The 229,258-nt window shown below is 64.0% G+C and carries 207 protein-coding genes, 3 pseudogenes and 1 riboswitch (2 of these 211 only partly in view); of the genes and pseudogenes, 95 read left to right on the plus strand and 115 right to left on the minus strand.

All coding sequences use genetic code 11. The features are described 5' to 3' along the window. From JG747_RS27795 to JG747_RS27820, 6 genes are all read left to right on the plus strand, one after another. Positions 1 to 137: the final stretch of a sarcosine oxidase subunit delta gene (locus JG747_RS27795; protein WP_038645274.1), read on the plus strand. It extends 139 nt beyond the left edge of the window; 137 of the gene's 276 nt are visible here — the last part of the coding sequence; its start codon lies off the left edge, out of view; it ends in the stop codon at positions 135 to 137. Continuing rightward, positions 137 to 3,118: a sarcosine oxidase subunit alpha gene (locus JG747_RS27800; RefSeq protein ID WP_202360451.1), complete on the plus strand. Its 2,982-nt coding sequence runs from the start codon at positions 137 to 139 to the stop codon at positions 3,116 to 3,118. The genes JG747_RS27795 and JG747_RS27800 overlap by 1 nt, the downstream gene beginning before the upstream one ends. Continuing rightward, complete coding sequence (locus JG747_RS27805; RefSeq protein WP_244748245.1) at positions 3,111 to 3,737, plus strand: sarcosine oxidase subunit gamma; 627 nt, start codon at positions 3,111 to 3,113, stop codon at positions 3,735 to 3,737. Before JG747_RS27800 ends, JG747_RS27805 begins: the two co-directional genes overlap by 8 nt. A gap of 267 nt (positions 3,738 to 4,004) precedes the next feature. Next, the gene (locus JG747_RS27810) at positions 4,005 to 6,374 is read left to right on the plus strand and encodes a DUF1989 domain-containing protein (protein ID WP_069091629.1); all 2,370 of its coding nucleotides are present in this window, start codon (positions 4,005 to 4,007) and stop codon (positions 6,372 to 6,374) included. Between the two features lie 292 nt (positions 6,375 to 6,666). Next, on the plus strand, positions 6,667 to 7,602 hold the full coding sequence (locus JG747_RS27815) for an IS110 family transposase (protein WP_010910050.1): 936 nt from the start codon (positions 6,667 to 6,669) through the stop codon (positions 7,600 to 7,602). A 258-nt stretch (positions 7,603 to 7,860) separates the two neighbouring features. After that, positions 7,861 to 9,570: an APC family permease gene (locus tag JG747_RS27820; RefSeq protein ID WP_064983221.1), complete on the plus strand. Its 1,710-nt coding sequence runs from the start codon at positions 7,861 to 7,863 to the stop codon at positions 9,568 to 9,570. Between the two features lie 73 nt (positions 9,571 to 9,643). Here the strand turns inward: JG747_RS27820 and JG747_RS27825 are convergent, their stop codons facing one another. From JG747_RS27825 to JG747_RS27845, 5 genes are all read right to left on the minus strand, one after another. Then, positions 9,644 to 10,999 carry an LLM class flavin-dependent oxidoreductase gene (locus JG747_RS27825; RefSeq protein WP_202360453.1) on the minus strand — a complete coding sequence of 452 codons (1,356 nt, stop codon included), beginning with the start codon at positions 10,997 to 10,999 and terminating at the stop codon, positions 9,644 to 9,646. A gap of 189 nt (positions 11,000 to 11,188) precedes the next feature. Then, positions 11,189 to 14,329 (minus strand): efflux RND transporter permease subunit, encoded by a 3,141-nt coding sequence (locus JG747_RS27830; protein WP_202360454.1) that lies wholly within the window; start codon positions 14,327 to 14,329, stop codon positions 11,189 to 11,191. A 242-nt stretch (positions 14,330 to 14,571) separates the two neighbouring features. After that, positions 14,572 to 15,714 (minus strand): efflux RND transporter periplasmic adaptor subunit, encoded by a 1,143-nt coding sequence (locus JG747_RS27835; protein WP_019856848.1) that lies wholly within the window; start codon positions 15,712 to 15,714, stop codon positions 14,572 to 14,574. A 54-nt stretch (positions 15,715 to 15,768) separates the two neighbouring features. Further along, positions 15,769 to 16,377, minus strand: coding sequence for a TetR family transcriptional regulator (locus JG747_RS27840; protein ID WP_019856847.1), 609 nt, complete (start codon positions 16,375 to 16,377; stop codon positions 15,769 to 15,771). A 185-nt stretch (positions 16,378 to 16,562) separates the two neighbouring features. Continuing rightward, entirely contained in the window at positions 16,563 to 18,203 is a 1,641-nt protein-coding gene (locus JG747_RS27845) for an acyl-CoA synthetase (protein WP_202360455.1), read from the minus strand. Positions 18,204 to 18,407: 204 nt separating this feature from the next. On the opposite strand from JG747_RS27845, the gene JG747_RS27850 reads away from it, so the two are divergent. Beyond that, on the plus strand, positions 18,408 to 19,373 hold the full coding sequence (locus JG747_RS27850; RefSeq protein WP_064983228.1) for a sugar-binding transcriptional regulator: 966 nt from the start codon (positions 18,408 to 18,410) through the stop codon (positions 19,371 to 19,373). An 87-nt stretch (positions 19,374 to 19,460) separates the two neighbouring features. Next, on the plus strand, positions 19,461 to 21,515 hold the full coding sequence (locus tag JG747_RS27855) for a bifunctional aldolase/short-chain dehydrogenase (protein WP_202360456.1): 2,055 nt from the start codon (positions 19,461 to 19,463) through the stop codon (positions 21,513 to 21,515). A gap of 66 nt (positions 21,516 to 21,581) precedes the next feature. Here JG747_RS27855 and JG747_RS27860 read toward each other — a convergent pair whose 3' ends face one another. From JG747_RS27860 to JG747_RS27870, 3 genes are all read right to left on the minus strand, one after another. Then, positions 21,582 to 22,634 (minus strand): substrate-binding domain-containing protein, encoded by a 1,053-nt coding sequence (locus JG747_RS27860; RefSeq protein ID WP_027046591.1) that lies wholly within the window; start codon positions 22,632 to 22,634, stop codon positions 21,582 to 21,584. Between the two features lie 40 nt (positions 22,635 to 22,674). Continuing rightward, a complete protein-coding gene (locus JG747_RS27865; protein ID WP_202360457.1) occupies positions 22,675 to 23,670 on the minus strand; it encodes an ABC transporter permease in 996 nt (331 codons plus the stop codon). Between the two features lie 81 nt (positions 23,671 to 23,751). Next, a complete protein-coding gene (locus JG747_RS27870) occupies positions 23,752 to 25,263 on the minus strand; it encodes a sugar ABC transporter ATP-binding protein (protein ID WP_027046590.1) in 1,512 nt (503 codons plus the stop codon). A 137-nt stretch (positions 25,264 to 25,400) separates the two neighbouring features. Here JG747_RS27870 and mtnK point away from each other — a divergent pair, with 137 nt between their 5' ends. Then, the gene (mtnK, locus tag JG747_RS27875; protein WP_202360458.1) at positions 25,401 to 26,675 is read left to right on the plus strand and encodes an S-methyl-5-thioribose kinase; all 1,275 of its coding nucleotides are present in this window, start codon (positions 25,401 to 25,403) and stop codon (positions 26,673 to 26,675) included. Continuing rightward, a complete protein-coding gene (gene mtnA, locus JG747_RS27880) occupies positions 26,672 to 27,766 on the plus strand; it encodes an S-methyl-5-thioribose-1-phosphate isomerase (protein WP_202360459.1) in 1,095 nt (364 codons plus the stop codon). The genes mtnK and mtnA overlap by 4 nt, the downstream gene beginning before the upstream one ends. Before the next feature lie 12 nt (positions 27,767 to 27,778). Here mtnA and JG747_RS27885 read toward each other — a convergent pair whose 3' ends face one another. Next, entirely contained in the window at positions 27,779 to 28,318 is a 540-nt protein-coding gene (locus JG747_RS27885; RefSeq protein WP_027046589.1) for an Lrp/AsnC family transcriptional regulator, read from the minus strand. A 48-nt stretch (positions 28,319 to 28,366) separates the two neighbouring features. Here JG747_RS27885 and JG747_RS27890 point away from each other — a divergent pair, with 48 nt between their 5' ends. The 4 genes from JG747_RS27890 to dhaL all read left to right on the plus strand — a co-directional run bounded on the left by JG747_RS27890 (position 28,367) and on the right by dhaL (position 32,077). Continuing rightward, entirely contained in the window at positions 28,367 to 29,542 is a 1,176-nt protein-coding gene (locus tag JG747_RS27890) for an MFS transporter (RefSeq protein WP_202360460.1), read from the plus strand. A gap of 101 nt (positions 29,543 to 29,643) precedes the next feature. Beyond that, positions 29,644 to 29,792: riboswitch (FMN riboswitch) on the plus strand. Between the two features lie 77 nt (positions 29,793 to 29,869). Further along, entirely contained in the window at positions 29,870 to 30,343 is a 474-nt protein-coding gene (locus JG747_RS27895; RefSeq protein ID WP_027046588.1) for a 6,7-dimethyl-8-ribityllumazine synthase, read from the plus strand. 75 nt (positions 30,344 to 30,418) lie between these two features. Beyond that, on the plus strand, positions 30,419 to 31,426 hold the full coding sequence (locus tag JG747_RS27900) for a dihydroxyacetone kinase subunit DhaK (RefSeq protein WP_027046587.1): 1,008 nt from the start codon (positions 30,419 to 30,421) through the stop codon (positions 31,424 to 31,426). Positions 31,427 to 31,441: 15 nt separating this feature from the next. Further along, a complete protein-coding gene (dhaL, locus tag JG747_RS27905; protein WP_202360461.1) occupies positions 31,442 to 32,077 on the plus strand; it encodes a dihydroxyacetone kinase subunit DhaL in 636 nt (211 codons plus the stop codon). Here dhaL and derI read toward each other — a convergent pair. The 3 genes from derI to JG747_RS27920 form a co-directional block, all read right to left on the minus strand. Then, positions 32,074 to 32,517, minus strand: coding sequence for a D-erythrulose-4-phosphate isomerase (gene derI / locus JG747_RS27910; RefSeq protein ID WP_202360462.1), 444 nt, complete (start codon positions 32,515 to 32,517; stop codon positions 32,074 to 32,076). The genes dhaL and derI overlap by 4 nt on opposite strands. Before the next feature lie 27 nt (positions 32,518 to 32,544). Then, positions 32,545 to 33,273 (minus strand): triose-phosphate isomerase, encoded by a 729-nt coding sequence (locus JG747_RS27915; protein ID WP_244748446.1) that lies wholly within the window; start codon positions 33,271 to 33,273, stop codon positions 32,545 to 32,547. A gap of 78 nt (positions 33,274 to 33,351) precedes the next feature. Then, positions 33,352 to 34,122 (minus strand): DeoR/GlpR family DNA-binding transcription regulator, encoded by a 771-nt coding sequence (locus JG747_RS27920; protein WP_027046586.1) that lies wholly within the window; start codon positions 34,120 to 34,122, stop codon positions 33,352 to 33,354. Positions 34,123 to 34,396: 274 nt separating this feature from the next. On the opposite strand from JG747_RS27920, the gene fba reads away from it, so the two are divergent. Then, on the plus strand, positions 34,397 to 35,461 hold the full coding sequence (gene fba / locus JG747_RS27925; protein ID WP_064983240.1) for a class II fructose-bisphosphate aldolase: 1,065 nt from the start codon (positions 34,397 to 34,399) through the stop codon (positions 35,459 to 35,461). A gap of 62 nt (positions 35,462 to 35,523) precedes the next feature. On the opposite strand, the gene JG747_RS27930 is transcribed toward fba, so the two are convergent. From JG747_RS27930 to ftsZ, 23 genes are all read right to left on the minus strand, one after another. Further along, positions 35,524 to 36,465 (minus strand): sugar phosphate isomerase/epimerase family protein, encoded by a 942-nt coding sequence (locus tag JG747_RS27930; protein ID WP_019856830.1) that lies wholly within the window; start codon positions 36,463 to 36,465, stop codon positions 35,524 to 35,526. Between the two features lie 49 nt (positions 36,466 to 36,514). Continuing rightward, positions 36,515 to 37,573 carry a class II aldolase/adducin family protein gene (locus JG747_RS27935; protein ID WP_032920996.1) on the minus strand — a complete coding sequence of 353 codons (1,059 nt, stop codon included), beginning with the start codon at positions 37,571 to 37,573 and terminating at the stop codon, positions 36,515 to 36,517. Next, positions 37,573 to 39,090 carry a glycerol-3-phosphate dehydrogenase gene (locus JG747_RS27940; RefSeq protein WP_202360464.1) on the minus strand — a complete coding sequence of 506 codons (1,518 nt, stop codon included), beginning with the start codon at positions 39,088 to 39,090 and terminating at the stop codon, positions 37,573 to 37,575. The genes JG747_RS27935 and JG747_RS27940 overlap by 1 nt, the downstream gene beginning before the upstream one ends. Positions 39,091 to 39,135: 45 nt before the next feature. Further along, on the minus strand, positions 39,136 to 40,176 hold the full coding sequence (locus JG747_RS27945) for a 2-hydroxyacid dehydrogenase (RefSeq protein ID WP_019856827.1): 1,041 nt from the start codon (positions 40,174 to 40,176) through the stop codon (positions 39,136 to 39,138). 15 nt (positions 40,177 to 40,191) lie between these two features. Beyond that, a complete protein-coding gene (locus JG747_RS27950; RefSeq protein WP_019856826.1) occupies positions 40,192 to 41,745 on the minus strand; it encodes an FGGY-family carbohydrate kinase in 1,554 nt (517 codons plus the stop codon). After that, positions 41,745 to 42,869: an ABC transporter ATP-binding protein gene (locus tag JG747_RS27955; RefSeq protein WP_038645239.1), complete on the minus strand. Its 1,125-nt coding sequence runs from the start codon at positions 42,867 to 42,869 to the stop codon at positions 41,745 to 41,747. The genes JG747_RS27950 and JG747_RS27955 overlap by 1 nt, the downstream gene beginning before the upstream one ends. Beyond that, complete coding sequence (locus JG747_RS27960) at positions 42,866 to 43,984, minus strand: ABC transporter ATP-binding protein (protein ID WP_064983245.1); 1,119 nt, start codon at positions 43,982 to 43,984, stop codon at positions 42,866 to 42,868. The genes JG747_RS27955 and JG747_RS27960 overlap by 4 nt, the downstream gene beginning before the upstream one ends. 2 nt (positions 43,985 to 43,986) lie before the next feature. After that, positions 43,987 to 44,844 (minus strand): carbohydrate ABC transporter permease, encoded by an 858-nt coding sequence (locus JG747_RS27965; RefSeq protein WP_019856823.1) that lies wholly within the window; start codon positions 44,842 to 44,844, stop codon positions 43,987 to 43,989. Positions 44,845 to 44,853: 9 nt separating this feature from the next. Next, complete coding sequence (locus JG747_RS27970; RefSeq protein ID WP_027046585.1) at positions 44,854 to 45,777, minus strand: carbohydrate ABC transporter permease; 924 nt, start codon at positions 45,775 to 45,777, stop codon at positions 44,854 to 44,856. Between the two features lie 159 nt (positions 45,778 to 45,936). Continuing rightward, positions 45,937 to 47,382, minus strand: coding sequence for an ABC transporter substrate-binding protein (locus tag JG747_RS27975; protein WP_019856821.1), 1,446 nt, complete (start codon positions 47,380 to 47,382; stop codon positions 45,937 to 45,939). Positions 47,383 to 47,427: 45 nt separating this feature from the next. Then, positions 47,428 to 48,402 (minus strand): sugar-binding transcriptional regulator, encoded by a 975-nt coding sequence (locus tag JG747_RS27980; RefSeq protein WP_019856820.1) that lies wholly within the window; start codon positions 48,400 to 48,402, stop codon positions 47,428 to 47,430. Positions 48,403 to 48,641: 239 nt separating this feature from the next. Next, positions 48,642 to 49,877: a VWA domain-containing protein gene (locus JG747_RS27985; protein ID WP_019856819.1), complete on the minus strand. Its 1,236-nt coding sequence runs from the start codon at positions 49,875 to 49,877 to the stop codon at positions 48,642 to 48,644. Beyond that, positions 49,870 to 52,113, minus strand: a complete 2,244-nt coding sequence (locus tag JG747_RS27990) for a DUF5682 family protein (RefSeq protein ID WP_202360465.1) — start codon at positions 52,111 to 52,113, stop codon at positions 49,870 to 49,872. Before JG747_RS27990 ends, JG747_RS27985 begins: the two co-directional genes overlap by 8 nt. Positions 52,114 to 52,117: 4 nt before the next feature. Then, the gene (locus JG747_RS27995) at positions 52,118 to 53,197 is read right to left on the minus strand and encodes an ATP-binding protein (RefSeq protein ID WP_038645231.1); all 1,080 of its coding nucleotides are present in this window, start codon (positions 53,195 to 53,197) and stop codon (positions 52,118 to 52,120) included. A gap of 19 nt (positions 53,198 to 53,216) precedes the next feature. Then, positions 53,217 to 54,656: a DUF5691 domain-containing protein gene (locus JG747_RS28000; RefSeq protein WP_202360466.1), complete on the minus strand. Its 1,440-nt coding sequence runs from the start codon at positions 54,654 to 54,656 to the stop codon at positions 53,217 to 53,219. After that, positions 54,653 to 56,038: an SWIM zinc finger family protein gene (locus JG747_RS28005; RefSeq protein WP_244748247.1), complete on the minus strand. Its 1,386-nt coding sequence runs from the start codon at positions 56,036 to 56,038 to the stop codon at positions 54,653 to 54,655. The genes JG747_RS28000 and JG747_RS28005 overlap by 4 nt, the downstream gene beginning before the upstream one ends. A gap of 123 nt (positions 56,039 to 56,161) precedes the next feature. Continuing rightward, positions 56,162 to 57,442 (minus strand): MGH1-like glycoside hydrolase domain-containing protein, encoded by a 1,281-nt coding sequence (locus tag JG747_RS28010; RefSeq protein WP_202360467.1) that lies wholly within the window; start codon positions 57,440 to 57,442, stop codon positions 56,162 to 56,164. A gap of 22 nt (positions 57,443 to 57,464) precedes the next feature. Then, on the minus strand, positions 57,465 to 58,505 hold the full coding sequence (locus JG747_RS28015) for an ABC transporter ATP-binding protein (RefSeq protein WP_202360468.1): 1,041 nt from the start codon (positions 58,503 to 58,505) through the stop codon (positions 57,465 to 57,467). Between the two features lie 21 nt (positions 58,506 to 58,526). After that, the gene (locus JG747_RS28020; protein ID WP_202360469.1) at positions 58,527 to 59,372 is read right to left on the minus strand and encodes a carbohydrate ABC transporter permease; all 846 of its coding nucleotides are present in this window, start codon (positions 59,370 to 59,372) and stop codon (positions 58,527 to 58,529) included. Then, positions 59,369 to 60,214, minus strand: coding sequence for a carbohydrate ABC transporter permease (locus tag JG747_RS28025; protein ID WP_019856811.1), 846 nt, complete (start codon positions 60,212 to 60,214; stop codon positions 59,369 to 59,371). Before JG747_RS28025 ends, JG747_RS28020 begins: the two co-directional genes overlap by 4 nt. 147 nt (positions 60,215 to 60,361) lie before the next feature. Beyond that, entirely contained in the window at positions 60,362 to 61,633 is a 1,272-nt protein-coding gene (locus JG747_RS28030) for an ABC transporter substrate-binding protein (protein ID WP_202360470.1), read from the minus strand. Positions 61,634 to 61,668: 35 nt separating this feature from the next. Continuing rightward, positions 61,669 to 62,712, minus strand: a complete 1,044-nt coding sequence (locus tag JG747_RS28035; protein ID WP_202360471.1) for a substrate-binding domain-containing protein — start codon at positions 62,710 to 62,712, stop codon at positions 61,669 to 61,671. A 180-nt stretch (positions 62,713 to 62,892) separates the two neighbouring features. Beyond that, a complete protein-coding gene (gene ftsZ / locus JG747_RS28040; protein ID WP_019856808.1) occupies positions 62,893 to 63,930 on the minus strand; it encodes a cell division protein FtsZ in 1,038 nt (345 codons plus the stop codon). Between the two features lie 391 nt (positions 63,931 to 64,321). On the opposite strand from ftsZ, the gene JG747_RS28045 reads away from it, so the two are divergent. Together JG747_RS28045 and JG747_RS28050 are read left to right on the plus strand one after the other, a co-directional pair. Next, a complete protein-coding gene (locus JG747_RS28045) occupies positions 64,322 to 65,020 on the plus strand; it encodes a GntR family transcriptional regulator (RefSeq protein ID WP_051726749.1) in 699 nt (232 codons plus the stop codon). Between the two features lie 288 nt (positions 65,021 to 65,308). After that, on the plus strand, positions 65,309 to 66,664 hold the full coding sequence (locus JG747_RS28050; RefSeq protein WP_064983262.1) for a glutamine synthetase family protein: 1,356 nt from the start codon (positions 65,309 to 65,311) through the stop codon (positions 66,662 to 66,664). Positions 66,665 to 66,668: 4 nt separating this feature from the next. Here JG747_RS28050 and JG747_RS28055 read toward each other — a convergent pair whose 3' ends face one another. Then, entirely contained in the window at positions 66,669 to 67,529 is an 861-nt protein-coding gene (locus JG747_RS28055) for a MurR/RpiR family transcriptional regulator (protein WP_038645222.1), read from the minus strand. A 164-nt stretch (positions 67,530 to 67,693) separates the two neighbouring features. On the opposite strand from JG747_RS28055, the gene murA reads away from it, so the two are divergent. The 9 genes from murA to JG747_RS28100 all read left to right on the plus strand — a co-directional run bounded on the left by murA (position 67,694) and on the right by JG747_RS28100 (position 78,305). After that, positions 67,694 to 68,950 (plus strand): UDP-N-acetylglucosamine 1-carboxyvinyltransferase, encoded by a 1,257-nt coding sequence (gene murA, locus JG747_RS28060; protein WP_202360472.1) that lies wholly within the window; start codon positions 67,694 to 67,696, stop codon positions 68,948 to 68,950. Further along, a complete protein-coding gene (locus tag JG747_RS28065) occupies positions 68,947 to 69,825 on the plus strand; it encodes an N-acetylglucosamine kinase (RefSeq protein ID WP_202360473.1) in 879 nt (292 codons plus the stop codon). Before murA ends, JG747_RS28065 begins: the two co-directional genes overlap by 4 nt. A 170-nt stretch (positions 69,826 to 69,995) precedes the next feature. After that, on the plus strand, positions 69,996 to 70,919 hold the full coding sequence (murQ, locus tag JG747_RS28070; protein ID WP_038645216.1) for an N-acetylmuramic acid 6-phosphate etherase: 924 nt from the start codon (positions 69,996 to 69,998) through the stop codon (positions 70,917 to 70,919). 148 nt (positions 70,920 to 71,067) lie between these two features. After that, on the plus strand, positions 71,068 to 72,585 hold the full coding sequence (locus JG747_RS28075; RefSeq protein WP_038645214.1) for an ABC transporter substrate-binding protein: 1,518 nt from the start codon (positions 71,068 to 71,070) through the stop codon (positions 72,583 to 72,585). A gap of 34 nt (positions 72,586 to 72,619) precedes the next feature. Continuing rightward, entirely contained in the window at positions 72,620 to 73,579 is a 960-nt protein-coding gene (locus JG747_RS28080) for an ABC transporter permease (RefSeq protein WP_019856800.1), read from the plus strand. Then, positions 73,579 to 74,418 (plus strand): ABC transporter permease, encoded by an 840-nt coding sequence (locus JG747_RS28085; protein ID WP_027046582.1) that lies wholly within the window; start codon positions 73,579 to 73,581, stop codon positions 74,416 to 74,418. The genes JG747_RS28080 and JG747_RS28085 overlap by 1 nt, the downstream gene beginning before the upstream one ends. After that, on the plus strand, positions 74,415 to 76,163 hold the full coding sequence (locus JG747_RS28090) for an ABC transporter ATP-binding protein (protein ID WP_202360474.1): 1,749 nt from the start codon (positions 74,415 to 74,417) through the stop codon (positions 76,161 to 76,163). The genes JG747_RS28085 and JG747_RS28090 overlap by 4 nt, the downstream gene beginning before the upstream one ends. Then, positions 76,160 to 77,179 carry a serine hydrolase domain-containing protein gene (locus JG747_RS28095; protein ID WP_202360475.1) on the plus strand — a complete coding sequence of 340 codons (1,020 nt, stop codon included), beginning with the start codon at positions 76,160 to 76,162 and terminating at the stop codon, positions 77,177 to 77,179. Before JG747_RS28090 ends, JG747_RS28095 begins: the two co-directional genes overlap by 4 nt. Positions 77,180 to 77,189: 10 nt before the next feature. Continuing rightward, positions 77,190 to 78,305, plus strand: coding sequence for an anhydro-N-acetylmuramic acid kinase (locus tag JG747_RS28100; RefSeq protein WP_202360476.1), 1,116 nt, complete (start codon positions 77,190 to 77,192; stop codon positions 78,303 to 78,305). Here JG747_RS28100 and JG747_RS28105 read toward each other — a convergent pair. The 3 genes from JG747_RS28105 to JG747_RS28115 form a co-directional block, all read right to left on the minus strand. After that, entirely contained in the window at positions 78,302 to 78,724 is a 423-nt protein-coding gene (locus JG747_RS28105) for a GNAT family N-acetyltransferase (protein WP_019856795.1), read from the minus strand. The genes JG747_RS28100 and JG747_RS28105 overlap by 4 nt on opposite strands. A 67-nt stretch (positions 78,725 to 78,791) precedes the next feature. Next, positions 78,792 to 80,177 (minus strand): sigma-54-dependent transcriptional regulator, encoded by a 1,386-nt coding sequence (locus JG747_RS28110; RefSeq protein WP_038645200.1) that lies wholly within the window; start codon positions 80,175 to 80,177, stop codon positions 78,792 to 78,794. After that, positions 80,174 to 81,994 carry a sensor histidine kinase gene (locus tag JG747_RS28115; protein WP_202360477.1) on the minus strand — a complete coding sequence of 607 codons (1,821 nt, stop codon included), beginning with the start codon at positions 81,992 to 81,994 and terminating at the stop codon, positions 80,174 to 80,176. Before JG747_RS28115 ends, JG747_RS28110 begins: the two co-directional genes overlap by 4 nt. Positions 81,995 to 82,288: 294 nt before the next feature. Here JG747_RS28115 and JG747_RS28120 point away from each other — a divergent pair, with 294 nt between their 5' ends. Next, on the plus strand, positions 82,289 to 83,617 hold the full coding sequence (locus JG747_RS28120) for a dicarboxylate/amino acid:cation symporter (protein WP_019856792.1): 1,329 nt from the start codon (positions 82,289 to 82,291) through the stop codon (positions 83,615 to 83,617). Positions 83,618 to 83,687: 70 nt separating this feature from the next. On the opposite strand, the gene JG747_RS28125 is transcribed toward JG747_RS28120, so the two are convergent. The 12 genes and pseudogenes from JG747_RS28125 to JG747_RS28180 form a co-directional block, all read right to left on the minus strand. Then, positions 83,688 to 84,707: an ROK family protein gene (locus tag JG747_RS28125; protein ID WP_019856791.1), complete on the minus strand. Its 1,020-nt coding sequence runs from the start codon at positions 84,705 to 84,707 to the stop codon at positions 83,688 to 83,690. Continuing rightward, a complete protein-coding gene (locus JG747_RS28130; protein WP_019856790.1) occupies positions 84,704 to 85,426 on the minus strand; it encodes a ribulose-phosphate 3-epimerase in 723 nt (240 codons plus the stop codon). The genes JG747_RS28125 and JG747_RS28130 overlap by 4 nt, the downstream gene beginning before the upstream one ends. Next, the gene (locus JG747_RS28135) at positions 85,423 to 86,256 is read right to left on the minus strand and encodes an alpha/beta fold hydrolase (RefSeq protein ID WP_019856789.1); all 834 of its coding nucleotides are present in this window, start codon (positions 86,254 to 86,256) and stop codon (positions 85,423 to 85,425) included. Before JG747_RS28135 ends, JG747_RS28130 begins: the two co-directional genes overlap by 4 nt. After that, the gene (locus JG747_RS28140) at positions 86,256 to 87,074 is read right to left on the minus strand and encodes a sugar phosphate isomerase/epimerase family protein (RefSeq protein ID WP_202360478.1); all 819 of its coding nucleotides are present in this window, start codon (positions 87,072 to 87,074) and stop codon (positions 86,256 to 86,258) included. Before JG747_RS28140 ends, JG747_RS28135 begins: the two co-directional genes overlap by 1 nt. Then, positions 87,074 to 88,150: a Gfo/Idh/MocA family protein gene (locus tag JG747_RS28145; protein ID WP_069091598.1), complete on the minus strand. Its 1,077-nt coding sequence runs from the start codon at positions 88,148 to 88,150 to the stop codon at positions 87,074 to 87,076. The genes JG747_RS28140 and JG747_RS28145 overlap by 1 nt, the downstream gene beginning before the upstream one ends. 11 nt (positions 88,151 to 88,161) lie before the next feature. Further along, positions 88,162 to 88,982: pseudogene (locus JG747_RS28150) on the minus strand (sugar phosphate isomerase/epimerase family protein). Between the two features lie 52 nt (positions 88,983 to 89,034). Continuing rightward, complete coding sequence (locus JG747_RS28155) at positions 89,035 to 89,877, minus strand: carbohydrate ABC transporter permease (RefSeq protein WP_019856785.1); 843 nt, start codon at positions 89,875 to 89,877, stop codon at positions 89,035 to 89,037. A gap of 5 nt (positions 89,878 to 89,882) precedes the next feature. Next, the gene (locus tag JG747_RS28160; protein WP_202360479.1) at positions 89,883 to 90,779 is read right to left on the minus strand and encodes a carbohydrate ABC transporter permease; all 897 of its coding nucleotides are present in this window, start codon (positions 90,777 to 90,779) and stop codon (positions 89,883 to 89,885) included. Positions 90,780 to 90,913: 134 nt separating this feature from the next. Continuing rightward, positions 90,914 to 92,161, minus strand: a complete 1,248-nt coding sequence (locus JG747_RS28165) for an ABC transporter substrate-binding protein (protein ID WP_010914682.1) — start codon at positions 92,159 to 92,161, stop codon at positions 90,914 to 90,916. A gap of 122 nt (positions 92,162 to 92,283) precedes the next feature. After that, complete coding sequence (locus JG747_RS28170; protein WP_019856783.1) at positions 92,284 to 93,429, minus strand: ABC transporter ATP-binding protein; 1,146 nt, start codon at positions 93,427 to 93,429, stop codon at positions 92,284 to 92,286. Between the two features lie 88 nt (positions 93,430 to 93,517). Further along, on the minus strand, positions 93,518 to 94,468 hold the full coding sequence (locus JG747_RS28175; RefSeq protein WP_202360480.1) for a PfkB family carbohydrate kinase: 951 nt from the start codon (positions 94,466 to 94,468) through the stop codon (positions 93,518 to 93,520). Positions 94,469 to 94,471: 3 nt separating this feature from the next. Next, positions 94,472 to 95,272: a class I fructose-bisphosphate aldolase gene (locus JG747_RS28180; protein WP_019856781.1), complete on the minus strand. Its 801-nt coding sequence runs from the start codon at positions 95,270 to 95,272 to the stop codon at positions 94,472 to 94,474. A gap of 162 nt (positions 95,273 to 95,434) precedes the next feature. Here JG747_RS28180 and JG747_RS28185 point away from each other — a divergent pair, with 162 nt between their 5' ends. From JG747_RS28185 to JG747_RS28195, 3 genes are all read left to right on the plus strand, one after another. Continuing rightward, entirely contained in the window at positions 95,435 to 96,196 is a 762-nt protein-coding gene (locus JG747_RS28185; protein ID WP_010914678.1) for a DeoR/GlpR family DNA-binding transcription regulator, read from the plus strand. 268 nt (positions 96,197 to 96,464) lie between these two features. After that, the gene (locus JG747_RS28190; RefSeq protein ID WP_202360481.1) at positions 96,465 to 97,613 is read left to right on the plus strand and encodes a Gfo/Idh/MocA family protein; all 1,149 of its coding nucleotides are present in this window, start codon (positions 96,465 to 96,467) and stop codon (positions 97,611 to 97,613) included. 138 nt (positions 97,614 to 97,751) lie between these two features. Then, positions 97,752 to 98,702, plus strand: coding sequence for an alpha/beta hydrolase (locus tag JG747_RS28195; protein WP_081296062.1), 951 nt, complete (start codon positions 97,752 to 97,754; stop codon positions 98,700 to 98,702). Here the strand turns inward: JG747_RS28195 and JG747_RS28200 are convergent. Further along, complete coding sequence (locus JG747_RS28200) at positions 98,690 to 99,724, minus strand: LacI family DNA-binding transcriptional regulator (protein ID WP_019856777.1); 1,035 nt, start codon at positions 99,722 to 99,724, stop codon at positions 98,690 to 98,692. The two genes, JG747_RS28195 and JG747_RS28200, sit on opposite strands and share 13 nt — an antisense overlap. Before the next feature lie 261 nt (positions 99,725 to 99,985). On the opposite strand from JG747_RS28200, the gene JG747_RS28205 reads away from it, so the two are divergent. After that, the gene (locus JG747_RS28205; RefSeq protein WP_202360482.1) at positions 99,986 to 100,939 is read left to right on the plus strand and encodes a tagatose kinase; all 954 of its coding nucleotides are present in this window, start codon (positions 99,986 to 99,988) and stop codon (positions 100,937 to 100,939) included. After that, on the plus strand, positions 100,936 to 102,219 hold the full coding sequence (locus JG747_RS28210) for a D-tagatose-bisphosphate aldolase, class II, non-catalytic subunit (protein ID WP_202360483.1): 1,284 nt from the start codon (positions 100,936 to 100,938) through the stop codon (positions 102,217 to 102,219). Before JG747_RS28205 ends, JG747_RS28210 begins: the two co-directional genes overlap by 4 nt. A 110-nt stretch (positions 102,220 to 102,329) precedes the next feature. Here JG747_RS28210 and JG747_RS28215 read toward each other — a convergent pair whose 3' ends face one another. Genes JG747_RS28215 through JG747_RS28245 form a run of 7 tightly spaced genes read right to left on the minus strand, consistent with a single transcriptional unit; the run spans position 102,330 to position 108,644 of the window. Next, the gene (locus JG747_RS28215) at positions 102,330 to 103,121 is read right to left on the minus strand and encodes a sugar isomerase domain-containing protein (protein WP_019856774.1); all 792 of its coding nucleotides are present in this window, start codon (positions 103,119 to 103,121) and stop codon (positions 102,330 to 102,332) included. Positions 103,122 to 103,157: 36 nt separating this feature from the next. Next, the gene (locus JG747_RS28220; RefSeq protein WP_202360484.1) at positions 103,158 to 103,928 is read right to left on the minus strand and encodes a GntR family transcriptional regulator; all 771 of its coding nucleotides are present in this window, start codon (positions 103,926 to 103,928) and stop codon (positions 103,158 to 103,160) included. Beyond that, a complete protein-coding gene (locus JG747_RS28225; RefSeq protein WP_202360485.1) occupies positions 103,925 to 104,800 on the minus strand; it encodes an ROK family protein in 876 nt (291 codons plus the stop codon). The genes JG747_RS28220 and JG747_RS28225 overlap by 4 nt, the downstream gene beginning before the upstream one ends. After that, positions 104,797 to 105,537 carry a PIG-L deacetylase family protein gene (locus JG747_RS28230; RefSeq protein ID WP_038645173.1) on the minus strand — a complete coding sequence of 247 codons (741 nt, stop codon included), beginning with the start codon at positions 105,535 to 105,537 and terminating at the stop codon, positions 104,797 to 104,799. Before JG747_RS28230 ends, JG747_RS28225 begins: the two co-directional genes overlap by 4 nt. Then, positions 105,534 to 106,391 (minus strand): carbohydrate ABC transporter permease, encoded by an 858-nt coding sequence (locus tag JG747_RS28235; protein ID WP_202360486.1) that lies wholly within the window; start codon positions 106,389 to 106,391, stop codon positions 105,534 to 105,536. The genes JG747_RS28230 and JG747_RS28235 overlap by 4 nt, the downstream gene beginning before the upstream one ends. Then, positions 106,388 to 107,320, minus strand: coding sequence for a carbohydrate ABC transporter permease (locus JG747_RS28240; RefSeq protein WP_202360487.1), 933 nt, complete (start codon positions 107,318 to 107,320; stop codon positions 106,388 to 106,390). Before JG747_RS28240 ends, JG747_RS28235 begins: the two co-directional genes overlap by 4 nt. A 52-nt stretch (positions 107,321 to 107,372) precedes the next feature. Beyond that, positions 107,373 to 108,644 carry an extracellular solute-binding protein gene (locus tag JG747_RS28245; protein WP_202360488.1) on the minus strand — a complete coding sequence of 424 codons (1,272 nt, stop codon included), beginning with the start codon at positions 108,642 to 108,644 and terminating at the stop codon, positions 107,373 to 107,375. Between the two features lie 316 nt (positions 108,645 to 108,960). On the opposite strand from JG747_RS28245, the gene JG747_RS28250 reads away from it, so the two are divergent. The 3 genes from JG747_RS28250 to JG747_RS28260 are packed head-to-tail and all read left to right on the plus strand — an operon-like array spanning position 108,961 to position 112,003. Further along, positions 108,961 to 110,253 carry an ABC transporter substrate-binding protein gene (locus JG747_RS28250; protein ID WP_202360489.1) on the plus strand — a complete coding sequence of 431 codons (1,293 nt, stop codon included), beginning with the start codon at positions 108,961 to 108,963 and terminating at the stop codon, positions 110,251 to 110,253. Further along, positions 110,253 to 111,143, plus strand: a complete 891-nt coding sequence (locus JG747_RS28255; protein ID WP_019856766.1) for a carbohydrate ABC transporter permease — start codon at positions 110,253 to 110,255, stop codon at positions 111,141 to 111,143. Before JG747_RS28250 ends, JG747_RS28255 begins: the two co-directional genes overlap by 1 nt. Continuing rightward, complete coding sequence (locus tag JG747_RS28260) at positions 111,140 to 112,003, plus strand: carbohydrate ABC transporter permease (RefSeq protein WP_069091591.1); 864 nt, start codon at positions 111,140 to 111,142, stop codon at positions 112,001 to 112,003. The genes JG747_RS28255 and JG747_RS28260 overlap by 4 nt, the downstream gene beginning before the upstream one ends. 5 nt (positions 112,004 to 112,008) lie before the next feature. Here the strand turns inward: JG747_RS28260 and pobA are convergent, their stop codons facing one another. The 6 genes from pobA to pcaD are packed head-to-tail and all read right to left on the minus strand — an operon-like array spanning position 112,009 to position 116,813. Next, the gene (pobA, locus tag JG747_RS28265) at positions 112,009 to 113,184 is read right to left on the minus strand and encodes a 4-hydroxybenzoate 3-monooxygenase (protein ID WP_202360490.1); all 1,176 of its coding nucleotides are present in this window, start codon (positions 113,182 to 113,184) and stop codon (positions 112,009 to 112,011) included. Further along, positions 113,184 to 114,236: a 3-carboxy-cis,cis-muconate cycloisomerase gene (locus JG747_RS28270; RefSeq protein ID WP_202360491.1), complete on the minus strand. Its 1,053-nt coding sequence runs from the start codon at positions 114,234 to 114,236 to the stop codon at positions 113,184 to 113,186. The genes pobA and JG747_RS28270 overlap by 1 nt, the downstream gene beginning before the upstream one ends. Positions 114,237 to 114,244: 8 nt before the next feature. Beyond that, on the minus strand, positions 114,245 to 114,859 hold the full coding sequence (gene pcaG, locus JG747_RS28275) for a protocatechuate 3,4-dioxygenase subunit alpha (protein ID WP_019856762.1): 615 nt from the start codon (positions 114,857 to 114,859) through the stop codon (positions 114,245 to 114,247). Further along, complete coding sequence (pcaH, locus tag JG747_RS28280; RefSeq protein ID WP_019856761.1) at positions 114,859 to 115,614, minus strand: protocatechuate 3,4-dioxygenase subunit beta; 756 nt, start codon at positions 115,612 to 115,614, stop codon at positions 114,859 to 114,861. Before pcaH ends, pcaG begins: the two co-directional genes overlap by 1 nt. Continuing rightward, entirely contained in the window at positions 115,604 to 116,011 is a 408-nt protein-coding gene (pcaC, locus tag JG747_RS28285) for a 4-carboxymuconolactone decarboxylase (RefSeq protein WP_019856760.1), read from the minus strand. The genes pcaH and pcaC overlap by 11 nt, the downstream gene beginning before the upstream one ends. After that, on the minus strand, positions 116,004 to 116,813 hold the full coding sequence (pcaD, locus tag JG747_RS28290) for a 3-oxoadipate enol-lactonase (protein ID WP_027046579.1): 810 nt from the start codon (positions 116,811 to 116,813) through the stop codon (positions 116,004 to 116,006). The genes pcaC and pcaD overlap by 8 nt, the downstream gene beginning before the upstream one ends. Positions 116,814 to 116,907: 94 nt before the next feature. On the opposite strand from pcaD, the gene pcaQ reads away from it, so the two are divergent. The 8 genes from pcaQ (at position 116,908) to JG747_RS28330 (ending at position 124,988) form a co-directional block, all read left to right on the plus strand. After that, the gene (pcaQ, locus tag JG747_RS28295) at positions 116,908 to 117,825 is read left to right on the plus strand and encodes a pca operon transcription factor PcaQ (protein WP_010914665.1); all 918 of its coding nucleotides are present in this window, start codon (positions 116,908 to 116,910) and stop codon (positions 117,823 to 117,825) included. 141 nt (positions 117,826 to 117,966) lie between these two features. Further along, positions 117,967 to 119,283, plus strand: coding sequence for an ABC transporter substrate-binding protein (locus tag JG747_RS28300; protein ID WP_051112818.1), 1,317 nt, complete (start codon positions 117,967 to 117,969; stop codon positions 119,281 to 119,283). 117 nt (positions 119,284 to 119,400) lie between these two features. Continuing rightward, complete coding sequence (locus JG747_RS28305) at positions 119,401 to 120,048, plus strand: ATP-binding cassette domain-containing protein (protein ID WP_244748447.1); 648 nt, start codon at positions 119,401 to 119,403, stop codon at positions 120,046 to 120,048. Next, complete coding sequence (locus JG747_RS28310) at positions 120,045 to 120,773, plus strand: ABC transporter ATP-binding protein (protein WP_019856756.1); 729 nt, start codon at positions 120,045 to 120,047, stop codon at positions 120,771 to 120,773. Before JG747_RS28305 ends, JG747_RS28310 begins: the two co-directional genes overlap by 4 nt. Then, on the plus strand, positions 120,770 to 121,666 hold the full coding sequence (locus tag JG747_RS28315; RefSeq protein WP_202360492.1) for a branched-chain amino acid ABC transporter permease: 897 nt from the start codon (positions 120,770 to 120,772) through the stop codon (positions 121,664 to 121,666). Before JG747_RS28310 ends, JG747_RS28315 begins: the two co-directional genes overlap by 4 nt. Next, the gene (locus JG747_RS28320; protein WP_202360493.1) at positions 121,663 to 122,721 is read left to right on the plus strand and encodes a branched-chain amino acid ABC transporter permease; all 1,059 of its coding nucleotides are present in this window, start codon (positions 121,663 to 121,665) and stop codon (positions 122,719 to 122,721) included. The genes JG747_RS28315 and JG747_RS28320 overlap by 4 nt, the downstream gene beginning before the upstream one ends. A 2-nt stretch (positions 122,722 to 122,723) precedes the next feature. Next, positions 122,724 to 123,509 carry a coniferyl-alcohol dehydrogenase gene (locus tag JG747_RS28325; protein WP_027046576.1) on the plus strand — a complete coding sequence of 262 codons (786 nt, stop codon included), beginning with the start codon at positions 122,724 to 122,726 and terminating at the stop codon, positions 123,507 to 123,509. Between the two features lie 33 nt (positions 123,510 to 123,542). Next, the gene (locus JG747_RS28330; RefSeq protein ID WP_202360494.1) at positions 123,543 to 124,988 is read left to right on the plus strand and encodes an aldehyde dehydrogenase; all 1,446 of its coding nucleotides are present in this window, start codon (positions 123,543 to 123,545) and stop codon (positions 124,986 to 124,988) included. A gap of 30 nt (positions 124,989 to 125,018) precedes the next feature. Here the strand turns inward: JG747_RS28330 and JG747_RS37590 are convergent, their stop codons facing one another. After that, a complete protein-coding gene (locus JG747_RS37590) occupies positions 125,019 to 125,294 on the minus strand; it encodes an aldose epimerase family protein (protein WP_274609656.1) in 276 nt (91 codons plus the stop codon). A gap of 10 nt (positions 125,295 to 125,304) precedes the next feature. Then, positions 125,305 to 125,946: an aldose 1-epimerase gene (locus JG747_RS28335; protein WP_274609657.1), complete on the minus strand. Its 642-nt coding sequence runs from the start codon at positions 125,944 to 125,946 to the stop codon at positions 125,305 to 125,307. Positions 125,947 to 126,007: 61 nt separating this feature from the next. Between JG747_RS28335 and JG747_RS28340 the strand changes: the two genes are divergently transcribed. From JG747_RS28340 to JG747_RS28375, 8 genes are all read left to right on the plus strand, one after another. Then, complete coding sequence (locus JG747_RS28340; protein ID WP_019856750.1) at positions 126,008 to 126,799, plus strand: FadR/GntR family transcriptional regulator; 792 nt, start codon at positions 126,008 to 126,010, stop codon at positions 126,797 to 126,799. After that, positions 126,796 to 128,523: an IlvD/Edd family dehydratase gene (locus tag JG747_RS28345; protein WP_038645148.1), complete on the plus strand. Its 1,728-nt coding sequence runs from the start codon at positions 126,796 to 126,798 to the stop codon at positions 128,521 to 128,523. Before JG747_RS28340 ends, JG747_RS28345 begins: the two co-directional genes overlap by 4 nt. Before the next feature lie 11 nt (positions 128,524 to 128,534). Further along, the gene (locus tag JG747_RS28350) at positions 128,535 to 129,311 is read left to right on the plus strand and encodes an SDR family NAD(P)-dependent oxidoreductase (protein WP_038645146.1); all 777 of its coding nucleotides are present in this window, start codon (positions 128,535 to 128,537) and stop codon (positions 129,309 to 129,311) included. A gap of 32 nt (positions 129,312 to 129,343) precedes the next feature. After that, positions 129,344 to 130,342 (plus strand): AraD1 family protein, encoded by a 999-nt coding sequence (gene araD1 / locus JG747_RS28355; protein ID WP_038645145.1) that lies wholly within the window; start codon positions 129,344 to 129,346, stop codon positions 130,340 to 130,342. A gap of 51 nt (positions 130,343 to 130,393) precedes the next feature. Continuing rightward, positions 130,394 to 131,419, plus strand: a complete 1,026-nt coding sequence (locus JG747_RS28360) for an ABC transporter substrate-binding protein (RefSeq protein ID WP_038645143.1) — start codon at positions 130,394 to 130,396, stop codon at positions 131,417 to 131,419. Between the two features lie 77 nt (positions 131,420 to 131,496). Beyond that, a complete protein-coding gene (locus JG747_RS28365) occupies positions 131,497 to 132,600 on the plus strand; it encodes an ABC transporter ATP-binding protein (RefSeq protein ID WP_202360495.1) in 1,104 nt (367 codons plus the stop codon). Then, complete coding sequence (locus JG747_RS28370; protein WP_202360496.1) at positions 132,597 to 133,469, plus strand: ABC transporter permease; 873 nt, start codon at positions 132,597 to 132,599, stop codon at positions 133,467 to 133,469. Before JG747_RS28365 ends, JG747_RS28370 begins: the two co-directional genes overlap by 4 nt. Beyond that, complete coding sequence (locus JG747_RS28375) at positions 133,466 to 134,266, plus strand: ABC transporter permease (protein ID WP_019856743.1); 801 nt, start codon at positions 133,466 to 133,468, stop codon at positions 134,264 to 134,266. Before JG747_RS28370 ends, JG747_RS28375 begins: the two co-directional genes overlap by 4 nt. 15 nt (positions 134,267 to 134,281) lie before the next feature. Here JG747_RS28375 and JG747_RS28380 read toward each other — a convergent pair whose 3' ends face one another. The 7 genes from JG747_RS28380 to JG747_RS28410 form a co-directional block, all read right to left on the minus strand. Beyond that, positions 134,282 to 135,685: an FAD-binding oxidoreductase gene (locus JG747_RS28380; RefSeq protein WP_202360497.1), complete on the minus strand. Its 1,404-nt coding sequence runs from the start codon at positions 135,683 to 135,685 to the stop codon at positions 134,282 to 134,284. 213 nt (positions 135,686 to 135,898) lie between these two features. Next, complete coding sequence (locus tag JG747_RS28385) at positions 135,899 to 137,158, minus strand: ABC transporter substrate-binding protein (protein WP_064983327.1); 1,260 nt, start codon at positions 137,156 to 137,158, stop codon at positions 135,899 to 135,901. Positions 137,159 to 137,207: 49 nt separating this feature from the next. Next, entirely contained in the window at positions 137,208 to 137,639 is a 432-nt protein-coding gene (locus tag JG747_RS28390; RefSeq protein WP_202360498.1) for a hypothetical protein, read from the minus strand. Beyond that, positions 137,636 to 138,691 carry an aldo/keto reductase gene (locus JG747_RS28395; protein WP_202360499.1) on the minus strand — a complete coding sequence of 352 codons (1,056 nt, stop codon included), beginning with the start codon at positions 138,689 to 138,691 and terminating at the stop codon, positions 137,636 to 137,638. The genes JG747_RS28390 and JG747_RS28395 overlap by 4 nt, the downstream gene beginning before the upstream one ends. After that, positions 138,688 to 139,041, minus strand: coding sequence for a TIGR04076 family protein (locus JG747_RS28400; protein ID WP_064983332.1), 354 nt, complete (start codon positions 139,039 to 139,041; stop codon positions 138,688 to 138,690). The genes JG747_RS28395 and JG747_RS28400 overlap by 4 nt, the downstream gene beginning before the upstream one ends. A 1-nt stretch (position 139,042) precedes the next feature. Continuing rightward, complete coding sequence (locus JG747_RS28405) at positions 139,043 to 139,531, minus strand: DUF3830 family protein (RefSeq protein WP_064983333.1); 489 nt, start codon at positions 139,529 to 139,531, stop codon at positions 139,043 to 139,045. Beyond that, complete coding sequence (locus tag JG747_RS28410; protein WP_083246939.1) at positions 139,528 to 140,262, minus strand: GntR family transcriptional regulator; 735 nt, start codon at positions 140,260 to 140,262, stop codon at positions 139,528 to 139,530. Before JG747_RS28410 ends, JG747_RS28405 begins: the two co-directional genes overlap by 4 nt. Before the next feature lie 124 nt (positions 140,263 to 140,386). Here JG747_RS28410 and JG747_RS28415 point away from each other — a divergent pair, with 124 nt between their 5' ends. The 5 genes from JG747_RS28415 to JG747_RS28435 are packed head-to-tail and all read left to right on the plus strand — an operon-like array spanning position 140,387 to position 145,119. Next, positions 140,387 to 141,187: an ABC transporter ATP-binding protein gene (locus tag JG747_RS28415; protein WP_038645128.1), complete on the plus strand. Its 801-nt coding sequence runs from the start codon at positions 140,387 to 140,389 to the stop codon at positions 141,185 to 141,187. Continuing rightward, a complete protein-coding gene (locus tag JG747_RS28420; RefSeq protein ID WP_202360500.1) occupies positions 141,184 to 141,933 on the plus strand; it encodes an ABC transporter ATP-binding protein in 750 nt (249 codons plus the stop codon). The genes JG747_RS28415 and JG747_RS28420 overlap by 4 nt, the downstream gene beginning before the upstream one ends. Next, positions 141,930 to 142,838: a branched-chain amino acid ABC transporter permease gene (locus JG747_RS28425; RefSeq protein ID WP_202360501.1), complete on the plus strand. Its 909-nt coding sequence runs from the start codon at positions 141,930 to 141,932 to the stop codon at positions 142,836 to 142,838. The genes JG747_RS28420 and JG747_RS28425 overlap by 4 nt, the downstream gene beginning before the upstream one ends. Further along, the gene (locus tag JG747_RS28430; protein ID WP_064983341.1) at positions 142,835 to 143,818 is read left to right on the plus strand and encodes a branched-chain amino acid ABC transporter permease; all 984 of its coding nucleotides are present in this window, start codon (positions 142,835 to 142,837) and stop codon (positions 143,816 to 143,818) included. The genes JG747_RS28425 and JG747_RS28430 overlap by 4 nt, the downstream gene beginning before the upstream one ends. Further along, entirely contained in the window at positions 143,815 to 145,119 is a 1,305-nt protein-coding gene (locus JG747_RS28435; RefSeq protein WP_202360502.1) for an NAD(P)/FAD-dependent oxidoreductase, read from the plus strand. The genes JG747_RS28430 and JG747_RS28435 overlap by 4 nt, the downstream gene beginning before the upstream one ends. Positions 145,120 to 145,142: 23 nt before the next feature. On the opposite strand, the gene JG747_RS28440 is transcribed toward JG747_RS28435, so the two are convergent. The 4 genes from JG747_RS28440 to JG747_RS28455 are packed head-to-tail and all read right to left on the minus strand — an operon-like array spanning position 145,143 to position 149,476. Further along, positions 145,143 to 145,799 (minus strand): GntR family transcriptional regulator, encoded by a 657-nt coding sequence (locus JG747_RS28440; protein WP_202360503.1) that lies wholly within the window; start codon positions 145,797 to 145,799, stop codon positions 145,143 to 145,145. Positions 145,800 to 145,808: 9 nt separating this feature from the next. After that, complete coding sequence (locus JG747_RS28445) at positions 145,809 to 147,119, minus strand: aspartate aminotransferase family protein (protein WP_202360504.1); 1,311 nt, start codon at positions 147,117 to 147,119, stop codon at positions 145,809 to 145,811. Further along, a complete protein-coding gene (locus JG747_RS28450; RefSeq protein WP_202360505.1) occupies positions 147,120 to 148,178 on the minus strand; it encodes a phosphotransferase in 1,059 nt (352 codons plus the stop codon). Then, positions 148,175 to 149,476, minus strand: a complete 1,302-nt coding sequence (locus JG747_RS28455; RefSeq protein ID WP_202360506.1) for an ArgE/DapE family deacylase — start codon at positions 149,474 to 149,476, stop codon at positions 148,175 to 148,177. Before JG747_RS28455 ends, JG747_RS28450 begins: the two co-directional genes overlap by 4 nt. Positions 149,477 to 149,653: 177 nt before the next feature. On the opposite strand from JG747_RS28455, the gene JG747_RS28460 reads away from it, so the two are divergent. The 8 genes from JG747_RS28460 (at position 149,654) to JG747_RS28495 (ending at position 158,718) form a co-directional block, all read left to right on the plus strand. Continuing rightward, the gene (locus JG747_RS28460) at positions 149,654 to 150,301 is read left to right on the plus strand and encodes a GNAT family N-acetyltransferase (RefSeq protein WP_223217772.1); all 648 of its coding nucleotides are present in this window, start codon (positions 149,654 to 149,656) and stop codon (positions 150,299 to 150,301) included. Further along, entirely contained in the window at positions 150,298 to 153,012 is a 2,715-nt protein-coding gene (locus JG747_RS28465; RefSeq protein WP_202360507.1) for a LuxR C-terminal-related transcriptional regulator, read from the plus strand. Before JG747_RS28460 ends, JG747_RS28465 begins: the two co-directional genes overlap by 4 nt. 84 nt (positions 153,013 to 153,096) lie before the next feature. Then, positions 153,097 to 154,218 (plus strand): class II histone deacetylase, encoded by a 1,122-nt coding sequence (locus JG747_RS28470; RefSeq protein ID WP_038645114.1) that lies wholly within the window; start codon positions 153,097 to 153,099, stop codon positions 154,216 to 154,218. Then, positions 154,163 to 155,080, plus strand: coding sequence for an urea ABC transporter permease subunit UrtB (gene urtB, locus JG747_RS28475; protein ID WP_019856724.1), 918 nt, complete (start codon positions 154,163 to 154,165; stop codon positions 155,078 to 155,080). The genes JG747_RS28470 and urtB overlap by 56 nt, the downstream gene beginning before the upstream one ends. Further along, positions 155,077 to 156,063: a branched-chain amino acid ABC transporter permease gene (locus JG747_RS28480; RefSeq protein ID WP_202360508.1), complete on the plus strand. Its 987-nt coding sequence runs from the start codon at positions 155,077 to 155,079 to the stop codon at positions 156,061 to 156,063. The genes urtB and JG747_RS28480 overlap by 4 nt, the downstream gene beginning before the upstream one ends. Further along, positions 156,060 to 156,764: an ATP-binding cassette domain-containing protein gene (locus tag JG747_RS28485; protein ID WP_019856722.1), complete on the plus strand. Its 705-nt coding sequence runs from the start codon at positions 156,060 to 156,062 to the stop codon at positions 156,762 to 156,764. Before JG747_RS28480 ends, JG747_RS28485 begins: the two co-directional genes overlap by 4 nt. Before the next feature lie 2 nt (positions 156,765 to 156,766). After that, a complete protein-coding gene (locus JG747_RS28490; protein ID WP_019856721.1) occupies positions 156,767 to 157,468 on the plus strand; it encodes an ABC transporter ATP-binding protein in 702 nt (233 codons plus the stop codon). Positions 157,469 to 157,548: 80 nt separating this feature from the next. After that, a complete protein-coding gene (locus JG747_RS28495) occupies positions 157,549 to 158,718 on the plus strand; it encodes a substrate-binding protein (RefSeq protein ID WP_202360509.1) in 1,170 nt (389 codons plus the stop codon). Positions 158,719 to 158,762: 44 nt separating this feature from the next. Here the strand turns inward: JG747_RS28495 and JG747_RS28500 are convergent, their stop codons facing one another. After that, positions 158,763 to 160,409, minus strand: coding sequence for an acetolactate synthase large subunit (locus JG747_RS28500; RefSeq protein ID WP_019856719.1), 1,647 nt, complete (start codon positions 160,407 to 160,409; stop codon positions 158,763 to 158,765). Positions 160,410 to 160,496: 87 nt separating this feature from the next. Continuing rightward, positions 160,497 to 161,399: a LysR family transcriptional regulator gene (locus tag JG747_RS28505; RefSeq protein WP_019856718.1), complete on the minus strand. Its 903-nt coding sequence runs from the start codon at positions 161,397 to 161,399 to the stop codon at positions 160,497 to 160,499. A gap of 102 nt (positions 161,400 to 161,501) precedes the next feature. On the opposite strand from JG747_RS28505, the gene JG747_RS28510 reads away from it, so the two are divergent. The 6 genes from JG747_RS28510 (at position 161,502) to JG747_RS28535 (ending at position 167,266) form a co-directional block, all read left to right on the plus strand. Beyond that, complete coding sequence (locus JG747_RS28510; RefSeq protein ID WP_202360510.1) at positions 161,502 to 162,491, plus strand: zinc-dependent alcohol dehydrogenase family protein; 990 nt, start codon at positions 161,502 to 161,504, stop codon at positions 162,489 to 162,491. 197 nt (positions 162,492 to 162,688) lie between these two features. Beyond that, complete coding sequence (locus JG747_RS28515) at positions 162,689 to 162,982, plus strand: TFIIB-type zinc ribbon-containing protein (RefSeq protein WP_019856716.1); 294 nt, start codon at positions 162,689 to 162,691, stop codon at positions 162,980 to 162,982. Between the two features lie 62 nt (positions 162,983 to 163,044). Next, positions 163,045 to 164,028, plus strand: coding sequence for a Tim44 domain-containing protein (locus tag JG747_RS28520; protein ID WP_019856715.1), 984 nt, complete (start codon positions 163,045 to 163,047; stop codon positions 164,026 to 164,028). A 363-nt stretch (positions 164,029 to 164,391) separates the two neighbouring features. Beyond that, positions 164,392 to 164,943 carry a MaoC family dehydratase gene (locus JG747_RS28525; RefSeq protein WP_019856714.1) on the plus strand — a complete coding sequence of 184 codons (552 nt, stop codon included), beginning with the start codon at positions 164,392 to 164,394 and terminating at the stop codon, positions 164,941 to 164,943. 2 nt (positions 164,944 to 164,945) lie between these two features. After that, positions 164,946 to 166,106, plus strand: coding sequence for a CaiB/BaiF CoA transferase family protein (locus JG747_RS28530; RefSeq protein ID WP_027046572.1), 1,161 nt, complete (start codon positions 164,946 to 164,948; stop codon positions 166,104 to 166,106). Between the two features lie 14 nt (positions 166,107 to 166,120). Further along, complete coding sequence (locus JG747_RS28535; protein WP_032920986.1) at positions 166,121 to 167,266, plus strand: extracellular solute-binding protein; 1,146 nt, start codon at positions 166,121 to 166,123, stop codon at positions 167,264 to 167,266. Positions 167,267 to 167,329: 63 nt separating this feature from the next. Here JG747_RS28535 and JG747_RS28540 read toward each other — a convergent pair whose 3' ends face one another. Together JG747_RS28540 and JG747_RS28545 are read right to left on the minus strand one after the other, a co-directional pair. Then, positions 167,330 to 168,169, minus strand: coding sequence for an amidohydrolase family protein (locus JG747_RS28540; protein ID WP_038645104.1), 840 nt, complete (start codon positions 168,167 to 168,169; stop codon positions 167,330 to 167,332). A 65-nt stretch (positions 168,170 to 168,234) separates the two neighbouring features. Next, a complete protein-coding gene (locus JG747_RS28545; protein WP_019856711.1) occupies positions 168,235 to 169,020 on the minus strand; it encodes an IclR family transcriptional regulator in 786 nt (261 codons plus the stop codon). A gap of 169 nt (positions 169,021 to 169,189) precedes the next feature. On the opposite strand from JG747_RS28545, the gene JG747_RS28550 reads away from it, so the two are divergent. From JG747_RS28550 to JG747_RS28585, 8 genes are all read left to right on the plus strand, one after another. Continuing rightward, positions 169,190 to 170,509, plus strand: a complete 1,320-nt coding sequence (locus tag JG747_RS28550) for an ABC transporter substrate-binding protein (RefSeq protein WP_202360511.1) — start codon at positions 169,190 to 169,192, stop codon at positions 170,507 to 170,509. Between the two features lie 126 nt (positions 170,510 to 170,635). Continuing rightward, the gene (locus JG747_RS28555) at positions 170,636 to 171,532 is read left to right on the plus strand and encodes a carbohydrate ABC transporter permease (RefSeq protein WP_027046570.1); all 897 of its coding nucleotides are present in this window, start codon (positions 170,636 to 170,638) and stop codon (positions 171,530 to 171,532) included. Then, positions 171,532 to 172,398, plus strand: coding sequence for a carbohydrate ABC transporter permease (locus tag JG747_RS28560; protein WP_019856708.1), 867 nt, complete (start codon positions 171,532 to 171,534; stop codon positions 172,396 to 172,398). The genes JG747_RS28555 and JG747_RS28560 overlap by 1 nt, the downstream gene beginning before the upstream one ends. 4 nt (positions 172,399 to 172,402) lie before the next feature. Next, a complete protein-coding gene (locus JG747_RS28565; RefSeq protein ID WP_202360512.1) occupies positions 172,403 to 173,500 on the plus strand; it encodes an ABC transporter ATP-binding protein in 1,098 nt (365 codons plus the stop codon). Positions 173,501 to 173,503: 3 nt separating this feature from the next. Further along, complete coding sequence (locus tag JG747_RS28570) at positions 173,504 to 174,616, plus strand: mandelate racemase/muconate lactonizing enzyme family protein (RefSeq protein WP_202360513.1); 1,113 nt, start codon at positions 173,504 to 173,506, stop codon at positions 174,614 to 174,616. 9 nt (positions 174,617 to 174,625) lie between these two features. Further along, on the plus strand, positions 174,626 to 174,955 hold the full coding sequence (locus tag JG747_RS28575) for an L-rhamnose mutarotase (RefSeq protein ID WP_019856705.1): 330 nt from the start codon (positions 174,626 to 174,628) through the stop codon (positions 174,953 to 174,955). Next, complete coding sequence (locus tag JG747_RS28580; RefSeq protein WP_064983361.1) at positions 174,948 to 176,024, plus strand: Gfo/Idh/MocA family protein; 1,077 nt, start codon at positions 174,948 to 174,950, stop codon at positions 176,022 to 176,024. The genes JG747_RS28575 and JG747_RS28580 overlap by 8 nt, the downstream gene beginning before the upstream one ends. Beyond that, positions 176,021 to 176,476 (plus strand): MaoC/PaaZ C-terminal domain-containing protein, encoded by a 456-nt coding sequence (locus JG747_RS28585; RefSeq protein WP_027046569.1) that lies wholly within the window; start codon positions 176,021 to 176,023, stop codon positions 176,474 to 176,476. Before JG747_RS28580 ends, JG747_RS28585 begins: the two co-directional genes overlap by 4 nt. 372 nt (positions 176,477 to 176,848) lie before the next feature. Here JG747_RS28585 and JG747_RS28595 read toward each other — a convergent pair whose 3' ends face one another. The 11 genes from JG747_RS28595 to ehuR all read right to left on the minus strand — a co-directional run bounded on the left by JG747_RS28595 (position 176,849) and on the right by ehuR (position 188,098). Continuing rightward, positions 176,849 to 177,907 (minus strand): acyltransferase family protein, encoded by a 1,059-nt coding sequence (locus tag JG747_RS28595; RefSeq protein ID WP_244748249.1) that lies wholly within the window; start codon positions 177,905 to 177,907, stop codon positions 176,849 to 176,851. Between the two features lie 276 nt (positions 177,908 to 178,183). Next, on the minus strand, positions 178,184 to 179,185 hold the full coding sequence (doeB, locus tag JG747_RS28600) for a N(2)-acetyl-L-2,4-diaminobutanoate deacetylase DoeB (protein ID WP_027046568.1): 1,002 nt from the start codon (positions 179,183 to 179,185) through the stop codon (positions 178,184 to 178,186). A 5-nt stretch (positions 179,186 to 179,190) separates the two neighbouring features. Beyond that, complete coding sequence (gene doeA / locus JG747_RS28605) at positions 179,191 to 180,369, minus strand: ectoine hydrolase DoeA (RefSeq protein ID WP_038645100.1); 1,179 nt, start codon at positions 180,367 to 180,369, stop codon at positions 179,191 to 179,193. Between the two features lie 134 nt (positions 180,370 to 180,503). Continuing rightward, positions 180,504 to 181,496 (minus strand): cyclodeaminase, encoded by a 993-nt coding sequence (locus JG747_RS28610; protein WP_202360515.1) that lies wholly within the window; start codon positions 181,494 to 181,496, stop codon positions 180,504 to 180,506. After that, positions 181,493 to 182,479, minus strand: coding sequence for a hydroxyectoine utilization dehydratase EutB (eutB, locus tag JG747_RS28615; RefSeq protein WP_202360516.1), 987 nt, complete (start codon positions 182,477 to 182,479; stop codon positions 181,493 to 181,495). The genes JG747_RS28610 and eutB overlap by 4 nt, the downstream gene beginning before the upstream one ends. 5 nt (positions 182,480 to 182,484) lie before the next feature. After that, on the minus strand, positions 182,485 to 183,264 hold the full coding sequence (eutA, locus tag JG747_RS28620) for an ectoine utilization protein EutA (protein WP_202360517.1): 780 nt from the start codon (positions 183,262 to 183,264) through the stop codon (positions 182,485 to 182,487). A 3-nt stretch (positions 183,265 to 183,267) separates the two neighbouring features. Continuing rightward, positions 183,268 to 183,927 (minus strand): ectoine/hydroxyectoine ABC transporter permease subunit EhuD, encoded by a 660-nt coding sequence (ehuD, locus tag JG747_RS28625; RefSeq protein ID WP_038645094.1) that lies wholly within the window; start codon positions 183,925 to 183,927, stop codon positions 183,268 to 183,270. After that, positions 183,927 to 184,586 carry an ectoine/hydroxyectoine ABC transporter permease subunit EhuC gene (ehuC, locus tag JG747_RS28630; RefSeq protein ID WP_032929174.1) on the minus strand — a complete coding sequence of 220 codons (660 nt, stop codon included), beginning with the start codon at positions 184,584 to 184,586 and terminating at the stop codon, positions 183,927 to 183,929. Before ehuC ends, ehuD begins: the two co-directional genes overlap by 1 nt. A gap of 220 nt (positions 184,587 to 184,806) precedes the next feature. Then, entirely contained in the window at positions 184,807 to 185,658 is an 852-nt protein-coding gene (gene ehuB / locus JG747_RS28635) for an ectoine/hydroxyectoine ABC transporter substrate-binding protein EhuB (protein WP_027046565.1), read from the minus strand. Between the two features lie 86 nt (positions 185,659 to 185,744). Next, positions 185,745 to 186,530 carry an ectoine/hydroxyectoine ABC transporter ATP-binding protein EhuA gene (gene ehuA, locus JG747_RS28640; RefSeq protein WP_019856693.1) on the minus strand — a complete coding sequence of 262 codons (786 nt, stop codon included), beginning with the start codon at positions 186,528 to 186,530 and terminating at the stop codon, positions 185,745 to 185,747. 182 nt (positions 186,531 to 186,712) lie between these two features. Further along, a complete protein-coding gene (gene ehuR, locus JG747_RS28645; RefSeq protein ID WP_019856692.1) occupies positions 186,713 to 188,098 on the minus strand; it encodes a MocR-like ectoine utilization transcription factor EhuR in 1,386 nt (461 codons plus the stop codon). 83 nt (positions 188,099 to 188,181) lie between these two features. Here ehuR and JG747_RS28650 point away from each other — a divergent pair, with 83 nt between their 5' ends. The 6 genes from JG747_RS28650 to JG747_RS28675 all read left to right on the plus strand — a co-directional run bounded on the left by JG747_RS28650 (position 188,182) and on the right by JG747_RS28675 (position 195,931). Further along, positions 188,182 to 188,673 (plus strand): Lrp/AsnC family transcriptional regulator, encoded by a 492-nt coding sequence (locus JG747_RS28650; RefSeq protein ID WP_038652262.1) that lies wholly within the window; start codon positions 188,182 to 188,184, stop codon positions 188,671 to 188,673. Between the two features lie 130 nt (positions 188,674 to 188,803). Beyond that, a complete protein-coding gene (locus JG747_RS28655; protein ID WP_202360518.1) occupies positions 188,804 to 190,297 on the plus strand; it encodes an NAD-dependent succinate-semialdehyde dehydrogenase in 1,494 nt (497 codons plus the stop codon). 31 nt (positions 190,298 to 190,328) lie between these two features. Continuing rightward, entirely contained in the window at positions 190,329 to 191,708 is a 1,380-nt protein-coding gene (locus JG747_RS28660; protein WP_202360519.1) for an aspartate aminotransferase family protein, read from the plus strand. A gap of 8 nt (positions 191,709 to 191,716) precedes the next feature. Continuing rightward, the gene (locus JG747_RS28665) at positions 191,717 to 192,841 is read left to right on the plus strand and encodes an alcohol dehydrogenase family protein (RefSeq protein WP_202360520.1); all 1,125 of its coding nucleotides are present in this window, start codon (positions 191,717 to 191,719) and stop codon (positions 192,839 to 192,841) included. Positions 192,842 to 192,959: 118 nt separating this feature from the next. After that, entirely contained in the window at positions 192,960 to 194,456 is a 1,497-nt protein-coding gene (locus JG747_RS28670; RefSeq protein WP_019856687.1) for an HAL/PAL/TAL family ammonia-lyase, read from the plus strand. A gap of 404 nt (positions 194,457 to 194,860) precedes the next feature. Next, positions 194,861 to 195,931 carry an alpha/beta hydrolase gene (locus JG747_RS28675; protein ID WP_064983380.1) on the plus strand — a complete coding sequence of 357 codons (1,071 nt, stop codon included), beginning with the start codon at positions 194,861 to 194,863 and terminating at the stop codon, positions 195,929 to 195,931. A gap of 70 nt (positions 195,932 to 196,001) precedes the next feature. Here JG747_RS28675 and JG747_RS28680 read toward each other — a convergent pair whose 3' ends face one another. Together JG747_RS28680 and JG747_RS28685 are read right to left on the minus strand one after the other, a co-directional pair. Beyond that, positions 196,002 to 197,441 (minus strand): NAD(P)-dependent oxidoreductase, encoded by a 1,440-nt coding sequence (locus JG747_RS28680; protein WP_202360521.1) that lies wholly within the window; start codon positions 197,439 to 197,441, stop codon positions 196,002 to 196,004. Between the two features lie 219 nt (positions 197,442 to 197,660). After that, positions 197,661 to 199,007 carry an NAD(P)/FAD-dependent oxidoreductase gene (locus JG747_RS28685; protein ID WP_202360522.1) on the minus strand — a complete coding sequence of 449 codons (1,347 nt, stop codon included), beginning with the start codon at positions 199,005 to 199,007 and terminating at the stop codon, positions 197,661 to 197,663. A 350-nt stretch (positions 199,008 to 199,357) separates the two neighbouring features. On the opposite strand from JG747_RS28685, the gene JG747_RS28690 reads away from it, so the two are divergent. Together JG747_RS28690 and JG747_RS28695 are read left to right on the plus strand one after the other, a co-directional pair. Next, complete coding sequence (locus tag JG747_RS28690) at positions 199,358 to 201,214, plus strand: ABC transporter ATP-binding protein (RefSeq protein ID WP_064983385.1); 1,857 nt, start codon at positions 199,358 to 199,360, stop codon at positions 201,212 to 201,214. After that, positions 201,211 to 203,103, plus strand: coding sequence for an ABC transporter ATP-binding protein (locus tag JG747_RS28695; protein WP_202360523.1), 1,893 nt, complete (start codon positions 201,211 to 201,213; stop codon positions 203,101 to 203,103). The genes JG747_RS28690 and JG747_RS28695 overlap by 4 nt, the downstream gene beginning before the upstream one ends. Positions 203,104 to 203,147: 44 nt before the next feature. Here the strand turns inward: JG747_RS28695 and JG747_RS28700 are convergent, their stop codons facing one another. After that, the gene (locus JG747_RS28700; protein ID WP_069091545.1) at positions 203,148 to 204,593 is read right to left on the minus strand and encodes a DHA2 family efflux MFS transporter permease subunit; all 1,446 of its coding nucleotides are present in this window, start codon (positions 204,591 to 204,593) and stop codon (positions 203,148 to 203,150) included. Between the two features lie 158 nt (positions 204,594 to 204,751). Between JG747_RS28700 and JG747_RS28705 the strand changes: the two genes are divergently transcribed. Both JG747_RS28705 and JG747_RS28710 read left to right on the plus strand, forming a co-directional pair. Next, positions 204,752 to 205,252, plus strand: a complete 501-nt coding sequence (locus JG747_RS28705; RefSeq protein WP_202360524.1) for a hypothetical protein — start codon at positions 204,752 to 204,754, stop codon at positions 205,250 to 205,252. 111 nt (positions 205,253 to 205,363) lie between these two features. Next, entirely contained in the window at positions 205,364 to 205,681 is a 318-nt protein-coding gene (locus JG747_RS28710; protein ID WP_202360525.1) for a sulfur globule protein precursor, read from the plus strand. 37 nt (positions 205,682 to 205,718) lie between these two features. On the opposite strand, the gene JG747_RS28715 is transcribed toward JG747_RS28710, so the two are convergent. The 8 genes from JG747_RS28715 to JG747_RS28750 all read right to left on the minus strand — a co-directional run bounded on the left by JG747_RS28715 (position 205,719) and on the right by JG747_RS28750 (position 214,019). After that, positions 205,719 to 206,501, minus strand: a complete 783-nt coding sequence (locus JG747_RS28715; RefSeq protein ID WP_202360526.1) for an ABC transporter ATP-binding protein — start codon at positions 206,499 to 206,501, stop codon at positions 205,719 to 205,721. A gap of 10 nt (positions 206,502 to 206,511) precedes the next feature. After that, entirely contained in the window at positions 206,512 to 207,375 is an 864-nt protein-coding gene (locus JG747_RS28720; RefSeq protein ID WP_019856678.1) for an ABC transporter permease, read from the minus strand. A gap of 28 nt (positions 207,376 to 207,403) precedes the next feature. Beyond that, a complete protein-coding gene (locus JG747_RS28725; protein WP_027046561.1) occupies positions 207,404 to 208,411 on the minus strand; it encodes an ABC transporter substrate-binding protein in 1,008 nt (335 codons plus the stop codon). Between the two features lie 215 nt (positions 208,412 to 208,626). Beyond that, positions 208,627 to 209,931 (minus strand): hypothetical protein, encoded by a 1,305-nt coding sequence (locus JG747_RS28730; RefSeq protein ID WP_019856676.1) that lies wholly within the window; start codon positions 209,929 to 209,931, stop codon positions 208,627 to 208,629. Positions 209,932 to 210,039: 108 nt separating this feature from the next. Next, positions 210,040 to 210,771 (minus strand): histidine utilization repressor, encoded by a 732-nt coding sequence (gene hutC / locus JG747_RS28735; RefSeq protein ID WP_019856675.1) that lies wholly within the window; start codon positions 210,769 to 210,771, stop codon positions 210,040 to 210,042. 31 nt (positions 210,772 to 210,802) lie between these two features. Further along, positions 210,803 to 211,828, minus strand: a complete 1,026-nt coding sequence (locus JG747_RS28740; RefSeq protein ID WP_064983395.1) for a zinc-dependent alcohol dehydrogenase — start codon at positions 211,826 to 211,828, stop codon at positions 210,803 to 210,805. Positions 211,829 to 211,843: 15 nt separating this feature from the next. Next, positions 211,844 to 213,166, minus strand: coding sequence for a histidinol dehydrogenase (gene hisD / locus JG747_RS28745; RefSeq protein WP_064983397.1), 1,323 nt, complete (start codon positions 213,164 to 213,166; stop codon positions 211,844 to 211,846). Between the two features lie 79 nt (positions 213,167 to 213,245). Then, on the minus strand, positions 213,246 to 214,019 hold the full coding sequence (locus JG747_RS28750) for an SDR family NAD(P)-dependent oxidoreductase (protein WP_064983398.1): 774 nt from the start codon (positions 214,017 to 214,019) through the stop codon (positions 213,246 to 213,248). Positions 214,020 to 214,268: 249 nt separating this feature from the next. On the opposite strand from JG747_RS28750, the gene JG747_RS28755 reads away from it, so the two are divergent. Both JG747_RS28755 and JG747_RS28760 read left to right on the plus strand, forming a co-directional pair. Further along, positions 214,269 to 215,357, plus strand: coding sequence for a histidinol-phosphate transaminase (locus tag JG747_RS28755; protein ID WP_244748250.1), 1,089 nt, complete (start codon positions 214,269 to 214,271; stop codon positions 215,355 to 215,357). A gap of 167 nt (positions 215,358 to 215,524) precedes the next feature. Further along, positions 215,525 to 216,808 (plus strand): NAD(P)/FAD-dependent oxidoreductase, encoded by a 1,284-nt coding sequence (locus tag JG747_RS28760; RefSeq protein ID WP_064983399.1) that lies wholly within the window; start codon positions 215,525 to 215,527, stop codon positions 216,806 to 216,808. Between the two features lie 54 nt (positions 216,809 to 216,862). Here JG747_RS28760 and JG747_RS28765 read toward each other — a convergent pair. After that, positions 216,863 to 217,060 (minus strand): annotated as a pseudogene (locus tag JG747_RS28765) (SDR family oxidoreductase); the annotation flags it as partial. Here JG747_RS28765 and JG747_RS28770 point away from each other — a divergent pair. Beyond that, a complete protein-coding gene (locus JG747_RS28770; RefSeq protein WP_223217961.1) occupies positions 217,046 to 217,222 on the plus strand; it encodes a hypothetical protein in 177 nt (58 codons plus the stop codon). The pseudogene JG747_RS28765 and the gene JG747_RS28770 sit on opposite strands and share 15 nt — an antisense overlap. 24 nt (positions 217,223 to 217,246) lie before the next feature. Here JG747_RS28770 and fghA read toward each other — a convergent pair whose 3' ends face one another. The 8 genes from fghA to JG747_RS28805 form a co-directional block, all read right to left on the minus strand. Next, a complete protein-coding gene (fghA, locus tag JG747_RS28775; RefSeq protein WP_038645056.1) occupies positions 217,247 to 218,119 on the minus strand; it encodes an S-formylglutathione hydrolase in 873 nt (290 codons plus the stop codon). A gap of 107 nt (positions 218,120 to 218,226) precedes the next feature. Next, positions 218,227 to 218,352 (minus strand): hypothetical protein, encoded by a 126-nt coding sequence (locus JG747_RS37595; protein ID WP_274609658.1) that lies wholly within the window; start codon positions 218,350 to 218,352, stop codon positions 218,227 to 218,229. 20 nt (positions 218,353 to 218,372) lie between these two features. Beyond that, positions 218,373 to 219,989 carry a GMC family oxidoreductase gene (locus JG747_RS28780; RefSeq protein ID WP_202360527.1) on the minus strand — a complete coding sequence of 539 codons (1,617 nt, stop codon included), beginning with the start codon at positions 219,987 to 219,989 and terminating at the stop codon, positions 218,373 to 218,375. A 223-nt stretch (positions 219,990 to 220,212) separates the two neighbouring features. After that, entirely contained in the window at positions 220,213 to 221,292 is a 1,080-nt protein-coding gene (locus tag JG747_RS28785; protein ID WP_202360528.1) for an ABC transporter ATP-binding protein, read from the minus strand. A 10-nt stretch (positions 221,293 to 221,302) separates the two neighbouring features. After that, positions 221,303 to 222,148 carry a carbohydrate ABC transporter permease gene (locus JG747_RS28790; RefSeq protein ID WP_019856663.1) on the minus strand — a complete coding sequence of 282 codons (846 nt, stop codon included), beginning with the start codon at positions 222,146 to 222,148 and terminating at the stop codon, positions 221,303 to 221,305. Further along, on the minus strand, positions 222,141 to 223,043 hold the full coding sequence (locus JG747_RS28795) for a carbohydrate ABC transporter permease (RefSeq protein ID WP_244748251.1): 903 nt from the start codon (positions 223,041 to 223,043) through the stop codon (positions 222,141 to 222,143). Before JG747_RS28795 ends, JG747_RS28790 begins: the two co-directional genes overlap by 8 nt. 107 nt (positions 223,044 to 223,150) lie before the next feature. Further along, positions 223,151 to 224,389: an ABC transporter substrate-binding protein gene (locus JG747_RS28800; protein ID WP_202360530.1), complete on the minus strand. Its 1,239-nt coding sequence runs from the start codon at positions 224,387 to 224,389 to the stop codon at positions 223,151 to 223,153. A 126-nt stretch (positions 224,390 to 224,515) separates the two neighbouring features. Further along, the gene (locus JG747_RS28805; protein WP_446720621.1) at positions 224,516 to 225,151 is read right to left on the minus strand and encodes a GntR family transcriptional regulator; all 636 of its coding nucleotides are present in this window, start codon (positions 225,149 to 225,151) and stop codon (positions 224,516 to 224,518) included. Positions 225,152 to 225,284: 133 nt separating this feature from the next. On the opposite strand from JG747_RS28805, the gene JG747_RS28810 reads away from it, so the two are divergent. The 3 genes from JG747_RS28810 (at position 225,285) to JG747_RS37685 (ending at position 227,014) form a co-directional block, all read left to right on the plus strand. Next, positions 225,285 to 226,427, plus strand: coding sequence for a mandelate racemase/muconate lactonizing enzyme family protein (locus JG747_RS28810; protein ID WP_027046557.1), 1,143 nt, complete (start codon positions 225,285 to 225,287; stop codon positions 226,425 to 226,427). Between the two features lie 150 nt (positions 226,428 to 226,577). Beyond that, entirely contained in the window at positions 226,578 to 226,748 is a 171-nt protein-coding gene (locus tag JG747_RS37680) for a LysR family transcriptional regulator (protein ID WP_317452341.1), read from the plus strand. A 17-nt stretch (positions 226,749 to 226,765) separates the two neighbouring features. Next, positions 226,766 to 227,014, plus strand: coding sequence for a hypothetical protein (locus tag JG747_RS37685; protein ID WP_342216757.1), 249 nt, complete (start codon positions 226,766 to 226,768; stop codon positions 227,012 to 227,014). 683 nt (positions 227,015 to 227,697) lie between these two features. Here the strand turns inward: JG747_RS37685 and JG747_RS28820 are convergent. Continuing rightward, complete coding sequence (locus tag JG747_RS28820; RefSeq protein WP_244748255.1) at positions 227,698 to 228,033, minus strand: hypothetical protein; 336 nt, start codon at positions 228,031 to 228,033, stop codon at positions 227,698 to 227,700. A gap of 432 nt (positions 228,034 to 228,465) precedes the next feature. Further along, positions 228,466 to 228,720 (minus strand): annotated as a pseudogene (locus tag JG747_RS37170) (3-keto-5-aminohexanoate cleavage protein); the annotation flags it as partial. 386 nt (positions 228,721 to 229,106) lie between these two features. Here JG747_RS37170 and JG747_RS28830 point away from each other — a divergent pair. After that, positions 229,107 to 229,258, plus strand: the 5' portion of a protein-coding gene (locus tag JG747_RS28830; protein ID WP_202360533.1) for a pyridoxal phosphate-dependent aminotransferase. 916 nt of this gene lie beyond the right edge of the window; 152 of the gene's 1,068 nt are visible here — the first part of the coding sequence; its start codon is at positions 229,107 to 229,109; its stop codon lies off the right edge, out of view.

Raw genomic sequence — 229,258 nt, forward strand, 5'->3', positions numbered from 1 at the left:
CCGGCGTGATGAGCGAGAACTGGTATCACGGCGGCGGCTGCCGGGCATGGCTGAAGGTCACCCGCAACACGCTGACGCATGAGATTTCTGCGGTCGAGCCGGCTGCGGGCGCCGGTGCGGCGAAGGTCGGCGCGTGATGGCCGGCGCGCAGACAAACCGGTTGGGCAATGGCGGTCTCATCGACCGTTCCGCGCCACTGAACTTCCGCTTCGACGGCAAGACTTTCTCCGGCTTCCAGGGCGACACGCTGGCCTCAGCGCTGATCGCCAATGGCGTCAAGCTGGTCGGCCGCTCGTTCAAATACCATCGCCCGCGTGGCATCCTGACCGCGGGTTCGGAAGAACCCAACGCGCTGGTCGAACTGCGCACCGGCGCACGGCGCGAGCCGAACACCAAGGCGACGACGGCCGAACTCTATGAGGGGCTCGAGGCCGCCAGCCAGAATCGCTGGCCGTCGCTGCGCTTCGACGTGATGTCGGTGAACCAGCTGTTCGCGCCGATCTTCGTCGCCGGCTTCTACTACAAGACCTTCATGTGGCCGGCGAAGTTCTGGGAAGCCATCTATGAGCCGGCGATCCGCCGCGCCGCCGGCCTCGGCCGCGCTGCGGGCGTCGCCGATCCCGACCACTACGACAAGGCCTGGGCGCATTGCGATGTGCTGATCGCCGGGTCCGGTCCGGCCGGTCTGGCGGCGGCGTTGGCCGCCGGCCGCAGCGGCGCCCGCGTCATCCTGTGCGAAGAGGATTTTGCGTTCGGCGGCCGCCTGCTGTCGGATGGCGGCACGATCGATGGCCTGCCGGCCGCCGAATGGCTGTCGCGGACGCTGGCCGAACTGGCGGCAATGCCCGATGTCCGCCTCATGACCCGCACGACGCTGTTCGGCGTCTATGACGGCGGCACCTATGGCGCGCTGGAGCGGGTCAACGACCACCTGCCCTCGCCACCCGAACATCAGGTGCGCCAGCGGATGTGGCGCATCGTGGCCAAGCGCTGCGTGGTCGCGGCCGGCGCCCTCGAGCGACCGATCGTCTTTGCCGGCAACGACACCCCCGGCGTGATGATGGCTTCGGCAATGCGAACCTATGTCGGACGCTATGCCGCCGCTCCTGCAAAGCGCATCGCGCTGTTCACCAACAATGAGGATGGCTGGCGCACGGTCGAGACAGCACTCGGCGCGGGATTGCAAATCGCGGCGGTGATCGACGCGCGGCCTGACGTGTCGCCCGCACATCGCTCGCTCGCCTCCAAGGGTGGCTTCCCGGTGCTGCACGGCTCCGTGACCGGCGTCGATGGCGGCAAGGACGGCGTCAAAAAGATCGCGGTGTCGCTGACCGGCGGCGCACGCGCCGAAGTCGAGGCCGACGGGCTGGCGGTTTCCGGCGGCTGGAACCCGGCGGTCGGGCTCACCTCCTATCATCGCGGCCGGCCGAAATGGCGCGACGACATCGCCGCCTTCGTGCCCGACGGCGCGCCTCCCGGCATGGTCGCGGCGGGCGCCGCCAACGGCGATTTCGGACTTGGCGTCTGCCTCGCCCAAGGGTTTGCCGCCGGCGCGGCCGCGGCACACGATGCCGGACACAATGGCAAGGCAGGCACCGCGCCTGTCGCCGACGACGAAGCCTTTTCGCTGACGCCGCTCTGGCACGTCACCGGCAAGGGCAAGGCCTTCGTCGACTACCAGCACGATGTCACCGCCTCCGACATCGAACTGGCTCAGCGCGAGGGTTTTGAATCGGTCGAGCATCTGAAGCGCTACACCACGCTCGGCATGGCGACCGACCAGGGCAAGACGTCCAACGTCGCCGGCCTCGCCATCATGGCTGCGGTGACCGGCAAGTCCATTCCTGAGACCGGCACCACCATCTACCGGCCGCCTTACGTGCCGGTCGCCATCGGCGCCTTTGCCGGCCATCATCGCGACGAGACCTTTCATGCGACGCGGCTGACGCCGTCGCATCACTGGGCCGCCGAACAGGGTGCTGTTTTCGTTGACACAGGACTCTGGAAGCGGGCTCAGTGGTACCCCCGCGCCGGCGAGAAGGACTGGCTGGAATCGGTGACGCGCGAGGTCAAGGCGGTGCGAAGCGGCGTCGGTTTCTGCGATGTCTCGACACTCGGCAAGATCGACGTGCTTGGCCCGGATGCCGGCGCCTTCCTCGACCGCGTCTACATCAACACCTTCTCCAACCTCGCGGTCGGCAAGGCGCGCTATGGGCTGATGCTGCGGGAAGACGGCATCGTCTATGATGACGGCACGACGTCACGGTTGGCCGAAGATCATTATTTCCTGACCACCACCACGGCCAAGGCCGGGCTGGTGATGCAGCATCTCGAATTCTGCCGGCAGGTGCTGTTTCCCGAGCTCGACGTGCAACTGACCTCGGTCTCCGACCAGTGGGCGCAATTCTCGATCGCCGGGCCGAAGACCCGCGATCTGCTGAAGGAGATCGTCGACCCGGCGGAGGACCTCTCCAACGAAGGTTTTCCGTTCATGGGCGCGCGCGAAGTCGCCTTGCGCGGCGGCATCAAGGCAAGGCTGTTCCGCATCTCCTTCTCCGGCGAGATGGCCTTCGAGATTTCGGTTCCGGCACGCTACGGCGACGCGATGGCGCGCAATCTGATGCTGGCCGGCAAACCGTTCGGCGTCACGCCTTACGGCACCGAAGCGCTTGGCGTCATGCGCATCGAAAAGGGTCACATAGCCGGACCGGAACTGAGCGGCACGACGACGGCCGCCGATCTTGGCCTAGGCAAGATGATTTCGACCAAGAAGGACTTTATCGGCCGCGTCATGGCCGGCCGCGAGGCGCTGGCCGCGCCGGACCGGCAGGTCGTGGTCGGCATCAAGCCGACGGACAGAGCGCGCCGGCTGCGCTCGGGCGCGCACATCATCCCGAAGGGGCAGACGCCCGGACCAGGCAACGACCAGGGCTATGTCACCTCGGTCTGCTTCTCGCCGACATCAGACCAGTGGATCGGGCTCGCGCTTGTCGAGCGCGGACGCGAGCGCATCGGCGAGATCGTCCATGCGCATGACCCGATACGCGGCGAGGACTATGACGTCGAGCTCTGCAATCCCGTTTTCTACGATCCGGATGGAGGGCGCCAGCGTGGCTGAGTTTTCCTGGGACGTTCGCAGTCCGCTCGATCGCGTGCTCGCGGTGGGGCGGTATGGCGCGCATGGCGATGCCGGCGTGACGCTGACCGAGATCCGCAATTTCGACCTCGTCCAGGTGATGGCGCGGCGCGGCAAGACGGCGGAGCTGGCCAAGGCCGCCAAAGGTCGCTTTGGTGTTGCCGCTCCAGAAACGCCGAAGGCGGTCGGCACGGCTGATGCCACGCTGATCTGGTCGGGACCGGATCAGTTTTTCATTCTGTCGAAGGGACGCAAGCACGCGATGGCGGCGCTCGCTCCTCTCCGTGCTGGATCGGCTTCACTGTCCGACCAATCGCATGCGCGGGTGCTGATCGCCGTCTCCGGCGCCAAGGCGCGAGCGATGTTGGCCAAGATGTCGTCTATCGATCTGCATCCCAGTGTGTTTGCTGTCGGTGCGGCGGCGGCCACGTCGATGGATCACACCAGTGTCACGATGTGGCGCGGAAATGATCAGGCAGATGGGCAGGCTGTGTTCAACGTGCTGGTGTTCGCGACTTTCGCCGAAAGCCTATGGCACACGATGCTGGATTCGGCTGCTGAGTATGGCGTGGTTGTCGGGCATTCAGAAGATTTGGCGTAGCGCTCGTGCGCGCTCCTCCCTTCTCCCCTTGTGGGAGAAGGTGGCCGAGCGAAGCTCGGTCGGATGAGGGGTGTTCCAGCTTGGCAATGACGGCACTCCGTCACGCACCCCTCAACCGTCTCGGCACTGCGCGCCGATCCACTTTCTCCCACAAGGGGAGAAGGGAAGATGCGCCCTTCGCCTTGCCAAACGCAATCGCGCTGCTATTCTTGCTGCTAAAATAATTTCACACACAGGCAAACTTGTTTCTCGAACCGCAAGGCTGAGATGAGCCAGTCGCCCTACCCAACAATCACAGCCGGACCGCCGCGCCCGAGCCTCATCCTGAGGCCCGGCCAGATCGCGCTGCCGCCGGGCCTGGAACGCTACACGATCCAAGGCAATGGCGCGGTACTGATCGAGGTCGAAGCCGGCGACACGATCACGGTGCGCAATGCCGAAGGCGGCCAGGCCTGCGAGTTGCTGGCCTGGGACACCACAGGCATCACCGATCCCGGCATCTTTGGCGAGAAATCCAACAGCAATGCCGCGGGTATCAAGGCGCTCCTCGCCGAGGGCGATGACAGCCTCGCGTCCCTGCGCCGCGGACTGGCGCGCCGGCAGGTGGTGCTCGATCAGGCAAAGGCGCTGCGCGTGTTCGGCAGCACAACACCCGCCGGTACGGAACAGAGTTTCACCGTCACGCGCGACGGCTCTATAATCATCGCTGCGCCCGGCGGGCCGATGCTGGTCGACGGCCATGATACGGCGACACCGCTCACCGTCATCGTGCGCCGCGCCACGATCCGCCTGAAAACAAAATCGCAGTTGGCCAATCCCCTCGCCGATCCGGTGCTCGATCTGCGCGTCCATTCGGCAACGGCGGAATCCTACTTCGTCAAGGCCGGCGACTATTTGCAGATCATCGATGTCGACGGGCGCCAATGCACCGATTTCCAGTGCTTCTCGGCGCGCAAGCTGGACAAGGGCCTCGACCATCCGCTCGATGTGACGACGACCCGCACGCTGATGGGGTCGAGCTATCCGATGCCCGGCCTGCATTCCAAATATTACGACCAGGACATGGAGCCGCTGGTCGAGGTGGTGCAGGACACATGCGGCCGGCATGATGCCTTCGCACTGGCGTGTGCCGCCAAATATTACGACGATATCGGCTATCCCGGCCACACCAACTGCTCGGAGAATTTCAACAGCGCCCTGTCGGACAAAGGTGTGAACCCCCGCGCCGGCTGGATGGCGATCAACTTCTTCTTCAACACGGCGATCGATGCGCATGGCGTGATGGTTTCCGACGAGCCATGGTCGCGGCCGGGCGACTATGTGCTGCTCAGGGCGCTGACCGACATCATCTGCGTCTCCTCCGCCTGTCCCGACGACACGACGCCGGCCAATGGCTGGGATCTCACCGACATCCATGTGCGGACCTATTCCGGCCAGCACAAATTCTCGCGAGCGATCGCCAGACGCATGACGCCCGATTCGGAACCGAAAATGACCCGCGAGACATCCTTTCATTCGAGCTTTGCCAAGCACACCCGCAATTTCTCGGAATACAGGGGCTACTGGCTGGCCAATTCCTTCGCTAGGGAAGGCGCCATCGCCGAGTACTGGGCCTGTCGGCAGGACGCCGTGATCATGGACCTGTCGCCGCTCAGAAAATTCGAGGTCACCGGCCCGGATTCCGAAGCGCTGCTGCAATACACGCTGACCCGCGACGTGAAAAAACTTGGCGTCGGCCAGGTCGTCTACTCCGCCATGTGCTACGAGCATGGCGGCATGATCGATGACGGCACGCTGCTCAGGCTCGGCAAGGACAATTTCCGCTGGGTTGGCGGCGACGATCTGTCCGGCGAATGGCTGCGCGAAACGGCGACAAAGCTCGGCCTCAACGTGCTGGTGCGGTCGTCGACCGACCAGATGCACAATGTCGCCGTACAGGGTCCAAAGAGCCGCGATATCCTTAGAGAAGTGATCTGGACTTCGCCGCTGCAGCCGTCGATCGATGAGCTCGAATGGTTCCGCTTCGCGGTCGCCCGCATCGGCGGCGGCAACGGCATTCCGATCGTCGTCTCGCGCACCGGCTATACCGGCGAGCTCGGCTATGAGATCTGGTGCCATCCGCGCGACGCCGAAAAAGTGTTCGACGCCATCTGGGAAGCCGGCCAGCCGCACGGGCTGAAGCCGATGGGGCTGCAGGCGCTCGACATGGTGCGCATCGAGGCCGGGCTGATCTTCGCCGGTTATGAATTTTCCGACCAGACCGATCCGTTCGAGGCCGGCATCGGCTTCACCGTGCCGCTGAAGAGCAAGACCGACGATTTCATCGGCCGCGACGCGCTGATCCGACGCAAGGAGAACCCGCAGAACAAACTGGTCGGGCTCGACATCGACAGCAATGTCGCGGTCGGCCATGGCGATTGTGTGCATGTCGGACGTGCCCAGATCGGCGTCGTCACCTCGGGCATGCGCTCGCCGGTGCTGAACAAGAACATTGCGCTGGCCAGGCTCGACGTCACCCATGCGGCTGTTGGTACCGAAGTCGAGATCGGCAAGCTCGACGGCCATGCCAAGCGGCTGCCGGCGCGCGTCGTCGCCTTCGCCCATTACGATCCGCAGAAGACCAGACCTCGCTCGTGACTGCTGCCCTTGTGGGAGAAGGTGGATCGGCGCGCAGCGCCGAGACGGTTGAGGGGTGCTCCAGGGAATGCCAGCGTCTCACTTCGCTGGAACACCCCTTGTATCTGCACGGAGGAGACTTTGTGCGATGGAAGCGACTGAGCCTCGAACCGGACGGCCATCCGATTCGAGGCTTGGCGAAGTCGCCCGACACCCCTGCGGCTACAACCGTGGATGAGCCTGGGATCTTCGTCTTCGTCACGCACGACCGAATAGTCGCTTGGCTCCAATCGCACGCACAAGGCAGGTTACCGTGAACACGACCCTCTGTGGAATAGATATTTCGAAAGACTGGCTCGACGCTCATATCGAGCCGATGGGAGCGGCAAACCGCTTCGCCAACGATGCGGCAGGCATCGCCGATCTGGCCGCCTGGTGTCAGAACCATGATGTCGAACTCGTCATCATGGAGGCCAGTGGCGGCTACGAACGGCTGGCCTTCCTGCTCTTGTGGGAGATGGGCCAACCCTGCGGCATGGCCAACGCGAGGAGCGTTCGCTACTTCGCCGAGGCAATGGGTTTCCTGGAGAAGACCGACAGAATCGATGCCGCCGTGATTGCCCGTTATGGTGCCGTCAAGCGGCTCAAGCCGACGCCGCCGCCGAGCGCGGCCCAGCAGCGGCTCAAGGCGCTGGTTGCGCGGCTTTCCCAGGTGGGAGGAGATCTCACCATTCAAAAGCAGCGCAAGAGCACCGCCGACGCCGAAACTATCGCCAGCCTCGATGAAGTGATCGCGCTGCTTGCGCGCCAGAGCCGCAGGCTCGAAGGTGAGATCGCCACGCTCATCGATGACGATCCGCTGTGGGCATGCCTCGACCGAGCCTTCCGCTCGCTCAAGGGTGTTGCCTCTCGCACCGTGGCGCGGCTGATGGCGCAGTTGCCGGAGATCGGCATCCTCTCCAACAAGGCCATCGCCAAGTTGGCCGGCCTGGCGCCGATCGCCAATGACAGTGGCAAGCGCAGCGGTCGAAGACCAGTGCGCGGCGGTCGGGCAGGGCCGCGCGGCGTCCTCTTTCTCGTTGCCAGCATCGTTGCCAAATATGATCCGCATCTGGCAGCTTTCAAGCAACGGTTGCAGACTGCCGGAAAGGAGAAAATGGTCATCCGCATTGCGCTCGCCCGCAAGCTGCTCGTCATTCTCAATGCAAAAGCACGCGACGCGCGTAACGAATTCGCAAATGCAACTTGACACCTCAGATAGTCGCTCATCCGTCGCCTTCGGCGACACCTTCTCCCACAAGGGGAGAAGGGAAGAGCGTACGCGCGCAAGCGTGATGTGCACGGCGTCACAAAACGCTTGACGTGAAAGCGCGCCGGATCAATCTTCACTCCTAAGAAAAAAATACGACTGAGTGGAAACACCGGAGTCGTCATGTGCCGGGGAGCAAGCTTCGCAAAGTCGAGGCATCGCTGGCGGGGAACACTGGAAAAAGGGGAAGTCACTGACATGAGCACCATAAGCACGGCCCTCGAGCAGCCTGCCGAAAGCAAGCTGCTCAGGCATATCGACTGGCGCGGCGCCTTCTGGGTGGCGAGCGGCGTTCCGGCGCTGGTCCTGTTTTCGATCGGCGGCATCGCCGGCACGACGGGGACACTGGCTTTCCTGATCTGGACGGTCTCCATGATCATGGGCTTCCTGCAATCCTTCACCTATGCCGAGATCGCCGGCCTGTTCCCGAACAAGTCGGGCGGCGCCTCTATCTACGGCGCCACCGCCTGGCTGCGCTACTCCAAGTTCATCGCGCCGCTGTCGGTGTGGTGCAACTGGTTCGCTTGGTCGCCGGTGCTGTCGCTCGGCTGCTCGATCGCCGCAGCCTATATCCTCAATGCGCTGGCGCCGGTGCCGTTGTTCACCGAGACCTCGCCTGATGTCGTCGCCTATATAGCGGCGCATGCCGGAACGGCGCCCGCCGACGCCATCACCGCGGTGACCGCGGCCGCGACACCGGCGATCCGCAACTGGACGCTGTACAGCCACACGCTGGGTCCGGTTTCCTTCACGCTCAACGCGACCTTCTTCATCGGCGCGGTGCTGATGCTGATCATCTTCTCGATCCAGCATCGCGGCATCCTCGGCACGGCCAATGTGCAGAAATATATCGGCCTGCTGGTCATCATCCCGATGCTGATCGTCGGCGTCGTGCCGATCTTCACCGGACAGATCAACTGGGCCAACTTCTCGCCGCTGGTGCCGCTGGCCGCCGCCTATGCGCCGGACCCGGGCGCCTGGAACATCGCCGGCTGGACGCTGGTGCTCGGCGGCATGTTCATCGCCGCCTGGTCGACCTACGGCTTCGAAACCGCCGTCTGCTACACCTCCGAGTTCAAGAACCCCGGCACCGACACGTTCAAGGCCATCTTCTATTCCGGCCTGCTTTGCATGCTTCTGTTCATCCTGGTGCCCTTCACCTTCCAGGGCGTGCTCGGCTTGAACGGCATGCTGGCGACACCGATCGTCGACGGCTCCGGCGTGGCGGATGCACTGGCCGGCATGGTCGGCGGCGGCAAGATCATCCACAGCCTCTTGGTGATGCTGATGATCCTGGCGCTGGTCCTGTGCATCATGACGGCGATGGCCGGCTCCTCGCGCACGCTCTATCAGGGCTCGGTCGATGGCTGGCTGCCGCGCTATCTCAGCCACGTCAACGAACATGGCGCCCCGACACGGGCGATGTGGACCGACCTCTGCTTCAACCTGATCGTGCTGGCCATCGCCTCGGCCGACGCGACAAGCTTCTTCTTCATCCTCGCCGTGTCGAACTGCGGCTACATCATCTTCAACTTCCTCAACCTCAATGCCGGCTGGATCCATCGCATCGACAACGGCCATATCGCACGGCCGTGGAAAGCGCCGACCTGGCTTCTCGGGATCGGAGCGATCTTCGCCTACGTCAACGCCATCTTCATGGGTGCCGGCGCCAAGGTGTGGAACCCGATGGCGCTGTGGGCTGGGCTGATCACGGCGGCGCTGATCATCCCGGTGTTCTGCTTCCGCCACTACATCCAGGACAAGGGCAAGTTCCCCGACCACATGCTGGCCGATCTCGGCATGACGGGAGCGGACCTGGCGGTGAAGAAAGCAGGCATGCTGCCCTATCTGACGCTGGTCGCCGGCGTGGCGGTGATGCTGATCGCCAACTGGATATTCGTCATCTGACAGGCCGATTTATCAGACATAGGGCGCGCTTCGGCGCGCCCGATTCTTTTCGGCCACCGACCAGAGCCTCGCATCAACCAGCCTTGCGAACTGCCGATTTCGCGTCTTCGAAGAACCGGTTGGGCGGCCGCTTCAGGCCGAGATTCTCGCGCAGCGTCGATCCCTCATACTGCCGCCTGAAGATGCCGCGCCGCTGCAGCTCGGGCACCACTTTCTCGACGAAATCGTCGAGCCCGGCGGGCAGATAGGGAAACATGATGTTGAAGCCGTCCGATCCCTCGGTGACAAGCCATTCCTCCATCTCGTCGGCAATGGTTTGCGGTGTGCCGACGAAGGCGAGGCCGGAATAACCGCCCAGCCGCTGGGCAAGCTGGCGCACCGTCAGGTTTTCGTTCCGGGCAAGCTCGATGACGCGCTCGCGGCTGCTCTTCGAGGCATTGGTCTCCGGTATGTCAGGCAAAGCGGCGTCAGGATCAAAGGCCGACGCATCATGCCCAAGCGCGATCGATAGCGAGGCAATGCCGCTTTCATAATAAACCAGGCTGTCGAGCTTCGCCCGCTTGGCCCGCGCGTCCTCGACACTGTCGCCGACGATGACGAAAGCGCCAGGCAGGATCTTGATGTCGTCGCGGGAGCGGCCGAGTTTCTGTGCCCTGCCCTTGACGTCGGCATAGAAGCGCTGCCCGGCGGCAAGATCGCCATGGGCGGCGAAAATCACCTCCGCCGTCTCGGCCGCCAGCTGCCGCCCGGCTTCCGAGGCACCAGCCTGAACGATGACCGGCCAGCCTTGTACCGGCCGCGCAATGTTGAGCGGCCCGCGCACCGAGATGTGCTCGCCCTTGTGGTCCAGCACATGCAGTTTGGCGGGATCGAAATAGAGCCCGCTCTCGGCATCGCGGATGAAGGCGTCGTCGGCAAAACTGTCCCACAGGCCGGTCACGACATCGTAGAATTCCCGCGCCCGGTGATAGCGCTCGTCATGCTCGACATGTTCGTCCAGCCCGAAATTGAGCGCCGCATCCGGGTTGGACGTGGTGACGATGTTCCAGCCGGCACGGCCGCCGCTGATATGGTCGAGCGACGCGAAACGGCGCGCAATGTGATAGGGCGCGTCGAAGGTCGTCGACGCGGTGGCAACGAGACCGATATGATCGGTGACGGCGGCCAGCGCCGACAGCAGCGTGAACGGCTCGAACGAGGTGACGGTGTGGCTGCGGCGCAGCGCCTCGATCGGCATGTTGAGCACGGCCAGATGGTCGGCCATGAAGAAGGCGTCGAACTTCGCGGCTTCCAGCGTCTGGGCGAAGCGCTTCAGATGCGCGAAGTTGAAGTTGGCGTCGGGATAGGCGCCGGGATAGCGCCAGGCGCCGGTGTGCAAGCTGACCGGGCGCATGAAGGCGCCAAGCCGCAATTGCCGTTTTTCTGTCATGGAAAGACACCCTGATGAGGACGAGCGTTGCCGCTCCGGTGTCGCGCAGGATGGAACCGCTTTGCGGCCCTGGGAAGGAATTCTGTTTTGCAGAATCGGCATCGGGGAGCATTTTCATCGGCGCAACGGAGCAGCCGTCACGCCGCATCATCCGCCATAGCCGATGGCGGATGATGCGATAGAACAGCTCTATTCCGCGGCCAGGGCCAGTTGCGGCCGCTCGGTCGCCAACTCTGGCTCGGGCGCCTGCTCGCTGTTCACCGCCTTCTTCGGCTCGCGGCCGAAGAACAGCGCGTAACCTGCCGGCAGCACCAGGATGGTCAGCACGGTGGCAACCACGATGCCGCCCATCATGGCGTAGGCGAGCGGGCCCCAGAACACGGCGCGCGATATCGGGATCAGCGCCAGCACCGCCGTCATCGCCGTCAGCACGATCGCCCGGAAACGGCGCACAGCCGAGCCGATGATGGCCTCCGAGCGCTCCATGCCTCTGGCGATGTCCTGGTCGATCTGGTCGACCAGGATGATCGAGTTGCGCATGATGATGCCGAGCAGCGCGATCACGCCGAGGATGGCGACGAAGCCGAACGGCGCACCGCTGATCAAAAGCGCGGCAGCCGCACCAATGATGCCGAGCGGACCGGTGGCCAGCACCAGCATCGCCTTGCCGAAGTTCTGCAGCTGGATCATCAAGAGCACCACGATGATGGCCAGCATGATCGGCGCCTTGGCGGCGATCGAGGCCTGGCTTTCGGCCGAATCCTCGGCACCGCCCTGGATCTGGATCTTGTAGCCGGGCGCCAGGCCGTCGCGCAGGCCCTGCATGTCCTTGTACATCTTGGTGACGACATCGTTGGACTGCACGCCGTCGGGCAGCGTTGCCCTCACGCTGATGGTCGGCAGGCGGTCGCGACGCCATTCGATGCCTTGCTCAAGCACCGGTACCACCTTGGCCACCTGCGACAACGGCACGAAGCCGCCGAAATCGGTCGGGATATACACCGAGTCGACCGAGGACAGCAGGCTGCGGCTGGCATCCGGCTCGCGGGCAACGATGGAGACCGTCTCCTCGCCGTCGCGGAAGTCGTCGAGCGGCGCACCGGCCATGGTCGCCTGCAGCATCTGGCGGATGCGTTGCGAGGTGACGCCTAGCGCCCGGGCGCGATCCTGGTCGATGACCAGCTTCATCGCCGGCACCGGCTCAAGCCAATCGTCATGCACCGCGCCCAGCAACGGATCCTCGCGGAATTTCGCCTTCACCTGGTCGGCGATGCGGCGCACCTCCTGGCGGTCGGGACCCATGACGCGCATCTGAACCGGCCAGCCGGTCGGCGGGCCGAGGAACAGGCGGTCGACCTTGGCGCGGATCGAGGGGAAATCCTCGGCCAGAACCGTGCGCAGCTTGACGATCAGCCGCTCGCGCGCCGGCTCGTCATTGGCCATCACCAGCATCTGGGCGAAGTTTGGGTTGCGCAGTTGCTGGTCGAGCGGCAGGAAGAAGCGCGGCGCGCCCTCGCCGATATAGGTGGCGATGAAGCGCTTGTCCTTGTCGTCCATCATCTTGGCTTCCAGCGCCTTGGCCTGCGCCTCGACCTCCTTGATGCTGGTGCCTTCCGGCAGCCAGAGGTCGACCAGGATTTCCGGCCGCGACGATTGCGGGAAGAAGTTCTGCGGGATGAACTGGAACGCCCACAGGCTGGTGCCGAAAGTCACCAGCGTCATGACGAGCACGATTATGCGGTGGCGCACCGCCCAGCCGACGGTCGAGCGCAGCCGGCGGTAGAAGCGCGTGTCGAAGACATCATGATGGCTGCCGGCATGCTTGCGCTGCTTGAGGATCATGTTGCCGAGCCACGGCGTGAAATAGACCGCGACGAACCACGACACGATCAACGCGATGCCGACGACATAGAACAGGGTGCGCACATATTCGCCGGCCGTGGAGGCGGCGAAGCCGACCGGGATGAAGCCGGCGGTGGTGATCAGCGTGCCCGTCAGCATCGGGAATGCGGTCGATGTATAAGCGAAGCTCGCGGCCTCGATCTTGACCAGCCCCTCCTCCAGCTTACGCTCCATCATCTCGACGACGATCATGGCATCGTCGACAAGCAGGCCGAGCGCGATGATCAGGGCGCCCAGCGAAATACGCTGCAGGTCGATGCCGAGCTCGTACATGATGGCGAAGGTAGCGGCCAGAACCAGCGGAATGGCGATGGCGATGACCAGCCCCGAACGCCAGCCGATCGACAGGAACGAGACGACAAGCACGATCAGCAGCGCCTCGCCGAGGGCATGCATGAATTCGGCCACCGCATCCGTGACGACGCCCGGCTGGTCGGAAATCTGGTCGACCGACACGCCATAGGGCAGCGCTTCTTCAAAGCGCTTGTAGGTCGCCTCGACATCCTTGCCGACATCGGTGACCTTGAAACCCTTGGCCATGACGACGCCAAGCTGCACGCTGTCAAGACCGTTGAAACGGTATTTGCGCTGGAAGGGATCCTCGAGCCCGGAGGTCACGGTGGCGATGTCGCCGAGACGGGTGACTTGCCCGCCGGCACGCAGGCGCAATTCCCTGATATCGGCGGCCTTGGTGACGTCGCCTTCGACGGAGATGCGCACCGAATTGACGCCGGTGTCGACGGCACCGGCCGGATCGACATTGTTCTGGCCCTTGATAGCGTTCTGCAGGTCGGGCAGCGTCAAGCCACGCTCGGCGAGCGCCTTGGACGAAACGTCGATATAGAGCTTTTCCGGCTGATCGCCAATGATGACGGCCTTCTCGACGCCAGGCGTGGTCAACAGCATGTCGCGCGCCTGGATGGCGAACTTCTTCAGCTCTGGATAGGAGAACCCGTCACCGCTGATCGAGTGCAGGGTGATGAAGGTGTCGCCGAACTCATCGTTGAAATAGGGACCGAGCAGGCCTTGCGGCAGGTCGCCGGAGATGTCGCCGACCTTCTTGCGCACCTGATAGAAGGCGTCCGCCACCTCGGCGGCGTTGGTGTCGCCCTTGATCTGCACGGTGATGATGGCGCTGCCGGCGCGCGTGAAGGATCGCACGAAGTCGAGATGCGGTGTTTCCTGGAGCTTGCGCTCGATCTTGTTGACGACCTGGTCTTCCATCTCCTGGATCGAGGAGCCCGGCCAAATCGCCTGCACGACCATTACCCGGAAGGTGAAATCGGGGTCTTCCTTCTGGCCCATGCGCATCAGGCCGAGGGCTCCGGCGATGATGATCAGCCCGAACAGGAAGCGCGCGATGGAGGGATGGCCGATGGCCCAGCGCGACAGGTTGAAGGGCCGCTTTTCTTCAGTGGAGGTCGTCATCGTTGCAGGTCCACTTTGCTTGTTTGCCGGCGCCTGGCACTTCGAAGAAGCGCCGCGCGCGAAACGAAATCATCTGCGTTCGATCTGGCTTCCGGGCGGCGAGGCCTTCCGAGCGGAGAGACACTCATCGCGGTGGGACGCTAAGTCGATGCGGGGGTACATCGGCCGTGACGTCTCAACCTTCGGGCGCACGCCGCCCGGAAACCTGCGGCCGCGAGAACGCGCGGCCGACCTATCTGTCCTCAGCGCAGCCGGCTGGCGTCGTCGCCCTCGGCGGACGCTGATTGCTGCGCCACGCCGCCGGCGAGCTTCACCCTGAGATTCTCGGTCATGAACTGCGTCCCCGCGGCGACCACGATGTCGCCGGGCTTCAATCCCTCGGCCACACGCACGCCATCGGCGGCGAACTTGGCAACCGTCACCGGACGGGCATGAACGGTGTCGGCGCCACGATCAACGGTCCAGACGATCGACTGGCTGTCTTTCTCAGCCAAGGCGCTCAAGGGGATCGAAACCAGTTGCTTCTCGTTGGCGGCCGAGGCCTCGATATTGGCGGTCATGCCTAGAAGCACGCGGGGATCATTGGGCAGGCTGACACGGACGGCGAAGGTGCGCGACTGCGGATCGGCGCTGCCGGCAACCTCGCGGACCTTGCCGTCGAGCGCCAGCGTGCTGTCGGACCAGAAGCCCGCCTTGACTGACTTGCCCGGCTTGAACTCGGCGATCTCCATTTCCGGCACCGCGATCAGCACTTCCTTTTCGCCGTCGACCGCGACAGTGACCACAGGCGTGCCGGAGCCGACCACCTGGCCGACATCGGCGTTGACAGCCGTGACGATGCCGTCCCTGTCGGCCTTGAGGTCGGTATAGCCGACCTGGTTCTTGGCCTGGTCAAGCGACGAACGGGCGGAGTCGCGCGTGGCGACCGCCTGGTCATGGGTCAGCGTCGCCTGTTCGAGCTGCGATTTCGGCGCGAAGTTTTTGGTGAAAAGCTGCTCGGCGCGCTTGCGCGCTAGCTCCGTCGTCTCGACCTGCCGTTCGGCGGCATCAAGCGCTGCCTGCGCGCTTTTTACCGAAAGGTCGTAGTCGGTGGGATCGATACGGGCCAGCACATCGCCCGGCGCCACGTGCTGACCGATGTCGACAAGGCGCTCGGTGATCTTGCCGTTGACGCGGAAAGCCAGGGCGCTTTCGGTGCGGGCCCGCACGGAACCCGAATAGGAGAGCATGCGGGAGTCATGCACCTGGGCGATTTCGACGACCTTGACCGGGCGGATGATCTCCTTGACCTCGGCCTTCTCCTGGCTGCAGCCGGCAAGCCCAAGCGCCGCGACGAACAGGCCCGCGACCGGCAACCGGCGAATAATGGAATGGGACAAAGACACCTTGGCACTCCCGAACTGGAGATGAACTGTCGACCGGCGCCCGGCGGGCGGCGGCTATTTCTTCAAGGCCTTGATCGCATAGTCGATCAGGTCGTCGGGCATCGCCCGGTTGGTCTTGGCAAGGCACTGCGCCACCATCTGCGGATGGCAAAGGATGATTGTGGCGGCGCCGAAGCAGCGTGACGCGGTCACCGGGTCCTGCTCGGCGAACTCGCCGGTCTCGATACCCTCGCGTATCACCTCCGCGAAGAGATCGTGGATGCTGTCGATGTGCTTGTCGATGACGCCCCAGTCGCGCTCCAGCGCGACGATGACCATCTCATGGACCTTCTGCGCATCGAGCATGGTCTCCAGCGTCATCTTGTATTGCGCATGGATGTAGCGACGAAGCCGCTCCTCGGCACCAATCGGCAGGCGCATGATCTCGTAGGCCATCTTGTAGCTGGCCCCGAGCATCCGGCCGCACACCGCCTGGTGGATTTCAACCTTGGAGGCAAAGAAACGGTAGATGTTGGCCGGCGACATGCCGAGCTCGCGGGCAATGTCGGCAACATTGGTCTTACCGTAGCCGTAGTGCCGGAACAGGCGCTCGGCGCAGTCGAGAATGCGCGTCACATTCTCCTGTCTGGCGGCATCGACCATGATGTTGGCGGCTTCGGACATAGCTCTTTCGTTTGACAAGTGACGAATTTCAATTTTCGTCAGTCGTAAATTGAAGAAGATGGGATGTCAACGCGAAATCGACGTACGCGTACAAGATAGTGACAGATGGTGACATCCAACAGACGTCACCAAGCGGCCCAAGGATGCGGGCAACTCAAAATATTTTTGAAGAAGCCGCCGGCGCTTCAGGCGAGTTTGGCCATTTCCCGCAGCCGGAATTTCTGGATCTTGCCGGTCGAGGTCTTTGGAATCTCGGCGAAAATCACCGCTTTCGGCACTTTGAAGCGGGCAAGCAGCGAACGGCAGTGCCCGATGATCTCGGCCTCGGTCGCCGTCTTGCCGGGCTTCAGCTCGACATAGGCAACCGGTACTTCGCCCCATTTGTCGTCATGGCGCGCCACAACGCCGCAGGAGGCGACGGACGGGTGCTTGTAGAGCGCATCCTCGACCTCGATCGAGGAAATGTTCTCGCCACCCGAAATGATGATGTCCTTGGAACGATCCTTGAGCTGGATGTAGCCATCGGGATGCATGACGCCGAGATCGCCGGAATGGAACCAGCCACCGGCGAAGGCTTCGTTGCTCGCCTTGCGGTTCTTGAGATAGCCCTTCATGACGATATTGCCGCGGAACATGACCTCGCCGATGGTTTCGCCGTCGGCCGGCGTCGCCTGCATCGTCTCGGGATCCATGACGGTCAGGCCTTCGAGCGCGGCATAGCGCACGCCCTGCCTTGCCTTCTTGGCGCTGCGCTCGCCCTTGGCAAGATCGTCCCATTCGCCGTGCCATTCGTTGACCACGGCCGGGCCATAGGTCTCAGTCAGGCCATAGAGATGGGTGACGGCAAAACCGGCATCGGCCATGCCCGACAGCACGGCTTCCGGCGGCGGCGCGGCCGCGGTGTTGAAGGTCACCGTCTGCGCGAACGTGCGCTTATCCTCATCCTTGGCATTGATCAGCACCGACATGACGACCGGCGCGCCGCAGAGATGGGTGACGCCGTTATCGGCGATAGCATCGTAGATCGGCTTCGGCCGCACCCAGCGAAGGCAGACATGGGTGCCGGCCTGGACGGCCAGCGTCCATGGAAAGCACCAGCCATTGCAGTGGAACATCGGCAGCGTCCAGAGATAGACGGCGTGCTTGGCCATGCCGGCATGGATGGTGTTGGTGTAGGCCATCAGGGCGGCGCCGCGATGGTGATAGACGACGCCCTTCGGATTGCCCGTCGTGCCCGAGGTGTAGTTGAGCGAGATGGCGTCCCATTCATCGTCGGGCATCGACCAGGCGAAATCCTCATCGCCGCCGGCGACAAAATCCTCATAGTCGAGCGCGCCAATCCGCTCACCCTTCGGATAGGGGGCGTCGGCGGCGTAGTCGGGATCGTCATAGTCAATGACCAGCGGCTTGACCTTGGCCAGATCGAGCGCCTGCCGGACGACGCCGGAGAATTCGCGGTCGACGATCAGCACCTTGGTCTCGGCATGGTCGAGCTGGAATGCGATGACCGCGGCGTCGAGGCGGGTGTTGAGCGAATGCAGCACCGCCTTGGTCATCGGCACGCCGAAATGCGTCTCCAGCATTGGCGGCGTGTTGGACAGCATCACGGTGACCGTGTCGCCCTTGCCGATGCCGTGCTTTTGCAGCGCCGAGGCGAGCTTTAGCGAGCGGCGCCAGAAATCGCGGTAGCTGATGCGCTGGCGGCCGTGGATGATGGCTATGTGGTCGGGATACGTCCTTGCCGCGCGCTCCAGATAGGTGAGCGGCGTCAGCGGCTGGTGGTTGGCCGCGTTCCTGTCGAGATCCTGTTCGTAAGGATTGCCCATCCCGTCCTCCCCAAAAAGTCCTTTTCGAGCTTTCTAACCTTAGGGCTCTCGTCAAGCCATCCCCCTGAATGGCCGAAAATGCTATGCTGTCCTGGCTTTGTAGAACGACCATCCCGGATGCGTTTTGTTTAGAGGCGATCGCACTCACGCATGCCAATTTGACTTTTGTCGAGAGCCGTGACTAATGTCAGCCGAGGAGGCGGCATGGCGATCCGACCGGCAGAACAACTCATTCACAAAGCCGCCTGGCTCTACTATGCGCATGGCCTGCGGCAGGACCAGGTTGCAAGCCAGCTTAACATTTCGCGTGCTTCGGTGGCCATGTATCTGCGCAAGGCGCGCGAGACCGGCATCGTCAACATCTCGACCTCGACCCAGTTGTTCACCGACGACGTGATGGCGCGCAGGCTCGAGGACGCCTTGAAACTCGACGCGGTCTGGATCGCGCCGGAGAACGGCCATATCCCGGACCCGTCGACTGATATCGCCGTGCTGGCGGCGAGCGTCTTTCTCGAACTGGTCAAGAAGGGCGACCGCATCGGCGTCGCCTGGGGCCGCACCGTCTATACGATCGCCGACATCATGTCCTATGCCGACCTGCAGGATGTCACGGTGGTGCAGCTCTGCGGCAATCTCGGCGCGCCCTACTCCTATCGGCCCGACCAGTGCACCATGGAGATCGCGCGGCGCCTCAACGCCAAGGGGCTTAATTTCTATGCGCCGCTGGTGCTGTCGACGGAAGAGCTGGCGCGTGCGCTGCGCGCCGAGCCGGTGATCCGCGAACAACTGGCCGGCATCAGCGATTGCAACCTCGCGCTTTTCTCCGTCGGCACCGTCGATGCAGACAGCCACGTCGTCAAATGCGGCGCGCTCAACCCGGACGAAATGGCCGCGCTGCGCGGTATCGGCGCCGCCGGCGTGATCGCCGGACAGATCATCGACGCCAAGGGCGAGGCGCTCGACTGCAGCTATAACCGCCGGGTCATTTCGGCTGACCTCGCCTCGCTGCGCGCCATCGAAAAACGCCTGATGGTGGTGCAGGAGGACAGCAAGTTCGAGCCATTGCTGGCGGCGCTCGCCGGCCGGCTTTGCACGCATCTAGTGGTCGGCGCGCATATGGCGCAGCGGCTGCTCGATCATGCCGGAGCGGCACCACAAAACGCATCCTGAAAAAGCAACCCTTCGCCGGCGCATTGTCATCAAGGCGTCGCGGCATTCCTGTTTCACCACCCAAGACAGCAACTGGACGAAGCGAACATGAAGAATTTGTGGAACGACGACACGGCCGAGAAACTCGTCGCCGACTATGCGAAAAAGGGTGTCGGCCGCGACCTCGCGCTGCGCGTCTACACGACGCGGCTGCTGGGCGGCGTGCCACAGCTGGTCCTGCATGGCGGCGGCAATACGTCCTGCAAGATCAAGGCGACCGATCTCGTCGGCGATGAATGGGATGTGCTGTGCGTCAAGGGCAGCGGCTGGGATATGGCCGTCATCGAGCCGCAGGGCCTGCCGGCGGTCAAGATGCGCGCCCTGCTCAAGGCGCGCGCGCTGGACAAGCTCGCCGATGAGGACATGGTGGCGCTGCAGCGGGCGAACCTCATCGACCCCTCCTCGCCCAACCCCTCGGTCGAGACGCTGCTGCATGCCTTCCTGCCGCACAAATTCGTCGATCACACCCATTCGACCGCCATCCTGGCTATCGTCGACCAGGAAGATTCGAAGCCGTTGGTGAAGACGGTGTTCGGCAGCAAGATGGGCTATGTGCCCTACATCATGCCGGGCTTCGACCTCGCCAAGGCGGCGGCCGACGTCTTCGATGCCGACCCGACGGTGGAAGGACTGATCCTCGACAAGCACGGCATCTTCACCTTCGGCGACGATGCCAAACAGGCCTATGACCGGATGATCCACTATGTGAACGTCGCCGAGGAGTACGTCGCTGAGAATGCCAAGCCGAAGGCTGCCAAAGCAGCGTTGCCGGCAAAGCTCGCGACCCCGGCTTCCATTGCCCCGATGCTGCGCGGCGCCGTTGCGGTGGCGCGCGGCGAAGGCCGCTTCGATCGCATGATCTCCGACTTCCGCACCTCCGACGCGATCGTCGATTTCATCAATTCGGCCGCCATCGCCGACTATGCCGGACGCGGCGTGTCGACACCGGATCTGTCGATCCGCATCAAGACCGGACCGATGGCGGTGCCCGCGCCAGACGCCGACAAGGTTGGCGACTACAAGGGCGTCATCAAGAGCCATGTTGACGCTTTCGCCAAGGAGTACCGTGCCTATTTCGAGACCAATGACGCACTCGACGACGTCAAGCGCACCATGCTCGACCCGATGCCGCGGCTGACGCTGGTGCCGGGGCTCGGCATGTTCGGCCACGGCCGCACGCTGAAGGATGCCAGGATCGCCTCCGATGTCGGCGAGATGTGGATCGAGGCGGTGCGCGGCGCCGAAGCCGTCGGCCGTTTCCATCCGCTGTCCAAGGCCGATTTGTTCCCGCTCGAATACTGGTCGCTCGAACAGGCCAAGCTTGCCTCCAACAAGCCGAAGCCGCTGACCGGCCAGGTGGTGCTGATCACCGGCGGCGCCGGCGCGATCGGGGCTGCGACGGCAAAATTGTTCGCCGACAATGGTGCCCATGCGGTCGTCGTCGATCTCGATGCCGAAAAGGCCGATGAAGCCGCCAAGAAAGCCGGCAACAATTCGATCGGTGTAGGCGCCGACATCACCGACCCGGTCCAGGTGCGGGCCGCTTTCGACAAAGCGGTCGCAGTCTTCGGCGGCGTCGACATCCTGGTCTCCAATGCGGGCGCGGCCTGGGAAGGCCGGATCGGCGAGCTCGACGATGCGCTGCTGCGCAAGAGTTTCGAACTCAATTTCTTCGCCCATCAGTCGGTGGCGCAGAACGCCGTGCGCATCATGCTCGAACAGGGCACCGGCGGCGTGCTTCTGTTCAACACCTCCAAGCAGGCGGTCAATCCCGGTCCGAAATTCGGCGCCTATGGCGTGCCGAAGGCGGCGACATTGTTCCTGTCCCGGCAATATGCGCTCGACTACGGCGCCCATGGCATCCGCTCGAACGCCGTCAACGCCGACCGTATTCGCTCCGGCCTTTTGACCGACGCCATGATCGCCAGCCGCTCCGGCGCGCGCGGAGTGTCGGAGAAGGAATACATGTCCGGCAACCTGCTTGGCCAGGAAGTGACGGCGCAGGATGTGGCGCAGGCCTTCCTGCATCACGCGCTTGCCGAACGCACCACCGCCGACGTGACGACGGTCGACGGCGGCAACATCGCGGCGGCGCTGCGATAGGCTTTCCAGCAGACAACAAAAAGGGCGGCTCGCAGGCCGCCCTTTTCACATGCGCTATGACGCCACCTACTTCGCGTTCGGGTTCGGCATCCAGGCCGGCATGGCGACATCGGCATGGGCGAACTGCGGCAGCTTGGCCGACAGGTCTTCCATGTTCTTGATGTCCTTGTCGATCAGTTCCTTCTGGGTGATCAGCGTCGGCGGCACGATGACGTTGTGGCCGGGATCTTCACCGGCGAGCAGTTGCGCCAGAGCGCGCACCGAGACCTGGCCGACGACGGCCGGGTTGGTCGCCGCGGTCGCCGCCCAGGCGCTATCGGGCTCGCGCATCGCCGATATATCCGATGTCGAGATGTCGGCCGAATAGATCTTGATGCCCTTGTTCAGGCCGGCCTCGTCGACGGCGATCTTCACGCCCTTGGCGAATTCATCATAGGGGGCGAACATCACCTTGATGTCGGGATGGGCCGACAGCACCGAGCGCGCCTGGTTGGCGACGGAGTTGGCGATCGGGTTGTCGAGCGTGCCGAACATCGCGACTTCCTTGATGCCGGCATATTTCTTCTTCACGTCGACCCAGGTCTCGTTGCGGCGGTCGAGCGGCGCGATACCGGCGACGTAGACATAGCCGGCATTCCAGCTATCACCATTGTCCTTCACCGCCTGCTCGAGCGCGAGACGGGCAAGGTCTTTATCCGATTGTTCGATCTGCGGGATCTTGGGGTTTTCGACATTGACATCGAATGCCACCACCTTGATGCCGGCGTCGACCGCGCGCTGGGCCGCATCCTTCATCGATTCCGTCAGGCCGTGCTGAATGATGATACCCTGCACGCCAAGCGCGATGGCCTGGTCGACCATATCGGACTGAAGGGCGGCATCCTGGCGGCTGTCGAGCACGCGCAGGTCGATGCCAAGCGCCTTGGACTGCGCCTCGACCCCCGAGAGATAGGCCTGGAAGAAGTCGCCGGTCGAGAGATAGCGCACCAGCGCGATCTTGACGCCGGGCTTGTCGAACGGCGCCGGCTTGTCCGCGGCAAAAGCCGGGACCTGCATCAGCATGGTTGCGCCGGCCAGCCCGAGCGCCACCTTCCCCAGAAGTCTTCTCGTGATGTTCACCTTGTTTCCTCCACTCTTGTTGAACCCTGTCCGGTCGAGACTACCCCCTGCCCCTGCCCGAAAGGGCAAAGGTGAAGACAAGGGCGACGACCAGAACCACGCCCTTGACAAAATCCTGCGTGTAGTAAGGCGCGTTCATCATCGTCAGGCCTTGCAGCAGGATGCCGACGAACAGCGCGCCGACGGCCGTGCCGAAGGCGTTCGGCTTGGCGGCACCGAGCACCGCGTAGCCGATCAGCGCCGCGGCAACCGCATCGAGCAGCAGATTATTACCCGAGGCGATGTCGCCGCGTCCAAGCCGGGCGGCGAGCAAAATGCCGCCGATCGAGGCAAAAACTCCTGAAATAACGTAGGCCCAGATCTTGTATGCCTTGACAGGCGCACCGGCGAGTTCGGCGGCACGCTCGTTGGAGCCGACCGCGTACATCATGCGGCCGAACCGGGTGTATTCGAGGAAGAACCAGATCAGCAGGGCCAGCACCAGCAGCACCACCACCGACACCGGAATGAGGTTCGGGATGAAGAAGTCGAAGCGGTGGCGGCCGAGCGCCAGGAAAGCGTCGCCGAACTTGCCATTGGCGACCGAACCGTCTGGCATGGTCATGCCGGTGGCGATCGAGCGGCCTTCGGTCGGGATGCGCTGCAGGCCAACCAGCAGGAACATCATGCCGAGCGTCGCCAGGAGATCGGGCACGCGCATATAGACGATCAGCCAGCCGTTGATCAGCCCGACAACGGCACCGATGAGCAGGCAGACAACGACCGCCACGACGGCGTTCTGCTCCAACACCACCATGACATAGGCAGCCGCCATCATGGCCGATGTGGCGACCGAGCCGATCGACAGGTCGAAGCCGCCGACGACCAGCGTGGCGGTGACGCCGAGCGCCAGCACGCCGGTGATGGCGACCGACTGGAAGATGAAGACGGCACTTTGCGGCGAGACAAACCCATCGGCGGCGATCGCGAAATAGGCGACGAGCCCGAACAACAGGACGATAAACCCATAGCGTATGGCGTGGTCGCGCAGCGTCATTCAGCGCACCCGCGCGACGCAGCCATTCCTATCCAACTCGGACGCATAGTCTCTCCATTCCAATTCTAGCCGCTGCCACGCTCAGGCGGCGCTGTGCAGCGGCCCGCCGGCAACCTCGGCCAGCAGGCGATCGAGATCGACTTCGGCGTTGCGGTGTTCGCCGACGATTGTGTGTTCCGACATCACCAGGATGCGGTCGGCCGTCTCCAGCGCCTCGTCGAGTTCGGTGACGAACAAGAGCGTCGCGCGGCCATTGGCGCTTGCTCTCAGCTTGGCGGCAATGTCGCGCCTGGCCGAGATGTCGACGCCCTGAAAGGGCTCGTCGAGGATGAACAGCGCGGCATTCTGCGCCATCCAGCGGGCAACCATGACCTTCTGCTGGTTGCCGCCTGACAATGCCGACATTTCGTCTTTCTCGGAACGGCAGACGATGCTGAGTTCCTCGATCTGCCGGCGCGCGGTGGCGCGTTCGAGGCGGCGCTTGAGCACGCCAAGAGTCGACATGCGCTTGAGGAAAGGCAGGCTGACATTGCGCTCGATGTTGAAGCCGCTGACGATGCCGCTGGTGGCGCGATCCTTGGCGACGAGGAACACGCCGGCGGCGATCGCATCGCCGGCCGATCGCGGCGCATAGGGCTTGCCGTTCATCGTCATGGTGCCGGTCAGCGGCTTGCGCACGCCGAACAGCGTCTCGGCAAGTGCTGTCTTGCCGACGCCGACGAGGCCGGTGATGGCGACGACCTCGCCATCGCCAAGCGTCAGCGAAATCGGCCTGGCGCCTAGCCCGATGCGCAGGCCTTCGACCGTCAGGACCGGCTTGGCCGAACTCCTGGCAACGATCTGGTCGAGATGGATCTTGCGGCCGAGCATGGCATTGACCGCGCCTTCATAGTCGAGCGGTTTGGTGTCGAAGGCACCTGAAATGACGCCGTCGCGCATCGAAACGATGCGGTCGGCAAGCCGCCTGATGTCCGACATGCGGTGTGAGATGTAGAGGATCGCCACGCCTTGCTCGCGCAGCCTGTCGACCAGCGCGAACAGCCGGTCGGCCTCGGCGCTGGAGAGCGAGGAGGTCGGCTCGTCAAGGATCAGCACTTTCGGCTGATGCGCCAAGGCCCGCGCGATCGCCACCATCTGGCGATCGGCCAGCGAAAGGTCGTTGACGCGGGCCTTGAGATCGATAGCCAACCCCATGCGGTCGGCGACGGCCTTGGCCTCGCGGCGCACGCGGGCCGGATTGAACAGCGTCGGCACGCCCTTGCCGCTCAGCCTGTCGAGTGTGAGGTTTGTCGCGACGTCGAGGTCGGCGACCACACCGTCATTGATGTTCTGGTGCACGGTGACAACACCGGCGCGGATCGCCTCCGCCGGCGTGTTCGGCGCAAAATCCTGGTCCGCGAGGGTCATCGTGCCGCCGCCGCGTTCGTAGACGCCGCTGATGATCTTGACGAGGGTGGATTTGCCGGCGCCATTGGCGCCCATCAGCACGGTGACTTGGCCGGAATGCAGCTCGAGCGAGATGCCGCCAAGCACCTCGTTACGGCCAAAGGATTTCCTCAGTCCCTCTACACGGAACACGGCATTGCCGACCATGCGTTCCTCCCTGACCATGACGCTATGGACTACATCGGCAATTGTCAACACGATTGACAATTGCCAGATCGCTTCCTAGCTTGGCCCCGCCGTCAAGGCTCCCTTATGATCGGAGCGCACAGGCGGGAGGGACACGAATGACCGGAAAATCGCCGTTCGAAGCACTGTCGGTGGAGACGCTTGCAACGCGCCTCGGCACGAACGAGGCGCTGTGCGCCAAGATCGGCAGGGACACGACACAGTGGAAGGTCCGCGAGGTCGGCGACGGCAATCTCAACCTCGTCTTCATCGTCGAGGGCGCCGGCGGCGCGGCGGTGGTCAAGCAGGCCCTGCCCTATGTCCGCCTGGTCGGCGACAGCTGGCCGCTGCCGCTGAAGCGCTCCTTCTTCGAGTATCACGCGCTGACAAGGCAAGAGGCGCGCGCGCCGGGCTCGGTGCCGGCGATCTATCATTTCGATGAAGGCCAGGCGCTGATCATCATGGAGTATCTGGCGCCGCCACACATCATTCTCAGGCGCGCCCTGATCGACGGGCGCCAGTTGCCCAACATCGCCAGGGATATCGGCCTGTTCATGGCCCGTACGCTGTTTCGCGGTTCCGACCTGTCGATGGTGACCAAGGATCGCAAGGCCGATCTCGCGCTGTTCGCCGACAATGTCGACCTCTGCGACATCACCGAGAACCTGGTGTTTTCCGATCCCTATTTCGACGCCAAGATGAACCGCCATACGTCGCCGCAGCTCGACGGCGTCGTCGCCGAATTGCGCGCTGATCGCGACCTCAAGGTCGAGGCGCAGCGGCTGAAGCACATTTTCGCCGCCAATGCCGAGACATTGCTGCATGGCGACCTGCATTCCGGCTCGATCATGGTCACCGACACGGAGACCCGGATGATCGATCCGGAGTTCGCCTTCTACGGACCGATGGCCTTCGATGTCGGCATGCTGCTCGCCAATTTCTGGATGTCGTTCTTCTCGCAACACGGACATGAGGAGAAGGGCAAGCGCGATGCGATGCGCGCCTATCTGCTTGGGGTCACCGCAGAGACATGGGCGGTGTTCCGCGCCGAATTCTCGCATCTGTGGCGCAGCGAGCGCACCGGCATGCTCTACCAAAAAAGCCTGTTCGAGGATCAGGGCGACAGGCTGGGTGCCGAACAGGCGCTCGACCATATGCTGCACCAGATCTGGACCGATCTGCTCGGCTTTGCCGGCATCGAGGTGCACAGGCGCATCCTCGGCCTCGCCCACAATGCCGATTTCGAGACCATTGCCGATGAAGAGCTTCGCGCCAGTTGCGAGGCAAAGGCGCTGAAATTCGGCCGTCACATCGCCGTCAACCGGCGCCAGATACACAGCATCGACGAGGTCAACACCCTGGCCGCGCTGATCGAACAGGAGAGCAGCATTTGAACGTCGGCGACCGCCACTACCGCACCATCTGGCTGAGCGACGACGGCCGTTCGGTCGAGATCATCGACCAGCGCTGGCTGCCACATGATTTCCGCATCGAGACGATCGGCACGGTTGCCCGAATCGCCACCGCCATCCGCGACATGTGGGTGCGCGGCGCGCCGCTGATCGGCGTCACCGCGGCTTACGGCGTCGCCATGCAGATGGCGGATGATCCGTCCGACGCAGCGCTCGATGCCGTGTGGGAGACGCTGCACGAGACGCGTCCGACGGCGATCAATCTGCGCTGGGCGCTGGACGAGATGCGGCGCTTCCTCAAGCCGCTGCCAACGCAACAACGCGCCGCGGCCGCCTATCGGCGCGCCGCCGAGATCGCCGACGAGGATGTCGGACTGAACCGCGCCATCGGCGAGAACGGTCTCGCCATCATCAAGGCGATCGCGGCGCGCAAGCAGCCGGGCGAAACGGTCAATATCCTGACCCACTGCAATGCCGGCTGGCTGGCGACCGTCGATTACGGCACTGCCACCGCGCCGATCTATCTGGCAACGGAAGCCGGCATCCCGGTCCACGTCTATGTCGATGAGACCCGGCCGCGCAACCAGGGCGCCCAGCTCACCGCCTGGGAGATGGCCGGCCACCGCGTTCCGCACACGCTGATCGTCGACAATGCCGGCGGCCATCTGATGCAGCGCGGCGCGATCGACATGGTCATCGTCGGCACCGACCGCACCACCGCCGACGGCGATGTCTGCAACAAGATCGGCACCTATCTGAAAGCGCTCGCCGCCGCCGACAATGACGTGCCTTTCTATGTCGCGCTGCCCTCGCCGACCATCGACTGGACGGTGCATGACGGGCTCGAGGAGATTCCTATCGAGCAGCGTTCGGCCGACGAGGTCTCGCTGGTCTGGGGCAAGACCGCCAGCGGCGAGATCGCCCAGGTACGCATCTCGCCCGAAGCGACGCCGGCCGCCAACCCGGCCTTCGACGTGACCCCTGCACGGCTAGTGACCGGGCTCATCACCGAGCGCGGCATCGCCAAGGCCTCGCGCGAGGGCCTGAAGGCAATGTTCCCCGAACGGGCATAGCGCCGAAACCGGCTAGTACAACGGCTTGCTCATGTGCCCCGGCGTCGGCCATGTGTCGGTGATGCCGGGCTGCACCGGACGCTCAAGATAGGTCGACAGCACCACATAGCTGCGCGTCGAGGTGACGCCGGGCGTTTCGTAGAGGCGAGCAAGCAGGCCTTCCAGCGCCCTCGTATCTTCCGTGCGGACCTTCAACAGCATGCAGGTATCGCCGGCGACGGTGTGGATCTCCTCGACTTCCGGATATTGCGAAACCGCCATCAGCTCCGGGGTCTTGCCCCAACCCCTGGTGTCGATATGCACGAAGGCGAGCAGCGGCTTCTTCACCGCTTTGGGGTCGATGATCGCTGCCGTGCCGCGAATGGCGCCGCTGCGCCGAAGGCGTTTGACCCGTTCATGCGCGGCTGGCGGCGAAAGCCCGACCCGATCGCCGAGTTCGGCATAGCTGACCGTCGCGTCGTCGACGAGAACACCTAATATTTTTCGGTCAATCGCATCGATATCGCGGGGCGCAGGCCTGTTCTGCAGAACGCCATCTGTTTCTTCATCCATGTCGACAATCCTGATTGCCACGGAATTTAATACGGCCATTATGATGATATGTCGAACAGCAATCAAGCCACAGTCCTGGCAGCAGACGCCAGGCCGCCGATCCCAGCCCTCGCTTATCTGTTGACCGGCTGCATCGCCGTGATCGGATCGAATTCGCTGGTGCTGGGGCCCATAGCTCCGGCGGTGGCCTTGTCCTTCGAAAGCAGCGTCCCGACCGTCATGGTCGCGGCGGCTGCTTTTGGCCTCGGAACCTCGGCGAGCGCCCTGTTCCTTGCCCGCTACATCGACCGGCTCGGCGCCCGCCGGATGCTGCAAGGAGCGTTGCTGTTGCTGGCCATTGCCCTCGTTGCCAGCGCGGCAGCACCGACGGTGATGATGCTTGTCGCGGCGCAACTCATCGCCGGCATCGCCGCCGGCGTCGCCATGCCGGCGATCTATGCGAGTTCAGCGGCGATCGCGCCGCCCGGCCGCGAAAGCGGCACCATCGGCGTCGTGCTGACCGGATGGACGCTCAGCATGGTGGCCGGCGTCTCGCTCTCGGCCGTGCTTGCCGATCTCGTGCATTGGCGCGCCGTTTTCGCCGCCGTCGCGGTGCTGGCAATGCTGGCGTTGGCCAGCCTCACCATGACGTCATTGAGCGACATCAGGAAGAGCGGCCCGGCACCGACGCCGCTGGCGGCACTCGGCATTCCCGGCATTGTGCCGCTTCTCATCGCCTGCGCGGCCTTCATGACCGCGTTCTATGGCGTCTATGGCTATCTCGGCGACCACCTGCACAGCGGACTTGGCAAATCGGTGAGCGCCAATGGCTGGGCCGCGCTCGCCTACGGCATCGGCTTCGGCACGGCTGCCCTCCTCGACGGCGTGATCGATCGCCTGGGCGCCCGTCGCGTCATGCCGTTCGCCTATCTTCTTGTCGCCGCCGTCTATGTCGCCATTGCCGCGACGAGCGACAGTTTCGGCCTGACGCTGGCCATGGTGGCTATCTGGGGGCTTGCCAATCATTTCGGGCTGAATGTCCTGGTGATGCGCCTCTCGGCGCTCGACCCCTCGCGGCGCGGCACGATCATGGGCCTGAACAGCGCGGTGACCTATCTGGCGGTCTTCATCGGTACCACCGGCTTCGGGCCGATCTATTCCAGCTTCGGCTTTGCCGTCTGCGCGATGGTTGCGGCGCTGCTGATGCTGGTTGCCGTAGCGGCGGCTGCGTGGCGCACGCGATAGAGCGGTTCTTTTACGGAATTGTTCCAGTTGACAGGACGTGATTGGCCACCGGCCCGTCGCTCGGTTGACAGCGGCACCCCTGCCCTTCCATACAAGCCCGTTAATGTTCTCAGGGCGGGGTGAAAATCCCCACCGGCGGTAATGGTTTCGGCCAAGCCCGCGAGCGCTTTCCGAAAAGAAATCGGAAAGGTCAGCAGATCCGGTGTGATTCCGGAGCCGACGGTTACAGTCCGGATGAAAGAGAACGAAACGGAAAACGGACCGCTCCGGCGGGACGAATTCCGTATCGTGCGTCCTGATTCTGGTTCGAAACGGAAGGATGGACCCATGAATCAGCATTCCCACAAAGACTATGAAACTGTTCGCATCGCCGTCATCCGCGCGCGCTGGCATGCCGACATCGTCGATCAGTGCGTCAACGCCTTCGTGGCGGAACTGGCCGACATCGGAGGCGATCGCTTCGCCGTCGATGTCTTCGACGTGCCTGGCGCCTACGAAATCCCGCTGCATGCCAAGACCCTGGCGCAGACCGGCCGCTATGCCGCGATCCTCGGCACGGCCTTCGTCGTCAATGGCGGCATCTACCGGCATGAATTCGTCGCCAGCGCCGTCATCGACGGCATGATGAACGCGCAGCTATCAACCGGCGTTCCGGTGCTTTCGGCGGTGCTGACGCCGCACAATTATCACGACAGCGCCGAGCACCATCGCTTCTTCTTCGAGCACTTCACCGTCAAGGGCAAGGAAGCGGCCAGGGCCTGCGTGGAAATTCTCGCCGCGCGGGAAAAGATCGCGGCATGAAATCTTCCCGGCCGGGTGGAAATCGCGATAACACCCGGTAGTATTTGCGAAATACCGAGTTCGGGGAGGATGCCGGTGCAGACCAAGAAGATCATCAATGACGGCAATCGCGCCGTCGACGAAATGCTCGAAGGGATCCTCGCCGCGCATCCTCGCCACCTCAGGAGCGCTGACGGCAGTCCGCGCTCGATCATCGCCCGCGACGGGCCGCGGCCCGGCAAGGTCGGGCTGGTGATCGGCGGCGGCTCAGGCCATGAGCCGACCTTTCTCGGCTTTGTCGGCAAGGGATTGGCGGATGCGGCGGCCATCGGCAACGTCTTTGCCTCGCCGCCGCCCGATCCGATCCTCGAATGCGCCAAGGCAGTCAGCGGCGGCGTCGGCGTCTTGTTCATGTACGGCAACTATGCCGGCGACGTGATGAATTTCGACATGGCGGCCGAGATGGCAGCGATGGACGACATCGAGGCGCGCACCGTCCTGACCACCGACGACGTCGCCTCGGCGCCGCGCGACCAGCGGCAGAAGCGCCGTGGCGTCGCTGGCAATTTCTTCATCTTCAAGGCGGCCGGTGCGGCCTGCGACCGGATGCTCTCCCTGGACGAGGTGGAGCGCATCGCCCGCAAGGCCAACGACCACACCTTCACCATGGGCGTGGCGCTGTCGCCCTGCTCGCTGCCGCAGACAAGGCGGCCGAATTTCGAGATCGGCGCGGACGAAATGGAGATCGGCATGGGCATCCATGGCGAACCCGGCATCGCCCGCGGCAAGCTCGGGACCGCCGACGCGATCACCGACGAGATGCTGGACAAGATTTTCGCCGAGATGGCGCCCAAGCGCGGCGACAAGGTTGCTGTGCTGGTCAATTCGCTCGGCTCGACGCCACTGATGGAGCTCTACATCATGAACCGGCGGGTCAAGCAGCGGCTCGACGATATCGGTGTTTCCACCCACGCGACCTGGGTCGGCAATTACTGCACGTCACTGGAAATGGCCGGCGCCTCGGTAACGCTTTTTCATCTCGACGAGGAATTGCAGACCATGCTCGATCACCCCTGCGACTGCGCCATGTTCCGTGCCGGCTGACGAAAGAGCAAAACAGTGACCATCGACACCGCTGACCTGAAAAGAATGTTCGATACGATCGCGGTGGCGATCGAGGCCGACAAGGACCGGCTCTGCCAGCTCGACGGCGTCATTGGCGACGCCGATCACGGCATCGCCATGGCGCTCGGCTTCAACGCTGTGCGCGATGCGCTGGCCTCGCTCGACCTTGCGGCGACCGAGCCGACGGCGCTGCTCAACACGGCGGCGAAATCATTCCTCAATGCCGTCGGCGCTTCCTCGGGCCCGCTGTATGCGACGGCCTTCATGCGCGGCGGCGCCGCCGTCAAGGGCAAGGCGACGCTGGCGGACGCGGACTTCATCGCCCTGTTCCAGGCCATGGCACAGGGCATCAAGGATCGCGGCAAGGCCGAACCGGGCGAAAAGACGATGGTCGATGCCTGGCAACCGGCGGCCGAAGCGGCCGCCGCGGCCAGTGCAGCCGGCAAGACCTTGGCTCAGTGTCTCGAGGCGGCCCTGGCAGCCGCCGAGCGTGGGGCGGAAGCAACCAAGGGCATGATCGCCGCCAAGGGCCGCTCCTCGCGGCTCGGCGAGCGATCACTCGGGCATATCGACCCCGGCGCGGCATCGGCCGTCACCGTGATCGGCGCGATACGCAAGAGCCTGAGCTAACGTTTCGCCGCCGCGTCGAGCCTGTTGATCGCCTGGACGTTGCTGGCCGAGGGCCCTTGTTCGTCGAACTCGGAGGCCAGCCATGTATCGACGATCGCCTTGGCCAGTTCCGGGCCGATGACACGGGCGCCCATGGTGATGATCTGCGCGTTGTTGGATTTCGCCGCGCGCTCGGCCGAATAGGTGTCGTGGGTGAGCGCGGCGCGGATGCCCGGCACCTTGTTGGCCGAGATCGAGACACCGATGCCGGTGCCGCAGAACAGGATGCCGCGATCGTTCTCGCCGTCGATGATGGTCTGGGCGAGTTTTTGCGACAGGTCGGCATAATAGCCGGCCTGGCTGAGATCGCTGACCGTCAGGCCGGATTTGGTGGCAAGGTGCGCGGCGATGACATCGAGCAGCGGCTTGCCGGCGCTGTCGGCTCCAATGGCTATTTTCATGTTTTTCCCTTTCGTGTCCGGATGGTTTCAGATCGCCGCCGAGGCGCGGCCGAGAATGTCGATGTAGCCGTCCGCCTGCCAGGCGGAACGGCCGATGAAGAGGCCGTCTATATTGGGCTGGCCGACCAGCTCGGCGGCATTGCCGGGATTGACGCTGCCGCCATAAAGCACCGGCGGCACCGACGGCAGCAGGGCGCCGGCCACTGTCTTGATCAATGCCTGCTGCTTGTCGGCATAGTCGGCGCTGGCCGGAATGCCCTTGTCGCCGATCGCCCAGACCGGCTCGTAGGCGAAGAGGATTTTCCCGCCCTTCGCCTCGCCTTCAAGGAATTGCAGCGCGCCCTCGACCTGGGCGCTCAGCACGGCATCGGCCTGCCCGCTTTCGCGCTCGGCCAGCGTCTCGCCGACACAGATCAACGGTATCAGTCCGTGCTTCACGGCGGCCGCCGTTTTCAGGCCAACCGTGCGGTCGGTCTCGCCGAAATGCTCGCGCCGTTCGCTGTGGCCGAGTTCGACCAGATCGAGCCCGCAATCCCTCAACATCGGCGGCGAGATCTCGCCGGTCCAGGCCCCGGCGTCGGCCCAATGCATATTCTGGGCACCGACCTTGATGTGCGTCGACGACAGCGCCTGCTTGACCTCGCGCACCGCCGTGAAGGGCGGGATGACGAAAGGCTGGATGCGGTCATCGAAACCGGGAATGAAACCGGCCAGGCGCTGCGCGAAATCCAGCGCCTCGGCGAGCGTCTTGTTCATCTTCCAGCTTGTACCGACCCAGTAAACCACGCGTACTGCTCCTTAACTTTGCTGATCACGATCCGCCGATTTCCGGCATCATGATCCCTTGTCGATCACCGTCAGCGAAACGCCGGCGGCATCCAGCACCGCGCGCACGCCCGGCTCGGGCGCCCGGCCGGTGAAGACCGCGTCGAATGCGCTGAGATCCGTCAGGAAATGCAGCGCCGTGCGGCCGAACTTGCCGTGGTCGACCAGCAGATATTTGCGGGTCGCCGCCACCATCATCAGCCGCTTGGCCTGCACCACCTCCTGATCCTGGTGGAAGGCGGAAGCGCCATGGATGGCCGAAGACGACAGGAAGGCGACGTCGGCGCGCAGCGATTTGAGCGAGGCCTCGGCCAGCAGGCCGAAGAAGCCGTGGAACTTCTTGCTGTATTGGCCGCCGAGCGCGATCAGGTTGATCCCTCCGGCGCCGGCCAGTTCCTGGATGACGGCCAGATTGTTGGAGATCACCGTCAGCGGCCGCAGGTCGGCGAGATGGCGCGCAATGCCGCCCGCCGTCGAGCCGTCATCGATGATCACCGTCTGGCCAGGTTCGATCATGGCCACGGCAGCCGCGGCCAGACGCTGCTTTTCCTCGGTCGCCTGCTTCTGCCGGTAGCGGAAGTCGCTTTCGAACAGGCTGCTCGGCTGGATCGAAGCACCGCCGCGCACCTTGCGCAGGAAACCGCTTTCCTCGAGCTCGTCGAGGTCGCGATGCACGGTCATCTTCGAGACGCCAAAGCGCAAGGCGAGATCGTCGACGCCGGCCTGACCGGCATCCATCAGAAACTCCATAATGCCTTGCCGCCTGATGTCGCTTTTCATTGCCGCTGACCGCCCACGCCCGAAGCGCGGCTCCTTGATCGAGCGCAAGATATAACAGCTTCCGCCGCAAAAGTATCAAATATTTTGTGATAATGGGATAGATTCGTGGGATATTCCGTTTGCTCCGATCGCGGCTCTGTAACAAGAATTGCTGCCGCGACGGGCTGTGACGGTTGCGGTTGCGCGGAAATCCGGCCAGAAGCATCGGTGGGCTGGACGATGCGCGGACAGTCCGCAACCACCAGGTTTGAAACCAGATACGGGAGACTATTCGTTGGCTCGCATCACATTGAGACAATTGCTCGATCACGCCGCCGAACACGGCTATGGCGTGCCGGCCTTCAACATGAACAACATGGAACAGGGCCTCGCCATCATGGAGGCGGCGGAAGAGACCAAATCGCCTGTCATCCTGCAGGCAAGCCGCGGTGCGCGTGCCTATGCCAATGACGTGGTGCTGGCCAAGCTGATCGACGCGCTGGTCGAGATCCATCCCGACATCCCGGTCTGCATGCATCTCGACCACGGCAACAACGAAGCCACCTGCGTCACCGCGATCCAGTACGGCTTCACCTCGGTTATGATGGACGGCTCGCTCAAGGAAGACGGCAAGTCGCCGGCCGACTACGCCTACAATTCCGGCATCACCAAGCGCGTCGTCGACATGGCGCATTGGGGTGGCGTGTCTGTCGAAGGCGAGATCGGCGTGCTGGGATCGCTGGAGAGCGGCGGCGGCGAGCAGGAGGACGGCCACGGCGTCGAAGGCGCGATCAGCCACGACCAGTTGCTCACCGACCCGGTGCAGGCCGAACAGTTCGTGCGCGACACCCATGTCGATGCGCTGGCGGTGGCGATGGGCACCAGCCACGGCGCCTACAAATTCTCGCGCAAGCCGGACGGCGCGGTGCTGGCGATGAACGTCATCGAGGAGATCCATCGCCGCCTGCCGAACATGCATCTGGTCATGCACGGTTCGTCCTCGGTGCCGGAGGAATTGCAGGAGATCATCAACAAATATGGCGGCCAGATGAAGCCGACCTGGGGCGTGCCGGTGGAAGAGATCCAGCGCGGCATCAAGCACGGCGTGCGCAAGATCAACATCGATACCGACAACCGCATGGCGCTGACCGGTGCGATCCGCAAGGTGCTGACGGAAAACCCGAGCGAGTTCGATCCGCGCAAATATCTGACGCCGGCAATGGCGGCGATGCGCAAGCTTTGCAAGGAGCGCTTCGAGCAGTTCGGCACCGCCGGCAACGCACCCAAGATCAAGCCGCTGCCGGTCTCGGAAATGGCCAAGCGCTACAAGTCTGGCAGCCTCGATCCGAAATTCGGTTGAATTCTGGCTACTTCAATCTGCTGAGTTCATCGGGCAGGAGCCGCATCGGCCCCTGCCCGTTTCTATTCGGCCTTTGGCAGAAGATCGGACCTGCCTGTCTCGATGAACGGCGCCCAGTAGTCGACGGACTCGCGGATCATGGCGACCACCTGATGGTCGACCGGCTCGCGCTCGCGGAATGACAGTTCGAGGCAGATCTCGTTGTCGGTGCCGCCGCCGCGCCGCACCGTGTCCAGCAGCCTTTCAGGCGTGATGCGGCCATCCCTGTTGTAGGCTGATGTGAACGGCCAATGGCCGCCCTTGTTCATCGACGACTGCTTGATGTGGATGATCGGCGATTTCCTGGGAAAGGCTTCGGCCCAGGCATAGGGATCGATGTCGGCCGGATTGCTTGAGGTGACGTCGCCATGGTCGATGTCGACCATCATCTCCAGCGGAATGGCCATGCCGGCGACGTCGATAGCACCTTGCAGCATCCTGCAATTCTCGATGGTGTGGCCGAATTCGCGGCCAACCGACATCGGTTCCCAGAACAGATAGGTCAGGCCGGCCGCACGGGCATGCTCTGCGACCTCGCGCCAGCAATCCAGCGCGATGTCGAACAACCGCGCGCGGCGCTCGGGGTCGTCAAAGTCGCGATGGGTGAAGATGGCGAATTGCGTGCCCATGCCACTGGCGCCAAGCTCGGCCGAGATGTCGGCAAAGGTCTTGAACCAGTCGACATAGTAGCGGCGCACATCGGCATCGGGATGGCCGAAATGATTGAGCCGGCCGTAAGGACCGGTCATGCCGGACGTGACACGCACGCCGGTGCGGGCGAGCGCGCCGCGAAACAGGCGGACGAATTTGACGATCGTCGCCGCCGGCCAGCCGGGATTGACGAACTCATGCGTGAGCTGCACGTCCCTTATGCCGATGTCATAGGCGATGGTGTCGATCAGGTCGTCAGGATCGGCGAAGCGATTGACCAGCGGATTGGTGTTGAGGGAGAGCGTGAAGGCCAAGGTCGCTATCCCTCCCCGACACAAAGCAAGACACTGGAGCGGAATGCCGTCATTGCAGCGTCGTCCCTTCGCGGTTGAGTTGCTGGCGGTATTTCTCGGCGTCCCAGTTCAGCAGGTCGGCATTCTCCTTCGGGCTGAGATAATTTACGCGCGCAACGCCATCGACGCGCGCGACGACGTCGGCCAGGCAGCGCGCCATCGCTTCGGCGCCGGCATTGGCATCCCGGCGCATCAGCACGCCCTTGCCGGGAAAGAGGATGGATGTCGGCGCGGCTGCATTGCGGGCGACGACCGCCGCCGCGTTCTCGCCAGGGCCGGCGATCACCGAGCCGATACCGAGGAAGATGACATGATCCGGATAGAGGCTGCCGGAGGCGGCGATACGGCAACTGGCGAGGTCGGTCGCAACGGCATGCGCGGCGGTCGAGGCCGGCAGCCGGTAGTCGCTGCCGGAGGCGAGCCTCAGCAGCGCATCGAGATCGGGGGGCGGCGCCGGGCGCGGCGGCCGCGCGAGCAGCCCGGTCACCCGTTGCAGCAGCAAGGCTGCTTCGGCGACCGTATCGGCGGCGACCACCAGGCCGTGATTGCCAAGCACGAGCACGTTGGTCGCGGGCTTCAGCCGCTCGGCGATTGCCTGCGCCAGCGGTAGGCCGGGCCGGCGATAGGGTACGAAGGCCCAGTCGAGGCCGCGCAGGCGCCCTTCCAGCAAGGCTTCGGCATTGGCCTGCACGGCGATCGAGATCGTCTCGACGCAATGGACGTGGACCACGATCTTCTGCGGCAGCAGCGCATGCACCGTCGTCTCGATGGAGGGCCGCAACTGGCGAGGGTTGAGGTCCGCCAGCGTGAACTGCCCCGCGGCCTCCGCCGCCGGGCTGCGATGCGCCACGGCATCGAGCAACGGCGCCAGCGCGACCGGCACCATGATCTCATCGTCGCGCGCGTTCTTCAGCCAGGTGCCCGAGGCCTTTATCCACAGCACGCCGGACTGCTTGATGGAGGTGTTGCCGCCAGCGCCCTGAACCAGCAACGGGTCGGCACCGATGCGGGCGGACAAGGAGCGCAGCATGCGGAATTCACTGGCGCCGGTATCGACGGGATGGACCATCAGCCTGCCCTCGCCAGCCGGTTCGCACACCAATGCTCGAAGGCCGCCCTTTCCTCGGCGGACAGATGCAGGCCGTGCTTGGTGCGACGCTCGAGAATATCGGCTGACGTCACGGCCCATTCCCGGTCGAAGAGATAGGCGGCCTCGCGCTCGAAGAAATCCTTGCCGAAGCAGCTCCCGAGCTCATCGAGCGAACGCGCCGCGCCAACCAAAGCCCGTGTCCTGGTGCCGTAGAGCCGGCCATAATGCTTCAGCAGAGACGCCGGCATCCAGGGATATTCACCTGCGAGGTCGCCGAGAAACTGTTCGAAATCGGCATTGGCGATATCGCCGCCGGGCAGATGCGCTTTCGCGGTCCAGGGCTTGCCCATATGGGGAAAGAACGGCGCGATCCTGTCCAGCGCATGTTCGGCCAGTTTGCGGAAGGTGGTGATCTTGCCGCCGAAGACGGAGAGCAGCGGCGCCTGCGCATCCGGCGCGTCGAGCTCGAAAATATAGTCGCGGGTCACAGCACTTGGGTTGTCGGCATTGTCGTCATAAAGCGGCCTGACGCCGGAGAACGAATAGACGACATCGCCGCGTGCCAGGCCGCGCTTGAAATAGCGGTTGACCACCTTGATCAGGTAGTCGATCTCGCTCTCATCCGCCGCCACGTCCTCGGGGCGGCCCTCATAAGGGATATCTGTGGTGCCGATCAGAGCGAGATCGTTCTGATAGGGGTTGATGAAGATCACGCGCTTGTCGCTGTTCTGGATGAGATAGGCCTGCCGCCCCTCCCAGAATTTCGGCACGACGATGTGACTGCCCTTGACCAGGCGTACGTTGCGCCTGGAGTTCTGGCCGGCAACGCGGTTGACGATGTCATTGACCCAGGGGCCGGCGGCATTGATCAGCGCACGCGCCCGAACCACCGTCCTGATGCCCGTCCTGCCGTCCTGCATCTCGACAACCCACAGGCCGTTCTCGCGGCGGACGGCGGTGCAGGCGGTGCGGGTGAAAACCCTGGCGCCGCGCTCGGCGGCGTCGAGCGCATTGATGACGACGAGCCGGGCATCGTCGACCCAGCAGTCGGAATATTCGAAGCCGCGCCTGAAGGCATCCTTGATCGGCGCGCCCTCGGGCGCGGTGCGCAGGTTAAGCGTTCTAGTCGCCGGCAGCCGCTTGCGCCCGCCGAGATGGTCGTAGAGGAACAGGCCGAGCCGCACCAGCCAGGCCGGCCGGTCGTCAGGGCTGTGCGGCAGCACGAAGCGCATCGGCCAGATGATGTGCGGCGCCGATTCCAACAGCACCTCACGCTCGATCAGCGCCTCGCGCACCAGGCGGAACTCGTAATATTCGAGGTAGCGCAGGCCGCCATGGACGAGCTTGCCGGAGCGCGAGCTGGTGCCTTCGGCGAGATCGTCCTTTTCGCACAGGATGACGGAAAGGCCGCGGCCCGCTGCGTCGCGCGCGATGCCGGCGCCGTTGACGCCGCCGCCGATGACGAAGAGGTCGACGATTTCAGGGCCGCCGTTCATGTCGCAGTAGCCTCGATGTCGATTTGAAAAGTCATGGCCACCGCCTCAGCACGGATTGACCGGAGGCAGGCCGGCGAGGTAGCGGCGCACCTCTTCGGCGGCCTTTTCGGCGGCATAAGTGACGGTGCGCACCGAAGCGCCGGCGATGTGCGGCGTCAGCGTCACGTTGGGAAGCAGCAGCAAGGGCCAGTCCGACGGCACCGGCTCGACCGCGAAAGTCTCCAGCATGGCGCTGGCGATCTGCCCTGAAACCAGCGCCTCGTAGAGCGCGTCATAGTCGACCAGAGGCCCGCGCGCGGTGTTGATGAGAATCACGCCCGGTTTCATCAGCGCGATGGTGTCCTTGCCGATGAGGCCGCGCGTCTCCTCGGTCACCCGGGGATGCAACGTGACCACGTCGGAGCGGACGAGGAGATTGTCCAGAGCGACGAGTTCGACACCGGCATTGCGGTCGTCGGCACTCAACTGCACATAGGGGTCGCAAACCAGGACGTGGCAGCCGAAGGCGCGCAGCAGTCGAACGACCTTGGTGCCGATGTTGCCATAGCCGATGACGCCGACGGTCATTTCGCTGAGCTCGCGGCCAGTGCGGTCGGCGCGGTAGAGGTCGCCGCGCCATTCGCCCTTGCGCAAGGCCTCGTGGCCGACCCGGATCAGCCGCGTCTCGGCCAGGATAGCGCCGAGGGTGAACTCGGCGACGGCCGTCGCGTTTCGGCCGGGCACGTTGACCACCGTGATGCGATGTGCCCTGGCCGCCACCATGTCGATGTTGATCGGGCCGCCGCGCGAAACCGCGACCAGTCTAAGCGCCGGCAAGCGCCGCATCATGGCCTCCGACAGGGGCGCCAGCTGGGTGACGAGGATCTCGGCATCGCCGATGAAATCAACGATCTCGTCGGGATGGCCGAAATACTCCTTGACCTTGTCGAGGCCGAGCGCCGGATTGCCGAATTCCATCGGTTCATCGGGCCAGGCCGTCTGCAATGTCCTGATATCGAGGTCGCCACGCGAGACTTTCTCGATCTCGGTACGGAAAACCTGCGGAAGCATGAAGTTGTCGCCAATGATCGCTATTTTCTTACGCATACTCGACTTCTCAATTCAATTTGCCTGCGACGCCGCCATTGCGCGCCAGACCGGCCGCAGCGCCTGGTGTGCCAACATGTAGGACGGGGTCATCTTGTCGTAGATCGCGGCGAGGCTGCGGTCGCTCGGCTCGGCCTCGCCAAGCAGCGGTGTCACCCATTCGCCGACGCATTCGTCCATGGACGGGTAGAGACCGACGCAGACAGCGGCGATCATTGCCGCGCCCGCGGCGCCCGCCTCCTCGCGCGCGCTGGTGCGAATATCGGCCCCCACCGCCGCACCCAGGATCTTGCGCAGCGCCGGGCTTCTGGCCGCACCGCCGGTCAGGCGGACTTCGCGCGGCAATGGCCCCATGGCGGCGTAGCAGTCGCGTGCCGCGAAGGCCAAGCCCTCGAAGACGGCGCGAACGAGGTCGGCATAGCCGTGCCGTGAGGAAATGCCGACAAAGCCGGCCCTGGCATTGGCATCGACGAACGGCCCCCGCTCACCGGCTTCCGACACATAGGGCTGATAGAGCAGCGAGGCCGGCTGCGCGGCCGCGATCCAGGCATCGACCAGCGCGATCATCTCGCCATTGCTGCGCGATATGCCTTGCGAGGCGAGAATGCCCGAGGCGAGCCCAAGCACCCAGTCGATGTTGAGCGTCGCCGCCATGTTGGACTGCATCTGCGCGAACACGCCGGGCGCCGGCATCGCCATCGTATAACCGGTCGCCGCTTCGTTCAGTTGCACGTCCTCAGGGGTTTCGGCCAGCCGCATATGCATGCCGGTGGACCCGATGATCGAGCAGCCGGGCTTGCGCAGGCGGTCGAGCAGGCCGGCGCCGAGCGCGGTGCAGACGACGTCGACATAGCCGAGCACGACCGGCGTGCCGGCCAGCATCCCGGTGGCGTCGGCCGCTGCCTGCGACAGGGCGGTGCTGTGCCTGGTGCCATCGACGATCGGCGGCAGCAGATGCCGGAGATCGGCGACGCCAAGCACGTCGAGCACATCGTCGCTATAGTCGCGGGTGTGGAAATCGCCGAAGGTGAAGGTGCCCTCGGACGGATCGGTGGCGCGTTCACCGGTCAGCTTGAAATAGAGCCAGTCCTTGCAGTGGAAGGCGGTTGCCGCCTTGCCGAGCATTTCGGGCATGGTGCGCTTCATGAAGACGAATTGCGAACCCTGCTGGCAGGCGGCGAGCCCGCTGCCGGTCTTCTCGAAGCGGAGCCGATCCTCGGGCCGCGCGCGGATTTCCTCGACAATGGCCGCGGCGCGCGCGTCGAGCCAGAGCCAGCCCTTGGCGACCGGCTCGCCCTTGGCGTCGATCAGCCAGGTGCCGTCGCCTTGGCCGGTCACGGCGATCGCCACGGTCCGGCTGGCGAGATTGGGCACTTCGTCGGCGAGCTGGCGCAAGGTCGTGGCGGCATCGCTCCATGTGCGCGCCAGATCCTGTTCGGCGCCGCCACCCGGCAGCGTTTCATAATGGTTCGGCAGCGCGGCGGCGGCAATCTGCCGGCCAGACGTGTCGAAGGCGATTGACTTGATGACGGAGGTGCCGGCGTCGATGCCGATCAGTATGTCACGCATCAGGCAAGCTCCATGCCGTGCGAAATCGCCTTGCCGCTCGCCTGATCGAAGACATGAAGATTCTTCGGATCGATGCTGACATTGATCGGCGCACCCAGATCGAGGCGGGTGCGGTCATGCTCGACCAGGACCAGCGAGCCGCCGGCAAAATCGGCGGCTATGTGGGTCTGGTCGCCGAGCCACTGGTTGGCCGAAACCCGGGCGGGAACACCCTCCTTCGAGCGCCGGACCGCGTAAGGCCTGATGCCGATCACCACCCGCTCGCGGCTGAGCAACTGATCGCGAACCGGAGCGCTGAAGGCGTCCTTGTCGTAGTCGAGCGACAGGCCGTCGGGAAGCTTGAGATTGATGCGGCCTGCAGCGGTTGCGACATAGGCCTCGAAGACGTTCATCGGCGGCTCGCCGACGAAGGTGCCGGTGAACAGGTTTGCCGGACGTTCCTTGATCCGGTCCGGCGTGTCGAACTGCTGCAGCACGCCGCCTTCCATCACCGCGATGCGGTCGGCAAGCGCATTGGCTTCGGTCTGGTCGTGGGTGACCAGGATCGCGGTCAGGCCGCGCTCCTTGATGAAGTGTTTGATTCGGCCGCGCAGCACGGCGCGCAACTGCGGCTCGAGCTGCCCCATCGGCTCGTCGAGCAGATGCAGATCAGCCTCGCGGATCAGCGCCCGGCCGAGGCTGGCGCGCTGCTGCTGACCGCCGGAGATCGAGCTTGGGTAGCGCTCCAATATGTCCTCGATCTCGAGCAGTTTGGCGATGCTGGCGACTTTGGCGTCGACCTCGCTTTTCGGCAGCCGGGCAGCCTTGAGCGCAAAAGCCATGTTCTCGCGCACGGTCAGCGGTGGATAGAGCGAATAGCCTTCGAAGGCCATCGCCACATTGCGTTTGACCGGCGGTAAGGTGTGCACCTGACGGCCGCCAACCGAGATGGCGCCCCGCGACACCTCCTCGAAACCGGCGATCATGCGCAGCGTCGACGTCTTGCCGCAGCCGGACGAGCCAAGCAGGGCGACGATCTCGCCCTTGCCGATTTCCATCGTCAGGTTCTTGACCGCGTGCACGCCCCTGTCGATCGGACCGTAGAACTTGTCAACACCTGATATGGTGAGCGCGCTCTGGCTCATGCCGCTTCTCCATTGCGCAAGGCGACGACGTTCTTGGAACCGATGCGGTCGCCGCTGGCGTGATCGAACAGCAAGGCGCTCTTGCCGTCGACGGCGATATGGGCCTTGCCTTCGCTGCGGCCCGGCGTTCCGGCCGGGCGCGAGACCAGGATTTCGCGGCCGCGCACGGTGCGCACAAGTGTGACGATCTTTTCGTTGAGCGGCGTCTCGGCCTCGACCGTCACCGGAATGGCGCCAGGAATGCCCTCCTCGACGAAACTCAGCGCTTCCGGCCGCAGACCGATGACGCAATCGCGGCCAACCGCCGCGTCGTAAGCGCCGGACAGATGGACCTGGACGTTCGACAGGCCGACATAGATGCCCTTGGCATCGCGCGAAGGCTTGACGTCGAGCAAGTTGATGGTGGGGTCGCCGAACAGCCGCGCGATCTCGATATTGGCCGGTTCGCGATAGATCTGCTCGGGCGTGCCGAGCTGCCGGATGACGCCTTGCGACATCACCGCGATGCGGTCGCCGAGCGCCATGGCTTCCTTGTAGTCCTGGGTGACATAGACGACGGTGGCGCCGCGATCGGCAAGCAAACGCGGCAGTTCGAGCCGCATCTCGAAACGCAGCTTGGCGTCGACATTGCGCAAGGGGTCGTCGAGCAACAGAAGCGGCGGCGAACCGACCAAAGCGCGGGCAAGCGCCGTACGCTGCTTCTGGCCGTTGGAGAGCGCGCGCGGCTTGTGGGAGAGCACATGGGCGATCTTCAACAGCTTGGCGACACTTTCGACGCCGGCCTTGATGGCGCCCGGCGAGGACCGCTTTGCCTCCAGAGGCGTTGCGATGTTGTCGAACGCGCTCATATGCGGAAACAGCGCGAAATTCTGGAACGCCATGCCGACGCCACGAAATTCCGCATCGACATCGGTCATGTCGTCGCCGCCGATGAAGATCTTGCCCTCATCCGGATCGATGACGCCGGCGACCAGGCGCAGCAGTACCGTCTTGCCGGCGCCGGACGGGCCGAACAGCACGAGGGTTTCGCCGTCGGCAACCGTCAGCGACAGATTGTCGAGGACGGTCTGGCTCTTGTAGCGCTTGACGATGTTTTTGAGTTCGAGGCTGGCCATGTCTATCCTTTCACCGCGCCAAGCGAGAGGCCTTCGACGAGATAGCGCTGCGCATAGAGGGCGAGCGCCAGCGTCGGCGTGATCGAGAGCACGATGGCCGCCGAGATCTGGCCGTACTGGATGCCCGAGGAGGTGATGAAGGCAAGCGCGCCGACCGTCACCGGCTGCTTGTCGGCCGAGGCCAGCACCAGGGCGAAGACGAAATTGTTCCAGGCGAAGATGAAGGCGAGCAGGCCGGCGGCGGCGATGCCGGGACCGGCGAGCGGCAGCGCGATCTTGCGGAAGGTGGCGAACCAGGAATGGCCGCCGATGCGGTAGGCATATTCGATGTCGGCCGGAATATCCTCGAAATAGCCGCGCACGATCCAGAGGATCAGCGGCAGGCAGATCAGCTGGTAGACCCAGATCAGGCCGATATAGGTGTTGGCGAGCCCGAGCTTCTGGAAATAGAGGGTGAGCGGCAACAGCACCAGAAGCGCCGGCGCGAATTTGAACGACAGCAGCGTGAAGGCGATGTCCTCCGAGCCGCGGAATTTGTGGCGCGCGAAGGCGTAGGCCGCCGGCACACCGAGCAGCAACGAGACCGCCACTGAGGTCACCGACAGGAACACCGAATTCCCGAGGTTGCGCATGAAGGCGATGTCGAGCGTGCCGGCGGCGGTCATCAGCTTGCCGGTGATCAGCGCGGTGTAATTGGCGAGCGTCGGCTCGAAGATCAGCTGCGGCGGGATGCGCAGGATCGTCTCGTTGGTCTGGAACGACATCATGAAAATCCAGACGATCGGGAACATGAAGAAGATCACGACCAGCGTCAGGGCTATGCCACGCAGGATGCGCTCGAGAAGCGAGGTATGTTCCATCCCGGCCTCCTATGCCTGGCCACGGGCGCGTTCGCGCAGCCGCAGCCAGTTCTTGATGAAAATGTTGGAGAGGAAATAGGTGATCGCCCACAGGATGATCATCAGTGCCGCCGAACGGCCGACATTGGTCGACTGGAAGAAGTTGAGATAGGCCTCGACCTGGAAGACGGTCAGCGTGTCGCCCGGCCCCCCTTGTGTCATGGCATAGATGATATCGAACTGCTGGATGGAATCGAGCAGCCGAAACAGCGTCGCCGTCAGGATGTAGGGCGTCAGCATCGGCAGCGTGATGCGGAAGAAGACGAAGCTTCGCGGCACGCCATCGAGCGCCGCCGCTTCGAAGGGCTGCGTCGGCAGGCTGCGCAGGCCGGCGAGCAGCAGGATCATGATGAAGGGCGTGTAGACCCAGATATCGACGAGCACCACCGTGAACAGCGCCGTCGACGGCGACGACGCCCAGCGGAAATCCTGCAGGCCAATGAGGCTGGCGAGATAGCTCAAGACGCCGAAGCCGGGATTGGTCATCAGCTTCCACATCAGCGCGGCAAGTGCGGGCGCCGTCATCAGCGGCATCAACAGCATGATCGAGATGAAATTGTTCAGCGTCGAGCGCTTCTGTAGCAGCAAGGCGATGGCGAGGCCGAGAAGCAGTTCCAGCACGACGGTGGTGCCGGCATAGAGCAGCGACACCTTGAGCGTGTTCCAGAATTTCGGATCGGTGAAGAAGGAGATGTAGTTGTCGCCCCAGTTGAACTGCCGCGCCCAAGGCTGGCTGAGCCGGTAGCGCTGGAAGGAATAGACCACCGAGGTCAGGAACGGGATCAGGATGCCGATGCAGACGAGCAAGGCCGGCAGGCTGAGCACATAGGGCAGCACCTTCTTGCTGATCCTGAAGCCGGATGGCTTGGGCCTTTGCGATACCACCGCAGTCATCGAGCTGCTCCGTTGTTGCTGTCGCTTCGCCCTGCCGGCCGCCCAAGGGAGCAAGGCGACCGGTCGGGCGAAATAGCGGTCACCTTCCGGCACCGCATCGCAAGCTTGAAAAGGTGTGACGAGGGCCAGCCCGCCAGGCAGGCCGGCCCTCGTTGCGACTTAGCCGAGGCCGGCTTCCTTGAGCTGGCCATTGATGCTTTCGGCGAGCTTGTCGAGGCCTTCGTCGACCGGCACCTCCTTGGCCACCATCTTCTGCAGCGTCGCCGCCCATTCGGTGGTGAGATCGAAGAACAGCGGCTGCGCGGTGAACTTGATCGAGGCGCCGGGCGCGGAGGCGTCGAACATCTCGACATAGCCGGGATAGCTCTTGTTCAGCTTCTCGCGGAACATCTCGTCCTTCCAGACCGACTGGCGGACGGGATTGACGAAGTCCATCTTGGTCGCGCCGAACAGCCCATGCTCCGGCCCGGAGGCCCATTGCATGAAATACCAGGTGGCGTCCTTGTCCTTCGAGAAATTGGACATTGCCAGCGACCAGATCCAGATGTTGGGTGTCGCCGCCTTGGCTGCCGGGTTGGCCTTGAAGCTTGCGAAGGCGAGCTTGCCGGCCATCTTGTTGTCGCCGCCATTCATGAAGTAACCGAGGATATCGGCGTCGAAGATCATCGCCGAGGCGCCGGCGCCGAGATCGGTGCCGACCTGATACCAGGTGTAGGTCGACCAGTCCTTGGGGCCGCTCTCCTGGATCATCTGAACCCACTGCTTGTGGAAAGCCTTGGACTGGGCGGTGTTCATCGCGGCCGACAATTTGCCGTCTGCCGAAACGTTGAGGTCCTTCTGGTCAAAATTGGCGTAGGCCGACAGGAAGCCGGGATGGATCGTCGCCCAGGAACGCGAGCCACGCACGCCGATGCCATAGACGCCGCCACCGACATCCTTGGTGAGCTTGGCCGCCGCGGCGACCATCTCGTCCATGTTGCCGGGAATGGTGACGCCGGCCTTGTCGAACATCGCCTTGTTGTAGGTGATGTTGTTCTGTTCGAAGCCCCACGGAATGCACCACTGCTTGGCATCATCCGAACCCAGCGCACCGCCGGGCTTGCCATTCCAGGCACAGGAATTCTTGACGCCGGGCAGGAAGTCGTCCCAGGCATAGTTCGGGTTGGTCTTGGCCGGATCCTTGATCCATTCGTTGAGGTCGGTGATCCAGCCGGCAGGGCCATAGGTCCAGGTCATGTAGGCGCCGGTCATGAAGGCATCATATTCGGGCGAGCTTGCCGAAAGGGCTGCCGTGACCTTGTCGAAATAGACGTCTTCCGGGAACACGTCATAGACGACGTTCATGCCGGTCAGCTTCTTGAAGTTCTCGAGATCGGCGATCATCGCATCGGCATAGGGATGCTTGTTGAGCAGGAGCTTGATGGTCTTGCCCTTGTGCGCCTGCCAGTCGAAGTCGGCGGCGAGCGCGCGTGTCTGCCCCAGATTGAGCAGCGTGCCGGCGGTGCCGGCGGCAAGGCCCATGGCACCCAGGCCCTTGATCAGCCCGCGACGGTCGACTTGTCCGCGCAGGAAGGCATCAATCAGGTCTTTCTCTTTCTCATGCATTTCGTCTTCTCCTCCACAGGGTAGTTTCAACTGAACCGTTGCCGGCTACCCGACCGGCGTCTCTTCCACGAGCGATCGCGCCGTCCGCTCGTCTGTTATCAGGCCCTTGAGATAGCGGCCTTCGAGCACCGACTTGATGGCGCGAACCTTGATCTTGCCGCCGGCGACGGCGACGATCCGGCGGCTGGCAATGTCCTCGCGCGTCAAGGCCAGCGCCCGGTTGGAAACGGTCGTCGCCACCGCCTTGCCGGCCTTGTCGAAGAAATGGCCAAGCAATTCGCCGACGCCGCCATTGCGGCGGATCTCCTCCATCTCGCCCTTTTCGATCATGCCGGTGGCAACCAGCGACGCCTCGCGCTCAGCGGTGCCAATGCCGGCGAACAACAGGTCGGCGGAGCGCGCGAGATCGAAGACCTCGCTGATGCCCTTCTGCCCGAGCAGGACGGTGCGGTCCTCGGCCGTGTTGGCGAACATCGGCACCGGCATGACATAGGCTTCGGCGCCGGTGCGTTCGGCCAGGCGGTGAATGACGTCATGCGGATTGGCCGAGAATTTACGCGTCAGGCCGCCCAGCAGCGAGACGAAGCGGATCTTGTCGGTCGAGGTGCGCGGCAGATATTCGACGCAAGCGGCAAGCGTGCGGCCATGGCCGACGCCGATCAGCGCTTCCTCGCCGCGCTCGATCTCGCGCTTGAGGAACTGCGCGCCGGCAATGCCGAGCGCCTTGAGCGGCAGATCCTCGGAATCGAAGTCCGGAACCACCTCGCAATAATCGAGGCCGTAGCGGCGGGACAGTTCATCCTCGAGCTCGACGCATTCCGACACTTCGCCGTCGATATAGACCTTCACCAACCCTTCCTGGTTGGCCTTGGTGATGAGGCGATGGGCCTTGAGGCTGGTCAGCCCCAGCCGCTTGGCGACCTCGGACTGGGTCAGGCCGCCGGCATAGTGAAGCCACGCGGCACGCGTCGCCATGCTGGTTTCGTCGTCGCGCAGGAGGCCGTTGCCGAACCCTACCATTTCCACCCTATGATATTTTTATCAGTTGATGCAAAATTTTTCACAACGAGCGGTCGGAGTCAAGCGACCCCTTTTGCGAAATCGCGGCATGGCGATCGAAACGAGCTTTGGCCTTCTGTCTGGCGATGCCGATGAATGGCGATACGAGCGGCCCTATCCGGCGTGCAGGTCAGCACCGCCAGCTGTTCAAGCCAGGTTCTGGATTGCCGTTTTTTGATTGCGCCAGGTCGAGCGCGTGCTTACGCGTTGGCCGCCGGACTCTCGTCCTCGGCGCGGACCAGCTTGATGTCGGCGCCTGCCGCCCATACGCCGACATCTTCCCGTCGCAAGGCCGCCGCCATCATGTCGGGAAACAGATCAGGCGTGCAGGCGAAGACCGGGATGCCCAGTGCCGCCACCGAGCCTGCCATCTTCGGGTCATAGCCCGGCCTGCCCTGATCGGTTAGCGCCAGAAGCACCACGACATTGACGCCGGAGCGAACGAGTGACGCCAGCCGCTGCAGCAATTCCTGGCCGTTGCCGCCCTCATAAAGGTCGGTGATCAGCACCATATGCGACTTGGTCGGCCGCTCGATACGGTCGGCGCAATAGGCGACGGCCTGGTTGATGTCGGTGCCGCCGCCAAGCTGCACGCCGAACAGGACCTCGACGGGATCGCTGAGTTCCTCGGTCAGGTCGACGATCGCCGTATCGAAGCAGACGAGCTTGGTCCGCACCACAGGCAAGGAAGCCATCACGGCGGCGAATATCGAGGCGTAGATCACCGAACTTGCCATCGAGCCGGACTGGTCGACGCACAGCACCACCTCGTCCAGGTCGACCAGTCTACGCTGCTTTCGCATGAAGCCGACCAGCTTCTCCGGCACGATTGTCTTGTGCTCGGCCTGGTAATGGCGAAGGTTTGCCGAGATGGTGCGCGGCCAGTCGATGTCGCGCTGGCGTGGACGATTGGTGCGTTGCGACCGGTCGAGCGCGCCGCGGATCGCCTCGGCGGTCTTCTGTTCCAGCCGCTGCATCAGCTTGGCGACGATATCGGCGATGATGGTGCGCGCTATATCCTTGGTCTTGGCCGGCATGACCGAACGCAGCGAAATCAGGTCGGCGACGAGATTGACGTCGGCCTCGATCGCCTTGAGGAATTCCGGCTCCATCAGCATCTGCTTCAGATTGAGCCGCTCGAACGCATCCTTCTGGACGATCTGCACGACCTGCGCGGGAAAGAACGACCTGATATCGCCCATCCACTGCGCCACCCGGGGCGCCGAGCGGCCGAGCCCGCCGCGCCGCTTGCGCGGATCGGCCACCGTATCGCCGGCGCCATCGCCGTAGAGCGCATCGAGCGCCGCCGACAGTCGCTTGTCGCTGTCTGACAACGCCGACGATTTCTCATCGTCGGCACCGATCGCCAGGCGCCAGCGGCGCTCCCGGCCGTCGCCCGCGGGCTCCGTTTCGCCCATGTCGACTTCCTCATCCATTGCCGTTCCCGCTCATCAGCAAAGGTCCAAGTCGTTCCAGATGCCGGCGCCAGGCCTCATCGCCGTTTGGCGTCGGCGTCAGCCCTACCGGCAGGCGTCTGATACGACCGAGCACCGCTTCGATCAGCCGCCGCCGCTCCATCGAATCCAGATGCGAAAACACCCGGCGCAGCAGCGGCAGATGCGCGATGAAGGCGTCTTCGTCGAGGGATTTGAGCCAGGCATCGACCGCGCCGCGCAGGCTTTCATCATAGATCAACCTCTGACCAGCAGTGCTGAAAAAACCCTCGAAGAAGCCCGCGGCCTCGGTGACCGGCGTGCCCGGAGAGAGGCGCCGCTCGATCAGGCCGGCCGCGGCTTCGGCGGACAGATGGCCGGCTTCGTAAAGCAGGTGCGCGGCACACCCCGCGACCAGCGCCGTCGATCGAGATCCGTCGAGCACGGTCGCCAGTCCGTTGCGCCAGGCGTCCAGAACGTCCTGTGCCGGTTCGACGAGCTTGATCGCCTCATCAGCCTTGCGCATGGCGCCGACCAAGGCCGTCGAAGCCTGGGCATCGAGGTCGCGCGCGGCGTAGGCGAGCGCGATGCCGCCTTCGACGATCAGCCGTTCCAAAAGGCCGGACAAGCGTGCTGTTTCTGTCTTGCGGGCTTCACCATAGCGGATGATGTCGGCGAGCGGCGGCACCGACGCCAGGATTTCCAGGCATTCGCTGCTGCGCGCCGCGCGTTCCTCCAGTGCCGCCAGGCCGGCGGTCGAAGCCTCCGATAAATTGGCCGTAATGGCGCCCTGAACCAGCGCCGCCAGCGCGTCGAGCGATGTCGTGGCGCCGATCATCTGAACTAACCGGCCGTTGGCGGCCTTTTCGATGGTCGGTCCATGGACGAGGTTCTCGACCAGGCGAACGGCATATTCCGGCTCCCATGACATGGTCCAGCGCTCGCGGAACGTGCCGCGGCTGCGGCCGCTGTCGGTGAGTTTGCCCCAGTGCACGCCAAGCACGTTCAAGCGATGCAGCAAGGTCGACCGGAACAGCCCGCTGTCGCTGCGCAGGTCGACCGACAATTCGCGCTCCAGCGCCTCCGGCTTCAGCCGCGCCGCCTTCTGGTTGCGCTGCAGATCCTCGATCAGCGGCGCCAGCGGGGTGTCGGGTGGAATTTCACCGACATCGGCGCCCAGAAGCAGCTCGGCTTCGACCAGCGCCCACAGCACCGCTTCGCCGTTGAACAAAGCGGCGATCGCGGCGTCACGCAATTCCTCGAAGCCGGGCTTTGGCCGCTCGCGGATCGCAGCCAGCGTGCGTGCCAGCCTTTCGGCTTCGATCAGCGAGGCGGTGGAGACCATATGCCCCTTCGCCCGCAGCACCGCCGCGATCATGGCGAGCCACAGCGTCGCCGCGTCATGCCGGCCGCGCGTCTGCCAGAGATGCTTGCACCAACCGGGCGCGACGACACCGGCCCCGTAACCGAAACCGAGCGCCAGGCGCGGGCCTGTCCATGGCGCCCAGGTCATCGTGCTCTTGCGCCGGGCCAGCCCCTTGAGCAGGGCCTGGTCCTCCTTCTGCGGTCGCGTCACCTGCAGTGCCGGCACATGGAAAGCGCCGCAGACGACAGCGATCGGCCCGTCGAATTCCTTGCGCGCGGCGGCGATTTCAAGCCGCATATGGGCTTCGCGTTTCGCCTCGAATTCCGCAAGCGGACCTTCGCCCTCGCGCAGCGTCGTCATCGCATCGGCGATCGCCGCGAAGATCGGGCCGGGCTGCGGGTTCTGCTCGATGATGTCGGCCCACCAGCTTTCGCCATCCTCATAGCCCGCGGCCTGCGCCAGCGTGCCGATCGGATCGCGCAGATGCGGCGCCATCTCAACCTCGACGGCGGCTTCCGTTCCATCGGCTTTTTCCGCAGCCTCAACCGGTGCGACCCGCGCCGAAGACGGCAGATCGATGAACCGGACAGTGGCTTTGTTGGAGAAGGCCCAGAGCGTGGCCTGATACTCCGGCGAGAACTCGGCAAAGGGCCAGAAGCTGGTCGCGGCCGGATCGTCTTCGGGATAGCACAGCAACGCCACCGGCGGCTGCATTTCGGGGCGGGCGAGAAATGACAGCAGCGCCGATGCGTCGGCCGGCCCCTCGATCAGTACTGCGGCCGGTTTCAACTCCTGCAACGCCTGCACCAGGCTGGCGGCGGAGCCGGGCCCGTGATGGCGTATGCCGAAATAGGAAACGTCGCTGTCCACCATGACGTCAGATCGCGGCGTTCAAGGCGGTGTAATAGCCGGCGTAGTCGGGCCGCTTCTTGAGCACGGTTTCCAGATACTCCTCCAGCACCAGCTTGTCCTGCACCGGATCCTTCACGATCGCACCGACAAGGCTGGCAGCGAGGCCTTCGGCGCCGAGCTTGCCACTGTCGAACCAAGCGGCCTGACTGAGCCCGCCAACCATGGTGGCGATTGCCTCCGCCGTGGACAGCGACCCGGACGGCGTCTTCAACGTCACCTTCCCGTCCGCCGTCGCGCCGGAGCGCAACTCTCGGAAAATGGTCAGCACGCGGGCAATCTCCTCGCCGACATTCTTCGGCACCGGAAGGTCGAGACCGCCGGCCATCTCGCCGACGCGTTTGGAGACGATCGCCACCTCCTCCGCCATGTCTTCGGGCAAAGGCAGCACGACGACGTTGAAGCGGCGCTTCAGCGCCGAGGACAGTTCGTTGACGCCCTTGTCGCGGTTGTTGGCGGTGGCGATGATGTTGAAGCCGCGCTGCGCGTAGATCGAGGTGTTGAGTTCGGGGATCGGCATCATCTTTTCGGACAGCACGGTGATCAGCGTGTCCTGCACATCCGAACCCATGCGCGTCAGTTCCTCGAGGCGGCAGAGCTTGCCGTCCTGCATGGCGCGGTAGAGCGGCGTCGGCACCAGCGCCTCCTGGCTTGGACCCTTGGCCAGAAGCTGCGCATAATTCCAACCATAGCGGATCTGGTTCTCATCGGTGCCGGCCGTGCACTGCACGATCAGCGTCGAGTCGCCCATGATGGCGGCGGCGAGATGCTCCGACACCCAGGATTTGGCGGTCCCGGGAACACCAAGCAGCAACAATGCGCGGTCGGTGGCAAGCGTCGCCACGGCGGTTTCCATCAACCGGCGGCGGCCAACATATTTGGGCGTTATCAGCGTGCCGTCGTCAGCCTTTCCGCCAAGCAGGTAAGTCAGCACCGCCTTTGGCGACAGGCTCCAGCCGGCGGGCCTTTGCCGGTCGTCGTTGCGCGCGAGCGCCTGCAATTCGGCGGCGTAGGCCTGCTCGACCGGAAGACGGATGGCTGCGTTCATTTGCTGTTCTCCGGATTGATCATGTGTCGGTTGAAGGCCCTGCCAGGGATGCGTTGAGGCGCAGAAGACCAAGAGAAGGTGCTGCCGGCGCCATGCCGGCCGTGACGACATCGCCGATCAATCTTTCCGACGCCGCGGCGGTGGCGAGAAAGCCCAGCGTTTCCAGAAGCTGGTCGGCGCCGCGCTTTGCGGCCTCATCGTTTCCCGCGACGGCAGCGCACAGTGCCGGCAGCGTCTTGCCGTTGGTCAGGTCGGCCCAGTCCAGCCAGCCTGCCTCGACGCCCTCGGCCAGGCTGAGCGCACCGAGATAATACGTGTCCTTCAAGATCAGCCTGATCAGGTCCCGCTGCCTGCGACTGTCCAGGCGCGGCATCAAATGCAGGGCGAAAAGCGCCGGCTTGCCGCCCTCGGCGGCAAGCGTGTCGGCCATGCGCGCGACCGCAGCGTCGCTGCCCGACGCGGCGACCATGCGGGAGATTAGGATATCGACATTGTTGTCGGCGCCGAACTGCCACGCGCCTATGAAGTCGGCTTCGGTGACGCCGAAGCGCGCTGCGAGGTCGATCAGGTTCCAGGTCTCGAACAGTTCGGCGCGGCGCCGCTCCTGCGCCGGGGATTTCAGCTTCGCCGGCGCGTAGGTGGTGCGGCGGCGGATGAAGCCGGATTTGCCTTCCGTGATGAAGGCGGCGAGTTCGGCTGTTGGATCTCCCGGCCCGCCATCGCCTGGCTGGCCATGCTCGCCCAACCGCGCCAGCATCCGGCCGGCCAATTCGCGCACCTTGCCGGAGCGGTCGGCGGACAGGCTTTTCAGGAACGGCACGTCACCGGCGCCCAGGCCGAAATGCATGAGCGCAATGAGCACAAGCCTGATCTCGGCTGGTTCGCTTGATCCCTTGGTCTCGATCAGTTGCCGGGCCACAGCGGGTGCTGTGCGGCGCATGTCGGCCAGCGCACTGCGGCGCGCGGCGGGATAGAATTCGTCCCAATTCTCAGCCGTCAGTTGCTCCCGGCTCGTGCGTTTTTCGCCGTCGACGCCCGCCTGCCAGTCGATCCAGGGTGCATAGACATCCGGACTGGTCTGATCCGACGCGGCCGGCATCCAGTCCATCGGATGCAGCACGAACCCGCGGCTGGCGACGAGGGCCACCACGCGCGACTTGCCCCTTGCGTCGTCGGCGTGTTTCAGCGCCGCCCGCAACAACGGCCGCAGCCGCCCCGGCAGCATCGGCAAGGCGAGTTCAGGCAGCGGCGGGCGACGCTTCAGCGTCTTCGGCGCGGCCGGCCGCAAGGCGATTTCGAGGGCTTGTGCGGCGATCGCCAGCAATCGGCGCTCACGCTCGTCGGGGCTGGCACCGGCGACGAACTCCTTCCAAGTGGCCGGAGCCAGCTCAAAGCTCGTTCCGCCGGTGATCCAGCAATCGCGCATGGTCGCAAGGCCTGTCTGCTCGATCTCGTTCACGACAGATCAAGCCTCCCGAAGCCGCTTTGCGCCGCCAGAAGATGAAGCCGGCCGCCGCTCCAAACCGCTGCCGTTGCCGCTAGGTCGAGACCAAGCAGCGTGGGACTGATGGTATCGGCGATCGGCAAGGCGATGCCGTGCGGATCGTCAGTGGATTGCCACCAGGCGTCCCCCCGATCGTCCAGCAGGATCGCGCCGGGGGGCAACAGGACAGGGCAATCGGTGAGCCAGGGGGCCGTGTCCTGGTGAGCGACATGGGCCGCGAGCGGATCGGCTGCGCCCAAGCCGAAATCCGGCCATTGCCCTGACGTGACGTCGCCCCTGCGCTCCGCAACCAGCGCTCGCAAGAGCTGGCGCGCGGGATAAAAGACGAGCGTTGCATCGAAGCGATCGCCCGGCGTGAAGGCGTTAGACCGGCGACCGGCCGAGGCCGGGAAATAGTCGAGCAGGAGAGCAAATCGCGGGGCGGCGCTCTTCAGGTCGAGCAGCCAGGTCGAATGACTGACAAGGCCGTCACGGCGCGTCTCGATCTTTTCGCCGAGCACCTCCCAGAGGCTTTCGACCTGGATCGCGTCGGGATTGGCGAGCACCTGCTCGCGGCTTTCGGAAGTGGACACCAGCCGCCTCAGTTCGGCGTCGTCAGGTGCCTGTCGCCAGGCCTTGGCCAGCAGCACGAGCTTGCCGAGTTCGCGGATTGCGGCGTCTGGCCGTTCCTCGCTGCGCAGACCCATCAGCCGGGACGGAATCTCATCGATGCGGCCAGCAAGCGCCGTCGCCTTCATGTCGACCAGCCGCGCCGCAATGCGGCGGCACCGATCACTGCTGTTGTCGACAAAGCCTACAAGACCAAGCCGTAGCTGATCCGATATCCATTGATCGAGTTCGTCCAAAGCCGCCGAGACCGAGGACCGCGTATCCTCGGCGCGCTTGCGCTGCGCCGTCTCCCGGCGTTCGATCGCGGCTGCGTCCTCGACAGCGGCGCCTTCGTCGTTAAGCGAGGCCTCGCCGATGCTCTTGCCTGCCGCGCCGGGCGTCGGTGCAACCGGCGGCGATGTGGTCTTCCTGCGACGGCCGAGCCAATCGTTCACCCATTCCGGCGTCGAGCCGGCGGCGGCGAAACTCGCTGGCGCGGTGGCGGCGATCCACATCAGCGCCAAAGTGTGCTTGCAGGGAAATTTCCGCGACGGACAGGTGCATTTGTAGCCGTGGTCGCTGGTGTCGACGACGACGCGATAGGGGTTGGAGCCGGAGCCCTGGCATTCGCCCCAGATAAGCGCCAGTTCTTCGTTCTTTTCGAGCCGTGGCCAGTTCGATTGCTTGGTCAACTTGGACGCCGCGCTCAACGACGCCTGGTCGGGCGCGAGCGCTTCGATGGTTTTCAAGTCAAATTCCAAGCCGCGCCTCTCGTCGCTCGAACGAATTCCGGTCGCCAGTATAGATGGCCCGATATGACGGATTCTTGTAGCAGCAGAGGGATAGAGGTCGATACAGCGGGCTGCAAGCACTCAACTGGCGTTGCGCAGAAACTCTATCACCATTGCCGCCGTCCAGGTGAAGCGGCCGCCGCCAAGCGGCTCGCCGGTGAGAGGGTCGTAATATTCGGCAAAACCGCTTTCCCGGATCAGATCCAGGCTGGACTGGGTGATGCGTTGCGCGACCTTACCGTGGCCGGCGGCGGCTAGGCCATCTGATATCATGTAGTTGACCACCAGCCAGACCGGGCCGCGCCAATAGCGCTTGGCGTCGAAGAGCGGATCGCCGGGATCATGCGACGGCACGACATAGCGTGCCTTGCCGGCAAGGCGTTCGACGGTTGCGGCGATTGCGGCGGCACGAGGCTTGGGGATGGCCGCGAAGGCCGGCAGGAGGCCGCCCACCGACGCGCTATCGATCAAAGCGCCGGTGACGCGGTCGAGGCAGACGTATTGGCCACGCGCCTCGCTCCACAGCCGCTCCATGGCCGCCAGGCCCTTTTGCGCGCGGGCGCGGTTGGCGGCGGCAATTTCGGTTTCGCCCAGTTCCTCGGCGAGATCGGCAAGATCGGCCGCGGCGCGGATCAGGATGGCGTTGAAGCCGGGATCGACGACCTGGAAGGGCGAGGCGTCATGCAGCCTGGCATTGTCCCAACCGAGTCCGCGAAAATGCTGAACCAGCCAGATGTAGCGGTCATACTGCTCGCGCGTTGGCCGATGCGCCGGATCGGCGTGCAAGGTGTCGCGGCGGGTGTAGGGCTCGACGCCTTCGGTCGGCACGCGCTCGAAGGCATCGTCCCAGTCGATGGAATTGTCGCGGCCGGACTCCCAGGGATGGATGATAGCGACCAGCCCCTCTCCCTTGGGATCGCGGTTCTCATAGAACCAGCGGTGCCAGGCATCGATTTTCGGCAGCAATGCGCGAGCTCGCTCCGCAGCCAGTTTCTTGTCGTTCGCCCGGTCGAACAGGCGGCGCGCGGCAAAGCCGGCGACCGCCGGCTGGGTGATGCCGGACGTCGCTGTCGGACGGCCAGTCCGCCAGACCTCGGGGCCGGGAAAATAGCCGTCGTTCCAGACATGAAAGACGATGTGCGGCACCATGCCGTCCGGCCACTGATGCGCGAACAAGGTCTCCATTTCGGTCCAGGCGCGCGCCTCGTCGTAGTGGGCAAGGCCGAGCGCGGTCAGGCAGGAATCCCAGTTCCACTGGAAGGGGTAGAGACCCTTTGTCGGGACGGTGTAGGCGCCCTGGTCGTTCTCTTTCAGCACCTCGACGGCGCGGGCGAAGATGTCACTGGTGGCGGAAGCAGTCATGGATGCTCGTGGGCTTTCGATGTCAAAGGGCATTGGTGGTTGCAGGATCGAACCAGCGGATGCGGTCGGGTTTGGGCGCCAGGCGCAGGTGATCTCCGACCTGGACGCTGGCGTTGGAGTCCAGGATGGCGCGGAACAGGCCGCCCTCGACATCGCAGGTGACCAGCGTGTGCGGCCCGAGCGGCTCGATGACGCGCACGGTGGCGTGCAAGCCCTCGCCGCCCGCGTCGACATCCTCGGGACGGATGGCGAATTCGAGCTTCTGCTTGCCTGATCTGGGACCTGGCAGCGTCAGCCCGGCAACGGTCCAACTGCCGTTCGCGGCCTTGGTCGCCGGGATAAAATTCATCGGCGGATTGCCGATGAAGGAACCGACGAAACGCGCGGCCGGATTGCGGTATACCTCGACCGGTGAGGCCGCCTGGACGATGCGGCCCTGATGCATGACGGCGATGCGGTCGGCAAGGCTCATCGCCTCGACCTGGTCGTGGGTGACATAGATGGTGGTGGTCTTCGACGCGGCGAGCACGCCCTTGAGCTCGGCGCGCATTTCCAGCCGCAGCAGCGCGTCTAGGTTCGACAGCGGCTCGTCCATCATGATGACGTCGGGCTCCATGGCGAGCGCGCGTGCGACCGCGACACGCTGGCGCTGGCCGCCGGACAGCTGCCCGGAATAGCGCTTCAGCAATTGCTCGATATGCATGAGTTCGGCGGTGCGGTTGACGCGGCGCTCGACCTCCTGCTGCGGCAATTTCTTCATGCGCAGGCCGAAGGCGATGTTCTCGAACACGGTCAGATGCGGAAAGACGGCATAATTCTGGAACACCATGGCGATGCCGCGCTCGCGCGGCGGCAGATGGTCGACACGGCGGCCGCCGATCCAGACCTCGCCCTGGCTCGACCTCTCCAGCCCGGCGACGATCCTGAGCAGCGTGGTCTTGCCGCAGCCCGAGGCGCCGAGCAGCACCATGAATTCCTGGTCTGATATTGTGAGGTCGACCTGATGCAGCGCTGTGAAGCCGCCGAAGCGCTTGGCCACGCCCTTGATTGCGATTTCAGCCATGGGCCGTCTCCGTATAACGCGTCATCGGTTGGCGATCCCCCACATGGCGAACAGATATTTGCGGACGGCGAAGATGAAGATCAGCGCCGGTACGACGAGCGCCGCACCGCCAGCGAATTTGAGATAGAGCGGCGATTCACCAAGGCTCTGCAAAAGGAAGGCGGTCAGCGTGCGGTTCTCGATGGTCAGCACGGCGGCGGCAAACACCTCGTTCCAGGAGATGGTGAAGGCAAACACCGCCGAGGCGGCGATGCCGGGCAGCGCCAGCGGCAGGATCACCTTGCGGAACGCCTGCCAGCGCGTGCAGCCGAGCGTCCAGGCCGCCTCCTCGAGCTCGACGGGAATGCCGGAAAACAGCGAGAAGGTGATCAGTACGGCGAACGGCAGCGCCAGCGTGGTGTGCACCAGCGCCAGCCCGATGGCGGTGTCGTCGAGGCCAGTGCGGATGAACATCACCGCGAGCGGCAGCGCCAGAAGCGGCAGCGGGAAGGCGCGGGTCATCAGCACCAGGAAGCGGAACGCGCTCTTTCCCGGAAAATCGAAGCGCGACAGCGCATAACCAGCCGGCGCGCCGAAGCCGATGGCCAGGATCATCGTCAGCGTGGCGACGAGCACCGAGTTCCACAGCGCCCGGGCGACGCCGGCGAAATTGATGAAGAACGAGAGGCTGCCGAGATCGAAGGACGGGAAGAAGCGCTTCGGGAAAGCCGTCACCTGGTCGGGCGACGACAGCGCGTTGACGATCAAGAGATAGATCGGCAGCAGCACCCAGACGCAAAGCAGGATGGCGGTGGCGACCAGCAGCCAGTCGCCGGCCTTGCGTGCGTCGGCTGTCGCCGCAACCGGCGATTCGGTGATGGCGTTCATATCCGTGCTTCCTTGGGCACACGCAGCACCCTGAGGAAAAACAGCGTGAAGCCGATCGAGATGGCGAGGATGAGCAGCGCCGAGGCGGCGGCGACATTGCGGTCCTGCAGCGTGAATTGCCAGTTGTAGGTCTCGCCCATCAGCACCGGCAGATTGGTGCCGCCAAGGGCTGCGACGACGGCGAAAACCTCGAAGGCGAGGATGACGCGCAGTATGATCGCCGTCTGCAGGCTGGGGCGCAGCAATGGCAGCGTGATACGCCGGAAGCGCTGCCACGGGCTTGCCCCGAACACCTCGGCCGCCTCGTAATATTCCTTGGGGATCAGGCCCATGCCGGCAACAAGGATGACCATCATGATTGCCGTGGCCCGCCAGATCTCGGCCAGCGCCACGGCGATGAAGATGGTCAGCTTGCTCTGGTAGCCGAGGAACATGACCGGCCTGTCGACGACGCCCAGGCTGGAAAGCAGCGTGTTGAGGAAGCCGGACTGATCGAAGATGGCGAGCCAGATCAGGCCGGCGGCGAGATCGGAAATGCCGAGCGGAATTGCAAAGACATAGAGGGCCGCGCTGCGCCCGGTCTCCAGCCGCGACACCACGCTCGCCATCAGCAACGCCATGACCAGCTGGATCGGCACGACGATGGCCGCCAGCAGCAGCGTATTGCGGACGGTGACTGGGAATTTCCAGCTGCCGGCCATGGTGCGGAAATTGTCGAGGGTGAAGGCGCCGTCGCGGCTCACCGCCTCGAAGGCGACCAGCGCGAACGGGTAGAGGAAGAAGATGCACAGGAACAAGGTCGCCGGCATCAGCAGCAGATAGGGCAGAGCCTTGCCGTGCATGGTGGTGTCCTTCGCGTGCTGCGGTCGAGTGCTGCAGTCTGGGCGCCCGGAGTGCAACAAACTCCGGGCGCCCCCTCGGGAGGATTCCTACTTTTGTTTGACCATGATCTTTTCCGAAAACCGATTTCCACTTTTCGGGATCATGGTCTAATCGACCGGGCAAGCGCCGGCGGATGGCTTGTCGGGCGCCCAGCACGGCGCCTTCGACTGGTCGATGATCGCCTTGAGCGCCGCTGCTTCTTCGCCGAGCACGCCATGGACATCTTCGCCGCCGAGTACGATGCGCTCGAAGCTGTCGGTGTAGACCTGGTTGAACTTGCCGCCGAGGTCCCCGAGCCCCATCGGCAGCAGCGCCGGCAGCGCGTCGGGTGCAGCGGTCATGGTGGCGATCGCCGGGCCGAACGCCTTCACCGAGGCCGGCATGTCGTCGGGCAGCTTGACGTCGACGACCGGAAAGAAATTGGTCGCCTTGAGCGTGGCGATCTGGGTTTCAGGCTTCAGCATATAGGCAACCAGCGCCTTGGCCTTGTCCATGTCCGGCGAGGTCTTCGGAATGGCGACGCCGGCCACGACCGGCATGAAGCCGCGACCGGCAGGCCCGGCCGGCGCCGGGAAGGCGACGAAGTCGTCGGGCTTCTTGTTGAAGGCGTCGGCGAGCCGCGCGACATGGTCGAACGCCACCCAGACTTCGCCCGAGAGCAGCGGCTCCTGCATGAAGGCGTAATTGGTCGAGTTCGGGTTGGTGTACTGCCACAATTCCTTGAACTTGTTCCACGCCGTCTGGGCCTCGGCCGAACGGAATTTCGTGACCATCGAACCGGTGTAGGACGGATAGAGAAAGCCCTCGAAGAAGCGATGCTTCAGCCCCTTGGGGCCGGCCGGAAAGCCGAATTTCGGCGACCCGGTCTTTTCGGCGATATTCTTCGACCATTCGATCAGCTGGTCGTAGGTGATGGTGTTGAGATCGGTGCCCGCCGGCAGATATTGCAGCGCCTGCTTGTTGGCGGCCATCAGATAGGTGGCCTGCATCCAGGGCATATATTTCTGTTCGCCGGTGCCGAGCATGCCGAGTTTCTTGTAGGCCTCGTTGACCTTGACCCCGCCGACATCGACAGCCGACAGGTCGACAAGGTTGGCGCCGACGGTGGAGAAATCGCCGTGCAGGCCGCCAAGCAGGCCGATGGTGCCGGAGCCGGCCTGCAATTCCGCCTGCAGGCGGGTGAGCCAGGGACCGTCCTCGGCGACCTGATAGTCGACGGGACCGTCGAAACCCTTCAGCACCTCGTCGCGCATCTTCTGGGTTTCCTCGACCGGCCGCGCCTGCGTCGACCAGAACAGCACCTGCTGGGCTTGCGCGCCGCCCGAAGCGATCGATAACGCCAGCGCGGCGCCGGTCAGTGTCTTCAACGCTTTCATCATGGTCTTCCTCCCTGGATATGCGCCGTCAGGCGGCGTCAGCTTCTTGTCTGCGGTGCGGGTCCATGGCTTGCCCGCGCAACCAGCGTCGGCCGGATCAGCCGCGTCAGCGGCTTGCCGTGTTTTTCGGCGATGACAGTGAGCAGCATGTCGGCGATCTCGCGCGCGCATTGCCGGATCGACGCGTCGAAAGTGGTCAGGCCCGGCGGCGCATAGGCCGACGCCGCAATGTTGTCGAAGCCGATGACGGAGAGCTCGCGCGGCACGCTGAAACCAGCGCGGGCAGCCTCCTCCATCACGGTCAACGCCAGTTCGTCGAACAGAGCGACGATGGCCGTCGGCCTGTCGGGGCCCCGCAACATCCGGTTGACGGCCTCGATGCGCGCCTGCTGGTCGAAGCGCGGCGCCGTGACCACGTCGAGCCGCACCGAGGGGTCGCCCCGCCGGGCGATGGCCGCGGCGAGGCCATCCTGCCTGAGATGGCGAAAGGTCATCGCCTCCGAGATCGTCACCAGGCCGAAGTGGCGATGGCCGAGCTCATAGAGCATATCGAAGGCTTCGCCGAAGGCGTGCGCGCCATCCGTGTCGAGCCAGTTGTAGTCAAAGTCGCTGTCGAGCAGCCGGCCGTGCGCGACGAACGGAAAGCCACGCTCGCGCAGATAGGCAAGGCGCTCGTCGGTCTCGGCGATGCGGGTCACGACGACGCCATCGGCGCGCCCGGATTCAACGACGTGGCGCAGCACCGACAGCTCGGAATGGCCAAGCGCTGCCGTGGCCAGGATCAGGTCGGCGCCGTGCGACACCAGCCCTTCGCCGAGCCCGGTGACGAATTCGCCGAGGAAGGAATCGACGAGATTGGGGCCGCGTATCGGCAGGACGAGGCCGACGAAGCCGCTGCGGCCCGAGACAAGCGTGCGCGCTGCGGTGTTGGGCACATAGCCGGCCTGGCGCGCCGCCTGCGCGACGCGCTCACGCGTCTTCAGCGCAATCTGCTCATGGCCGGCAAGCGCCCGTGAAACCGTCGTGATCGACAGGTCGAGGCTTGCCGCAAGCTCCTTCAGCGTGATGACGCGGGTGGTCATCGATCCTCCCTCAGGCGAGTTTGAAACGTTTGTAATTGCCTTTTGCAAAAATGCAAACGTTTTAAACTTCGGTCGGGAATGGCCGTTTTGTCCAAAGTGGGGAGCGCAAGCGAATGCAGCGCGCCTGCGTCATTCCGCAGGCCGCCTGCCCGAGGCTCCCTTAAATTCGAAGAGAAAAAGCTACTGCAAGATCCTTGCGGCGGACGGCATGGAATGGTCATGCGCGATGCCGGCATCGGCGTCGCCCACGCCGAGCGCACGGTCGAGACCCGTCGCCACCACCGAGACCCTGAAGCGGCCTTCCATGCTCTTGTCGAAGATAGCGCCGACGATGATGTCGGCATCCTCGTAGACCTCCTCGCGGATGCGGGTGGCGGCCTCGTCGACCTCGAACAGGGTCATGTCGCGGCCGCCCGATATCGAGACCAGCACGCCCTTGGCGCCCTTCATCGACACTTCGTCGAGCAGCGGGTTGGCGATCGCGGCTTCAGCCGCTTTCATCGCCCGGCTTTCGCCCGACGCCTCGCCGGTTCCCATCATGGCGCGGCCCATGCCGCGCATGACCGATTTGACGTCGGCAAAATCGAGATTGATCAGACCTTCCTTGACGATGAGATCGGTGATGCAGCTGACGCCGGAATAAAGCACCCGGTCGGCGATGACGAACGCGTCGGCGAAGGTGGTCTTGGCATCGGCGATGCGGAACAGGTTCTGGTTCGGGATGACGATCACCGTGTCGGCGGCTTCGCGCAGCCGCTCGATGCCCTCCTCGGCCATCTGCATGCGGCGCCGGCCCTCGAAGGTGAAGGGCTTGGTAACGACACCCACCGTCAGTATGCCGGCCTTGCGTGCCGCCTGGGCAATGACCGGGGCAGCGCCGGTTCCGGTGCCGCCGCCCATGCCGGCGGTGACGAAGCACATATGCGTGCCGGCCAGATGATCCATGATCTCGTCGAGCGATTCCTCGGCGGCGGCACGGCCGATCTCAGGCAGCGATCCGGCACCAAGGCCTTCGGTGACGTGCGCGCCAAGCTGGATCAGCCGCGTCGCCTTCGACATGGTCAGCGCCTGGGCATCGGTGTTGGCGGCAATGAATTCGGTTCCCTGAAGCTGCTCCGCGATCATGTTGTTGATGGCGTTGCCGCCGCCGCCGCCGACACCGATAACGGTGATCTTGGGCCTCATCTCGGAGATTTCCGGCTTCTTGAACTCGGCCATGCCTGCTTCTCCTTCGCCAATTGCGCGCGCTTCACGACCCACTAGCAGACTGTCTGCAAGACATTGCAATCGAGCGGCATGACGCGAATCAGTCCGTTCGGATGGGTGCCCCAAAAAGCCAGAGAGCGGCCGGACGTGCAAGTGCGCGCAAGGTCAAGATTTGTGATCGCGATATTGCAAACCGCTACGCGGCTACCGCGTGCGCCGGAATCGTGCCGCGCGACCTGCCCTTGGCCGCATTGCTAACGGCTTGCCGCGTAACGATTGAGGCGTCTATCATGCGCCGATATATCGCTGACTTCGGCGCCCGCCGTGCTCGGCCCAATCAGGATCACCTGCGGCTGCCGTCGTCAGGCCAGATTTCAGAACGAATGAAGTAGCGCCCCCGCCAATGGCCGACAGAACACAATTCGGGTTGAGCGCCATCGACAGCGTACCCCTGCATGAGAAGGTCTATCTGGAGCTTGTGCGGGCGCTGATGTCCGGCCAGTTCACGCCGGGCCAGAAGCTGACATCGCGCAGGCTCGCCAAGGAACTCGGCACCAGCGACATGCCGGTGCGCAGCGCTTTCATGCGGCTGCAGGCATTGCGGGCGCTGAGCCCGATGCCGAACGGCAGCGTCGAGGTGCCTGTCATTTCGGCCGAACGGTTTTCGCAATTGACCGCCGTGCGCACGATCCTGGAAGGCTCGGCGACCGAGCTCGCGACAAAGCGCATCAACGGCAACAATCTGCGGGCGATCCGGCGCCACAGCAGCGAATTGACCCTGGCGGCGCGCGAGGGCGATATCGACGATTATCTCAGGAAGAATTACGCCTTCAAATTCTCGATCTATCGCCATTGCGGCAACGAGCAGATGATCTTCCTGATCGAGACCGTGTGGATGCAGGTCGGCCCCTTCCTCAGGAACCTCGCCATGGGGTTCGAGGACGATCTCTCCTCCATCCTCGACATCGACTATCATGAGGAAGTCGTCGCCGCGATCGAGGCGCAGGATGCCGCCCGCGCCCGCTCAGCCATCGTGCGCGACATCGAAGAAGGCGCGGCGCACATCCTGCGCCAGGCCAGATTTCCGGGCGCCGGGCGCTAGGATCGCCGGGTGATAGTCGCTCGACCCAAAGGCCGATCAGGCCTGCCCGGCGGCAAAGCCGGCATGCCGAATGCCCCTTGGCTTTCCGCCTCCTAGCCTCTATGTTGCGATCGCAGATCGCGAAATTGGTTTTGAAATGCCTCCCGACATCCCAGCTAGTGACTTGAAAAAATAAGGAAAAATATCCGGCAGTGGCTGGATAGGCTTTCCGAAAACTCACAAGCATTTTTACCAGGGATAGCGCAGCCGGCAGGGCTTGGGCACCTTCGAAAACCAGAGGTTTTAAAATTGAGCGATGCAATTGCGGACGTTCTGAGCTGGCTTGAAAGCAGAAGCGACATACAGAGCCTGAGGGCGGCGGTGTGCGACCTCAACGGCGTCATGCGAGGAAAACGCATACCCGTGGAGCAGGCCCGCAAGGCGCTGGAAGGCAAGCTGCGCATGCCCTATTCGCTGATCGGGCTCGACATCTGGGGCGAGGACATCGAAGGCAACAGTCTGGTTTTCTCGACCGGCGATGCCGATGGCCTCTGCCAATGGACGGGACGCGGCATTCTGCCGGTGGACTGGACGGCGCATCCGACGGCACTTGTCCCGCTCTGGCTCGCCGATGAAAGCGGCGCGCCCTATCTCGGCGATCCCCGGCGGGCGCTGGCCCGTATCCTCGACCGCTACAAGGCGCTCGGCCTGACCCCGGTCGCGGCAACCGAACTCGAATTCTATCTGGTCGATCCGCAATCGCAGCGGCCGGTCGGGCCGGTGTCACCGGTCACGGGGCGGCGTCTCGATTCCGACGCAGCGCTGTCGATCGATGAGATCGACGATTTCGAAGCCTTTATTCATGACGTCTACGAAGCCTGCCGGGCGCAAGGCATTCCGGTCGACACGGCCATTGCCGAAAATGGCGTCGGCCAGTTCGAGATCAATCTAAACCATGTCGCCGACGCGCTGCGGGCGGCCGACGACGCGGTGCTGTTCAAGCGCACGGTGAAGGGCATTGCCCGCAAGCACGGCTTTGCCGCCTGCTTCATGGCCAAGCCCTATGGCGACCGCGCCGGCAACGGCTTTCACGTCCATTTCAGCCTGGTCGACGCCGAAGGGCGCAATGTGTTCGACGACGGCACCGATCAGGGCTCGGAAACGATGCGCCACGCGGTCGGCGGGCTGCTGGCGGCGATGGCCGAGAGCACGCTGGTGTTCGCGCCGCACTTCAATTCCTACCGCAGGCTCCGCCCGCGTTCCTATGCGCCGACCGCGGTCGCCTGGGGTTACGAGAACCGCATGGTCGCGATCCGCATTCCCGGCGGCCCGACCGGGGCGCGCCGCATCGAGCATCGCGTGTCGGGCGCGGATGCCAATCCCTATCTGGTGCTTGCCGCCATACTGGGCGCGGCCCTGATCGGCATCGAAAGGCAGATGTCGCCGGGCGAGCCGACCGGGAGCGACGGCCAAGGCGCGGCACCAGCCAAGCTGCCGCCGGACTGGGCCTCGGCGATCGCCACCTTCGAAAGCGGGACACATGTGGCGGAGATATTCCCAGCGATCCTGCGCGACTCCTTCGTCGCCTGCAAACGCCAGGAGTTGAATACGTTTGCTCTCAACGTCAGCGATTTCGAGATCGAGACCTATCTCGAAAGCGTCTGAGACCTTACGAGGACCGCTCGGCCTTCAGCACCGAGACCGCCGCTTCGCTGTTGTGGACATAGTCGTTGGCGTCGGGCTGCTTCTGCAGCAAAAGGATGAACAGCAGATCGGTCAGCGTCAGCTGCGCATCGCGCGCGGTGATGGAGGAGGAGCGCGCGCGCTCCTCGTCGGCGATGGTGTAGAGGCGGATGTCGGCGACCCGGCTCAGCGGATTGTCGTGCAGGCCGGTGACGGCGATCACCGTCGTCCCGCGCTTGGCGGCGAGTTCGGCGATGCGCAAGGTTTCGATGCTGGCGCCGGAATAGGAGAGCGCGAACAAAACGTCGCCAGGCCCGAGCGTCGCGGCATTGGCCATCTGGATGTGGCTGTCGCTGTCATGCAGCACGTTGCGGCCGAGCTTCATCAGCTTGTAGGAGAAATCGCGCGCCACCAGCGACGAGGCGCCGACGCCGACCAGATGAATGCGGCGCGCGCCATCCAGCAGCTCCAGCGTCCGGGAAATGATGCGCTCGCTGTTGGCGGCGACGGTCTGCTGCATCGACAGAAGTTTGCTGCCGATCAGTTTCTTGAGGATGACCGGATAGGTGTCGCCGACCTCGATCGAGCCATGGATGACGCCGGCCGGCACCTGCCAGTCCTGCGCCTTGGCCTCGCTGACGGCGAGCTTGAGCTCCTGGTAGCTGGCATAGCCGAGCTTCTGGCTGAACTTGACGACGCTCGACTGACTGCGCCCGATCTCGGCGGCAAGCGCTGCCGTCGACAGGCGCAGCATCTGGTCGGGATTGTCGACGATGTACTGGCCGATCTCGCGATCGCCTGGCGCCATGCCGTCGAGCTTCGCATTGATCTTCTTGAGAACGGACATGGACCCTCTGCAGCGCTTCGGTGCTCGGAGGAATAAAATATTCCAATTTCGATTGACAGCCAAGAACGCAGAATTAATTCTCGAACCGGCCAGGTTCGGGAATCGAATGGCTCTTCCGGAGCGACCGGACCGCCGCCCGGCTTTCGCCATACGAGGGTTCAGCCATGGACAGATTGCGGATCGTCGGCGGACGAAGACTGGAAGGCGCGGTCACCATTTCCGGCGCCAAGAACGCTGCCTTGCCGCAGATCGCGGCCGCCCTGCTCAGCCCCTACCCGCTCGAACTGACCAATTTGCCTGATGTGACCGATGTCGAGAACATGCTGGGCGTTGTGCGGCTTCACGGCGCCGACGTGACGCGATCGGCCCATGCCGCGACGATCGACACCAATGCCGCCGTTTCGAAGGAAACGTCCTATGACACGGTGCGCAAAATGCGCGCGACGGTGCTCGTTCTGGCGCCGCTGCTCGCCCGGTTCGGCCACGCCCGGGTTTCGCTGCCGGGCGGCTGCGCCATCGGTGCGCGGCCGGTGGACATGCATGTCGCCGCACTCGCGGCACTCGGCGCCAAGATCGCCGTCGAGAACGGCCTGATCGTCGCCTCGGCGCCGAACGGGCTGACCGGAACGCGCATCGTGCTCAGCTCGCCGTCCGTCGGGGCAACGGAAACCGCCATGATGGCGGCAACCACCGCCAAGGGCGAAACCGAGATCCTCAACGCGGCGCGCGAGCCCGAGGTGGCCGATCTCGCCGCTTGCCTCAACGCCATGGGCGCACGCATCGAAGGCGCCGGCACGCACCGCATCCTGATCGCCGGCGACACCGGTTGGCACGCGGCCCGGCACGATATCATTCCGGACCGCATCGAGGCCGGCACCTATGCGATCGCCGCGGCGATCACCGGCGGCCAGCTTGAGCTCACACACGCCCGGCTCGAGCACATGGCCTCGGTGGTGCAATTGCTGGAAGCCACCGGCGTCAGCGTCTGGCCCGGCGATCGCGGGCTCATCGTGTCGCGCGAGCGGCCGCTCAAGGCCACCGATCTCACGACGGAACCCTATCCGGGCTTTCCGACCGACCTGCAGGCGCAGTTCATGGCGCTGATGTGCTGCGCCGAGGGTGCGTCGCTGCTGCGTGAAACCATCTTTGAGAACCGCTTCATGCATGTGCCCGAACTGATGCGGCTCGGCGCCAACATCAAGTTGCAAGGCACAATGGCTTTGGTGCGCGGCGGCGAGAAGCTGCATGGCGCGCAGGTGATGGCCACCGACCTGCGCGCTTCGGTGTCGCTGGTGCTGGGGGCATTGGTGAGCGAAGGCGAGACGATCATCAATCGCGTCTATCATCTCGACCGTGGCTATGAGCAACTCGACCGCAAGCTCCGCCTTTGCGGCGCCGACATCGAGCGGCTGAGCGCATGAGCGGCGCTGACTATCTTCTCGGCGTCGATGGCGGCGGCACCGGCTGCCGGGCTCGTATCGAAGACGCGGACGGCAACGTGCTGGGACAGGGCTTGTCCGGCCCGGCGACGACGCGGCTTGGCATTGACGCGGCCTGGGCCTCGATTGCCAAAGCGTTTGGCGCGGCGATCGAGGAGGCTGGCTTTGGACCGACCGAAATCGCTCGGACCCACGCCGGCATCGGGCTTGCCGGCATTGGCCGCAAGGGCGCGCTGGAGGCGTTGCGGGCGATCGCGCATCCCTTCGCCAGCATCGATTTCGTCAGCGACGGCGTCGGCGCCTGCCTGGGCGCGCACTCCGGTCAGGACGGCGCCATCGTCATTGCCGGCACCGGTTCGATCGGCCTCGGCTTTGTCGAGGGGCGTGACCTGCGCGTCGGCGGTTACGGCTTTCCGATCTCCGACGAAGGCAGCGGCGCCCATCTTGGGCTGAAAGCCGTGCAAATGGCGTTGCGCGGTCATGACGGCCGGCACGAGCGGACGGCGCTGCTGGCGGAGGTGATGCAACGTTTCGAGGGTGACCCGATGGCGGCGGTCGCCTGGATGGATCGCGCCAGCGCCACGGATTACGCCGCTCTGGCGCCGATGGTCATGCGCCATGCCGACCAGGGCGATCCAGCCGGGCGGCGCATCGTGCAAAATGCCGCCGAGCAGATCGACACGCTGGTGCGGGTGCTGTTCGAAAAAGGCGCGCCTCGCGTGACCTTGCTGGGTGGCCTCGCCAGCCCGCTCGAACCGTGGCTTTCGCCCGATGTAAGGCGCCGCCTGAAGCCCGCCGACGGCGACGCCGTATCCGGCGCGATCATCCTTGCCAAGAGATCGCCCCGCTTATTGTAGGCTTAGCAAAGAGATAGGAATAAAATATTCCAATCTCCTGTTGACGATACGAATATAAAATTCTAGAAAGTTAACAAAGAAAGACTGTGATGACGGATCAGACGTCCGTGTGCCCTGGCGCCCGTTGAGCCATGCCGGACGCCGGCAGCAGAATTTTTGAAAGCGCTGGAATGACCGAGCAAGGTTTGATGTCTGAGCTGGACCTGCTGGTTTCCGAAGGCCGCAACCCGCGGACAATGGATATCGACCTGCTGCCGACCATCGACGTGCTGCGCAAGATCAATGATGAGGACAGGCTTGTCCCGGCTGCTGTTGAAAAGGTGCTGCCGGAAATCGCCGCGGCCGTCGACCGGATCGTTCTTGCCTTCCAGAAGGGCGCACGACTGATCTATATCGGCGCCGGCACCAGTGGCCGGCTCGGCGTTCTCGACGCTTCGGAATGTCCGCCCACTTTCGGCGTGCCCGAGGGCATGGTGATCGGCCTGATCGCCGGCGGTCCGGACGCCTTGGTGCGGTCGACGGAAGGCGCCGAGGATGATCCGAAAATGGGCGCGAAGGTGCTGCAGGAGATCGGACTAGTACGGAACGACGTGGTGGTCGGCATCGCGGTCAGCGGGCGCACGCCTTACGTTATCGGCGGACTGAACTATGCCAAGCAGGTCGGCGCAACCACGGTTGCCCTGTCGTGCAATCCGGCATCGACCATTGCCGGCATCGCCGACATCGCCATCTCGCCGGTCGTCGGCCCGGAAGTGCTCACCGGATCGACGCGGCTGAAGTCGGGAACCGCGCAGAAGCTGGTGCTCAACATGCTGACCACCGCCTCGATGATCCGCATCGGCAAGAGCTATGAAAATCTGATGGTGGACCTCAACCCGTCCAACAAGAAGCTGGTGGCGCGGGCAACCAGGATCGTCATGCAGACCGCCGGGTGTTCGGCGCAGCAGGCCAAACAAGCACTCCATCTGACAAACAATGACGTGAAGCTGGCGATACTGGTGACGATCACCGGCCTTGATGTCGAGGCGGCGCGAACTGCCCTCGGCAAGGCCGGAGGCTTCCTGCGAAAGGCAATCGGCGATGGGACGGCATGAAGCCGCCCGGGACAAGACGGCAACAAGCCGCTTTAGACAAGACGGCGTGAAGCCGCATAGACTGGGCCGATACTCCGAAGCATGTGTGTCTTGGAAGCGGTCGGCGGAAACTGCAAGGCATCAAGTCAAATCATAATGGGAGACGGAAATGACAAGGCATCTCACAAGAACATTGCTGTCGGGCATCACGGTTGCCGCGATGCTCGGCATGGCTGTGGTTTCGACGCAGGCCGCGACGCTGCACATGGCGTGGTCGCAGGACGCCACCGGGCTTGATCCGCACAAGCAAACGGCCTTCTCGTCGCTGCGGCTCCTGGAACTGATCTATGAGCCGCTGGTGCGCGTCGATGCCAGCCTGCAGATCATTCCGGCAATCGCCACTTCCTGGGAATTCTCGAAGGACGGCAAGGAACTGACCTTCAAGCTCGATCCCAAGGCGAAATTTCAGGACGGCAAGGCCGTCACCTCCGCTGACGTCAAAGCCTCGTTCGAGCGCATCCTCGACGAGAAGACGGGCGCGGCCGCCCGCGCCAATTTCCTGTCGATCGCCAGCATCGACACACCTGATGCGGCCACCGTCGTATTCCATCTGTCGCAGCCCGACGTGCCGATCCTGACGGCGATGAGCGACGTCAACGCGGCCATCGTTCCCGCAGCCGAGATAAAGGCCGGCTCGATCGGCACCAAGGCGGTCGGCTCGGGCCCGTTCAAGCTCGACAAATGGGACCCCAACGCCAAGGAAGTCTTGAGCGCCAACAAGGATTGGGCGGGGGGTGCTACCGGTGTCGACGGCATCGAGATCAGCGTGCTGCCCGACGAAGCGGCGATCCTGGCCGCCATGCGCACCAAGCAGATCGATTTCGCCCTGCTCAACGACCCGCTGGTCGCGACGCTGGTGCCGAAGGAGGCCAGCCTGCAGCTGAATCGCGTACCGGTGCTTGCCTATCACGTGCTGCAGCTCAACCCGTCGCGCAAGCCGATGACCGAGCTCAAGGTGCGCCAGGCGATCTCCTGCGCCATCGACCGGCAAGAGGTGCTGGACACCGCATCGCTCGGCGAAGGCAAGGTCACCGGACCGCTGACCATCCCGGCGCTCGCCACCGATCCGACCCAGCTGTTCTGCTACAAGCGCGATGTCGAAAAGGCCAAGAAGCTGATGGCCGAGGCCGGCTTTGCCGACGGCTTTTCGGCAACAGTGATCGGCGCCACCGGCGAGCCGCCGACGGCCGCTGCGGAGGCCCAGGTCATCCAGTCACAGCTCGCCGAAATCGGCGTCAAGCTCGACATCAAGATGATGGAGCTCAACGTCTATGTCGACGCCTGGCTGAAGGGCGATTTCGACATGGCGATCGCGCTCAACGGCGGCCGCGCCGACCCCTACACCATGTACAACCGCTACTGGACCAAGGCCGGCAATCTGCAGAAGGTAGCCAACTACATCGACGACACGCTGGACAGCCAGATGCAGCAGGGGCGCGCCGAGACCGACCCGGCCAAACGCAAGGCGATCTTCGCTGCATTCGAGAAGCACCTCGCCGAGATGTCGCCGTGGATCTGGCTCTACACCTCCTATAGCTACACGGCCCAGCAGAAGAACATCGCCGGCTTCGTGCCGACGCCGACGGGCACTCTGTTCAGCCTGAGCAAGGTTACCATCCAGCAGTAGCCTCGGCAGGCATTGGACGAGAGGACTTCTTCGCGTGAATTATCTGATGCGACGACTGGCGACGTTTCCTCTCGTCCTGCTTGGCGTGTCCATCCTGGTCTTCGTTGCGATCCGGATGGTACCGGGCGATTCGATCACGGCGATGCTGGGCACCGAAGCCGGGCTGCTGACGCCGGCACAGCGGGATTCGCTCGCCGCCTATTTCGGCATCGACCAGCCCTGGTTCGTCCAGTACTGGCGCTGGATCGGCGGCATCCTGTACGGCAATTTCGGCATTTCGGTCACCTATGGCAGGCCGGTGCTCGACGTCATCCTTGAACGCTTTCCGCTGACACTGGAGCTGGCTCTGCTGTCGATGATCATCGCGCTTGCCGTTGGCATGCCGGCCGGCATCTACGCCGCCACGCATAGCGAAAAACCGTCCGATCTTGGGGTGCGCATCGTTGCCATGATCGGCCAGTCGACGCCGAGCTTCGTGCTCGGCCTCTTGATCATCTACACGCTGTCGGCCGGCTTCGGCGTGCTGCCGGCGATGGGCGAATTCGCGCCGCTCTGGCAGGATCCCTTGCGCAATCTCAGCCAGCTGATCCTGCCTGCGATCACGCTCGGCTTTGCCTTCGCCGCGTCGGTCACGCGCATATCGCGTTCGGCCATGCTCGACGTTTTGAGCGACGACTATGTGCGCACCGCGCGCAGCAAGGGCGCTTCGGCGCGCAGCGTCATCTGGCGGCACGCGCTCCCCAATGCGCTGATCCCGGTGGTGACGCTGAGTGGCATTGAATTCGGCTATCTCCTGGGCGGCGCCGTCATCGTCGAGCAGATCTATGCCTTGCCCGGCCTCGGACGCATGGTGCTCGACGCCATCCTGCAGCGCGACTACGCGCTGGTGCAAGGCGCTGTGCTGTTCATCGCCTTCAACTTCATGATCGTCAATCTCCTGGTCGACCTCGCCTATGTCGGGCTCGATCCGCGCATCCGGCTGGGAGAACAGTGATGCGCACCCTGCGCGCTATCTTCGGCCATGGCAGCGGCCGTATCGGCGGCGTAATCGTCAGCGTCTATTTGCTGATCGCCATCCTTGGCCTGTTCGGGCTGACGCCGCACAATCCGATCACGCAGTTCCGCGTCGACCGGCTGCACGCACCCAATGGCGCCTACTGGATGGGCACCGACCTGTTCGGCCGCGACGTGGCCAGCCGGCTGATGGCCGGCATCGGCCAATCCTTCACGGTCGCCTTCTTCTCGGTGGCCTTCGCGACCCTTGCCGGCACCGTGCTGGGGCTGGCGGCAGCCTGGCTCGGACGCCGCTGGGACGGCGTGGTGATGCGCATCATGGATGTGCTTTTGGCTTTCCCAGCGATCCTTCTGGCATTGCTCATTGTCACCGTCGCCGGGCCTGGCACATGGACCAGCGTGGTTGCCATCGGCATCGTCTACACGCCGATCTTCACGCGCGTGGTGCGCGGCCCTGCCCTTTCGCTCAAGGCCCGCGAATTCGTCGATGCCGCGCGCACCTTCGGCAGCAGTTCGAGCTACATCGTCACGCGCCATCTGTTGCTCAATCTGGTGGCGCCGCTGACCGTGCAAGTGACGCTGGCGCTGGCCTGGGCGCTGCTCACCGAAGCCGGCCTGAGCTTCCTCGGGCTGGGCACGCAGCCGCCCGCCGCCTCGCTCGGCCTGATGCTGAGCGACAGCCGCAATCTGATGGAGACCGCGCCCTGGCTGATGATCTTTCCAGGACTGACCATCATGATCAGCATTCTCGGCTTCAACCTGCTGGGTGACGCCTTGCGCGATATCCTCGACCCCAGGATGCGGAGGGCGCCGGCATGACGCCGCTGTTGTCGGTTCGCGATCTGCACGTCGGCTTCGGCCGCGATCCGCAAGCCAATGAAGTGGTGCGCGGCATCAGCTTCGACCTTGCCGATGGCGAAACACTGACCATTGTCGGCGAAAGCGGCTCCGGCAAATCCGTCACCGCGCTGTCGATCAACCGGCTGATCGATTTCGGCGGCGGCCGCATCACCGGCGGCGCGATGAAGCTGAAGCGGGCCGACGGCAGTCTCTTCGACCTGACGAGCGCCGCCGAACCGCAGCTACGCGGCATTCGCGGCGCCGAAATCGGCATGATCTTCCAGGAGCCGATGACCTCGCTCAACCCGGTGCTGACCATCGGTTCGCAGATCGAGGAATCGTTCCGGCTGCACCGCGGACTGACCGGCCGGCAAGCCACGGCGGCGGCCAAAGATGCGCTCGACCGCGTGCGCATTCCCGATGCCGCAAGGCGGCTGAAATACACGCCAAACCAGCTATCGGGCGGCATGCTGCAAAGGGTGATGATCGCCATTGCGCTCGCCTGCAATCCGCGCCTGCTGATCGCCGACGAGCCGACCACCGCGCTCGACGTCACCGTGCAGGCGCAGATCATGGCGCTGCTGGCCGAGTTGAAGCGCGAGACAGGCATGTCTGTGATCTTCATCACCCACGATATCGGCCTGGTTGCCGGCATCGCCGACAAGGTCGTGGTGATGCAGAACGGGCAGGCCGTGGAGCAAGGCGAGCTGAACCAGATCCTCGACAGGCCGCGGCACCCCTACACCCAGCATCTGCTGCAGGACGTGCCGCATTTTGCGAGGGGAGGCGCGACCCGCGCGGACGGACAACGCGACAAGGATCCACACGCAGAACCGGCCTTGAAGGTCGACGGACTGGTGGTGCGGTTTCCCCTCAAGAGCAATTTCTTCAGCCGCGCCACCGGCGCCGTGCATGCCGTCGATGGCGTCGACTTCGACCTGATGCCGGGCGAGACTTTGGCCATCGTCGGCGAGAGCGGTTCGGGCAAATCGACCACCGCGAAGGCGGTGCTTGGGCTGGTGCGCTCGACGCGCGGCAGCTTCTCGGTCGGCGCACGAAAGGCTTCGGCCGAGCGCAGCGCCAAGCCCGTGCAGATGGTGTTCCAGAATCCCTATGCCTCGCTCAATCCGAGGCTGGCCATCGAGAGCATCCTGGCAGAACCGGTGATCGCGAACGGTGGTCGTGTGGACACCGAGACACGCGCCAAAATGGCGAGCCTGCTGGAACGCGTCGGCTTGCCCAGGAATAGCCTGGAGCGCTATCCGCATGAATTCTCCGGCGGCCAGCGGCAGAGGCTGTGCATCGCGCGTGCGCTGATGCTCAACCCGTCCGTGGTCGTTCTCGATGAGGCCGTGTCGGCGCTCGATGTCTCGGTGCAGGCCAAGGTGCTGGAGCTGCTGGTCGAGCTTCAGCGCGAATTTGGGCTGGCTTATCTCTTCATCTCGCACGATATGGCAGTGGTCGAGCGGATCGCGCACCGCATCGCCGTCATCTATGCCGGCCAGATCGTCGAGATCGGCGATGCGGCCTCGGTGCTGTCGAAGCCGAAGCACTCCTATACGAAGAAACTGATCGCAGCGGTTCCGACCATCGACCGGCGGCGCGAGCATTTCGAGATCGACACACGCCAGGTTCCCTCGCTCGTGCGCCCGCAGGGTTTCGAGCCGGCGCCGGCGCTGTGGGAGCGGTTCGGGAGCGACCATATGGCGAGGGTTGAGGCGTGACTTCAGTTCTTTCGGCCGATCTTCAACAGCTCTTCGACCGCGCGTTCGCACCGTTGGAAGCCGCAGTGGCTGCCAAGCGGGTTCCCGGCGGCGTGCTCGGCATTGTCGACAGCAATGGCCACCGCATCGTCAGGGCGATCGGCTCGGCGCAACTCGTGCCCAAGCAGCGTCCAATGACCGTCGAAACCTGGTTCGACCTGGCATCGCTGACCAAGGTCGTCTTCACCACGCCGCGCATCTTGGCGCTGGCGGAGGACGGCGTCATCGATCTCGACGCGCCGCTAATCTCGGTGCTGCCCGACCTTCGCCAGTACGATCAATCGGCGTGGGAGCGGAAGGTGACGTTTCGCCAGTGCCTCGGCCATCAGACGCCGTTTCCGGCCGTCGAACCGATCTACACCTACGGGCGCGATCCCGAATTGCTGCGCGCCTTCATCCTGCAGCGCGAATGGCGAGCCCGTGAACCCGTCTATTCCGACATCAATTTCATCCTGCTCGGCTTTGCCCTTGAGCGGCTGTCGGCCAGGACCATCCGCGACATGGCCCCCGGCCCCGGATTTGCCTGGTCTACGGAACCGGATGCCGCCGCGGCGACCGAAGACTGCACCTGGCGCCATCGCGTGCTGTCCGGCGAGGTGCACGACGACAATTGCTCGGCGCTGCAAGGCGCCGGTCATGCCGGGCTGTTCGGCACGGCAGCTTCGGTGCTGGATTTCGCACAAGGGCTGCTGGACGGCAGCGGTGCTTCCGCACGGTCGATCACGCTGATGCGCACACCCCTTTCCGCCACCCGCACCCATGGATGGGAGCGCCCCTATGACGGCTGGTCCGGCGGGAAGTTGTGCAGCCTGGGAACGATCGGCCACACCGGCTTTGCCGGCACCGGACTGTGGATCGATTTCGACAGCGGCAAGGCCTGGACCTTGCTCACCAACCGGATCCATCCGACACGTCATTTCGACAGCGGAATCATCCCGCTGCGGCAGACGGTCGGCGATCTCGTCAACGGACTTTAGGAGCTAGATGATGGAACCAATCTGGGCCGTCGGCCTGATGACGGGCACGGTGCTTGACGGCAATATCGACGTCGCGCTGATCAAGACCGATGGCGAGCGCATCGACGACTTCGGCACCTACCGGCTGATGCCCTATCCCCCGTCGATCCGCTCGCTGCTGGAAGAGACGCTGACGGCGGCGCGGGCCTGGAATTTTGTCGGGCCGGAACCGGCGATCTTCCGCAAGGCCGAGGAAGCGCTGACGCGTGCCCAGTCGGCGGCGGTGAAGGAATTGGTCGAGGGCTACGGCATGACGATGGCCGATATCGGCGTCGTCGGCTTTCACGGCCAGACGGTGCTGCATCGCGCGCCGCAGGTGGGACGACTCGGCCAGACGCGGCAATTGGGTGACGGCGAGCTGATGCATGCCCTGTTGGGCACCAAGGTCGCCTATGACTTTCGCTCGGCCGATATGCGCGCCGGCGGGCAAGGCGCGCCCCTGGCCGCCGCCTATCACACCGCGCTGATGCGCAGCGCCGGCGCCAGCGGCGAAGTGGCCGTGCTCAATCTCGGCGGCGTCGCCAACGTCACCTGGTGGGACGGCGCCGACAATGTCGTCGCCTTCGACACCGGACCGGCCAATGCGCCGCTCAACGATTTCATCAAATCGAAGGGGCTCGGCGACATGGACCGCGATGGCGCGCTTGGCCGTGCGGGAACGGTCGACGAGGCCCGGCTCGCCAAGCTGTTGCAGCATCCTTATCTCAGCAAGCCCTACCCCAAATCGCTGGACCGTTTCGATTTCGGCGCCGCCATGGCCGACGGCCTCAATGCCGAGGACGGTGCCGCCCTGCTCACCGCCTTCAGCGCCGGCGCCGTCGGCAAGGCGCTTGATCTCTTGCCAAGCCGGCCCAGGAAACTGGTGGTCAGCGGCGGTGGCCGGCACAATCCGACGATGATGGCGATGCTCGCCAGCCGCGCCGGCGTCGAGGTGGTGCAGGCGGAAAGCCTAGGCTGGAGCGGCGACGCGGTGGAGGCCGAGTGTTTTGCCTTCCTGGCGGTGCGCGTGCTGCGCGGCCTGCCGATCAGCTTTCCAAGCACCACTGGCGCGCCGCAGCCGATGCGCGGCGGAAAGCTGGCCGGTTAAGCCAGTTTCTTCCGCAGGAAGATCCGGCTGCGTCCGACCGGGAAATCGGCCAGCGTGCCGAAGGGCTGATAGCCCTGGCGCTGGTAGACCTTGGCGGCGTTCGGATTGAAGGTGTCGATCCAGGCGTTGTTGCAGCCGCGCGCCAAGGCTTCCTGCTCGGCCGCGTCCAGCATCCGGCCGGCCATGTGCTGACCGCGCAGCCTTTCATCAACCCACAGCCATTGCACGTAGAGCCAGCCCCAGGCGGTGTAGCCCGAAATGCCGGCGACGACTGCGCCATCCTCGTCGCGCACGAACACAGCGAGCGCCTTTTTTTCGGACGGGCCGACATCGCCGTCATTGAACGCCGTCAGCCGTTCGGCAAGAAAGGCAAGGTCCTCCGGCAAGGGGTTTGCCGTTGTTTCGAGTGTCGTGTGCATGGCTCTTTCCGGAAAGCTCGGCTGGATGGGATGAAGGGTTACGGCGCAGGAGGCTCTTGCGCAATTTCTATGTCTGCTCCCGAACAGGGTGCGGATCGCCGCCGTTGCGGAATTCGGATGCGGCAATGCCGTAACGCTTGAGCTTGTCGTAAAAAGTCTTGCGCGGCACGCCGAGCGCGTCGATGGCGCTGCGCACATCGCCGCCATGGTCGCGCAACGCGTCACGGATGAGCTGCGCCTCGTAGTGGCCCACGCGTTCGGGCAACGAGGCGGCTGGCTCCGCCGATTGCGGGGAAACAGCTTTCGTCTCGTCATCAGGCCCAAGACCGAGTGTGACGCGATCAGCGAAATGCGCAAGTTCGCGGACATTGCCCGGCCAGGCATGCGACTGGAGATGATCGCTGACCGCGGCATTCACCTTGGCGACAGGACGGCCGAACCGTTCCGCTGCCTTGCCGAGGAAATGGCCGAACAGCATTGGAATGTCGCCGCGCCGCTCGCGCAGCGGCGGAATGCGCAGCGTCACCACGTTGAGGCGGAAATAGAGGTCCTCGCGGAAATCGCCACGCTGGTCCTGCCGGCCGAGATCGACCTTGGTTGCCGCGACGACCCGTAAATCGATGCGCCTTGTCTCGTTCGAGCCGAGCGGGGTGAGGCTGCGTGTTTCCAGCACCCGCAGCAGCTTGACCTGCAGGGCCGGCGGCATGGATTCGATCTCGTCGAGAAACAGCGTGCCGCCGCTGGAATGCTCGACGCGGCCGATCCGCCGTCGCTGCGCGCCGGTGAACGCGCCGGCCTCGTGGCCGAACAGTTCGCTTTCGATGACGGTCTCCGGCAAGGCGCCGCAATTCAGCGCCACGAAGGGTTTGGAACGACGCCGGCCCCACCGGTGCAGGAGGTCGGCCACCACCTCCTTGCCGGTTCCCGTCTCCCCCTCCACCAGAACGTCGACATCCATGTCGGCGATCTGGCGCAAGGTCTCGCGCAACCGCCGAATGGCCGGCGCCTCGCCGATCAGCGGCAGGCCGTCGGCCGCAAGCGCGGCGGCCTCGCGCAGCCGGCGGTTCTCCATCACCAACCGCCGCTTCTCCGAGGCCCTTCTCAGCGCCTCGACGAGGCGATCGCCGGCATAGGGTTTTGGAATGAAATCGTAGACACCGTCCTTGAGCGCGGCGACAGCAAGATCGACATCACCATGCCCGGTGACCAGGATCACCGGTATATCAGGGTCGATCGCCTTGATACGATCGAACAGCTGCAGCCCGTTCATTCCCGGCATGCGGATGTCACTAACCACCACGCCGTCGAAGTCCCTGTCGACGACCGCAAGCGCGGCCTCGGCGGCATCGCGCGCCACCACGGTGAAGCCGGCAAGTTCGAGCAATTGCGTGGTGGCATGAAGCAGGTCCGCATCGTCGTCGACGAGCGCCACCCGCCCTGATCCCTCGTTCATTCAATTCGCCTCAAATCGATGGTGAAGGACGCGCCTTTGGCGCTGTCGGGATCGAGCCGCAAAGTGCCGCCCAATTCCTGGGCAATCTCCTGCGAGATCACCAGCCCGAGGCCGAGCCCCTTCTCCTTGGTGGTCTGGAACGGCATGAACAGATTGCCGGCCGCTTCCGGCCCGAGGCCGGGGCCGTTGTCGCGCACCGAAATCAGCACTCTGTCGCCACGTTCGGCGAGGTCGATGTCGATGCGGGGATCGGGCTGGTCCTTCGTGGCGTCGAGCGCGTTCTGCAAGAGGTTGACGAGGATCTGCTCCAGCCGGATGCGGCTTGCCATCACCATCGGCGACGCGTCGCCTTGCGGATTGACGATGGTGACGCCGGAATCGCGGATGCGGCCGGAGAGCAGCGACAGCGCGCCGTCGATCGCCTCGCGCACCGGCAGCGGCGAAGCGGCGACACCGGGCCGGCGGGCGAAGGTGCGCAGCGTGTTGGTGATGGCGCCGATGCGTTCGGTCATCGAGACGATCGAGCTCAGATTGCCGCTCGCCGGTTCGGTCTTGCCGGTTTCGAGGAAGCGGCAGGCATTCTCGGCATAGGTGCGGATCGCGGCGACCGGCTGGTTGATCTCATGCGCCACGCCGGCGGCGATCTGGCCGAGAATGGAGAGCCGGTTGGCCTGAGCGAGATCGTCGCGCAGCCGGCGGACCTTGGCCTCGGCATTTTCGCGCTCGGCGATTTCGCCGGCAAGCGCGGTGTTGGAGCGGGTCAGCTCGGCCGTGCGTGTGCTGACCCGGCTTTCAAGCTCGGCATTCATGCGCGCCAGCGCCTCCTGCCGCAGACGGCGTGTGCGGCGGCGCCTTGTGAATACGTAGGCTAGCAGGCCGGTCAGCAGCAGCCCGAGCAGCGTCGTCAGCCGCGCCGTGTTGGCGGCGGACGAGAGAGCCGCATCCGCCGGCGTCAGCAGCCAAAGGCGCCAGCCGGGAACCGCACCGGGCAGATCCTGCACCACCTCGACAAACTGGCGCGGTTTGCCGGGGCCGTCGACAGTCGCCAGGCCGTCGCCGGCACCTCGCCGTATCGGCAGAGGTTCGAAACCGGCGTCCGGCAATTGCAGCTGCTCATGGGCAGCGGCGGCGTCCTCCGCCGAAAGCGGCGCAAGGGCATGAAACCGCCACTCGGGCTGGCTGGTGGCCAGTACGACGCCGCGTTCGTCGGTGACGAAAACGAGAAACCCGCTGGAGCGCCAATTGGCCTCGACGCCGTCAAGCTCGACCTTCAGCACTGCGACGCCCAGCGGCTTGCCGTTGTCGTCGACGCGGCTCGAAAGATAGAGTCCCGGCCGGCCGCTGATCGTGCCGAGCCCATACTGGCTGGCCGAACCCTTTGCCATCGCCTCGTTGAAATAGTGGCGGAAATTATAGTCGATGCCGACAAAGCTGGTCGGCTCGCCGGCATTGCTGGCCGATATCGCGATGCCCGCCGTGTCGATGACATAGATGGCGGACGCCGAGGCGTCGCCTGATATCGCCTTGAGCTTGTCGTTGAGGGCCGCTTCCTGCATCGTCCCGGCCCGGCGCAGCGCCCCGCGCACAGCATCGTCGCGCGCCAGCACCAAGGGAACCAGGCGCTGTTTTTCGATTTCGCCGGTCAGCGTTCCCGCCGCCAGCGGCAAGGCGGCAAGTGCGCCATCGCGCAGGTCAGTGGTCGCCTGGCCGGTGGCGATGCGCCCCGCGACGGCGATCGCGCCTGCCAGGATCGCGAGGGCGACGACGACGACAAGCCAGCGGCCATCGCGCAGCCGCGCCACCGCCTCGCGCAGCATTTCACGACCGGCTGCGGAGCCGCTATCGGTGCCTGTCTGCGGCGTCTGCCCTCTCCTTTTCCTAGCACCCGCCACTCTAATGCGAAATTCCGCCCAGGCAAATGCCACCTGTGCGGAAATCCGCACACGCTTCCCCCGCAGGACGCCGAACAAAGCCCGGAATCCCGGCATTCCGGGCTTCCCCCGATCTGGCACAGCGCTTGCAAAACTCCTTGCCAGCGGCGGGCGACCGGAACGCCGCGATGGGAGAAGTCACGCAGGGCGGGTTCCGTCCATCCGGCCAGGGAGAGTTCGATGCACATCGCAGACCAATCGGGCGCGGCTGCCGCGCAGCGCAAGCCCCTCTATGCCCAACTCTACGTGCAGGTGCTGGTGGCGATCACCGTCGGCATCCTGCTCGGCCACTATTATCCGTCGATCGGCGAAAGCATGAAGCCGCTCGGCGACGCCTTCATCAAGCTGGTCAAGATGATCATCGCCCCGGTGATCTTCCTGACGGTGGCGACGGGCATTGCCGGCATGAGTGACCTGCAGAAGGTCGGCCGTGTCGCCGGCAAGGCGATGCTCTACTTCCTCACCTTCTCGACGCTGGCACTGATCATCGGCCTCATCGTCGCCAATGTCGTGCAGCCGGGCGCCGGGTTCAACATCGACCCGGCGACGCTGGACGCCTCGACCGTCAACACCTATGCCGCCAAGGCGCATGACCAGTCGGTCACCGGCTTCCTGATGAACATCATCCCAGGCACGATCGTCGGCGCCTTCGCCGATGGCGACATATTGCAGGTGCTGTTCTTCTCGGTGCTGTTCGGCATCGCGCTGGCGCTGGTCGGCGACAAGGGCGCACCGGTGTTCAACTTCCTGCAGGCGCTGATGGCGCCGATGTTCAAGCTGGTCAGCGTGCTGATGAAGGCCGCCCCCATCGGCGCCTTCGGCGCCATGGCCTTCACCATCGGCAAATACGGCATCGGTTCGGTCATCAACCTCGCCATGCTGGTCGGCACCTTCTACGCGACGTCGTTGCTGTTCGTCTTCGTCGTGCTCGGCGCGGTCTGCCGCTACAACGGCTTTTCCATTCTGGCGCTGCTGCGCTACATCAAGGAAGAGCTGCTCTTGGTGCTGGGCACGTCCTCGTCGGAAGCGGCCCTGCCCTCGCTGATGGAGAAGATGGAAAAGGCCGGCGCCAAGCGCTCGGTGGTCGGCCTGGTCATCCCGACCGGCTATTCCTTCAACCTCGACGGCACCAACATCTACATGACGCTGGCCGCGTTGTTTATCGCGCAGGCGACAAACATCCATCTGTCGATGGGCGACCAGATCCTGCTGCTGCTGGTGGCGATGCTGTCCTCGAAAGGTGCCGCCGGCATCACCGGCGCCGGCTTCATCACCCTTGCCGCGACGCTTTCGGTCGTGCCTTCGGTGCCGGTCGCCGGCATGGCGCTGATCCTCGGCGTCGACCGTTTCATGTCGGAATGCCGGGCGCTGACCAACTTCATCGGCAATGCCGTCGCCACGCTGGTTGTCGCCCGCTGGGAAGGTGAACTCGACGAGGCAAAGCTGGCGAGAGCCCTGGCCGGCACGGCCGACGACAGCCTGCCGGCTGATATTGTTCCCGCCGAATAGTTGGCGCAGCGAATGGCATGAAAAAGGCCGGAGGCGGTGATGCCTCCGGCCGCTTTTCTAACGTGACATGTCAGCCATTGAAATCCCTCCGCGCTTCCGGGAACGTGCTTGGACCGACGGGCATGCGGGCTGCCAGGCTGCCATCGTCGAACAGGACAAGGCTGGCGGCGCCGACCAGCCCGGCGTGGCGGCCAAGCTGGGCCTGCACCACCGGCACGTCGCGATAGGCGCGCATGGCGCGCTGCCGGATGGTCGCCTCGATAACGGGGTGCATGAGGTCGAGCCCATTGGCGATGCCGCCGCCAACGACCAGGACGTCGGGCGAGTAAAGGTGCAAGAGATTGGTGAAGCCGACGCCCAGCCAGCGTGCCTCTTCCTCCAGCAGGGCCAGAGCGAGGTCGTCTTGCAGCCGCGCCGCCTCAACCACGTGGCGGCCGGTGACCTCGGCATTGGCCGAGAGGCGGCGCAACGTCGAGCCGTCAAAGGCCGATGTCGCGGCGTTGGCGCGACGGCCAAGTGCCGTGCCCGAGGCGATGGCCTCGAAGCAGCCGACGACGCCGCACACGCAGCGCTCGCCCTCGTTGGTGATGGTCATATGGCCGATCTCGGCGGCCAGCCCACGGCGGCCGTGCAAGATGCGCCCGTCGGCAACGACACCGCCGCCGATGCCGGTCGAAACCGTAACGAAGACCAGCGAGCGGGCGCCATGGCCGGCACCGAAGCGCCATTCGCCGAGTGCGGCCGCGTTGGCATCGTTTTCCAGACGCACCGGCAGGCCGAGCCGGCGCTCGAGGATGTCGGCCAGCGGCACATCCTGCCAGCCGGCAAGTGTCGGCGGTCCGACGGCGATGCCGGCCAGCGGGTCGAGCGGTCCCGGCGCGCCGACGCCGACGCCGACAATGGCGAGGCCCGGCGCCTCGGCATGCACGGTCGCGGCCAGCGCCTCGATCTGGCCGATCACCACGTCAGGTCCGGCCTGAGCCTGCGTCGGCACGGCGGCGAAGGCCAGGATCTTGCCGTCACGATCGACCAGCGCGGCACGAAGCTCGGTGCCACCAAGATCGATCGCGAGGGCGGCTTCAGTGCTCATGCCGCGACCTTCAGCCCATGCAGCCAGCCGATGCGGCCGGCGAGATCCTTGTCGCCGAAGGCGAGCGAACCGAGAACCACGGTCTGCGCACCGGCGGCACGCAGCAACGGCACGGTCTCGTGGCGGATGCCGCCATCGGCGGCAAGCACCACTTCTGCCTCACGGCCGGCTCCTCGCAGGATAGCGCGGGCAGCCCCCAGCCTGTCGCATGCCTTGTCCGACAGGCTCTGGCCCTTCACGCCGATCGCGGTTCCCAGCAGCGTGACGAAGGCGACCTCGGAGACGAAAGGCTTCACTGCCTCGACCGGCGTCTCAAGCCGCAACACGACGCCCGCTTCGGCGCCGAGTTCGCGCGCCAGCCGCACGGCGCGCAATCCTGCCTCGCCGTTCTCGGCATGGACGCTGATCATGTCGGCGCCGGCCTCGATGAACTGGCGCGTCTGTGCCTCGACGATTGCGGCATCGACCATCAAATGGACATGGATGGGTTTGGCCGTCAGTCCGGCGATGCGGGCGACGAGATCGGGGAAGAACAGGAAGGACGGCGCGAAATGGCCGTCCGCCACATCGATGTGATGCAGATCGACATGGGGTTCGATGCGCCTGAGGTCGCTCTCGAAATTGGCGAGATTGGCCGACCAGAGCGAGAATTCGGCGATCAAGCGATCGCGCGGCAATGCGGCTATTGCCGCCGGGCCTGACGGGGGCTTTGAAGTCATGATTGGTCCTGATTGTTGAAATGTCTGTCGAGAAAGCCGCCGATAGCGGCGCGGATTTCGGCGAAATGGCGATCCTTGTCAGCCGCTTTCGGCGTCACCTGGACGAAGGCGGCATCGGGGATGGTCTCGCCGAGTTCGCGGGCGGTCGCCAGGGGATGGACGAGATCGATGCCGCTGCCGATGACCAGCGAGGGAATTGCGAGGCGAGCGGCTGCCGCCTGCGTCACGCCAGGCCCATCATTGGCGATCTCCTGCATCACCTCGGCGAAGGTCGTCGCGTTTTCACGCGCAAAGAAGCCGAGCAGCGAAGCAAGATTGTCCGGCGCTTCCGCGCGAAAGCGGGCTGATGTCGCGGAGGACGCGAAGGCGTCGTGGGCCTCCGCGAGGGGGAGCCGTCGGATAAGTTCCGCCACTTCGACATAGGGGCGCATGTTGCACGGTGCCGCATCGAAGGCCCAGGCAGGTCGCACCAGCACCAGGCCAAGCACGCGGTCCGGATGGCGAGCAGCAAGCCGCAGCGCAATAGCCGCGCCCATGGAAATGCCGCCGGCTACGAAACGGTCGAGGCCGGCCGCATCGGCGGCGGCCAGCACATCGTCGGCGAACATGGTGATCGAGAACGGACGCCTGCTGCCGGCGCTGGAGGCGCCCTGCGCGCGGCATTCGACGGTCAGCCGGCGGTATGATGGTTGGTCAGGAAAGTTCTGCGCCACCTGATTGGCGTCGCCGCCGAGGCCATGCTGGAAGACGACGGGAAGCCTGCCCTGCCCCGTGTCGAAGACACGAAGCGCGGCGTCGTCGCGCAGCAGGATCGTCGGCGCGGCGCTCATCAGAGCAACCCCCGCAGGAAGGCGGCGACTTCAGGGGCCTCATCAGCGGACAGCCCGTGCGTGACGAGCGCACCGCCAAAACCCACGGCCTTCAGCCGCGCGACGAAATCCGGGAAATCGACGATGCCTTGTCCAGCCGTGGCGAAGCGGGCATCACCATGCCGATCCTTGGCGTGCGCCATGGCGATGTGCCCGGCGGCCTCGCCGACCGCGGCAGCGACGATAGTACGCGCTTCGTCTGGCGTGGCATACTCGAACAGATTGGCCGGATCGAGCACGATCTTCAGTCGCTTCGAGCGCATGTCGGCGATCAGGCGCGTCGCGTCGCTCGCCGAAGTGACGATGTTGGCCTGCTCGGGCTCAATGCCGAGATCGATGCCGGCATCCTCGGCCAGCGCCAGCGCCTTGCCCATTTCGGCAGCCATGTCGCACCAGGCGGAGGGGGTGGCATTTTCGGGATGATAGGCCCATTGATCGGCGATATTGCGCGAGCCGGTGCAGAGCGTGACCAGCGGGATGCCGAGGGATGCAGCCGTCTTGATGACCACACCAAGACGGCGAAGGCCATCGTCGCGCACCGATCTGTCGGGATGCGCCATGTTGTAGGTGCCCGAGAGGGCTGCAAGCGAGACGCCTGATGATTGCACTGCAGCACCGATGGATTCGATGGCATCCGCCGGGACGGCATCCGGCATTGACGGCAGGCCGGCGCAGGCGAGATTGAACTGCGTCGTCTCATATCCGGCCTGCTTCACCGCGGGCAACACGGCGTTCGGGTCGGTGCCGGGAAAAGTCTTAGCGAAAATGCCGAGGCGCATCAGACCGCACCCGAAACCGAGGCGAGTTCGACCCGCTCGCCTGTCTCGACAGAACGGGCAATCGCCACCATGGCGCGGATCGAGGCGATGCCGTCCTCGACATTGGCGCCGCGCATCGGCGCGCCGGTCAGCACCGTATCGGCAAGACCCTCCAACTGACGGCGGAAGAAATGGCCGTCGGCGCCGAGCGGCTTGCGCGAGGTCGCATCCTTTTCATGGAAGATATCGACCTCGCTGGCGCGGAAGTACCAGGGGTTGAAGGTTTTCGCGATAACGGAACCGTTCTCGCCATAAAGCTGGAAGCCTTCATGCCAGTCCATGCGCACGGCGACGGTGAGGTCGAGATGGCCGAGCGCGCCGCTTGCGAATTCGGTTTCGACGAACCAGCAATAGGCGCCGAAGCGTTCATTGAGACGGGCGCGCACGGCGGTGATCTCGCCGCACAGGAAGCGGGCCGTGTCGACCAGATGCGAGCCATGCGCCAGCATGAAATATTGCCGCAGGTCCGCCTTCGGATTGCCCGAAGGTTTCCTCGCCAGCTTGCTGGTGACCGGCAGCGGCTGCACGGCATCGGTGTTGGTGTAGCGATGGGTGGAATCGCAATACCAGGCCTTCAGCGCCAGCACCTCGCCCATCTCGTCACGGACGAAGTCGCGCGCGGCCTCCAGCGCAGGATCGAAGCGCTTCATGTGCCCGACCTGCAGCACCTTGCCCGAACGCTTCACCGCCGCCGCCAGCGCCTCGCCCTCCTCGACCGAAGTGCCGATCGGCTTTTCGCACAGCACATGCTTTCCGGCGTCGAGCGCCTTGATCGACATCGGCACGTGATAGGCATCCGAGGTGGCGACGACCACCGCCTCCAGCTCAGGATCGGCGAGCATGGCGTCATAGTCGGCATACATTCTTTGCGGCTCGTAGGTGGCGCCCATGCGGGCGAGCAGGTCGGGAGCCGCATCGCAGATGGCGTAGAGATCGGCATTGCCGGCCTTGGCGCAGGATTCCAGGTGCGCGAACTGTGCGATCGGGCCGCAGCCGAGCACACCGACCCTGAGGCGTCTGTCTTGTTTCTTGATCATCGTTTCGTTCTTCAGGCGCCGTAGCTGCGCATCGTCTGGCGGTTGGTCTTGACCGCGCCGGCGGGATCGGCGGCGGCCGTTTCGGATTCCTCTTCCAGCACCAGCCAGCCATTGAAGCGCGGCGCAGTGCCGGCAATCTCGATAACTGCAGGGGTATCGCAGACCCCCTTGCCCAGCATCGCCCAGGTGCCGTTGGCGTCGACGTCCTTCAAGTGGATGTAGCGGATGCGGTCGCGATAGGTGCGCAGCGTGTCGGCCATGTCCTTGTGGCCGCGCAAAATATGGCCGGTGTCCGGCACCCAGCCGACCAGATCGCGGTCCAGCAAGGCAAGATCCTGTCGTAGTCGGCGCGGTCGAACAGCAGCGTGTTGTGATGCGAGCTCGGATGCACCGCCACCTGGACGCCAGCGTTGCGGCCAAGCTCGCCGGCCCTGTTGTAAACCTCCGCGGCGATGGCGAACTTGCCGTCGCGCGGCCCGTCGGACACCACGGTTGCCGAACCCATGGAGACCAGCGCGCCGGGAAAGGCGGCGGCGAAATCGATCCAGCGCTGCGCGGCCTCGAGGTCGGCGCCAATCTCCTCCTTCAGCGTAAAGCCGCTGTTCGAGCCGAAGGCAAAGGAGACCAGCGTCAGGCCGGACGACTTCAGCGCGGCGGCGAATTCCGACGGCCGGTCGGCGTAGCGGCCGATCATGGTGTCGGTGATCTCGATGCCGGAATAGCCGCCGTCGGCAATGGCCTTCAACAGATCGTCGGGGCCGCCGGCAAAACGGTCGCCGAGCATTTCCCAGGTAAAGGTCTGGCAGCCGACTTTAAGGTCCTTCACGTTCATCCTTTCAATCCTTGATACCGCTTATAGTTGATGCCGCCGTGGCATGGACATCCTACTTGACCGAGCCCGCGGTCATCCCGGCGAGGAAGTACCTCTGGGCAACGAGGTAGATGAGCAAGAGCGGCAGCGAGCCGAGCACGCTCATCGCCATCATCTGGTTCCATTCGAAGGCGTGCTGCCCCATCAACAGCTGGATGCCGATCGGGACGGTGCGCATGGACGTTGACTTCGTCAGCGTCAGCGCAAAGAGAAATTCGTTCCAGCACAACAGGAAGGTGTAGACCGACGTCGCCACGATACCAGGCAGCGAAATTGGGACGATCACCCGCCAAAGCGCTGTCCAGCTGGTGCCGCCATCGACAGCCACGGCTTCATCGAGATCGCGGGGCAAGGTGTTCAGATATCCCGTCATCAGCAGGATCGCGTACGGCAGGGTGAACACCAGGTAAGTCAGGATCAGTGCGACATAGGTATCGAAGATACCGTATGAGACGACAAGCCCGAAGAACGGGATCAAAAGTGTGATCGGCGGAATCGTCTGCGTGCTGATGATGAGTGTGTTCAGGCTGCCCTTGCCGCGGAAGTTGAAGCGGCTGAACCCGTAGGCCGCCAGCAAGGCGATCAGCACCGTCAGCACGGTTACCGTTCCCGCCACGAAATAGCTGTTGAAGAAGAAGCGCAGCTTTACCGGGTCGCCGAGGATGGCTGCATACGCTTCCAGCGTGAAGGCCTTTGGCAGGATGGTTGGCGGTAGGGCAAAGATTTCGGTATTCGATTTGAACGAACTGCTCAGCATCCAGTAGATCGGGAATGCCGCGAAGAAGAGTCCCGCTGCAAGCGCTACATGGAGCGCGACGGTGATCAGCCTGTCTTTTGGCGTATGCCTTTTCCTCATGGTGACTACCGAGCCTTTTGATAGCGAATATAGAACAGCGTCAGGCCGAGAGAGATCAACAAGATGACCACAGCGCTCGCCGAAGCCTGCGACAGGTTGTAGCTCGAAAACGCCAGCTTATAGGTGTAGGTACTGAGGACCTCGGTCGAGTAGATCGGACCACCGCCCGTCGTTATCCAGATTAACGGGAAGACCTGCATGGTCCAGATGAAGTCGAGCAGCGAGATGCTGATGATGATCGGCATCAGCTGCGGGATGGTGATGAAGATCAGCTTCTGGTAGGCTTTCGCCCCGTCGATGTCGGCGGCCTCGTAGAAATCCTTGGGAATGCCCTGCAAACCCGCGAGCAGGCTGACCATGAAGAGCGGATAACCCGCCCAGATGTTGGCGAAGGTGACGGCGTGCAGCGCGGTCTCAGGCGAGGAAAACCATTCGACCTTGGAACCGATAATGCCGATTTGCATGAGAATGCTATTCACGACGCCGTTCGGTTCGAGCAGCAGGCGCCAGATCACCGCGATGATCACCGCTGTGAACAGCCAGGGCAGTATGTAGAGCACGCGCAGAATATTGCGCAGCGTCGGATTGATGCGGTCGCTGTTCAGCATGAGTGCGAAGACCATGCCGATGGTCATGTGGAAAATGACACTCATGCAAGTGAAGTAGAGCGTGTGCCACAGCGATGCCCAGAACACCGGATCGTCGAAGATCGCCTGGTAATGTTTCAGTCCGGCAAAGGTTGGGTCACGACGCAGCACCGCGCTGTTCTGGAACGAGTAGGCAATCACCGTCGCCATCGGCAGCATCATCAGAAGCCCGATTATGAGCAGCGAGGGCGACAGATAGAGGTAGGGTGCGACCGCTCGTTTCAGCTTGTGGTGGGAGCGCTTTTGCCGGGTCATGTGCCAACCTTGGGATACGCCTTCAAGAGAAGGTAAACTTCGGAAACTGAGCCATCTCAAATTGCCGATCCGTTGTTGCCGGGTGGCCCGAAGTCAGGCCACCCGGCAGAAGATAGCAAACCGGAACGGGCCGATCAGAATTTCGCCATCCAGCCCTTCTGAGCGGCGGTTGCGGCTTGCTCCGGAGACTGCTCCCCGGCGAGCATCTTCTGGGCCTGCACGTCGAACTGCGTCATCAGGTCTTCAGCCACCGGCAGGCCCGTGAACTCATTGGCGAGATAACCGGTCTTGAATATCTCAAAAGCCTTGGCGAAAGCCTTGTCCGAGGTCACGAAATCGGGCTTGGCGTTGACGTTGCCCGGGAAGGCGTTCGCAAGCGACACGAGCTTGGCGTTCACCTTTTCACTCATCAGATACTGGACGAGTTTCCAGGCCTCTTCCTGATGTTTCGAGGCGGCAGAGATGCCGATGCCCCAGGAGGCATAGGGAAGGCCGCGCTTGCCGGTATAGTTTTCCACGACCGGGACCGGGATGAGGTCGAAGTTCAGCTTGGGATTGCGCTTGCGGATGAGGTTCACATGGGCGAGCGAGTCGATCATCATCCCGACGCGGTCGTTGACGAATTCCTCGACCTTTTCCTGCTCGGTCTTGGTGGCGATGCCGGGCGAGATGGTGCCGGCGTCGTTGAGTGATTTGACGAAGGTGAGCATGTCCACCACCGGTTTGCCCTCAAGGGCTGGCTTGCCGTTCGCCATCATCGACTGACCCGAAGCCCAAACCCATGACATCATGTCGTTCTGGACGCCGGATGGCGTCTGCAGCGACAGGGGCAGCACCCAGCCATACTGGTTCTTGTCGGCATGGGTCATCTTCTTGGCGGCTTCGAGAAACTCCGCACGGGTCGACGGCAGCTTGGTCACGCCCGCCTGGGCGGCGAGGTCCAGATTGACGAAGACCGGATAGACGAAGGAAGCGACGGGAAACATCACCGCCTTGCCGTCCACCTTGATGATGTCCGCGACTTGGGCTTTATCGAACTTGCTCGCATCCATCATCGGGTTCATGTCAGCAAGCGCACCCTGCGCGTTCAGATTGTTCACCCAGGCGCCGTCGAGGCCGACGACGTCGCTGAGCGTTCCGGTTGCAGCGCCAACCGAGATCTGGTCTCGCGTGGTCGCGTAGGGACCGCTGACCAGCGTCACCTTGATGCCGGGATTCGCGGCCTCGAAATCGTCCATGATTTTCCGCAAAGAACCTGCGGGCAGCTCCGGCTCCCACCACTGGGTGAATTCCAGCGTGGTGTCCGCCATTGCCGCTGTTGCGCCAAGCAACCATGCTGCCGCGGCTATTTTCAGCATCGCGGGCTTTATCCGAAACGTCATTTTTTCTCCTCCTTCTTTGAGATCGACCGCACAATGCAGCCGATCGTCTGCTTCATTCAGAAGTCTTCTTACGCGTACTTCGTGGGCGCCTCGCCCTCGCCCGCGGGCTCTGCCACAATTCGTCAGATCGCCAGATGCGTCTCGGGATCGAAGAAATGGAGCTTGGTATCATCCAGGGCCAACCGGATTTCCGAACCGGAACGGACTGTGCTGTCCGGTTCGAATCTCGCCACCGCATTCGACGTCAGGCCGAAATCCTGCACCGCGTCGGGGTCGCCGGAGTCCACCCGGACCGCGTCGATGTTGAGATGGACGATATGTTCCGACCCGAGTTCTTCGATCGAGGTCACCCTTGCCGGTATCGTCTGATACTTGCGGCCGGATTCGAGGCTGCTGTCATAGAGATCCTCCGGTCGTATCCCGAACACGACCTTGCGCCCAGCATACGACTTCAAACCCGGCCTGCGCACGAAGGCCGCATCCTGCAGCCGAATGGCAAAGGCCCCGGGCATCAGTTCGCCGCCCGTCAGGGTCGCTTCGAAAAGGTTCATCGAGGGAGAGCCGATAAAGCCGGCAACGAAGGCGTTCACCGGTGATTCGTAGAGCCTCTTGGGCGTGTCGACCTGCTGCAGCACACCGCCCTTCAGCACGGCGACCCGGTCCCCCATTGTCATCGCTTCGGTCTGGTCGTGGGTCACGTATATGGTCGTTACGCCGAGCTGCTTTTGCAGGCGGGTGATTTCGGCGCGCATTTGCACGCGCAGTTTGGCGTCCAGATTCGAAAGGGGTTCGTCCATGAGAAAGGCGGCCGGCTCGCGCACCATGGCGCGGCCCATGGCAACCCTTTGACGCTGTCCGCCGGAAAGGTTGGCGGGTTTGCTGTCCAGCAAAGACGTCAGCTGAAGGGTCTTGGCGATCTCGTCGACGCGCTTCTTGCGTTCGGCCTTCGGCTTGCCTGCCAGCCGCATCGAAAAGGCGATGTTTTCGAACACAGTCATATGCGGGTAAAGCGCGTAGCTCTGGAAGACCATCGCGATGTCGCGGTCCTTGGGCGGCATGTCGACGACGTCGGTACCGCCGATCCGAAGACTACCGCTGGTGATGTCCTCCAATCCAGCGATCATCCGCAACGCGGTGGATTTTCCACAGCCCGACGGCCCGACGAGAATCAAAAACTCGCCGTCCTCGACCGACAGGTTCAATTGGTCGATTGCGCGAAAATTGTTCCCGTATGTCTTGCATATATTCTCAAGAACGACTTCTGCCATATTCCTCCCTCCACAAGTCTAAGCCGCTGGTTTTTATTATTCTTCTTGGCCCTTTCGCCTGTGAGATGTTTCCTCGGATGGTTGCAGGCTATGTTCCTGTATCGAGCTGCGCATATTTCAGTTCGACCGCCGACGGCGCGTTCGCCGATGCCAGCAGTTCCGTTACCTGGTCTTCGGTCGGAAGCGCCTCGCGCCCGCCACGCCCCGTTATCGAAAGGGCTGCCGCCGCGGGAGCGAATGCCACTCGGCCTGCGGTGTCGGCGCCGCGCGTCAATGCATGGGCGTAGGCGCCGTGAAAGCAGTCACCGGCGCCGGTCGAGTCGACAACGGCAACCCGGTGCGGCGGAAGTTGCCAGAGCCGTGTCTCTTCACGCCCGCGATAATATACGCCCCTGCCGCCATCGGTCAGAACCACGGCGGATCGCGACGGCGACCACAATGCTTCGAGCATCTCGGCGGGCAATCGGCAGCCCGTAGCGGCCCGCGCAAAGCCAAGAGGAAGAATGAGGTGGTCGCAGAGCGCCATCAGCCTCTCCGTGGCTGGGCCACCGCTCCATTCGATATCGCCGAGGATCGCAAGGCCGTGATCGCGAGCCCGAGCCACGACATCCATCGACCGGATCGCGTAGCTGTCGACGATCAGGACGGCCGCTCGGCTGAGGACCTCGTCTGAGAAATCCGGCGTGGTGCCCAGCATCGCGTCGTCGTCATATGCGATGAACCGCTCCCCGTCCGAGCCGACCGTGATGCGTGAGCGCACCGGGCGCGCGTCGGCGTGGCGCGGCGCGAATGCGGTTTCAACACCGCTCTCGATGAGATCGCACAGTACCGGGTCGTCCGCGGCATCGCCCAGCCATCCGACGAACCCGGCGCTTCCGCCGAGCCGCGCGACGGCGGCAAGGGCCGTCGCGACATTTCCCCCGAAAGCCCGGGCACTTTGCCGAACCCTCCCCTTGCCTGCCGACAACGGCTGATCGACATAGACGATGTCGTCGATCGCAATAGCGCCGAAGCCGAGGATCGAGGGGACGGCGGGCATCGCTCAGGCCCCCGCTTTCGCCAAGGCGTCTTGCGCCGAAAGGCCGTCGTGGATGACGCCCCGAAAGGCAAGCGCTGCCTTCTGAGGATCGCCATGGCCCCAGAGATTACGGCCGACCACGGCACCGCGCGCGCCGGCACGGATGGCGTCCGCCGTCTGCTGAAGGGCGCCAAGCAGCGTATCGGTCTTCGGACCACCGGCGATCACAACCGGCACCGGGCAGGTCCGAACGGTCTCTCGGAACGACTCGAAATCGCCCGTGTAACCGATCTTGATCACATCGACGCCGGACTCGTAGCCTATGCGCGCCGCATAGGCGATCTCGTCGGGGGTGAAGACGATCTTAGCTCCGTCGGTAAAATCGCGAGGGTAGATATGCGCCACCACCGGCATGCCGTAGCGGGCCGCGGCATTCACCGAATCGGTCAGCCAGCGAATGTATTTGCCCTCGGTCGCGCCGCGCACCGGAATGGCCACCGCCAACGCATCGGCGCCAGCGCGCACCGCATCCTCGGGCGTTGCAATCAGTTCGCTGATGCGATCGTCCGGGGTGAAGCAGCCGGCCTGGATCACCAGGGAAGCCTTGCCCGCATATTGCGGCCACAGATGGCGCGCGGTGCCAGGCTGGATGCTGACATAGTCGGGTTTGCCCGCCATGACGCGTGCAAGCGCGCCCGGCAGGTCGGCAAGACCTCCTCTGCGCACGTCGCCATAGCCGACAAAGTGGTCGACCGCGCCGCCAAAAAGATTCCCCGATGGATGTGAGAAGAGGCGCGCCAGGCGCACCTTGGTTCCGAGGCTCATGAGTCCAAAACTCTCCAATCGATTGATTTCAACATCCTGGACATAGTGTTTTCGAAAGAAAGGTTAAATGCAATCTTTCGAAACCTTTCGAATTCGCATATTTTTGGTAGAGTGAACCGAGGCCAGGGCGATCGCCTGGCGCATGGAGGCAAGGACAGGGCAATGTTGTCAGAGCAGAGACGCCAATCGATCCTGGGTGAAGTGCAACGAAGCGGACAGGTTCGCATCAAGGATCTGTCAGACAATTTTGGCGTGTCGGAAGTCACGGTGCGATCCGACCTCGAGATACTGGACCGCAAGGGACTGCTGACCAAGACGCGTGGAGGGGCGGTGACCCGGACCACGGATTCGACCACGGCCGCTTTCGCCCGGCGGATGCAAACGAACCTCGACGCAAAGAAGCGCATCGCCCGGGCAGCGGTGGAACTGTTCGAGGACAACCAATCAGTCATCTTCGACGGCGGCTCGACTTTGATGCAGGTTGCCATGCTGTTACCGCCGCTCAGCAATGTCGTGGTCGCGGCCACGGCGATGAATATCGTTCAGCATCTGATGCATCGGCCCGGGCTCGACGTTCACATGATCGGCGGCCGGGTCTATCCGGACACGGTGAGCACGCTGATCACCGATGCCGACACGGCTCTCGGCGGCTTGGTAGCGCATCAGGTCTTTGTTGGAGCGCATGCGATTGACTCGTCACTGGATGTGGTCGACGTGAACGAAGACATGGCGCGAACGAAACGAAACCTCGTGCGCATGGCCCGCCGCGTTGTCCTTCTTGCGGATTCGAGCAAATGGGGCGTCAGCGGGACCTCCAAGGCATTTTCGCTGTCGAGCGTCGATGTTGTGATCACCGACGATGGCCTGTCCGGCCCGATACGCAGCCAACTCGATAGGACCGGGGCCAAGGTGATCTATGCCTGACCCTGTCGCGGTCCCTGGCCGCGACGGAAATATCCAATGCGCGCATGACCCACGGGATTCGCATCGGCGGTCGGCCGTTTCTTGATGTCTGTCATTTTCTCCTCCCAGGGCTGGCGGCCTCCCGATATTGCGCCGCCATTTCCGCATGGTCTATAAAAATTTTACGCGCGTCAAGATTTAAAATGTTGTATAGCGCTCTTCCACCACGATCCGTTGCCGGCGCAGCGGATCAAGCAGAGCATGACCCTATTGGGAGGACCGATCAGAAATGCAGGCAAAATCAAAGGAAAAGCTCGCAATCGGCGTCATCGGGTGTGGCAACATTTCGATGACCTACCTGCGCAATGCCGCCCTCTTCGGTGGAATCGAATTACGCGCCTGCGCCGACATCTCCGCCGACATGGCGGCGGTGCGAGCCAAGGAATATGGCATCCAGGCGCTCGGCGTCGACGCGCTACTGGCCGACCCCGAGATCGATCTGGTCCTGAACCTGACCATTCCCGCCGCGCATTTCGACATTTCGTTTTCAGCCCTTTCAGCGGGAAAACACGTCTTCACTGAAAAGCCGCTGGCGACGTCGGCCAGCGACGGGCACAGGCTGGTAGCGGAGGCCGCCAAGCGCGGCCTGCTGCTCGGCTCGGCGCCCGACACCTTCCTCGGCGCCGCCGGGCGCCGCGCGCGCCGCCTGATGGATGAGGGCGCCATTGGCCGCCCGGTCACCGGCACGGCCTTCATGATGGGGCGCGGCATGGAGCACTGGCACCCCAACCCGCAATTCTACTATCAGCCGGGCGGCGGCCCGGTGTTCGACATGGGCCCCTATTACCTGACCATGCTGGTCAATCTGCTTGGCCCGGTCGCGCGCGTCATGGCTATGGCGACACGCGGCCAGGAGGAACGCCTGATCACTGCCGAAGGGTCGTTCAAGAACACCACATTCAAGGTCGGGACGCCGACCAACGTGCTGTCCCTGCTCGAATTCCGCTCGGGCGCCACCGTTACCTTCGGCGCCTCATGGGACGTCTTCAGGCATTCCAACCACCCGATTGAGCTGCACGGCACGGAAGGCTCGCTGCGCCTGCCCGATCCCGACACGTTCGGCGGCACTGTCTCGCTGTCCGAGCGCGGCGCGGAGTGGAAGGATTTCGCCAGCGAAGGCGAGTTCTACGGCGCCCGCAACTGGCCGTATGCGGCGCCTGACCGCGCCAATTACCGCATGCTCGGCGTCGCCGATCTGGTGTGCTCGCTGAAGACAGGCGCCGCACCCCGTGCGTCCGGCAATCTGGCGCTGCATGTGCTGGAAATCATGGAGGCGATCCTGCATTCCGGCGAAACGAAAGGCTCGGTCGCCATCACCGGTGACGTGGTCCAGCCGGCGCTGTTGACCGAGGACGAGGCAAGCACCCTCCTTGCCTAGAACGGTTCGCCGTTTCGCGGAAACGGCGAACCGCCCTATCTCTTGTTTCACGCAATTCCCACGGGAAAGCGCGCTACGCGCTTTTCCCGGGAAAACCGCTGTACACTTTTCCTGGAATTGCTTTCGATGGAGATGGCAATGACGCTCGACCCTGATGCTTTGCGCGCCCTTGAAATCGGCCGTGCGGCCGGCGGCGAGCCTTTCGAAAACGGCAGCGTGGCGGCGGCTCGAGCTGCCTACAACGCTTCGTTCCCGACACAGCAGGGCGACCACGAGCCGGTGGCGGCGACCTTGCAACAAGTGATCGATGGGCCGAACGGCCCGGTCACGATCCGCATCCATCGCGGCATCGGCGCGCCGCGCACCGGGGCGCGCGCCGTGCTCTATCTGCATGGCGGCGGCTGGGTCATAGGCAATCTCTCGTCGCATGACGAGATCTGCCGATGGCTCGCCAATCTGGGCAACGCCGTCGTGGTCTGCCCCGATTACCGGCTGGCGCCGGAGCATAAATTTCCCGCCGGGCTCGAGGACTGCGCGGCAGCGCTCCGCTTCATGGCGCAGAATACCGGCGAACTGGGCATCGACCCCGCTCGCATCAGCGTTGCCGGCGACAGCGCAGGCGGCAACCTTGCCGCCGTTCTGGCATTGCTCGCCCGTGACGGGCTGATACCCCGGCTTGCCGCGCAGGTCCTGATCTATCCCAACACCGATGCCCGCCAGACGGCGGACAGCTACCGGCGCTTCGGCGACGGCTTCGGGCTCACCGCCGCCACCATGGCCTGGTTCCGCGACCACTATGTGCGAACGCCGGACGACATCACGGACTGGCGCGTCTCGCCGCTGCTGGCATCGAGCCTTGCCGGCGCGGCACCTGCATTCGTCGTGATCGCCGGCCATGACATTCTTGCCGACGAAGGCACGGCCTATGCCGAGCGCCTGCGGATCGAAGGCGTGCCTCTGGTGCTGCGGCCCTGGCTGGGTCAGATCCACGGCTTCGTCTCGATGGGCCGTCATATACTGGCCGCGCGGCAAGCGGCGAGCGAGGCGGCGGCCTGGCTGCAATTGCAGACGCGTGTTCAGGCCGACTGACGCATCACCAGCGTCGCACCGAGCTTCACGTTGCGCGCCAGACCCTGGCCGGGTGGATCGGCCTCATCCAGCAAGGCCAGCAGGATCTCGACGCTGCGGCCGGCCATGGCAGCGAAATCCTGCGCCATGGTGGTCAGCGCCGGACAGGTGTAGCGGCTCAGCGGATGATCGTCATGGGCGGCGACACGGAAATCGCAATCGGCCCGGCGGCCGATCTTCAGTCCGCGCGAAAAGGCCGCCGCCATGACGCCGAAAGCGAGGCGGTCATTGGCGCACAGCAGCGTGCGCGCCGGCAGGCCGCCGTTCTCGAGTGTCCTGTCCATCCATTCATGGCCGATGCGCTCGAAATCCCAGCTGTAGTCGCCTGCCGCCTTGAGCACGACGGGTTCCATGCCGGCGGCCCGCATCGTGTCGATATAGCTCTGCAGGCGTTCGCCGGAATTGTGATTGACGTGCGGAATGTCGACATAGGCCGGCGGTTCGCCGGACCGGCAGAGATAGTCGACGATGGTCGACGTGCTCTGGTGGTTGTCGTTGCCGACGAAAGGCGTGTCGCCTTCGATATAGGTGTCGAAATAGACAATCGGAATGTCCTCGCTCATCCGCTCGAAGACGCCGGGTTCGGAGACCAACCCCAGCGGAGCGACGATGGCGCCCGCGACCTTCAGCGACATCAGCGTCCTGACGGATTCCGCCTCCAGTTTCGGCGAGCCGTGCGAGGAGATGACGATCGGCCAGAAACCTTCGTCGCGGCAGCGCAGTTCGATGCGGCTGACCATTTCGGCATAGAACGGATCGGTGAGCGCCGGCACGACAATGCCGACATTGCGGGTGCGCTTGCGGTTGAGATTACGCGCGAAAACGTTCGGCTGATAGTCCGAGGATCGCAGCGCCGCTTCGATGCGCGCCCGCGTCGCCGGCTTAACACTGGCCGGATCATCGAAATACTTCGACAGGGTCGGTCGCGACACGCCTGACGCCCTGGCGAAATCATCCATCGTGCGGTGGGTCTTCTCCGCCATCGATATGTCCAGCCCCTTTGCTCGCGCCCGTCAACCTTCCCGGTCGGGCCAGAATCAGTCTTGCGGCCGTTGCCGCGAGGCAGCATTGCTTGACCGAATTTGTTCAGTCAAATTTTTGCGTTTCCAGTACAACGCAAAAGAGTTGCGCGCGTCAAATTATTTATTGACGCTCCAAAAGCTGCGACTTAGGTTTTGAACCCGCACGGACATGACGAAAGGCGCTCGGCAACCGGCCGCCAACCATCCGGCAATGGTGAGGACATGAAGAAACTGGTTTGTGCCGGCGAGATCCTGGTCGAGATCATGGCCGAGCGGATCGGCCAGAGTTTCCTTGCCCCCGGCCCGCTGATCGGCCCGTTTCCATCGGGCGCGCCGGCAATCTTCATCGACCAGGCGGCACGGCTCGGCCAGCCGGCTGGCCTGATCGCGGCCGTCGGCGACGATGATTTCGGCCATTTGAACATCGAGCGCCTGCGCGCCGACGGGGCCGACATCTCGGCCATCAAGGTTCACCGGGGCGCCGCCACGGGCACAGCTTTCGTGACCTATGAAACCGATGGCAGCCGGCACTTCGTCTACAACATCAAGCAAAGTGCGGCCGGCCTGATCGAGATCGGTGTCGAGGCACGCGCGCTGCTCGCCGGGGCCGACCATTTTCACGTCATGGGCACCTCGCTGTTCTCGCCAGAGGTGATCGAGGTGGCGCGTATCGGGATCGAGACTGTCAAGGCGCGCGGCGGCACGGTGTCCTTCGACCCCAACATCCGCAAGGAGATGCTTGATCTGCCGGGCCTGCGCGATGCACTGCACTTCGTGCTATCGAAGACCGACGTTTTCCTGCCGAGCGGACCGGAACTGTTCATCTTCGCCGGGGCGACCGACGAGGAGAGCGCGGTGCGCGAAATGCTGGACCGCGGCATCTCCGCCGTGGTCATCAAGAAAGGCGCGCAAGGTGCCGTTCACTACGACAAGACCGGACGCACCGCGTCACCCGGCTTCGTCGTCGACGAAATCGATCCGACCGGCGCCGGCGACTGCTTTGCGGCGGCCTTCGTCTCATTCTGGCTGCGTGGAGAACTACCTGAAAAAGCACTGCGCATCGCCAATGGCTGCGGCGCGCTGGCGGTGACCAGGAAGGGCCCGATGGAGGGCATCGCCTCGCTTGCCACGGTCGAGGCCTTCCTCGCGACCGCCCGAACCGGAACGCCGGCATGAGCCAGGCGACGGACAGGCTGGCGATAATCGCGACGCGCCGTGCGGCCGGCGAACGCAGCGGCATCGCCTCGATCTGCTCGGCCCATCCGCTGGTCATCGAGGCGGCGCTGCGCCATGGCAAGGCGCGCGACGCCGACGTGCTGATCGAGGCCACCTGCAACCAGGTGAACCACGAAGGCGGTTATACCGGCATGACACCAGCGGATTTCCGACGCTTCGTCGAGACGATCGCTGGCAAGATCGGATTTTCCCTCGACAGGCTAGTGCTCGGCGGCGATCATCTCGGCCCCAATCCGTGGAAGCATCTGCCAGCGCGCGAGGCCATGGCCAAGGCTTCGCGCATGGTCGACGCCTATGCCGAGGCCGGTTTCACCAAGATCCATCTCGATGCCAGCATGGGCTGCGCCGGCGAAGGTGCCGCACCGTCCGATGCGACGATCGCCGCGCGCGCCGCCGAACTGGCCGAGGTGGCGGAGGCCGCCGCCGAACGAACGGGCGGCACAAAGCCTGTCTATGTCATCGGAACCGAAGTGCCGGTGCCGGGCGGCGCTCTGGAAGCGATGGACCATCTGGCGGTGACGACGCCCGAAGCGGCACGAGAGACGGTGCGTCTCCATCGCGATGCCTTCAGCCGGCGAGGCCTCGACCAGGCCTTTTCGCGCGCCCTCGGCGTCGTCGTGCAGCCGGGCGTCGAATTCGGCAATGCCGAGGTGATCACCTATAAACCGGAACGCGCCCGAGCATTGGCCGGCACGTTGCGGGATCTGCCGCAATTCGTCTTCGAGGCGCATTCGACCGATTACCAGCCGGTCTCGGCTCTGACCGCGCTGGTCGATGACGGCTTCGCCATTCTCAAGGTCGGGCCATGGCTGACCTTCGCGCTGCGCGAAGCATTTTATGGCCTGAGCCATATCGCCGACATTCTGGCTCCCGACCCGGCGCGCGAAAGCCTGCCGGCGGCGATGGAGCGCGTGATGCTGGCAGCGCCGGGCAATTGGAAGAATTACTACCACGGCTCGGAGCCAGAGCAGCGGATCGAACGCCACTTCTCCTACAGCGACCGCATCCGCTACTATTGGCCGGCGCCGGCGGCACAGCACGCAACGGAAGCGCTGATGCACGCGCTCGGCGACCGCGACATCCCCCTGCCCCTCATCAGCCAGTATCTCGGCCATCTCGACGGCGCGGTGGCGAACGGGTCCGTGGCGCCAAAGGCCGGGGAGTTGCTGATCGCCAGCGTGACAGAAGTTCTCGACATCTACGCCAGCGCAACCGGCTGATCCGCCGGTTACGGCTTCGGTAGCAAGGCCAGCGCCGCCCAGCCCTGCGCCCCTATTCCAGATCGCGGTGAGCGTCGCAGGGAGGCATCGCCTCCCCCGATCTGGGAATATCACTCCCCGCGCATTGTCGCCTGGAAGGTCGGCAGGTGCTTCTTCTGCGCTTCCAGCATGCGTTCGCGGTAGACGCCGTAGATGACGTCGGTGTCGTGCAGCGTCACGCCCGCAATCGTCGGCGAGGCGAAGACCGGCAGTTCGATGCCGCGCTTGGCGAGCTGCTCGGCGGTGCGCGCGATCAGTTCGTGCGCCAGGATCATGGCGAGCACCGTCGACGAGCCGGAAACCGGACGGCTCCAGCCTTCGACCGGCACGATGGCGTCCTCGATCGGCGAGCAGGTGTCGATGACGAGGTCCGCCGCATCCGCCAACCGCTTGCCGGAGGAGTGCGTCGCCGGCTTGTCCAAGTTGTTCTTGCTGGTCACCGCGACGACGAAAATGCCGCGCTTCTTGGCATAGAGCGCGGTGTCGATGCCGGAGGAGTTGCGGCCGCTATGGCCGAAGATGATGATCGAGTCGCCCTTGTTGAGCGGCTGGTGGTCGAGGAATTTCTCGGCGTATTTCTCCGTCCGCTCCAGCCACAAGAGCTCGCGCACGCCGCCGGCGCCGAGCACGTTGTGCCACATGACACGCGGGTCGGTCAGCGGGTTGAAGCCGACATAGCTGCCGTAGCGAGGGAACACTTCCTGAACCGGCAGCACCGAATGGCCCGAACCGTAGAGATGGACCAGCCCGCCACCTTCGAGCGAGTCGGCAAAGCGGCTGGCGGCCTGGCCGAAGGCCTCTTCATTGGCTTTTGCCGCCTGATCGATAAGGGCGGTGAGACGGTGGATGTAGAGATCGGACACTTGGGTACTCCTGTTGATATCTAGGCTTGGAAAGGATCAGCTTCTGGGGGTTGACGGGACGCGGCCGGCGCGCAGCGTCGAACGGATTTCATAGCGGTCGCCCCGCATGATCGAGACGGTGAATTCGAACGGGCCGCGCTCGTCGGTGGTGATGCGCTCGACGACGAAAGCGGGGCTGCCGGCCGGGAGATCGAGCAGTTCGGCATCCGCCGCGCCGACGGCACCGACGCGGTAATTCTCGCGCGCGGCCACCGGTACGATGCCGTAATGGCGCTCCAGCGCTTCGTAGAGCGAGCCCTGCAGCAGGCCGGCGTCGAGGAAGCCCGGCACGCGCACGGCCGACAGCTGCGCCGTCTGGATACCGATCGGCTCATTGTTGCCCAGTCTCAGCCGCCGAATGCGCACCACCGGATCACCCTCCTCGATCTCCAGCGCGCCGGCGGCGGCGGCATTGGCGGTGGTAAGGCTGCAATCGAGAAGGCGCGAGCCGGCGACCACGCCCATATTGCCCATCTCTTGGGTGAAGCTGGTCAGCTCGCGGGTGCCGGCGACCAGCGTGGTCGAGCGCACGAAGGTGCCGCGGCCATGTTCGCGGCGCAGCAGCCCGGCCTCCTCGAGATTGCGCAAGGCATGGCGCAAAGTGATGCGGCTCACGCCGAACAAGGCGCACAGCCTGTCTTCGGCCGGGATCTGGTCGCCCGTTGCCCATTCGCCGCTCTTGACGATGGCGCGGATCGCCTCCTCGACCTGATACCAGAGCGGCTCCGGCCTTCTGCGGTCCGGCTGCTGAAAGCTCACTTCGCTCATCGCACCTGCCTCCACCCTTCCCCCACACGGCCGGCCAGCGCCGCGCCGACAAGTCCCGCATCCGGGCCGAAATGGCCGGGCTGGATCTCAATGCCGCGCAAATGCGAGGGCAACTGACGGCGCAGTGCCGCGAGCAGCGGCGGGCGCATCACGTCCAGCGCCTCGGCCAGCCCGCCTGAAATCAGCACCGCCTGCGGGTCGAGCAGCGCCACCGCGCCGGCAAGCGCCGTGCCGATCTGGCGTGCCGGCACTTCAAGCAAGGTCTGCGCGGCGAGCTCGCCGGCGCGGGCAGCGGCGATCAGCTGGCGGCTGTCGGCGAGCCCGATCTGGCCGGAAAGCGCATCGAGCGCCCTGCCGGAAGCGGCACGCTCCAGCCAGCCGCTGCGCTCCGCGCCATAGTCCCTGATGTCGGCGCACGCCCAGCCGAACGAACAGGCGCCGCCATGCGCGCCGGCAACGATACGGCCATTGGCCAGCACCGCCGAGCCGATGCCGGTGCCGATCGCCAGCAGGATCGCGTCCGACATGCCTTTCGCGCTGCCTTCGACGGCTTCGGCCAGCAGCGCGATCTGCGCGTCATTGCCAAGCGCGATGCGCAGGCCCGGAAACAGCGCCTGGAGGTCGACGCCGTCGAGGAATGGCAGGTTCGGAATCCAGCGGCAGGCCGAGCCCTCGACCAGCCCCGGCACCGCAATGCCAAGCGCCTCGACCGAGCCGGCTTCCGCGCACAGTGCGTTGATGCGGGCGACAAGAGCATCGAGGCTTGCCGGCGCCAGCTCACGGCTCAGCACCTTCAACGCGCTGATGTCGCCGGTCGAGATGGCGGCGCGCAGATTGGTGCCGCCGAGATCGATGGCCAGAACCCGCGTCATCGGCCCGACCCTTTGCCGAACGGTGGCGAGAACAGGCCGCTGCCGGCATTCCAGGAATGCGATGCCGCCGTGAAAGCCTGGGCATGGCGCGTGCCGCGCAGGCAGCCGCGCAGGCGGTAGAGCGCGCTGTAATAGTCGACATAGGGAAAGCTGCTCAAGCCTCGCGCCAGCTCATATTCCTTGACCGCCCCGGTCCAGGCCTCGAAGCCGTCGCTGACATCGACAAGATGCTCCGGGCGAAAACCGTCATCGTCCTCCCAGTTCTCACCGAACAGCAGCAATTGCGGCGTGTGCGCCGCATGGTCGCTGGCAATGGTCGGCAGGGCGGCGAAGAAGATGCCGGTCTGCGTGAGATGCGCTGCGGCACGATGGTCCTTGTGCCAGCTGCCGTGCCAATGGGTGATGACGATCTCAGGTTTCAGCTCGCGAATGACCTCGCACACTTTCAGCGCCGTCTCGTCGTTGGAAGGCAGGAAGGCATCGCGCAGCCCAAGACTGCGCAGCGTGACCCCAAGGCGCGCGGCCGCCCTGCCCGCTTCTTCTTGCTTCTGCACGCAATAATGCTCGGGGATCAAACAGGGATGGCCCTGTTCGCCCATGGTCAGGTGCAGAAAGGTTACCGCGGCACCACGCTTCACGGCGGCCGCAGCCAGCGGCCCGGCGATCACCTCGGCATCGAAGGCATGCGCGCCGACCACCAGGATGGAGTGCGCGGCGTAGATCCTGTCCTCGATCATTTCATGCCTCCCCCGGCGCCGACGCCCTCGCGAATCTGGCGCGCCAGCAGACAATACATGATCAGGATAGGCGCCATGGAGATCGCCAGCGACGCGAACACCAGACCCCAGTCGGTGCGGAACTGGCCGACGAAGACGCTGATCGCCAGCGGCACCGTCTTGTAGCGATCGTCGAAGATGAAGATCAGCGGGAAGAAGAAATCGTTCCACACCGCGATCGCGGTGAAGATGGCGACGATTGACACCGCCGGCCTCACCATCGGCAGGATGATCTGGAACAGGATGCGGACTTCGCCGGCGCCATCCATGCGCGCCGCCTCGTCGAGCTCGGAGGGCAGTACGCGCATGAAATTGGCGAAAATGAAGACGGCGAAGGGAATGCGGATCGCCGAATAGACGAGGATCAATCCGGTCAGCGAATCCAGGAGGCCGAGATTGCGCATCAGCGTGAACAGTTCGACCGAGGCCAGCCGGATCGGCAGCATGATGCCGGACAGGAACAGGCCGAGCATGACAGCATTCCAGCCGAGCCTATAGCGGCTGAGCGGATAGGCGGCCATGGCCGAGACGACGATGGTGAGCACCACCGCACCGCCGGTGACGATCAGGCTGTTGATGAAATTGTGGTCGAGATCGGCGCGCGTCCAGGCGTTGACGAAATTGTCGAGAGCCCAGCTTTGCGGCAGGCCAAGCCGGTTGGCGTAGATCTCGGCTGTGGTCTTGAAGCAGGAGACGACGAGGATGTAGAGCGGCAACAGCACAGCCGCCGTCCACACGGCCAACACCGTCCAGCCGGGCAGCCGCGCCAGCTGCCGAGAGATCGCCGCCCTGTCTGAAATCGCCAGCGCGCTCATAGCTGCACCGTGCGGCGGTCGAAGAAGCGCAGCATCATCAGCGTGCCGATGCTGAGGATCAGAAACAGTAGGGTGCCCAGCGCCAGCGCCAGACCGATATCGGTGATGCCGACGGCGCCTTCCGCGCCGAAGGCCAGGCGGTAGAAATAGGTCACCAGCGTGTCGGTCGAATAGCTCGGATTGCCCTGCACGCCCTGCATGACATAGACGATGTCGAACTGGTTGAAGGTGTTGATGAAGGATAGCGTCGTCAGCGTGCCCAGCGCCGGCATCAGCAGCGGCAGCGCGATCGAGAACAGCATACGCGCATTGCCGGCGCCGTCGAGTTTCGCCGCCTCGAAAATCTGACTGGAAATCTGCCGTAAGCCAGCCGTGTAGATCAGCACCGGCAGGCCCATCCAGTTCCAGGCGTCGACCGCGATAAGCATGCCAAGCGCGGTGTGGCTGTTGCCGAGCACGGTGAGGCTGCCCTGGTGCAGGCCAAGCCCGTTCAGGGCCCACTCGACGACGCCTCCCGGCGCCAAAAGCAGCCGCCACAGGGCACCGACAATGACCGGGCTCAGCACCGCCGGGAAGAAGAAGACCGACTGGAAGAAGGCGGCACCTTTGTCGCGCAGGAACAGCAGCCAAGCAAACAAAAGCCCGATGCCGTTCTGGAAGACCATGATGCCGAGGAACCAGGCGGTGTTGTGCCAGAGCGCGCCATAGAGCCGCGCGCCACTCGGGAAAACAAACAGCCGCGAGAAATTCGAAAGGCCGGCGAACTCGACCATGCGCAGCCCCTTCCAGGTGAAGACGCTGCCCCACAGCGACATCGCCAGCGGATAGAGGACGAACAGGGCATAGACCGCCAGCGCCGGCAGGATGAACAGCACGGCCATGCGCTGCTGCGTACGGCGAAGGCTGCTTGTGCGGCGAAGGTTGCTCATGCGCTGTTTGTGTCCGGACGAGAGGCCGGCCGCGATGCGGCCGACCGGCTCCCTACTGCTTCGGCTTGAACCAGGTGGCGACGGCGGCCTGCATGTCGGCCGCCAGTTTCTCCGGCGCGATGTTGCCTTCGACCATGTCGATGATCTCCGACTGCAGCACCGAAGACGCCGTCGGCGACTGCCAGCGGAGGCCGACCAGCGTCAGATAGGGCGTCGAATTCTTCGACATCGCCATCATCTCGGCCAGCACCGGGTCCTTCACGGTGACATCGGTGCGGGCCGGCGGCCAGCCGAGCTCGTCGGCGAACATCTGCGCGAATTCGGCCGAAGCCATGAAGCCCAGCACCTTGGTCGCTGCCTCCTTGTTGGCGCTTTCGGAGACGAGACCGTAGGAGCCGTCGGAGAAGGCGGAAGTGTAGAGCTTTGCTCCGGCATCGTCGGCCGGGAACGGGAAGATCGAGAATTTCAGCTTCGGGTTCTGCGCCTTGAAGCTGCCGTTCTCGAACGAGCCGCCGAGGAACATCGCGGCCTTGCCGCCGATGAACTGTTGCGTGGCAGTGGTGTAGTCGATGCCGGCGAAGCCATCGGGGAAATAGGGTTTCAAATCGGCGAAGCGCTTCAACGCCGCGACATAGCGCGGATCCTCGAAGGTCGCCTTGCCGGTCATCATCTCGTCGTAGAAGCCCGGGCCGTAGACGGTCGGGCCGATGACGCCGACGCCGATCTCCAGCTCCCAGGCCGAACCGTTGGCGCCGCCGGTGGCGACCGGCGTGATGCCGGCCGCCTTCAACTTCTCGCAAGCGGCGACGAAATCCTTGTAGGTCTTGGGGATCTCGATGCCCTGGGCGGCGAAAATATCCTGGTTGTAGAAGACGCCCATCATCGGCACCGAATAGGGCACGCCATAGAGCTTGCCGTCGGTGCGGCCGCGCGCGCCGCCCAGCGCGGCGTCCGCCATGTTCTTCAATTCGGGCACGCTGTCGTCGAGCGCGTCGAGATAGCCGGCGTCGACGAAGGGCTGCAATTCACCATAGGCCTTGAGCTGGGCGATGTCGGGGCCCCGGCCGCCGCGCAGGGCGGTGCTCAGACGGTTCTGGTAATCGGCGTCCGGCGTAAACTGGATGTCGACCTTGATGCCAGGGTTCTTCGCCTCGAAGGCATCGAAGATGCGGCGCATCGCGGCCTGGTCCTCGGTGCGCCAGCTCCACAGTGTCACCGTGCTGTCGGCCCTCGCCGGCAAGGCAGTGAAGACGCCGACGCAGGCGGCTGCAAGGCCGCCGATCAGGCCAAGGGCTGCGCGTCGATGAAGTGAAAGCATGCTCATTGCCAGTCTCCCATTTTTTCTGTCCTTGGCGTCCCGCAGCGCCTCGACGCCGCGAGAGAGTCATTGGCTCAGGCAAAGTCATTATAACGACATAGCAGCATTCGCAAGAGGTCTGGCACGCCTCGGGCATGGCGCCGTCAGGGAAGAACTAGTGGTTTCGCGCAATCAATATACTGTTTTATAACGATAAAATCTTCTTATTCGGCAGAGCGAAGAAATCTGAAACCGGTCGATACCAAGCTTTTTCGCCGACGGGCTCTTGCGCCGCCGCCCGAACTTGTCATAACGTCATCGTGATCGATAGGGAGGATGAGGAATGTCGTTTGCCTGGACTTCGAAACTGGCGCTGGCCGCGGGCTTGGCCATCCTGCCCGCCACGGCATGGGCGCAATCGGTCAACATCTCCTATTTGACGCACTGGTCGCCGGAGACGGTCGCGCTGCTGGAAGCGGCTGCCAAGGATTATGCCAAGGCCAATCCGGACGTCAGCGTCACGGTGCGTGCCGTTCCCTTTGGCGATCTCCTGACCACGCTGCGCTCGCAAGGCGGCAACGCAGATGGCCCGACGATCGGCGGCATCTATGATCTGTGGCTGCCGGAACTCGCCCGCGACAAGCTGGTCGCGCCCGCTCCCGATGCGGTGGCCAGCGAGGTCAAGGCCTCTTGGCCGGCGGGTATCACCAGCGCTGCCTCAGTCGGCGGCAAGCTCTACGGCATTCCCAACGAGATCGACGTCTATGCGCTGAACTACAACAAGGCGCTGTTCAAGCAGGCCGGCATCGCGGCGCCACCGAAAACCTGGGACGAGTTCAAGGATGCGGCGAAGAAACTGACCAACAAGGAGGCCGGCCAGCAGGGTTTCGGCATGATCAACAGCTGGGCGGCCGGCGTCGTCCATCCCTTCGCTTCGCTGCTCGTTTCTAACGGCGGCGAGCTGGTCAAGGACGGCAAGCCGGTGTTGGATAGCCAGCAAGCCGCGCAGACCTTCCAGCTCTATGAGGACTTGATCAAGTCGGGCGCCAGCGTGCCGGCGATGGCGACGGCGGATGCCAACACCACCGGTCCGTTCCTCGACAATTTCGTCTCCGGCAAGACCGGCATGATCATCATGGCCAATTGGTGGGAAAGCGCGCTGAAGACCGGCATGGGCGACAAGTTCGCCGACATCGCTACCGCGCCGATCCCGGTCGGCCCGAGCGGCGACAAGCCGCATTCGATCTCCTATTCGTGGATGACCGTGGTCAACGCCAATGCGGGTGCTGCCGAGCAAAAGGCGGCGTGGGAATTCCTGGCCTGGCTCAACAATCCGAAGTCCGGCAAAAACGGCGCCTCGGCCATGTCGGATATCCTGATGTCGATGGGCATCCTGCCCTCGCGCCTGTCCGATATCGAAGCACACAAGGACAAGCTCGGCTCGGAATTCCTCTCCGGCTATGTCAGCGTGCTCGCCGATGCCAAGCCGTTTCCGGTCGTGCCGGGCGGACAGGAATTCTCGGAATCCCTGCAGCAGACGCTCGAGGCGTTGCAGTATGGCCAGGTCTCGGCCAAGGATGCGCAGGCGACGGCGCAGGCCGACGCCACCTCGATCCTGGAGCGCGCCGCCAAATAATGATCCAGAGGTACCGTGCCTCGGCGGGCATCATGCTTACGCCCGCCGTGACGCTGATCGGCATCTTCATCCTGTTGCCGATGATGCTCACCGTCTGGCTGTCCTTCCAGGACTGGTCGACGCAGACGCCGTTTTCCAGCGCCAGCTTCGTCGGCCTCGACAATTTCCGCGAGATCTTTGGGGCCTCCTCGGTCGGGCGTGACTTCAAGGGCGCGCTCACCAACACCGCCATCTACACCGCGCTCTCCGTCATCCTCATCCTGCCGCTATCGGTCGCGTTCGGCCTGATGGTCTACCAGCATGATGTCGCCGGCGGCACGGCGCTGCGGACTGTGCTCTTCTCCACCTACATGGTGCCGATGATCGCGGTGGCGCTGGCCTGGTCGAAGCTCTATTCGCCGAGCGAAGGACCGCTCAACCAGATGCTCGGCCTCATCGGTATCGGCCCGCAGCCCTTTCTGTCGTCGCCGCGCTCAGCGCTGGTCTCGATCGTCTTGCTCAATGTCTGGCAGCAGGTCGGCTACTTCACCGTGCTGGCGATCGCGGGCCTCACGCAGATCCCGGGCAGCCTCTACGAGGCAGCGAAGCTCGACGGCGCCAACCGCTTCGAGCAGTTCCGCTTCATCACGCTGCCGTTGATGCGGCGCACGCTTTTGTTCAGCGCCGTCATCGCCATCATCAACGCGGTGCAGGTGTTCGAGCCGGTGGCGCTGATCACGCAAGGCGGGCCGGTCGGCTCGACCAATGTGCTCACCTACCACATCCGCCGCGTCGGCATCGAGCGCGCGCAAGGCGGTCTGGGTTCGGCGATGGCGGTCATGCTGATGCTTTCACTTATCGTCGTGGTCTGCGCGCTGTTTGCTCTCGCCAACCGGAAGGATCAGGAATGAGCGGGGGATCATCGAGCCGGCTGCCGCGCAAGCGCCCGTCCGGGCGCAAGGCGCTGCTGGCGACGCTGATGCTGCTGGTCGCCGTGGCCTCGGCCTTCCCGCTGGTGTGGATGGTGCTGTCGAGCCTCAAGACGCCGGCCGAGAGCATGCAGGTGCCGCCGGTGTGGATACCGCACACACCCAGCCTCGACGCCTATGAAAAGGTTTCCGGCGTGGTCAATGTCGGCCGCTCGATGTGGAATTCCCTGGTCATCGCCTCGATCACCACCGCTGGCATCCTGATCACCAGCATGATGGCCGGCTATGCCTTCGCCAAATACCACTTCCCCGCCAAATCGCTGCTGTTTTCACTGCTGATCGCCACCATGTTCCTGCCGCCGATCGTCACGCTGATCCCGCTCTATCGGCTGGTCGGCTCGATCGGGCTCAATGCCAGTCTGGCAGGCATCATCGTGCCCAACCTCGCCAATGCCTTCGGCATCTTCCTGATGCGCCAGTTCATATCAGGCGTGCCGGACGACCTTATCGATGCGGCGCGGATGGACGGCGCTTCAGAGTTGCTGATCCTGTTCAAGATCGTGGCGCCCAGCGTCGCGCCGGCGATCGCCGCACTCGCCCTGTTCGCCTTCGTCTACCATTGGAACAGCTATCTCTGGCCGCTGACCGTGCTGCAGGGCAATGCCGACGCCTACCCGATCGTGATCAGCCTGAGCCGGCTCTTGAGCTACAACCGTGGCGCGGTGAATACCGGCCTGGTGATGGCCGGCGCGACGCTGGCCGTGCTGCCGCCGCTCATCCTGTTCGTCCTGCTGCAGCGCTTCTTCGTCGATTCCATCGTCGGCTCGGCGATCAAGGGATAGCTGCTTCAGTACGGCAGCCCGACATAGTTTTCGGCGAGCGCGGTCGACGCGGCCTGCGAGTGCACGAGATAGTCGAGTTCGGCTTCCTGGATGCGCTGGCCGAAATCGCCTGTGTCAGGGAAGCGGTGCAGCATGGTCGTCATCCACCAGGAAAAGCGCACCGCCTTCCACACCCGCGCCAGCGCCTTTTGCGAATAGGCCTCAATGCCAGCTTGGGACTTTCCAACGTAGAACTCGCGCAGACCGGCGAAGAGATAGCGTACATCGCTGGCGGCGAGGTTGAGGCCCTTGGCGCCAGTCGGCGGCACGATGTGGGCGGCGTCGCCGACCAGGAACAGCCGGCCGAAACGCATAGGCTCGGCAACGAAGGAGCGCAGCGGCGCTATCGACTTTTCGAAGGATGGCCCGGTGGTGACGCTTGCCGCCGTCCGTTCCGGCAAGCGGCGGCGCAGCTCGTCCCAGAAGCGATCGTCGGACCAGGCCTCGACGCGGTCGTCCTGCGGGCACTGCACATAGTAGCGGCTGCGATGCGTCGAACGCATCGAGCACAATGCAAAGCCCCGCTCGTGATTGGCATAGACCAGTTCGTGATCGGCTGGCGGCACTTCGGCCAGCACGCCGAGCCAGCCGAACGGATATTGCCGCTCGAAGGTCTTCAGCGCGCGCTCCGGCACCGATTTGCGGCTGACGCCGTGATAGCCATCGCAGCCGGCGATGAAGTCGCAATCAATCCGGTGAGAGACGCCATCCTTGTCGTCGTAGGTAACGAACGGCGCAGCGCCATCGAAATCATGCAGCGCGACATTAGCGGCCTCATAGACAGTGACGAGGCCAGCCGCCTCGCGCTTGTCCATCAGATCATGCGTCACTTCGGTCTGGCCATAGACGGTGACATGCTTGCCGCCGGTGAGCGCCGCAAGATCAATGCGGTGCAGGCGCCCGTCGAAAGCCAGCGAAATGCCGGAATGCGGCAGGCCTTCGGCATGCAGCCTCGCGGCGGCACCAGCCTCTTCCAGCAATTCCACCGTGCCCTGTTCGAGCACCCCTGCCCGCACACGGCCAAGCACATGTTCGCGGCTCGACCGTTCCAGGATGATTGTCTCGACCCCGATGCCGGCCAGAAGCTGCCCAAGCAGCAGGCCGGAGGGTCCGGAGCCGACAATGGCGACCTGCTTGCGCATCAGTGACCGAGGCTTTCGATCTGTCCCGCCAGTTCGGCGGCAAGGCGCAGCGACGCGGCGGTGGCGACGACCATCTGCGGCAGCAACAGCCATTCCAGCGTCCAGGCCGCACCCGAGCGCTCCTGTTCATGCACCAGTGCCTGATGCATGCCGGAAAGCTGCGTAGCGTTGAAGCGGGCGAGCGCCACCAGCGCCTCGGCCTTCACCGGGTTCTGCTTGTGCGGCATGGCCGACGAGCTGCCGCCGCCGGAGAGCGTAATGTCAGTTCCGCCCTGCGCCATCAGCGCGATGTCCTGGCCGAACTTCCCGAGACTGCCGGTCAGCAGCGACAGCCAGCCGGCGAAGTCGGCGAGCGTGTCGCGCTGGCTCTGGCATTGCGGTGCATCGGCAAGGCCGAGTTTTGCGGCAAGCGCGGCGCGCACCGCCGGCCCCTTATCGCCGAGCTTTTCCAGCGTGCCGGCAGCGCCGCCGAATTGCACCACCAGCAGGCGCCTCGCCTGGTCCGACAATCTTTCCTGATGCCGCTGCAACGGCGCACGCCACGCCGTGATGCGATCCGTCACTTGGATAGGGATCGCTGGTTGCATGCGGGTCATGCCGGTCAGCGCCCTGCCGCCGAAGCGCTCCTCAAGCGAGGTGAGGCGCAAAACGGTTTCGGTCAGCAGCAGGCCGATATGCTCGACGATCGCTTTCAGCCGAAGCATAAAGCTCGTATCGATGACGTCCTGGCTGGTCGCTCCGAAATGCACCTTGTTGCCATGCGGTTCACCGACCGCAGCCCTGATCTGGCGCACCAGTTCCGGCACCATGACGCCGTCCTTGGCGACGCCTGCTCTCAGCAAAGCGGTATCCGGCCGGAATGATGCCAGTGCCGTCACGATCGCTGCCGCGGCATCCCTGGCGATGATCCCGTTTTCAGCCTCCGCTTCGGCCAATGCGCACTCGAACGCTAGCGCCGCCTCGATTTCCGCCTCGACGGAAAAATGCCGCGATGCTTCCTCGTCGCCGAGGAGTGCGGATAGCAACGGATGGTCGAAGGGCGATACGGTCATGAGATCTCCTAGCTGTCGAAGAAGACCGTTTCCTTCTCCCCCTGGAGATGGATGTCGAAGACGTAGGTGCCGCCCTGGCGCTCGGCGATCAAAGTCGGCACGCGGACGCGATGCTCGATGCGCGCCAGGATCGGATCCTCGCCATTGGCCTTTTCCTCGTCGGAAAAATAGAGCCGCGTGTGCAGGCCGAGATTGATGCCGCGCGCGACGATCCATAGCGTGATGTGCGGCGCCATCAGCCTTCCATCCCGGAACGGCACGCGGCCCGGCTTGATCGTCTCGAATGCACAGACGCCTGTGTCCATGTCGGTCGGGCAGCGGCCCCAGCCGAAGAAGTTCGGATCGGCCGCGCCGCGCAATTCGGCCGGCGAATTGTGGAGCCCGTCCGCATCCGCCTGCCAGATCTCGATCAGCGCGTCCTTGAGCGGCGTGCCTGTGCCGTCGAGTACCCTAATTTTGAGACCGATGCGCTCGCCCCTGGTCTTGTCGTTGACCATGGTCGCGCCGAGATCGGTCGCATAGACGCCACCGATGCCGCAGAAGTTCGGCGTCAGCCCGATATGGACGTAGGGTCCCGCGGTCTGCGAGGGGCTTTCCCTGAGGCGGTCGAGCGATTGGCGCATCAATTGCCCTCCAGCCGATTTTCGAACAGCGACGAGCGGCGGCCGCGCAGCACGATGTCGAACTTGTAGGCGAGCGCGTCCATCGGGACCGTCGCCTGCTTGTCGAGGATGGCCGTCAGCGCCTCGATGGCCGCCTTGTCGGCGATGCCGCGCACGATCGGGCATTTCCAGATCAGCGGATCGCCCTCGAAATACATCTGCGTGATCAGCCGCTGCGCGAAGCCGTGGCCGAAAACCGAGAAATGGATGTGCGCCGGGCGCCAGTCATTGGGACCGTTGGGCCACGGGTAAGGCCCGGGCTTGACAGTGCGGAAGGCATAGCCACCATCCTCACCTGTGATGGTGCGGCCGCAGCCACCGAAATTCGGGTCGAGCGGCGCCAGATAGCCGTCCTTCTTGTGGCGGTAGCGGCCGCCGGCATTGGCCTGCCAGAATTCGATGAGCACGCCGGGAACGCCAACACCGCGTTCGTCGAGCACACGCCCATGGACGATGATGCGCTCGCCGATGGCGCTCTCGCCCGGCCTGGCGAAATTATGGATCAGGTCGTTGTCGAGTTCACCGAGCATGGCATGGCCGAAGACTGGTCCGGCTATTTCCGACAGCGTGTTGTCGAAGGACAAAAGCGCCTTTTGCGGCGAGCGCAGCACCGAACTCTTATAGCCCGGCGTCAGCGCCGGCGGATGCCATGTCCGGTCGCGCTGGAAGAAGGCGCCGGACTCAGGTCTCCGGTTCGAGCCGGACTCAGAGGGCATTGTCGGCTCCGTCCATTTCCGAAAACACGTCCTTGGCTATTCTGAAGGCACGGTTGGCGGCCGGCACGCCGGCATAAATGGCGACATGCAGGAACGCCTCGCAGATATCGTCGCGCGTCGCACCGGTGTTGGCGGTGGCGCGCACATGCAGGGCGACCTCCTCATCATGGCCGAGTGCCGCCAGCAGCGCCAGCGTGACGATCGAGCGCTCGCGCTTGCTGAGGCCCGGCCGGGCCCACACAGTCCCCCAGGCTGCCTCGGTGATCAGTTCCTGGAACGGCTGATCGAAATCGGTGGCGGCGACCTCAGCCCGATCGACATGCCGATCGCCGAGCACCGCGCGCCGCACCACGAGGCCAGTGCGATATCGGGCTGCGTTGCCGGGGACTTCATCCATGGTTTTCTGCTCCAGGGGCAAGCGATGCGACAAAATCGCGGATCAGCGCGGTGAGCGCTTCAGGCTGTTCGACGCAGGGAATATGTCCGGCGTCACGGATGATCTCGAAACGCGAACCGGGGATCAGAGCGGCCAGCGAGCGGACGAGAGCGGGAGGCGTCGAGCCGTCCTGGTCACCGACGACACAGAGTGTCGGCACCTCGATGCGGCGTGCCGCGTCAGTAAAATCGGCGTTGCGGATAGCAACGCAGGTTCCCACGTAGCCGGCAAGTGCTTGCCGGGTCATCATGTTCCAATAGCCATCCAGTTCGGCCACCCGTGAGGTGTGGAAGGCGGAAGTGAACCACACTTTGAGCACGCCATCGGCAATGGCCTGGATGCCCTTGCGTTCGACGACCGCGATGCGGGTGTTCCAGCTCTCATTTGTGCCGATCTTGTGGGCCGTGTCGCACAGGATCATGGCCTCGACGATCCCCGGGCGCCTGGCGTAGAGCCCTTGCGCGATCATGCCGCCGACCGAAAGGCCGCACAGCACGACCTTCTTCAAGCCGAAATGATCGATGAGCCCCGAGAGATCGTCGACATGATCGTCGATCGACTTGATCTCGCCTATGTCGGACAGCCCGTGGCCGCGCTTGTCATAGACCAGCAAGGACATTTCCCCATCGAGCGCCGAGACAATGTCGTCCCAGATGCGGAAGTCGGTGCCCAGCGAATTGATGAATATGATCGCGCGCGCATTGCCGGTCGCCTTGAGGTGGCGATGGTGCAGCGTGATGCCGCCGATGGTGACGAATGACACGATTTCGATCCTCCACCTCCCACATTGCACAAGGCATTTGGTTCGGTAAAATGATATTTTGCGCCATTTCATTAACTCAGGGGTTATTAAATCCATGGCCGAGAGCCGCATCCGCTTCCGTCACCTGCAGGCCTTCCTGGAGGTTGCGCGGCAGGGCAGCGTGGCCCGCGCCGCCGATTTCCTGCATGTCAGCGCGCCGGCGGTGACCAAGACGTTGCGTGAACTGGAAGAGGCGCTCGGTGTCGCCGTTGTCGAGCGTGACGGGCGCGGTATCCGGGTCACAAGGCTTGGTGAGATCTTCCTCAGCCATGCCGGTTCTGCGATCACCGCGTTGAAGCGCGGCGTCGATTCCGTTCGCCAGGACGGCGCAATCAACCGCCATCCGATCCGCATCGGCGCTCTGCCGACCGTGTCGGCAAAGGTCATGCCTAAGGCAATGAGCCTGTTCCTCGGAGAAAACACCGGCGCGGCGATCAAGATCGTCACTGGCGAGAACGCGGTGCTGCTCGAGCAATTGCGTACCGGCGCGCTCGATCTTGTCGTCGGACGGCTGGCAGCGCCCGAAAACATGACCGGCTTCTTCTTCGAGCATCTTTATTCCGAACAGGTGCTGTTCGTGGTGCGGGCCGGGCATCCACTGCTGGAACCGGGAGCGGATATCTTCGCCAGGCTCGACGAATTCCCGGTGCTGATGCCGACCCGGGAATCCGTCATCCGCCCCTTCGTCGATCGCCTGTTCATCACCAACGGCATGACCGCGCCGGCGACCGAGATCGAAACCGTCTCGGATTCGTTTGGCCGCTCCTTCATGCGGCAGAGCAATGCGGTGTGGATCATTTCGGCCGGCGTGGTTGCCAACGAGATCGCCAGCGGCGCCTTCGTCGCCCTGCCGGTCGACACCGAGGAAACCAAGGGACCGGTCGGCCTGACGATGCGCACCGATACGGCGCCATCGCCGGCCTTCACCATCCTGCTGCAGACCATTCGCGAGGCGGCAAGGCCGGGCAAGTGAGGCGTCGGACCGTTCGGACCGATCCCCGCGTTCTTCGGAAATCCCCTAACCCCAGGGTTAATGAAACACCGCAAAATATCATTTTACCGAACCAAAACGCTGGTGCACTGTGCCGATGGAGGAGCACAAAGGGAGGAATGCATGACCTACGCTAACGGTAGCAGATCCAGTATTCGTGGCGTGTCGCGGCGCCAGTTCATTGCCACCTCGATCGCCGGCGGCGCGGCGCTCGCGCTCGGTGGCGGCAAGGCCTTCGCCCAGGCGGCCGGCACGCTCAAGGTCGGCTTCGTCAGCCCGCGCACAGGGCCGCTGGCCGGCTTCGGCCAGACCGACGGTTATGTGCTCGACCTCGCCCGCAAGGCGCTGGCCGGAGGCCTCGATATCGGCGGCAAGAAATACAGCGTCGAAATCCTGGACCAGGACACGCAGTCGGACCCGTCACGCGCGGGCCAGCTCGCCAAGGACCTGATCAACAACCAGGCCATCGACCTGATGCTGGCGGTGTCGACGCCCGAGGTGATCAACCCGGTCGCCGACGCCTGCGAGGCCGCGGGGGTGCCCTGCCTGTCGACCGTCATGCCATGGGAGGCCTGGTATTTCGGCCGCGGCGCCAAGCCCGGCGCGCCCTCGCCGTTCAAATGGACCTATCATTTCGGCTTCGGTGTCGGCGAGTTCTTCAAGACCTACATCTCGCAATGGAACCTGATCGAGACCAACAAGAAGGTCGGCGTCATGTATCCCAACGACGCCGACGGCAACGCCATCCGCGCCAATCTGGCGCCGCTGCTTGCCAAGCAAGGTTTCACCATCGTCGATCCCGGCGCCTACGAGACCGGCACCACCGACTATTCCTCGCAGATCGCGCTGTTCAAGCAGGAAGGCGTCGAGATCTTCAATTCCTTCCCGATCCCGCCGGACTTTGCCGCCTTCTGGCGCCAGGCGGCACAGCAGGGGCTGATCAAGCAGATCAAGATCGCCCAGGTCGCCAAGACCGGCCTGTTCCCGTCTGACATCGAGGCGCTCGGCGACCTCGGCATGAAGATTTCGAGCGCCGCCTACTGGCACAAGGCTTTCCCCTACAAGTCGCCGCTTACCGGTGTTTCGGGCACCGAACTCGCCGACGGCTATGAGGCGGCGAGCGGCAAGCAGTGGACGCAGCAGCTCGGCGCCTCGATGTCGTTGCTCGACGCCGGCTTCGAAGCGCTGAAGGCCAGCTCCGACGCCAAGGACAAGGCGGCGGTGGCCAAGGCGCTGAGCACGCTGAAGACCGAGACCATGATCGGCAAGGTCGATTTCACCAGCGGCCCTGTCGCCAATGTCTCGCCCGGTCCGATCATCGGCACGCAGTGGGTGGCTGCCAAGGAAGGCAGCAAATTCCCGCTCGACTATGTCGTGACCGAGAACGCCACCGATCCGAAGGTGCCCGTCGAAGCCAAGCTTCAGCCTTACAACGGCTGATGGACCGCTGACGAGGATCGCCTGGTGACCCATCCGCAACAACAGGCTGTTCTGACCGCTGCCGGCATCCATAAGCGCTTCGGCGCGCTTGTGGTGCTGGATGCGGTCGACTTCGCTATGGCGGCCGACGAGGCGGTGGGTATTGTCGGCCCGAACGGCGCCGGCAAAACGACACTGCTCAGCGTGCTTTCCGGCGCCTTTCCACCGAGTGCGGGCACGGTCAGCTTCAAGGGCGGCGACGTGACGCCGCTGTCGGCGACGCAGCGTTGCCGGCTCGGTCTGGTGCGCACGCACCAGGTGCCCAAACCATTCAACTTCATGACCACCTTCGAGAATGTCTTCGTCGCGGCCTCGCACGGCGCCGGCCTCGGCCGCGACGAGGCCTATGAGGAAGCCCTCAATTCGCTGAAACTGTGCGGCATGCTGGGTGTTGCCAACCGCCGCGCCGAGACGCTCGGACTGCTCGACCGCAAGCGGCTGGAGCTGGCGCGCGCGCTGGCGGCAAGGCCGACGCTGCTGCTGCTCGACGAGATCGGCGGCGGCCTGACCGACGGCGAAGCCGGCGAGCTTGTCGCCACGATCAAGGAATTGCGCCGCCGCAAGATCGGCATCGTCTGGATCGAGCACATCGTCCACATCCTGCTGCAAGTGGCCGAACGGCTGATCTGCATGGATGCGGGAAAAATCATCGCCGACGGTGAGCCGCAAGCCGTCATGGCCGATCCGGAGGTCGTGCGCGCCTATCTCGGCGGAGGCCCGAAATGAGCCTGCTGTCGGTTGAGGATCTCGTTGTCCGCCACGGCCTGCTGCAGGCGGTGCGCGGCGTCAGCTTCAGCATCGAACGCGGCGAGACGCTGGCGTTGGTCGGCGCTAACGGCGCCGGCAAGACGACGCTGCTCAGGGCAATTGCCGGCGCGCACCAGCCGGCGGCCGGCCGCGTGCTGCTGGACGGCGCCGATCTTACCAACGTGCCGTCGCACAGGCGCGTCGGCATGGGCATCGCGCTGGTGCCGGAAGGGCGAAAGCTCTTCGTGCAGATGACGGTCGAGGAGAACCTTCTGCTCGGCAGAACCGCCGGCCGGCCGGGCGAGTGGAGCGTCGACAGAGTGCTCGACATGTTCCCCAATCTGAAGCCCCGCCGCCATGCCAAGACGGGCCATCTCTCAGGCGGCGAGCAGCAGGCGACGGCGATCGGCCGGGCGCTGATGAGCAATCCGGAAGTGCTTTTGCTCGACGAGGTTTCGCTTGGCCTGTCGCCGCTGATCGTCGACCGTGTCTACGCGGCCCTCCAGGGGCTGATCGCTTCCGGCACGACCATCATCCTGGTCGAGCAGGACCTCAACCGCGCGCTCGCTGTCTCCGACAGGGTGATCTGCATGCTCGAAGGGCGTGTGGCGCTGGAAGGGCCGAGCAAGGCGGTTTCGCGCGACCAGGTGACGAAAGCCTATTTCGGCCTGCACCGGAAAAGTCCCGGGAGCGTTCCGGCATGAGCAACCAGATCATTCAGGGCATCCTGCTCGGCGGCTACTACGCGCTAATCGCCTGCGGCCTGTCCTTCATGTTCTCGGTGATGCGCATCATCAACCTCGCCCATGGCAGCCTTGCCGTGTTCGCGGCCTTTGCGCTGTGGTGGCTGGCCTCGCGGTTCCATATCCCGCCGTTTGTCGGCCTGCTGATCGTGCTGCCGCTGATGGCGGCGATCGGCTGGACGCTGCAGCGTTTCCTGCTCGAACGCAGCGCGCGTGGCGGTGCGCTGCTGCCGATCCTGACCACGTTTGGGCTGGCCATCGTCATCGACAACATGCTGTTCGAGCAGTTCGGCGCCGACACGCGTTCGCTGGCACCCTATATCGGCAGCCTGTCCTATGATTCCTGGGAGTGGCCGGGCAGCATCTATGTCGGCAAGCTGGCCGTGATCATGTTCGCCACCGCCGTGACCCTGCTGGGAGGGCTGCAGCTGTTCCTCACCCGCACAAGGCTTGGCCGCTCGATCCGCGCCACTTCGGAAGACCCTGATACGGCCGGCCTGGTCGGCGTCGATGCGCGTCGCGCCAATGCCATCGCCGCTTCCATCGCCATGGTCACGGTTGGTCTTGCCGGCGCCTTTCTCGGTATGCGCGCCACCTTCGATCCCTATGCCGGCGCGCCGCAACTGCTGTTCGCTTTCGAAGCCGCTGTGATCGGCGGTGCCGGTTCGCTGTGGGGAACGCTGGTCGGCGGCATCGTGCTGGCGCTTGCGCAGACACTCGGCGCGCAAGTGCACCCGCAAGGCTTTCTGATCGGCGGCCATGCCGTGTTCCTCGTCGTGCTGTTCGTGCGGCTGTCTACATCCGGCCTCGGCCTGCGCCGCCTGCTGCGCCTGCCTTCCCGGAGCGCATCATGAGTGCGGTTTCGTCCTCGCCGGTCATCGAGCGCGGCACGGCGAGGTCGCGGATCGCGGCGATTGCGGTCGCCGTCATCATCGCGCTGCTCGCTATTGCGCCGCAGTTCCTCTCGGCGGGCGCGGTCGACCGCATGACGGCATTGTTCATCTATGTGATCCTGGCGGCGATGTGGAACGCTCTGGCCGGCTTCGGCGGCCTTGTTTCCGTAGGCCAGCAGGTGTTCTTCGGGCTCGGAGCCTATTTCGCCATCCGGCTGGCCGATGCCGGCCTCAACCCTTTCGCCTCGCTTTTCGTTTCAGCGATCGTTGTCGGCGTTGTCTCCTGGCCGCTCTCGTTGTTCATGCTGCGGCTGCGGAACGGCGAGTTCGCCATCGGCATGTGGGTGATCGCGGCGCTGACGCATCTCCTGGTCAATCTCGACCGGCTGGTGCAAGGCGAAACCGGCACGTCGCTGATCTCGCTCAACGTCTACGATGCCGGTACAAGGCGGGTGGCGATCTACTGGCTGGCGCTGGCCTCGATGACCGCGCTGCTCGCCATCCTGTTCGGCCTGCTGCGCGGCAGCACGGGTGCGGCAATCCGCGCCATCCGCGACAATGAGGATGCCGCAGCCTCGGTCGGTGTGCGCGTCACCGGCACCAAGCGGCTTTTGTTTGTGCTTGCCGCCTTCGGCATCGGCGTTGCCGGGGCGCTGTGGCTGGCGACCTCCATCACCTTCCAGCCGAAAACCTACTTCAACGTCCAGTGGACCGCCTACATGATCTTCATGGTGCTGGTCGGCGGCATCGGCACGTTCGAGGGCGCCATCCTAGGCGCGCTGGTGTTCTTCCTCATCGAGACCTGGTTCGGCGGCACCGGCGTCTGGTACCTCGTCGGCCTCGGCGCCACGGCCGTGCTGTTCTCGCTGTTCCTGCCGCGCGGCCTTTGGGGAACGATCGAGGAGCGTTTTGGGCTGCGCCTGCTGCCGGTTGGCTACCGCGTCAGGCTTCCGGCAACCGCTGTCGACGGCGACGCGACGCCACAACAATCCACGATATCTCGGGAGAAGGCATGACCATGCTTTTCGGCAAGACGATCCTCATCACCGGCGTCGCCTCCGGCATCGGCGCGCGCACAGCCGAACTTGCCGGCCAGCTTGGCGCGGACGTGATCGGCGTTGATGTGCGCGAGCCGGCGGCAGCGATGGGCAGTTTCGTCAAGGCCGACATCTCATCGAAGGCCGGCGTCGACGAGTTGGTCGCGCGACTGCCGCAGCGCATCGACGCGCTATGCAATGTCGCCGGCCTCTCCGGCAACACCGGCGCGGCAGCAACCCTGGCCGTCAACTTCTTTGGCCTGCGCGCACTGTCCGAAGCCGTCGCGCCAAAAATTCGCGAAGGCGGCGCCATCGTCAACGTCGCCTCGATCGCCGGCTATGGCTGGCGCGCCAATCTCAACCGTGCGGCCTCGATGGTCGGCATCGAGGGTTTCCCGGATGTCGCCAAGATCGTCGCCGACCATGCGGTCAAGAACGAGGAAGGCTACCCCGTCTCGAAGGAGTTGCTCCTGCTGTGGACCTTTCGCGCGGCGCATCAGGATCTGTTCAAGAGCCGTGGCATCCGCGTCAATGCGGTGAGTCCCGGACCGGTCGAGACGCCTATCCTGAAACAATTCCGCACCGTACTTGGCGATGCCCGCGTCGACAGCGACATAGCCAGGGTCGGACGAGCGGGCGCATCGGGCGATATAGCGCCTGTCGTGCTGTTCCTGTGTTCGGACGGCGCGCGCTGGGTCAACGGCGCCAATGTGCCGGTCGACGGCGGCCTTGAAGCATCGATCAACGCCGAAGTGCTCGGCTTTTAATCACGAAGCTCCACCGGAGCGAGGGAGACAATCATGGATATCGGACTTCTGATCGACGGCGACAAAAGGGATGCGTCCGGCGCGGCCGCCTACGAGCGCATGGACCCGTTCACCGGCAAGCTGGCGACGCGCGCCGCAGCAGCCAGCGTTGCCGACGCCAACGCGGCTGTGGAAGCCGCGGCCGCCGCCTTTGCGACCTGGTCGAAGACCGGGCCTGGCGAGCGCCGCGCCTTGCTGTCCAGGGCGGCCGACGTGATGGCCTCCAAGGTCGGCGAATTCACCCGGCTGATGATGGAAGAGACCGGCGCCACCGGTCCCTGGGCCGGCTTCAATGTCATGCTGGCGGCCAACATGCTTCGCGAGGCGGCGGCGATGACGACGCAGATTTCGGGCGAGATCATTCCTTCCGACAAGCCGGGGACGCTCGCCATGGCGATCCGCCAACCGGCCGGTGTGTGCCTCGGCATCGCGCCATGGAACGCGCCGGTCATTCTCGGCACCCGCGCCATCGCCATGCCGCTCGCATGCGGCAACACGGTGGTGCTGAAGGCCTCGGAAATGTGCCCCGGCACACACCGGTTGATCGGTCAGGTTCTGGTCGAGGCCGGCCTGCCCAAGGGCGTCATCAATGTCGTCACCAACGACCCCAGGGATGCCGCTGCAATCGTCGAGGGGCTGGTCGGGCATCCCTCGGTCAAGCGCGTCAACTTCACCGGCTCGACCAAGGTCGGGCGCATCATCGCCGAGCTTGCCGGGCGGCATCTGAAGCCGGCGCTGCTCGAACTCGGCGGCAAGGCACCGCTGCTGGTTCTGGACGACGCCGACATCGATGCAGCGGTCAATGCGGCGACCTTCGGCGCCTTCATGCATCAGGGCCAGATCTGCATGTCGACCGAGCGGCTGATCGTCGACGAGAGGATCGCCGACGAATTCGTTTCCAAGCTCGCCGTCCGCGCGTCGGGCCTGCCGGCCGGCGATCCGCGCGGCCATGTCGTGCTGGGCTCGCTGATCAGCAGCCAGGCGGCCGACAAGATGGAGGAGCTTGTCGCTGACGCCGTCGCCAAGGGCGCCAAGCTTGTCGCCGGTGGCAAGCGCACCGGCACGGTTGTCGAGGCAACGCTGCTCGACCATGTCACCCCGGCGATGCGCGTCTATGCCGAAGAATCCTTCGGGCCGGTCAAGCCGGTCATCCGGGTGAAGGGCGAGGACGAGGCGGTGCGTGTCGCCAACGACACCGAGTATGGCCTGTCGTCAGCCGTGTTCAGCCGCGACATCAAGCGCGCCATGGCGGTCGCCGCGCGCATCGAAGCCGGCATCTGCCACATCAACGGCCCGACCGTCGGCGACGAGGCGCAGATGCCGTTCGGCGGCGTCAAGGGCTCGGGCCATGGCCGCTTCGGCGGCAAGGCCTCGATCGCCGAGTTCACCGATCTGCGCTGGGTGACGATCGAGGATCCCGGCCAGCACTATCCGTTCTAGCCGACCTCGTCTCGCGGTCGGCAATGAAGATCAACCGGCCAGGGACGGCGTGAAGCGAACGCTGGCGGATCGCATCAGACCGGGCGCCAGTACGATGCAGCCAGTGTCGATGCGGCCGCCCGTGCGGTTGAAGGCATCGGTGATATTGCTGACCGGCTCGGCGCAAAAGAACGGCTCGCCGGGCGGCGTGTAGAGGACAAGGAAATCGAGCGGCGCCTCGGCCTCGATGTCCAGTCGCCGTCCGTGTTCGGGCCAGGAGATCCGGGCGCGGCGCGCCCATCCGGTGAAAACCGTGTCGAAGTCCACTTCCGATACGTCAAAACCGATGGACGGGTCGGCTCCTACCGGGCGGCAGGACATGCCGGACGGGCAGGACCTCCGTGTCCGTCTCCCACATGCCGGACACCGGCGCCTGGACATGCGCCCACGGCGTCGACGGGAAATAGGGATGGAGGCCGAAGCCAGCCGGCATCGGTGCGTCCGACAGGTTGCGTACCTTGATGGTCACGCAAAGCCTGCCGTCAGCCAGCGTTATCTCTTGCTCGGCTTCATAGCTCCATGGCCAGGAATCGGCGGCGTGGCGATAGCGCAGGACGATCGTGCCGGCTTCATGCCTGACGACCACCCAAGGCCGGCGCCAGCCATGGCCATGTTCATGATGAGGATCGTCGGCAGTCGTCGGAAGCCGGATGGTGCGTCCCGCGAACTCGAACCGGCCGCCCCTTATGCGATTGGAATATGGAACGAGCGGGAAGCAGGCCATGACGCCGGCATCGCGGCTACTGATCGCCGCCGGATCTGCCGGGCGCAGCCAATCCACCACGGCGCCATCTTGCCACCATCGATACGACGCCAGCGCACCGCCGGCGGCCGGAGCAATGTCGACCGTCGCGATGCCATCGCTGATCGAGACCAGTTCCGTGTGCTGCGCGGCAACCGCAGCGAAATTCTTTGTCATCGGCGCTCCCCCGTCCCTTGACTCCGATCGCCATGGCGATAAGACATATCATATGAATAGTATGAAGAATAAGAAATCTTTTAGCACGGCACGGACGTCGCGGGTTGCCGTGGCGGTTTCCAGCGGCTCCACCGCACTGCACGCGACCGTTGTCGAGCAGATCGGCCTGCGCATCGTGCAGGGCGACTTCCTGCCCGGCGAGGCGCTGCCCAATGCCGACGATTCCAGCGAGATGCTGGGGGTCAGCCGCACGGTGCTGCGCGAGGCGATCAAGGTGCTGGCCGGCAAGGGGCTGGTCGAATCGCGGCCGAAGACCGGCACACGGGTGCGCCCACGCTCCGACTGGAATTTCCTTGATCCGGACGTCCTGTCATGGCGCTACGCCGGCGGTGTCAGCGCCGACGATGTGCGGGCGCTGTTCGAGCTGCGCCGTGCCATCGAGCCAATGTCGGCAGCACTTGCGGCCCAGCGCGCCACGCCTGCCCAGATCGCCGAGATCCATGCGGCACTGGCCGAGATGGAAGCGGTGAGCGACGATGGCGACCGCTTCGCCAAGCCCGATCTGGTGTTCCACCAGACCATCCTGCGCATGACCGGCAACGAGCTGATCGGCTCGCTGGCTGCACTCGTCGAAACCGCACTGGTGATGAGCTTTCGCCTCTCCAACGACAATCCGGAAGGCCAGCGCCATTCCTTGCCGCTGCATCGCGAGGTGGCCGAGAAGATCGCCGCCGGTGACGCCGCCGGCGCGCAAAAGGCACTGCTGGTGCTCATCGACAATGCCGAGGATGACGTGCGCCGCAGCGTCGAGAACCGCAACAGACGCCGCAAGGATCGAGGCCAGCAATCGTGACCGACACCAAACGCAAACTGCGGTCCGAAGCCTGGTTCGGCGGTGAAGGCAAGAACGCCTTCATGCACCGCAGCTGGATGAAGAACCAGGGCATCCCGGCCGATGCTTTCGACGGCCGCCCGGTGATCGGCATCTGCAACACCTGGTCGGAGCTGACGCCGTGCAATGCGCATCTGCGGGCGCTGGCCGATCACGTCAAGCGCGGCGTCTACGAGGCCGGCGGCCTGCCGCTCGAATTCCCTGTCATGTCGCTCGGCGAGAGCAACATGCGCCCCACTGCCATGCTGTTTCGCAATCTGGTCAGCATGGATGTCGAGGAATCCATCCGTGGTAACCCCATCGACGGCGTCATCCTGCTGGTGGGCTGCGACAAGACAACGCCAGCGCTCTTGATGGGGGCCGCCTCTTGCAATTTACCGACCATCACCGTTTCCGGCGGGCCAATGCTCAACGGCAAGTTCCGGGGGCAGGATATCGGCTCGGGTACGCATGTCTGGAAATTCGCAGAGGAAGTGAAGGCCGGCCGCATGCCGGTCGCCGACTTCCTCGCCGCGGAACAGGGCCAGAGCCGGTCGGCCGGCAGTTGCATGACCATGGGCACGGCTTCGACCATGGCCAGCATGGTGGAAGCGCTCGGCATCGGCATGCCGGACAACGCCGCGATCCCGGCCGTGGATTCGCGCCGTGGCGTGCTCGCCCAGCTGGCCGGACGCCAGATCGTCGACCTAGTCCGCAGGGACGTGAAAATTTCGGACATTCTTACAAGGCAAGCGTTCGAGAACGCCATTCGCGTCAATGGCGCGATCGGCGGCTCGACCAATGCGGTGCTGCATCTGATCGCCATCGCGAACCGGGTCGGTGTCGATCTTAGCCTCGAAGACTGGGACCGCCTTGGCCGCGACGTTCCAACCATTGTCGACCTGATGCCGTCGGGCCGGTTCCTGATGGAAGATTTCTACTATGCCGGGGGGCTGGCTGCGGTCATGGCGTCGCTTGATGAAGTGGGGCTTCTTCATCGCGACGTCATGACCGTCAGCGACAAGACGATCGGCGAGTTGATCGACGGCGCGCCCAACTACAACCGCGAGGTCATCAGGCCGCTGAGCGAACCGTTGACCGACCAAGGCGGCATCTCGATCCTGCGCGGCAATCTGGCGCCCAATGGCGCGGTCATCAAGCCGTCGGCGGCAACGCCCGAACTAATGCAGCATCGCGGCAAGGCGGTCGTCTTCGAGAACATCGAGCATTACTACGCCCGCATCGACGATCCGGAGCTGGATATCGACGCCTCCTCGGTGATGGTGTTGAAGAATTGCGGGCCGCGCGGCTACCCCGGCATGGCCGAGGTCGGCAACATGCCGCTGCCGGCGAAGCTGCTCAAGCAGGGCGTCTCCGACATGGTGCGCATCTCGGATGCACGCATGAGCGGCACGGCCTATGGCACGGTGGTGCTGCATGTCGCGCCGGAGGCCGCGGCCGGTGGCGCGCTGGCCTTGGTCCGCGACGGCGATCTCATCGAGCTCGATGTCGCCGGCCGCCGGTTGGAACTGCTGGTATCGGACGAGGAGCTGGCGATCCGCCGCCGCGACTGGAAGCCGCCGGCGCCGCCTGAAGGCGGCTATCAGAGCCTCTATGTCGAACGCGTGCTGCAGGCCGACAAGGGCTGCGATTTCGACTTTCTCGTCGGCCGGCGCGATGCCGGCATCCCCCGGCATTCCCATTAGAGAGGCGCGCGATGACGGATGAAATCGGCTACGCCATCTACCCGAGCCTCAAGGGCCGCAGTGTCTTCATAACCGGCGGCGGCAGCGGCATCGGCGAAAGCCTGGTGCGCCATTTCTGCGCGCAAGGCAGCCGCGTCGCCTTCGTCGATCTGGCGGAAGAGCCTTCCAGGCACCTGGTCGAGGCGATCGCGGCCGAAGGACACCCAGCGCCGCTGTTTATTCCGTGCGATCTGCGCGATGTCGAGCAGCTGCAGGCGGCAACCGCGCAGGCAATGCAGCACAATGGCCCGATCCAGGTGCTGTGCAACAATGCCGGCAACGATGACCGCCATCAGACCAAGGACGTGACGGTCGCCTACTGGGACGACCGCATGGCGGTCAATCTGCGCCACCAGTTCTTCGCCGCGCAGGCGGTGCGACCGCAGATGAGCGCGCAGGGTGGTGGCTCGATCATCAATTTCGGCTCCATCACCTGGATGGTCGGCGATCCCGACTGTCCTGCCTATGTCACCGCGAAAGCCGCTGTCTACGGAATGACGCGGGCGCTGGCCCGCGAACTCGGCCCCGAGCGCATCCGAGTCAACTGCATGGTGCCGGGCTGGGTGATGACCGAGCGCCAGATGCGGCTGTGGCTAAATCCGGCCGGTGAACGCCAGATCGCGGAAAGGCAGTGCCTGCCCGACCGGTTGCAGCCCGCCGACATCGCGCGCATGGCGCTGTTCCTCGCCGCCGACGACAGCCTGATGTGTACGAGCCAGCAATTCATCGTCGATGCGGGCTGGGTGTGACCGATACGGCTCCAAGGGAAGAAGGGTATTTCATGCGTCTTGTTCAGTACAGAATGCCGGATGGCAGCAGGCGGGTCGGCCGCGTCTCCGAAGACGGCAATCGCTTGCACCCGCTCGACAAGACTGGCAGCGTTCTGGAACTCGCCGAAGCGGCGATCGCCGAGGACATGTCCATCGCGTCGCTGGTCGAGAAGCGCACGGGCACCACGACGGTCGACTACAACGAGCTGTTGCGCGATGGCCGCGTGCTGGCTCCCGTCGATCATCCGGAACCGGCGCGCTTCCTGGTTACCGGAACCGGCCTGACCCATACCGGAAGTGCCGCCGCGCGCAACCAGATGCATGTTCTGACCCATGGCGACGGTGTCGAGGAATCCGATTCCTTGAAAATCTTCCGTATGGGGCTGGAGGGCGGCAAGCCTGGCGCTGGCAAGATCGGCATCCAGCCCGAGTGGTTCTTCAAAGGCGTCGGCACCTGCGTTGTGTCGCCAGGTGCTGAGCTGCCGATGCCGGCATTCGCGAAAGCCGGGGCAGAGGAAGCCGAGATCGTCGGGCTTTATCTCAACGGCCCGGACGGCCATCCCTATCGCATCGGCTATGCGCTCGGAAACGAATATTCCGACCATGTGACGGAGGGCGAGAACTACCTCTACCTCGCCCATTCCAAGCTGCGCTCCTGTTCGATCGGACCCGAGCTGCTGATCGGCGACCTGCCCGAAGAAGTTCGGGGCCATTCCCGCATCCTGCGCGACGGCACTGTCATCTGGGAGCAGGAGTTCCTGTCGGGCGAAGCGCACATGTCGCACTCGATCGCCAATCTCGAACATTTCCATTTCCGCTACCCGATGCACCGAAGGGCGGGCGATCTGCACGCCTATTTCTTCGGCGCGGCGGTGATGAGCTACGCCTCCGGCATCAAGACGGCTTCCGGCGACGAGTATGAAATCCAGGCACAGGCATTCGGCAAGCCACTGCGCAACCGGATGGTGTCGGTGCCGGACGAGGGACTGGTCACCGTCACCCAGCTGTGACGGCAGAGGTCCGAAATCACGGTCCACCAGAACGACAATGGGAGATTAAAAATGGGACTGAAGAAAGCGTTTCTAAAACTAGCGACAATCGGGCTCGGCATCGGCCTGATGACATCGGCGGCCTTGGCCGCGAACCTTCGAGTACTGGCCTGGGACGGCTATGCCGACCCGGATTGGGTGAAGGATTTCACCGCGGCAACCGGCATCGGCGTCGATGTCGTCTTCATCGGCAGCGATGACGAGATCTGGGCCAAGATCAAGGGCAGCGAAGGCCAGGATTTCGATGTCTTCGCCGTCAACACCGCCCAGCTGCAGCGCTACATCAAGGCCGATCTGGTGTCGCCGATCGACATCACCAAGCTGTCGAACCAGAAGGAGGTGCTGCCGCGCTTCCGCGATCTATCGCAGGTCAGCGGCGACACCAAGGACGGCAAGGTCTACGGCATTCCGTTCTGCTTCGATTCCATCGGGCTGATCTACGACACGGACAAGGTCAAGCCGGCGCCGACCTCGATGTCGGTGCTGTGGGATCCGGCCTACAAGGGCAAGGTCCTGGCCTACGACAATGGCGAGCACAATTTCTCGTTCACCGCTCTGACGCTTGGCTACAAGGATCCGTTCAATCTCGACGCGGAGCAGATGGCGGCGGTCAAGGCCAAGCTGGTTGAGCTCAAGCGCAATGTGCTGAGTTTCTACACCACCGCCGACGAGGCGCAGCAGATCTACCAGAACAATGACGTTGCCCTGATCTGGGCCAATTATGGCCAGCAGCAGGTCAAGGCGCTGCAGAAGATCGGCGCCCATGTCGCCTACGTCAATCCGAGTGAAGGCGCTCTGGCCTGGCTCGACAATTGGGTGATCTCCAAGGGCGTGCGCGACAATGCGGCGGCCGAGCAATGGATCGACTTCATGCTGACGAAGAAGGTCAGCGGCGAGCTTTCCGAGCGTACCGGCTTCGGCAACACCGTGGTCGAGTCGAGCAGTGCCGGCAGCAACGACAAGCTGGTCTGGCTCAACAATGTCGAGGACCCGCTGAAGCGGTCGGACATGTGGAACGAGATCAAGGCGACGCCCTGATCCTTTCCGCAGCCCGACCTAGAAGGACCCGGCGGTCCGGACGTTCCGGACCGCCGCAGCGTATGCGAGAATAGTCTATGAGCCAGAACACCGACCTGCTGACGCTGCGGTCCGTCTCGAAATCCTACGGCACGGTTCCCGTGCTGCACGACATCGACCTGTCTGTCCGGGACGGTGAGTTCCTGACCGTTCTTGGACCGTCGGGCTCGGGCAAAACCACGGTCTTGCGGCTGATCGGCGGGCTGGAGCCACTGACCGCGGGCGAGATCCGCCTCGACGGCCAGGACATCAGCCGCATGCCGATCAACAAGCGGCCGTTCAACACCGTGTTCCAGGACTATGCGCTGTTTCCGCATATGACCGTTTCCGGCAATGTGGGCTATGGTCTCTCGGTGCGCCATGTCCAGCGCAAGGAGATTGCGCGCCGTGTCGCGGAAGCCCTGGAGCTGGTGCAACTCGGGCGCTTCGCCGACCGCTTTCCGGCACAGCTTTCCGGCGGCCAGCGCCAGCGCGTCGCGCTCGCCCGAGCGCTGATCTGCCAGCCGCGCCTGATCCTGCTTGACGAGCCGCTCGCCGCGCTCGACCTCGAACTGCGCCGGCAGATGCAGGAGTTCCTGAAATCCATCCAGCGCGAGATCAAGACCACCTTCCTTTTCGTCACCCATGACCAGGAAGAAGCGATCGGCATGGCCGACCGGATCTGCGTCATGCAGGCCGGTCATATCCGCCAGCTCGGCACGCCGCACGAGCTTTACTACAAGCCGAATTGCGAGTTCGTGGCGCGCTTCTTCGGCGAGAACAATCTGGTGGCCGGAAAGCTCGGCCCCATCCAGGGCAAGCAGCGGCCGATCGAGACCGCACTTGGGCGACTGATCTGTTCGATCAGCGACCAGCCGCATTTGAAGGCCGCGCCAGACGGCGCGAGCGCCTTCGCGGCGTTCCGGCCCGAGGCCTTGCATCTCGCGGACTCAACAGACGGCGACAACCGCTTTTCCGGCACCATCGCCGATCTGGCCTTTGCCGGCTCGTCGACCGTCGCCACGATCACGGCGGGTGCGGACACTGCCGCGCAGCGGCTGCGGCTGCGAACCCCAAGCCGGATCGACGGCAGCGCGCTGAGATCCGGCGAGACGGTTTCGCTTTCGTTTGCGCCGCATGAAGGCCATCTGGTGCTGGCATGAGCGCGGGCGTCACGACACAGCCCGCGGAAAGGCGTTTGTCGCTGCTGGTGACCGTGCTGGCTTTCGCCCTGCCGGTGATCTTCGTCCTGGTGCCGCTGGCGATCTTCCTGGTCTACAGTTTCTTCAGCGTCGACCAGGGCACGATCGTCTACGCGCCGACGCTCGGCAACTATGTCCGGTTCTTCACCGATCCGATCTTCCTGCCGGTGTTTTGGAACACCATCGTGCTGTGCGTGTCGGTCGCCGTCATCTGCATCCTGCTTGCCTATCCCGCTGCCTATTTCCTGACGACGCTGAGAGGGCGGTGGCGCTATGCCTTGCTGATGCTGCTTCTGGTGCCGCTGCTGATGAGCTACGTCATCAAGATCTACGCGATCCGCAGCATCCTCGGCCTCAACGGCTTCCTCAACAAGGCGCTGGTGGCAATTGGCATCCTGCAGCAGCCGTCGACGCTTTTCGTGTTCAACATGAACGCCATCCTGTTGACGCTGAGCCTGCTTTTGATCCCCTTCGCGATCCTGCCGATTTTCCTGTCGCTGGAGCGGATACCGCAGACCTTGCTGCGTGCCTCCGACGATCTTGGCGCGAGCGGCTTGCAGACGTTCCTGCGCATCACCTTGCCGCTCAGCCTGCCCGGCGTCGCCTCGGCGGCGAGCTTCGTCTTCGTGCTGGCGATCGGCGATTTCCTGACGCCGCAGATGGTCGGCGGGGTCAGCGGCTTCACCTTCGGCCGCATCCTCTACAGCCAGTTCGGCACGGCCTATAATTGGCCATTCGGCGCGGCACTGTCGGTGGCGCTGGCGATCGTGGTGATCTGCGCCATCCTCATCGGCGAACGGTTCGGGCGCAGCCGGGGGACGTCGGTATGAACGCCCTGCCCCGACCCTCCACCATCTTCCTGGCCGTGATCACAACGCTGGTCGCGGTGCTGCTCTACAGCCCACTGTTCGTGCCGATCGTGTCGTCGTTCTTCACCATCTCGCATGGCGATGTCGACTGGTCGTCACCAACCCTCTCGACCTACCGAGCCCTGGCCGAAAACCACGACATCCTGGCAGCCTTGCGCACCACGCTGATCGTCGGCCTGTGCACCGTCGTGCTCTCGGTGGTCAGCGGCACGCTGCTGGCGCTCTATTATCACGGGCGCCGCTCGGGGCGCTCGATCCTGCAGTTCATCATCTTCCTGCCGTTCCTGATGCCGCCGATCATCAGCGGCCTCGCGCTGCTGATCTTCTTCCGCGAGATCGGCCTCGAACGTTCTCTGCTGACGGTCGTCATCGGCCATACGGTCTTCGTGCTGGCGATCGTCTATCGCACCGTGCTGATGCGGCTGCAGTCGATGAGCCGTACACTGGTCGAAGCGTCCTACGATCTCGGCGCCACCGGCTGGCAGACCTTCTGGCGCATCATCCTGCCGAATCTGTCGAGCGCCATGGTCGGCGGCGCAATCCTGGCCTTCGCGCTGTCGTTCGACGAGACGATGATCACCATCCTGGTCACCGGCACGCAAAGCACCCTGCCGGTCAGGCTGTGGGCGATGATGCGGCTTGGCTTCTCGCCCGACATCAATGCGCTGGTCGCCTTGATCCTGATGTTCACCGTGCTGCTCTGCGTGCTCGCCGCCCGTTTCCTGATCCCCAGGCAGATGGCGACGGAGCGGAGCTGAATTATCGAACACCCGTCATCGTGCGAAGGCAGCTGGATCGAGGTCGAAGACACGCCCCCGATTGAGGATGTTCTTCGGGTCGAGCGCCGTCTTCAGCCGCCGCATCGTGGCGATCTCGGCGTCGCTGCGCACCAGATGCAACCACTGCTTCTTGTCGAGACCGATGCCATGCTCGGCCGAAACGCCGCCGCCCGCCACCGCCACGCCGCTATAGACGATGCCGTAGGCCGCCGCCGGATCCACAGTGCGCACCTGGTAGTGCAGATTGCCATCGCCGAGATGGCCGAAGACATAGATGTCGGCGTCGGGGTCAAAGGCGCGGATCGCGGTCTCCGCTTCTTGCAGGAACGCCCCCATCCGTGCCAGCGGAATGCTGATGTCGACGCCGATCAGGCCTTTCATCGAAAACAGGACGCGATTGGCGTCTTCCCGCACATCCCAGAGCGCGCGGAATTCACGCGGCGATTGCGAGACGACGACATCGTCGACCACGCCGTCCTCGACCGCCTGCATCAGGACTTCGGCGAAGCGCTCGCTGTCGCGCTCAGGCTCGCTGCCCTGGATTTCGGCCAGCACATAGACGGGCGAGCCCGCCGGCAATGGCGCCGGCATGGCCATGCTGGCAGCCATTACGTCATAGAGCGGCGCGAAGTTGACCTCATAGGCGGATAACAATGGCCCGAGCTTTTGCCGCAGCAGCCCGAGCAGGGCGATCGCCGCATCGAGCGAAGCGAGCGCGCAGAAGGCGTTCACCTCGGAGGCCGGCTTCGGATGCAGCCGGAGCGCGGCGCGGGTGACGACGCCGAGCGTCCCTTCCGCGCCGATGAAGAGCTGGCCGAGGTCGTAGCCGGAATTGTCCTTGGGCAGGCCCTTCATCGAGGACAGCACGCTGCCATCGGCCAGCACAGCCTCCAGCCCCAGCACCTGCGCGCGGTACATGCCATAACGCAGCACGCGGATGCCGCCGGCATTGGTGGCGATGTTGCCGCCGACCGTGGCCGAGCCGCGCGCGCCGATATCGACGCCGAACATCAGCCCGGCACCGTCGGCCGCCTCCTGCACCGCTTGCAGCGTCGCGCCGGCTTCGGCGACGATACTGGAGGCTTGAGTGTCCGGCGCGGCGAGGCCGCTCATGCGCTCCAGCGACAGCACGATCTCCCCGGGCTGGACGCGTGTGCCACCGGCCAGCCCGGTGCGTCCGCCCTGGACGACGACCGGCTGGCCAAGAGCGTTGCAGCCAGCGAGCGCCGCCGCGACACCGATAGTATCGCGCGGACGCAGCACCACTTCGGGCAGCACGCCAAGCTTGCCGTCGGGATCGTCGCGATAGCGCTGGTCGACATCGGAGCCTGCAAGCACGCCGCCCACGCCCAGCCGATCGCCAAGGGCGGAGAGAAGCCGTTGCGTTTCAGGCGACATCGGACTCAGACGCCGGCGTGGCGAAGCGCGTCGTCTGCGTCCCGCGACCGCATGGGCCGATGAGTATTTCGTCCGCCACGCTCGCCATCCTTCAATTGCAGCCGGCCGATCCTATTCGGGATCGCCTGTCGTGCAAGCGATATCGGCTGCCCTGAGCGACACCGGCATCAATCACGGTAAGACGCGATTGATGCCGGCGGCCATTGTGTCTGCTTACTGAAGCTTGGCCTGTAGCGCGTTGACGTCATCGGTGGTCATTTCGCCATCGGTGGTCACCTTGCCATCGATGATCTTCCACAGCCGGAACGGGCCGGTGATGTCGCCGAATTTATCGAAGGCCACCGGACCGATGACGCCTTCGTAGCGGATCGGCTTGCCGTCCTTAATCAGGCCGAGCGCCTTGGCGAACTCCTCCTTACCGGCGAAGATCGGCGTGCCTGCCGGATCGACTGCCTTGTACATGGCATCCCTGATCTTGGCCGGATCCTCGGAGCCGGCAATGGCGATGGCCAGCCCGACGATGGCGCCGGCATCATAGGAACGATCGGCCGCCGGGTTGGAGGGTTCGATGCCGGAGAATGCCTTGTAGTTCTTGGTGAAATACTCGGTCGATGCGGTCGGGCTGGTTCCCGACGACGTGCCATAGGCGTCCTTCAGATAGTCGGCACCGACGGACTCGATGAAGTCAGGGCTGTTCATGCCGTCATTGAGCAGGAATTTCTGCACGCCGCCTTGCGAAATCCAGGTGCGGGCAACGGTCGCGCCGTCGACCGGCGTGCTGACCAGATAGAGGCCGTCCGGCTCGCCGGCCATCGCCGCCGTGACTTCCGAGGCATAGCTCGACTGCTTCTCGTTGTAGGGCGTGTCCGAAACGATGGTGCCCCCGAGCGCTTTGTAGGCACGCGAGAATTCGGCCACCATGTTGACCCCGAAATCGTTGTTGACGTGGATGATCGACAGCTTCTTGAAGCCCTTGTCTATGGCGTATTTGGCGGCGGCCACACCTTGCAGCGCATCGGACGTGATGGTGCGGAAGAAGATGCCGTTGGTCTTGCCGTCGCGGCCGAGCGCGGTCAGCGTCGGCGAGGACGATGCCGGCGAGACCTGGACGATCTTGGCAGGTGCCGTGACAGAGGTCAGGATCGGAATCGACACCGACGAGATGATGCCGCCGATGATGACCGGCACCTTCTTTACCTGCACCAGCTGGGTCGCGGCGTCGACGGCGATGTTGCCCTGGCTCTGGCTGTCGCGCGTGTCGGTCACCAGCTCGCAGCCGCGCACGCCGCCGGCTTCGTTGATGTCGCGAAAAGCCATTTCGACCGACTTGGCGCCGGCCTGGCCGTATTCGCCGGCCGGACCGGTCAGTTCCATGACGAGGCCGACGGTGATCTTGCAGTCGGCGGCCTGCGCGGCGCCCGCCAGCGTGACGAGAGCAAGCGCGGTGGTGAGGTGGAGTATCGTCTTTCTCATTGTTGTTCCCCTTTCGTTACTCGACACTAATTTGATCTCTGGAGCCTGTTCAGCGTTCCGGCACCTGCAGCCAGGTTTCATGCAGGTGTCGCCATTCGACGCCGTTGGGCGCCGATGAACTGATGGTGAAGACAGCGCTCGACTGACGGCGGCTGTGCTTGCCGCCGCGCAGCTGCGCCTCGACGTAAAGGACGACGATGGAGTCCTCGGTTTGCCAACCGGGCCTGATATCCTCGATCGAAATGGCAAACCCGTCGTCGCATGTGGCGCGGCTTGAGCGGACATGATCAATCACAGCGTCGCGGCCGAGGACCTGGCCGCTCGGTGCGATCATGGTCAAGCCTTCGCCCATGACGCCTTCGAAGCGCGTGAAGTCCACCGTGTCGGCTCGCGCGGCGACGAACCAGTCGACGAAGAAGCGATGCAGGCCGATAACCTCGGCGCTGGCCTGCGAAAACAGCGTCGGGTTGCTGGCGCTCATGTGCGGCCTGCGTTCAAATTGTAGTGCATGATCGAGCCGTGGCGGCCGTGACGGTCGCGCTCCAGCGTGTAGACGTCGCCGAGGGGACCTTGGCTTTGCGCGATAACAGTCGCTATTTTCGCCCGGTCATCGGCGTCGAGCGCGACATCCATAATGCCAGCATTGGCGAGCGCATGCGCCTGGTTACGGGCGCCGACGATGACGGCGGCGACTCGCGGCTGTTCCAGCACCCAGGCGCTGGCGATGGTGGCGATGTCGACGCAGTGGCGGTCGCCGACAGCCTTCAGTGCCTGGAGCAGCTGCTGGAACAGGTCCCAGCCGCCGAAATCATCGATGATCAGCTTGTATTTGACCAGCGAGCGGTTTTCGAGGGGCGTGGCGGGTTCGGACACGCCGAGCCATTTGTCGCTGAGGAAGCCGCCGGCTACCGAACCATAGCAGAGGAAGCTAACACCGTTTTTCGCGGCAAGCTCGGCGAGGCTGTGTGCCGGCCGCTGATCGAGCACCGAATATTGCAACTGCTGGCTGACCAGCGGAATGCCGGCGGCGAGGATTTCGGCCAGCCGCGGCGTGTCGAAATTGGTGGTGCCGAGATTGCGCACCTTGCCCTCGCGCCGAAGCTCGTCCAGCCAGCTCATCGCCTCGACATAGCGAGGCTGGTCATAGTCCCACCAGTGGAACTGCACGAGATCGAGCCGCTCGGTCTTCAGCCTGCGCAGCGACTGCTCGACGATGCCCCTGATATAGTCGCGGCTGATCGTGGCCAGCCGCTCCAGGTCGGGCACCAGCTTGGTGTGCACCTTCATTCTTGCGGCAACGTCGAGGCCGCGCTCGCTGGCCAGCCGCAGGCGCGCGGCGCCGATCAGTTCCTCGACGCCGGTGTAGATGTCGGCGCAATCATAGGTCCAGATGCCGGCATCAAAGGTGGCGATCAGATCGCTCACCGCTTGATTGCGGTCGATGGCGCCATGGCCGCCGGCAAGCTGCCAGCCGCCGCGAATGACGCGCGAGATGGTGTAGCCGGGGCCGAGTTCGAAAGTCTTGGCGGTCATCCCTTGTCATTCTCCTTCGGCAGCGGCACGGCCGTGGCCTGCGCATGGCTGAACCGCCGTTTGCCGGTCCTGACGATCCGGAGCCGGCTGGCGCAATTGGGATCGGGACAGGCGATCTCGGCGTCCGAGGTCATCCAGTCATTGGCGTCGGTCGGGCGCTGCTTTGCCGCCAGCAGCGGCAACACGGCGGCGAGCGAATAGATCGAAAAGCCCTGCCCCGCCGGCAGGGACAGCATCTCGCCCTTGAGTTCGAAATAATCGCCCGCCTTGGCGCCGCAATAGATCGGCTTGCCCTCGGGGATGACCGCCTCGACGCGAAGGTCGAAGAGCTCGAAACTGTCGTCGGCCATGTCAGCCCTCCACCAGGCTGAAGGTGACGTCGCAGGCGCCGTTGCGGCGGATGACGCCACATGAGGCGGCGAATTGGTCGCGCTCTTCAGCGCGTACCTGCGCCACGACGCTGCCGGCCAGCCAGCCGATCGGGAACAGAAGCCGTGCGCCCTGCCCGTAGTAGAGGCCGATGTCGAAAATGGCATTGGGATTGCCGCCCCACATGCGCGGCGGCACATAGGACAGCACAATATCGCCGGGCTGCGGTGTCAGCGTTGCGTTCTCCGCCGGCAAGGGCCTGGCATAGGCCTGGCCATCGAGATCAGCTGATGGAATCGGGCAGGAGATTTCCGGTCCCGTCCACATCGCATGGATGCCGGGGACGACACGTGGCATGGCGAGGTACGCCTGGAGAAAGGCAGCGTTTTCCGGCGCCTTTTCGGGCAGCAGCAGCGCCGTCACGGAAAGCTTGGAGCGCGGTTCGGTGATCTTGAAGGCCGGCTTGTTCATGTCTGGTCTTTCGCGGCGGCGGATTGAAGCTTGTCGCGCAAGAAGGCAAAAGGCCGGCTGATATCGGCCACCAGCGCCTCGCGCGCCGCTTGCGCATCCTGCTTGGCGAGCGCCGCGACGATGCGGCGGTGATAGTGCGCGGTGTCGACCTCGCCGGCGTCGGAAAAGGCATAGATGGCGACGCGGATGCAGGGGCCCGATTGCAGCCAAAGGCTTTCGATCATCGGGATCAGCACGGCCGAGCCGCAGCAGCGGTAGATCTCGAAATGGAAGCTCTGGTTGAGCGTCGCTTCGCGGTCGATATCCTTCTTGTGCTTCAGCGCCCGCATCTCATCCCACTCGCCGAGCATGGCTTCAATCGAAGCGATCTGGCGCGGGCTCATGCGCGTGGCGGCAAGCGCGATCGCTTCGCCTTCGATGAGTGAGCGGGCACGCAAAAGATCGTCGATACGTTCCAGCGTGATCGGCGGCACGCGCACCGAGCGGTTGGGCAGCGCCTCCAGCGCCTTTTCGGTGATCAGCCGGCCGAGCGCTTCACGCACCGGCATGGTCGAGGTGACCAGCGCATCGGCAAGGCCGCGGATGGTCAGCACCTGGTTCGGCTCGAACAGGCCGCCGATCAAGGCGCGGCGCAATTCGGAATAGACGCGATCCTGCACGGTCTCGCGGCCGACCGGCGTAAGCTGGGCTGCGATTGTTTCGTTGGTTCGCTCGATGGCAGCCTTCTGCATTCCCGGCTTGTGCCCCGTTTTCGGCTTGCGGATGAAATTAAAGCCGAATAGCGTGATCAAAGCAAGTGTGATCACAAATCAATAATCAGGAGATGGCGATGACCGTCTTCGGCCAGAGGGTTTGATGAGCGAGGCAACCGAACGGCAGGGGAAGGAGACCCGTGCGCCGGCTCTGACGGCGAGGCATATCGTCAGGCGGTTCGGCGGCCTTGTCGCCGTCAACGATGTCTCGTTTGACGTCAAAGCTGGCGAAATCCTTGGCCTGATCGGACCGAATGGCGCCGGCAAGACGACCATGTTCGACCTGCTGGCCGGCAGTATTCTGCCTTCCAGCGGCGATATCCTGCTCAACGGTGCGCGCGTCTCCGGCGAAGCCGCGCATCTGCGTATCGGCCGTGGCCTTGGCCGTACCTTCCAGATCCCCCGCCCGCTGCCCAATCTGACGCTGATCGAAAACATCATGCTGGCGGCACAGGGCCAGGCCGGCGAAAAGCTGCTGGCCAACTTCGTCACGCCATGGCGGGTGGCGGCACAGGAAAAAGCGGCCAGGGCAAAGGCGCTCGACCTTTTGGAACTGGTGACCCTCGCGCATCTGGCGCATGAGCCGGCGCGCGTGCTGTCCGGCGGCCAGCGCAAATTGCTCGAACTCGCCCGTGTCATGATGGCCGACCCGGCAATCATCCTGCTCGACGAGCCGGCGGCCGGCGTCAACGCGACGCTGCTGGAAGTCATCATCGACCGCATCCGCGACATCAATGCGCGCGGCATCACCTTCCTGCTGATCGAGCACAATATCGACATGGTGACGCGGCTCTGTCACCGCGTGCTGGTCATGGCGAGCGGGCAACTGCTCAGCGAAGGCACGGCGGAAGAGGTCGCCCGCGACCCGCGCGTCATCGAGGCCTATCTCGGGGGCACCGCATGAGCGAAACCGTCCTCGATGTCCGCGATCTCGAAGCCGGCTACGAGCCTGGCGTGCCGATCGTGCGCGGCGCCTCGATCACTGTCAGAAAAGGCGAGATCGTCGTCGTCCTTGGTCCCAACGGCGCCGGCAAATCGAGCTTCATCAAGGCGATCTCCGGCCTCGTCCCGATCACCGGCGGCACGGTGTTCTTGGACGGCAAGGACATCACCGCAGCACCGGCCCATACCATGGTGCGGCTTGGCCTGGCCTTCGTGCCGCAGACAGAGAATATCTTTCCCCTGATGTCGGTCGAGGACAATCTCAGAGTCGCCTGCGGCATCCTCGAGCGGCGTGAAATCCCAGCGCGTATGGACGAGATGTACGCGGCCTTCCCGGATCTCGTGCGCCAGCGCCGCACCGCCGCCGGCAATCTGTCGGGCGGGCAACGACAAATGCTTGCGGTCGCCCGCGCCCTGATCGTGCATCCCAAGGTGCTGGTCCTCGACGAACCGTCGGCCGGCCTGTCGCCGAAATTCGTGTCGATGGTGTTCGAGATGCTGGCCGGCATCCGCAAGTCCGGCGTCACCATCCTCCTGGTCGAACAAAATGCCAAGGCAGCACTGGCCATCGGCGACCGCGCCTATGTGCTGGTCGAGGGCAAGGATCGGCACGAGGGCGTCGCTTCCGAACTGTGGAACGATCCTGTCGTCGCCGAACTCTATCTCGGCCAGCGCCCCTCTCGCGCCAGCAAGGGAGGCGCGGCATGAGCCTGCAATTTGTCGTCGATGGATTGCTGACGGGTTCGATGATCGGCCTTGGCGCCATCGGCGTGACGCTGACCTATTCGATCCTGCGCTTCTCCAATTTTGCTCATGGCGACTTCATGGCCTGGGGCACCTATGCGACCTTGGCCGTCGTCAGTGCCATTGGCGCCACCTTCGGCAAGGTAGCACCCATCGCGCCGCTGTCCTTCGGCTGGCCGCTCCTGGTTGCGCTGGTCGTCGGCATGGCCTTCACCGCCATGCTGGCGCTGCTACTCGACAGAGTGCTGTTCTCGCGGCTGCGCTCGCAGGGCCAGGCGATCATCGTGGTGATGGCGAGCTTCGGCGCCTCGATGGCGCTGAGGAGCCTGCTCGAATTCACCTTCAGCTCACGTCCGACCTATTTCAGCCGGGCGATCCAGATCGCCATGCCGGTCGGCTTCGGCATCCGCATCACGCCCGATCAGATCGCACTTCTGCTGCTGACCGCGGTGCTGGTGCTCGGCGTGCATCTTTTGATGACGCGCACGCAGACCGGCCGCGCCATGCAGGCGCTCAGCCAGAATGCGGCGCTTGCCCGCATCGTCGGCATCGACGTCGCCGGCGTCGTGCGCGTCACCTGGATCATCGGCGGCGCGCTTGCCTGCGTCGCCGGCGTGATGATCGGCATCCTGGTGCAGATCCGCCCGTTCATGGGTTTCGACATGCTGCTGCCGATGTTCGCCGCCGCCATCCTCGGCGGCATCGGCAGCATTTCGGGTGCGGTGCTCGGCGGGTTGATCATCGGGCTCGCCGAAGCCGGCGCGGTGCAGCTGATCGGCGCCGAATGGCGCGCCGCCGTCTCCTTCATCATCCTGATGGCGGTGCTGTTCGTGCGGCCGATCGGCCTTTTCGGAGTTCGGGAAAGATGATCGATCTTATCGGCTACGGCGCCTTCTTCCTGACCACCGCGCTGATCTTTTCGCTGGTCACGCTCGGGCTCAATCTGCAGTGGGGGCTGACCGGCCTGTTCAATGTCGGCCTCGCCGGTTTCGTCGCCATTGGTGCCTACACCTCGGCCTTGCTGACCACGCCGGACGATGCTGCGCGACTTGGTGGCTTCGGCCTGCCGATCCTTGTCGGCTGGGCGGGTGCCATGGTCGTCGGCGGCATTGCCGCTGCACTGACCGGCATGGCGACACTGCGGCTGAGATCCGACTATCTGGCGATCACCACATTCGGCGTCGCCGTCGTCGTGCAACTGGTCGCGCTCAATGCGCAGAAGCTGACCGGCGGGCCGTTCGGCATCGGCTTCATTCCGCGTCCCTTCGGCAGCCTTGCGGAGACGCCGCTGCTGTTCAACCTGTCCAACCTCGCCGTCGTCGGCGCGGTCACGCTGATCGCCTATCTCGCTCTGGAGCATCTGTCGCGCAGCCCCTGGGGACGCGTGCTGAAGGCCTTGCGCGAGGATGAGCGGGCGGCGATCTCGCTGGGCAAGAGCGCGCGCTTCTACCGCGTCCAGGCCTTTGCCGTCGGCGGCGCGATCATGGCGCTGGCCGGCGCGTTGCAGGCGCATTTCACCGGCTTCATCGCACCGGACAATTATTTGCCGATCCTGACCTTCCAGGTCTGGGTGATGTTGATCGTCGGCGGCTCGGGCAGCAATCTCGGCGCCGTCATCGGCAGCATCCTTGTCTGGGGGATATGGGCGGGGTCGGGCACATTGACCAGCGTTCTGTTCGCGCCCGAGCAGCAGGCGCGTGCGGCCTCGCTGCAGATCGTCGCCATCGGCGTCATGCTCTGCGTCATCCTGCTGATCCGGCCGAACGGTCTGTTCGGCGACAGGCCGCGTCGCCCACGCTTCGGCAAGCGAGAAAAAGCGGCGGCGATCAAGAGCAGTTCCGGATCATGACCGCTGCGATCGGGCAGGAAGCGCGTGGCGCTTCGCTCTGGCACGCCGTCAGCCGCAATCGCCGGGAACGGCCGGCGCTGCAAGGCGGGCTGGATGTCGATCTGGCCATCGTCGGCGGTGGATTTGCCGGCCTGTCGACCGCGCTGCACGCCGCTGAAAAAGGCATCTCGGTCGCTGTTCTCGAAGCCGAAATCATCGCCTGGGGCGCGACCGGGAGGAATGCCGGTTTCGTCGTGCCGAACTTCGCCAAGATGGACCCTGACAGCATCGTCGCGCATCTCGGCCCGGAGCGCGGCGAACGCCTGATCGACTTTGCCGCCGGCAGTGCCGACCTGGTCTTCGGCCTGATCAAACAGCACGGCATCGACTGCGACGCCGTGCAGAACGGATGGATCCAACCTGCACATTCGCCTGCCGCCCTCGAGAAGGTCAAATCGCGCGCCGGGCAATGGGCGTGGCGCGGCCGACCGGCTGTCACGTTGGATCGGCAAGACGTCGAGGCGCTGACGGGCGCACGCGGCTATGTCGGCGGCTGGATGGACCGTTCGGGCGGCGTGCTCAATCCGGTCGCCTACGCGAATGGACTGGCCGGTGCGGCGGAGAAGGCTGGCGCCAAGATCTTCGAGCGCACGCCGGTTACCTCGGTCGATCGCGTGGTCGATGGCTGGTCGCTGAAAACGCCATCGGGTTCGGCGCGTGCCGGCAAGGTGCTGATCGCCACCAACGCCTATGGCGGATCGCTCAATCCGCTGCTGCAACGAAGCTATTTTCCGCTGAAGATTTTCCAGATCGCGACAGAGCCTTTGCCGCGCGAGGTGCGGACGCGTTTGCTTCCCGGCGGCCAAGGCGTGGGTGACACCAGGCGCAATCTCTTCACCTTCCGCTTCGATGCCGACAATCGGCTGATCAGCGGCGGCATGCATATTCTGAGCGCCGGCGCCGACACACGCGTGCCGCACACGATCTGGCGGCGGCTGGCCAGCCATCTCGACCTGCCGGACCTGCCACCGCTTGCCTATGGCTGGTCAGGAATGGCCGCGGTCGAGCCGGATTTCCTGCCGCACCTCCTGGATCTGGGGCCAGCGCTGATCGCCGGCCGCGCCTGCAACGGGCGCGGCATCGCCATGACGACGGCGATGGGCAAAGTGCTGGCCGACTGGGCCGCCGGAACCGAGGTGCGTGATTTGCCGCTGCCGTTCGCACCGCCGGCGCCGATCCCCTTCCACGCGCTGCTGCGGCACGCGCCCAACATGCTGCTTGGCTGGAGCATGCTGCGCGACCGGCTGGACGACACCGCATAGGCCCCGACCCAGCCTGCCGTCGATCAGGCCGTCATGCGAAGATTTTCGGAGAGAACCGCGGCCGCCACGGCGATGTCCTGCTCGAGGGAGACTCGGACAGCAGGGCCATTGCGCTGCTCCAACGCCGCGACAATCCCGCGATGCGCGTCGTTCGACTGCGGAATATAGCGGTCGGCCTGCATCAGCAGCTTCAGATAGGGCCCGACGCGGCCCCAGAGATCGCGGATCATGTTCAACAGGATCGGCGCGCCGGCATGCTGGTAGATGGCGAAGTGAAACGCCTCGTTCAGCGCGAGATAGCCTCTGGCGTCGCCGGCCTCGATCGCGCGCTGCATGCCGGCGAGCGTCGCCTGTATCTCGACCAGCCCGCTTTCGCTCATCCGCGTGGCGGCCATCTCACCCGCCAGCCCTTCGACGGCAATGCGGATATGGGTCAATTCCTCGAAGGCCGGGGCCGACAGCAAGGGCACGATAACAGAGCGGTTGTTCTGCATCTCGAGCAGCCGCTCGGCGACCAGCCTTTGCAGCGCCTCACGGATCGGCGTCGTCGAGATGCCGAAGGTCTCGGCAAGCTTGCGGATGACCAGCGTCTGGCCTGGGCTGAAACCGCCTGAAATCAATTCCTGCTTGAGCGCGCCATAGGCGCGGTCGTTGAGGGTTTGATGTTCGAGCTTCAGCATGCGTTCCGATCACCAGTTCGACAAAGCGCGATCGAGCGTCTCGGCCAGTTGCTCGGCATTGTCCCTGGCAAAGGGCAGCGGCGGCCTGATCTTCAGCACATTGCCGCGCGGACCGCAGGACGAGATCAGCACGCCATTCTCGCGCATGGCTTCGACGACAGAAGACGTCTTGCTGGCGGCCAGCGCTTCGTCGCCATCCGCTGTCAACTCGACGCCGAAATAGAGGCCGTTGTGCCTGACGTCACCGACCATGCCGTGCCGGCCCTGCAGCGCCCGCAGCAGATCAGCCGTATAGGCGCCGACATTGCGCGCGTTCTCGATCAGCCCCTCGCCTTCGATCACGTCCAGAACCGCGATGCCGACCGCGGCCGCGACCGGATTGCCGCCGAAGGTGTTGAAATAACCGGTGTTGGAGCCGAAGGACGAGACGAGCCGCGGGCGCACCAGCACCGCACCCATCGGATGCCCGTCGCCGATCGGCTTGCCCATGGTGACGATGTCGGGCTCGATGCCATAATTGGCAAAACCCCACATGCCCTGGCCAAGGCGGCCGAAGCCGGACTGGACCTCATCTGATATGACGATGCCGCCGGCCTTCCTGACGTGATCCGCCGCCTCGCGCAGGACAGCCGCGTCGGGAAAGAAAATGCCGTCGCTGGAAAAGGCGGAGTCAAGCAGCAGCGCCGCCGGACGAATATTCTGCGCACGCATGTCCTCGATGGCGGCGGCGACATTTCTGGCGAAGTCCTTCGCGGCGCGGCCGTGGTCGCGGAACGTGTCCGGCGCGGCCACGGTCCGATGGTGCGCGGGCACGCCCTTCGCGCCGACCGCCGCAGGCGACAGCTGCGCGGTAGCGATCGTGGCGCCGTGATAAGCGAAATCGGTGATGATGACGCCGGTGCCGCCGCTCGAATGCTGGGCGATGCGGATGGCGAGGTCGTTGGCCTCGCTGCCGGTGCAGGTGAACATGGCATGGCCGAGATGGGAGGGAACCGTGCCGAGCAGTTTTTCCGCATAATCGAGGATGATCTCGCTCAAGTAGCGGGTATGGGTGTTGAGCGTTGCGGCCTGTCCAGACAGCGCCTCGACGACGCGCGGATGGCAGTGCCCGACCGAGGCGACGTTGTTGTAGGCGTCGAGGAATTTGCGACCTGTCGCATCGTAGAGCCAGACGCCGCTGCCGCGCACCAGATGGATCGGGTTGCGGTAGAAGGTGCGATAGGTCGGCCCAAGCAGCCTGGCGCGGCGTTCGAGCAGGGCCTGCTCGGATGCTGTCGAGTCGGTATTTGCGGGATATGGCGAAGACTGGGACACGGGCATCTACTCCGGATTGGAATGGTCGAGAAAATAACGGCGGGCCTCATCGGACGACAGCCCGTCCAGTCGTTCGAGTGACGCCCAGACCTCGGTGATGAGGCGCAGCACATAGTCGCGCTTGGCCGGGAACCGTTCCGCCTGCCAGCTGGCGATGTTGGCGATGAGCGCCAGGCGAGCACGGATCAGATCGAAAAGGATGCCGATCTCTTCGGCCTCCAATGCCAGCACCGACTGGTAGCCGGCGACGAAGCGCGCCGCCGGCGCCAGCGGATGACCTTCAGCAGGCCAGCGGTAGACGGCGCCGATGGCGAGATCGCAGATCAGCGGCGAATGGATCATGTCGCCGAAATCGAGGATGCCGCTGACCATTTCCGGCCGCGAGGCATCCATCACCACATTGTAGGAGTTCATGTCGTTGTGGACGATCTGGGCGCGCAGGCTCGGAATGACCGGCGCCGCACGCGCCTCGAAGGCATCGATGACGCGCTCGACCATGGCGCGGTGGCCGGCATCGGCGATAAACGCCAGCATCGGCCGCGTCTTGGCGACCTTGCGGATGTCCCAGAGCAGGTCGCTGCCGGCGGCCGGATGGAAGAAGCCGCGCAGAGCCCGGCCAAGCCGGGCGAGGAAAATGCCGAGATTGCGATCCTGCGCCGCCGACGTGGGGCAGCGCGACAGCAACTGGCCGGGCAGATAGGTGACCAGCCGGATGATGCGCGGCGCCGATCCGCCGACGCTGACCGTGAACTGCGCTTCGCCCTCGAGGCTCTTGCGCACCGAAGGAACCGGCAAGGTCGGGTCGACCGCCAGGATGTGGTCGAGAGCCTTGTTCTGGAAATCGGTGAAGCCGGCTTCCTCCGCCGGATGGGAAATCTTGAGGACGAACTCGCCCTCGCCGTCGGTATGGATGTGGAAATTGTGGTCACGTTCGCCCGGCAACGGACGTGCGCTGCCGGTGAGGCCGTATTGCCGGCGCAAGATGGCAAGCGCATCGGCGATCGAAACGTCGGGCGCATCCTGCGCCAGCGTTTCGCCAAAAGCGTCAGGCACAGCCGCATTCATGAGCTCATCTCCGGATCGATCGGCTCGAGGCCGCACCAGTCGGCGATGAACAGCGCGATGGTCTGGGTGACCTTGCGCACCGAGTCCAGATCGACGGCCTCGTCATAGCCATGCGGCATGCGGCAGATCGGGCCGTAGACGATCGCCGGCGTGTCGGCATAGAGGCCGAAGAAGCGCGCATCCGTGGTCGCCGAGGTGACGTGTTCCGTCAGCGCCTCGCCCCACACGGTGGTATGGCTGCGGCGCAGCACGGCTTCCATCTCGTCGGCGCCCTCCAAAACATACCCCTCGGCCATGAAGCCGTTGTAGGTCATCTTGGGCGGACGATTGGCCAGGAAGGGATCGGCACGGGCCGCATCTGCGATGCAGGCTTCGAGCTCGGCCCTGGCATCCTCGAGCTTCTGCCCGGGATAGGTCGCGACCCGCATCTCGAAGACGCAGCGTGCCGGAACGCTCGATGTCCATTCGCCGCCCTCGATCTTGCCGAGGTTGAAGCGGATCGGGTGCGGGTGATCGCAGAAATGCTTGTCATCGACCTTGCGCGCGTTCCACACGATTTCGAGCTGCTTCAGCGCCTGGATGATGAGAAAGGCCTTTTCGATGGCATTGGCGCCGGCCGAGAAAGCGCCCGACGCATGCTGCGGATCGCCGTCGACCTCGACCCTGAACCAGATCGGCCCCACCTGCGCCCGCATTAAGCGCGGTTCCAGGGGCTCGGGAATGAAGGCGGCGTCGGCGCGATAGCCGCGTTGCAGGCAGGCGAGCGCGCCATTGCCGGTGCACTCTTCCTCGACCACCGACTGGAGGTAAACATTCGCGGCCGGCTGATAGCCGAGGCTACGCAAGGCGGCGAGCGCGTAGAGACAGGCCGACAGGCCGGCTTTCATGTCGCCGGCGCCGCGACCATGCATCCAGCCGTCTTCGATGGCCGGATCGTAGGGGTCGCGCACCCAGCGGTCGAGCGGCCCCGTCGGCACCACATCGATATGGCCGTTGAGGATCAGCGAGCGGCCGGTGGCGTTTCTCGGCGTGTGGGTAGCGACGACATTGAAAGCATCGTCGTAGGAGACCGCAACCGGTGAAAACCCAGGCAGGTTACGGATCGCGTCGACATCGACGCGCCACATATCGACAGCGTAGCCATCGGCCTCATAAGCGGCCGCCATGAAGGATTGCGCGGCGTGTTCCTCGCCGCGCTGGGATGGAAAGCGCACGAGGTCCGCCAGGAACGCGACTTGCCGCGCGAAGCCGTTATCGATCGCGCGCAAAATGGCTTCGTCGGCAATCCGCTCAGGCATAATATTTCGCTTTCTCGTGAATGGTGTATCATATCTCATATGCCATATCGTGGAAAGGCAAGGAGACAGGTCGGGCCAAAACTATGGCCCAACCCGGGAAGCTCTTGGCAGGCGGGCGCAGAGTTGGCATCAGCTTACTGCATGCTGGCGAAACCGCTTGGCAGAGTTCGAGGACAGATGCTGGTCACCGAAGGCGCATTGCCGGATGAAATCACCGATCTCACGTCAGGCTACCGGCGCGTGCCGGCCGGCAAGATCGTCAATGCGGTGACGTGGATGGAGGCGCGCGCCCCGGTGCCGGGTTTCGCCCAGCCCCTGGCGATGACCCGGATCGCCAAACCCGACAGCGCCGCCTACCGCGCGATCTTCCTCAAGATCGGTGCTCCCTGGCTGTGGGACCGCGCCGCCGAAATGTCGGATGCCGAAATATCAGCGCATTTCGCCGATCCGTGCCAGCATCTCTATTATGGCCGTGATGAGAGTGGCGGCCATGTCGGCATGGTCGAGTTCCGCATGGCCGACGACAACGAGATCGAGATCACCTATTTCGGCCTGTTCCCCGGCTTGACCGGTCGTGGCCTCGGCAAACGGCTGATGGCTGGCGCGCTCGATCAGGCATGGCGCCTCGCCCCGGGCCGCATCTGGCTGCACACCAGCAGCATCGACCATCACAGCGTCATCGGTTTCTACCGGGCCTGCGGGTTTGAGCCCTATGCGACGGGTTTCGAAATCACCGACGATCCCCGGATCAAGGGAACCCTGCCGCGCGATGCCGCTCCGCAAATCCCGTTGATCGAAACGGAATGGGTGCCCGGCGCCAGATGAGACCATCTTCGCAACCCGCCGGACTGTCATCGTCTCACCATCGCCGGTGGGTGCGGCGCGAAAGCATCCTGTCGAGGCTGGAGCGGCATGTCGACACGCGCATCGTGCTGTTCGCGGCGCCCGCCGGCTTCGGCAAGTCGACGACGATGGCGCAATGGGCGGCTGAGGTCGCGCGCCACGGCCGTTTGACGGCATGGCTGTCCTGCGAGGCGACGGATAATGACGAAGGCGCCTTCCTGTCGCATCTGGTGGGCGCGCTGCGCCACCTGGTCCAGAACCCGGCCGAACTCGACCTCGCCTTCCAGTCGAGCCCTATCCCCCAGCTCGACGTGGTGCTCGCGGCACTGGTGATGGGTTTTGCGGCGCGCGACGCCGAAATCACCCTGTTCTTCGACGACTACCACGTCATCGAGGCGGCGGCGGTGAAGCGCTTCATGGAACGCCTGACGCGGCAGGCGCCCGCCAACATCGCCTTCGTCATCGGCTCGCGCAACCTGCCCGACCTGCAGCTCGGCAAGCTCAGAGTGCTTGGCGACGTTTTCGAAATCGGCCCGGACGATCTGCGCTTCGCCTCGTCCGAAGCCGAAGCCTTCTTCAATGACAAATTGGGCCTCAGCGTCAGCAGCGGTACCGTCGAGGCCTTGTGCTCGCGGACCGAGGGCTGGGCCGCCGGCCTGCAACTCGCCTCGCTGTCGCTCAGCGCCGCGCATGCACCGGAAACCGTTATCGGCAATTTCACCGGCGCCAACCGCAACGTCGCCGATTTCCTGATGGGCGAAGTCTTCCTGGGGCTGCCGCCGGCCCTGGCGAAGTTCCTGCTCCACAGTTCGATCTTCGCGCGCTTCAGCGCCGAAGCGTGCCGGGCGGTCCTGCGGGCGGCGGATGCCGAGGCCGATATCACCGAGATCGAGACCCGCAATCTTTTCCTCGTGCCGCTCGATGAGGAGCGGCGCTGGTTCCGCTATCATCATCTGTTCCATGACTTCCTCAGCCGCGAAATGGAGCGGCGCGAGCCGGAGATGATCGCACCGCTGCACCTGGCCGCCGCCGAATGGTTCGGCGAACGCAAGATGCTGACCGAGGCGATCGGGCATGCGCTCGCCGCCGGCGACCAGGCCCGCGCTGCGGTGTTCGTCGAGAACAACGCCCTGGAGCTCATCGCCCAGTGCCAGCTGCTTTATGTGCGCCAATTGCTGGCGCTGTTGCCGAGGAAACTGGTCGACCAGCGCATCCGGCTGCAGCTCATCGTGCTATGGCTGGCGGTGCACTCAAGCCAGCCCGAGATTGCCCAGCAGACACTTGCCAATGCGCGCAACCTGATCGAGACCGGGCCGGCCGACGGCAAGGATCCGGGCACGCTGACCGGCACCACGATCGAAGCCGAAATCGCCGTCCTCGACGCCGCCGTGCACAGCACGCTGGAGCGGTTCGAGGCCGCGCGCGACACCGCGCTGGCCGCGCTCCGCATCATCGCGCCCGATGCCTGGTTCATGGAAGGGGCGACGGCCAATGTCATCGGCTACAATCTCTATGCGCTGGGCGACCTCGAGGGCGCGCGGGCGGCGGCGGACGCAGCGCGCCAGGCGCATGAGCGAAGCGGCAGCCTGCTCGGCGTCACCATCGCCAATTGCTACATGGCGGTCATCGAACGCTCGGCCGGCCACCTGCCCGCCGCCGAAAGGCTGCTGCGCAACACGATCATCGAGGCCAGGACGCGGATCGGCGCAAACTCCTATGCCGAGGCGCTGGCCGGAACGCTGCTGGCCGAACTCGCCTATGAGACCAACGCATCCGGCGAGGCGCTGACGCTGGTCGAGAATCTCGGGCCGCTGATCGAAGGCGCCGCGGTCATCGTCTATCCGCTGGCCAGCGTGCCGACCTATGCCCGCGTGCTGCAGCTGACCGGTCGCGGCGACGCTGCACTCGACATGCTGGAGCGCGTCTACCAGCGCGTGCGCGGCTCGGTCTACCGCCGCCTCGCGTCGGTGCTGGTGCATGATCGCATCCGGCTGCTCATCGACCAGAACCGTGTCGCCGAGGCACGCGGCCTGCTCGACGATCATCGCCGCGAAAGCACTGAAACTGCCCCTACCGTCGCCAACGAATTCGAGTTCTTCGCCGAAGGCCGGCTGCTGACGGCCGAAAAATCCTACGCGGCGGCCACGGCACTTTTCGGCGCGCTGCTGGAGCGGACGAAAAGCAGCGGGCGCATGCGCCGCCACATACTGGCGCTGATCCTGCGCGCCAAGGCCGCCGGCCATGACCAGCGCGAGGCCGACCGTCATCTCCTCGAAGCGCTACGCCTTGCCCAGCCTTCCGGCTTCATCCGTTCCTTCGTCGACGAGGGCAGGCCCGTGGTCGAAGCGTTGATGCGATTGCGCGCGGCGCAGGCAAAGACCGACCCGTTCCTGTCGGCCTATGCGACGCGTATCATCGATGCCGCGCAGACGATGCCCATGGCGACGCGCAAATTGGCCGCCCCTGCAGCCGAGAAGGAACATCTCACCCAGCGCGAGTCCGAGCTGCTGCGTTGCTTGTCGGAAGGCATGTCCAACCGCGATATCGCGGTCGCGCTTTCGGTCAGCGAAACGACGGTGAAATGGCATTTGAAGAACATCTTCGGCAAGCTCTCGGTCTCGAACCGCGTCCAGGCCGTGCGTGCCGCGCAGGCGGCCGCAAACCTCCGCCCCCCTCCGAAAGGAGGGGCATAGACATCCCGCGTGCCCCCCTCTTTCGGGTCGGGCCATGGCATCGTTAGCCTGCTAGCGTCGTCCAGATTTTAGAGGACGCTGCTTATGGCGACAGGTTACGTTTTTCACGAACAGCTGATGTGGCATGACACCGGCCCCAGCGCCGACATGATGCCTCCCGGCCGTTTCGTGGAACCGGGACGGCACCTGGAATCGCCGGGGTCGAAGCGCCGGCTGAACAACCTTATCCAGGTCAGTGGCCTGGCGCGCCATCTGGTGCCGATCCTTGCCGAGCCGGTGACGGTCGAGGACCTGCTGCGCGTCCACACGCAGCGCCATGTCGACGACATCCGCATGCTCAGCGAACGCGGCTGCGGCTTCGCCGGCCCCCAGGCACCGATCGGCCTCAACAGTTTCGACATCGCCCTGCTCTCGGCCGGCACCACCTATGCCGCGATGCGCGCGGTGCTGACCGGCCGTGTCGACAACGCCTATGCGCTGGCGCGGCCACCGGGGCATCATGCCGAGCCCGACCAAGCAATGGGCAATTGCCTGTTCTCCAACATCGGCATTGCCGTGCGCCGGCTGCAGCATGAAGGCCTGCTTGGCCGCGCGGCGATAGTCGACTGGGACGTGCATCATGGCAACGGCACCGAGACGGTGTTTTATTCCGATCCGTCGGTGCTGACCATTTCCCTGCACCAGGACAATCTCTATCCGACCGGGCGCGGCGCGATGGCCGACAATGGCAAGGGCGAAGGCGAAGGCTACAACATCAACATACCGCTGCCGGCCGGCAGCGGCACCGGCGCCTATGAAGCCACCTTCGACCGCATCGTCGCCCCCGCGCTGCGCGCCTACAAACCGGATCTCGTCATTGTTGCCTCCGGCTTCGACGCGTCGGGCTTCGATCCGCTCGGCCGCATGATGCTTAACAGCGAATGCTTCCGGCGCCTTGCCGCGCGCATGGTGGCGCTGGCAGCCGAGACATCGAAGGGCCGGCTGATGATGACCCATGAAGGCGGCTATTCCGAAGGCTATGTGCCGTTCTGCGGCCATGCCGTCATCGAAACACTCGCCAATCACCGCACCGAAGTGATCGATCCGCTGTCGGACCATATCGACGAATGGGCCGGGCAGGACTTGCAGCCGCATCAGGCTGCGGTGATCGATGCGGCCGAAGGCCTGCTCGCAGGCCTGCGCCAACGCCTCGCAAGTGCTGCCTGACACGATGGATTTTGTCGTCACCACGCTCCTCAACGCGCTGACGCTGATCAGCATCCTGATGCTGGTCGGGCTCGGGCTGGCGATCAGCTTCGGCCTGATGAACGTGACCAATCTGGCGCATGGCGAATTCGTCACTGTCGGCGCCTTCGCGGTCTATTTCGTCCAGAGCGTGGGCGGCTCGTTCTGGCTGGGGCTGGCCGCCGCACCCATCGCCGGCGCGGTGGTCGGCTGCATCCTGGAGTTCGCCATCATCCGCCATCTCTATTCGCGGCCGGTCTCGACCGTGCTTGCCACCTGGGGCGTCAGCCTGATCCTGCAGCAGGGGCTGGAACTGACCTTTGGCCTCGGCGCCAAGCCGGTGACGCCGCCGATCGAGGGCACGTTCGACCTGTTCTTCACCGTCTATCCCGCCTATCGGCTGATCCTGATCGCCATCGCCATGCTAACCTTGCTCGGTGTCGTGCTGCTGATCAGCCGGACCTCCTTCGGCCTCGACATCCGCACCGTCATCCAGAACCGCGAAATGGCCGAAGGCGTCGGCATCAACACGCGGCGCACCTACGCCATCGCCTTCACCTTTGGCGCGGCGATCGCCGGGCTCGCCGGCGGCCTGGTCGCACCGCTGGCGATCGTGCTGCCGCAGATGGGGGTGAACTACCTCGCCAATGCCTTCTTCGTCGTGATTGTCGGCGGCGTCGGCTCGATCGGCGGTCTCGTCGCCGGCAGTGTCTTCGTCGGCGGGCTGACCAGTGTGCTCAACTACCAGATCTCGCCATCGCTGGCGCAGGCGATCGTGCTGCTGGCGGCCATCGTCGCCGTGCGGCTGCGGCCCAACGGACTGTTCAACGGAGCGTCGCGATGATCGCCCGCGACCGCAACTGGCTGCTGATCTTCGCCGTCTGCGCGGCGCTCGCCGTCGTCTATCCGTTCATCGCCGACGGCTACCAGCTGACGGTGATCCGCGACGCGCTGATCTTCGGCCTGTTCGCGGCGAGCCTCGACTTCTTCTGGGGCCGCACCGGCATCCTGTGTTTCGGCCACGCCGCCTTCTTCGGCATTGGTGGCTACATCATGGCGCTGGTCACGCTCAACGACGCCATCCCCTTGGGCAGCCTGCTCGGCATCCTGGGCGCGATTGCGGGTGCTGCCTTCGTCGCCGCCATCATCGGCTACTTCCTGTTCTTCGGCGGCATCCGCGGCAGCTACTTCACCATCGTGACGCTTGCCATGGGCGTCATCTGCCAGCAGGCCGCCGTCTCCTGGAGCTCGGTCACCGGTGGCGACAGCGGCCTGATCGGCATTCCGTCGATCGCCTTCGATCTTGGCGAAATACATGTCGATCTCAGCCAGGATCTGCCGAGTTACATCTTCGTCGCGGCGATCGTTGCGGTGGTCGTGCTGGTGCTGTGGTCGCTCAGCAGAGGTCGCTGGGGCACCGTGCTGACCGCCATCCAGGACAATGAAGTCCGGGCGGCCGCCCTTGGCCACAATGCGCCGCTGAGGCTACTCGTCACCTTCGTCCTGTCCGCGGCGATCGCCGGGCTCGCGGGCGCGCTCTATGTCTGCATGGCCGGGTTGGTGGCACCCGACCTGTCCGGGCTGCTGCTGTCGACGGAAGTCATCGTCTGGGTAGCGGTTGGCGGGCGCGGCACGCTGCTTGGTCCGGTGCTGGGCGCCATCGCCATACAGCGCGCGCAGCAGACGATCAGCAGCTTCAACCCGAGCCTGTGGCCGCTTTTGCTCGGCTGCGTCTTCGTCGTCATCGTCTTCGTGCTGCCGGACGGCATCCTGTCGATCTATGCGCGGCTGAAGAGCCTGTTCAAGGGCCGGAGGCAAGCGCAATGAGCGACGTGCTGCTTCAGGCCGAGAATGTCGGCATACGCTTTGGCGGGCTGCAAGCGCTGGAAGGGTTGAACCTGACGGTGCGCGACAGGGAGCTCTGCTGCATCATCGGGCCGAACGGCGCCGGCAAGAGCACCTTCCTCAACCTTTTGACCGGCACACTTCGCCCGACCAGCGGCAGCGTGCGCTTCCTCGGCCACGACATTGCCGGCCTGCCGCTACACCGCATCGCCCGGCTCGGCATCGCCCGAAAATTCCAGATCCCGTCGGTCTTTCCGAGCCTCTCGGTCGAGGACAATCTCAAGGTCGCACGGTGGGGCACCTCGTCGCCGGTGCGTCCGGTCGGTGAGCTGCTGGACCTGGTCGCGCTTGGCAGCCGCGCGGCCACGCTGGCCGGCGAACTGGCGCACGGCCAGAAGCAATGGCTGGAGATCGGCATGGCATTGGCGATCGAGCCAAGGCTGCTGCTGCTCGACGAGCCGACCGCCGGCATGACGCCGCAGGAAACGCTGGCGACCGCGCAGATGCTGCTGCGGCTCAAGGGCGAGTTCTCGATCGTCGCTGTCGAGCACGACATCCGCTTCGTGCGGGCGCTGAACTGCGAGACGCTGGTGCTGCACCAGGGACGCCGGCTGCGCAGCGGTCCTTTCCACGACATCGAGGCCGACGAAATGGTCCGCGATGTCTATCTGGGGAGGCGCTGACCATGCTGCGGACACTCGCGGTCTCGGCCGGCTACGGCCTGCTCCCTGTGCTGAACGGCATCGATCTCAGCGTGGCACCGGGTGAAGTCGTCGGCCTGCTTGGCCGCAATGGCGCCGGCAAGACGACGCTGCTGCGCGTCATCGCCGGTGGCCTGAAGGCGAGCGGCGGCGCGGTTGTTCTCGGCGATCAGGACCTTACCGACGCGGCGGCCTTCCGCCGGGCGCGGGCGGGCATAGCGCATGTGCCGCAGGGCCGCGGCATCTTCAACCAGCTGACCGTGCGGCAGAATTTGGAGGTCGGCACGCGCGCAGCCATGGACCGTGGGGACGGCGGCATTCCTGACGACATCTTCGGCTATTTTCCGATCCTGCGCGAACGCGAGGCGCAAATCGCCGGCACGCTGTCGGGCGGCCAGCAGCAGATGCTGGCGATCGGCCGCGCGCTATGCGGCCTGCCGTCGGTGCTGCTGCTCGACGAACCCTCGGAAGGCATCCAGCCGAACATCGTGCAGTCGATCGCCGAGCTGGTGCCGCGCATCGCCCGCGAGCGCGGCATCGCGATCGTTCTGGTCGAGCAGAATCTCGATCTCGTTCTGAAGGCGGCCGACCGCTGCCTGGTGATGGAAAAGGGCAGGATCGTGCATGAGGGCACGCCGGAGGCGTTCGCCGACGAGAGCCTGCTGAAGGACCTGTTGGCCCTATGAGGCGCGCCTGAAGCGCATCTGGACCTGCTGACTTTGTAAGGCGTGCATGGGGCGCGCCTGGACTGGAAGGGAACATAACAATGATAAGCAGAAGAACGATACTGAAAGCCGGCGGCGCAGCCGCCGCCTTCGCCATGGTCGGCGCGCCGTCGATCCTGCGCGCCGCCGATACCGTCAAGGTCGGCCTGTCGATCCCGATCACCGGACTGCAGGCGATCCTCGGTGAGACGCTGCTCAATTGCTACAAGCTCGCCGCCGCCGAGCTCAATGCCGCCAACGGCATTGGCGGTCGCCAGGTCGAACTGTTCATCGAGGACAACCAGACGACGACCAAGGGCTCGATCGACAAGGCGCGCAAGCTCATCAACGAAGACAAGGTCGACGTGGTCATGGGCACGATCATTTCGCCCGAGCGCAGCGCGACGCTGTCGGTGACCTCGAAAGCCAAGAAGCTGTTCTTCTACCCGACCAATTTCGAGGGCGGCGAATGCAACCGCTACTTCGTCGCCACCGGGCCGATCCCGATGCAGCAGGTCGACCCGATGATGCCGTGGGTGGCCGAGAATCTCGGTAAGACGATCTATGTCATGGCCTCGGACTACGCCTGGCCGCAGAAGATGACCGAGGCGATCACGGCGGCCTATGAGAAGGCCGGCGGCAAGATCATCGGCGCCGACTACTATCCGTTCGGCACCACGGATTTCGGCCCGGCTTTCCAGAAGATCAAATCGCTGAAGCCCGATGTCGTCTGGTCGATGGTGGTCGGCAACGATGCCGTCACGCAGCTCAAGCAATATCGCTCTTTCGACATCAAGCAGCCGCTGATCGCGCCGCTCGACGAGGTTTTCAACAAGGACGCGCTGCCGCCCGGCGTCGCCGCCGGCACCTATGCGCCGCAGCCTTACTGGATGGCGCTCGACAATCCGGTCAACAAGAAGTTCATCGCAAGCTTCCGCGAAAAGTTCGGCCAGGAGAAGATGGTCAACGGCATCGGTGAGGCCGGCTACAACGGCCTGCATCTCTATGCGCTGGCCGCCGAGAAGGCCGGGTCACTCAGGGATGACGATGTGCTCAAGGCATTGCCCACCATCGAGTTCGACGCGCCGCAAGGCAAGATCCGCGTCGATGCCTCCAACAACCACACGCTCTGCCATTCCTATGTCGGCAAGGCGGCGGCGGACGGCATCAGCTACGAGATCGCTAAGGATTTCGGCGCCATCACGCCGGTCACGCCTTACTGCAAGGTGTAGGATCTTACACCCGAGAGGTCCTGACGGCGGCTTTTCGGCCGCCGTCACGGCGTACGCGGCGCCGGCAGCCGCTCGCGTAATTCGTCGACAAGCACCCTGGTGTTTTCGGAATAGTCGATGGGCACGACGACGAGATGCACGCCGCCGCCGGTGAAGGCCCGCTCCAGCGCCGGCCGCAAATCGGCGATCTCCATAACCCTGGTTCCCTTGGCGCCATAGGCCTCGGCGTATTTGACGAAATCGGGATTGCCGAAGGTCATGCCGAAATCCGGGAATTCGTCGACCGCCTGCTTCCAGCGGATCATGCCATAGGCATGGTCTTCGAGCAGCAGGATGACGAGGTTGAGCTTCAGCCTGACGGCGGTCTCCAGTTCCTGGCTGTTCATCATGAAGCCACCATCGCCGCAAATGGCCATGACACGGCGCGTGGGATAGAGCAGTGACGCCATCATCGCCGACGGCAGGCCGGCGCCCATCGTGGCCAGCGCATTGTCGAGCAGCAGCGTGTTTGCCATGCGCGTGCGGTAGTTGCGCGCGAACCAGATCTTGTACATGCCGTTGTCGAGGGCGAGGATTCCGTCCGCCGGCATTACGGCACGCACATCATGCACGATGCGCTGCGGCGTGAAGCGGTCTTCGGTGGCGCGCGCGGCGATCCGGCTCAAAATGCCTTCCCTGAGTGGCAGCAGCGCCTGTGCGTTGGGGATCTTGCCCTCGATACGGTCCGCCAGCAGCGCCAGCGACGGGCCAAGGTCGCCGACGATCTCGGCCTGCGGGAAATAGACCTGCTCGACATCGGCCGAGTGGTAGCCGACATGGATGACCTTCGGCCCGTTGGCGCCCATGATGAAGGGCGGCTTCTCAACCGTGTCGTGGCCGATGGTGATGATCAGATCGGCCTGTTCGATGGCCTCGTGCACATAGTCGCGCTCCGACAGTGCCGCCGTTCCCATATAGAGTTCGGTGCCGCCGGGCACCGTGCCCTTGCCCATCTGCGTGGTGAAATAGGGTATTTGCGTGCGCAGCACGAACTGGGCGACATCGGGTGTCACACGCGGCCTCGACGCCGCCGCGCCGAACATCAGCAGCGGACGCTTGGCCTCCATGATCATGCGGGCGGCGCGATCGAGCGCGTCCGCGCTGGCCAGCGGCAGCTCGACCGGATGCGTCGGCACCAGCGCCACCGGCTCGCACTCGGCCGCCGCGATGTCTTCCGGCAGTTCCAGATGCACCGGGCCGGGCCGCTCTTCCTGGGCAACGCGGAAGGCCTCGCGCACCAGCGAGGGGATCATCTTGGGCGAGACGATCTGGCGCGACAGCTTGGTCAGCGGCTTCATCGCCGCGACGATGTCGACGATCTGGAAGCGCGCCTGCCGTGATGACAATATGCCTTTCTGGCCGGTGATCATGATCATCGGCATCGCGCCGAGCAGCGCATAGGCCGCCCCGGTCGTCAGATTGAGCGCCCCGGGGCCAAGCGTGGTGATGCACACGCCCGCCTTGCCGGTGAGCCTGCCATAAGTGGCAGCCATGAAAGCAGCGGCCTGTTCATGTCGGGTCAAGATCAGCTGGATCGACGAGCGGCGGATCGATTCGACGATGTCGAGATTCTCCTCGCCGGGAATGCCGAAAATCCGGTCGACCCCTTCATTCTCGAGGGCCGCCACGAACAGATCCGAACCTTTGGTCATGAACCGCCTCTCCTGCAATGCGCACGTTCCGCCTTCATATGGCATTGGTAAGCGGCGCCTCAAAGAGCGCAAGCCTGCTCTCGGCGATCAGCCCATCAGTTTCGGCAGGGCGGCTGCCAGCGCATCGATGGCGAGCCTAACCTTGAGCGGCAGATGCGGCGTCTGCAGCCAGAGCGCATGGCAGTCGTAGAGATAGTGCGGCTGGTCCGGCAACAGCGCGACCAACGCACCGGCCTCTATGCGCTCGCGGACCAGCCACCACGGTAGCCACGCCAGCCCCATGCCTTCGGCCGCTGCATCGGCGATGGCGTCGAGATCGTCGAGCCGCAGCCGACCGCTGGGGATGATCTCCTGTACGGATTGCCCTTCACGCGCAAACAGCCAGGGCTGAACGACCTGGCCGAGCCGGCGATAGACGATTGCCTGATGGTCGGCGAGATCTTCGATCCGCCGCGGTTCGCCATGGATTCCGAGATAGGCAGGCGCGGCACAGACAACCATGCCCTGGCGTGCAACGCGGCGCGCGATCACGCCGGCCTTGTCCTCAAGATCGCCGGTGCGGATGGCAAGGTCAAAGCCGTCCTCCGCGAGATCGGCGAAGCGGTCGCTGAGCGACAGATCGAGTTCCAGCATCGGATAGTGCCGCGCCAGCTTCAGCAACACGGGGGTGACGCAGTGGCGGCCGAAATGCGCCGGCATGGTCACGCGCAGTCTGCCTCTCGGTTCCGAAAACTGGTCGGCGGCCAGCGCATCGGCGGCTTCCGCCTCGGCCAACACGATGCGGCAGCGTTCGTAATAGGCGCGGCCGAAATCGGTCAGGCTCTGGCGGCGCGTGGTGCGGTTGATGAGGCGTACGCCGAGCCGCTCTTCGAGAGAGCGGATATGCTTGCCCACCATCGGCCCGGACAGGTCGAGCGCCACCGCCGCAGCCGCGAACGAGCCAAGGTCGACCGCCTTGACGAACACGGCCATGCTCTCGAGCCTATCCATATTCGAAACCTCTGGTTTCTACTGCTTTATCCCTACGCCCATTTATCCATGAAGCCTCTGCCTGCATAGCTCATTCGGTTCAGATAATTAGGAGTAACCCGAATGGCTCGTATTGTCCGCTTCCACCAGCATGGCGGTCCCGAAGTTCTGCGCATCGAGGATATCGACCTCCCTCCACCGCGTCCGGGTGAGGTTCAAATCCGCGTCAAGGCGCTCGGACTCAACCGTGCCGAGGCGCTGCTGCGCGCGGGCAGCTATATCGAGACTCCTCCCCTGCCCTCCGGGCTCGGGCTGGAAGCGGCAGGCATTGTCGAAACGGTAGGCGAAGGCGTGAAGGATTTCGCCCCGGGCGACGCTGTCAGCGTCATCCCGCCGCAATCGATGGTGCGCTGGCCCGCTTACGGCGAGCTGGTCACCTATCCCGCCAGGCTCATCGTCAAGCACCCATCGTCGCTCGACTGGCAGACGGCGGCGGCGATCTGGATGCAATATCTCACCGCCTATGGCGCCCTGATCGATATCGCCAAACTGAGCAGCGGAGACGCTGTCGTCATCACCGCGGCCTCAAGCAGCGTCGGGCTTGCCGCGCTCCAGATCGCCAACAAAATTGGCGCGACAGCGATCGCGGTGACGCGAACATCGGTAAAGAAACAGGCCCTGCTCGATGCCGGAGCGGCGCAGGTTGTCGTCCTGGCCGAGGAGGATCTCGCCGCACGGCTGAGCGAGATCGCGGGGCCGCAAGGCGTGCGCGTCGTGCTCGATGCAATCGGTGGTCCGATCTTCGAGCCGCTGACGGCGGCAATGTCAAAGGGCGGCATTCTCATCGAATATGGCGGGTTGAGCCCCGAGCCGACGCCGTTCCCTCTGGCTGCCGTGTTGGGCAAGACGCTGACGTTGCGTGGCTATCTCGTGCACGAAATCACCGGCACCCCGGAGAAGCTGGAGGTCGCCAAGGCGTTCATCCTCGAAGGCCTGGAGACGGGTACGCTGAGGCCGATCATCGACCGGAGCTTCGCGTTCAACCAGATCGTCGAGGCGCACCGCTACCTCGAATCGAACGAGCAATTCGGCAAGATCATCGTAACGGTTTGAGCGACGGCAGCGGCGAACAAATCATTCTTGCCGGCAATATCGCCCTTGAAGGCCTGGCTCGGCATTCCTAACTGTGTGGTGCGGGCCGGGCCCCTCTGACGATCGCTTCTGGTGATTGTGATGTCGGACCGCTTTAACGGGCCCGTTTCCACCTTTTTCGGTCAAGCGGGCTCAATCCTTTCGGTTTGGAGCCCCGTATGACATCTTCCCTCCTTGGTTTGGTTTGCCCCTCCTGCCGCGTCGCGCTCGTGATGAGCGAACGCCAGGGTATCGAGATCGACTATTGTCCGCAGTGCCGTGGCGTCTGGCTTGATCGAGGCGAACTCGACAAGATCATCGAGCGTTCCGGCAGGGAAGCGTCGCCTGCGGCGCAGCCACAGCCGGCAGCCTTCTCCCAGCCGCAACACGGCCGCGATGACGATTATTCGCGCTCGCAGGGCCACCGCTACCCCAAGCGGAAGAAATCCTTCTTCGAAGAATTGTTCGATTGACCGCATGGCGCCCGGCACCTGCTTAAAATTTCCAAAACCATACCGATAAAGGTTCATCTCAGATGATGTCTCGCACCAGCCGATTTGCAGCCCTGTTCGCCGGACTGTTCCTCGCATTCTCCATGGTCGCGATCGATCATGCCGAGGCTCGGCGTGGCGGCAGTTTCGGCAGTCGCGGCACGCGCACGTTCCAGTCGGCACCGCCAACGAGGACGGCGCCGGCGCCGACCGCTCCGGTCGAGCGTTCGATGACACCCAACACCGGTGTGAACTCTGCCGCCCGGCAGCCGCAGGCCGGCCTGCAGAGGCCCGGCTTCATGAGCGGCTTCGGTGGAACGATGATGCGCGGCCTGCTGATCGGCGGCCTGATCGGCCTGCTCCTGGGCCAAGGCTTCGGCGGTCTGGCCGGCATGTTCGGCTTCCTGCTCCAGGCCCTGCTCATCGGTGGCGCGATCATGCTGGCCATCCGCTTCTTCCGCTCGCAGTCGGCGCAGGGCCCTGCCCCGGCGCTGGCCGGTGCCGGCAATGCCCAGGCGTCGCGATTTGAGAACCGTGCTGCGGCGCAGCAGCAGGCAAGCTCGTTCACAATTCCCGGCTTTGGCGGTGGTTCGGGCGGAGGCTCGCCGGCTGACGTCTCGGAGGAGATCACACTGGCTCAGAGCGACCTCGACGCATTCCAGAAGCTGTTGACCGACGTCCAGGAAGCATTCGGGCGTGAAGACCATGCCGCCCTGCGCCGGGCGACAACGCCTGAGATGGTGTCCTATCTCTCGGAAGAGCTGGCCGACAATGCCCAGAAAGGTCTCAGGAACGAGGTCTCCGATATCACCTTGCTGCAGGCCGACATCGCGGAAAGCTGGCGCGAGGATGACCGCGACTACGCCACGGCCGCGTTGCGCTACGAGTCTCGCGACGTGATGCGCGAGCGGGCCAGCGGCAAGGTTGTCGAGGGCGACGAGAACCATCCGACGGAGACGACCGAGCTGTGGACATTTACGCGTCAGAATGGCTCGAACTGGAAGCTCTCGGCAATCCAACAAGCCTGAGCCCGACCATCGTACGGGTGCGTCGGTAGCGCCTCAGCGCACGATCCTGACGCAATCGGCGTGCCGATCTCGATGGTGCGTCCGATGTCCGTCAGCACGCCTGCGCGCTGAAATAAGGCGCCTCCCGGTTCAGGCGGCCGACAAAGACCAGGCAATCCTTTTTCATGATTTCCCCCCGCCTGCCCGCGCGTGAGCGCGCGGGATTGGGAAAAATTCGCCCCGCCCTCGCTTGCAACGTAATCCCATATGTGAAAATACTATTTACAAAAGAAGATTGGCGGGAGGAGACGTCATGCAGTCCGGCGCTTTGAGGCGTGTTCAAATGGCTGACCTAAGCCTCCTGCGAGACTGCCGGAGCCAGCCATGAACGACTTCGCGCCCACCGTCGGCATCGCATCGACCTACCCCAAAAACATGCCTCAGGCGCACGCGGCACTGCCAGTGTGGAACGCCGAGAACTGGTTCTACGAGGACTGGCCGGTCGGCCAGAAAATTCGGTCGTTGCGGCGCACGATGGCGGAAGGCGACAGCCATCTCTTCAACACGCTGGTGCTCGACATCCACCCCTATGTGCAGGACCAGATGTTCGCCGAAAGCGAAGGCATTTTCGGCAAGCGGCTGATCGCCGGTGCTTTCGTCTTTTCGGCGGGGCTGGGGCTGGTCGCCACCAACTGCGTCAACGCCTTTTCCTATGGCTATGACAAGCTCCGTTTCATAAAGCCCGTCTTCATTGGCGACACGATCTATTCGATCCGCTCCAACCTCGACAAGACGCCGCGCTACAAGGAGATGGGGCTGATCCGTGCCAGCTACGAAGTGTTCAAGGGCGAAGGCGAGCTGGTCCTCTATTGCGAGCATCTGCAGACGGTGAAGTATCGCAACCCGGCCGATTTCGTCGGCAAGACGGAGAAATGAAAATGCCGGCAGCCGCCGAATTGCCGCTTGCCGGTCTCACCGTCGTCGACATGAGCCAGTTCCTGTCCGGCCCCTATTGCTCGCTGCGCCTGCTCGATCTCGGTGCCCGTGTCATCAAGATCGAGCGTCCGGATGGCGGCGACCTGTCGCGCCGGCTCTATCTCAGCGACACCGAGATCGGCGGCGATTCCACGATCTTCCACGCCATCAACCGCGCCAAGGAAAGTTTTGACATCGACCTGAAAAACGAGGCGGATCTCGAGGCGCTGCGCGGGCTTCTGGCCAAGGCCGATGTGCTTATCCAGAATTTCCGGCCCGGCGTCATCGAGCGGCTCGGCCTCGACTACGAAGCCGTCCGCAAGATCAACCCGCGGCTCGTCTACGCGTCGATCAGCGGCTATGGCGAGGACGGCCCATGGGTCAAGCGGCCCGGCCAGGATCTCCTGGCCCAATCGCGCTCCGGCGTGATGTGGCTGAACGGCGACGAGGACCAGGGGCCGGTGCCCTTCGGCCTTGCGATCGGTGACATGCTGGCGGGTGCAGCCTGCGCGCAAGGCATTCTGGCGGCGCTGGTGCGGCGCGGCATCACCGGCCAGGGCAGCCATATCGAAACCAGCCTCCTGGAAGCGTTGGTCGACTTCCAGTTCGAGGTGCTGACCACGCATCTCAATGACGGCCGCCGGCTGCCGCGCCGCTCCAATTTCCGCAGCGCGCATGCCTATCTCTCGGCGCCCTATGGCGTCTATCCGGCCAAGGACGGCTATCTCGCCATCGCCATGACGCCGATCCCCAGACTTGCCGACCTGCTGTCGCTCAATGAGTTGGCGCCTTATCGCGACAGACCGGCCTCCTGGTTCACCGCGCGCGACGACATCAAGGCGATCATCGCGCAGCGGATCGCCAGCAAAACCATCGACGAATGGCTCGCCATTCTCGAGCCGGCCGACATCTGGTGCGCCAAGGTGCTGACCTGGCCGGAGATGCTGGCCAGCGAAGGTTTCCAGTCGCTCGACATGCTGCAGACGGTGACGCGCGACGACGATGTCTCGATCCTCACCACCAGTTCGCCGCTCAGGGTCGACGGTGTCAGGGCCAAGGTCGATCGCGCCGCACCGCGCATCGGCGAGCACAGTGCCGCGATCCGCGAGGAGTTCGGCCTGTGACCACGCTCAAGGGCATGACCTGGAGCCATCCGCGCGGCTACGATCCGATGGTCGCCTGCTCGTCGCTCTGGCAGCAGAAGACCGGCGCCGCCATCGACTGGGACAAGCGCTCGCTGCAGGATTTCGAATCCTTCCCGGTCGAGGAACTGGCGCGCGCCTATGATCTGATTGTCATCGACCATCCGCATGTCGGCCAGATCACCGCGGAACGCTGCCTCGCGCCGCTGGATGTCGCCGGCCGCGAGGTCGAGCGCGCAGCACTCGCATCGGGAAGCGTCGGCCAGTCCTATCCGAGCTACGCCTGGCAAGGGCGACAATGGGCCTTTCCGATCGATGCGGCCAGCCAGGTCCAGGCATGGCGGCCGGACGCGCTCGATGCGCCGCCGGCGCGCTGGAGCGAGGTGCTCGACCTCGCCCGGCAAGGACGCGTGCTTTTGCCGCTGCGCCCGCCACATGTGCTGATGGTGTTCTACACGCTTGCCGGCAATCTCGGGCATGCTTGCGCGACCGATCCGTCCCGCGATCTCATCGATAGCGAGGCCGGCAGCCAAGTCTTCGAAATGATGCGAGAGATCGCCGGCCTGGTCGAACCGGCCTGTTTGGAGATGGATCCGATCGCGGTTTCCGAACGCATGGCGGAGGCCGATTCCCAGATCGTCTGCGCGCCGCTGATCTATGGCTACGCTTCCTATGCGCTATCAGGGTTTCGCGCGCGCCGGCTGGCCTTCACCGACATCCCGGTCGTTGGCGCCAACGGCCCTGTCGGTTCGGCGCTCGGCGGCACCGGCATAGCGGTGTCAGCCTTTTCCAAGGCGAAGGAGGCTGCGACCGACTTTGCCTATTGGGTCGCCAGCGGCGACGTGCAGCGCGGCGCCTATGCCGCTGCCGGTGGCCAACCAGGCCATGCTGCCGCCTGGGAAGACCACACCGTCAATGCCGCGACCGGCAATTTCTATCGCGACACGCGCGCGACGCTGGAGGGCGCATGGGTGCGGCCGCGTCATGACGGCTACATGGCGTTCCAGCAGGCAGCGTCCGACCGCATCCTGTCCGGCATGACTTCCGGACACAGGGCCGCCGAGGTGGTTGCCGATCTCGTCAGCCTGTTCCGGGAGAGTGCCCCCGCGCAGGTGTCCGGCGCTGCCGGTAGAGGAGCCTGAACGAAACCGAACGGCGTAGAACGTCCGGGCTACGCCCCGGCGAGATGCCGAGGCAAATGCAACCTATTCCAGCCGCCAGAGCTTGCGGGCATTGCCCGACAGCAGGCTGTCGCGCTCCGCGATGCTGCAGCCGGAAAGCAGCGCGTGGGTCGCCGCGACCCAGGTCGACAGGCCGCCACCGAGCGTGCAGACCGGCCAGTCGCTGCCCCAGACGACACGGTCCCAGCCGAACGCAGCGATGGTGTGCTCGACATAGGGCCGCAGCGTCCCGACCGTCCAGCTGCCGGGATCGGCATAGGCGACGACGCCGGAGATCTTGGCCATGACGTTCGGACGCAACGCGATCTCGCTCATATGCTCGCGCCAGGGATGCTCGGCGCCGCCCTTGATGTCGGGAACGCCGCAATGGTCGAGAACGAACTGGACGTCGGGTGCGAGGTCGGCCAGCGCTATTGCTTTCGGAATCTGGTGCGGCAGCACGACGAGATCGAAGGTCAGGCCGGCACCGCCAAGCCGCTTGATGTTGTCGCGAAACACCGCGCCCTCCGACAGATCGTCGGGCACGACATGGAGCACACGGCGGAAACCCCTGACGAAAGGATTTGCCCGCTGCCTTTCGAGATAGACCGGGAAGTCAGCATCTTCCGGCCGGCAGGACGCGATCGCCCCGACCAGCATGCTGCCGGCCTGTCGCGACAGACCTTCCACCCGTGCGGTCTCGGCTTCAATGTCAGCGGGATCGACGTCGACCTCCATGTGCAGCACGCGCTCGACGCCGACACGCAGCGCCTCGGTGGCATATTCCTCGTAGGAGAAATCGCGGTTGAGCGGCGGCACCCCGGCAAGCCAGGGATAGCGCAAGGCCGAGCGATCGATGAGATGCAGATGGGTATCGATGATCACTGGAGCTCCTCCAAATTGGCTTTGTCAAATTATCTCACGGAGGAATTCTTCATTCAAATAAGAATTTATGCGGCCGACCCTACAGCCGAGCCAGCCAGATGCGACAGCTTCTCGCACGTCGCCAGCAGCAGTTCGATTGTCCTGGTGATATCTGGCGCGGACGGCGCATTGACCACGGTGATGTAAGGGATCGACAGGGCGGCGATGGCCTTGCCGTCGGAACTGCGTACTGGAGCCGAGAGGTTGAAGACGCCGGCGGTCTGCATCGAGGCCATCATCTCGTAGCCACGGTCACGGATCTGGTCGAGCCGGGTGAAGAACTCGGCCGATTGCGCCGTCTTGTCGGTGCTGCGGACGTGTTCGGAGATCATCATCTGCCGCTCTTCCTGCGAGCGGAAGGCAAGCAGCACATGGCCCGAACCGGTGTCGAACAGGCTGATGTGGGAGCCGACGCGGATCGAGATGCCCCAGTAGTTCGGCGCCTCTTGCTGGGCGATGACGACGGCGGAACCGCGATCAAAAACAACGAGTTGGTTGGCCTGCTGCGAGGTCTCGGCCAGTTCGCGCATCAGTGGCGTGGCGTAGGACACCAGCCGCCGCACCGGAGCGTGCAGCTGCGCCAGGCCGAACAGTTTCAGCGTCAGTGAATAGCGGTCGCCGTCCAGCCTTGTGACATAGCCGCGCCGCACCAGCCGGTCGAGCATGCGGTAGAATTCGTTGGGGCTGCGGTCAAGTTTCTTGGCGATTTCGGCCTGGGTAAGGCCGCCGTCCACGCCGGCCAGCAGCTCAAGAATGTCGAGCCCCTTGTCGAGCGCCGGCGCGCGGTAGCGCTCGTCTTCGCTGTCATCCATGAGGCATTTCTCCAGTGAAATCGATTCTTCATATACGCAGGAATGCGCCCGGCGGAAACAAATTTCGCCTTGACGTACGTATGAATGTTTTGTTTGTATATGAATGTAGCATTTCTTGTCACGCGGACAAGTTGCGGTCGCCGCTAAGGCGCACCCAGGGAGGAAACCAATGAACAGACTGCTTTCCGGCGTCTCCGCCGGCGCATTGGTGCTTGCATTTGGTGCAGGCACGGCCCTTGCCGGCGACCTGCCCGGCAAGTTCGAAGGCGTCACCGTCGACGTGAAACTGATCGGCGGCCAGCAATATGAAAAGCTCTATGAGCGCATTCCCGAATGGGAAAAGGCCACCGGCGCCAAGGTCAACATCCTGACCAAGAAGAATGGCTTCGACATCGACAAGGAGTTGAAGTCCGACATCGCCTCTGGCAGCACCAACTGGTGCGTCGGCTGGAACCATTCGTCCTTCGCGCCGCAATATACCGGCCTCTACACAGACCTCAGTAAATTGCTGCCCAAGGACGAGATCGACGCCTTCGTGCCGTCGACGATCAAGGCGGCAACCATCGACGGCAAGCTGGAGATGCTGCCGCGCGCGCAGTTCGACGTCTCGGCGCTCTACTACCAGAAGAGCCTCTACGAGAACGCAGACAACAAGACCAAGTTCAAGGCCAAATACGGCTATGACCTGGTGCCGCCGGACAGCTGGAAGGAAGTCACCGACCAGGCCGAGTTCTTCGCCAACCCGCCCAATTTCTACGGCACGCAGTTCGCCGGCAAGGAAGAGGCGATCAATGGCCGCTTCTACGAGATGGTGGTCGCCGAGGGCGGCGAGTATCTCGACAAGGACGGCAAGCCGGTCTTCAACTCGGAGGCCGGCATCCGGGCGCTCGACTGGTTCGTCAATCTGTACAAGGCCAAGGCCGTGCCGGCCGGAACGACCAACTATCTCTGGGACGATCTCGGCCAGGGCTTTGCCTCGGGCACCGTCGCCATCAATCTGGACTGGCCGGGCTGGGCCGGCTTCTTCAACGACCCGAAATCGTCCAAGGTGGCGGGCAATGTCGGCGTGAAGGTCGCGCCGAAGGGTTCTTCCGGCAAGCGTACCGGCTGGTCCGGCTTCCACGGTTTCTCGGTGACCGAGAACTGCCCGAACAAGGCCGCCGCCGCTTCGCTCGTTTGGTGGCTGACCAATGAGGACAGCCAGAAACTGGAAGCCGCCGCAGGCCCGCTGCCGACACGCACGGCCGTGTGGGATTGGGACCTGAAGCAGGCCGCAAACGATCCTTACAAGAAGGAGGTTCTCTCTGCCTTCCAGGAAGAAGCCAAGCACGCCTTCGCCGTGCCGCAGACGCCTGAGTGGATCGAGATTTCGAACGCCGTCTATCCCGAACTTCAGGCGGCCATCCTGGGCGACAAGACCCCCAAGCAGGCATTGGACGAAGCCGCCGCCAAGGCGACGCAAATCCTGCAGGATGCCGGCAAGCTCTAGAACCGTCTCCCAAGGCCGCCTCCCCCAAATGAATGGGGGAGGCGATCGCGTCTCGCCGGAGGCCCCGCGATACACACCGCCTTTCGGCGCCTCGCCCACGCAAATGCAAAACCCAACAGGATTCTGATGAAGGGCTTCAAGCCATCGGCGCCATTCCTGCTGCTGCTTCCAGCCTTCATCGTGCTGGCGGCGGTCGTCGTCGTGCCGCTGCTTCTGTCGCTCTATTCCAGCTTCACACCGTTCCGCCTGACCAAGCCCGAAACATTCTTCGTCTTCGTCGGCTTCCGGAACTATCTCTCGATCCTGGCCAACACCGATTTCTGGTGGGCGTTCGGGCGCACGGTGCTGCTGCTGACGATCGCGCTCAATCTCGAAATGCTGCTCGGCCTCGGCCTCGCCATGCTGGTCGAGAAGGCGACGCGCGGCCAGCGCATCCTGCGCACGCTGATGATGTTTCCGATGATGTTCTCGCCGATCCTCGTCGGCTTCCAGTTCAAGTTCATGTTCAACGACAATATCGGCCTGGTGAACAACGCCCTGCAGTCGCTCGGCATCACGCAGGACGCCATTCCGTGGCTGATCGAGGGCCATCTCGCCTTCATCGCCATCTCGATCGCCGAGATCTGGTCGTCGACCGCGATCTTCGCCATCCTGATCCTCGCCGGCCTGCTCGCCATGCCCAAGGAGCCGATCGAGGCCGCGCGGGTCGATGGCTGCACGCCCTGGCAGACCTTCCGCTATGTGACGTGGCCGTTCGTCATGCCTTTCGCCTATATCGCCATGACCATCCGTTCGCTCGACGTCGCGCGCGCCTATGACATCGTCAAGATCATGACCGATGGCGGACCGGCGGGCCGCACCGAACTGTTGTGGACGCTGGTGGCACGCACCGCCTACAGCGACGGCCGCATGGGGATGGCCAACGCCATGGCCTATTTCTCGATCCTGCTGTCGATTGCCTTCACCGTCTATTTCTTCAACAAGCTCGCCGCGGCGCGCACGCAGATCGGCGCGGAGTGGTGATGGACGAGAATTCTTCCGCCCGCCTGAAGCGACGGCTGCTAGGTGTCGTCCATCGCATCGGCCTGTTCCTGGCGATGCTGACCATCTGCCTGCCCGGCCTCTGGATCGTGCTATCGTCGCTGCGGCCAACCGTCGAGATCATGGCCAAGCCGCCGGTGTGGATCCCGCAGGAGATCTCGTTCGACGCTTACATCGCAATGTTCTCGGGCATCGGCAAAGGCGGCATCCCGGTCATCGAATATTTCCGCAACTCGCTGATCATCTCGGTGACCTCGACGATCATTGCGGTGGCCATCGGCATGGCCGGCGGCTATGCCTTCGCGCGCTACCGCTTCCGCGGCAAATCCAGCGTCTTCCTTGGCCTGATGCTGACGCGCACGGTGCCCGGCATCGCACTGTCGCTGCCGCTGTTCTTCCTCTATGTGCGGCTCGGCATCATCGACACGCATTTCGGGCTGATCCTCGCCTATGTCGCGCTCAACGTGCCGTTCACCATCTGGCTGATCGACGGCTTCTTCCGCCAGGTGCCGAAAGACCTCGCGGAGGCAGCACAAATCGATGGCTGCACGCGCTGGCAGGCATTCTGGCAGGTGGAGTTCCCGCTCGCCGGGCCGGGCATTGCGTCTGCCGCCATCTTTGCCTTCCTGACCTGCTGGAACGAGTTCGCGCTGGCCTCGCAACTGACCCGCTCGGTGAGCGCCAAGACGCTGCCGGTCGGCCTGCTCGACTACACGGCCGAATTCACCATCGACTGGCGCGGCATGTGCGCGCTGGCCGTGGTGATGATCATTCCCGCACTCACCCTCACCTATATCGTCCAGAAACACCTTGTCGGCGGCCTGACCTCCGGCGCGGTGAAAGGCTGATCCCATGGCAACAGTTTCCCTGAAAAAACTGACCAAGCGCTACGGCAATATCGGGATCGTGCATGGCATCGATCTCGATATTGCCGACCGCGAATTCATCGCGCTGGTCGGCCCGTCAGGCTGCGGCAAGTCGACGACTTTGCGCATGATCGCCGGACTGGAAGAGATCAGCGCCGGCTCGATCGAGATCGGCGGGCGGATCGTCAACGATCTGCCGCCGCGCTCGCGCAACATCTCGATGGTGTTCCAGTCCTATGCGCTCTATCCGCATATGACCGTGCGCGAAAACCTTGGCTTCTCCTTGAAGATCGCCGGTGCGGCCAAGGAGGACATGGAGCGCCGCGTCGCCGAGGCCTCGGCCATCCTGGGCCTCGACACGCTGCTCGACCGCCGCCCGTCGCAACTGTCGGGCGGCCAGCGCCAGCGTGTCGCCATGGGCCGCGCTATCGTGCGCGACCCTGACGTCTTCCTGTTCGACGAGCCGCTTTCCAACCTCGACGCCAAGCTCAGGACGCAGATGCGCACCGAGATCAAGAAGCTGCATGCCAAGGTGCAGTCGACAGTGATCTACGTCACCCACGACCAGGTCGAGGCAATGACGCTGGCCGACCGCATCGTCATCATGCGCGACGGCCATATCGAACAGGTCGGCACGCCAGACGAGGTCTTCCGCCGCCCGGCGACACGCTTCGTCGCCGGCTTCATCGGTTCGCCGCCGATGAATTTGCACGAGGCGACGGTCGATGACGGCCAACTGGTTTTCGCCAGTGGCGAAAAGCTGCCGCTACCCGCCCAATTCAAGGCCAATCTCGCGACCGGCGACAAGGTCGTGTTCGGCCTGCGGCCAGACGACATCTATCCGACCGGCCATGGCATCAGCTCCGGCGGTGCGGCCGACGTCCATCAGATCGACCTGCCGATCACCGTCACCGAACCGCTCGGCAACGAGACGCTGGTGTTCGTCGAGTTCAACGGCACCGACTGGGTTTCGCGCATGCTGAACCCGCGCCCGTTGCGCTCCGGCGAGCGGGTGGCGATGAGCCTCGACCTGTCGCAGGCGCATCTGTTCACCGCCGAGGCCGGAAAGACATTGCGGAGCTGACCGATGGCTAGAATCGAGAAAATCGAACTGCGGATGGTGGACCTTGTGCCCAAGGTCAAGCGCACGGACGCCATCCAGAGTTTCGTCAGCCAGGAAACGCCGATCGTCACCATCACCGATTCCGACGGCGCGGTCGGCACCGGCTACAGCTACACGATCGGCACCGGCGGTTCCTCGGTGATGCGGCTCTTGTCCGACCATCTGGCGCCACGCCTGATCGGCCGCGACCCCGACATGATCGAGGCGATCTGGCACGATCTCGAATTCGCCACCCATGCGACCACCATCGGCGCCATCACCGCCATCGCCATCGCGGCGATCGATACGGCGCTCTGGGATCTCAGGGCGAAGAAGCAGAACCTGCCGCTGTGGAAACTCGCCGGCGGCGCCAAGGATCGCTGCCCGCTCTACACCACCGAGGGCGGCTGGCTACACATCGAGACGGCAGCACTTGTCGACGACGCGCTGGCCGCCAAGGCCAAGGGATTTCGCGGCTCGAAAGTGAAGATCGGCAGGCCGCACGGGTCGGAGGATCTCGCCCGCCTGTCGGCGGTGCGCAAGGCTGTGGGCGACGGCTACGAGATCATGACCGACGCCAATCAGGGGTTTTCGGTCGACGAGGCGATCCGGCGCGCGGCGCGGCTGCGCGAACTCGACCTCGCCTGGATCGAGGAGCCGCTGCCGGCCGACGACATTGACGGCCATATCAGGTTGTCCAACTCGACGCCGACGCCAATTGCCATTGGCGAATCGCTCTATTCGATCCGCCATTTTCGCGAATACATGCAGAAAGGCGCCTGCTCGATCGTGCAGGTCGATGTCGGCCGCATCGGCGGCATCACGCCATGGCTCAAGATCGCCCATGCGGCGGAGGCCTTCGACATTCCGGTCTGCCCGCATTTCCTAATGGAGCTGCATGTCAGCTTGACCTGCGCGGTTCAGAACGGCAGGTATGTCGAGTACATTCCGCAACTCGACCAGTTGACCGGCAAGCATATGCGCATCGAGGATGGGCATGCGCTGGCGCCCGACGAACCCGGCATCGGCATCGACTGGGATTGGGACGCGGTCAAGGCCATGAGCATCGCCGAATTCACTACGGCGATCACGAAGTAGGAGTCGGATATGCAGCGAATGGGCATGGTGCTGGGGTTGAAGCCCGAAAAGGTCGAGGAGTATGTCCGCCTGCATGCCGCCGTCTGGCCCGACGTGCTGACCATGATCTCGGCCTGCAACATCAAGAATTATTCGATCTATCTGAAGCGGCCGGAGAATCTGCTGTTCTCCTATTTCGAATATCACGGCACCGATTATGCGGCCGACATGGCCAAGATGGCCGCCGACCCGAAGACGCAGGAATGGTGGTCGGTCTGCATACCATGCCAGGAGCCGCTCACGACCCGCAAGGAGGGCGAATGGTGGGCCAGCACGGACGAGGTCTTCCACTATGACTGAGGGCGGTTTCGACCCTGCCTTACTCGTCCAGTCCTGGCCAACACCCTCGAAGCCTCGCCCGATCGTCACTTTCGGTGCCGGATCGATCGTCGGGGACGCGCATTTTCCCGCCTATCGCAAAGCCGGCTTTCCGATTGCCGGCCTCTATGATCCCGACCAGGCCAAGGCGAAAACCCTGGCCGACAAATGGGGCATGACGGCGTTCCGTTCGGTCGACGAAGCCGCATCCGTCCCGGATGCGATCTTCGATTTGGCGACCCCGCCGGGACGGCACGCCGAGATCCTGAAAGCCCTGCCCGACGCTGCGGTCGCATTGATCCAGAAGCCGATGGGCAACTATCTCGGCGAGGCAACCGAAATCCTCGAAATCTGCCGTGCCAAGAACCTCAAGGCGGCCGTGAACTTTCAGCTGCGCTTCGCGCCGATGATGCTGGCGCTCAAGGACGCTATCGCCAGGGGCTGGCTCGGCGAAGTCGTCGACTTCGATGCCTGGCTGGCGCTGGCGACACCGTGGGAGTTGTGGGAGTTCCTGCTCAAGGCGCCGCGCGTCGAGATCGCCATGCACTCGATCCACTATCTCGATCTCATCCGGCAATTGCTCGGCGATCCCAAAGGCGTCCACGCCAAGACGCTCGGCCATCCCAACCACAAGGTGGCGCAGACGCGCACCAGCGCCATTCTCGACTATGGCGACACCATGCGCTGCGCGCTATCGATCAACCACGACCACAAGTTCGGCCGCCGCCACCAGGCCTGCGAATTCCGCATCTGCGGCACCGAGGGGGCGGCCTATCTCAAGCTCGGCCTGAACCTCGACTATCCCCGGGGCGAACCGGACATTCTGGAAATCCATCCGAAGGGCGCAACGGACTGGATCGCGGTACCGCTTGCCGGCGAGTGGTTCCCCGACGCCTTCGTCGGGCGCATGGCCAATGTCCAGCGCTTCGCATCAGGAGAAGACGACGAACTGGTCAGCTCGGTCGAGGACGCCTGGAGCACCATGGCGCTGGTGGAAGCCGCCTATAGATCGAGCGCGGCGCCGGCGACGCCGATCGCGGAAAGACCCTGATGGAACAGATCCAATATTTCGAAGATTATGAAATCGGCTCTTCGCGGCTGACCAGCGGCCGCACCATCACCGAGACCGACTTCATCGTCCATGCCGGCCACACCGGCGATTTCTTCCCGCACCACATGGACGCCGAGTACATGAAGACGACGCCGTTCGGCCAGCGCATCGCGCATGGTACGCTGGTGTTCTCGGTCGGCATCGGGCTGACGGCAAGCATCGTCAACCCCGTCGCCTTCTCCTATGGCTATGACCGGCTGCGCTTCATCAAGCCGGTGTTCATCGGCGACACGATCCGCACGCGCACCACCATTACGGCCAAGGAAGACGATCCCAAGCGGCCGGGCTCGGGACGCGTGATCGAACGCTGCGAGGTGATCAACCAGCGCGGCGAGGTCGTGCTGGCGGCCGATCATATCTACATCGTCGAACGCAAGCCGGCGCAGAGCTGAAGAACAGCGTGGTTCTTACGAACCGGTCGCGCGGTGATGCGCTTGAGCCCCGAGCAGCAGGACCATCCCGACTAGGATTTTCGCGACAGGCCGCCGCGTAACGCGGTGCCGGCCTTCAGCGTTCCGCTGGCAATGGCTTCGCGCAGGACGTTGGCGACCTGCTCCGCCACTGTCTGCGGCCTCCCACGCAATCGATGCTCCCTGACACGCGGACTCCAGAGTAGTGGAAAACCAGCGAACTGGATATGAGTATCCTCGTGTACGGTACGGCACACGCCGCTGAAGACTGGACAGCGCTGATAGCGAGATGCGCCGAGCCGATGGTCTCTGTCGAATATTCGTGCAGGGCGCTGCCCGGCGCAGGCAGCTCGCCTATGCTGCCGTGGCCGGCCGATCCTTGAACAGGACCGGATCGGCAACAGCCGGCTCCGCATACCGTATGCGCAGGCGCAGAAATGGCGCTTCGATGCAGGTGTAGCTGAGATAGCCGATCGGGATCGTCGCCAGAAAGCACAGCAAGGACCAGAGGCAGGCAATGTAGAAATTGCTTATGCCCATGATGTTCGCGTTGATGAACGCCGCCAACTGCATGACGAAGAACAGGTGCAGGAGATAGATCGAATAGCTGTAGGCCCCAGCCTTCTCCAGGATCTTGAACGGCAAGCCTGTTCGCTGCCTTGGAAAGCTGGTGTCGTAATAGGCGATCCCAAACGAATAGGCCGCCGCCTCCACCGTCGGCAGGATGATCCATATCCAATGCGGCGAGGGATACCGCTCAAGCTGGTAAAACCCTCCCGCGGCATCGAACCACCAGAAGAACCCCGAAAAGGCCAGCAGAACGGCTAGCGCGAGCCAGTGCCGGTCCTTCGCATGGGCGCGGAGATGGAACGCAAGGATGCCGGCGAGGAACTGATCGGCATGGCCAATGATGGTCCAGGCCGCCGCCGACTGTACCTCGCCGAGGTGCACGTAAAGTGCCCACCTCAGAAAAATGGCCGCCGCGATGAACAGCAATGGGGCGAACAGGAAGCGTCGGGACGCCATCAGCAGGAACGGCAGCAGGATGTAGAAGTGGGCTTCCACTGTTATCGACCAGCCGCCGTTCGGGAGGGTTGGAAAGATCACCCCCTTCCCGACGTCGGTGAAATAGCCGCCCAGGGACTGGCCCGCCATAGATACGCGGCAAGCCTCGATGGCTATCACGGCCAGCAGGAGCGGAAGCAGCCTCAGCGCCCGGTTGGCGAAGAAGGGCAGATAGCTGACCTGTTTCCCATCAAGAAGCTTGGCGAACAGGTAGCCGGAGAGCGTCATGAACAATGAAACGCCGGTGACCCCCTCATCCAGCAGGCTGAAAATGGGCACGGCAGGTACAAAACCATAGGGCACCGGCCCCTCTGGAGACTGGTGGAGGAAATGCCAGGTGAAGACCAAGAAAGCCGCTAGGCCACGAACATGGTCCAGCGCCGGATAGTGTTCTCCAGTCGAAGATCTCATGTTTCAGACCAGGCGCCCGGGCGTTCAACGATCATCGCCATGTCGCGCGGTCCAATGCCCGCAACGATGGCAGCAGAGCGAGGGCCCGCTTGCCAATGCCTAGTTTGCCCGCCTCTCGTTAATTTACACTTCCATCCGATGGAGAAAGTCCGGCGCGGCCAGCCGCAATCGCCGGAAGCCGCGCGGCATGTGCCGGGACGCAGCCGCCTTCGATCAATCGACCTCCACGGCGACCACCGCCGCGCAGTCACCGGCCTTGACCAGGCCGGGAAAATGCCGCGCCGCCAGCATGCCCGACATTTTTGCCCGGATCTCCTGCGGGGCAATGCCGGTGCGGCCAACCGAATGGATCCGTGCCAGCACCGCGCCCTCTTCGACGGGCTCGCCGAGATCGACCATGGTTTCGATCATGCCGTCCTCCTCGGCGAAGGAGAAGCAATCGCCAGACGGCATATCCAGCCATTGAGTTCTGCCCTTCTCGACCGCCCCAGCAACAATGCCCGCATGACGCAGCACATTGAGAATGCCACGCCGTGCAATCCGCACCGTTTGAGCGCGCGAGGTGCCACCGCCGCCAAGCTCGGTGCTGACGAAGACCTTGCCCATCTCCTCGGCCGCCGTGTCGTACATGCCGACCGAGTCGATCTCGATCATGCGCATCGAGAAGGGCGCCGAAAATGCCGCCACCGCATCGAAGGCTTTCTGCTCCAGTGCCTTGTCGGGCAGAGTGTGGGCCGCGCAGAACGGCACGAAATCCAGCGTCTTTCCCCCGGAGTGGAAGTCGAAGACGATGTCGGCGCGGGGCAGCAACTCGCGCTGGAAATAGTCGGCGATCTTCTCGGTCACCGTGCCGTCCGGCCGGCCGGGGAAGCTGCGGTTCATGTTGCCCTTGTCGATTGGCGAGGTCCGCGTGCCTGCGCGGAAGGCCGGATAGTTCATCGCCGGCACAATGATCACCGTGCCGCTGACTTGCTTCGGGTCGAGCGTGCGGGCGAGATCGTAGAGCGCCAACGGCCCTTCATACTCGTCGCCATGATTGCCGCCGGACAGCAGCGCCGTCGGTCCCTTGCCGTTGCGGACGACGCACATCGGAATCATCACCGAGCCCCAAGCCGAGTCGTCGCGGCTGTATGGCAGGCGCAGGAAACCGTGCTGGACGCCGTCACGACCGAAATCGACGGTCGGTGTGATCGGTGACGGGCGGAGGCTGGACATATGGCTCAATTCTTCACCACCAGTTTGCGCGGAACATTGGCCAGGCACTCTACACCGGTTTCGGTAATCAAGATGGACTCGGTGATCTCCAGCCCCATCGTTTCCAGCCACAGGCCGGTCATGAAATGGAAGGTCATGCCGGGCTTGAGTTCGGTGCGGTCGCCGGGGCGCAGGCTCATGGTGCGTTCGCCCCAGTCCGGCGGATAGGACAGACCTATCGAGTAGCCGGTGCGGTTGTCCTTGACGATGCCATACCTTTTCAGCACGGCGAAGAAGGCATTGGCGATGTCCTCGCAGGCGTTGCCGGGCTTTGCGGCGGCAAGGCCCGCCTCCATGCCTTCCAGCGTCGCCTTCTCGGCATCGAGGAATTCCTGCGTCGGCTTGCCGAGGAAGACGGTGCGCGACAGCGGACAATGGTAGCGGTTGTAGCAGCCGGCGATCTCGAAGAAGGTGCCCTCGCCCCGCTTCATCGGCTGGTCGTCCCAAGTCAGATGCGGCGCCGAGGCGTCCACGCCGGACGGCAGCAGCGGCACGATCGCCGGATAGTCGCCGCCAATACCGTCAACGCCGCGCGTGCCGGCATCATAGATCTCTGCGACGAGATCGCATTTGCGCATGCCGATCTCTATTCTGTCGAAAATGCGCTGGTGCATGGCTTCGACGATGCGGGCGGCCTTGCGCATGTAGTCGATCTCGGTCGGGCTCTTCACCGCGCGCTGCCAGTTGACCAGCGCGGTGGCGTCGACGAAGCGGGCATTGGGCAGATGTTTCTGCAACGAGGCGAAGGCGGCGGCCGAGAACCAGTAATTGTCCATCTCGACGCCGATGGTGAGCTTGCCCCAGCCGCGATCGACGAGCATGCTGGACAAGAAGTCCATCGGATGGCGTTCCGTAGACTGCACATAGTGGTCGGCGTAGCCGACGATGTTGTCCTGCGCGAGATAGGCGGTGCGCCTGGCACCGTTGGCGTCCTGGCCGCGGCCGTACCAGACGGGCTCGCCCGACGGCGGCACGATGACCGCCTGGTGCACGTAGAAGGACCAGCCGTCATAACCGGTCAGCCAGGCCATGTTGGAAGGGTCGCTGACGATGAGGAGATCGACGCCCTTGGCCTCCATGGCTCGCCGCGTCTTGGCGAGGCGATCCGCAAATTCGCCGCGCGAGAATTTCAGGTTCGGTTGCATTGTTCTTGGTCCTCGTTTGTTGGGCCCTGGAGCCCGTTTCAACTTCGGTGAACCCGGCTCCAGGAATTTTGCTTGAGCATGATCTGATCGGAAAACCGGTTCCCACTTTTCCGGATCACGCTTTGCGGCCAGCATCAGCTTTCAAAAATGGTTCCGGCATTAGCCGCCCGCGCGCGGTCGCGGGCGAGCGTGGCGATCGCGGTGTCCTGCACGCCGGTGCCGGTCAGATCGGCGATGGTGATATCGCTGGCCGAACGTCTCCCGTGTCGTTCGCCGGCGATGATCTGGCCGAGTTCGGTCACTTCTTCATCGGCGGCCATCACCCCTGCCGCGATGGCATGATGCAGTTCGCCCAGACGCCGCGTCTGGCGCGCGCTGTCGGCGACGTAGAGATCGGCCATGCGCAGGATGGCCGGCGCGACCTCGTTCTTGTGTTCGGCGTCCGAGCCCATGGCGGTGATGTGCTGGCCGGCCGAAATGAAGCCTGCCTTGATCAGCGGCTCCGTCGACGGCGTGGTGGTGACGATGATGTCGGCGCCGGCAATGGCATTTGCTGCATCGGGCTCGGCGCGCACGACAATGCCCAGTCTTTCGCGCAAGCGGGCAGCGGTGGCTTCGGCCTTGGCGGCGTCGCGCGCCCAGATGCGGGCTTCGGCGATCGGCCTGACAAGGCGCAGTGCTTCCAGTTGCAGACCTGCCTGCAAACCGGCGCCGAAGATTGCTGCCACGGTGGCGTCTTCGCGCGACAGATGCTTCGCCGCGACCGCGCCTGCTGCAGCGGTGCGGACATCGGTCAGGTAGCCATTGTCGAGCAGCAGCGCCTCGACCACACCGGTCTTTGCCGAAAGCAGCACCATCATGCCGCCACCGCTGGGCAGGCCGAGCTTTGGATTGTCGAAGAAGCCGGAGCTGATCTTCACGGCGAAGCCGTCGATACCGGGCACATAAGCGGACTTCACGTCGACCTCGCCGCGATGCTCGGGAATGTCGAGCCGCAGGATCGGCGGCATCGCCACGGGCAGAGTGGCGAGCGCGCGAAAAGCGATCTCGACGCAGGCGACGGCGTCGAGATCGAGCGTTACGATCTTGCGCAGTTCTGCTTCGGTCAGAATCGTCATACGGCTCATGCGGCGCGCTCCCCGATTGCCTCGCCGCAGACGATCCGGCGATGCGCGTTCATGTCGATGTTTCGGCCGGAGAGAAGTACGACCACTGGCCCTTTCGTCTTGACCTTGCCGGCGAGAAGCGCGGCGATGCCGACCGCGCCGGCGCCCTCGACGATCTCGCGCTCTTGCGCATAGGCATGGCGGATGCCGGCGGCGATCTCGTCCTCGCCGAGCAGGATGACTTCGTCGAGCAGGTGGCGGCACATGGCGAAGGTCAGCCTATTGTCGAGGCCGATACCACCACCAAGCGAATCCGCCAGCGTCGGCAGTTCCTCCACTAGGACAGGCCGGCCGGCATCGAGGCTCGCCTTCATCGCAGCACCCCGCGCCATCGAAACGCCGATGACTTTTGTGCCGGGGCTGACACCCTTGACCGCTGCGGCAACGCCGGAGGCCAAGCCGCCGCCGGAAAGCTGCACCAGCACGAGACCGGCCTCCGGGACCTGCTCGATCATCTCCACCCCGAGCGTGCCTTGCCCGGCGATGATGGCGGGATGGTCGAAGGGCGGCAGCATCACCAGCCCCTCCTCCGCCACCAGCCGCTCGACCTCCTGCTGGGCGTCGTCCTGGCTGTTGCCGACAATGCGCACCTCGGCGCCGAGCCGACGGATTTCGTCCAGCTTGTTCTGCGGCACCAGCCGCGACATGCAGATCACCGCGCGCATGCCTTCGAGCTTCGCCGCATGCGCCAGCGCGCGACCGTGATTGCCGGTCGAGGCCGCGACAACACCGCGCGCCTTTTCGTCAGCACGGAGCGAAGCGATGGCATTCGAAGCGCCGCGCAATTTGAAGCTGCCGGTGATCTGGCGGTGCTCGAGCTTGAGATGAACGGGGACACCGAGACGCTTGGAAAGACTCGTGGATATCGTGATCGGCGTGTACTCGACCTTGCTGGCAATACGCTCACGCGCGGCGCGGATATCGTTAAGGGAGACGGTCGTCATGGTCATCAATCGCGCGACAGAGGAAGCGTCATCAGTTGCCCGAACTCAGGGCGCGGCGTCTCATCGCCACACAGCCGCAAGCAATTCCAGGCGGTCGCCTGATTGCTGGTAACAACGGGACGGCCGATGGCCTGTTCCATGCCGGTGACCGCGAGCGCAGCGCGCAACGCCGTGCAAGACACGAACAGCGCGTCGGCACTCGCATGCGTAGCCTCGCGCGCGAGATCGACAAGGGCTGCCGGCGGGATGCGCGCCATCTCGCGGTCGTCCTCGAAACCGAGACAGGTGAAGCTGGCGATCTCGAAACCACGCGCCGCGAAATAGGCCGCCATCGGCCTGGAGGTTTCGACCGTGTAGGGGGTCAGAATGCTGATCCGGCGCACGCCGAAGGCATTCAGCCCGCGCATGCCGGCCATTGGCGGGGTGACCACGGGAACGCCAGGCTTGGCCGCCTGGATCGCCGTCTCGATCTCGGCATCGCCGATCACCACCGAGGCCGACGTACAGGAGTAGCAGACGGCCTCGAGCTTCTCGTCGGGCAGGATCAGGGCAGCACCCGCCGTCAGCGCCGGCTGCATCTTGCGCAGATTTTCCGGCGTCGTCGGATTGGCATAGGGAATGCGCGCGACATAGACGCCGATGCGTTCGCTCGCCACCATGCGGTGAAAATCCGGTTCGCTGGTGTGATCCGTGGCCAGGATGATCAGGCCGACGCGCTTGTCGAGCGGACGCTCATCGAGTGATGGCCGACTGGGATAGACCTTGATCTCGGGCAAGGGTTTCATCGGCTATCTCTCGATCTTGCCGTAACGGCGTTCCAGCCAGCGCAGCAGCACGACCGAACAAAGGCTGATGGCGAGGAAGAAGGCGCCGACCAGCGTGATCGGCTCGATGTAACGATAATAGGTGTTGGCGACGCTTTTGGCCTGGTTCATCAGCTCCAGCACGGTGATCGCCGAGAGCAACGGCGTCTCCTTGAACATGGCAATGAAATAGTTGGCCAGTGCCGGGATCATCGGCGGGATGGCCTGAGGGATGATGATGTGCGTCCAGGTTTGCCGGGCGCTGAGATTGCAGGCCTTGGCGGCCTCCCACTGGCCACGCGGTACATTGTCGATGCCGGCGCGGTAGACCTCCGCCGTGTAGGTTCCGTAGTGCAGCCCGAGCCCGATGACACCAGCGACCAGCGGCGGCAGCAGGATGCCGATGTCGGGCAGCACGTAGAAGATGAAATAGAGCTGCACCAGAAGCGGTGTGCCGCGGATGAACTCGGCCGCCCAGCCGACAGTACGCGACAACGCCTTGTTGGGCGAGCGGCGCGCAAGCGCGATCCCCAGCCCGACGATCGCCGCCAGCACCGAGCCGAGCAGCGTCGCCAGGATGGTGATCTTCACCCCCTGGATCAGCGTCGGCATGATCTGCCATACGAAATCCCAGTCCCACTCCATCAGACGCGCACCCCATCTAGGCCGCGCGCCATGCGGCGTTCCAGCGAGCGCACGCCCCAAGAAATGAGCAGTGCAAGGACGAAGTAGATGACCAGGATGGTGGCGAAAGGCACCATCGTGTTGCCGGTCTGGGCGCGCACCACCTGCGCCTGGAAGGTCAGGTCGGCGAGCGAGATCAGCGAGACCACGGAGGTGGCCTTGAGCAGTTCGATGGCGTTGTTTCCGAAGGTCGGCAGCATCACTAGAAAGGCCTGCGGCAGGATGACATGGCGCAGGCCTTGCCAGCGGCCGAGATTGAGCGCGATGCAGGCCTCATGCTGTTCGCGGCCGATCGACTGAACGGCGCCGCGCACCACTTCGGCGGCATAGGCGCCGACGTTCAGGCCCAGCGCCAGCACGCCGGCCTGCAGCGGGGTCAGTTCGAGACCAATCAGCGGCAGCACGAAATAGGCGAAGAACAGCTGCACGAAGATCGAGGTGCCGCGGAAGAATTCGATATAAGCGGTGGCGAGCGCCCTCAGTGCGAAGAAGCGCGACAGCCGTCCCATGCCGGCCAGAAAGGCCATGATCAGGGCAAGCACCGACCCCATCAGCGTCAGCTCGATGGTGACAAGCGCTCCCTGCAATATCAGGCCGAGATAGCCGGACCACTGGGTCATCTAGGTTCCAACGTTCCATTTTAGCCCCTTCTCCCCGTTCACGGCGAGTTGAGGAGCGGTCCGCGTAGCGGGCGAAAAGCCAATTGCTTGGCTTTTCGAGCGACGAAAGCCGGCAGGCAGATGAGGGGCGGCTCCAGCTTCTCCAAACTTGGCGCCGCCCCTCATCCGTCACTTCGTGACACCTTCTCCCCGTGAAACGGGAAGAAGGAAGAAGAGGCGCCTACTTCGCCGAGCAGAGCTTGTCGCGCGTCGTCGACATCGCGGCGGCGGCCGAGAAACCGTAGGGCTCGATGATCTTGGCGAATTCGCCCGACTTCTTCATCTTGGCGAGCTCGACGTCATAGGCATCGCGCAGTGCCTCGTCGCCCTTCTTGAAGGCGGCGCCGTCGCAATAGACCGGGGCACCCTGGACCGGGGCGATGACTTCGAGGTTCGGGTCGTTGGCCTTCTTCATCAGATCGTTGATCGACAGAACCGGCAGCGAATAGGCGTCGATGCGGCCGTCCTGCACCATCTTCAGGCCGCTCTGGCCGTCCGGCACGACGATGACGCGTTCGCGCGGCACGCCGGCGTTAAGCGCCAGCTTCTCCTCGGTGCCACCGCCGGGCGCGCCGATCGTGGCCGATGTGTCCTTGGCGACGTCCTCGTAGCTCTTGAAGGCTTTCGGATTGCCCTTCTTCACCAGCATCGCCTCGGCGTCGCACAGCACCGGTTCGGAATAGGCGACCGCGGCGCAACGCTCCGGCTTCATGAACAGGCCGGCGGTGACGACGTCGAAGCGGCCGGCCTTCAGGCCGGGGATCATGGCGCCATATTCCGATATCGAGGCGACGATGTCGCCAACGCCGAGGCGTTTGAAGATCTCGCGCGCCACGTCGGGCGCCGCGCCAGAAACCTTGCCGTCGGCCGCGACCGCCGTGTAGGGCGGCTCATTGGCGATGGCGACACGGGCAAAGCCCTGTGACTTCAACTGCTCGAGCTTGCTGTCGTCGGCTGAACCCGGGATCGAGGCGGCCAGAACCGCCGTCAGTGCAAGGCCGGCGACGCCGGCCAGAATGCCAAGTTTCTTCATTGTTCCCAACTCCTGTTTCTTGTCTTGGTTTGTTTGGGGCGGCTTTCCGTCCCTTGAGGACGGCGTTGTCGCCTCGGGCATGACGGTCAGACGCGATGTCCGGCCGCGATGATCTTCTTCAGGAAGCCTTGCGTGCGCTCCTGTTTGGGATGGCGGAAAATCTCGTCGGGCTTGCCTTCCTCGACGATCTTGCCGCGATCGAAGAACAGCACCCGGTCGGCGAAGTCATGGGCAAACCCCATCTCGTGGGTGACCAGCAGCATGGTCATGTCGGTCTCGGCGCAGAGCCGCCACAGAACGTTGAGCACCTCCTCGACCAGTTCCGGGTCGAGCGCCGACGTCACCTCGTCGAACAGCATGATCTTTGGCTGCAGAGCGAGCGCCCGGGCGATCGCCACGCGCTGCTTCTGGCCGCCCGACAGTTGCGCCGGCATCGCCTTGGCCTTGTCGGCCATGCCGACCATGTCGAGCAGTTCCATCGCCCGCTTTTCGGCGGCGGCGCGGGGCGTTCCCTTGGTCAGCATCGGCGCCAGCGTCACATTGTCGATGACGCTCTTGTGCGGAAACAGGTTGAACAGCTGGAACACCATGCCGATCTTCTGGCGCATCCGCGCCAGATGCCGCTCGTCGGCCGGCAGCAGCTGGCCGTTGCGCTCCATGTGGTAGAGCTGCTCGCCCTCGATCTGGATGTGGCCGCCATCGATGCGCTCCAGCGTCATCAGGATGCGCAGGATCGTCGTCTTGCCCGAGCCGGACGGACCGATCAACGCCAGCTTCTCGCGCGGCATGACCTGCATCGACAAGCCGTCCAGCACCTTGAAGGCACCGAAGCTCTTCGAAATGGCATCGACCTTGATGATGGGTGCGGACAAATGAATTTCCCCGTGCTGGAGAAGCCTGTGCCCTTAACGATGCGGAACGCGCCAAATCATGTCAATTGGGAAAATAATATCATGACAATATTTCCCATTCCGCACAATTGTTGAGCAATCGGTGCCGAAGAGTGCGCCGGGATTCGAGTCAGGCCGGCGTCACCCAAATGGCTGCGCACTGGCTAAATCGCCAGCAACAAATGCTCCGGATCGCCAAGCAAGAGCTTGGTGACAACGCCGAGGCCGGCGCGCAGTTCCCCTTCGGTGGTCGAGCCCAGCGAGATGCGCACCGCCGGATGCCAGGGCGCGTCGGAAATGCGGAAGGATGTGCCCGGCGCGATGGCTACGCCCTGCAGCCGGGCCTGGGCGACAAAGCCCTCTTCGGCACGGTCGTCGGGCAGTTGCAGCCAGATATGCAGCCCGTCGCGCCGGGCGCGATAGTCGATCCCGGCCAACACTTCGGCGGCGATATCCTGCCGCCGCCGTAACGCGGCGCGCTGCCAGCGCACCAGTTCCATCGCCGTGCCGTCGGTCACCCATTTGGTGGCGATCTCGGCCACCAGCGGCGTCGCCATCCAGTTCGACACCAGATGCCGGTTGGCGACGGCGGCGACATAACGGTCAGGCGCGGCGAGATAGCCGATGCGCAGGCCGGGCACGGTGATCTTGGTGAAAGAGGTGACGTAGAGCGTGCGCTCCGGCGCGTAAGCGGCGACCGGCGGCGGCCGGTCCTCGACCAACGGCCCCAGCACGTCATTCTCGATGATGGCGATGTCGTGCTTGCGCGCGACCGCGGCGATTTCTTCACGCCGCCGCGCATCCATCAGCGTCGCCGTCGGGTTGATCACCGAAGGCTGCACGAACACCGCGCGGATGTCGGAAAGACGGCAGGCCTCGTCCAGCGCCTCCGGGATCAGGCCGCTATCATCGATCGGCAGGCCTTCGAGGTTGAAACCGAGATAGCGCGCCAGCGGCACCAGCGTGTGGTGGCCGATCGCCTCGGTGGCGACGGTCGATCCCGGCGGCGCCACGCTCATCAGCGCCACCGTCATGCCGGCGGTGGCGCCATTGGTCAGGCTGATGTTCTGGGCGGAAATGTCGAGCCCGCACAGTTTCAGCCATTCGACCGCCACCGCACGATGGCGCGGAAACACCATGTTGGGCCGGAAGGACAGCGCCGAACTCGACGGCAGGTTTTCGGCGAGCCAACCCAGCGCCTGCTTCAATCGCTCCAGATGCATCGGCTCGCAGACCGGCTTCAGGATGGAGAGGTCGATGACCTCGCCGAGACGCTCGGGCAGATAGGGCGGCTCCGGCTCGCGACGCTGCGTCTGGACGAAGCTGCCGCGGCCGATCTCGCCGGAAATCAGGCCGCGCCGGATCAATTCCTCATAGGCGCGGCTGACCGTCTGCACCGACAGCTTGAGATCGTCGGCCAGCCGTCGATGTGTCGGCAGCCGCGCGCCATTGGCAAGACGTCCGTCATGGATGGCGCGCGCGAACTGGTCGGCAAGCGATTGATAGGCTGGCCGCCTTATGAGCGCGGGATCGGGTTGCCACAATGTCATGACTTATTAGAGATCGAAATCAGTGCAATTGACAATCGAAATAATGCGCCATCATGGTACAGTGGACGAAAAAGTGGGCGCTGATGGCTGCTGCGAAACTCGACGCGATCGACCTCAAAATCCTCGACGCCATCCAGCGCGACGGGCGCATCACCAAGCTGGCGCTGGCCGAGCAGGTGGGGCTGTCGCCGACGCCGTGCTGGATGCGGCTGCGCAAGCTGGAAAAGGCCGGCATCGTCTCGGGCTATCACGCAAGGATCGCCATGCGCGTCGTGGCGCCGGTGGCCACCGTGCTGATGGAAGTGACGTTGGCCAGCCACCGCCAGGCCGATTTCGACCGCTTCGAGCGCGTCATCCGCGATATCCCCGAAATCGTCGCCTGCTGGTCGGTGGGCGGCGGCGTCGACTATGTGCTGAAGGTGATGGCTCGCGACATCGACGCCTATCAGCGGCTTGTCGACGGCTTGCTCGACCGCGAGATCGGCATCGACCGCTACTTCACCTACATCGTCACCAAGACGGTGAAGGAAGAGATCGCACTTCCCATCACCGAGTTGCTGCCGGTGTCGCCGTAGTACCGGAGAAATCGTCTGCAGAGGCTTCACAATAGAGAGAATCTCTCTACTTCAGGACACCCAAACAGCCTCTCTGTCTGCCCACGACCGATAGTCTCCCAGGATCAGACCGAACCGGGAGGCTTCGACCATGTCCGCGCATTTCGCCCGCTCGCATCGCCATGAGGCGCTCGACCGCCTCGCAGACCGCCGTCTGCTGCGCGAACTCGCCTATGTCGACGGCCACTGGACGGCGAGCGAGGCCGCCGAAAGCTTTGAGGTCACGGATCCGGCGACGGGAAGCACGGTCGCTTTCGTCGCGGCGCTGGATGCACGGCAAACGACAAAAGCAATCGATGCCGCCGCGCGCGCTTTTCCGGCCTGGCGGTCGCTGCTGCCGCAGGAGCGGTCAAGAATCCTGCGAAAATGGTTCGAGCTGATCATTGCCGCGAAAGACGACCTGGCATTGCTGATGACCCTGGAACAGGGCAAGCCCTTGCAGGAATCGCTCGGCGAAATCGACTATGCCGCCACTTTCGTCGAGTGGTATGCGGAGGAAGCCAAGCGCCTCAACGCCGAGAGCGTCACCAGCCATCTGGCGAACGCGGAAATGATGGTGCGGCGCGAGCCGCTCGGCGTCGTCGGCATCGTCACGCCGTGGAATTTCCCCTCGGCCATGCTGACCCGCAAGGCGGCCGCCGCCCTTGCCGCCGGCTGCACCATTGTCTCGCATCCGTCCTCGGAAACGCCGCTGTCGGCGCTGGCGCTGGCCGAGCTTGGCGAGCGCGCGGGACTGCCGGCCGGCGTCTTCAACATCGTCACCGGCAAGGCCGCGACGATCGTCGGGCGGATGTGCGAAGACGCACGCGTCCGCGCCATGAGTTTTACGGGCTCGACCGAGATCGGCAGGCTGATTGCCGCGCAGAGCGCGCCGACGATGAAGCGGCTGGTGATGGAGCTTGGCGGCCACGCTCCGCTCATCGTGTTTGCCGATGTGGATCTCGACAAGGCGGTGAGCATCGCCATCGACGCTAAATTCGCCACATCGGGCCAGGATTGCCTCGCCGCCAACCGCATCTACGTCCAGCGGCCGATCCACGATCGCTTCTACGCTGCCTTCGCCAAGCGGATCGAGGCGCTGCGGACCGGCAATGGCCTTGACGACAAGACCGACATCGGGCCGCTGATGCATGAGCGCGCCGTCCAGAAAGTCGAGGAGCAGGTCGCCGATGCGCTCGCCCATGGCGCGCGTTGCCTTGCCGGCGGCAAGCGACATCAGGCCGGGCCGCTGTTCTACCAGCCGACGCTGCTGGCCGACGTTTCCGACGCGGCGCTGATCATGCGCGAAGAGACTTTTGGGCCGGTCGCCGCGGTGACGCCGTTCGACAGCGAGGACGAGGTTGTCGAACGTGCCAATGCCACCGAATATGGCCTGGTCGCCTATGTCGTGACCGAGAATGGCGCGCGCCAGCAGCGCATGGGCCGCGCGCTCGACTACGGCATGGTCGCCATCAACCGGGTGAAGATCACCGGCGCGCCAATTCCCTTCGGCGGCGTCAAGCAGTCCGGCATCGGCCGCGAGGGTTCGCGCCACGGGCTCGAAGCGTTCACCGATCTCAAATATCTTTGCCTGGACGTCGCATAAATCCGTCCGGCCATCCCTCAAGGAGACCAAAATGCTCGACCAGTCCAACGAACTCAACGCCTGGGATCGCGACCACTTCTTCCATCCCTCGACGCATATGGGCACGCACGCGCGCGGTGAGAGCCCGACCCGCATCATGGCCGGCGGTGAAGGCGTCACCGTCTGGGACAACAATGGCAGGAAGAGCATCGATGCCTTTGCCGGCCTCTATTGCGTCAATGTCGGCTATGGCCGCCAGAAGATCGCTGATGCCATCGCCACCCAGGCGAAGAACCTCGCGTACTATCATGCCTATGTCGGCCACGGCACCGAGGCCTCGATCACGTTGGCCAAGATGATCATCGACCGCGCGCCGAAGGGCATGTCGAGGGTCTATTTCGGCCTCTCCGGCTCGGACGCCAACGAAACCAACATCAAGCTGATCTGGTACTACAACAATGTGCTGGGCCGGCCGGAAAAGAAGAAGATCATTTCGCGCTGGCGCGGCTATCACGGTTCGGGCGTGATGACTGGATCGCTGACTGGGCTCGACCTGTTCCACAACGCCTTCGACCTGCCGCGCGCGCCAGTGCTGCACACCGAAGCGCCGTATTATTTCCGCCGCGCCGACCGCTCGATGAGCGAGGAGCAGTTCTCGCAGCACTGCGCCGACAAGCTCGAGGAGATGATCCTGGCCGAAGGTCCCGAAACCGTCGCCGCCTTCATCGGCGAGCCGATCCTCGGCACCGGCGGCATCGTGCCGCCGCCGGCCGGTTACTGGGAAAAGATCCAGGCGGTGCTGAAGAAGTATGATGTGCTGCTGGTCGCCGACGAGGTGGTGACGGGCTTCGGCCGACTGGGCACCATGTTCGGCTCCGACCATTACGGCATCAAGCCGGACCTGATCACCATCGCCAAGGGCCTGACCTCGGCCTATGCGCCGCTGTCGGGCGTCATCGTCGCCGACAAGATGTGGCAGGTGCTGGTCGACGGTTCCGACAAGCTCGGCTCGCTCGGCCATGGCTGGACCTATTCGGCGCACCCGATCTGCGTTGCCGCCGGTGTCGCCAATCTCGAACTGATCGACGAGATGCACCTGGTGGCGAACGCCCGCGAGACCGGCGCCTATTTCCGTGCCGAGCTCGCCAAGGCCGTCGGCGGCCATAAAAATGTCGGCGAGGTGCGCGGCGACGGCATGCTGGCGGCGGTCGAGTTCGTCGCCGACAAGGACGACCGGGTGTTCTTCGACGCTTCGCAGAAGATCGGGCCGCAAGTGGCGACAGCGCTTGCCGCAAGCGGCGTCATCGGCCGCGCCATGCCGCAGGGCGACATTCTCGGCTTCGCGCCACCGCTCTGCCTGACCCGCGAGGAGGCCGACATCGTCGTCTCGAAGACGGCGGACGCGGTGAAAAGCGTGTTTGCCAATCTTTGAGATCGACGATGAATGCCATGACCGGAACCGTCCCCGCCACCATGGCCGCCGTGCTGCTCACCGGGCACGGCGGACCGGAAAAACTCGTCTACCGCACCGATGTGAAGGTGCCCGCGCCTATCCCGGGTGAGGTGCTGGTGAAAGTCGGCGCTTGCGGGATGAACAACACCGACGTCTGGGTGCGCCAGGGTGCCTATGGTACCGAAGAGGATGCCGCCGCCGTGTCGACCTGGCGGCGCCAGGGCAACACGCTTGTTTTCCCGCGCATCCAGGGCACCGACACGGTTGGCACCATCGTTTCCGTTGGCGAAGGCGTTTCGCCGGAGCGGATCGGTGAGCGGGTGATGGTCGATTTCTCCATCTACAACCGCGATGACGATTCACTCGCCGACATCGACTATATGGGTCATGGCCGCGACGGTGGTTATGCCGAATACCAGACCGTGCCTGCCGAGAACGCCCATGTCGTCGATACTGATATGAGCGATGTCGAGCTCGCCACCTTCTGCTGCGCCTACCTGACCGGCGAACAGATGCTGGAACGCGCCGGCTTGAAGGCCGGTGAGCGTGTCCTGGTCACCGGCGCTTCGGGCGGCGTCGGCTCCGGCATCGTCCAGCTGGCGCGGGCGCGCGGCGCCATTCCCTATGCCGTCGTCGGCAAGGGCAAGGAACAGGCGGTGCTCGATATCGGCGCCGAGGCCGTCATCACCCGCGGCGTCGCTGACCTGCCGCGGGCCGTGGCTGAAGTGACCGGCGGCCAGCCGATCGACGTGGTCGCCGATCTCGTCGGCGGTGCGATCTTCAACGACCTGCTGCGTATTCTCAGGCCCGAAGGCCGCTACACCACCGCCGGTGCAATCGCCGGGCCGGTCGTGCAGCTCGATCTCAGGACCATGTATCTCAAGCAATTGCAGTTGCATGGCTCGAGCCAGGGCACGCGCGCGGATTTCCGCCGGATCGTCAGCTACATCGAAGCGAAAAAGATCCGGCCACTGGTCGGCGGCGTCTACAGGCTCACCGATTTTCACCGCGCACAGGCCGACTTCGTCGCCAAGGATTTCGTCGGCAAGCTGGTGGTGGTACCTGATGCCGTCGCGGAGCGGCCGGCGCAGTTTCCTGGCCCCTCGCTCTAGCCACCTTCTGCCGCTGTCCCAATGGGAATGGCTTGCAGTCGTGTCTGCGAGCCGTCACAAACGGCGACGCCCGTAGTCATACTGGTCCGGGCATCTGGTCGCGGGATACAGGCGAAACATGACAGGCCGAATGATATTGCTCGATGCCAGGCCGCTCGGCGTGGCCGACGTTGCCGAGATCGCACGCCGCAACGCCCGGCTGATGCTGGGCGAAGAGGCGATGCGCCGCATCCGGGCGAGCCGCGCCCTGATCGAGCATCTGACCGGGCTTGGCAAGCCGATGTACGGCGTCACCACGGGCCTGGGCGCCTGTGTCGACACGCCGCTCGCACAGGCGGACCTGATCGCCTTCCAGCACAGCGTGCCGCTCAGCCACAGCATGGGCATCGGGCCGGCCTTGCCGACAGAAGCGGTGCGAGCGATGATGACCGCGCGCATCTCGGGCATGGCCGCCGGCGGCACCGGAACCTCCGAACGCGTGGTCACGGGCCTTGTCGCGGCGCTCAACGCCGGCGTCCATCCGGTGATCCCGACCTGGGGCTCGATCGGCGCGGCCGACCTTGCCCATCTCGGCCATATGGCAAGGTCGCTGCGCGGCGATGGCGAGGCGGAATTCCAGGGCAGGATCATGCCCTCCGCCGAGGCGCTTGCCTTAGCCGGGCTCGATCCGCTGGACCTGCGCGAGAAGGACGGCCACGCCATCATCGTCGCCAACAGCCTGTCGACCGGAACGGCGTGCCTGTGCCTCGAAGACGTCGCCCATCTCATCGACTGGGCGCTGGCCGCCGTTGCGCTCAACTACGAGGCGTTTCGCTCCTCCCTCACCGCGATCGACGAGCAAGCGCTGGCCGCACGGCCGGCCTTCGGCCAGCGCGAGATCGGCGCGCGGTTGCGCGCGGAGCTGGCGGGAAGCGGCTTGTGGAAGGACAAGGCGGCACGGCGCTTGCAGGATCCGCTCAGCTATCGCTGCGTGCCACAGGTCTGGGGCGGCCTGCTCAATGCGTTCGAACAGGCGCGGCTGGCTACCGAGATCGAACTGACCCATTCGGGCGACAACCCGGTGATCCTGGCCGACGGCGAACGGGTGATTTCCAACGGCAATTTCGACCTGACGGCAATGACGCTCGCCTGGGAACAGCTCGGCCAGGCACTCGCGCATTGCGCGGTTGGCACCGCCAACCGCTGCATGAAGCTGATGTCGCCGACAACAGCCGAACTGCCGCGTTTCCTATCGGCGAGAGGCGGCAGTCGTCAGGGCTATGCGGAACTGCAGAAGCCCTTGTCCGCGCTGGAAGCCGAAATCCGGCACCTGGCCAACCCGATGTCACTCAGCCCGCTCGCCGTTTCCGACGGCATCGAGGATCAGTCGTCGATGGCGCCCAGGGTGGTGGCCAAGACCGCCGAGATCATCGAGCGCATGCGCTATCTCGTGGCGATGGAGCTGATCTTCGCTGCGACGGGTGTGGAGTTGCGCGGTGTCGTCGACAGCATGGGCGAAGGGCCGCGGCGCACCTTCGCCGCCGTGCGCGCGCTCGTCAGCCCGCTCGATGACGACCGCGAGATGAGCACCGACATGACGCGGATGGCGCGGATGGTGGCCGGTCCCCGGTACTGAGCCGACGGCCGGTCCGCCACGATCGGTATCCCGATCTTCCGGCGCGAATCCTAGGCGTCAAGCAACCAACGCGCGCGGTCCGCCCACCAGGGCTATCGGTGTGGTCGGTCGTTGCAAAACTCATCTTCGGCGTCACAAGTGGCGCATGCAATGCATCAAGACATTAAAGAAGAGATGTCGCGAAATTGCTTGCCGATATGGCATGATCATATTAGAAATAACAAATACGTTCTTCCATGAGGTAAAATAACGGAACCTGCGCTTGGCTAGCGCAAGCACTGCGAAAGTATCCGAGGAGAGCCAAGACCCGGGTATGCGGTTCGCAGACAAGAATGTGCCGCCCTGGAGTGAATTGCCGAACGTTTGCCTGACCTGACGCCCCTGATCCTGTCTGGGAGGAGCCCATGGCCAACACCTACAAGGTCCATTTCGTCAGCAATCGGAACCCCATCGTGAACAGCCAAGGGCGGATCACCGGCTTCGGCCCCAATCTCAGCCAAGCTCAAGGCGTCGATATTCGCTACGGAGAGGTCCAGGTCACAGTCACCGGAGCTCCCAAACAGGGCAAGATCGTGCCTGGCACCCTGCGTGTGTATGACGAGAAGATACTCGTCGAGAAGGGCAAGGCTCAAATTCGTGGAAGCGACCAGATGTTTTCCGCGCTTCATCCGGCGTTCGTTTCGGCAAAGACGATCATCTTATTCGCGCACGGCTTCTTCAACACCTTTTCCGACAGCGTCGAACGCGCGGCGACGATCCTCAGCTTCTACGGAATACATGCCGAGATCATCGTCTTTAGTTGGCCCTCTGCCGGCACATTGATCGGCTACCAGCATGACCGGGCAACATCACGACAGAGCGGTCCGGCCTTTGCCAGGGTTATCCGCAGGCTAGCGACGGAGCTTGCCGGGCTTTCCTCGACCGCGCCGCGTCCGACTGTTCACCTGCTCTGTCACAGTATGGGAAACTATGTGCTGCGTTTTGGCGTTCAGGCATTGCTGGCGCAACCGCAAGATACAAAACCCGGCGAGACCCAACCGGCCGTACCGGCGACGCATCTTCCGACCATCTTCAATCAGATCATTCTCGCCGCAGCCGACGAGGATTCCGACGCGTTCGACCGGCAGGACAAACTGAAGGCGCTGCCCGACCTCGGGCGTGGGGTTACCGTCTACTACACCCACGAGGACTGGGTGCTGACCTTCTTGAGTGCTGGAATTGAATTCAACGGCCCCCGGCTTGGCGCCGGAGGCCCTGACAACATGGCAACCATCAGCGACAAGGTGAGTGCGGTGGACGTGAGCGACGTTGTTCCGGCCGAGCTCAACATGAATAGCCATCAATATTATCGGCTCTACACGCCGGTGCGCGACGATGAAGTCGCAGTACTGGCAGGTCAAGCGCCCGACAAGATCCACAACCGGGCCGCGACAGGCGTTCCACACCGATATCGGATCGAGCCTGCTGTGGGTTGAATATTGAAGATTGCGGCGGAATGTCTCGTTCAGACCTGCTGCCGTGATAATCCGCGGCGGCAGCGCGATGTTATTGATAAGGGCCTCTGAGGTTGAGTTTCTCGGCCAGAAGGCAGAAGCGGTCGATCAGCCGGACAAGTTCTTCGCCTCGTTCGCCGACAACCGCCCCACGCTTGGTGAGCGGCGCATCCAACAGAGCCTTCCATAGCCGGCTTTGCCGATCGCAGAGGGCCGCCAGTTCTGAGCAATCGCTGGCAGTCAATTTCAAAAAATGATCCGCCGTCACCGGTCCGATGCCTGGGGGCGTTGTCGCCCCAAGCGAGAGATAACCCGGCGGCACGGTGCCTTTGGCATTGGTCACCGATTTGCGGCAGATGACATCGAACAGCTGGTCGACAGCCTGTTTGGCGCCGGCAACGCGCGACGGATGGTCCGTATCGGCTGCCGCATGCGGCAGAAGTTCAAGTTTTTCGCCGTGCCTTTCGACGAGGTCGAGATAAGGCAGCATCGGGCCGGAAAGACGTCCAGTCGAGTCATCCCTGAACAGATCGGCATCGATGGCGGCGTGGCGCACCCGCCCTGCGTCCAGCGCCTCGCCGAGCGCTGCGACGTCGACGAGCTCGCCGCGATCGTAGTTGACCAGCACCGCACCCTTGTTCATGCGGGACAGTACCTCAGCGCCAATGAGCCCGGCATTGGCGTAGCGGCCCGTCTGCGCGTCCTGCTTGCCCAGGCCGACATGGACGCTGAGCACATCTGCACCTTCAGCCGCGTCGGCAAGATCCGCCGCGAAGGCAAAGCCCTCGGCTTCTACCCAGTCGCGGTGCCGTGGCCTTGCATGGATCACCACGCGCATGCCGAAGGCACGGGCGAGCTTGGCCACCTCGCGGCCGATATTGCCGTAGCCGATGATCGCGATCGTCTTGCCTTCGAGCTTTTCGGTCGGGAAATCACGCAACTCCCTGCCAGTGTCGAAATCGCCGCGTGCCACCCGGTCGTGAAGCAAGCCGACAGGTAGATCCGGCAGCACTTTCAGGATCGCCTTCATCACCATCTGTGCGGTGGCGCGGCTGTTGATGCCGGGCGTGTTCATCAGCACCGCGCTGCCGCCCTCGCCGCTGCCGCCACCCCAGGAGCGCGAACCCATATTGCCGGTGCCGGCGCCGATCCGCACACCGGCCAGCGCAAAGACGGTCTCTGCGGGCAGGAAGGTCGCTGCGGCGATGACGGCGTCGTAGCGTCCGTCGCCGGCGGCCTCGACCAGCTCCTCGCGGGTGCTGAGATCCGGCTGGTAGAAGAAATGCACCCGGCCCCGCTCGAGGCCCGATTTGTCGCCAAGCGCGGACAAATGGAAGCGGCCGCCCTTGGCTTCGATATGGGCGCGCACTTCGCTGGGATCAGGCTTGCCGTCAGGTCCGAAGCGCAGGCCGACCAGATCACAGATCAGCACGGTGTAGATCCCCTGCGGATCGATCGGCTCCACGGCCTGGGTATTGGTGTTTGCGGTCACGTCGTTTCCCCATGCAAGAACGGAAAGGTCTGCCGGTACGGCAGCACGCTCTGAAATCAGAACCTATCCGCCCGGAAGGGCGTCAGATCGATCGCCGGCGGCAAACCGGCGGCGAGTTGCGACACGATCTTGCCGGTGACGGCGCCGCCGATGAGGCCTTGATGGCCATGGCCGAAGGCATAGATGACGTTCTTGGCCCGCGACGCCAGACAGCCCTATCTAGAGACTGGGTCCTAGCTTGATCGGGCTGCCGTCGCTGAACCGCGATTGACGGAACCTGCGAAGATCATGTCCGAGCTCGTTTCCCTGGACGAGGTCGGACACGACGCGGCCCATGCCAGGTCCGATGCCGAAGCCATGACCGCTCATCCCGGTGGCGATGACGAGACCCGGAATTTCGGCGGCACGATCAACGACCGGCACCACATCCGGCATCGCATCGATCATGCCCGCCCAGCTCGCCTTGATCGGCACCGTCTTGAACTGCGTGAAAAGTGCCGCGAATTCGCGCTCGATATCGCGCAATGCCGAGGCTTTGGGGGCGGGATTGAGGATGCGTATCCGTTCGAACGGGCTTTCCTCGTCCGCGTTCCATCGGCGTGGCGTTGACCAGCTGTCCGGATAGCCTCGCGGCGCCGCCGGCAGGTAGGAAGTGCCAAAAGGTTTCGCCATCAGGGCGGGAACAAATTTGGTCGCGTGACGAAAGGCGTCAGGCCCGACATACAGCTGACTGGTGCCTCCCGATGCCAGCGTGTAGCCGCCATCCTGCCTGCGCCGGAATGCGATATGTTCGTCGGCCACGGCGCCCGAATGGATTTCGGGCATGGGTCCGGTCGCGGCGACGGTCGCCCTGACGCTGAGCTGCGGGATGGAGACGCCGTGGGCGCGCAGGAAGAGCGACGTCCACGCACCGCTCGCGACGACCACGCTCGAGGTGGCGATACGGCCCTGCTCGGTCCAGACCCCGCTAACGCGTCCAGCCGATATGTCGAGCATGCGCGCCGCACAATTCTCGATGATGGTGACGCCCTCCAGGGCGGCCAGGCGGGCAAGCGCTGAAACCGCGACCCAGGGCTCGGCGCGCATGTCGGATGGGGTGGTCATAGCGCCCTTGAAAGAGCGCGACATGGCCGGGATCAGCCTGGCCGTCTCACCCTGGTCGAGGAGACGCGTGTCGACGCCGTGTATCTGAGCGATCTTCAGGAACTTGGCGAAGCCGGCCATCTCCTTGTCGGTTCGCGCGAGATAGGTGACGCCCGCCTGCCTCAGCCCGATGTCCTCGCCGCATTCCTCGGCCAGTTGACGCCAGAGGCGTTGCGCTTCGATGACAACAGGCAGTTCATCGGCATCGCGGCCCTGCTGCCGGATCCAGCCCCAGTTCCGCGACGACTGCTCGCCGGCGATTCGGCCCTTTTCCAGCAATGTCACCGAAATGTTGCGCCGCCCCAGGAACAAAGCCGTGGTCACGCCGATGACGCCGCCGCCGATGACCACAACCTCCGAAGCCTTCGGCAACGGTGCTTGAAACTGGATCGGCAAGGCTTCGGTGAAGGGAAAACTTGTCAAGGAAGACTGCCCTCTTGCTTTTCACGGCGGCGTCGGCCCTGGCCGCTTCCGTGTCGGCGACGCGTGACAGAACTGATAGTCCGTCAAGGCTGGGTCGAGCTGGAGAATCTGCGCGTCAATGCAATGAATTGTTTATGCCAGCGAATGTCGCCTCGACACCCTCACACGAACTTTGGCGGCAAAGGCGCAAGCGCCCGGCGACGACCGATGGCGGCACCGCCTGTCAGGCACAGTGCGATGCCGCCATTGGCCCCTTGAAGGGTCAAGTCCGACACGCGTAACATTGCGTCATCAGAACTGAGTCTGCTTCATGCGTCCGGGCTAATGTCCGGATTGGACTGGATATTTCCTTGCCTACGGATGCAACCAGCGGCGCGGCGAAGCGCGGCAAATCGTTTGCCCATGTGGCGGAAGCCTCCTGGGGCAAGGGCCTCAGCACCTTGCTGCGGATCGTGCGCATGACGCTGCGCCATCCCTGGCAGGTCGCCATCACGCTGGTCTCGACCTTCATCGCCGCGACGCTGCAGCTTTTCATCCCACGCCTGCTGGGACGCGCCATCGACCAGGCGCAAGGCGTGATCGCCGCGGGCGCCGGCACCGCGGCAGAACAGGCACTGTGGCACACGGCGCTGACCCTGCTGGTCGTCAGCATCCTGCGCGGCCTCTTCACCATGGCGCAGAACTATTTTGGCGAGGCCGTCGGCCATCAGACCGGCTATGAATTGCGGCTCGCCTTCTACGAGAAGATCCAGCGGCTGAGCTTCTCCTTCCACGACAAGGTCCATACCGGCGACCTGATCACGCTCGGGCTGCTCGATCTCGACGGCGTGCGCATGTTCTTTTCCACAGGCATCCTGCGCGTGGTGCTGCTCGGCGTGCTGATCGGCGTCGGCGCCTATCTCTTGATAAGCACCGATCTCGTGCTCGGCCTGCTCAGCCTCAGCTTCGTGCCTTTCGTCGCCTGGCGTTCCTCGGTGACACAGCTCAGATTGCGCAGCACCTGGCTGACGCTGCAGGAGCGGCTGTCGGTGCTGAGCCGGGTGATGGACGAGAATCTTGGCGGCATCCGTGTCGTGCGTGCCTTCGCGGCGCAGCGCCATGAGCTCAAGAAATTCGACCGCGCCAAGCAGGACGCGCTGGAGCTGGCCAATCAGCGCGTCGACATCCGCGTCGCCAACACCAGCGCCATGAACTTTTCCTTCCTGGCCGCCATGGGGCTGGTGCTGTGGTTTGGCGGCCAGAAGGTGATCGCGGGCCAGATCAGCGTCGGTACGCTGGCGCAGTTCCTCACCTTCATGACCATCCTGCAAATGCCGGTGCGCCAGCTTGGCCTGATGGTCAATTCCTTCGCGCGCGCCTCGACCTGCGGCACGCGGCTGTTCGAACTGCTCGACACCGAACTCGACATCGAGGATGCGCCCGACGCCAGGGAGCTCGTCATCACCGATGGCGTGCTGCGCTTCGATGATGTCGGCTTCCGCTATGAGGGCGCGGGCGGCCGTCCGACCCTGTCCGGCATATCCTTCGAGGCGAAGCCCGGCGAGACGGTCGGCATTGTCGGCCCGCCGGGCAGCGGCAAGTCGACCATCGCGCATTTGATCCCGCGCTTCTACGACGTCACCTCCGGCGCGATCACCATCGACGGCCAGGATATAAGCAAGGTCACGCTGCAATCGCTGCGCAAGGTAGTGGGCGTGGTGCAGCAGGATGCGTTCCTGTTCACCACCTCGATCGAGAACAACATCGCCTATGGCAACCCCTGGGCGCGCGAGACCCGCATCGGACAGGCCGCCGAATATGCGCAGTTGCACAACTATATTATCGGGCTTCCGGCCGGCTACACCACGGTCGTCGGCGAGCGCGGCGCCTCGCTTTCCGGCGGCCAACGTCAGCGCCTGACCATTGCGCGCAGCCTGATGCTGCGGCCATCGGTTCTGGTCTTCGACGATTCCACCGCGGCAATCGATGCCGGCACCGAGCAGCGTATCCGCGCGGCGATGAAGCGCTTCGCCAAGGATCGCGTGACGCTGATCATCTCCCACCGGTTGAGTTCGCTGATGCATGCCGACCAGATCCTGTTCGTCGAGGGCGGCCGTATCGTCGAGCGCGGCACGCATGAGGAACTGCTGGCGCTGGGCGGACGCTACCGCGCGCTTTACGACCTGCAGCTGCGGCCGGACGACGACCGGCTCGAGGGAGCCGCATGATGTCGACGCAGGACGACGAGAAGGACGACAAAAGCGGGCGGCCGACCAAGGCCGTCGTCGGCTCGCATCGCGACGAGGAAGAGGTTTTCGGCAAGGCCTATGATCCGCGCATCGTCAGACGCATCTGGAGCTTCGTCAGACCCTATCAGGGCCGGATCTTCATCTCGGTGGCGGCGGTGCTGGTGTTCACGCTGACGCAGCTGGCGATCCCGCTGGTCATCCGCTACGCCATCGACCACGGCATGGCTCCGGGCCGGCTCGACCGCTCGGTGATGATCTCCGCGATCGTCACCTTCACCGTGATCATCCTGATCAACTATGCCGCCAGTTATGTGCAGGAAAGCGTCGTCGGCAAGGTGGCGGAGAACGTGCTTTCCGACCTGCGCCGCGCCATGTTCAGCCATCTGCAGCTTGTGTCGCTCAGCTTCATGGACAAGACCGAGGTCGGCCGGCTGATGTCACGCCTGCAGGGCGACGTCAATTCGATGCAGGAATTCCTCGAGACATCGGTGATGTCGGTGGGCGACATCGTGCTGCTGTTCGGTATCGTCACCGTTCTGCTGTGGCTCGATTTCCGGCTCGGACTGCTGACGCTGTCGACCATGCCGATGCTGTTCATCGTGCGGCTGTTCTGGCTGCCGCGCGCCAAGGTCGCCTTCATGGCGGCGCACGAAACCAATTCCATCGCCAACGGGGCACTCGCCGAAGGCATCCATGGCGTGCGCACCGTGCAGAGCCTGGAACGCCAGCACGTCAATTTCGACCTCTATGACGAAAAGGTGCTGGCCAACCTCAACGCCCATCTGCGGTCGGCTCGATACGCGCAGGTGATGGTGCCGATCGTCGACACGCTGACTGGCATCGCCATGGCGACGGTCATTGTCGTCGGCGGTTCGATGGTGCTGTCGCACAGCCTCGATGTCGGCGTCATGGTGGCGTTCCTGTTCTACATCCAGCGCTTCTTCGACCCGATCCGCTCGCTCACCATGCAGTACAGCGTCATGCAGCGCGCCATGGCTTCGGGCCAGCGCATCTCCGAAGTGCTCGACGTGCCGGTGGATGTCAGCGACAAGGACAATGCGGTGGCCTTGTCGCGCGATACGGACGGCTCGGTCGAGTTCAGGAACGTCACCTTCGGCTATCGGCCGAACCAGCCGGTGCTGAAGAACATCTCCTTCCGCGTCAATCCTGGCGAGACCGTCGCGCTTGTCGGCCCGACGGGATCGGGCAAGTCGAGTTCGATGGCGCTGGTGCACCGCTTCTACGATGTCTGGTCGGGGCAAGTCCTTGTCGGCGGTCACGATGTGCGTGACCTGACGCAGGATTCACTCGGCGACCAAGTGGCCATGGTGCTGCAGGAGCCGTTCCTGTTCTCCGGCACGGTACTGGAGAACATCCGCTACCACAAGACATCAGCCAGCCGCGAAGAAGTGGTTCGCGCGGCACAGGCCGTCGGCGCGCACGACTTCATCGAGCAACTACCCGGCGGCTACGATACCGAGCTCGAACAGCGCGGCGGCAACCTCTCGCTCGGCCAGCGCCAGCTCATCAGTTTCGCGCGCGCGCTGGTCGCCGACGCCAAGATCCTGGTGCTCGACGAGGCCACGGCCAGCATAGATTCCTACACCGAGATGCTGATCCAGAAGGCGCTGATCACCCTGCTGGAGGGCCGCACCGGGCTGGTCATCGCCCATCGACTCGCCACCATCCGCGGCGCCGACCGCATCATCGTGCTGCAGAATGGCGAGATCGTCGAAAGCGGCAACCACGAACAGCTGATGCTGAGGAAGGGCCTCTACGCCCGGCTCTACAACATGAACTACGCTTCGTTCGACGACATTTCCGAAGAAGAAATGGGAATGGACGCGGCGCTCGGCAAAGCGACGTGAGCGGTGCGGGCGGGTTCGAACCGCCGCTGCCCTCCTGAAAGAACCTATCTGCGAGATCCCCTGATGTGACCGCTGACCTGCACGCCATCCTCGGCGCGCAGATACAGAAAGCCGGGAATGGAGATCAACGGGATGATCGCAGTCAGCAGGAACACCTGGTGAAAGCGCTCCGGCGTAAGCACATGGGTCTCCCCCGCGATCAGGCCCAGCAGCATGGCGGCGATCGAGACACCAAGCGAAACGCTGAGCTGCTGCAGCACGCCACCAAGGCTGGTGGCGCGGCTGAGCTTGTCCGCCGGCAGATCGGCGTAGGACAAGGTGTTGGAGGTCATGAACTGCGCCGAGCGGACGATGCCGAACAGGAAGACGTAGACGCCGATCGTCCAATGCGGCGTATCAGGCCCCATCAGGGCGAACCCCGCCACGGTGGCGGAGCCGACGACCGCGCTGCCGATCAGTACGGCGCTGAAGCCGAACCGCCGCAGCAGCGGCGACAGCAGCGGCCGCATGAGCAAGGCGCCGAAGCTGCCCACGAATGTCAGCGAGCCCGAAGTGACCGGGCTCATGCCGAAGCCGAGCTGCAGCATCAGCGGCAGGAGGAACGGCACGCCGTTGAGGCCGACGCGGCACAGGCCGCCGGCCAGCGTGCCGACCCAGAAGGAGCGAAACCGAAACAGCGTCAGGTCAACGGCCGGCGCCGCGACGCGGCGCGCATAGCGCCCGAAGGCGAGCAGCAGCAGGACGGAAGCGGCCAGCACCAGCACTGTGGCTGAAACGGGAATGATCGGCCGGCCGATGTTTTCCAGCCCGAATTGCAGCAGTGCCACACCGCATCCCACCATCAGGAACCCTGCGAAGTCGAAGCGCTGCACCGCCTCCTCGTGAAAATCGTCGACAAAGCGCAGCGCGGCCAGAATGCCGAGGCAGCCGAACGGCACGTTGACATAGAATATCCAGCGCCACGAGGCGTAGGTGGTCAGCAGGCCGCCGAGCAGCGGCCCGATGACCGGCCCCATGATGGCGGGCAAGGTCATGTAGGTCATGGCGGTGATCAGCCCGCTGCGCGGAAAGCTGCGCAGCAGGATCAACCGGCCGACCGGCGTCATCATGGCCCCGCCCAACCCCTGCAGCGCACGCATGGCCAGCAGCATGCCGAAACTGTTGGCCACACCGCACAGTGCCGAGCCAAGGGTGAAGGTGAACAGCGCCAGCGCGAACACTTTTCGCGCGCCGAACCTGTCGGCGAACCAGCCGCTGACGGGAATGAACACAGCGAGCGTCAGAATGTAGGTGGTGATCGCAAGGTTCAGCCGGACCGGCGTCGTGTCGAGGCTGTGCGCGATGGCCGGAATCGCGGTGGTGATGATGGTGGAATCGAGCTGCTCCATCAGGAAGGCGATGGCGACAATGATCGGAATGATCAGCCTCAGCCTCGGATCACGCTCGGTGGCGAATTGAGGCTGTTCCAATGCTGCGGCAAATTCCGTCATGCGAGCGGCTTATATTCTGTAGCCAAAGCAGCGCATCCCAGTTCAAAGGCAAGATTGCCCTACGTGCCAGCCAGCCGGAGTCTGGTCGCACGGCCGTCTTATGGTCCGACAAATAGGTCAGGGGTAGCGATTTCCACCTTGCCGGAAGTCAACAAATCTTGACCGGCGCCGTGAGTGGGCCGGACGTCGGCAAGGAGGCGATGGTGTCGCGAGATTGCCTGAAGACACTGCACGGTCCCGCAAGCATCCGTCCCGATTTCGTGAAGGAACGTGTCCGGCGAGAGACGGCTTTCTTCCCCATATCCTTGGAACGGAAAGGAGACATTTCCATGAAAAGGCGACTCGTATTCATCAGTTCCATGCTGCTGACCTTGGCCACGAGCACGATAGCGTTTGCCACCGTCGCCGACGCCGCCGTCGTCAGGCACCACTTTGTCCACCTCACCGTTGCGCACGGCGGCCATGCGCACGCCGCACATGGCCGACACGCTGGCCACGGCGGCTGGGTTGGCCGCGATTGGACTGGCGACAATTGGGGCAGCAACTATGGCCGGATGGACAGCGACTACAATGGCTACGGCAGTTACCATGGCTACGCCGGTGACTTCTGCGGGACCATCGCGTGGACACTCGACCTATGCGGTCCCCACGGCCCCTGATTGCTGACCATGCAGAGCGACTCTCCGTCCCGATTTCGTGAAGGAACGTGTGCAGTGAGGCGGCCGTTTTTCTCCCATGCGCAATATCGCAACAAAACAGGAGTAACGCTCATGAAAAGGCAATTGGTGTTCGCAAGCTCCGTTGCGCTGGCATTGGCGGCAGGTACGACTTCATTTGCAACCATGGCCGACGCCGCGGTCGTCAGGCACCATGGCGGCGGTCATGCCATGGGGCATTTCCGCGGCCGCCATTTCGGTGGCGGGCATAGATACGCCTTTCACCGCGGACACGGCCGCCATTGGGCTGGCGGCGGCTGGCGAGGCGGCTATTATGGCGGCTACTACGATTATTGCGGACCGGTCCAGCTGGCGCTCGGCCTATGTGTCCCATACCGCCCCTACTATTATGGCCCCTTCGGAATGCTCTGACCTTTGTCGGGCCATGGTAGCCGCGAGGGCTCGAGGGCTACGCCATTTCAGGACGTCTTGACGCCTCGCGGATCGCCTTGTGCACGCCGCGCTGCATATCCATGAAGGCCGGGGTCTCCATCACCTCTTCCCGGCGCGGCCGCTCGATGTCGACGTTGAAGGTCTGCATGATGCGTCCCGGCCCGATCCCCATGACGACGATGCGGTCCGACAGATAGACCGCCTCCTCCACATCATGCGTGACGAAGAGAACGGTCAGCTTGTGTTCCTCCCAAATCTGGGTCAGCAGTTCCTGCATCTGGTGCCGGGTCAAGGCATCGAGCGCGCCGAACGGTTCATCCATCAGCAGCATCTTCGGCCGATAGGACAGCGCGCGCGCAATGGCGACGCGCTGCTTCATGCCGCCCGACAGTTCGGACGGAAAGCGGTCGGCGCTTTGCGACAGCTTGACGAGGTCGAGATGCTCAAGCGCAATCTCGCGGCAGGCCGTGCGATCGTAGCCGGCGGCCTTGAGGGCGAACTCGATGTTCTGCCGCGCCGTCAGCCAGGGCAGCAGCGTGTAGGACTGGAAGACGACGCCGCGGTCGAGACCCGGCTGCAGGATCGGCGCGCCATCGATGCTGAGATCGCCGGCGTCGAAGTCCTGCAGTCCGGCAACGATCGACAGCAGCGTGCTCTTGCCGCACCCCGACGTGCCGACGAGCGAGACGAACTCATTGTCGGCGAGATCGAGATTGATGTCGCGCAGCACTTCAGTGCGCCGCTCGCCCGTGCCGAAGCTCTTGTCGAGGCCGGCGATGCGCAATTTGGGAACAGTCATCGGCGGTTCCTCATTGCGAATGGCCATCCTGGCGAAACAGAACCTTTTCCAGCGCCTTCATGACCTGGTCGGTGATGAGACCAAGCACGCCGAGGAGCAGGATGTAACCAATGATGGTGTTGGTCTGGAAATAGCGCTGCGACACGGTAATGCGATAGCCGAGGCCAGATGTCGCCGCGACAAGTTCGGCCAGCACCAGCCAGGTCCATGCCCAGCCGAGGCTGATGCGCAGCGTATCCCAGATACCCGGCAGGGCGCTGGGCACGACGATGCGCGTCAGGATCTTGCGGTCCGGCAGGCCGAGCGTGCGGCCAAGGCCGATGAAATCGGCGGGAACCCGTTTCACATTGTCCATGACCATCAGCACCTGCTGGAAGAAGGTGCCGATGAAGATGATCAGGAATTTCTGCGTATCGCCGGTACCTGCCCACAATATGGAGAGCGGCACGAAAGCGACAACCGGCATGTAGCGGATGAAATCCACCAGCGGCTCGATACCAGCCTCCCAGGAGCGGAAGCTGCCGATCAGCACGCCGATCGGGATCGACAGTGCCGAGGCGATGAGGAAACCGATGGAAATGCGATACGCCGAGGCGGTGAGGTCCAGCCACAGCGTGCCGTCAGCGGCGAGCTTGGCGATCTGGGTCGCAACACTGCCGGGCGACGGCAGGAAGATGGGCTTTACCCATTCCAGCCCGGTCGCCGCCCACCAGGCGAGGCCAAGCCCGACAAAGACGGCCACTGCGATCATCAGGAAACGCGACCTGGCGATGGGCGCGCCGATCCCGGAGGACCGGCGGCGCCTCGCCTGTTTCGTGGCCGCCTTTGGCGCGGAGCGCGCCGGGCCGGTTTTCGCGGGGGGATCCGCTGACATCTGCGCTACCACCGCGATCCGGCCTCTATCATTGCGCCGCCTTGACGAAGGACGGGTCGATCATCTGCTCGGGCGTCACGTCGGCCTGGAGCAGCTTGGCGTTCTTGGCGGCAGCTTCGACGTCGGCGAAGGTCTTGGTGGTGAAATCGCCGGTCAGCGCCGTCTTGTTTTCGGCAAGCGAATAGTAGCGCACGCCGTCGAAAGCGGTGTTGAGGTCCTTGACGTCGGAACCGACCGCCTTGGCGATGATGGCGCGGCCGCCGGGTGTGTCTGCATTGTAATCCTTGAGTGCGGCGTCCCAGCTCTTGATCATGGCCAGCACCTGGCCGGGCCGCGACTTGATGACCTCGTCGCGCACCACCAGCACGTCGCTGATCAGGCCGGGGTCCTCGCCGGCGGAAAACAGCAGCTTGACGTCCTTGTTCTGCGCCATGGCGACGGTGAGGTAGGGCTCGTAGGTGACAGCGACCGGCACGCGGCCGGCGATCAAGGCGCCGCCGGCGTCGGAGGCGGGCATCGGAACCGGCTGAACGTCGGCGATCGACATGCCATTCTTGGCGAGCGCGTATTTGAGCAGGATGTCGCTGGTCGTGCCTTCTTCGAAAGCAACCTGCTTGCCCTTGAGGTCGGCGATGGAGGTGACGTCCTTGCCGGCGATGATGGCGTCGGCCGTCATCGAGACATCGAGCAGCAGCACGATCTTCACCGGCAGGCCGGCGGCCACCATGCCCATCGCCGTGTGGGTCGCGATATTGGCGGCGTCGAGCTGGCCGCTGGCCAAAGCGGCGTTGATATCCTTGTCCTCGGCGAAGTTGACGATCTGGACGTCCGACAAGCCATTCGTCTTGAACAGGCCCTTGGCGTCGGCGACGTGCCACTGGCCATAGCCGAGCCAGGGCTCGATGCCTATCTTGAACGGTCCTGCCTCTGGCGTCGTGGGAATGGCCGCATCGGCGGCGTGGGCCACTGGCGCGGCGGCGAGCCCGATGGCGGCGGCCATCATGAGCGCGCGAAATTGTCCTGCTAGGTTACGCATCATCTCAAGTTCCCCTTGATGATCAGACCGCTTTTTTCCCAGGCATCCGGTCTGGTGAGACTGCGGGTTTCTGCTCTTGCGGCACTGTGCCTCGGCGTCTTGCCCACCACTTCGTGGTGAAGTGCAGGGATATTTCAGCGTCAGCGGGAGCGGATGTCAAGGCTAAAATACATACATGCATATACAAGTTGGCACGGCTCAATTTCCCGCGTGGATCAGGCGCATCCGCTCGCGCTTTCAGGATCGATCAAGTCGAGGAAATCGGTCACCCGATCGGCCCCGGCATCGGGCTCGCTGCCGACCATGGCCGCGACTGAAAAGGCGATGAGAGAAGACACCGGCGTGTGGCTGCGCGCGCCGGCGCGCAGGTTCATGACCAGGGTCGGCGACAGGAAAAGCCCTGAGCGCAGGACCGCCCGCCAATCCGCCGGCAGCATGCCGCGCCGCTTGAGCTCGAGCAGCAAGGGTCGCCACAAAGCGGTGGCCTTGACCTCCAGCAGGTCGCGGCGAACCGGGCTCAAATCCCAGTCGGTGTCGACATGGAGCAGATTTCCTTCCAGCCGCGCCCGTGCGCGAAAAGTCTCCGTCGCGATGGCCGGATCGTAGAGCCAGAACGGATGGGCGAAGATGTTGTGGAAGGTGGCCTTCACCTCGGCCAGCAGCGTCGGGATATGCGAGCCGGCAAAAGCAGGATCGAAGAAGGACAGCTCCGCCCTCCCCGCTTCTTCCGTGTACCAGACATTGGCATTGTGGGCGTCGCCATGCGCGACCACGCCGCCGGCATCGGCTAGCCGGTCCGGCCGCAAGCGCGCCGCAGCAGCGTCGAAAAGTTCGCCGATGCTGCTGGTGTAAAGCTGGCCGTTGATGACGAATTTCAGCCGGGAGAACCGATCCCAGCCAAGTTCCATGCCGGGAAAGACAAACGGCTTGCCGACATAGAAATCCGCCAGCCGGCCGCCCGGCGACGACCGCGTATCGGCGTCGACCAGCCGCTCATAAAACAGCCGGTGGATCGGCTCCGCCGAGACCTCCGCGACAGTCACCGGATGCAACGTCTCGAGATAGACCTCAAGCAGCCTGGCGGACAGGTCGCGCTCGGCGAGAACCGCCTCGCGCCGCTTGCCGGCATCGTCCTCAACATCCAGCGCGAACAGGACATCCGAGAATCTCGGATCCGTGCGGCGCCGATAGACAAGGATCTGCTCGCCGGGCTGAGCGGACATATGGACAGGCTGGTCGACCGGCAGGCCGGCACGCGACAGGATCTCGGCCCGGTAGTATTCGCCGGTCATGCCCTCTTCGCGTTCCTCCTGGTGAAATTTGAAGAAATAGGCCTGGCCCTCGCTGTCGAAGAAGCCGTTCAACGAATTGAGGCTGTATTTGTCGACATTGATGCGGACATTGCTTGGAGTCATCCCGAACAGGTCGCCCAGCAGCGCCGCCAGCGCGCGTTGCGCCTCGCCGACATCATGCTGCGCGAGCGTGCGGATCCGTGCCGTACGGCTCGGTGTCTGTGTCATCGATCGTCGCCTCGGGTCAGGCCGTCAGCCGAGAGTGAAATCGCTCTCATCAATACATGTACATACTCTATGGAAAAACCTCTGCGAACTGCGGTAGCCCTGCCGCCGTCAGTTGGTCTTGGAGGGGGAATAGCGGCTGCCGAGCGAATAGCGGCTGCCGGCATAAGTCAGCTTGCTGATGGTGGCGACGATCGCGCCTGTCCATGTGCGGCGGTGCAGAAACAGGCAGCAGCTGCCGACATCGATATTGAGATGCCGCGCCGTCTCGGCGTCGGCCGGGATCGCCGAGATGATATGCTCGACCTCGGTCACCGGGGTTTTCTGCATGAGGTAGTCGTAGGTCGCCGTCTTCGAAAAATCCTGCTTGTCGTAGTCGGGGATCAGGCTCGGATTGACGAAGCGCTCTTCCAACTGCACCGGCAAGTCGTTCTCGAAATTGACGACGACCGAGTGATAGATCGCGACGCGCTTTGGGAACTCGAAGGACAAAGCGAGCTCCTTGGTCGGCATGATGGTTTCCAGCACGAGGACTTCGGAGCGATGCCTGTTGCCACGCTCGACGATCTCGGCCGCGATGTTGTTGATCTCGATCAGCGTCGATTGCGGCCGGGGCGGCGCGATGAAGGTGCCGACGCCTTGCAGCCGGATCAGGAACCCCGCCGCGGTCAGTTCCCGCAAGGCCCGGTGGACCGTCATGCGCGAGACACCAAGCGAAACCACCAGCTCATTCTCGGACGGCAGCTTGCGATCCTTGCCCCACCGGCCCGTTCCGATGTTGGTCAGGATGTAGTCCTTCACCTTCTCGTAAAGGGGGCTCGCCGTATCGGGCAAATCGATCATTTCAAAATCCTTTCCGGCAATTTATCGGAAATCACGCCGGCTCAACAGGTTGCCGCATGCGGATGATTGTTTTCAAGCCGTCGCTTTGCCCCGCCAACAGCCGCTCATAAGTGGCCGGAATATCGTCGAGACCGATCTCGCGATCGATCAGGGCGAGCAACGGTTCGCTCAATTCACCCAGCATCCGCACGGCGTCGGGCAGTTCGTCGGCGAAGGCATGGCACCCCAGCAGCGCGATCTCGCGTTCGACCAGAACGTTGGGGTCGATGTCGAGACGGCCGTGGAAGATGCCGACCATCGCCACCGCGCTGCCGGAATCGAGAACGCCGAGCAACTGAGTGAATGCGGCGATGCTGCCGGTCGCCTCCACGGCCGCCAGGAGCGGAGCATTGGCGGTGGCGGCGGCAATGGCATCGCGGTCGAGGTCGACGATTGTTGCGCCGGTCACCCGCGCCACGCGGGCGCAGCGGGCCTGGTTGCGGTCGGCAACAAGCACCGTGCCGGCGAAGCTTCGAGACAGCAGCAGCGCGGCGAGACCGCCGATCGGCCCGCAGCCGACGACAAGCACCGAACCTGCCGTCTTGGGCAGACGCCGTACTGCGTGCAGCGCCACCGCGAGCGGCTCGGCCATCGCGGCAACCCGTTCGTCAAGTGCTGCATCGACAACATGCAGCAAGCGTGCGGGCAACACCGCCTGTTCGGCGAAGCCGCCGTCGCAGACTTCGCCGACGAAGCCCAGCGAAGCGCAGAGATGGCGCCTGCCGGCGCGGCATTGCGCGCATTCCCCGCACCAGAAGCGGGAATCGGCAACCACCCTGTCGCCGACGGCGACGGTGTCGACGCCCTCGCCGAGCGCTGTCACCGTGCCGGTCAGCTCGTGGCCGGCCGTCGAAGGCGAGCGGCTTATCCATTGGCCGGTGCGGAAATTGTGCAGGTCCGAACCGCAGATGCCGGCGGCATCGACCCTGAGCTTCACCCAGCCGGCATCCGGAATGCCTGGCGGGGCAATGTGCTCCACGCGCAGATCGCCGGGTCCATAAAGCCGTGCTGCCTTCATCGCGATCGTCTCCGTTCAGCCGGCGAGGTAGCGGTCGCGGATTTCCGAGACGGCGTTTTCGTGCGAGCTGAAGCCCTCGTAGCGGGCGAGCCTGCGGGCGTGCTTCGCCAATTCCGGATAGGCGGCCGAGGTGACATAGCCGACCGACGAGCGCTTGACGAAATCCGTCACCGAAAGCGGCCCATAGGTCCGCGCCCAGCGGCTGGTCGGCAGCACGGCATTCGGCCCAAGGACGAAGTTGGCAAGCGTCACCGGCGTGTGCGGACCCATGAGGATCTCGGCCGCCTCGGTGATGTGCCCGAGATGCGCGAACGGCTCCTTCGACAGGATTTCCAGATGTTCGGGCGCATAGTCGTTGATGAAGCGGTAACTGTCTTCCAGCGACGCTGTCAGTACGATGCCACCGCGCTTGCCGGTCAGCACCGCGCGCGAGAATTCCACACGCTGTTCGGTCATCCGCGACCAGTGTTGCGGGAGCGCAGCGAGCGCTACCTCGGCGACCTTGCGGCTGTGCGTCACCAGATAGGCCGAGGAATCCGGTCCGTGCTCGGCCTCGATCAGCAGATCGAGCGCGGCAAGGCCGCCGTCGATACTGTCATCGGCAAAGATGATGGCTTCCGACGGTCCGGCCGGAAGCCCTGTGTTAATGACCGAGGACAGTACGCTCTTCGCCGCCACCACCCATGGGCTGCCGGGGCCGACGATCTTGAGCGCCGGCTTCACCGTCTCGGTGCCGTAGGCGACGGCGGCGACGGCATGGGCGCCGCCGCATTTGTAGACGGTTTGCACGCCGGCGAGACGAGCCGCGACCAGGGTCGCCGCATCCACCGAACCATCCGATGTCGCTGGCGTCACGATGGCGATCTGCGGCACACCGGCAATGACCGCCGGAACTGATGTCATCATCGTCACCGACGGGAAGGCGCCCTTGCCGCGCGGCACATAGAGCGCGACTGAGGCGATCGGCGTATAGCGGTCGCCGGCATAGGCGCCCGGCCGAACTTCCTTGAGCCACATCGTTTCCGGCTTCTGCTCCTCATGGAAACGCCTGATGTTGTCTATGCCGAAGCCGATGCTTTCCACGACATCCTTCTCGACCTTGTCGAAGGCCGCATCGAACTCGGCTTCCGACACCTGCAGTCCGCCTTCGGCGACATTGGCCTTGTCGAGCTCCCTGGCGAAGCGGATCAGCGCGGCGTCACCCTCGTCCTTGACGGCCTGGATGATCGGGCGGACCTTTTCGACGAAGACCGACAGATCGGCCTCGGCGCGCTTCAGCAGGCTGGACCGCTGGGTGGCGTCGAGCGATGACAGATCGTGGAAGCTGACGTCGGACATGGATATTCCTCTTTGTTGGAACGCAACGCTCCGGCCGTTACGTTGCGCAAGACGTTGATTTCGAACCTTTAGCGCTGCCTCAAATCGATGCCAGGAAGCCGCCATCCACCGGAATGGACTGGCCGGTTATGTAGGCCGCCGCATCCGAGGCAAGGAAGACGGCAACGCCGTGCAGGTCGCCGAGATCGCCGAAACGGTGCTGCGGGATCTTGGCGAGCATGGACTGCTGCCATGCCTCGTTGCTGTAGAACACATCGGTCATCGCCGTCCGGAAGTAACCCGGGGCGATGGCGTTGACCCTGATGCCGAGACCCGCCCACTCCGCCGCCAGCGCCCTGGTCATGCCGAGCAGGCCCGACTTCGACGAACCATAGGGCACCGCGGTGGGAATGCCGACTTCTGATGTCAGTGAGCAGAGATTGATGATGGCGCCGCCATGCCCGGCATCCCGCATCTGCAGCGCGGCCGCCTGGGCGCAGAAGAACGCCCCCTTGAGATTGGTGTCGATGATCCGGTCCCACAGCGCTTCGTCGACGTCGAGAGAGGGCCTGACCTCTTCCATTCCGGCATTGTTGACGAGGATGTCGAGACCGCCAAGCAGGCCCGCAGCCTCGGCGGTGGCCGTCCGGCAGCGGTTGACATCGGTGACGTCGAGAGCGACGGCATGCGCAACCCCGCCGGCCGCGCGGAGCGCCGCCGTGACCTCATCGAGGGACGCCAGGCTGCGCGCGGTGACCGCGACGTCGGCGCCGGCAGCGCTCAACGCTTCGGCGATGCTGCGGCCGATTCCGCGGCTGGCGCCGGTGACAAGCGCTTTCCTGCCGGCGAGATCGAACAGAGAAGCATTGCGCATGTGATCCTCCTTGCCGGTGTCGCGCTTCCGTTCCGATAGCGAGACTACCAGATCAAGTTACATATACAAGCATATACAAACAATTTCGGCTGCGCTACTTCTAGCAAAAATTCGCTGCACCAGTGCGCCTGTCAATGACCTGACTCACCCCGGGAACGATGCGGCGAAACCCAGTGTTTGAGAACCCGGTCGATGATGGGGTCCGTCGGCCGACCGCAGAGGAGCCCGCTCGTGTCGAGAGCATCAGACATGGTCCGAACCGAAGTCACGCGCTTGTCGCCTTACAATTCCGGACTGACCATCGCCGAAGTCATGCAACGATATGCTCCGGCCAGGATCGCCAAGCTGGGGTCGAATGAAAACCCCCTCGGCCCGAGCCCGACGCTGGCCACGATGGTGCAGGCCGGCGCCGAGATGTTCCGGCTCTATCCGGATCCGGCCGGGCGCGAACTGCGCCAGGCGATCGCCGCCAGATATGGATTCGGCGAGGACCAGATCATCCTCGGCAATGGCTCGGAGGACCTTCTGTCCGTCATCAGCCGTGCCGTGCTGAGGCCCGGCGATACCGTCGTCACGCTTTATCCATCGTTCCCGCTGCACGAGGACTACGCGACGCTGATGGGCGCGAGCGTCAAACGAGTGACCGTCAACAACGACCTCACCATCAATGTCGATCCCCTGATCGACGCGGTGCGCGAGCGGCCCCGCATGCTGCTGTTCTCCAACCCGATGAACCCGGTCGGCAGCTGGCTGTCCGCCGGCGACCTGTCGAAGGTTCTGGATGCGGCCGGCGACGAGACGCTGATCGTCGTCGACGAAGCCTATGCCGAATATGCGGAAGGCGACGACTATGCTTCGTCGCTGCATTACCTCCGCAAACGCGACCGACCCTGGATCGTGCTGCGGACATTTTCCAAGGCGTTCGGGCTCGCCGGATTGCGGATCGGCTTCGGCATCGTCGGCGACCCGGAATTGCGCGCCCTGCTCGACAGGGTACGCACACCATTCAACGCCAATGGCATGGCACAAGCCGCCGCGCTGGCGGCGTTGGCGGACGAGGAACACCTTGCAAGGGTCGTCGCGCTTGCCAAGGCGGAAAGAACGCGGGTCGAGAGTTTCCTCCGGAACATGGGCCTCGACGTCGCCCCTTCCCGCGGCAATTTCCTGTTCTTCAACTGCCGGCAAAATGCCTCCGCCTTCGCCGAGGGCCTGCTGCGCGAAGGCGTCATCGTCAAACCCTGGAAGCAACAAGATTTCGACAGCTATGTGCGTGTCAGCATCGGCTCGCCAGCGGAGAACGACCACTTCATGGCGGCGCTGTCGCCGCTGTTGTTGTGATTTCCCGAAAGCCATGCTGAATTGCCTGGCGCGCACCGGGCACGATATTGGACGGTCTGCCGTTCCCAATATGGAGTTTTCGCAAGTGGCGCATCGCTTTCGGCCAACGGCTTCCATCCAGCCTCTCGGGCCCGTGTTCCTCTCCAGCCACCTTGACGATACCCAGCATGCTTGAGAGCAACCCACCGAAAAGCCTCTACCGCGAAACGGCCGGAGGGACCGGCAATTACCCTGCCCTTGCCGGGGCGCAGCGGGCAAGGGTCGCCATTGTCGGCGGCGGCTTCACCGGCCTTTCCACCGCCTTGCATTTGGCGGAAGCGGGCGACGACGTTGCCGTGCTGGAAGCGGCCCAGCCGGGCTGGGGCGCTTCGGGCAGGAATGGCGGCCAGGTCAATCCCGGCCTCAAATACGATCCCGACACGATCGAGGCGATGTTCGGCCCCGACCTTGGGCCGCGGATGATCGATTTCTCCTACGGCGCGCCGGATTTCACCTTCGGCCTCATCCGGCGCCTGTCGATCGCCTGCGAGGCCCGGCAGAATGGCACGATCCGCGCGGCCATCCGGCCGAAGCCGGAAGCCGCGGTGCGAACCACGGCCGCGCAATGCGAGCGGCGGGGCATGCCGGTCAGCATGCTGGATGCACAGGCGATGGCGACACGAACCGGTACCGGCAGATACATAGCCGGCATGTTCGACGCCCGCGGCGGCGACCTCCATCCCCTGAAATACACGATCGGACTGGCAGCCGCCGCGCGGAACGCTGGCGCGCGGATTTTCGGTGGCAGCGAAGTGCTTTCGCTGAAGCGAGAGGCTGGACGATGGGTCTTCAAAACCGCCAACGGCTCGGTCAGCGCCGAGAAGGTGCTTGTGGCAACCAACGGCTATACCGGAGCCCTGTGGCCGGGCCTGGAGCAGTCGGTTGTTCCGGTGTTCAGCGCGATCGCGGCGACCGAACCGCTTGCGCCGGCAGCCGCGGCCGCAATTCTCCCTGAAAGGCCGGTCGTCTACGAAGCCGGCAATATCACCGTGTACTACCGCATCGACGCGCAGAACCGTCTTCTCATGGGCGGCCGGGGACCGATGAAGCCGATCGGCGATGCTGCCGCCATCCGCTACCTCACCGACTATGCGCTGCGGCTGTGGCCGGCGCTCTCCGGAGCACGCTGGACGCATGGCTGGAACGGCCGGGTCGCGATCACCAAGGACCATCTGCTGCACATTCACGAGCCGGAGGACGGCGTGCTGATATGCCTTGGCTACAACGGTCGCGGCGTCGCCATGGCCTCGGCGATGGGCGCTGCCCTGGCGCAACGGCTGCAAGGCCGCGAGACGTCGCCGTTTCCCATGCCGATATCGGCGCTCGAGCCAATCCGGTTCCACCGCCTCTGGCCGCTCGGGGTGAAGGCCGCGATCCTGTCGGGGCGGCTGAAGGACCGGTTCGGCCTCTGACGCGAAGCGTTCGACCGACCTGACGGCTCGTGAGGTTGGAAAAGCTGCTCCTAACTAGCGATACTTCGGAAACGCGTCGCCGGCCGGCGCGTTGGCCCAGCTCTGCAATGTCTGGCCGCCGTCGATCAGCCAGTCGACGCCGGTGACGTGCCTTGCCTCGTCCGAGGCGAGGAAGGCCACGGCGGCCGCGACATCGTCCGGCTGGCCAATGCGGCGCAGCGGGATGCGGTCGGCGAAATGCTGGACGCTGCTCTTGAAATCGCCATCGGCGTCGATCTGTCCGGCACCTATGCTTTCGGCGCGACGGTTGCCGATTTCTGGGGCGAGCGCGGCGAGAAGGACAATGCGCGCATCGCTCACGAAGTCGATGCCGACCGCTTCTTCAAGCTGATGTTCGACCTGTTGCGGGATTAGCCCGCGCGGGGATATGCCGTTGCTTCAGCGTGACCCGGTGCCACGAACCGGGTCAGCCAGTCTTTCGGCGTGCCATCTCAGATGGTCGTCCATGAATGTCGAAATGAAGAAATACGAATGGTCGTAGCCGTCCTGCATGCGCAAGGTCAGCGCAATGCCGGCCTTGGCGCAGGCCGCTTCCAGCAGCCACGGCCTCAGCCCGTCCTTGAGAAAGCCGTCCGACGTCCCCTGATCGACGAAAAGCTCGGGGAAACGGTGGCCATCCTCGATGAGCAAGGTGGCATCGTAGCCCCGCCATGAAGCCTCGTCGGCGCCGAGGTATTTTTCGAGGGCGGGCCGCGACCAGCCGGCGGTGCTTGGCTGCACGATCGGCGCAAAGGCCGAGCAGCTTTTGAAGCGCTCGGGATTTTTGAGCGCGATCGTCAGCGCGCCATGCCCGCCCATCGAATGGCCGAAGATCGCCTGGCGCGTCATATCGGCTGGAAACTCCTGCGCGATCAACGCCGGCAATTCCTCGGTGACATAGGAATACATGCGGTAGTTCGTGGCGTAGGGCGCCTGCTTGGCGTCGAGGTAGAAGCCGGCGCCGCTGCCGAACTGCCAATTGTCCTTCTCGTCGGGAATATCGGCGCCGCGCGGGCTGGTATCGGGACAGACGACGATCAGGCCAAGCTCCGCGGCCATGCGCCGGTATTCCCCCTTGTCCATCACATTGGCATGGGTGCAGGTGAGGCCGGAGAGGTACCAGACGACGGGGCAAGGTTTCTCACGCGCCTGCGGCGGCACGAAGACGGCGAAAATCATGTCGCAAGAGCAGGCGTCCGAAGCATGGGAATAGACGCCCTGCACGCCGCCATGCGACTTGGCCGAGGAGAGGGTCTTCATCCGGTCCGACATCTTGTTTCTTCTCCGCCAACGTCCTTCACGGCCGCCTGTCTACGGCATGGGCCGGGACCGCGGCAACCCTGATGGATTTGGACCATGGTCGCGAGAGCAGCTCCGGCCTATTCCGCCGCCAGAGCCGTCATTTCCCGCCGGAACGGCAGCGCATCGCCGATATCATGTTCGTCCAGCTCCTGCGCCAAGCGGTGGCCGCCATGGGTCGCGGCGGCTTCGGCATCCGAGGACAACGCACATCGCCACGACATTATTAGCGCGGATCCAGCAGGATCATCTCCGCTGCCTTCTCGGCGATCATGACGACCGGAGAGTTGGTGTTGCCCGAGACGATTGTCGGCATGATCGAGGCATCGACCACGCGCAGTCCGGCAAGCCCGTGAACGCGTAGCCGGTCGTCGACCACCGCCATCGAGTCCGAACCCATCTTGCAGGTACCGACCGGGTGGAAAATCGTCGTGCCGATATCCCCGGCCTTGCGGATAAGGTCTTCGTCGCTGTCATATTGCGTACCGGGCAGCATCTCTTCGGGCGCAAAGCGTGCCACGGCCCGTGCCTTCATCAGGCTGCGCACATGGCGCAGCGATGCGACCGCGACGCTGCGGTCTCCCGTGGTGGAGAGATAGTTCGGCCGGATCTTCGTCGCCTCGCGCGGATCGGACGATGCCATATGCACGGCACCCCGGCTTTCCGGGCGCAGATTGCAGACCGACACGGTGACCGCGGGAAAGCGATGCAGCGGCTCGCCCAGACGGTCTGTGCTGAGCGGTTGCACATGATATTCCAGATCAGGTGTTGCGAGGCGCGGATCGCTCCTGGCAAAAATGCCGAGCTGGCTCGGCGCCATCGACAACGGCCCGCTGCGTTTGAGCGCATATTCCACACCCATCCCCGCGCGGCTGATCAGATTGTGATAGCGCTGGTTGAGCGTCGCGGCATTGGCGACCTTGAAAACCGTGCGTATCTGCAGATGGTCCTGCAGATTTTCGCCAACACCCGGCAAGGCGTGTCGAACATCCACGCCAATGCTCGAAAGCAGGTCAGGGCGCCCCACCCCCGACAGTTCGAGGATCTTCGGCGAGTTGATGGCACCGGCAGCAAGGATCGTCTGTCCGGCGCTGACCTTGTGCAGGCGGTCGCCTTGGCGGAAGAGCAGTCCGGTGACGCGTCGGCCGTCGAATTCGAGCCGTTCCGTCTCAGCCCCCGTCACCACGCGCAGATTCTGACGCGCGGCAATGCCGCGCAAAAATGCCTTCGATGTGTTCCAGCGCACCCCTTGCCGCTGGTTGACCTCGAAATATCCCGAGCCTTCATTGGTGCCGGTGTTGAAATCTTCGGTGCGGGGAATGCCGAGTTCCTCGGCGGCTTCCCGGAACGCGTCGAGGATCGGCCAGGACAGACGCTGCCGTTCGACCCGCCACTCGCCGCCGCTGCCGTGCATGGCACTCCTGCCGCCGTGATAGTCTTCCGACTTGCGGAAATACGGCAGCACATCGTCCCAACCCCAGCCGACATTGCCGGCCTGTCGCCAGCCGTCATAGTCGGCTGCCTGGCCACGCATGTAGATCATGCCGTTGATCGACGAACAGCCACCAAGCACCTTGCCGCGCGGATAGTTGAGGCTGCGTCCGTTGAGACCGGCTTCCGGTTCGGTCTTCATCATCCAGTCGGTGCGCGGATTGCCCATGCAGAAGAGGTAGCCGATCGGGATATCGACCCAGTGATAGCGGTCGCTGCCGCCGGCTTCGAGCAGCAGCACCCGGTTGCGCGGATCGGCCGAGAGCCGGTTGGCGAGCACGCAGCCGGCAGAGCCGGCACCGACGATGACGTAGTCGTAATCGCCGAAAGGGGATGGTGAAGTTTCGCTCACGTGCGTGCCTGCCGTGCGGCGATGCGCTCCCACATCGGAATCATCGCCTGGTTGATCTCGCCATAAAGGCGATACCCTCCCGCGTAGGCCTCGGCAACCGCCACCCATGGCCGCTGCAGCCGATGGCAACGATCTCGCCGGCACCGATGCCGGCTTCGGCTATGCTTTGGCCGATGACCGAAACCGCGTTGCGCCAGAAGCGCCGTGGTGTCGGTCCCCTAGTCTAGATATCGATGCGCTGCTCGCTGCCGGGGTCGAACAGGTTGGCGCTGGCCGGATCGACGGCAAGGAATATCGGCTCGTTTCGCCGGCCTGCAAACCTCGGCGGCAGGCGGGCGATGATCGACTGGTCGCCAACCTGCACCGTCACCATGGTTTCAGGCCCTGTAGGCTCCACGACATCGATCACCCCGGTGACCGAAGCTTCATCGCGCCCGGCCACCTTCAGTTCTTCAGGCCTTATGCCGAGGATCACAGGGCGCTCTGAATCAACCGGCCGCTTGCCGGCCTGCAATGCGACCGACACGCCGCTCGCCGCGAAACGCACGCCATTCGCGTCCGAGACCAGGCGCCCGGGCAGGAAGTTCATCGCCGGCGATCCGATGAAACTTGCGACGAACACGTTGGCGGGCCGTTCATAGATGGTGCGAGGATCGGCAAACTGCTGGATATGGCCGCCCTTCATCACCGCCACCTTGGTGGCCAGCGTCATCGCCTCGATCTGATCATGTGTCACATAGACGATGCTCGTGCCGAGACGCTCGTGCAGGCGCTTGATCTCCGTGCGCATTTCCACACGAAGCTTTGCATCGAGATTGGAAAGCGGCTCGTCAAAAAGGAACAGCTCCGGGTCGCGCACGATCGCCCGCCCCATTGCAACGCGCTGCCGCTGTCCTCCCGAAAGATTGGCGGGGCGTCGGTCGAGCAGATGCGAAATCTGCAGCAGCCGCGCGGCGTCGTCGACGGCGCGCTTGCGCTGATCGGCGTCCACGCCACGCATTTCCAATCCGAAGCCGATATTTCGCTCCACCGACATGGTCGGGTAAAGTGCATAGGACTGGAACACCATCGCGATATTGCGGTCCTTGGGCGCGAGATCCACGACCGAGCGTCCGCCGATCAGGATGTCGCCGCCGGACGTGTCGTCGAGGCCCGCAATCATGTTGAGCAGGGTCGACTTGCCGCATCCGGACGGCCCAAGCAGAACCAGAAAGCCTCCGTCCTCGAGCTCGATATCGACCCCGTGAAGGACCTCTACGGAGCCATAGGACTTGCGCACGTCCTTGATGGAAAGTGTCGCCATGCGAATGCTCCTAACCTTTGATGGCGCCCGCGGTCAGCCCCTGAACCATGGTTCGCTGGACGATGGCGAAGAGGACGATGACAGGCAGGATGCTGAGAATGCCGCCTGCCGCCAGCACACCCCATGGAAGCTGGAATTCGCCGACCATCAACTGCAGGCCCACGGGCCAGGTGCGTGATCCCTGCCCTGTCGTCAGCATCAGGGCGAACAAGAACTCGTTCCAGGCAGCGATGGCAATGAACACCGAACTTGCCACCAGACCGTTGCGCGCAAGCGGCATGACGATGCGAACCATGGCGCCAAGCCTTGTCGAGCCGTCGATGCGCGCCGCGCTCTCGAGTTCCTTGGGTGCGGAATCAAAGAAACCTTTGAGCATCCACACGAACAGCGGCAAAAGGAAACTCGTATAGGCAAGCGCAAGTCCGAAACGGCTGTCGACGAGGCCGACGCCACGCATGACGACATAAAGGGGAATGATCATCATCACGGCGGGGAACATGCGCACGACGAGATAGCCGAGCATGAGCTGCGTTCGGCCGCGAAATGCGAAGCGTGAAAATGCATAGGCGGCAAGCGTGCCCGTGGCGACGCAGATCGTCACCGTCAGGAAGGTGACGACCAGGCTGTTGGCTATCAGCCGCGGGAAGCCGGACTGCGTCCAGATCGCCACATAATTGTCGAAGGTGACGCGCCTCGGTATGTACTGCATGGTCTGGGTGACGATGTCGGCCTCGTATTTTAGCGATGTCAGAAACATCCAGATCATCGGACCGATGCAGAACATCGACAGGGTCGCGAGGACCAAGTAGGTGGCGATGTTGGCGATCACCCGCCGGCGGCGCTTGCTTTCAATCATCGCCGTCTCCCTTGGTGATCCTGGACAGGCGGATATATGCCGCCGCGAAGATCATCAGGATCACGAACATCACCACCGACAGGGCGGATGCGTAGCCGAAATTGAATTCCTTGTACGCGGTCTGGAAGGCGTATAGCGACAGGACCTGCGTGGCATCTCCCGGTCCGCCACCGGTGAGAATGAGGAGCAGATCGGGCGAATTGACCAGCCCGATGACGCGCAGGATCACCGCCGCCGCAATCACGGTCTTGAGCATCGGCAAGGTGATCAGCCTGAGCTGCGCCGGGACGCCCGCGCCGTCCACCGCGGCTGCCTTGTAGAGATCTTCGGGAATGCTCTTCAGGCCCGCGAGCAACAGCAGCGCGAAGAATGGAAATCCGTGCCACGCCTCGACAAGGACGGTCGCCGCAAGCGCGGTATTGGGATCCGCGAACCATGCCTTGTAGGTGTGCAGGACGCCCGCGCGGACGAGAAGATCGTTGATGACCCCAAGCCTCGGATCGAGCAGCAGGGCCCACATATGACCCGCCACGACGTTGGGCAGGAAATAGGGAAGCAGGATCAGCACGGCGAAGATCTTCGTGCCCGGCAAATCCCTGTTGAGGGCGGTCGCGGCGAGAAGGCCGAGCGCCAATTCCAGCACGACGGCCGCGGTGACCCAGACGACCGTGTTCTTCAGGGCGATCCAGAAGACAGGATCGGACCACATTGCTGCATAATGTTTGAAGCCGACCCAGCCACCCAGACCGGGACGCGTCAGACGCATCTCGCGAAAACTGATGGCCATGCCGTAAAGCGTCGGATAGGCGATCACCAGCAGGATCATGACGAGGCTGGGAAGGAGCAGCAAATACATCCAGTAGCGGGTCTCGGACAATTCGCCGAGAGCCCGCAATGGCCGATATCCGCTTGAGCTTGATGTCATGGATCCGCGATGCGAATGCATCGTCCCGTTGCGTTCAACGCATGGCCGCACGCCGGAGCCGGCCGTGCAGGGATGTATCAGCGAAGGGCGGCCTCGAGGCCCTGGATCATACGGTCCACAGCCTGCTCCGGTGTCGACTGGCCCGTGAGCACTGCTTGGAAGGCGGGATTGACGACATTTTCGGACCAGCCCGCCGCGCCCACGAAATTGTTCGGCAGACGTCCGAACTCGAGCGTTTCGACCGCCGCGTGATAGATTGGATTGCCGGTGATCCGCGGATCTTGCAGGGCAGCGGCGGAGGCCGGGAAATAACCCGTGCCTTCGAGCAAGGCCAGGGCAGCATCGGTCTCGCCCCAGAAACTCACCCAGCGCCAGGCGGCCTCTATATTGTCTTCCTTCATGATGCCATTGCCGGCGTAGGCAACGCGAGCGACATGCGCCTTCGGACCCGCCGGCATGGGTGCGGTCGAGAATTGTTTGCCCTGCTTCATCGCGGCCGAGATTTCATTCAGCGAACCGGTGTGGTGCCACACCATTGCCGTCTGCCCGGTGCGGAAGCCCTCCATGATCTGGCGGTAGCTGTCGTTGGGCGCGCTCGGCGGCACGACCTTTTCCTTCAGGAAGAGATCGGAATAGAACGTTATCGCCTCGATCGCCGCTGCCTTGTCGATGGCTGGCTGCCCATCCTTGACGATCGGCGAGCCGAACGCCTCCATGACATCGATAACATATTTGAAACCGCCGGCGCCGGCGCGCATGCCAAAGGCATATCTACCCTTCGACGGGTCGGTCAGCTTGCGGCAAGCGCTCAGGAATTCGTCGAAATTCCGGGGCGGCCCGGCCAACCCGGCTTCCTCGAAATAGTCGGCACGGTAGTACATCCAATCGACGAAGGCGAAGGCGGGAACCGCATAGATGGCGCCGTTGCTGGAAAGCCCGGTCCAGCGATTTTCGGGGAAATTGGCCTTGCCCTTCCAGCCGTTCACGCGCTCGGTAAGATCAATCAACCCCTCCATCGCGGTGAGATCGGCGAAACGCTCGGCGATCACCATGGCGGTATCCGGACGGCCACCGGCCAGCACGGCCGACGAGACCTTTGCCATATATTCAGAGTTCGGGATGTTCTCCTGCGTCACCGCCACATCGGCATTGGCCGCCTGAAACAATGCGATGATCTTCAGCAGGCTGGCCATTTCCGACTGGCTGGTGAAATGGTGCCAGTAACTGATGGCACTCGCGGCACGGGCGCCGCCGATATGCCCTGCCATCGCCAGGGCCGCCGTACCCATGAGAAACTGCCTCTTGTTCAACTGCATCCTATCTCCTCCAAGATATCAGATCATCAATCTGATCGATCAGTTGAAGTTTGGGTAGCATCCTTTCCCACGCCATGCAACCGCCCGGCGCGCAACTGGACTAAGCGACGGATCACGATTGACCTGTCAGACGAGACCCAGGCTTCGCTGCATCGCCGCCTGGAAATGCGCCTGCAGTTTTGCCTCGGCGGCGTCGGCATTCCTTGTGCCGCAAGCCTCTAGGATATCGAGGTGCTCCTTGAGCGTCCGGACCATGATGGGTGTCGTGATCTTCCTGTCGAGCCGCAGCAGACGCAGATAATTGTGCATGCGCCGGTAGGTGCTGTCGATCAGCGGATTGCGCAGCGCGGCGATGACCGCGCCGTGCAACTCTCCCTCCAGCGCGTCCATCTCCTCCAGTTGTTCTTTTCCGAGACCATCGCGCTCGACGCGTCGAAGCAGCCTGGAATGCCGGATTTCCAAGTCATTCATGACGGCTTCATCGCCTTGTTCCGCAAAGACACGGATCGCGGCGCGCTCGACGATGGAGCGGAACTGGTAGGTGGCACGCGTAAGCTCCAGGCCGGGCCTGACGAACTGGATGCCGGAGCGCGGGTGGATGGTCAGGATCCCTTCCGCCTCAAGAACACGCAGGGCGTCGCGAAGCGGGGCAACAGGCACGTCGACGATCGCGGACAATTCGTTTTGCGAGATGAATGCCCCGGCCGGCACGCGCCGGTCGAACAAGCCCTCAAGGATTCGTTCATAGGCGACATCGCTCATGCGGGCGGCCGCCACGAGGGGAGAAGAGTCCGTTTTTGCCTTGCCCGCCACTTGCGGCCCCTCCATTGGTCCGGTACTAAGATACCATCTGATAGATCAGTTGGATATCGTAACCGATCAGAAAGCCCTTGTGATGAGCCTTTCGCATTTTCGTATAACCCGATTTCAGTTCGCCCGCGACCGGGTAATCGGGGACAGCCAGGTTCGGGCCGACGATGTCAACGTCGCCGCACTGGAGCTCGTTTCCGAGAGTGGCGAGGTGGGGCTGGGATTCATCCAGACGCTCTTCAATCCACTGCCTGATCAGCAAGAGATCGAGAGCGTTTTCGAACATGAGGTTTGGCCGAGCCTGAAGGGAAACAGGGCGATCGCCCTGGTCCACCGTGTGCACCGCCCGCGCGGCGGCAATCAGCGGGCTTACTCCCTGCCCTTTCACGAAGCGATTCAGGTAGCGCTTTGGGATCTTGCGGCCAAAGAAGCTGGCCTGCCCCTTCATGTCTTGCTTGGAAGTCGCCGCAACCGGGTGAAAGCCTATGCCAGCGGTCTCGATTTTCACCTCGACGATGAGGCCTTCGTCTCGCTGTTCTCCCACGCGGCTTCGATTGGCTACTCGGCTTTCAAGATCAAGGTCGGCCACCAGGATTTCGACCGCGACCTGAGGCGCTTGGAACTGTTGAAGGCTTGTGTCCCGGCCGGGTCCAAAATCATGATCGATCCGAACGAGGCCTGGACCTCTAAGGAGGCGCTCACGAAGTTGGTGGCGATCCGCGAGGCCGGCCACGAACTTCTGTGGGTCGAGGATCCAATCCTGCGTCACGACCATGAAGGGTTGAGAACACTCAGGCATGCCGTCACATGGACCCAGATCAACAGCGGCGAGTATCTGGATCTCCAGGGCAAACGGCTGCTCCTGGAAGCCCATGCGGCCGATATCCTGAATGTCCACGGCCAGGTGACGGATGTCATGCGCATCGGCTGGCTGGCGGCCGAACTCGGGATACCGATCAGCATCGGCAACACGTTCCTGGAGGTCGGCGTGCATATGGCGGCCGCGCTTCCCGAGGTCGAATGGCTGGAATATTCATTTCAGAACTTCGATCATCTGGTGGAACAGCCTATCGAAATCCGGGACGGCTACGCCTACGCGCCCGATCGGCCAGGCCATGGATTGGTCCTATCGGAAAAGGCGCGCGGCGAATGGATCAGGCCAAGGCGCCTGGCACGGTCGGAGCTCGGCGCCGCGCCGGAAAATCCACGCCTTCCCGTGAAGCAGTAGAGAAGATGAAGCCCAGACCAGGGCTGCGGCGGTCGGCCCACTATCGTCGTTGGTTCAAAGTGAGGGGCTTGGACCGGGGCGCAATGGCTGTTGATGTCAATGTCTGCTTTTTGAAGGGACAAAAATCGTCGCCAAAGGGGGCGAAAGTTCATGGAGATGCAGCAGGTCCGCTACTTTCTGGCCCTGTCCAGCACGTTAAGTTTCACGAGAGCGGCTGAGGAATGCAACGTCACGCAGCCTGCATTGACGCGTGCGATCAAGACGCTCGAAGAGGGGTTGGGGGCGAACGCCTCCGACGCCAGCGCCAGCATTCGCACCTGACCGAACTCGGCCGGCGCATGCTGCCCCTGTTACAGCAATGTTATGATGCCGCGACTTTCGCCAAGTCGCTCGCCAAGGCTGTGCAAAGCAGCGACGTGGCGCCTCTGAACGTCGGTGAATGGAACGACATGGACAGCCTCGCGGCGGCGCGACCGCAAATGATCGGCCTTTTGGATACGATGCGTGACATGCTGGAGGATCTCGGCGGCGACCTCAGCGTGACCGATCCCGTTTCGGGGACGGTCGTTGCCGAGATCGGGACCTGAACGGCCGAGCTGCGGGTTTTGCGTGCACAGTGCTCGACCGGGGCGGCGAGTCAAAAAAGGTTGGCGGTCAAGTCGGCCGGAATGACAAGCAGTGCGAAGCAGACCCGCCTTTTGTGCACGCGTTCTACGCTGTAGCCCTCTCCCTTTTTGAAAGATCTTTACATAGGGGGCGTGGCGCAGATCAGGCTTGCCAGATCGGAGATGGAGAATGCCAGTTCAGTGGAAGTGAGATACGGACACGAGAACACTTTTGATAGCGACAGTCGTCACCGAAACTAAGCTAACGCCGCCGTTTCCATCCGTTACTCCCCACTCGATTGTTCCAACTCAGCTAGGTTATTGATCTAGCTGGTTACGCTTTTTGATTTTAAAGGGCAAATCGCCATGAACGATATCCTGAGATTTCAGCATCAGTCGCAGTCAATCGCGATTTTCGGTCGACTTCAGGTGCCGATATGTCCTCGCCGCCAGAAACTGAAAAGTACCGTTACGTGTCTTTCCTGGAGTATCCATCCACTGCCCCGCTTGCCGCCGCCGATCTCCGACTGACCTACCTTTGGCCGCTCGGCCGCTTTGCGCCAGTCCTGTCGCCACGACTGCAATGTCCACACAGTGAATTGCAGCACCAGTCAGAACCCTGAAGGCGATGCACCATCAATGCGATCAGTTAGATGATTGCTTTATCATTGCCTGATGAACATCCCCGTGTAGGTCTGGCCGGCAAGCGTATAGGTTCCGGCAAGGGTGTCATCCGACAGCATCACAAGACTGACGTCCGCGCCGTTCGGTAGGCGCCCAAGTTTCAATGTCCTGCCTACGATTTTTCCGACGCCGGCGGCCTCTCCTGGATTGTTGTCGCCCAGATTCCCCCATGCAAAGGTGACCGTCACTTCGCCATTTGGAGAAATCGTCTGCACCGCGACTTTGGCTTCATACGTCCCCTCCAATCGTCCAGCCCACATACCCGAAAATGCCGCGTACTTTGTCGGAATGCCCTTTGCAGGGGGAGTGATTGTCACGGATTGATCCATGATTGCCGAGCGAGGAGGAACCACGCCGGGATCCAAGACGGGTTGAGGAGGGACGGTAGCAGGCTCTGACGCAGGCTCGAGAGCGGTGTGGTGGGGCACTGGAGGAGGCGATTGGCACGCAGCCAGGGCAACTGCCACGAAACCCAGCATGGTGTTTCGCATAGAATTCTCCCCGTCATCAAGCGTCGTTGGGCAGTGGACGCGCCTAATTCCACGTCATTCTAGACCGCGGCCCGATGTCATGTTTATCGCGCTTTACATCCGCGCACGACTGCGTTTCAGATCAATCAGCCTGTGTAGTATGCCCGAAGCCGAGAGTCACCTAGTGGCAGCGCCGTGCGCTGCCTGGAAAGACTTTTCGTGCTTGGAGATGCAGTTCGACCCACGACGACCAAACGGGTGGTGGCGCCGGCCAACCGCCGGTTTGGCCAAGAGGGGAGCGGCCAGCCGCTGCTCGACGCTCATGTTGAGGCCGCCGCCGGTGGTGACGTTGATGACCGCGTCGGTCGCCTGCTTGATGCGCGGCAGGAACTGCATGAACACCGCCGGGTCCGGCGTTGGACGGCCATCCTTCGGATCGCGTGCGTGCAGATGCAGGATCGAGGCACCTGCCTCGGCCGCTTCGATCGACTGGCGGGCAATGTCGTCCGGCGTGAAAGGCAGCGCATCCGACATGGTCGGCGTGTGGATGCCGCCGGTGACGGCACAGGTGATGATGACTTTCTTCGACAGGTCGGCCACGGGCTGGTCCTTTCCTTGCACGGGAAGCGACGATTGTTCTACTGGTCCTGAAAGGCCACGCGCCGGCGTGTGGGCACCAGCGAGAGGCCGGTATTCGACGCGGTGTTTCATCACCTTTGTTCCCGCTTTGGAGAGACACTTCGAGCGAGGAGGTCGCCAGCAGGCTTGGTGACAGCTTGTCTAACAAGGGCCAGAATTTCGAAGCCATTGCACGGATAGTTTTTGCTTGTGCATGCGCAGGCGGATTGTAGCTTGCCTTGTGTCGTTCGGCAGGGGGTGGCTCGCGAGGTGACCGCCAGCATGTTTCCCAAGGACCAATCATGCATCTGAAAGCAGCGGCCCACATAGAGGCCATGTCTGCGTTCGCACTGGCGAATTTCGGCGGCTACGATCGGACGACCCTTGCACAGAACGAAAGCGCCTTTCCGCCCAGCCCCAGAGCGATTGCTGCCGGCAGAGACGCGATGACCCG

It is taken from the genome of Mesorhizobium sp. 131-3-5, from assembly GCF_016756575.1.
GTDB classification, from domain to species: domain Bacteria; phylum Pseudomonadota; class Alphaproteobacteria; order Rhizobiales; family Rhizobiaceae; genus Mesorhizobium; species Mesorhizobium jarvisii.

What these genes read in the sequence shown, in the direction of transcription:
- JG747_RS28440 (WP_202360503.1), bottom strand. Translation starts at nt 145,799, where the DNA reads ATGCTGAAGCTCGAACATCAAACCCTCAACGACCGCGCCTATGGCGCG.
- JG747_RS28405 (WP_064983333.1), bottom strand. Translation starts at nt 139,531, where the DNA reads ATGAACAAGCCGGCCTTCAAGATCACCGAACCGCGCTCCAAGCTTTCC.
- JG747_RS28510 (WP_202360510.1), top strand. Translation starts at nt 161,502, where the DNA reads ATGGCTCGTATTGTCCGCTTCCACCAGCATGGCGGTCCCGAAGTTCTG.
- JG747_RS28315 (WP_202360492.1), top strand. Translation starts at nt 120,770, where the DNA reads ATGAGCAACCAGATCATTCAGGGCATCCTGCTCGGCGGCTACTACGCG.
- JG747_RS28195 (WP_081296062.1), top strand. Translation starts at nt 97,752, where the DNA reads ATGACGCTCGACCCTGATGCTTTGCGCGCCCTTGAAATCGGCCGTGCG.
- JG747_RS28375 (WP_019856743.1), top strand. Translation starts at nt 133,466, where the DNA reads ATGAACGCCCTGCCCCGACCCTCCACCATCTTCCTGGCCGTGATCACA.
- JG747_RS27895 (WP_027046588.1), top strand. Translation starts at nt 29,870, where the DNA reads ATGAATCAGCATTCCCACAAAGACTATGAAACTGTTCGCATCGCCGTC.
- JG747_RS28715 (WP_202360526.1), bottom strand. Translation starts at nt 206,501, where the DNA reads ATGACTGTTCCCAAATTGCGCATCGCCGGCCTCGACAAGAGCTTCGGC.
- JG747_RS28260 (WP_069091591.1), top strand. Translation starts at nt 111,140, where the DNA reads ATGAGCGGGGGATCATCGAGCCGGCTGCCGCGCAAGCGCCCGTCCGGG.
- JG747_RS28430 (WP_064983341.1), top strand. Translation starts at nt 142,835, where the DNA reads ATGATCGATCTTATCGGCTACGGCGCCTTCTTCCTGACCACCGCGCTG.
- JG747_RS28800 (WP_202360530.1), bottom strand. Translation starts at nt 224,389, where the DNA reads ATGCAGTTGAACAAGAGGCAGTTTCTCATGGGTACGGCGGCCCTGGCG.
- JG747_RS28145 (WP_069091598.1), bottom strand. Translation starts at nt 88,150, where the DNA reads ATGATCAAGAAACAAGACAGACGCCTCAGGGTCGGTGTGCTCGGCTGC.
- JG747_RS28130 (WP_019856790.1), bottom strand. Translation starts at nt 85,426, where the DNA reads ATGACTTCAAAGCCCCCGTCAGGCCCGGCGGCAATAGCCGCATTGCCG.
- JG747_RS28770 (WP_223217961.1), top strand. Translation starts at nt 217,046, where the DNA reads ATGCTGGACGCTGCTCTTGAAATCGCCATCGGCGTCGATCTGTCCGGC.
- JG747_RS28810 (WP_027046557.1), top strand. Translation starts at nt 225,285, where the DNA reads ATGAGCCTTTCGCATTTTCGTATAACCCGATTTCAGTTCGCCCGCGAC.
- JG747_RS28205 (WP_202360482.1), top strand. Translation starts at nt 99,986, where the DNA reads ATGAAGAAACTGGTTTGTGCCGGCGAGATCCTGGTCGAGATCATGGCC.
- JG747_RS28115 (WP_202360477.1), bottom strand. Translation starts at nt 81,994, where the DNA reads ATGCTGCGCGAGGCGGTGGCGCGGCTGCGCGATGGCCGCTGGCTTGTC.
- JG747_RS28335 (WP_274609657.1), bottom strand. Translation starts at nt 125,946, where the DNA reads ATGACAAAGAATTTCGCTGCGGTTGCCGCGCAGCACACGGAACTGGTC.
- pcaC (WP_019856760.1), bottom strand. Translation starts at nt 116,011, where the DNA reads ATGGATGAAGTCCCCGGCAACGCAGCCCGATATCGCACTGGCCTCGTG.
- JG747_RS27840 (WP_019856847.1), bottom strand. Translation starts at nt 16,377, where the DNA reads ATGTCCGAAGCCGCCAACATCATGGTCGATGCCGCCAGACAGGAGAAT.
- JG747_RS27995 (WP_038645231.1), bottom strand. Translation starts at nt 53,197, where the DNA reads ATGAACGCAGCCATCCGTCTTCCGGTCGAGCAGGCCTACGCCGCCGAA.
- JG747_RS28300 (WP_051112818.1), top strand. Translation starts at nt 117,967, where the DNA reads ATGACCTACGCTAACGGTAGCAGATCCAGTATTCGTGGCGTGTCGCGG.
- JG747_RS28090 (WP_202360474.1), top strand. Translation starts at nt 74,415, where the DNA reads ATGACGCCGCTGTTGTCGGTTCGCGATCTGCACGTCGGCTTCGGCCGC.
- JG747_RS28250 (WP_202360489.1), top strand. Translation starts at nt 108,961, where the DNA reads ATGTCGTTTGCCTGGACTTCGAAACTGGCGCTGGCCGCGGGCTTGGCC.
- pcaG (WP_019856762.1), bottom strand. Translation starts at nt 114,859, where the DNA reads ATGCGCCAATCGCTCGACCGCCTCAGGGAAAGCCCCTCGCAGACCGCG.
- JG747_RS28030 (WP_202360470.1), bottom strand. Translation starts at nt 61,633, where the DNA reads ATGATGAAAGCGTTGAAGACACTGACCGGCGCCGCGCTGGCGTTATCG.
- JG747_RS28135 (WP_019856789.1), bottom strand. Translation starts at nt 86,256, where the DNA reads ATGAGCGCCGCGCCGACGATCCTGCTGCGCGACGACGCCGCGCTTCGT.
- JG747_RS27945 (WP_019856827.1), bottom strand. Translation starts at nt 40,176, where the DNA reads ATGCGTAAGAAAATAGCGATCATTGGCGACAACTTCATGCTTCCGCAG.
- JG747_RS28655 (WP_202360518.1), top strand. Translation starts at nt 188,804, where the DNA reads ATGTCCGCGCATTTCGCCCGCTCGCATCGCCATGAGGCGCTCGACCGC.
- JG747_RS28055 (WP_038645222.1), bottom strand. Translation starts at nt 67,529, where the DNA reads ATGTCCGTTCTCAAGAAGATCAATGCGAAGCTCGACGGCATGGCGCCA.
- JG747_RS28105 (WP_019856795.1), bottom strand. Translation starts at nt 78,724, where the DNA reads ATGCACACGACACTCGAAACAACGGCAAACCCCTTGCCGGAGGACCTT.
- JG747_RS28350 (WP_038645146.1), top strand. Translation starts at nt 128,535, where the DNA reads ATGACGGATGAAATCGGCTACGCCATCTACCCGAGCCTCAAGGGCCGC.
- JG747_RS27955 (WP_038645239.1), bottom strand. Translation starts at nt 42,869, where the DNA reads ATGAGCCAGAGCGCGCTCACCATATCAGGTGTTGACAAGTTCTACGGT.
- JG747_RS28755 (WP_244748250.1), top strand. Translation starts at nt 214,269, where the DNA reads ATGGTCCGAACCGAAGTCACGCGCTTGTCGCCTTACAATTCCGGACTG.
- JG747_RS27855 (WP_202360456.1), top strand. Translation starts at nt 19,461, where the DNA reads ATGAAGAATTTGTGGAACGACGACACGGCCGAGAAACTCGTCGCCGAC.
- JG747_RS28515 (WP_019856716.1), top strand. Translation starts at nt 162,689, where the DNA reads ATGACATCTTCCCTCCTTGGTTTGGTTTGCCCCTCCTGCCGCGTCGCG.
- JG747_RS27810 (WP_069091629.1), top strand. Translation starts at nt 4,005, where the DNA reads ATGAGCCAGTCGCCCTACCCAACAATCACAGCCGGACCGCCGCGCCCG.
- JG747_RS28785 (WP_202360528.1), bottom strand. Translation starts at nt 221,292, where the DNA reads ATGGCGACACTTTCCATCAAGGACGTGCGCAAGTCCTATGGCTCCGTA.
- JG747_RS28165 (WP_010914682.1), bottom strand. Translation starts at nt 92,161, where the DNA reads ATGACGTTTCGGATAAAGCCCGCGATGCTGAAAATAGCCGCGGCAGCA.
- JG747_RS27975 (WP_019856821.1), bottom strand. Translation starts at nt 47,382, where the DNA reads ATGCATGAGAAAGAGAAAGACCTGATTGATGCCTTCCTGCGCGGACAA.
- pcaQ (WP_010914665.1), top strand. Translation starts at nt 116,908, where the DNA reads ATGGCCGAGAGCCGCATCCGCTTCCGTCACCTGCAGGCCTTCCTGGAG.
- JG747_RS27970 (WP_027046585.1), bottom strand. Translation starts at nt 45,777, where the DNA reads ATGACTGCGGTGGTATCGCAAAGGCCCAAGCCATCCGGCTTCAGGATC.
- JG747_RS28750 (WP_064983398.1), bottom strand. Translation starts at nt 214,019, where the DNA reads ATGCGCAATGCTTCTCTGTTCGATCTCGCCGGCAGGAAAGCGCTTGTC.
- JG747_RS28480 (WP_202360508.1), top strand. Translation starts at nt 155,077, where the DNA reads ATGATCGCCCGCGACCGCAACTGGCTGCTGATCTTCGCCGTCTGCGCG.
- pobA (WP_202360490.1), bottom strand. Translation starts at nt 113,184, where the DNA reads ATGCGCAAGCAGGTCGCCATTGTCGGCTCCGGACCCTCCGGCCTGCTG.
- JG747_RS27865 (WP_202360457.1), bottom strand. Translation starts at nt 23,670, where the DNA reads ATGACGCTGCGCGACCACGCCATACGCTATGGGTTTATCGTCCTGTTG.
- JG747_RS27850 (WP_064983228.1), top strand. Translation starts at nt 18,408, where the DNA reads ATGGCGATCCGACCGGCAGAACAACTCATTCACAAAGCCGCCTGGCTC.
- JG747_RS28530 (WP_027046572.1), top strand. Translation starts at nt 164,946, where the DNA reads ATGCCGGCAGCCGCCGAATTGCCGCTTGCCGGTCTCACCGTCGTCGAC.
- JG747_RS28500 (WP_019856719.1), bottom strand. Translation starts at nt 160,409, where the DNA reads ATGACCAAAGGTTCGGATCTGTTCGTGGCGGCCCTCGAGAATGAAGGG.
- JG747_RS28075 (WP_038645214.1), top strand. Translation starts at nt 71,068, where the DNA reads ATGACAAGGCATCTCACAAGAACATTGCTGTCGGGCATCACGGTTGCC.
- JG747_RS27890 (WP_202360460.1), top strand. Translation starts at nt 28,367, where the DNA reads ATGTCGAACAGCAATCAAGCCACAGTCCTGGCAGCAGACGCCAGGCCG.
- JG747_RS27990 (WP_202360465.1), bottom strand. Translation starts at nt 52,113, where the DNA reads ATGGTGGACAGCGACGTTTCCTATTTCGGCATACGCCATCACGGGCCC.
- JG747_RS28445 (WP_202360504.1), bottom strand. Translation starts at nt 147,119, where the DNA reads ATGCCCGTGTCCCAGTCTTCGCCATATCCCGCAAATACCGACTCGACA.
- JG747_RS28255 (WP_019856766.1), top strand. Translation starts at nt 110,253, where the DNA reads ATGATCCAGAGGTACCGTGCCTCGGCGGGCATCATGCTTACGCCCGCC.
- JG747_RS28320 (WP_202360493.1), top strand. Translation starts at nt 121,663, where the DNA reads ATGAGTGCGGTTTCGTCCTCGCCGGTCATCGAGCGCGGCACGGCGAGG.
- JG747_RS28555 (WP_027046570.1), top strand. Translation starts at nt 170,636, where the DNA reads ATGAAGGGCTTCAAGCCATCGGCGCCATTCCTGCTGCTGCTTCCAGCC.
- JG747_RS28805 (WP_446720621.1), bottom strand. Translation starts at nt 225,151, where the DNA reads ATGAGCGATGTCGCCTATGAACGAATCCTTGAGGGCTTGTTCGACCGG.
- JG747_RS28210 (WP_202360483.1), top strand. Translation starts at nt 100,936, where the DNA reads ATGAGCCAGGCGACGGACAGGCTGGCGATAATCGCGACGCGCCGTGCG.
- JG747_RS28665 (WP_202360520.1), top strand. Translation starts at nt 191,717, where the DNA reads ATGAATGCCATGACCGGAACCGTCCCCGCCACCATGGCCGCCGTGCTG.
- JG747_RS28225 (WP_202360485.1), bottom strand. Translation starts at nt 104,800, where the DNA reads ATGACGCGGGTTCTGGCCATCGATCTCGGCGGCACCAATCTGCGCGCC.
- JG747_RS28380 (WP_202360497.1), bottom strand. Translation starts at nt 135,685, where the DNA reads ATGTCGCCTGAAACGCAACGGCTTCTCTCCGCCCTTGGCGATCGGCTG.
- JG747_RS28395 (WP_202360499.1), bottom strand. Translation starts at nt 138,691, where the DNA reads ATGACCGCCAAGACTTTCGAACTCGGCCCCGGCTACACCATCTCGCGC.
- JG747_RS28270 (WP_202360491.1), bottom strand. Translation starts at nt 114,236, where the DNA reads ATGACCGTATCGCCCTTCGACCATCCGTTGCTATCCGCACTCCTCGGC.
- JG747_RS28235 (WP_202360486.1), bottom strand. Translation starts at nt 106,391, where the DNA reads ATGAGCGCGCTGGCGATTTCAGACAGGGCGGCGATCTCTCGGCAGCTG.
- JG747_RS28325 (WP_027046576.1), top strand. Translation starts at nt 122,724, where the DNA reads ATGCTTTTCGGCAAGACGATCCTCATCACCGGCGTCGCCTCCGGCATC.
- JG747_RS27940 (WP_202360464.1), bottom strand. Translation starts at nt 39,090, where the DNA reads ATGAACGGCGGCCCTGAAATCGTCGACCTCTTCGTCATCGGCGGCGGC.
- murA (WP_202360472.1), top strand. Translation starts at nt 67,694, where the DNA reads ATGGACAGATTGCGGATCGTCGGCGGACGAAGACTGGAAGGCGCGGTC.
- JG747_RS37680 (WP_317452341.1), top strand. Translation starts at nt 226,578, where the DNA reads ATGGAGATGCAGCAGGTCCGCTACTTTCTGGCCCTGTCCAGCACGTTA.
- araD1 (WP_038645145.1), top strand. Translation starts at nt 129,344, where the DNA reads ATGCGTCTTGTTCAGTACAGAATGCCGGATGGCAGCAGGCGGGTCGGC.
- JG747_RS28720 (WP_019856678.1), bottom strand. Translation starts at nt 207,375, where the DNA reads ATGTCAGCGGATCCCCCCGCGAAAACCGGCCCGGCGCGCTCCGCGCCA.
- derI (WP_202360462.1), bottom strand. Translation starts at nt 32,517, where the DNA reads ATGAAAATAGCCATTGGAGCCGACAGCGCCGGCAAGCCGCTGCTCGAT.
- JG747_RS28420 (WP_202360500.1), top strand. Translation starts at nt 141,184, where the DNA reads ATGAGCGAAACCGTCCTCGATGTCCGCGATCTCGAAGCCGGCTACGAG.
- eutA (WP_202360517.1), bottom strand. Translation starts at nt 183,264, where the DNA reads ATGAAACCCTTGCCCGAGATCAAGGTCTATCCCAGTCGGCCATCACTC.
- ehuR (WP_019856692.1), bottom strand. Translation starts at nt 188,098, where the DNA reads ATGACATTGTGGCAACCCGATCCCGCGCTCATAAGGCGGCCAGCCTAT.
- JG747_RS27800 (WP_202360451.1), top strand. Translation starts at nt 137, where the DNA reads ATGGCCGGCGCGCAGACAAACCGGTTGGGCAATGGCGGTCTCATCGAC.
- JG747_RS28015 (WP_202360468.1), bottom strand. Translation starts at nt 58,505, where the DNA reads ATGGCTGAAATCGCAATCAAGGGCGTGGCCAAGCGCTTCGGCGGCTTC.
- JG747_RS28425 (WP_202360501.1), top strand. Translation starts at nt 141,930, where the DNA reads ATGAGCCTGCAATTTGTCGTCGATGGATTGCTGACGGGTTCGATGATC.
- JG747_RS28185 (WP_010914678.1), top strand. Translation starts at nt 95,435, where the DNA reads ATGTTGTCAGAGCAGAGACGCCAATCGATCCTGGGTGAAGTGCAACGA.
- JG747_RS28760 (WP_064983399.1), top strand. Translation starts at nt 215,525, where the DNA reads ATGCTTGAGAGCAACCCACCGAAAAGCCTCTACCGCGAAACGGCCGGA.
- JG747_RS28455 (WP_202360506.1), bottom strand. Translation starts at nt 149,476, where the DNA reads ATGCCTGAGCGGATTGCCGACGAAGCCATTTTGCGCGCGATCGATAAC.
- JG747_RS28310 (WP_019856756.1), top strand. Translation starts at nt 120,045, where the DNA reads ATGAGCCTGCTGTCGGTTGAGGATCTCGTTGTCCGCCACGGCCTGCTG.
- JG747_RS28580 (WP_064983361.1), top strand. Translation starts at nt 174,948, where the DNA reads ATGACTGAGGGCGGTTTCGACCCTGCCTTACTCGTCCAGTCCTGGCCA.
- JG747_RS37685 (WP_342216757.1), top strand. Translation starts at nt 226,766, where the DNA reads ATGCTGCCCCTGTTACAGCAATGTTATGATGCCGCGACTTTCGCCAAG.
- JG747_RS28390 (WP_202360498.1), bottom strand. Translation starts at nt 137,639, where the DNA reads ATGAGCGCCAGCAACCCGACGCTGTTTTCGCAGGCCAGCGCCGAGGTT.
- JG747_RS27920 (WP_027046586.1), bottom strand. Translation starts at nt 34,122, where the DNA reads ATGAAAAGCGACATCAGGCGGCAAGGCATTATGGAGTTTCTGATGGAT.
- JG747_RS28110 (WP_038645200.1), bottom strand. Translation starts at nt 80,177, where the DNA reads ATGAACGAGGGATCAGGGCGGGTGGCGCTCGTCGACGACGATGCGGAC.
- urtB (WP_019856724.1), top strand. Translation starts at nt 154,163, where the DNA reads ATGCGGCCGAAGGCCTGCTCGCAGGCCTGCGCCAACGCCTCGCAAGTG.
- JG747_RS28415 (WP_038645128.1), top strand. Translation starts at nt 140,387, where the DNA reads ATGAGCGAGGCAACCGAACGGCAGGGGAAGGAGACCCGTGCGCCGGCT.
- JG747_RS28155 (WP_019856785.1), bottom strand. Translation starts at nt 89,877, where the DNA reads ATGAGGAAAAGGCATACGCCAAAAGACAGGCTGATCACCGTCGCGCTC.
- JG747_RS27950 (WP_019856826.1), bottom strand. Translation starts at nt 41,745, where the DNA reads ATGCGTGACATACTGATCGGCATCGACGCCGGCACCTCCGTCATCAAG.
- JG747_RS28220 (WP_202360484.1), bottom strand. Translation starts at nt 103,928, where the DNA reads ATGAGCGAAGTGAGCTTTCAGCAGCCGGACCGCAGAAGGCCGGAGCCG.
- JG747_RS28065 (WP_202360473.1), top strand. Translation starts at nt 68,947, where the DNA reads ATGAGCGGCGCTGACTATCTTCTCGGCGTCGATGGCGGCGGCACCGGC.
- JG747_RS27915 (WP_244748446.1), bottom strand. Translation starts at nt 33,273, where the DNA reads ATGAACAAGACGCTCGCCGAGGCGCTGGATTTCGCGCAGCGCCTGGCC.
- JG747_RS27885 (WP_027046589.1), bottom strand. Translation starts at nt 28,318, where the DNA reads ATGGATGAAGAAACAGATGGCGTTCTGCAGAACAGGCCTGCGCCCCGC.
- JG747_RS28360 (WP_038645143.1), top strand. Translation starts at nt 130,394, where the DNA reads ATGGGACTGAAGAAAGCGTTTCTAAAACTAGCGACAATCGGGCTCGGC.
- JG747_RS28740 (WP_064983395.1), bottom strand. Translation starts at nt 211,828, where the DNA reads ATGAAGGCAGCACGGCTTTATGGACCCGGCGATCTGCGCGTGGAGCAC.
- JG747_RS28650 (WP_038652262.1), top strand. Translation starts at nt 188,182, where the DNA reads ATGGCTGCTGCGAAACTCGACGCGATCGACCTCAAAATCCTCGACGCC.
- JG747_RS28305 (WP_244748447.1), top strand. Translation starts at nt 119,401, where the DNA reads ATGGCGGCCGACGAGGCGGTGGGTATTGTCGGCCCGAACGGCGCCGGC.
- JG747_RS28045 (WP_051726749.1), top strand. Translation starts at nt 64,322, where the DNA reads ATGGCCGACAGAACACAATTCGGGTTGAGCGCCATCGACAGCGTACCC.
- JG747_RS28400 (WP_064983332.1), bottom strand. Translation starts at nt 139,041, where the DNA reads ATGGCCGACGACAGTTTCGAGCTCTTCGACCTTCGCGTCGAGGCGGTC.
- JG747_RS28120 (WP_019856792.1), top strand. Translation starts at nt 82,289, where the DNA reads ATGCACATCGCAGACCAATCGGGCGCGGCTGCCGCGCAGCGCAAGCCC.
- JG747_RS28160 (WP_202360479.1), bottom strand. Translation starts at nt 90,779, where the DNA reads ATGACCCGGCAAAAGCGCTCCCACCACAAGCTGAAACGAGCGGTCGCA.
- JG747_RS27830 (WP_202360454.1), bottom strand. Translation starts at nt 14,329, where the DNA reads ATGACGACCTCCACTGAAGAAAAGCGGCCCTTCAACCTGTCGCGCTGG.
- JG747_RS28460 (WP_223217772.1), top strand. Translation starts at nt 149,654, where the DNA reads ATGCTGGTCACCGAAGGCGCATTGCCGGATGAAATCACCGATCTCACG.
- JG747_RS28200 (WP_019856777.1), bottom strand. Translation starts at nt 99,724, where the DNA reads ATGGCGGAGAAGACCCACCGCACGATGGATGATTTCGCCAGGGCGTCA.
- JG747_RS28710 (WP_202360525.1), top strand. Translation starts at nt 205,364, where the DNA reads ATGAAAAGGCAATTGGTGTTCGCAAGCTCCGTTGCGCTGGCATTGGCG.
- doeB (WP_027046568.1), bottom strand. Translation starts at nt 179,185, where the DNA reads ATGTCCAGCCTCCGCCCGTCACCGATCACACCGACCGTCGATTTCGGT.
- JG747_RS27960 (WP_064983245.1), bottom strand. Translation starts at nt 43,984, where the DNA reads ATGGCCAGCCTCGAACTCAAAAACATCGTCAAGCGCTACAAGAGCCAG.
- JG747_RS28100 (WP_202360476.1), top strand. Translation starts at nt 77,190, where the DNA reads ATGGAACCAATCTGGGCCGTCGGCCTGATGACGGGCACGGTGCTTGAC.
- pcaH (WP_019856761.1), bottom strand. Translation starts at nt 115,614, where the DNA reads ATGCCCTCTGAGTCCGGCTCGAACCGGAGACCTGAGTCCGGCGCCTTC.
- JG747_RS28020 (WP_202360469.1), bottom strand. Translation starts at nt 59,372, where the DNA reads ATGAACGCCATCACCGAATCGCCGGTTGCGGCGACAGCCGACGCACGC.
- JG747_RS28725 (WP_027046561.1), bottom strand. Translation starts at nt 208,411, where the DNA reads ATGCGTAACCTAGCAGGACAATTTCGCGCGCTCATGATGGCCGCCGCC.
- fghA (WP_038645056.1), bottom strand. Translation starts at nt 218,119, where the DNA reads ATGTCGGACCGGATGAAGACCCTCTCCTCGGCCAAGTCGCATGGCGGC.
- JG747_RS28385 (WP_064983327.1), bottom strand. Translation starts at nt 137,158, where the DNA reads ATGAGAAAGACGATACTCCACCTCACCACCGCGCTTGCTCTCGTCACG.
- JG747_RS28670 (WP_019856687.1), top strand. Translation starts at nt 192,960, where the DNA reads ATGACAGGCCGAATGATATTGCTCGATGCCAGGCCGCTCGGCGTGGCC.
- JG747_RS27980 (WP_019856820.1), bottom strand. Translation starts at nt 48,402, where the DNA reads ATGGTAGGGTTCGGCAACGGCCTCCTGCGCGACGACGAAACCAGCATG.
- JG747_RS28370 (WP_202360496.1), top strand. Translation starts at nt 132,597, where the DNA reads ATGAGCGCGGGCGTCACGACACAGCCCGCGGAAAGGCGTTTGTCGCTG.
- JG747_RS27985 (WP_019856819.1), bottom strand. Translation starts at nt 49,877, where the DNA reads ATGGATGAGGAAGTCGACATGGGCGAAACGGAGCCCGCGGGCGACGGC.
- JG747_RS28170 (WP_019856783.1), bottom strand. Translation starts at nt 93,429, where the DNA reads ATGGCAGAAGTCGTTCTTGAGAATATATGCAAGACATACGGGAACAAT.
- JG747_RS28550 (WP_202360511.1), top strand. Translation starts at nt 169,190, where the DNA reads ATGAACAGACTGCTTTCCGGCGTCTCCGCCGGCGCATTGGTGCTTGCA.
- ehuC (WP_032929174.1), bottom strand. Translation starts at nt 184,586, where the DNA reads ATGACCCAGTGGTCCGGCTATCTCGGCCTGATATTGCAGGGAGCGCTT.
- eutB (WP_202360516.1), bottom strand. Translation starts at nt 182,479, where the DNA reads ATGACGACCGTCTCCCTTAACGATATCCGCGCCGCGCGTGAGCGTATT.
- JG747_RS28495 (WP_202360509.1), top strand. Translation starts at nt 157,549, where the DNA reads ATGATAAGCAGAAGAACGATACTGAAAGCCGGCGGCGCAGCCGCCGCC.
- JG747_RS28010 (WP_202360467.1), bottom strand. Translation starts at nt 57,442, where the DNA reads ATGACTGCTTCCGCCACCAGTGACATCTTCGCCCGCGCCGTCGAGGTG.
- JG747_RS28330 (WP_202360494.1), top strand. Translation starts at nt 123,543, where the DNA reads ATGGATATCGGACTTCTGATCGACGGCGACAAAAGGGATGCGTCCGGC.
- JG747_RS28505 (WP_019856718.1), bottom strand. Translation starts at nt 161,399, where the DNA reads ATGGATAGGCTCGAGAGCATGGCCGTGTTCGTCAAGGCGGTCGACCTT.
- JG747_RS28230 (WP_038645173.1), bottom strand. Translation starts at nt 105,537, where the DNA reads ATGATCGAGGACAGGATCTACGCCGCGCACTCCATCCTGGTGGTCGGC.
- JG747_RS28175 (WP_202360480.1), bottom strand. Translation starts at nt 94,468, where the DNA reads ATGCCCGCCGTCCCCTCGATCCTCGGCTTCGGCGCTATTGCGATCGAC.
- ftsZ (WP_019856808.1), bottom strand. Translation starts at nt 63,930, where the DNA reads ATGGCCGAGTTCAAGAAGCCGGAAATCTCCGAGATGAGGCCCAAGATC.
- doeA (WP_038645100.1), bottom strand. Translation starts at nt 180,369, where the DNA reads ATGCAACCGAACCTGAAATTCTCGCGCGGCGAATTTGCGGATCGCCTC.
- JG747_RS28790 (WP_019856663.1), bottom strand. Translation starts at nt 222,148, where the DNA reads ATGATTGAAAGCAAGCGCCGCCGGCGGGTGATCGCCAACATCGCCACC.
- JG747_RS28560 (WP_019856708.1), top strand. Translation starts at nt 171,532, where the DNA reads ATGGACGAGAATTCTTCCGCCCGCCTGAAGCGACGGCTGCTAGGTGTC.
- JG747_RS28700 (WP_069091545.1), bottom strand. Translation starts at nt 204,593, where the DNA reads ATGACGGAATTTGCCGCAGCATTGGAACAGCCTCAATTCGCCACCGAG.
- JG747_RS28485 (WP_019856722.1), top strand. Translation starts at nt 156,060, where the DNA reads ATGAGCGACGTGCTGCTTCAGGCCGAGAATGTCGGCATACGCTTTGGC.
- JG747_RS28610 (WP_202360515.1), bottom strand. Translation starts at nt 181,496, where the DNA reads ATGAGCCGTATGACGATTCTGACCGAAGCAGAACTGCGCAAGATCGTA.
- ehuB (WP_027046565.1), bottom strand. Translation starts at nt 185,658, where the DNA reads ATGAAGAAACTTGGCATTCTGGCCGGCGTCGCCGGCCTTGCACTGACG.
- JG747_RS28190 (WP_202360481.1), top strand. Translation starts at nt 96,465, where the DNA reads ATGCAGGCAAAATCAAAGGAAAAGCTCGCAATCGGCGTCATCGGGTGT.
- JG747_RS27845 (WP_202360455.1), bottom strand. Translation starts at nt 18,203, where the DNA reads ATGGGCAATCCTTACGAACAGGATCTCGACAGGAACGCGGCCAACCAC.
- JG747_RS28575 (WP_019856705.1), top strand. Translation starts at nt 174,626, where the DNA reads ATGCAGCGAATGGGCATGGTGCTGGGGTTGAAGCCCGAAAAGGTCGAG.
- JG747_RS28520 (WP_019856715.1), top strand. Translation starts at nt 163,045, where the DNA reads ATGATGTCTCGCACCAGCCGATTTGCAGCCCTGTTCGCCGGACTGTTC.
- mtnK (WP_202360458.1), top strand. Translation starts at nt 25,401, where the DNA reads ATGACCGGAAAATCGCCGTTCGAAGCACTGTCGGTGGAGACGCTTGCA.
- murQ (WP_038645216.1), top strand. Translation starts at nt 69,996, where the DNA reads ATGACCGAGCAAGGTTTGATGTCTGAGCTGGACCTGCTGGTTTCCGAA.
- JG747_RS28125 (WP_019856791.1), bottom strand. Translation starts at nt 84,707, where the DNA reads ATGAGCACTGAAGCCGCCCTCGCGATCGATCTTGGTGGCACCGAGCTT.
- JG747_RS28675 (WP_064983380.1), top strand. Translation starts at nt 194,861, where the DNA reads ATGGCCAACACCTACAAGGTCCATTTCGTCAGCAATCGGAACCCCATC.
- JG747_RS28660 (WP_202360519.1), top strand. Translation starts at nt 190,329, where the DNA reads ATGCTCGACCAGTCCAACGAACTCAACGCCTGGGATCGCGACCACTTC.
- JG747_RS28730 (WP_019856676.1), bottom strand. Translation starts at nt 209,931, where the DNA reads ATGACACAGACACCGAGCCGTACGGCACGGATCCGCACGCTCGCGCAG.
- JG747_RS28410 (WP_083246939.1), bottom strand. Translation starts at nt 140,262, where the DNA reads ATGCAGAAGGCTGCCATCGAGCGAACCAACGAAACAATCGCAGCCCAG.
- JG747_RS28570 (WP_202360513.1), top strand. Translation starts at nt 173,504, where the DNA reads ATGGCTAGAATCGAGAAAATCGAACTGCGGATGGTGGACCTTGTGCCC.
- JG747_RS28180 (WP_019856781.1), bottom strand. Translation starts at nt 95,272, where the DNA reads ATGAGCCTCGGAACCAAGGTGCGCCTGGCGCGCCTCTTCTCACATCCA.
- JG747_RS28085 (WP_027046582.1), top strand. Translation starts at nt 73,579, where the DNA reads ATGCGCACCCTGCGCGCTATCTTCGGCCATGGCAGCGGCCGTATCGGC.
- JG747_RS28435 (WP_202360502.1), top strand. Translation starts at nt 143,815, where the DNA reads ATGACCGCTGCGATCGGGCAGGAAGCGCGTGGCGCTTCGCTCTGGCAC.
- JG747_RS28140 (WP_202360478.1), bottom strand. Translation starts at nt 87,074, where the DNA reads ATGCGCCTCGGCATTTTCGCTAAGACTTTTCCCGGCACCGACCCGAAC.
- hisD (WP_064983397.1), bottom strand. Translation starts at nt 213,166, where the DNA reads ATGTCCGACGTCAGCTTCCACGATCTGTCATCGCTCGACGCCACCCAG.
- JG747_RS28535 (WP_032920986.1), top strand. Translation starts at nt 166,121, where the DNA reads ATGACCTGGAGCCATCCGCGCGGCTACGATCCGATGGTCGCCTGCTCG.
- JG747_RS28450 (WP_202360505.1), bottom strand. Translation starts at nt 148,178, where the DNA reads ATGAATGCGGCTGTGCCTGACGCTTTTGGCGAAACGCTGGCGCAGGAT.
- JG747_RS27935 (WP_032920996.1), bottom strand. Translation starts at nt 37,573, where the DNA reads ATGGTCCATCCCGTCGATACCGGCGCCAGTGAATTCCGCATGCTGCGC.
- JG747_RS28245 (WP_202360488.1), bottom strand. Translation starts at nt 108,644, where the DNA reads ATGAGCATGCTTTCACTTCATCGACGCGCAGCCCTTGGCCTGATCGGC.
- JG747_RS28240 (WP_202360487.1), bottom strand. Translation starts at nt 107,320, where the DNA reads ATGAGCAACCTTCGCCGCACAAGCAGCCTTCGCCGTACGCAGCAGCGC.
- JG747_RS28340 (WP_019856750.1), top strand. Translation starts at nt 126,008, where the DNA reads ATGAAGAATAAGAAATCTTTTAGCACGGCACGGACGTCGCGGGTTGCC.
- JG747_RS28025 (WP_019856811.1), bottom strand. Translation starts at nt 60,214, where the DNA reads ATGCACGGCAAGGCTCTGCCCTATCTGCTGCTGATGCCGGCGACCTTG.
- JG747_RS28035 (WP_202360471.1), bottom strand. Translation starts at nt 62,712, where the DNA reads ATGACCACCCGCGTCATCACGCTGAAGGAGCTTGCGGCAAGCCTCGAC.
- JG747_RS28465 (WP_202360507.1), top strand. Translation starts at nt 150,298, where the DNA reads ATGAGACCATCTTCGCAACCCGCCGGACTGTCATCGTCTCACCATCGC.
- JG747_RS27825 (WP_202360453.1), bottom strand. Translation starts at nt 10,999, where the DNA reads ATGACAGAAAAACGGCAATTGCGGCTTGGCGCCTTCATGCGCCCGGTC.
- JG747_RS28695 (WP_202360523.1), top strand. Translation starts at nt 201,211, where the DNA reads ATGATGTCGACGCAGGACGACGAGAAGGACGACAAAAGCGGGCGGCCG.
- hutC (WP_019856675.1), bottom strand. Translation starts at nt 210,771, where the DNA reads ATGATCGATTTGCCCGATACGGCGAGCCCCCTTTACGAGAAGGTGAAG.
- JG747_RS27965 (WP_019856823.1), bottom strand. Translation starts at nt 44,844, where the DNA reads ATGGAACATACCTCGCTTCTCGAGCGCATCCTGCGTGGCATAGCCCTG.
- JG747_RS28470 (WP_038645114.1), top strand. Translation starts at nt 153,097, where the DNA reads ATGGCGACAGGTTACGTTTTTCACGAACAGCTGATGTGGCATGACACC.
- JG747_RS28545 (WP_019856711.1), bottom strand. Translation starts at nt 169,020, where the DNA reads ATGGATGACAGCGAAGACGAGCGCTACCGCGCGCCGGCGCTCGACAAG.
- JG747_RS28565 (WP_202360512.1), top strand. Translation starts at nt 172,403, where the DNA reads ATGGCAACAGTTTCCCTGAAAAAACTGACCAAGCGCTACGGCAATATC.
- JG747_RS28490 (WP_019856721.1), top strand. Translation starts at nt 156,767, where the DNA reads ATGCTGCGGACACTCGCGGTCTCGGCCGGCTACGGCCTGCTCCCTGTG.
- JG747_RS27870 (WP_027046590.1), bottom strand. Translation starts at nt 25,263, where the DNA reads ATGGTCGGCAATGCCGTGTTCCGTGTAGAGGGACTGAGGAAATCCTTT.
- JG747_RS28365 (WP_202360495.1), top strand. Translation starts at nt 131,497, where the DNA reads ATGAGCCAGAACACCGACCTGCTGACGCTGCGGTCCGTCTCGAAATCC.
- JG747_RS28525 (WP_019856714.1), top strand. Translation starts at nt 164,392, where the DNA reads ATGAACGACTTCGCGCCCACCGTCGGCATCGCATCGACCTACCCCAAA.
- ehuD (WP_038645094.1), bottom strand. Translation starts at nt 183,927, where the DNA reads ATGGAGTGGGACTGGGATTTCGTATGGCAGATCATGCCGACGCTGATC.
- JG747_RS27820 (WP_064983221.1), top strand. Translation starts at nt 7,861, where the DNA reads ATGAGCACCATAAGCACGGCCCTCGAGCAGCCTGCCGAAAGCAAGCTG.